Origin of the sequence: Paenibacillus sp. cl123, assembly GCF_900101595.1 — a bacterium.
In the GTDB taxonomy this organism is placed as follows: Bacteria; Bacillota; Bacilli; order Paenibacillales; family NBRC-103111; genus Paenibacillus_G.
On sequence record NZ_FMYY01000001.1, the window covers coordinates 728893 to 955452 of the forward strand.

Here is a 226560-nt window from a genome sequence, read left to right on the forward strand (position 1 = left end):
CGCTCGTCATGTTGGCTATGACTATCGCGCTGCTGGCCGGACAATACATGCTTTTCTCCTCGGCGCTGCTTTATGTCGAGGTCATGAATGCCATAGCGTGCGGACTATTGGCTTACCTGGGCAACATTTCCATGAAGACGTATTTCGAGACCAAGCAGAAAAATTATATCACCAAGCAGTTCGGACGCTATATCTCTCCCGACCTGGTCAAGGAGATTGCGACCAGCGAACAGGAGATTCAACTGGGAGGCATCAGCAAGGAGCTGACTATTCTCTTCCTGGATGTCCGGGGATTTACGCCGTTATCGGAGAAGCTGAAGCCGGAGGAGGTTGTCGATTTCCTCAATCTGATGTTCAACCTGATCACGGAGCGGGCTTTGGAGAACCATGGCACGATCGACAAATTTATCGGAGACGCCGCGATGATTTTGTACAATGCTCCGCTCGACGTGGAGGATCATCCGTATTATGCGGTCAAGACCGCCTACGAAATTCAGAAGGGGATGGAGAAGGTCCGCGCAGATGTGCTTGAGAAATACGGCGTTACGATCGCCGTAGGGATCGGGATTAACACCGGGGATGTCGTTGTCGGGAACATAGGTTCTTATTTGCGTGTCGATTATACGGCGATCGGTGACAATGTCAATACGGCTGCGCGCATCGAGTCCAACACGCAGCCAAACCAGGTGCTTGTATCCGAGGTGACTTACGAGCTGACCAAAGCGTATTTTGACTACAACTATGCCGGGGAGAAGCTGATGAAGGGGAAAAGCGTGCCGCTGAAATTATACGAGGTCGTCGGCCTAACAGGAGCTCCGGCATCGGCGAGGCTGAAAAAAGCGGACATTTCCTAGGAAATAGTGGATACCGTCATGCCGTAACGAGTTTTTTCGCGGGAATCCGTTGATTAATGGAGAATCCGCTCGTAAAATGAAGTTATCTAAATGAAGTTATCTGGTAGAAGTAGATTGTTTATTTCCAGATGGAGGAGAGGAATTTATTTCGTGAGAACTGTAACTCAAATACATAGGCGGCGGGGCAGGACAGCCTTGTCTCTTGTGCTGGTTATGGCGCTTGTTATGGGCCTGTTGTCATCCGTCTTGGCTGCGCCTGCCGCCGCCAAGTCCGTTCGTTCCGCTGTCGTAACCTCCGTGACCGGGGACGTGACGTATACGAAGGCCGGAGGTTCCCGGGCGATCAGCGTTTACACCGACCTGTCGCTGAATCAGGGGGACTTGATAACGACCGGCTCCGGCGCTTCCGTCGTGTTGAGTATTGTCGACCGCAATGACGAAATCACGATTGGCGAAAATGCGGAGATCTACATCTCCGAGCTGACGGAAGAGGGCGGCAAAAAGTCCAAGGTCAAGTCCTGGGCCGGCTCGGTCTGGAGCAAAGTCAAGTCTCTGGTCAGCTCGGAAGACGAATTCGAGGTAGAGACTCCCACCGCAGTCATGGGCGTACGGGGCACTCATTTCTTCGTAGGCATCGATCCGAAGACCGGGAGATCTTATCTTACGGTAGGCTCTGGCGTCGTCCGTGCCACGACGACGGTAGCAGCGGGAAGCAGGGATGGAGCAGGTGACGGGCAGAATTCCGCTGCCGGCTCCGGGACCGCGTCCGAACGAAACGATGTTGTCACGGTCTACCCTTCCCAGCAAATCTTTCTTGACACCAGGGATCAGACTGGAGACTTGAAAACGAAGGTCGAATATGTGGACATCGAGCAGCTCGTGAGTCAGGCATCCCCGAGCGTTATTGAGGCAATCATCCGTAATTTATCCGATATTAGAGAAGAAACCGAGAAAATGAAGGAACGGCTGACAGAAGAGCAAGGCAAAGGAGCGCAGAAGCCGGATGCGGATTCGTCGCTGCTTTATTTGAATGGCGTAGAGCTGAACAAGGTGATTGAAAACTTTGATGAATTTATTCCGAACCTGGCTAAAGCGGCCATTGACGCGAAAAAAATCGATCAGAAGCTGATCGACCAGGTGAACGAGAACATCAAGGATCCGGAGAAAAAGCTCGATCCGTCAAAAGTAAAGCCGCTGGACAAAACGGCTGGCCTTGATCCGGCTCTGGAGAAGCAAAAGCAGCAGATCATGGATAAGCTGGAGGCGGAAAGAAGGCAGAAGCTGGAGGCGGAGCAAAAGCAGCTGCTGGAAAATCAGCAGAGGCTGGCGGCGCTGCTGGCCAAGGTCGAAGCAGACAAGAAGCGCCAGGAGGAAGCCAACAAGCAGGCGGCTCAGGAAGCTGCCAAGAAGGCGGAGGAGGCTTTGAAGGCCCAGCTTAATGAAGCGGCCAGAAAAGCATTCGAGGAAAACAATAAGAAGAATCAGGAGTCCGCTGTGAAAACGCCGAGCAGCGGTCCAAGCAATCCTGGATCTAGCTCGGGTTCGGGCAGCACGGAGGACGTTCCTGCGGTGCCGGTGCTGGTCAATCCGACAACGGAGACCACTGCCGTAGTCAATGAGAACGTTCAGATCCGCTTGACGGCTCAATCCGGCAGCGATGTTCGCTTAAGGGCAAAAGGCAGCCAGCAGACGCTTGCTGCAGCCAAGGGCGCCGGCAGCTCTACACCTGTGACACTGACGTTCAAGCCGTCTCAGGTCGGCAAGCTTGAGCTGGAGGCAACGGCATCAAGCAGCGCGGGTACGAGTTCGGCACTTGCGATCCCTGTCATCACGGTGGTCCCTGCCGCACCTGCGATCGTCAGTCCCGTGAACAACGTTACGGCGAGCAAAGGGGAGCCTATCGTCATTAAGCTGAAGGCTGCCGCCGATACGACGATTCAATTGTCCGATCAGCAAACCGTTCTCGCCTCAGCACCTGGAAAAGGGGCCGATGAGGTGACGTTTTCATTAAGCAATCTGCCTGTCGGCGTCAATTCGCTCACGGCATATGCGGTCAAAAATGGCATCAGAAGCGCCGGCGCACAGCTGCCGTCCATTACAATCCAGGGAACGCAGCCGGTCGTGCTGCCCAAAGTTACCTTGAGGCAGGACGAAGCCGCTGCGAACGGGCAGGTCAAGCTGAGACTGGATATGGAAAATTTCGATGCCGACCATGCCTTCTATGGCGTACAAGCCCATCTGCTGTACGATTCTCACGTTCTCACATATGCCGGACCGACCAATCTGCCGGATAATGGAGTTACGATTTTCAAGGGAGCGAATGCGGCCGAAACGCTGACGCAAAAGCCTGCTGTCGGCAATAAGTCGGAATTGATCTACGCCGGGGTGCAGTTCCAGACCGCTGCTTCCGGCCCGGTACCGGAAATTGTCATTGGGCAAAACTCCGCGCCTCTGGTAACGATCCCGCTGATTATCCAATCCGGAGCGCCCAACACAACCCCGGTCCAGCTCTTATATGTCAAGGTCGTCGACAAGCAGGGCAATCCGGTTTATGAGCTGCCGCTGGGCAGTCAGGGTGCGGTAAGCGTTCAACTGTCCCACTAACGCCGCGGATCGGCATGGAAGGAGAAACCAATGAAACAAGCAGTCAAAATCATCGCCTTGTCCCTGATCGCCTCCGCTCTGGCGGGGGGGAGCGGGGCTTCGGCTGCCGCGCTCTCCACGGACGGGCTGCGCGGCTCCGATAACCGGCTTCTGCTGCAGGTGACAACCGAGGCAGGAAGCGGAGATATGGGCAATCTGAACGGAGCGCGCCTGCAAGCGAACTTCCGGCTGCCTAACGGCCTGACGGCCGGCCCGGACGGCTCGGTGTATGTCGCGGATACGCGCAATCATGAGATCCGCAAGCTCAGCGATGGCCGCGTCTCCACAGCAGCCGGTATCTATTATCAGAAGGATGGGAAGGGAATGCCGATCGGCGGACTGCTGGACGGCAAAAGCGATATGTCGCTGCTCTCCCAACCGACCGGCCTTGCTGCGGATGCGGCCGGCAACGTATATGTGGCGGATACGGGCAATCATGCGATTCGCAGGATCGATCCGTCCGGTCAGGTAACGACGATAGCCGGCGACGGCATTATGGGCAGCAAGGACGGCCAGGGGGCGCAGGCCCGCTTCCAAGGTCCGCGGGATGTCGCCGTGGCGGCTGACGGTACGATCTATGTTGCGGATACGCTGAATCACCTGATCCGCAGCATTTCGCCCGCCGGAGCGGTCAAGACACTGAATGCGGCCTCCGACCGCTACGTTGAAGTGAGCAAGGGGCAGGCGGCGCCTGCAGGCGATTATGCGGACGGAGCGCTTGCTTCCGCCAAGTTCAATGAGCCCAGCGGTCTCGCTCTGGACGCGCAAGGAAATCTGTATGTGAGCGACACGGGCAACCAGCGTATCCGTTACATTGATCTGGTTCAAGGCACGGTAAGCACGGTAGCGGGCATCGGCCAAGCCGAGAGGCTGACGGAGCTGTATGTGCCGGGCGGTTATGCGGATGGAGCCGCAGCTACGGTGGCCTTCAATTTCCCGCTTGGGCTTGCGGTGACGGAGGAAGGCGGCCTGGTTGTCGCCGACAGCCAGAACCACTCGATTCGTTATGTGCTGGACGGTCAGGTCACTACGCTGGCCGGCACGCCTGGACAATGGACGGGGGAGCTGGACGGTATCGAAGCGTACGCGGAGTTCCAGCGTCCGAGCGATGTGGCGGTTCTGCCGGACGGCGGTATTCTGGTAGCAGACTCTTATAACAATAAAATCCGTCTGCTTCAGCCTTATCGTCTGCCTGCTTCCATTACGGCTGACGGCTCGGTCAAGGTTGTTCTCGATCAGAGACAGATCGCGTTCGACGCCATGCCTGAGATCGATAACGGCCGCACGATGGTGCCGGTGCGCGCGATTACGGAAGCGCTCGGCTACGAGGTGAAGTTTGACGACGACACCAGGGCTGTCCGGCTTGCCAAAGCAGGCGTAACGATCGAATTGTACGTAGACCGCACGGGCGTGAAGCGTATCCAGGACGGGGTAGAAGGACAACTGAAGGAAACCGATACCGCGCCTTATATCAAGCAGGATCGCACTTATGTTCCGATCCGCTTCTTCGCTGAAGAAATCGGATTGGATGTGCAGTGGGATAACGTTACGCGGACCGCCATTTTGCGCAGCCCGACAACAATCGCCGCACCGTAAGGATGGCCTGAATCTTGCCGTTCTTCCCCATGGGAAGGACGGTTTTTGCGTATTTCAAAAAAAGATGCTAAAAAAGCAGAAAAATAGGCTATAGGCTTATAGAGCCCCATCGCCTAAGATGGAAGCAGGAGTATGCAAAAGCCAGGTGGAAAGGGAGTAGACGACGGATGACAAAGACGTTTCGTTTGGCCATTATGACCGATGAGGTTTCACAAAGTCCGGAGGACGCCATCAAGCTGGCGCAGGAATTCGGTCTTACAGGCGTGGAGCTTCGCTCCGTGGACGGCAAGCAGCTGCATCAGCTGGACGATGCCCGCATCGAGGAGATCAAAGCGATGCTGCAGGAAGCTAAGCTGGAGGTTTGCGGTCTGTCGACCCCCGTATTCAAATGCGAGCTGGATCGGCCTGAAGAGGTCGAGCAGAGCCTTGCTATATTGCGCCGGGATCTGGAGCTGGCCAACCGTTTCGGCTGCCGGATTATTCGCGGATTCAGCTTCTGGGCACGCAAGCCGTTTGAGGAGGCTTTCGATGAGATTGTCAGCCGCATCCGCGGCATCGTTCCGCTGCTCGAGGAAGCGGATGTGGTGTTTGCACTGGAATTCGACCCGGCGGTCTACGCGACCAATGCGGAGAAAACGGCGCGAATCGTCCGTGCGGTGGACTCGCCTTATGTGCGGGTGCTGTTCGATCCCGGCAATGACCTGTGGGACCCCGATGGAGAGGTTCCTTATCCGCAAGGATATGATCATGCGCGGGAGCTGATGTGCCACATCCATCTGAAGGATGCCGTCCGCCGGGACGGCGAGGTTGAAGGCGTCGCCATCGGAGCGGGAGAGGTGGATTACAAGGGGCTGTTCTCCGCGCTCGCAGCTGACGGGTATGAGGGGTACCTGGTCGTGGAGACGCATTACAGACTGCGCTCCAAGCTGTCGGAGGAGCAGTTGAAGCGTCCTGCCGGGTATGCGTTCTCCGAGGGCGGAGAAGAGGCGTCCAGGCAATGTCTGGAGAGCCTGTCCCGATTGCTGCTGGAGCTGCCCGCTTATTCAGGACAAGGAGGTACAGGACGATGAGACATGCAGATAAGGTAGAGCCGCGGGAAAGCCTGCGCGTCGATCAATTGGAAGTCCGCGTATACAACACGCGCCGTGAGCTGGGAGAAGCAGCAGGGCTGGAGGCAGCCGAGGCTTTGCGCGCCAAGCTGAGCGAACAGGAGCGCGTCCGGATTATTTTTGCGGCCGCTCCCTCGCAGAACGAATTCCTGGAACGGCTGTGCCGGGAAGAAGGCATCGACTGGAGCCGGGTGACGGCGTTTCATATGGACGAATATATCGGCTTGCCCCAAGGGGCGCCGCAGCGCTTCTCGCAGTTTCTGAAGCGCTCTGTCTTCGACCTTGTGAAGCCGGGAGCCGTGCACCTGATCGACGGAAGCGAGAATGCGGAGGAGGAGTGCCGCCGGTATGCGGCGCTGCTTGAGGAGGCGCCCATCGATTTCGTCTTCCTCGGGATCGGAGAGAACGGCCATCTGGCCTTTAACGATCCGCCAGTCGCCGATTTCTCCGATCCCGCGCTGGTCAAGCCGGTGGAGCTGGAGACGGCCTGCCGGGTTCAGCAGGTCAATGACGGCTGCTTCCCGGCTCTATCCGAGGTGCCGACGCATGCTGTGACGCTGACGATTCCGGCGCTGCTCGGAGCCGGCCGCATGTTCTGTATGGTGCCTGGACCAACGAAACGGGAGGCTGTGAAGCGGACGCTGAACGGACCGGTATCTACCGAATGTCCGGCTACGATTTTAAGGTCGCATCCCGCTTGCACCTTATACGTCGATTCCGAATCGTACGGAGGCTAAATCGGAATGAGAGAGCGGCAGAGCAAGGACGATACGGTGCGCATAAAAGGGATACATTATCGTACAGGCGAGAGGATCGCAGTCGAGGTTAGCGGCGGCCGCATAACCGGGATAAGAGAGATATCGGCAGCGGAGGGAGCGGCACCTTCGGGAGCTGCTCAAAGCGATACCTCTGCGGGAAGCAAGCTGCCGCTGGTCGGCCCGGGACTTGTGGACCTGCAGCTGAACGGCTACGGAGGATTTGATCTCAATACGCTGCCTTTGTCCGAGGCGACGGTGCTGGAGCTGACGCGCTGCTTAGGGCAATACGGAATTACTTCGTATTATCCGACGATCATCACCAACAGCGATGAAGCGATAACCGAGGCGCTGACCGTGATCGCCCGGACATGCGATTTGTATCCCGAACAGACGGCCATCATTGCGGGCATTCATCTGGAGGGGCCGTTTATTTCGCCGGAGGATGGAGCGCGCGGGGCGCATGGCAAGGCCTATGTGAAGGCGCCGGACTGGGAGCTGTTCTGCGCCTGGCAGAAGGCCGCAGGAGGCCGCATACGCATCCTGACGCTGTCTCCCGAATGGGAGGAAGCCGATGCTTTCATCCGGCTCTGCGCGCAGAGCGGGGTCACGGTGTCCATCGGTCATACGGCGGCGACTCCGGAGCAAATCCGCAGCGCTGTCCGGGCGGGGGCGACCATGTCGACCCATCTGGGCAATGGCGCTCACGGGACGCTGCCCCGGCATCCCAATTATATATGGGAGCAGCTGGCCGCTGACGAGCTGTGGGGCTGTGTCATTGCCGACGGTTTCCACTTGCCGGAGGCGGTGCTCAAGGCAGCGCTGCGAACCAAAGGAGACAAGCTCGTGCTGGTCAGCGATGCGGTGTATTTGGCCGGCATGGAGCCGGGCGATTACCAGACGCATATCGGAGGAAAGGTAACGCTGCAGCCGAGCGGCAGGCTGTGCCTGACCGAGCAGCCGAATCTGCTGGCAGGCTCGGCGCTGCCCTTGACGCGGGGGATCGAGCATATGGTGCGGACGGGGCTGTGCCAGTGGCCGCAAGCATGGGAGCTGGCCTCGATCCGGCCTGCCCGCAGCATGAACTTGCCCGGGCAAGCCGGTCTGGAGCCGGGTGCGCCTGCGGATCTGGCGCTGTTCACGATAGAGGATGCCGGCCAGCTGCGGATTCACAAGACGTACAAGCAGGGCCGGATCATTTATGAGTCGGACATATAGAGAGCCTGGGGACAAGTAGGAGAGCGAGGACCTGACGGAGAAGACGTCGGGTCCTTTTTCCGCCTTGGGATGCGGCTACCGCCAGAGTCCGGCGCTCGACCGGACTATCACGACAAATCCAGCGCTCCGCCGGATAAGGATTGGAAGTATTGCTCGACGACTTCCCGGAATTCCCGGGCTGCCCGCGACATGTACCGGCTTCGATGCCATAACAAAGCGATCTCCCGGACCAATTCGTAATCCTCTACCTGGAGATAGTGGATTTGTTCCCGTGAATTCCTTGCCGTGCTTGGTATGAAGGCAATGCCGATGCCCGCTTCCACAAGAGCGCTGAGCCTGGTAGGCTCATTTCCCTCGTACACATACTTAGGTGCAAATCCGGCCGACGCACATACGGAGTCTACGATATCGCGAGTACGGTAGCCTCTTTTTACGCCGACAAACCATTCCTCCTCGAGTTCTGTCAATAAAACCGTGCTTTGTTTTGCCAGCCGATGCCCCGGGGGGACCGCTACAAGAATGGGGTCCATGAACACAATCCGGCATTCGATATCATCCCCTTGAACGGGAGGCGAGGACAAGCAGAAATCGACCTCTCCCCGGTGAAGAAGCGTAACCATCTCCTGCGTGGTCAGCATTTGCACATGAAATTGGGTGTGCGGATGCTTTTTCCGAAACTCCCGAAGAATATCCGGCAGCGTGCTGGCGTTGGTAACGGCCAATTCGATCGTGCCATGCTCCGGGTTGGATAAATCGCTAAGCTCCTGCTTGCCTTGTTCCAATTCAAACAAAGCCCTTTCCGCACGGCGAAGAAAGCTGCTTCCGAACGCATTGAGCCGCAGCTTCCTCCCTGTCCGGTCGAATAGAGGGACCCCGAGATCCTCCTCCAGGCGTTGAATCGTTTTGCTTAGCGACGATTGCGTCACATGCAGACTTCGCGCAGCCTCAGTCATATGTTCCAAGCGGGCCACGGCGAGAAAATATTGCAATTGAAGAAGTTCCATAGCTGCTCTCCATTCATTCCTTTGAGTCAATGATATCATAGCATGAAATGCGTTGGAGTAAATGAATGATTTCAAGTACGATATCCTCAAAAGCTATGGGGGGACTCCAAATGAATGCTCGCAGCTGGTGGTTGATGATTTCCGTTGGGCTGGGAATGCTGCTCAATCCTTTAAATTCTTCGATGGTCGCTGTCGCTATTCCGAGGCTGCAGCATGTATTTCAGCTTGACTTTACCGTTGTTTCCTGGATTATTTTCACCTTCTATATCGCAAGTGCCATCTCGAATCCCGTTGTGGGAAAAGCCAGCGATCTATTCGGCCGCAAGAACATATTTTTGACCGGACTTATAGTCGCCCTCGTCGCCTCCTTATTAGCTCCGCTTTCATCCAGCTTTGGCTGGCTCATTGTGTTCCGGGTCGTGCAATCGATCGGAACCAGCATGTTGATTTCGGTTGGAATGGCCGTAACGCGCATTCATATCAAGGAGAATCAAGCGACTGCGTTGTCTGTATTGACCATCTTCCAATCCGGAGCTGCGGCTATGGGGCCCTTTGTTGGCGGGTTGCTGGTTTACTGGTGGGACTGGCCCGCTATTTTTTACGTCAATATCCCATTCGTCGTCCTGAGCTTTCTGCTCTGTTGGAAGACGATTCCCAAGGACGAGACGCCCTCAGCGGCTGCACGCAGCATGTCCGTTCGTCAATGGCTCGTGTTGATGGATGCGCCAGGGATTTTGCTCTTCACGGCAGGTCTGATTCCCCTGCTAGTCGGATTGCTGTCGGTAAAGTCATCCGGGCATGTCTCGTTCCTCTACATCATAGCCGGGCTGGTCGGCCTTGTTTTATTGGGCGTTTTCGTCAGGCATGAGTTAAAAGCGGCATCCCCTTTTATTCCTTTGCGCACACTTGCCAAATATCCCGCGATAACTTGGGTCAATATCGAATTTATGGCTGTTAACGTGCTTTTTTACGCTCTCTTTTTCGGGGTTCCTTCCTACTTGCAAACGGTGCATCATGTCAGCGAGCTCCATACCGGGATTCTCATGTTGGCGCTAGGCTTGAGCTCGCTCGTGGCTTCTCCGCTGGCGGGACGCTGGATCGACAAATCCGGACCGAAGCCGGCTCTGCTCATGTCCGCCATCCTGATGACATTAGGTTCCGTGTGGATCGTGACATGGAATCAAGCTTCACCGGTGATCAGCGTATGCTTGGCGTTAGTGGCCTTCGGGATTTGCAACGGGCTGAACAGCGTCGGTATGCAAGCAGCGTTGTTCAGAAGCTCTCCAAAAGAAATAATCGGCGTCGCATCCGGCTTATTTAGCACATCAAGAAACATGGGAGCGATACTCTCCTCCTTGTTGATTGGCATCGTCATGGGGGATAAATTCAGCTTCGAGGGATTTCGATGGCTTGGGATTATTCTCTCGGTCATCGCTTTGTCCTTGGTGCTTATGATTCGGAGACGTAAGGAGGCGGGGGAGCTGCGTGAGTCGTAGTGTTTTGGAATGGGTTAGTTCGGATCGAAGGCTAGGGGGGATTTTGAGGAATGGTCGGATGTGGATGTATTGGTTCTTGTCGATGATGAAAAAAATTGGAATAATCGCGAGAAGCTCTCGGATATTACATTTGACATAAACTTGGAATATGACACTCAGTTAACATGTTTATTAGGAAATTCCAAAAAAAGGGAATCTGAGGACGGCAATATTTGGCTTCCGCTGAAGGATAATATCATTCAGGAGGGGATAGCTAGTGAAGATATAATAAAGCATCTGAGCTTATGCTCAAGAAAGGGAGGCAGAAGTTTACTTTAGCTCAACTTTCATTTGAGAATGGGCTATATGACGGCTGTGTGAGCGAACCGCTTAATGGATCATCGGCTGATGCCGATTACAGCGCGGAAGTTTCTTTTGGCAAAGAGGACGTGTCCGGATTGATGGAGCAAATTAGAGCATTTAATGAGGCAGTATCTCAAATCATCAAGCGAGAAAGCAGTAACTAGGAAAATTGGACGACCATGCGGTCGTCCAATTTTCGTTTCGAACCATGCCCTCGGCGGAGACAGAACAGCCTTTTGTCTGCAACGGAGCTTGTCTACTCCACCTTAAATTTTTCCTTTAACACACCGGAACCAATTCCCCCGCCAATCATGAGAACGAGAGGCCCAAAATTCCAAATAAATTTCCCTCCCCATAAGCTAAGGTCCAATGCGGTAAATTTGTCCAACAAAAGAACGCCAATTTTCAGCAGCAGCAAAATTAAGCCGATCACAATTAAAACATCGAACATAAATTTTAACTTAGGAAAAGCCAGTTGTTTGCTGTCTCTTATCACTTTCTTGGTCAACTCCTCATCACTCCTTAATAATTCATCAATCGTTACTTCGAAGAGATCACTAATTTTAATAATAATTTCAATGCTGGGGTAGTTTTGACCATTCTCCCATTTCGAAACAGATTGGCGACTCACAAACAATTTTTCCGCCATCACTTCCTGAGACCAGTTTCTCTTCATTCGTTCGGCCTTTAGCTTTTCTCCAAAAATCATGCTGCAGCTCCTTTCCGCTCCATATACGCATTATTTGAATAACTCCATGAAAAAGTAAAGATCGCATTAGTTGCATGGGCCCGCAACTCGTGGTTGCCATCCCGATAAATCCAGCTTTCTCGGCCACCCGCCGACACAAACCGATTGTACGCTACATCTGCAATTGTTCAGATTCGAAACAAAAGCTTACCTCGTGAACAACTTGAAGATATTCAGCTCATGTAAACGCTTGCTAGGATGAAAAGGCGGGCAATCGGCTGCATTCATCAAATTCATCAGCGAGATTGTCAACAAACCGTTTGTCAACAAGACCGACAACAAGACCGGCAACTAGATCAAAACTAAAAAGAAAAGGGTGATTTTATGCTGCAAAGGCTGTTCAAGGTACACCTGATCGTTGTACTGACGCTCGTACTCGCCATTCCCGGCGGACTGTCTTGGGCGTCCAAAGTGTATGCAGCCTCGGGAATTACGATCGACGCTCCTGCTGACGGAGCGACGGTCGAAGCGGGAATGGTTCGTATATCCGGGACATATACGCAGGTGTACGAGCTCAAGCTGTTTATTGGCGGAAGCCGGCAGGTCGATGTACAGACCTATGACCCGGATGGGGACAATACCGGAACATGGCATTATGACTTTAACACTTCCGGCTACAGCGGTTCCGTGCAGCTCAATGCCCGGGGGCTCGATGTGGAGAGCCGGTATGGAGTATGGAGTCCTGTCATTACGCTGAATGTCAACAATGCCTCGGGTGCGGCGCCGCAGGTTACCATTGTAAGTCCTTCCGAAGGAGTTTCGCTCTCCGGTATCGTTCCGGTGCGGGTACGCGCGGCGGCAAGCAACCCGATTTCGAAGGTAGAAGTTCGAATCAACGGAGGAGCTTGGCAGGAGGCTGTTCTGGACGGTGCCGAATATAAGCTCGACTGGGACACGAAGGGCATCGGCGACAAAACGAGCAGCATCGAAGCCCGAGCATTCACGAAGTCCGGCAAAAAAGGCTCTTCGCTGACCACCTATGCGAAGGTCGGAGCGGGCACGAACGAAACGCTCAAGGTGGAGAATCAGGATCGCTCCATGTGGATGTGGGAAGCGGCTACCTACAACATTTTGATGAATCCGGGCTCGAGAGATGTGCTGGATGCGATGCTCAAGGATACGGAGACGTTCGGCTCCGATCCGGTCAAAGTGCTGTATTTTGCGGTTGGCCCCTATGGAGGCATGGATATTCTGGAGGACGGCCGCGACCGTCTGCGGGATTTCATCGCTTGGGCGCATGAACGCGGATACCAGGTGCAGGCTTGTATCGCTGGCGGGACCTCTCCTCCGTTCCTCGGCGCTTACCAAGAGTATCATGATGTGGCGATCGCGCATATGGAGCAAGTGCTGAACTACAACATCAGCTCTGCGCCGAATGAAAGGTTTGACGGTCTCAATGTGGATATCGAGCCGTACATATCGCCGGATTTCAAGCTGCAATATCCGTCGCTGCAGATCCAATATCTGGACCTGATGGAACGAATGATGGAGCGCCGCAATGCCACGGGGCTGAACGTGCCGATCGGGCCTGCGATTCCCAAGTGGTATGATACGTCCGATCAATCCAAGGAAATCACCTGGAAGGGTGAGACGAAATGGTTGTCGGAGCATGTTCAGGACATCACCGACTACATCTCCATCATGGACTACCGCGATACGGCCGACGGTTCGGCTGGCATTATTGCCGGAGCGGCCGGAGAGATCGCTTACGCAAACAAGATCGGCAAGCCGAACTCCGTCGTGATCGGCGTGGAGACGCTTGATATCGCGAACAGCGGCGATCCGGAGACGATCACCTTCCGCGAAGAAGGCCGCAGGGTTATGGAGCAGGAGCTGGATAAGGTGTATACAGCCTTTGCCAATGATGCTTCGTTCGGCGGCATCGCGATGCACCATTACGATTCGATCCGCTGGCTGCCGTCTCACTGGGGGCCGGACGGCGTGTTCTGGGAACCGCCGGCTGACAGCGAGCCGCCAACTGCCGTAACGGTCAATCCGACCGCAGCGGCACAGGACTATCAGACGGTGACGTTGTCTTACGGAAGAGCTTATGACAACGGCGAGATTGAAAAGTATCTCGTCTACCGCAGCACCACGCCCGAATTCACGCCAAGTCCGGAGCTGATCGCAGGCACATCCAGAAGCTTGTCCTTCAAGGATGTTGGTCTGCTGCCGAACACGACGTATTACTACAAGGTGGCGGCTATCGACCTGAAAGGCAATATCGGCCCGGCTTCGGCTCAAGCGAAAGCGACGACCGGCCATACCGATTTGAAGCCGATGATTATCTCCTCGATGCAGATCGTCAGAGGCGCTACGAATGCTGCGGCTCATCTGACGGTAGTGGACAAGGATACGCGGCAGCCGCTGGTTGCCGAGGTGAACGGAAGGTTTACTTTCGCCGGAGGCAAGTATGTGGGGGCGTTCAGCGCTGCAAACGGCAAGGTATCGGTCACCTCGGAGCAAATTCCGAGCGGGTACCAGATCGGCTTCGAGCCGCGCCGTGTTGCCGCTTCCGGCTATTATTGGGCCCAGGCATACGATATTCCCCATACGGCTGCAGCGACGCCGCGTACCCGGTTGAGCCAGCTGACGCTGAGCACAGGCGCTTTGAACGAGACTTTTTCCGCGGACAAGGCTCATTACACGGCTTCCGTCCCGGCGAATGAAACGGCCCTGCGCCTGACGCCAACCGCCGAGAAAAGCGGCACAACTATTGCCGTTAACGGTCGGCCGGTCGCAAGCGGCAGCGCATCCGCTTTGATTCCTCTGCAGGAGGGCGAGAACCGGATTGTTATTCAGACATTTGGGCCGGATTCGACGACGGACAGCTATACCGTGACCATCAACCGCTCCAAGCCGGTCGATAACGTGTTTGCGGCAGCTGAAGATGCTTATGTATTCCAAAACTCGGTATCCGCGAACTACGGCTCTGAGCCGATGCTGGATATCGTCGACATCCCGAACGCCTCCGGCGGCGGGGACCGCATGGCTTATCTCAAGTTCGACCTGCGCGCCTACACGGAGCCGCTGCGGCAAGTGACCTTGAATGTGTACGCGCCCGCAGCGATTGCGACTAATGTCGATGTAACGGTAGCAGGGTACGATGCCGACAACTGGAGCGAAGGAACGATCAACTGGACGAACAAGCCAACTGCCCCTTCCGCTGCCAAGATCGGAACGATGAAGGTGAAGCAGGCGGGCTGGTACAGCCTGGATGTCACGTCTTTCGTACAGATGCAAACGGATGGCATCGTAACTTTCCGTCTTGCGGACGAAACGACCAAAAATACAAAGGTTCAGTTCTATTCAAAGGAAACGCCCGGCTTCGAGCCGCGTCTGGTGGTGAATCCATCGTCCGATGCGACGCTCGCCGATCTGAAGCTGGCGGGAGGAACGCTGACGCCTGCCTTCGATCCTGCGGTGAGCAGCTATACAGTCCGCGTACCGAACGCTACGGCGAGCGTGAAGGTGCTGCCAACAGCTACAGCCAAGCATTCGGTTATCCAGGTCAACGGCATAGCTGTGAGCAGCGGCGCATTATCCGCTGACATCCCGCTCGCGGTAGGCGAGAACGATATTACGGTGTCGGTTAAAGCCCAGGATGGGACGCTGCGCACGTACACGGTGACGGTGATCCGCGACCTGCCGAACAATACGAAGCTGGCATCGCTGCAGCTGATGGAAACTGCCATAGCGCCTGCGTTCTCGCCGGACATCGCCAGCTATTCGGCGACCGTCTCGGCCGATGTGTACCACGTGAGCGTGGCGGCCTTGTCCGAAGACCCGCTCGCCAAGGTTACGGTGAACGGCACGCCTCTTGACCGCGGCAGCGAGCCTTATGAATTCGCGCTGAACTGGGGCGATCAGGATATCGTAATCGGAGTAGAGGCTCAAAACGGCGATTCGGACACTTATCTAGTGCGCGTAACGCGGAAGCTGTCGGACCGATCCGATCTGGCGTCGCTGCAGCTGAGCGGCATAGAGCTGGCTCCGTCCTTTACGCCGGATGTGTCTATTTATGGAGCAACCGTAAGCAACAGCGTCTATGAGACGCTTGTGAAAGCGGCGGCCGGCGATCCGCTGGCACAAGTAACGGTCAACGGCGTACCCGCTGGGGACGGCCGGGAAATACCGGTAGCGCTGCAGACGGGCAGCAATCAAATTGAGATCAAGGTTACTCCGCATGACGGCAGCGCAGGACGCACCTACACGGTTGTTGTCAACCGGGAGGAATCGGGCGATGCTGCGCTTGGCAAGCTTACGCTGTGGGCTGGCGGCGACGAACTGGCGCTGACGCCGGCATTCGATCCGCAGACGAGCGTGTACACGGTTAGTGTGCCGTACCGTACAGCCGAGATCTACGCAGCGGCCGAAACCGCGCATCCGCGGGCCGAGCTGAAGCTCAACGGCGCCGCCGCGGAGAGCGGAGTCAAGAAAGGTCCGTTCCCGATAAGCGTCGGCTCTAATAGCTGGACGGCCGACGTAACGGCCCCCGACGGACATACCGTAAAAACATACGAGGTACGGATTACGCGTGAGTCCGAGGTTAAACAGGATGATGATTCATCATCCGGTTCCACGGGTTCCTCTTCGGGCGGCGGCATAGAGCCGTCCATAGAGCCGAAAATAGAGAACAACGGCGTTATCGTTCGCTCGGAGCCTGTCCGCAGCATGTTGGCGGACGGCCGGACGCTGGACACAGTCGCATTGTCTTATGGAAAGCTGAGCAAGGCTCTGGAGCAGGCGCGCAGCGGCGGGCTGGAGCGTCTGACGCTGACAGTCGCAGCCGGAAGCGGAAGTCAGGCCGATGTCTATGAGCTGAAGCTTGATGAGAAAGCGGTCGAAGAGATAGCGGCAGCGGGCTCTACACTTGTGCTGGCTTTCCCGGGAACGGGACTGGAGCTTCCAGCCTCTTCCCTTGAAGGCTTGAAGGGGAAAAAGGAAGGCATCCAAGTGCGGGTGGACCAGCTGACGGAAAAGCAAGACGGAGACCAGACGCTGACCAGGCTGTTGGCCAATCCGGAGGTGCGTCGCATGACCGCCGGCAGCCGTCCGGAATGGATCGGTACGCCGGTTCGGATCGAGACGAACTTCACAGGCGTCCAGAGCCGGCTGCAATTCCCGCTTGAAGGGGATGCGGCCGGACAAGGACTCAAGGGCGATGAAGCGCAATATGCAGTTTATGTAGAGCATAGCGACGGGGAAAAGGTCGTAAAGCATGGCAAGGTTGCGGCGGGAACAAATGGGCAGCCAGCTTCCGTGCAGATCCAGGTCAGCAAATTCAGCACGTTTACGGTGCTGCGTCTGCCACAGGCTTCGGCGCTTCAGCCAGCGTATATAGCCGGCTATGAAGACGGAACCTTCCGTCCGGGCCAAGCGGTGACCAGAGCCGAGCTGGCCTCCATGCTGGTCCGCTTGAGCGAGACTCAGCTCGCCGATGCGGCAGTCGATGCAAAAGCGATCGCTCCTGCGGACCTGGACGGCCACTGGAGCGAGAAGGAGATGAGCAAGCTTATTGCCGCAGGAATCATGGAAGGCTATGAGGACGGCACGTTCCGCCCTGATCGCATCGTGAGCAGAGGGGAGCTGGCGGCGCTGCTCGGAAGGTGGTCCGCATGGAAGGATCAGGCGGCAGCGGGCGGCAGGTCTGAGGGCAGCGGCGCGGCAAACGCAGCCGGCTTCCGCGATATCGCCGGACATTGGGCGGAAGCGTCGATCTTGGCCGGCAGCCGTTCCGGCTGGCTGCAGGGGTATCCCGACGGCACCTTCCGGGCCGGCGAACCGGTTACCCGCGCAGAAGCCGTGACTGCGATGAACCGGCTTCTGGGACGGACGGCCCAGCAGGCGCAAGGCGAAGCGGTATGGCCCGACGTGCCTGCCGATCATTGGGCAGCCGGAGAGATTTGGGCGGCAAGCCGCAGTTATCCGGCGAATCCATAAACGTGAAATTTTGTGAATGAAGCAAGGAAGCTGATGTGCGCGGGGACGGATTTTGTCCCCGCCCTTCAGGTTAAGGACAGGAGGAGCGACAACAAAACCAGATCATTCTATATCTCATATACCGGGAGGTCTGTTCATGAAAAAAAGCAGGTTCCGCTTATTCCGTTCCATAGGCATATGTGTCGCCGCAGCGCTGCTGTTGGCCGTCTCGGCGTTGTCGGCAGGCATTCAGCAGGCGCAGGCCGAAGCCGTATGGTGGCCGGAGGGCAGCGACTCGGCTGCGGACTCGCGCGCGGTGTGGGTGTATTATTCCAAGGAATTCGACGTGAACTATAATACGGACCAGAAAGCGCTGGATGCGGTAACCGATATGCGCAATAAAAATATCGATGTCATCATCGCTTCTGTCACGTATGCGGATATGCTGGGCCTCTCCAATGCCTCGGCCGCCAGAACGGCGCGTCTGCAGCTGATGATCGATCAGGCGAAGTCCTACGGCATGGCGGTATATATCGGCTATTGGGAGGATGCCTGGATTGCGGATAATACCCAGGTGAATCGTTATACGATGGTTGATCATGTCATCGCTTTCAATAATCAAAACGGCAGTCATGCGGATGTCGTTGGAGTTGTCACCGATTACGAGATGAACTGTAAAACTGTTGAAGTAGACGGAGTCAAGCAGACGGACTGCTCGAGCAGGGCGAAGGACAAATACGAGGCTTGGCGGTTGTTTCATCATAATTTGAAAAACCGTATCGGTTCCAATCTGCTGAAGCTGCTGGTGACCGTTCCCGACCCGGACACATTCATCCGGAGCTGTGTGGATTGCGATGCAAGCTGGCTGGCGAATAACGGGATCACAACCGCCAATGGCGGCACGACCTATACCGGGGATGTGGCCTACTTCTCTTCCTATGCCGGAGCCAGATTTGCCGATGCGCTGGTCGGCATGTATTACCGGGCCAACGCTGCGTTAATCAAATCGGCTGCCCATGACGATGTCGTGGAATCCAACGCGATGACCAAGCCTGTGCCGATTGTCGTGGGTTTCAGCGCCGGCCATAATACGACGACGGACCCGACGCTGACCACCGTGCAAGCAGTGCTGGATACCGTTCAAGCGATCGAGGACGAACGCGCCGCTTATCCGAAGGTCGTGCTGGGTACGATGGCTTGGCGCTGGGATAAGCCGGAAACGCCTGAAGGGGAATACCGCGATCTGATGCCGTCAACGCCTCCCGGCGCGAACATTCCGATTCACTACTATGCAGCCGAAGATACTTATGTGCGAAGCGGCGCCTATGCGAACACGAACTACGGCTCGGAGGCTCAGCTTGAGATCAAGGATGCGCCAAATACGACGGGAGGAGCTGACGTGGACCGGATCGCTTATGTCAAGGTGAATGCGGGAGCTTATCCCGGCACGTCGGTGACATCGGCCAAGCTGCACTTCTTCGTGGGTACCGCCGTATCGGATTCGGCCGTCCCTTATGTTCCCGTCACTGTACAGGGCTTGACTGCCGACAGCTGGAGCGAGCAGACGGTCACCTGGTCGACGCGGCCGAGCAGCTCGGGGGCAACCACGCTGGGCACCGTCCAGGTAGCGGGAGCAGGCTGGTATACGGTAGATGTGACGGCCTACGTAAACGCCCAAATGACCGACAAAACGTTGACGTTCCGCTTGTCCGACGACGCGACGAAGGATCGTCTTGTACGCGTATGGAGCCGGGAATACGGGATGAATGAGCCGTATGTGTCTTTCAACGAATAGAGCTTTACAGGGATTACGAGTGCATGGAATCCTGTTTTCCAGGCCCCGCATCAACCATGATGCGGGGTCTTTCTCTTCATAAATCAAGCCGGTGAGCCGATATTAGGAATGATCAGGGAGAAGATGGAAGGCGAGGGTTGCATCGTGAATAAGAAGGACACGGACGAGCAGCTGCAGCTTTTTTTCAAGCAGGACCCGCAATATCTCAAAAAATATGTCCGGGAGCATCCCGAAAATAAAATGGCCTGGTATTTGCTGGGCAGGGAGTATGAAGCGCAGGGCAAGCAGGGGAAGGCGCTGTACTGCTACGGCCAGGCCGGAGCGGTGTATGAGGCTTACGAGGAGCAGAAGATTACACTGCCGCCATCCCCGGAATCCGCACCGCCCGCGGAAAGTCAGAGACGGCGAAAGCCGGTTTGGCGATGGCTGCTTGCCGCCGGCAGAACGGCCGTCTTGCTGCTGCTTGGAGCGGGACTGATGCTGGCTCCCGGGCTATCGACATCCGGCCGTTCCGATCAGGAGCGGCAGGAGGCGCCGGCGGCGGTGCCGCCGGATATTACGGCGGCCCAGCTGCAAGCCGGCCATGTGTACTACTGGACGGGGGACAAATCCAAGGAGGCGCTCGCTCCGGCGCTGCAGCATATGCTGCTGCAGGAGCGGCTTGCGAGCTTCGGCGTTCTGGTGCGCGGCGTTCCGCTGGCGGACTCGGCCTGGATTGACTGGCTGAGAAGGCCGGAGCCTTTATTTTCAGTCGAAGCGACGGATGATGCGGCGCGGCAGCAGATCAGCTATCATGACGCCGACAGCTGCAGCTGTCAGCCGACTGACGCACAGCGCGCGGACGGACTTGTGGCGGGCTGGATGGCACAGCGCGAACAGCAGGCGGTGCTGCGCTCCGCAGTTGCCGCCTTTATGCGGAAGAACGGCAGTCCACCGTCAGCCGCAGAGCAGCTGACAGCCGATTATCCGAACAATTGGCTTCCGGGTCTGACGCCGTATATGCGTCAGCTGCTCCAGCAGGACATGGCGACGATGTCCGCGGAGCTGGACGCCTGGAACAAGGCTGCCGCAGGCGCGGAGCCGGGCTCGGACGCCGGGCAAGCAGCCCAGGCGAGCCAGCAGGCGGGGCCGGAAGGACTGATGCGGCCGCTCGAGCAGCCGCTTGAGATCATCGTGGATAAGACCTCCCACCGGCTCGCCCTGGTCAGCGGCCGGGTCGTGCTGCGGATCTATCCCGTTGGACTCGGAGGCTCCAGAACGCCGGAGGGCGTGTTTGAAATCTCGGAGAAGGTGCGCAATCCCAACGGGAAATCCGACGGGGATTTCGGCAGCAGAGGCATGACTTTATCCGATACGCTGTATGCGATCCACGGCACCAACAAGCCGGCCAGCATCGGCAAAGACCAGTCGCTCGGCTGCATACGGATGCGGCAAGCGGATGTGGAGGAGCTGTTCGATATGGCGCCGATCGGCACCAAGGTTACGATAGGCAAGGGGCTGCTCCCCTCCGAGCTCTCCGTCAGCCATTCGCCGTTCAAGCTCCCGGCTCAGGGGAAGGATACGAATCCGAACAAGGTGTACAAGTGGCTGGACTGACTTTGGCGGAGTTTGAGGGCTTAGGTGGAGGATAGAAGGCAGTGAAGAGGTTTGTTTGCAGGGCAAACGGGATCAGCCATGCGAATAAGCGCAAGACAGTTAGAAGCGGCTGACGGAGCGGGGCAGGGCAAGCGAGGAGCGGCCGAGATTACTTGGGGGCAGGGAAGCGAGAAACGGATGTTGGCATGTGCGGAAGTTATGAAGCGAGGGGCAGCTGAGGACCAGGTCAGTGGCAAGCGGAGAGCGGCCGTGGGAGAAGACAATACTGCCAAGGCCGCCGAAGCTGTCTATCGAAGAGCAAGCCGCCCGCCGCCCGGTCAGTTGCCTACGATAAGCAGCACGGACATGCCGACAACGATGACGCCAAGAATGGAGCTGACCCAGATGATCAGCTTCTTGTTTGGACCTTCTTGCCTGGTCTTGCGGGACGCGTAGGGAGAAATTTTTTTCTTCGACATCGACATCAGCCCTGCCTTTTGGATGAGATTAAGCATATTTTAACATAATGTAACCGTTTTAGCGGCAGGAACTTCATGGTTTGTCCCCTTTATTTTTCCCTCGTAAAACGATAAACTGTCAACGAGAGAGTTATCGTCAGCAAGACATGGACGGGAGAGGGCGACAGAGCATGTTGTACAAACGTTTAGCGAAACCGGTGCTGTTCCGGATGGACCCGGAGAAGGCCCACCATCTTACGATTGACGGGCTGCACACAATGGGCCAGATCCCGGGAGGCCGGAGACTGCTGCGGGCGATCTGGGGCGTAGGCGCTCATCCGGAGCTGGAGTCGGAGCTGTGGGGAATACGCTTTGCCAATCCGGTCGGCCTGGCAGCCGGCCTGGATAAGAACGGGAAGTCCGTGCCGGGTTTCTCCAATATCGGCTTCGGCTTCATGGAGGTCGGAACGGTGACGCCGCAGCCCCAGGAGGGCAATCCGCTGCCGCGTCTGTTTCGTCTGCCGGAGGATAGGGCGCTTATTAACCGGATGGGCTTCAACAATGTCGGCATCGACGGCATGAAGCGGAATTTGCGCAATCAGGGCAAGCGCACGATTCCGCTGGCAATCAATATAGGTAAAAATAAAACCACCCCCAACGAGCAGGCGGAGGACGACTACCGGGCTTGCATCCGCGCCTTGTACGGATATGGGGATTTCTTCGTCGTGAACATCAGCTCGCCCAATACGCCGGATTTGCGCAATCTTCAGCATGGGGACGACTTGTCCAGGCTGCTGAAGGCGGTCAAGGATGAGATCCGCGCCCAGCATGCGAAGTTCGGCGGCCGGGAGAAGCCGGTGCTCGTCAAGATCGCTCCGGATCTGACGCCGGAGGAAGTGGAATATTCGGTAGCCACCATCCTGCGAAGCGCTGTGTCGGGCATTATCGTGTCGAATACGACGATTTCCCGCGACGGGCTTGTGCATGCGAATCGCGGCGAAACGGGAGGTCTCAGCGGCAGGCCGCTGACGGGCAAGTCGACGGAGCTGATCCGCACGGTGTACCGTTTGACCGGGGGCCAACTGCCGATCATAGGCTCGGGGGGGATATTTACCGCCGAAGATGCATATGACAAAATACGAGCCGGAGCAAGTCTTGTTGAGATTTATACGGCTCTGATCTACGAAGGCCCGGGCCTGATCAAGCAAATCAATGAGGGACTCAGGCAACTGCTGAAGAAGGACGGCTTCCGTCATATCTCGGAGGCTGTCGGCTCGGCGCATCAAGGTTAGTCTAGGAGGATCACGTATGGATGGTCGCGATTGGAAAAAGTTCCTGCTTCCTTATGAGCAAACGGTTGAGGAATTGAAGGTTAAATTCAAAACCCTCCGCGGAGAGCTGAAAAGCCGCGAAGAATATTCGCCTATCGAGTTTGTAACCGGGAGAGTCAAGCGGATATCCAGTATCTTCGAGAAAGCAAAGCGGCTGAATGTGCCGATGGAGCAAATCGAAACCGGCATCGAGGATATAGCCGGTATCCGCATCATGTGCCAGTTCGTTGAGGATATCGGCCGTCTGGCCGAGCTGATCCGGGCTCGCGAGGATATGACACTGGTCTACGAGAAGGACTATATCACGAATAAAAAACCGAGCGGGTACCGGAGCTACCATATGATCGTGGAATATCCGGTGCAGACGGCGCTCGGGATGAAGCGTGTGCTCGCCGAAATTCAGCTGCGAACGCTGGCGATGAATTTCTGGGCGACGATCGAGCATTCGCTCAACTATAAATACCGGGAAGAGCTTCCGCCCGAGGTGGTCAGCCGGCTTAGCAAGGCGGCGGAAGCGGCCTATTTGCTCGATCAGGAGATGAGCAGCATCCGGGTGGAGATTATGGAAGCCCAGCAGCTGTTCGAGGACAATTCCAATATCGTCAACCGGGTGCTGAACGGCATTCAGGAGCTGTACTTTTTCCACCGGGTACGGGAGGCCGCTCAATTTCAGATGAGGTTCAACGAGCTATGGGATACCAACGATACTTGGCTGCTGAAGGAGCTGTCCGATCAAATCTCGGAGGCGATCAGCCGCGCCAAAAAAAATTCGTAAAGCTCGTCCGCAGAAACCCGGGGAGGTTACGGCTTGCAGAAAAACTATGATCGGCTGTACGTGCTGTTCGTTTATTACTTCAACGTGGAGAGAGATTACTTCGAATGCCATGAAGTGATGGAAGAGCTATGGCTGGAAGAAGGACGCAACATATTGTATCAGGGCCTGCTGCAGGTAGCGGTGGGCCTTTACCATTACCGCAACGGCAATACCGGAGGGGCTGTAAAGCTGCTGAGCGCCGCGCTGGAGAAGCTGGACCCGCAGCCGGACGAAGCGCTTGGCATCGACCTTCGCGGCCTTCGGGAGGAGAGCCGGACTTATTTGAACAAGCTGGCGGGGCTTCCGGAGAAGCCGTTTGCCTTTTACGACCTGACGATTCGTGTGCTCGATCCACTGCTCGCCGAGCAGGTAGAGGCGTTCAGGCTCGATCCTCCTGCCGGCCATGAGGACTAAACTGCCGGTCACGGTAAGCCCAGCCCGGCTAGGGGCTGGGCGGAGGAGCCGGTCACGCTCAAAGCTTGCTGCCGAGCCGAGGATCGCGGGAATGAAAAAAACCTGCCCGGTTAGGGCAGGGATCAGGCTTTTCCGTATGCTCTAAGCTTTATGCTTGGAGAGGAAGGCTTTAATAGCTGCGTCAGTTTGCTCGCCGACGAGGCGTTCGACTTCTTTGCCTTCCTTGTAATAAATCAAGGTAGGCGTTGCTTCGATTTTATAGCGGTCCCAGCCGTTGCGGAACTCTTCAAGATTGAACTGCTTGATGTCGACGCCAAGGCTCTTGGCTGCGGGCATCAGGATAGGGGTTGTCGCTTTGCAGTGAACGCAGGTGGAAGCGAAGTAGTATAGAAAAAACGATTCCTTTTTCTCGATTTTCTGATCCAGCGCTTCCGGTAAAATGATGTTTTGATAGTTCGGATCGTCCAGCTGCTTCAGCGTCTCCGGATTCAGCTTCTCGGGAGCGATGCCGTACACGTTGTTCTCATACTTGCTGTACTTGGCCTTGTTGGACTGCTGGTTAATCACGAACAAAGCTCCGAACAACACAAGGATGACAGACAAATAAATGGCCAGTTTTTTCATAACGTCTCTTTCTCTTCCTTCCTACATAGAGAATTGCACACTATGGAAATATTCGTTGCTTCCCGAAAGTTTCCTGCTTGTATGGAGCGTGAAAGTGAACGAATTTTGAACTCCTCCGGCTTGCCCCGGTCTGAGTATTAGGAGTACAATGGAAATCATGCCGCGAGCTGCGGCTTCAAGCGTGACGGACAGCAGGGCGCCAGACTTACACGGAAACGGGATGAGAGCACATGACGGGGCGTACGCTGCCTGAACATTTTTTACAAAGCATGGAACGGCTGCTGGGGGAGGATTATCCGGCTTTTCTGGCGTCTTATGAGCAGCAGCGGCAGTATGGGCTGCGGGTGAACACGCTGAAAATATCGGCTGAAGCTTTCCGGGAGCTGGCGGACTGGCCGCTTACGCCAGTTCCTTGGTCGCCTGTCGGCTACTACTTGCCGGAAACGGCCAGACCGGGCAAGCATCCCTATTATCATGCGGGCCTTTATTATATCCAGGAGCCGAGCGCGATGGCGCCGGTGGAGCTGCTGCAGCCCGAGCCGGGCGACCGGGTGCTCGACCTGTGCGCGGCTCCCGGTGGGAAGACGACGCAGATTGCCGCGAAGCTCCAGGGCCGGGGACTTGTCGCTGCCAACGACATACATTCCGACCGGGTTAAAGCGCTCGTCAAAAACCTGGAGCTGGGCGGCGTCCGCAATGCGGTAGTGCTTAATGAAGACCCGGCGAAGCTGGTTCAAGCCTTTGACAGCTATTTCGATAAAATTCTGGTGGACGCCCCCTGCTCGGGAGAAGGGATGTTCCGCAAGGAAGAGGATATGGCGAAAGCCTGGGAGCCGTCCTGGACGGCCAAATACGCGGCCATGCAGCATACGCTGCTGGCGCAGGCGGCCCGGATGCTCAGGCCCGGAGGCCGGCTGGTGTATTCGACCTGCACGTTCTCGCCGGAGGAGAACGAGGCGATTATCGCGGCGTTTCTCGCGCAGCACGGCGACTTCGAGGTTGAGCCGGTGCCGCTCGTCGGCGGCCGCGGCGGGTGGGCGCCAGGCCGGCCGGATTGGCTCGGCCCGGCAGCGCCGTCCCGGGCAGACGAAGTCGCCGGGACCGCCAGGCTCTGGCCGCATCGCTTATGCGGCGAAGGGCATTACGCCGCCGCGCTGCGCAGGCGCGGAGAGAGCGCGCAGCCGCAGCTGCCGGCAGCGCCGGAGCCTGCGCCGCGGGCGGGGCGGGCGCCGCGCCGCGCGGGCACAGGCGCACCGCCTGGCGGCATGGCTCGCGGCGGCGTGGCCCGCGGCGGCGCGCCTGACGGCGCGCGCGAAGCGCTCGCCCGCTTCGCGGCGGAGCAGCTGACGGCGCCCCCGTGGGACGGCGCCGAGCTGGTCTGGCGCAGCGAGCACGCGTACGCTGCGCCGCCGGGGCTGCCGCCGCTGGAAGGCATCCGGGTCATCCGGCCCGGATGGTATCTCGGCGGCGCAGCCAAGCAGCGCTTCGCGCCGTCGCAGGCGCTGGCGCTGGCGCTGCGCCCGCAGGATGCGCAGCGCAGCGTCAGCTTCCGCGCGGATGATCCGCGCGCGGTGCGGTACCTGAAGGGGGAGACCGTGGAGCTCCCCCTAAGCGAGCTGGTCTCGGCCGATGCCGCCGTAACCCCCAAAGGCTACTGCCTGATCGCGGTCGACGGCTATACCGTCGGCTGGGCGAAATGGCAGGACGGCATGCTGAAAAACGAATACCCTGCCGGCTGGAGGTGGACCTAGGATGAAAACTACTTTGCGTCTGGACAAGCTGCTGGCGCATGCGGGGCATGGAACGCGCAGCGGCATCAAGCTGCTGGTGAAGCGCGGAGCAGTGACGGTGAACGGCAAACCGGTCAAGGACAGCGGCATGCAGATCCGCCCGGATGCCGACATCGTTCAGGTGGACGGAGAAACGGTTCGTTACCGGGAATTTGTGTACGTGATGCTGAACAAGCCTCCGGGCGTTGTCTCAGCTACGGAGGACCGCCGGGACCGGACTGTCCTCGATCTGCTGGATGAGGAATACGCTCATCTTGAGCTGTTTCCGGTCGGACGGCTGGATAAAGATACGGAGGGGCTGCTGCTGCTGACCAATGACGGCAAGCTGGCTCATAATCTGCTGTCGCCGCGCAAGCATGTGCCCAAAACCTACTTTGCCCGTGTCGACGGTGCGGTGGGGGAGGAGGACATTCAAGCCTTCCGTACGGGGGTCACTCTGGATGACGGATACGAAACGATGCCTGCGGAGCTGCGAATCCTCGTTCCGGGAGAACCGGCGCAGGACAAGCCCTCCGAGATTGAGCTCACCATCATGGAAGGGAAATTCCATCAGGTCAAACGGATGTTTCAAGCGGTCGGCAAGCGCGTTGTGTTCCTGAAGCGGCTGTCCATGGGCCCGCTGACGCTGGACGGCGGTCTGCCGACTGGAAGCAGCCGCGAGCTGACGGGGGAGGAACTGGCCTCTCTGCAGGCGCATGCGAATTTGCCGACTTGACCGGAGCGGGGTGAGTGAGTACTTCGTCCTCCGGCAGCTTGCTGCCAGAGCCGCCGCAAGCGGGAACAGAGATAAAACCATACTTTTCTTTTATAGATACAAACAGGAGTGGATCCATGATGAATTACCGGCTGGTAGCCCTAGATGTAGACGGTACGCTGCTCGACGATAACCATCAGCTTAGCATGGCAACAATCCGTACGCTGCGCGACGTGCAGCAGGCCGGACTGCGCATCGTTCTCTGCACGGGCCGCAGTCCCGCCAGCGCTATTCCTCTATTGGAGCAGCTCGGGATTGAAGGCGTGCTGATTACCCATAACGGAGCTTCAACCGTACAAACGCCGGGTCCGCAGGTTTTGAATGCCGCCGGATTTCCGATGAAGGAGCTGGAGCGGCTGGTTGCTTATTGCCGGGCTAACGGCATTCACTTTGACGCCAACACGCCTCTCGATTTGTTTATCGAGAAAGCGGAGAAGGATACGCTGTCCATGTATGAGCTCTTCCTGATCGAGCCGAAGCTCGCCGCGGATGTGCTGGTTATGGACGGCATCGTCAAATTTACGATGTCCGGCCAAGGCGAGCAGATGGACCGGCTGGAGCAGGCGCTCCTTACGGAGCTGGCGCTGCCGGCGACGTTCCATCATACGCGCAGCGGAATCGAATTTATCGATGTGATGCTGGCGGGTTCCTCCAAGGGTGCCGCGCTGAAGCAATTGGCCGATTCTTGGGGGATCAAGGCTGAGGAAATTATCGCCATTGGCAATTATTATAACGATCTGGATATGATTCGCTATGCGGGGCTGGGCATTGCGATGGATAACTCGCCGGACGAAGTGAAGCAAGCGGCTGATGAGGTCACCTTGTCGAACAATAATGAAGGCGTGCACGCGGCGCTGGTCAAGCATGTGCTGGCTCCTCTGGCTTCCGTCGGAAGTCGGCAGTAGCGGGCAGCGAAGCAAAAGAGACGGTTCGGGATAACCCCGGACCGTTTCTTGCATTGTTTTAGAATTTACAGGTTATGGGTGCCCGCCAAGAATCGGTATCGGCTTGCGAATAACGGGGAAGCTGGCGCATAGCAGGCATAGGAGGAAGGACATGCTAAGCGGGAAGTGTAAATCCAACCATCGAATAGAACATCAAGGAGGGAACCCGAATGAGCAGCGTAATGATTAGGCCGGACTTGAAAACGGCGGGCGGAGAAGTTTGTGATGTGCTCTATAACAATCGGTTCGCAGGCACATTAACGATCGTTTACCGGGAGGCCGCGCGCCTGGCAGGTTCTCTGCAGCTGGAGAGAGAAATGCTCTCAGACACGGAAAAAGAAGAGGTGTTCCGCGCGGTCCATGACTATGTGCAAGCATTCAGCGATTCGATCGATGCGCGCGAATGCGAGATTATGGCGACCTACAGCAGCTTCGATCATGTGATAACGGCGCAGCCTGCCGCTGAGTTCGAGGAGAGGGGCTGGACGTCGACTGATGAGGATTTCGATTATGATACGGACTGGATCGATCACGATGCGAACCTCGAGGATGAAGGGGCCGAGTATCGTGAAGATTATTCGATGGGCGGCCTGGAGCTTGTGCTTGTGAGCGAAGACGAGGATTTGCTCGAATATCATATCTATGACGAGGCTGAGAATTGGCTTGCGGAAGCTTTCCTCCATATAGAAGAAGCGGATGTAACGGGCTCCGTTCATTGGCTGCTTGAGCCGGAGGAAGAGGCGCTTGATACCGTCGCCGACCTTCTGGTGCTTGATTTTGATGAGGACGAGATCGATACGTTCGTGATTCATATGATGTATGACAATGAGGTGATCGAAACGATCGAGCTGACTCATGAGCAGCTGCTCCCGGACAGTGAGGAAGCGGCGCCAGTTTTGGCTGAGCTGGACGAAGAATTCGATCCCTCAAGCGATTATTCGGTGGTGCTGGCCCGTGATGACGGGGACGTGCTGACGTATGAGATCTATCAGCAGTCGCACGGCGGGCTGCCGATCGGCTGGGCAACCGTCGATATCAGCCAGCGGCAGCTGACCGGGTTCATCGACTTCCGTGAGCCGGGCAGCGAAGGCGACCGCGAGTTGATCGCTACACTGCTGATGGAAGAGCTGGACAAGGAGAAGGACTACGAGGCGATCAATCTGTCCATGATGCACCGCAACCGGCTGATTGAAGAGGTGCTGTTCGAGACGGAGCAGGTGCATTAGCAGTAAAAGAGGAAGGACCGACGGGAACTCAAACGTTCTATCGGTCCTTTCTTGTTGATCGGGGATCAGTAGGGCGTAATGAAAAGAGGGAGGGTTGAGCGCAGCTTGCACCCGATATTTTTTCCGGTGACCCGCTCGCACTCGCGGATGGAAGCCCTCCGGCAGTCTTGGAGCAGGCAAATGGAGGGCGAGTGGGCCGTATAAGCCCGCCGGCGTCTTAAAAGCGAAGTCGGGAGCTCCGCGAGGCGATGCAAATGGCTCCACGCTCACCGGCATTCCTTGTTCTTGTCTCTCCGCTTGCTAATTTATCAGGCGCGGCGAAGCCCCTTCGGGTAATGGTTCTTCAGCTGCCCTCCGCTTGCCTTGCCCCATCCCAGAGGCAGCCCTTCATAGACCGCAAGCGTCCACCCGGCGGCAGCATCAGCGGCTTCGAGCGCTTCGCCTCTCAGGTAGCGCTCGGCCTGCGAGGCAGTCAGCTGCAGCTGTCGGGCCCGACTGAAAATAGGGCCGGTCAGCGCCAGAGCCAGCGCGTGGGCAGGCTCTGCCCGGTCTTTCTTCAGCTCAGCCAGATGCAGGCCGGGACGCAGTACCTTCAGCCCCTGAAGCAGCTCAGGGGAGAAGCCGCTGCCGGGTCCGGCCGGCAGCCAATACAGCTGATCGCCGAAAAGAAGCGGAGAACCTTTGCCGAGCTCCTCCTGCAGCTCGGCCGCATAGCCCGGGCCTCCGATATTATCGGCGAGCTGAGCGAATAGAAGCATGCCTTCTTCTTCGGGCTTGGCTCCCCTCTTGCTTCTGGCGGGCGCTGCACTGCTGCGAGGCTCGGCTTGTTTGCCGGCCTCGCGGTCGTCAAGCTCGTTCTGCAGCTCCAGCAGCGCGACAAAATGCCCTTCGCCCTGCTCCAGATGAGGCCAGATCCGCTCCGTGCGCAGCAGCCGCAGGGCAGGGAAGCCGGCAAGCAGGGCGGCTACGGTTTGTTCGTTTTCCTGTTCATTGAATGTACAGGTGGAATAAGCAAGCCTTCCGCCCGGCTTCAGCATGGCAACGGCCGATTGCAGAATATCGAGCTGCCGGGCTGCGCACATCTCCACATGGGCGGGCGACCATTCGCTTATGGCATCGGGGTCTTTGCGGAACATGCCTTCCCCGGAGCAGGGCGCATCGACCATCAGCTTGTCGAAGAAACGGGGAAAGCGCTCCGCGAGCTGCTGCGGTGCAGCGCTGACGACGACGGCATTCGCGATGCCCATGCGTTCGATGTTTTCGGATAATATTTTAGCCCGGGCCGGATGGATTTCGTTGGTGATCAGCAGGCCCTGCCCCTGCAGCTTGTCCGCGATCTGGGTGGATTTGCCCCCGGGCGCCGCAGCCAGATCGAGAACGACGTCCCCGGGCTGGGGGTCAAGCAGCTCTACCGCCGACATCGCGGACGGTTCTTGAATATAATAGGCCCCGGCCGCATGAAGCGGATGCTTGCCGGGTTTTGCCGTCTCCGGGTAATAATATCCCGTGCCGCACCAGGGAACGGGAGTCAGGTCAAATTCCTCGATCAGCCCCGACAACAGCCGGGGAGAGTTAGCGGCGAGTTTATGTGTATGCAGGCGAAGCCCGTAAGTACGGGGCTGGTCATAAGAGCGGATGAATGCTTCCGCCTCCTCCTGCAGTTGGCTTCGCATTTGGTTCAGAAACGATGGAGGTAAAGTAGGGGACATGCGAGCGAATGCTCCTTTCCATAACAAGGCATATGGCGTGCAGCCTTCATTATACTAGCTTGGACCGGTCTGTGAGAAGTCCGGCGGCATGGTATCGTTCAGACAGTTTTTGGTGCCAACGTTTGATATGGAAAGGAAGCCGGAAAACATGAGAGCCCTATTAGGCTTCATGAGCGATGCCCGGTCGGATAAGGCGAACCGGCCGGTTCGGGCCAGGGACCGCAGCTTCCAGGCGCGGCCCTCGGACGCGTGCTGAGCCCGGTGCGGAAGAAGAATGCGAGGGAGTTTTTTTGCATAGGAACAGGCAGCGGGCGACTAGCTGGCTGCTCCTGTTTGTCTGGCAAGCCTTGCGATGAGGGATAAGCCCTGACGGTATCTTTGCCTGTCAGAAGGGGAAGCGGTCCTATCTTCACTTGGGGTCAGAGAACGTGGACGGCGCCTTCTTTTTGCTTTTGCGGGGCTTGGCAGCGCCAGGAGAACCGGCCTCTTTTCCCGCGGATTTCCCGGCGGGCTGCTGTGCCGGCTCACCGCTACTATCCGCCGAAGCCTCGTCGCTGCTCGCCGGTCTTTTCGCGTTCTCCACCGAAGTCTCGCCGCTGCTCGTCGGTCTGTTCGCGTCCTCCTCCGAAGCCCCGCCGTTGCCCGAAGCGGTTCCATTTTCCGTGCCGGACCCGGCTTGCTCTGCCGCATCGTTTAAACCGGCCGTCTCTTGTGGCAAACTTGCGGGCGTTCCCCCGGAGGCTGGCAATTGCTGCTTGTCCCTCCAGAACATCGCTGTCAGCACACGTTCGATCCATTCCTTATCCTGCTCCGTCAGCTCAATGCCGTCGAAGATCAACTCATTCTCTTGAAGGAAGCGGCGCAGATTGATATGCGGCTTCCGGGAGGCATCGCTTTTGGTATCAGCAGGGGGCTCCAGGTAGCCGGCGATTTTCATCAATTCTGTATACGGAGCGTTCAAGCCTTCGGATAGCTTCATCAGCACATCGGGTGAAGGGACGCCCCGGTTGCCGTTCTCAAGCTGGGAGATATAGGCGGCCGATACGCCTGAACGGTCGGCCAGCTCGCGGATCGTAAAGCCTTTCGTTCTGCGCATGCCTTTCAATTGTTCATAAAAATGCATCGTCGACACCTTCATTATCTATTGGAATAAATAGCCGGGTTCGCGCAAGAGGTAAATGTTGGTTAATATTTTTATATTAGCAGTAAACTCCGGGAAGCACAATGAAAGGTGGGGATGGAGCAATGGAGGAGGGAACCATCGTTCGAGGGGGCAGGAACGGCAAAAAGACCGAAGCTTGGGCAAAGCAAAACGGTCCGCGGCAGACTTTTCATTGGCTTGAGATGATTTTGTTGAGATGATTGGGCCTAGGATGACTCGGCCTAAGATGATTCAAGGCTGCTTGAGGAAAAATCGCATCACATGATGAGGCGAATGTTCGGATCTGAACTGCAGTCCTCTCGATTCCGCAATCAGGGACGCCTGAGCCAAGGTCAGCAAGTAGAAGGCCAGCTCCCGGGGATCGCCCTCTCGCAGCATGCCGTCGGCCTGGGCTTCGCTGAATAAAGCGGCGACCCGATCCAGACTTTCAAGCGATTTGACTTGGACGGACTGCTGCAGCTCCTCTGAGACGGAATCCGACATCATCAGCTGCTCCATAAACAAATGATGGAATTTGGCCTCCTCCCATCTCCAGGCGTACAGCCTGTCCAATACGCGGAGCAGCTTGTCGTAGGCGGACAACGGCTCGGCAAGCGCCTCGTCAAGCAGCCATTGGAAGCTGTTCAGATTCGTCTCGAGCAGCGAAAGATAGATTTCTTCCTTGGAGCGAAAATAATTATACACTAGCCCGTGACTGATTCCGGCTTTGGCGGCGATATCGGAGATTTTGGTCGCAGCCACTCCTTTTTTGACGAACAGCTCGACAGCTGCGGCCAATATCTGCTGACAGCGTTCTTTGCGCAGCTCCTGATCCTTTTCTACGTTGCGTGCCACATCTCCGTCTCCCCTCCGAGGCGCTGATTTCTTAGTACACATGATAGAAGTGCTCATCCGAACTGTCAAGGCGCGCTGGTTTGGCTTGAGATTACAGATTGACTTAAAGTCAATTTGTAATCTATACTTTTGAATGGATAGGACTATATAAGAGAAAGAAAAGGAGAAACCGTAATGTCTGCACCAGCTATACAACGAGGTCCGCTGACCGTGCTGATGATCAATATGTTCATCGCTATGCTCGGCATCGGTCTTATTATTCCTGTGCTTCCGGAATTTCTGAAGCATTTCAATGCCGGGGGAGCGACTGCCGGCTACTTGGTCTCGGCGTTTGGCCTGACTCAGTTTATTTTCTCTCCGATCGCCGGAGAGTGGTCCGATAAATTCGGACGCAAGAAGCTTATAGTCGCGGGCTTGCTTCTGTTCTCGCTGTCGAATCTGCTGTTTGCGATCGCGGAAAGCGTCTGGATGCTCTACTTATCGAGATTCATAGGCGGCATCGGGGCGGCGGCGATGATCCCTTCGATGATGGCCTATGTAGCCGATGTGACAAATGATGAGAACCGCGGCAAGGGAATGGGGCTGCTGGGCGCCGCGATGTCCCTTGGCTTCGTCATCGGACCCGGCATCGGAGGGTTTTTGGCCGAACTGGGGATTCGCGCGCCTTTCTACGTATCTTCGGGAGTCGGCGTCGCAGCGATGCTGATCTCATTGCTGATGCTGCCGGAGACGCTGTCTGAGGAGCTTAGGCACCAAGCCCGCTCCAGAGAGGCGAAGCGGGAAAATATTTTCCGGCAGTTCGCTCAGTCGTTCCGTGCCCCTTATCTGGTGCTGCTCGTGCTGATCTTTACTTTGACCTTTGGACTGGCGAATTTCGAAGCCATCTTCCCGTTGTTTGTGGATCAGAAATACGGGTTCGATGCGCTTGATATTTCCATTCTGATTACGGTCGGAGCCCTGATCGGCGCCGTGATTCAGGCGGTGCTGATCGGCAAGCTGCTGAACCGCTTCGGCGAAAAGCTGCTGATCAATCTGACGTTCCTGTTATCGGCGGCCTGTCTCGTGCTGATGCTGCTGTCGGGCAACTTTTGGTATGTGCTGGGGGTTACGATGCTGTTCTTTACGTTTACGTCCATTCTCCGGCCGGCGATCAACACGCTGCTGTCCAAGATGGCCGGCGAGGAGCAGGGCTTCGTGGCCGGGATGAACAACGCGTATATGAGCCTGGGCAATATATTCGGTCCGGCGGTCGCGGGAATTTTGTTCGATGTGCATATTCATATTCCTTACCTGCTCGGCGCAGCCGTACTGGTCGCCAGCTTCGCGATCTCTTTCAAATGGGGACGCAAGGACTTGCGCAGCACAGTTGGCGGCTAGTCCGCGCTGAAGCTCATATTCCGAAAAGCCGTCCCGGACGATAGGTTCCGGGGCGGTTTTTGTTTGCGAGTTTTACTTCATCATTAACCGCCATAGCGCGGTGAAAATCCTCGTCAGGCAGGTTTTGGCAGCAACTCCACCCTGGAAACCGTCAGAACTTTGGCCATGTCAAGTCGGGAAAAGGAGCTTGTGAGGAGCGTTTCCATGGCTGTTCTCGGAGCAGAGACAGTTTTGTGCGAAAAACCATCCAAACGGTTAGCTCTCCATGTGGAAAGGATGAAATTTATACGTAAAACCGTATAAGCAGCCTTAAATAGACGGATGTAGTGCATGTTTTATACGTTAAATCGTATAACAAGCTAAAACGATCTCGCGGAACGATCACGGTTGTACGAAAAATCGTACCTACTTTGCAGCACCCCGTGCTTCCGTAGAAGGCTTACCGCTGCCTGACAGAGAGACAGAGCGACAGCCCCGTGCCGCCGCTCTACCGTCCGCTCAATAATCTGCTAGCCGGACAAAAAAGTGCAAGGGAGCTTGCGCGCCGAAGCAATATTGTCAGGTTGCCGGAAAGCAGCGGCCGGGGTATAGTCTCCCTGACATAAGCATAACGAGGAGGTTAGGCGAATGGTGGGAGTAACTGAATCGGTGCGGCTGAAGTGGTTGCGGGAGCGGTCCGGCGAGACGCAAGGGACGGGCGTCACCTGGGGAGTGCCTTGGGCGGAAGGAAAGCTGCAGCGGGAGGAGACCCTTGCTTTGCGGGACGGGCAAGGGAGGGAGCTGGCTGTGCAAAGCTGGCCAACCGCCTATTGGCCGGATGGCAGCGTGAAGTGGACGGCGCATGCCGCCGCATGGGAAGCCGGGGCAGCAGGCAGCAGGTTTGAGCTTGCGCCCGGACGGCCGTTCCGGCCCGAGAAGCCCGTCACGCTGAAGGAATCTGAAGCCTGGATCGAGGTGGATAACGGCGCGATCAAGTGCCGGTTCGCCAAGACCGGAACTGATCTGATCAGCCGGATCACCCACTCGGCTTCCGGGGAGGTCGTTTGCTCCGGCGCCCGGTTGACGGCTATCCGGGAGGAGCGGAGCATGGAAGCCGGGACTGAGACAGCCGTTTGCCGCCGCGAGCCGCTTGAGAGCGTCATCACGCAAGCGGCGGTGGAGCAGATGGGCGAGGTGCGGACGGCGGTCAAAGTCGACGGGAAGCATCGGCCGGTCGCGGGCGGAGCGTCCTGGCTGCCTTTCACGCTGCGTTTCTATCTATATACCGGTCAACCGTCCATCAAGGCGGTGTATACGTTCCATTACGACGGCGACCCGGAGCGCGACTATGTCAAAGGGCTCGGTTTGCGCTTCGACGTGCCGCTGGACGGGGAGCTGTACAATCGGCATGTGCGTCTGGCCGGCGATACGGGCTTTTTTGCGGAGTCGCCGAAAGGTCTGGAAACCTTCCGGACGGCGGGCCGGTATGCCGAGCTGCATAAACGGCAGCTGGCGGGGGAGACGATCGGCTTTGACCCGGAGGAAGATGCGTCGTTTATGAGTCTGGTGGATGATCTGGCGGTATGGGACAGCTTCAAGCTGACTCAGCTGTCTCCCGATTCCTATGCGATCCGCAAGCGGACAAAAGCGGGCTGCAGCTGGATTCACGCCGCATATGGAGCTAGAGCGGGCGGGCTGCTTTATGCCGGCGGGGCGAAGGGCGGTCTCGCGGTCGGGATGCGCAGCTTCTGGCAGCAATGCCCGGCTTCGCTCGAAGTGACCGGCATGGCGGGCGACACGGCAGCGATGACGGCTTGGTTCTGGTCTCCCGACGCGGAGGCGATGGATCTGCGGCATTATGATACCGAGACACATGTGTTATCCGCCTACGAAGGCTTTGACGAGCTGCGCAGCAGTCCCTACGGCGTCGGACATACGAGCGAGCTGACGGTCTGGTGTCTGCGCGAGACTCCTTCGCATACGCTGCTTGCGGAGATGACGGAAGCGAAGCAAGAGCCGCCTCTGCTTGTCTGTGAGCCGGAATATTATCACAGCTCCGGCGCCGCCGGGTTATGGAGCTTGCCTGACCGTTCGACGGAGACGAAAGTCTGGCTGGAGGAAGGGCTGGAGCAGGTGTTTTGCTTTTACCGGGATGAGGTGGAGCAGCGGCGCTGGTACGGCTTCTGGGACTTCGGCGATGTGATGCACAGCTATGATCCGGTGCGCCACACCTGGCGTTATGACATCGGAGGCTGCGCCTGGCAAAACACGGAGCTTGCACCGAATCTGTGGCTCTGGTATACCTTCCTGCGCACCGGCAGCGCGGATGCGTTCCGGATGGCGGAGGCGATGACCCGTCATACGAGCGAGGTGGACGTGTATCGCTTCGGCGAATACGCGGGACTCGGCTCGCGGCATAATGTCGTGCATTGGGGCTGCGGCTGCAAGGAAGCGCGGATCGGCATGGCAGGGCTGCATACGATGTTTTATTATTTGACGGCGGATGAGCGTGTCGGCGAAATGATGGATGAGTTCAAGGATGCGGACTATGCGACGGCCCGGCTGGACCCGATGCGTTCCTATTATCCGAAGGATGAATTTCCTACGCATGCGCGAAGCGGACCGGACTGGACGGCATTCGCATCGAACTGGCTGACCCGCTGGGAACGTCATGAGGATACCTTCTACCGCGACAAGCTGCTGACGGGTATCGACAGCTTGAAGCGTCTGAAGCATGGCCTGCTGACCGGGCCGGTATTCGGCTACGATCCGCACACGGGCGAGCTTCAGTGGATGGGACATGAGAACTGGGGCCATCATCTGATGATTTGCATGGGCGGCACGCAGGTATGGCTGGAGCTGGCCCGCCTTTTGAAGGACCCGCAGTGGGAGGACATGGTGGCCGAATACGGAGAGTTTTACACGCTGCCGCCCGAGGAAAAGCAGCGCCGAACGGACGGCGACATCCCCGGAAAAGACTGGAATATACCGATGCTGGCTGCGCCGCTGATGGCGTATTCGTCCGTCAAGCGCGGCAATCCGGCCTTGGCCGGGGAGGCATGGAGACTTCTGCTGCAAGAGCGGACACATTGGCAGATTCGCATACCGCTGCAGACGGAGGCGGTTCCCGCGCTGGAAACGATCCGGCCGATCCGTGAAATTCCGTGGATGAGCACGAATACGGCATCGCAATGGTGCCTGAATGTCATCATGTGCCTGGAGCTGATCCCGGATGCACTGCCGACGACGGAAATACCCGAGTGACGCCTTCCGGAGGCGGCATGCATCCGGAGCGAACAAGGAAGGAGAGGAATACCGAGTGGTCAATGATATCGAATATCCGGAGCAGGAGGAGAACCTCAAGCTTCTGTACCATAACCCGCTCGCATCGGCGGAGGATACGGCCGGCTTTCGGCAGGAGGGGGAGGCGGCTGTTTCATTTCCGCTGGGCAGAATGCGGCTGGAGAGCAAGCTGAGCCCCGAGCAGGGGCAGCGTTCGAACTTCGTCTATTGGTGCCCCGAAACGTTTCCCGCAGATGTGCTCGTGGAATGGGAGTTTTGGCCGATCCGGGAGCCGGGCCTGGCAATTTTGTTTTTTGCCGCCCGCGGCCGGGAAGGACAGGATGTGCTCGACGGCGCGCTGGCGAAGCGGACGGGCGAATATGAGCTGTACCATCACGGCGATATCGATGCGTTCCATGTGTCTTACTTTCGTCGGATGTGGCCCAGCGAGCGGAGCTTTCATACGTGCAACCTGCGCAAAAGCTACGGCTTTCACCTGGTGGCGCAAGGCGCTGACCCGATCCCGGGAATTGCGGATGCAGCCGGACCGTACCGGTTAAGCCTGCGCAAGCAGGGCGGGAACGTACGCTTCTGCGTAAACCGGCTTCCGATCTTCGATTGGACGGATGACGGCCTCTCCTATGGACCGCTGCTCGGAGGAGGAGCGATCGGCTTTCGCCAGATGGCCCCGCTGATCGCCGAATATGCGAATTTGAAGGTATATGCGCTTCGATGAAGAATTTACAATAAAGTCAAGGCAAATAAAGTTTGGAAATGGAGGCAGGCCAGGCATGCGCAAAGTATTATTATGTTATCCGGGGGGCAAGCACAAGGCGCTGACGCTCAGCTACGACGACGGGAGGACGGCGGACCGGAGGCTTGTAAGCATTTTGAACCGCAGCGGTATCAAGGGCACCTTTCATCTCAATTCGGGTTTGTTCGGAGCGGGGGACAGGCTAACGGAAGAGGAAGCGCTTCAGCTGTACGCCGGGCATGAGGTATCCGCGCACACGCTGACGCATCCGACGATCGCCCGCTGCTCCAAGGAGCAGCTCGTGTACGAATTTACGGAGGATCGCAAAAATCTGGAGCGCATCTTCGGTTATACGGTGCGGGGCATGTCGTATCCGAACGGGTCGTTCAACCGGCAGATCAAGGAGATGCTGCCTTATCTGGGCATCGAATACGCCCGCGTCGTCGAAACGACAGGAACGTTCGCCATGCCGGACGATTGGCTGGAGTGGAAGCCGACCTGCCATCATAAGCGTGATTTGATGAAGCTGGCGGAGACGTTTATCGGCCTGCACAAGCAGCAATATTTGTACTTGATGTACGTATGGGGACATAGCTACGAGTTCGATAACGACGATAACTGGGAGCTAATCGAGCAGTTCTGCGAATATGCAGGGGGACGCGACGACATCTGGTATGCGACGAATATGGAGATTTACGATTATGTTCAGGCGTTCCGCCAGCTGAAATTTTCCGCCTCCCAAGAGTTCGTCTGGAATCCGGGGGCGAGCTCCGTTTGGCTGAGCGTGGATGGGCAGCCGGTCGAGGCCAAGGGCGGCGTGCAGACCAGCCTGCTGTAGGAGCCGAGTCGCCGTCTGCCGCCGCAAGCTGCCCATGACAAACGGCTCTGCGGGAAGGCTCCGTCTTCTCCTTGGGCGGAGCTTTATACGTCTGGGCGAGGAACGACCCAGCGGCAGCAGTTTTCTCCATGGCGGGTTGCGGCTGCCGGGCTAAAATTTCTCCGGCGGCTGGCAGTCCGCCTCTCTTATGCCTTATACCGAATCCCCGAGTCCTGCTCGGAGCGGTATAAGGCTATTTGTCATGCCGTCATGCAGGCGTGCAATAAAGTGGCAGCCGCCCAAAATAGTGCAAACTACGCCAGTCTTCCCGGGCAAAAAAGTATGATTGCCGGCTTTCCGCCCCATGTTCTATGATGCGGTTAGTTATCTGGAAGAGGAGGCAGAGAGAAATGACAAACAAGACAAGCGCCGTACTGCTCGGCCAAGTCGGGATCCGGGAGGCGGGTCCGAACTGCAAGCTGCTGATCGGCGATATCAATGGAGACGGCCGGATGGAGCTGGTGCTGGTCCAGCCCGACGACCGCCAGGATGTCCGGTACATTCCGCATCAGGTTCAGTGTGTGACGGCTTACGATCTGGAGGGGCGGCTGCTCTGGCAGACCGGCGAGCCAAGCGAACAGGCGGGGGGACCAGGCTCGGATTATCCGGCGCAGCTCTACGATTTGGACGGAGACGGCAAACTTGAGGTGCTATGCGTGATGGACGGCCGCTTCCGGCTGCTGGACGGGGAGAGCGGCCGGGTGAAGGCCGAGTATGCTCTGCCTGATCCGGAGGCCCATGACTGCATCATCATTGCGAATCTGAGCGGCGGCGAGCGGGCGAGCGATATTATTCTGAAAGACCGCTACCGCCGGATGTGGGCGCTCGACAGCCGGCTTCAGCCGCTGTGGACTCATGAAGGCAACCCCGGGCATTTTCCATGGGTGTATGACTTGGATGGAGACGGCCGGGATGAGGTGATGGCCGGCTATGATTTGCTGGATCACCGCGGCCGCAAGCTGTGGAGCTGCCACGATCTGGAGGATCATGCAGATTGCATCTGGATCGGGGATGTAAATGGAGACGGGGAGCCCGAGCTGGTCATCGGCGGCAGCGTGACGGTGATGTACGATAAGCGAGGAAGGGAGCTGTGGCGGTATGACGGCTCGATCGAATCCCAGCACGTGGCCTTGGGCAAGTTCCGGAGCGATCTTCCGGGGCTGCAGATCGCGGGTCTGGACCGGATCGTGCGGGGAGACACGGGCGAGACATTCAGCACAAACGGCAAGGACGCCTTGTTCCTTCTCGACGCGGAGGGAAGAGAGCTCTGGAAGGAAGATCGCAAGACCGGAGGCTGGCTGACGATTATCGAGACGCTGGGTGGATGGGATGATGGCCCTCTGGACTACATTTTAGCTTACAGACGGGGCGGCGGAGTATTTCCTGCGCTGTATGACGGTCATATGAACGTCGTAGCGGAATTTTCCGTAGACGGCTATGCGGCGCATGCCGATCTATTTGGCGACGGGCGCGAGCAGGTCATCCTCTACGACCGCGAAGCGGCCTATATTTACGCGAGCCGCCCGCGCGATCTGACAGCAGCCGTACCCGGGCAGCCGCTGCCGCAGCCAAAGAGGCTGTACAGCTCCACCCTGTATCCGGGCGGGGAAGCGTAAGATGAGGGAGGCGAGAACTAGCGCGGAGGGAGAACATTGCTATGCAGCAGCCTTATTTTGACAAGCACAATTCGATAGCGCGCACGAGCGGCGGAGAAACGGAGGCGGTGCTGACCGCCGTTGCCAACCGGTATATCGGCTCGCATCCGAAGCAGCCGCCCGTATACCGGACTTACCGGACGGACGGCTTCCGCCGGAGCGCCGATTACCGGTATGAAATGAATATGGAGGAGCGGTTGACCAATCTGGCGGACGGCCAATACGTCTATGTTTGGAGCAGGCTGTGGAGCGATCAGGCTGCTGAGCTTCCATTCAGCCTAAGCTGCTACGGGCCGGCGCGCGTCATATTTAATGGAGCGACTGTATTCCGTTCGAATCTGAACGACGATGTATTCCCGGATCGGGCCGCCTGGTTCCGTGCGCCGCTGCTGGAAGGCTGGAATCATGTGGTGCTGGAATTTGTCAAAACCGGCACCGGATGCGGCGGAAGATTCGGCACAGGCTCGATCAAGGGCGCTCCTCTGCATTATCTGGCTCCTACCCCCGAGCGAGACGGGCAGGAAGGATGGGTGTACAGCGAACCGCAGTCGGCCGCCTGGCCGGAGTTCCCGTCCCCTGGCGCAGAGGCTGAGGCTCTATCCCGCCGCTGGCTGCCGGAGGCGAGCTGGCCGCAGGCAGAGCTGGAGAAGGGCTGCTTCGCCCGGATATTTGGCGGGTCGCCAGGACAAATAGCCTTTGCCTGGACGAAGCTGATCGTGGACGGCATAGGTCCTCAGCAGATCGAGCTTAGCGGAACCAGCCATGGCCAAACGGCACTGTATCTGGATGGCCGGCAGGTATACGAGGGAGAAGGAGACTTCCATCTCGTGCTCCGGGCTGCCTTCGGGGAACATGATCTGCTGATCCGCTCGGCCCGCCCGGAGAAGGATGAACTGGGCTGGGGAATCGCATGGCAGCCGTTGGCAGAAGGCTCGATGGCCCGCTTTGAGAAGCCGTATCCGGTAGAGGGGCTTGCGGAGCCGTGGCTGTATCTGGGTCCCTTCGAAACCGGCGCGGTGCCGGAGCCGGGTGAAGTGACACGGCTGGACCGGGCGTTCTCCCGAAGCGCGAGCCGGCCGGAGCGTGAGGGGCTGACAGCTCCGTTCCCTTCTGCCGACAAAGGGGATGCTTATGTGTACTGGCGGGCAGACCGCCCTTTCACCTGGGTGCGGCCGTTTCTGGAAAACGGCATGTTCGGCAAATGGAATTACCCGCTAGGGGTGACCTTGTACGGCTTGCTCCGGACAGGGCAGCAGCTCGGCGTCCGGCATTATATCGATTATGCAGCCGAACATATCGAGCTGTGCACCCGGCTGGACAGCTACGCAAGATGGGATCAGGCGAAATACGGCTCGCCGGGAGTCAATCATCAGCTTGCGCTGATCGACAGCCTGGACGATTGCGGCTCCTTTGGCGCAGCCATGCTGCAGACGCATAAAGAACGCAAGCTGCAAGGAGCGGAGGAAGCGGCGGAGCGCATAGCCCGCTACATCGCGCTCGAGCAGGACAGGATGCCGGACGGGGCCTTGTACCGGGTTCGGGGCACGACCGATTTCATGCAGGGAACGATGTGGTGCGACGATTTGTACATGAGCGTGCCGTTCCTGTGCGGGTATTTCGAGCTGAGCGGAGAGCAGGCTTATCTGGACGATGCGGCCCGCCAATTCCTGCTGTACCGCAGCCGGCTGTTCATGCCCGATCTGCAAATTATGCACCATGTGTACGATGCCAAGTTCGGCAAGCCGAACGGGGTGGCATGGGGACGCGGCAACGGCTGGGTGCTGTTCTCGCTAAGCGAGCTGCTGGCCGTTATGCCTGAGAGCCACGAGCTGCGCGCAGAGCTGGTTGCTTTTTATCGGGAGCTGTGCGAGGGATATCTGCGCCTGCAAGGACGGCACGGGCTATGGCATCAGGTGCTGACCGATCCGGAATCCTATGAGGAGGCCTCCTGCACCTCGATGTTTCTGTATGCCTTCGCCCGGGGTGCGAGGTTCGGCTGGCTGGCTGATCCCGGGCCCTACGTACGCGCCGTGTTCCGCGGCTGGGAGGGACTTGCCGCCCGCTGCATCGACAAGCATGGCAATGTATATGGCGTATGCCGCGGCTCCGGCTATTCCTATTCCAAGTATTACTACAAAGACGAGCTGACGTGGCAGCTCAACGATACGCACGGCATAGGGATCGTGCTGCTTGCCGGGATCGAGACGCTTAAGCTGAAAGCCTTTATCCGGTCATAAGAAATGATAGGGAATCAACCGAGTCCCGCTGCGCCTATTTGTGGCCGGCGGGGCTTTTCCGCGCGTGCGGGCCAAGGGGAAGTTTAGCTTCGCCCAAGCGGCCGGCGCGCTGTGGCGCGCACGGCGCAGGGGGAAGCGAGCGGCGCGGTCTTCCGCCCGCAAGCTGCCGCCCCAAAACCGCTTTGAAGGGACTCGGAGCAAGGTTTTTCTTAAGAGTCAAGAAAGTTCAACTTCACTGAAGTGATAAAGCGAGACGGAACTTTCTGCTCGCAAGAAAAGCTACCGCTAAAACACGGATGTATCTTCCTCGAATCGGCTTCGATCAGGAGCTTTTCTTAAGAGTCAAGAAAGTTCAACTTCACTGAAGCGATAAAGCGAGGTGAACTTTCTGCTCGCAAGAAAAGCTACCGCTAAAACACGGATGTATCTTCCTCGAATCGGCTTCGATCAGGAGCTTTTCTTAAGAGTCAAGAAAGTTCACCTTCACTGAAGCGATAAAGCGAGGTGAACTTTCTGCTCGCAAGAAAAGCTACCGCTAAAACACGGATGTATCTTCCTCGAATCGGCTCCGATCAGGAGCTTTTCTTATCTTGCGCACTTTGCACTTTCTTACCGAAACCGCTTCAGGACGCGGATTAAAGCCTGTTCGGCGCAGCTCAAAAATGTCCGATTGTCAGAAAATCCGTCCGTAGGCATAATCGAGCTACACCGCTGATGAACTGTAGGAGATGGAACGTCAGCGAAACCGATATGCGGAACAAGCAAGCGAACGATCCGTGTCTCAAGCGAGAGCTCAAGCGAGATCCTGCTTATGAACAACCGCGAACTAACCATGGAGGTGAGGGAAGGTATGAAAGAAATAACAGCCGGTCAACAAAGCGTTAAACCGCGAGCAAGCCTCCAGCGGTCGAATGTGCTTGGACGGCTCAAACGAGACAGATGGATGTATGTCCTGCTGCTTCCGGGGCTGCTCTACTTCTTAGTATTCAAGTATGTCCCGATGTGGGGGGTACTGCTGGCGTTTAAAAACTATCAGCCGTTTACCGGCTTCTGGAAAAGCGAGTGGGTAGGCTTCGAGCATTTTCGGCTTTTTTTCGAAAATCCCGATTTCTTCATGCTCCTGCGCAATACGCTGCTGCTGTCCTTCTACAATCTGATCTTTTTCTTCCCGGCTCCGATCGTGCTCGCTCTGCTGCTCAATGAGATTCGGCTGGCGATCTTCAAGCGGACGGTGCAGACGATGATCTACGTCCCGCACTTCATCTCGATGGTGATCGTAGCCAGTATGACGTACGTGTTTCTGACAACCGAGGGCGGCGTGGTCAACGAATACATTTATCAGTACACCGGAACCAAGATCAACTTCCTGGCCAGCCCTGACTGGTTCCGGCCGCTTATTCTGATCCAGACGATTTGGAAGGAGTGCGGCTGGGGAACGATTATTTTTCTGGCGGCGCTCGCGGGCGTCGATGTGGAGCAATATGAGGCCGCCACGGTGGACGGGGCGAGCCGGTGGCGGAAAATGTGGCATATTACGCTTCCGTCCATCCGCAGCACGATCGTCATTTTGCTTATTCTGAGGATGGGACATGTGCTCGACAACGGCTTCGAGCAGATTTACCTGATGCTGAATCCGCTGAACCGCGAGGTGGCTGAAGTATTTGACACCTATGTCTATATGATGGGCATTACGCAAGGAGCGTTCAGCTACAGCACGGCCGTAGGGCTGTTTAAGGCCGTCATCGGAGTTACGCTGGTGCTCGGAACCAACTATTTGGCCAAAAAATTCGGACAATCCGGACTTTACTGAAGAAGGAGGAGATCGTGCATGGCAAAGCAGTACCGCACCTTGGGCGGAACGGTCTTCGACACCGCGAACTATATCGTGCTGAGCTTGTTCGCGCTGGCATCCATTCTCCCGTTTATATTTGTCATCAGCGGCTCGTTCGCCTCTGACGCCGAATTGACCAAGCGAGCCGTATTTCTCATCCCCGAGACGTTTACGCTCGATGCCTATAAGTTTGTCTTCTCGACCGATACGATTACGCGCAGTATTCTGGTCTCGGTCTTCGTGACGGTGGTCGGCACACTCGTCAATCTGTGCTTCACGGTAACGATGGCTTACGCCCTGGCCAGACGCAGCTTGATGGGACGCAATCTGGTGCTTAATCTGGTTATTTTCTCAATGCTGTTCGGGGGCGGCATGGTGCCGACTTACCTGGTTATCCGGGAGCTGGGACTGCTTGATACGTACGGGGCCTTGATGCTGCCCGGGGCGATTAACGCCTTCAATCTGATCATCGTTAAAAACTTCTTCCAGGAGCTCCCGCCGGAGCTGGAGGAGGCTGCTCGGATCGACGGCTGCTCGGAGCTCGGCCTGCTGTGGAAAATCGTGCTGCCGCTCTCTAAGCCGGTGCTGGCGACGTTCACCTTGTTTTATGCGGTCGGCCACTGGAATGACTTTTTCGGCGCGCTGCTGTATATCAACGATCCGTCCAAATGGCCGCTGCAGGTCATGCTGAGGCAAATTGTTTTGCTGTCGCATGCCGCCGCAGGCGATCTGACGGCGATGGACCCGAATTTCGTCCAGCCGCCGGAGCAGTCCGTGAAGATGGCCGTCATCGTAGTCGGCACCCTTCCGATTTTGCTGGTATATCCGTTTCTGCAAAAGCATTTCGCCAAAGGCGTGCTGATCGGCTCCGTCAAGGGCTGACCGCCGCCGCCATGCCGCTGACAAGCAGGTTATACGTTCGTCCCGCCCACCCTGTGAAGAGCATCCAGGCAAACGCCCGCAGACACAAAAAGATGCGGCGGACGGATTTTATAAGCTATAATCCACTAAGGGAGGTTCTATTCAATGAATGGACAACGCAAACGCAACAAAGGCAAACGCTGGGCATCGCTCGTATCGGCAGGCACGTTGGCTGCCGTTGCTTTGGCAGGCTGCTCGCAGGGAGGCGGAACTGGCGGAGCCACGGCTGGGGGAGCTGCGCCTGCCCCGGCTGCCGGAGGAACCGCGAATCAGCAGCAGGCTCCGCTCGAACTGACGGTGATGCTGCCGATCTTCAAAACCAACTATCCGAAGGATGGCAGTCCGGTCGCCGCCGAGATCGAGAAGAAAACCAATTCCAAGATTCATTTCGAATGGGTGCCCAATGCTTCCTATGTCGATAAATTCAACATCACGCTGGCTTCGGGCAAGCTGCCCCATATCATGTACGTGCCGGACGTGAAATCGCCGAGCTTCGTGAATGCGGCCAAGTCGGGAGCGTTCTGGGAAGTCGGCAAATATTTGAAGGATTACAAGACGCTGAGCGAAGCCAATCCGGTTATCTTGAACAACTCGTCGGTTGAAGGCAAAAACTACGGCATCTACCGCGGACGCCCGCTTGGCCGCAACGGCATCGTCTTCCGCAAGGACTGGCTGGAGACGGTCGGACTGCAGACGCCGCAAACGATTGACGACTTCTATAACATGTTGAAAGCGTTTAAAGAGAAGGACCCCGACAAAAACGGCAAAGCCGACACCTACGGCATGGTGCTGGTCAAATGGACCGGACAATGGGCCAGCGGCTTCGACACGATCAAGCTGTGGTTCGGCTCCCCGAACAAATGGGGCGTAGTCGACAACAAGCTGGTGCCCGAGCATCAAACCGAGGAATATCTCGAAGCGTTGAAGTTTATGAAGAAGCTGTATGACGAGAAGCTGATCAATCAGGACTTCGCTGTGATGGATTCGGCCAAATGGGTGGATCCCATAGTGAATAACCAAGCCGGCGTCATCGTAGACGTTATCGATACGGCCGCAAGGATTGACGATAAAATTCATGCGGCTCTGGCGAAAGAAGGCAAGGACCAGCCTGACGTTCACTTCATGGATGTGCTCGGCGGGGTCACCGGTCCGAAAGGGCTCCGCACGCTGCCGACCTCCGGCTTTGCCGGCATGCTGGCGATTCCGAAATCAACGGTCAAGACGGAGGATGAGCTGAAGCGCGTTATGGCTTTCCTGGATAAAATGAATGAGCCCGAGATGCACACGCTGGCAGGTTACGGTCTCGAGGGCAAGCATTACACCAAGGTCGGCGACCACCTGGAGCCGGTAAAAGACCCGGCTTTGCTGGAATCCGAGGTCGAAGGACTGAATCAGATGCTGCCGTTCATCCCGGAGGAGCGCGGATTGAAGGTCAAGCAGACGCCGCTTCGGATCAAGCAGAACGAAACGATCAAAGGAAATGAGAAATCCGTTGTCTCCAATCCGGCTGAGCCGTTCATTTCTACCGTATATTCGCAAAAAGGCGCTCAACTGGATAATATTATCAACGACGCCCGCATCAAGTTTATCGTCGGCCAGATCGACGAAGCAGCCCTTAAAGCGGCCTTCGAGCTGTGGAAAAAGAGCGGCGGGGATGAGCTGGTGAAAGAAATGAATGAGTTGTATGCGGCAAGCAAAAAGTAACAAACCGGAAATAAAAGTGAGGCCATATCCCACAGATATGGCCTTTTTATCGCCGCATAACAAGATAATTCAAATTGAAACAAAAAAATACAAAGCGGAAGACTGAAAAAAAGCTTGAATCCTGCTCCTTGCGTAGTTTATGGTGGAGATACCCTTTTTCTAGGCGGAAAGTTAAAAGATTCACTTGGATGAAGGCGTTTACAAGACGAGGCGGGTGATTGGATGGCGCCGAAGATGAAATCCAGATGGCTGCAGCTCATCAATCGTTTCTCCGGCAGCAAACGGCGGTTTTACCGAAAAAGTCTGATCATGCTGCTGATCGTATCGGCTATTCCGGGGCTTATTGCGGGAGCTGTCGTGTACGGGATAGCCGGAGGGCGGCTGAAGAGCGAGCTGCTGCAACTGCATAACGCGCAGATTGAGCAGCGAGCCCATAATATCGACGAGCAGTTGAACAACCTGGAGCTGATGCTCTCGCATTGGGCGTTCGACTCGAAGTTCGACTATATGCTGAATGAACCCGATTTTCTGCGCAATTATGAGAAGGCCTGGGATATTACGAAGACGCTGCTGGTGATGCAGGGCTCCAATACGATGACCCGCAAGGTAGAGCTTTACCTGCAGAGATCCCCTTCGCTGCTGTTCAGCCCGCAGTATGATGTCATATTGTCCGAAGCTCTGGACGAGGTGTATGGAGGGCTCCTGGAAAGCGGCAGGACCGCTTACTGGACGCAGAAAGCGTTCGAGCCTAATCAGCCGAACGAGAAGGATCTCACGCTGGTGCATCAAATACCCGGAGGGACCCTGCAGCCGTTCGGAGCGCTGCTCATCCGGCTCGACAGCGAGAAGGTGGCGGCGATGCTGAAGACCATGACCCCGTACAATGAGGGCGAAGCCTTTGTGATGCGCGACAGCGGGGAGGTGTACGCATCCTCGAGCGGCAATCCGGGGTCCTCAGGGCTGATCGGCGAGCTGAAGGAGAAGATTGCTGCCAGGAAGGATCAGCAGGGCTCGTTTTTCTTTACGTGGCAGCGTGCGACGTATACGGTCACCTATGGCGGCTTCTCCCGGATTGCGGACAACTGGGTGTATGTCTCAGCTTCGCCGATTACGAGCATTACGTCCCCGGTCGTGCTGATCTCGAAAGTAATTATCGCGGTCAGCTTGGGAACGCTGCTGCTCGCTGCAATGCTGGCCTGGCTGGCGTCCCGCAGCATCTACTCGCCGATCGACCGGCTCGTGAGAGTGCTCCTGAACGGCAAGACGGCCGCCGACGGGCAGATCGACGAGTTTACCCTGATCGAGCGGCAATGGCAATACCTGCACAGAGAGAGCAGCGAGCTTCAGACCCGCTTGTCGGAACAGCTGCCTCATGTGAAGGAAAGCTTCCTGCATCAGCTGCTGCAAGGCTATCTGTACGCCTATTCGGAGGAAGATCTGCTGCGTAGGATGGAACGGTACAGATGGCTGGTCAGGGAGCAGCAATTTATTATTGTATATGTTCAGCTGAACGGGATTACGAGCCTGGACGGCAAGTTCAAGGACGGGGACGAAGGGCTTGTCACCTTCGCGGCGGTCAATATGATCGGAGAAATCGCCGAAGAGCATTTCGGACAGAGCGATACGATCAATTTCCATGATTTGACTGCCGCTGTGCTGCTGACGGTGCCCAAGCAGGAAGGCCAGCTTCCGGATCTGCGTTCATTCGGGGACGAGCTTACGAACACGGTCAATCGTATACTGAAGATGAGGGTTACGCTGGCGGTCAGCCGGTCCGTCGAACGGATTGTGGATGTACCGCTTGCCTTCGAAGAAGTCAGGCAGGCGGTAGGCCAGCGCAGCGCGGATAATGAAAATCAGTTTATCGATATGGAAGAGTGGCTGCAGCGGGAGAGCGACGAGCTGTCGGAGCCGCAGTATCCGTTTACGTTGGAACGGGAGTTTATCCATGCTTTGCGTACCGGACGGGAGGCGGACGGCGATCAGCTGCTGGAGGCGATTCTGGAGACGCTGACGGCGAAGGGCGCCAAGGAAATCGATGTGCAGCAAGGGATGCTCCATCTGCTCGGAAGCGTGCAGCACGCCGTGATGAGCTCGGGCATCCAGCCCAACCGGCTCTATAAATGCGTTAACCTGTATGAGCAGCTCTCGCAGATCCGGGAGCCCAAGCTGATGCTGGCCTGGTTCAGAGAGCGGGTGATCGCGCCGTTTCTTAAAGAGCTTGGCTCGCGCTCCGACTCGCATGTGAAGCAGCTTATCGAGCAGGCGATGCATTATTTGCAGGAGCGTTATATGAAAGATATTTCGCTGGACAGCTGCTCGGATCATATCGGCACCAATCCGTTCTATCTGAGCAAGTCGTTCAAGCAGGTAACCGGCAAAAATTTCATCGATTACCTCACCGAGTTGAGGATGGACAAGGCGAAGGAACTGCTGCGCGAGTCGGAGCTTAAGATCAATGACGTAGCCGAACAGGTCGGCTATCAGCACAGCTACTTCAACCGGATATTCAAAAAGCAGGAAGGCGTCACTCCGAGCAAATACCGGGAGATGAGCCGCGCGCAATAGGTAAACGAGAAGCGGAATAGATAAGCGATAAGCGGAATAGATAAGCGATAAGCGGAATATCCCGGGCCAAAGGTGCAAGCCCGTTAAGACCGCGCCCCGGCAGGCGACAAAAAGGAAGCGCCGGAGCGGCGCTTCCTTATTCTGCGGCATAGGCGGGCGATAGGCAAGCCGGGTTGGACGGGAGGAGAGCGGCTACAGCTTGAACCGGCGGGCCAGCGCCTGCATCTCTTCCGACATCGTCTTAAGCGATTCGGCTGAAGCGCTCACTTCCTCCAGGGCCGCGGTCTGTTCCTCGGTTGAAGCGGAGATGGAGTGGGCCATGTCGTTGGACCTGGCGGCTATCCGCTCCAGCTCCTGCAGGGAAGCGGACACCTGCTGCGCGCTCGCCGACATCTGCTCTGCCGCCCCGGACGACTCCTGCGCCTGCTCGACGATGCGATGAGCGGAGGAGAGGATGCTTGTGAAGGCTTCGCCGGTATCACGGATCGCTTGCACGCCTTCCTCAACCTCTCGTTCGCTCCGCGTCACGGTGTTGACTGCGGCTGCGATTTCGCTGCGGATGGCTTCGATGAGACTGCTGATCTGGGCAGCTGAAGCGTCGGAGCGTTCGGCCAGCTTCTTGACTTCCCCGGCGACGACGGCGAAACCGCGTCCATGCTCTCCTGCGCGCGCCGCCTCGATGGAGGCGTTCAAGGCAAGCAGGTTCGTCTGCGAGGAAATTTCGCTCATTAGCCGGATGATCTCACCGATCTCATTAGACCGGTCCTCCAGCTGCTGAATGACGGCGCCAAGCTCGACTACCGCCGCGCTGACGTCGTGGATCTGTTCGATGGAGCGGTCGAGCAGCCGGTGACCTTCGTCAGCCTGCTGCCGAGTATGGACCGACGCTTCGTAGACCGTCAGGGACGTATCCGCAATCCGCTGGATCCCGGCAGCCATCTCTTCCATAGCTCTCGAGCTTTCCCGGATACTGAGCGCCTGGCTTTCATTGGCAGCCGCTGCCGATTGCACGGCCTCCGCGATCTGGGCGCTGGCGCCGGCCGCTTCCGCGGCGGCTAGGGATAAGGGCTGCGAAGCGGCGGACAGGGAGTCGGAGCTTGTCAGCATTCCCCGGGCGAGCGACTGCAGGTTCGCGTGCATGATCTGAAACGAAGCGTGCAGGTCGCCAATCTCGTCTTTGTTTTTCACGGCTAGCTCGTAACTGCTCAAGTCTCCGGCTGCAAGCTGCTTCGCCTGACGGGCGAGACCGGTAATCGGACGTGAGATATGCAGGGAGAATAAGGTCAGAATAACGGCCCCTCCCACGTAACAACCGGCAAGCGTAAACAGAATGGTTTTCAGAATATGACGCTGTCCGCTATTATAGTCCTCGTAATAAGAGCCTGCCGCAATAATCCAGCCCCAGGCCGAGCTGAGCTTGGCATATGTAATTTTGGGAGCCTCCTCCAGGGAATCAGGGAGCGGCCACGAATAGTTGGTAAAGTCCCCGCCGTCCTTGGCTTTAGCTATCATGTCCTTGATGTAGTAAAAACCGTCCTTCGTATGATGGTCGGCGATGTTCTGGCCTTCCATCAACGGATGGGCAAGCAGATCCCCGCGGTCATTCAGAATGAAGAAATAACCGCGTTGGCCCAAATCCACGTTAGTTTCGATGGATCGCTTGCCGTCCTTCAGCGGTCCGATCAGCAGCTCCTTGACCTGCTCTTGCGCCTGCTGTTCTGTCAAGGCGCCGGACTTGGCGGCTTCCTCGTAGAATGCAGTAAGCTCCAGCGCCATCTGGACCGAATTGCGCAAGTTTTTCTCGATCAGCAGATTGTTTTCCTCCGCCGCCGTTTTGTAAACGATGGTTCCCAGTAGGGCGATAGGCAGCAGCAGCAAAGCCAGGCAAGTGGCGAGCAGTTTCTTGCGAATGGTCAATTTCCATCTTGAGGATGTTTTTGTATGGCTCAAATTATCCCTCCGTTCTTCTGTGTATAGTTCGTAATAACTACGTTAAATAGGTATTTTAGATTATTATACGTGTTGATCGCCAACAGGCGTCGGAAATTTGTGAATGATCTGTGAATGAATGGCGAATCCGTTTTTGCAAAAAAATGATGTTCAAACAAATGCCGGCAAGGTATAATAAAATCATTAACTTATCTGATAACCTGACAACATTAATAACACGAGAGGTGTATGATGAAAGTTTCCTTATTTATCACCTGCTTAAGCGATGCTATATTTCCCCGCGTAGGCGAAGCGATGGTTCGCCTGCTGGCGCGCTACGGCGTCGAGCTTGAGTTTCCGACGGTGCAAACCTGCTGCGGCCAACCGGCCTATAACAGCGGTTACTGGGACGAAGCCCGGACGAGCGCCCGGACCATCATCGCGGCGTTCGAGGACAGCGATTTCGTCATCGCGCCCTCCGGCTCCTGTACGTACATGATCCATCACTACGCGGAGCTGTTCAAGGGAGATCGGGCGATGCTGGAGAAGGCGGAGCAGCTGCAGAACAAAACTTATGAGTTTACCCAGTTTCTTGTTCAGGTGCTCGGGGTAACCGACCTCGGGGCCGAGTTCCGCCACACGGTCACTTATCATCCTTCCTGTCACGGCAGCCGGCTGCTTGGCGTCAAAGACGAGCCGATGGAGCTGTTGAAGCAGGTGCGCGGCTTGCAATTCGTGCCTCTGCCGTTCGCAGAGGATTGCTGCGGCTTCGGGGGGACGTTCGCCGTCAAGATGGCGGACATTTCCGGGGCGATGGTCACGGAGAAGGTCGATCATATCAAGGAAACGGCAGCCGAGGTGCTGGTCGGTCTGGATATGGCGTGCTTGATGAATATCGCGGGCAATCTGCGCTACCGGGGCGAGCCGGTACGGGTGATGCATCTTGCCGAGCTGTTATATGAAGGAGTGAAGCAGTCATGAGCACGGCCCATACGCATCATACGCATCCGGCAGGAGCAACGGTCAAGAAGCGGGCGGAGCTGGCCCTGAACGACGAGTTTCTGCGCAAGGCTGTCAAGTTTACGACGGAGCGGCTGCGCAGCGGCAAGCTGAAGGCTTCGGCGGAGCATGGCAATTGGGAGGAATGGAGAGAGCGCGGGCGGCAGATTCGTCTGCACACGATCGCTCATCTCGATTATTATTTGAATCTGTTCGTAGACAACGCGCGGGCCAATGGGGTCCACGTGCATTTCGCCGACACGGCGGCCGATGCGGTCAAAATCTCGCTCGCGATCGCGGAACACAAGTCGGCCAAGTCGGTTGTGAAGTCGAAATCGATGGTATCCGAGGAGCTTCACTTGAACCATGCGCTTGAGGGCATAGGAGTAGAAGCCATCGAGACGGATCTCGGGGAATATATCATTCAACTGGCCGGAGAAACTCCGTCGCATATTATTATCCCGGCGATCCACAAGAACAGGTACCAGATCGCGGACCTGCTGTCCAAGGAAGCCGGCGAAACCTTGCAGCCGGAGACGACCGTACTGGCCGGCTTCGTTCGCAAGAAGCTTCGCGAGAAGTTTCTGGAGGCGGATATCGGGATGACGGGCTGCAACTTCGCGATTGCGGAGACGGGTTCCATGGTGCTCTTCGAAAATGAAGGCAATGCGCGGATGGTGACGACGGTGCCGAAAACGCAGATTACCTTGATGGGCATGGAGCGGATCATTCCGTCCTGGACGGATCTGGAGGTCATGGCGACGCTTCTGCCCCGCTCGGCCACCGGGCAGAAGCTGACCGTTTATATGTCGGGCATCTCGGGTCCGCGGCGCGAGGCTGACGGGGACGGACCAGAGGAGATGCATATTATCATCGTGGATAACGGGCGTTCTCTTCAGCTCGGCGATCCCGAGTTCCAGGAGCTGCTGAACTGCATCCGCTGCGGAGCTTGCCTGAACGCCTGTCCGGTGTACCGCCATATCGGAGGCCACTCCTACGGGGGCACCTATAGCGGTCCGATCGGCGCGGTGCTTACACCGGCTTTGCAGAAAAACGTTGCGGAATGGGATGATATCGCCAATGCCTCGAGCTTGTGCGGTGCCTGCTATGAAGCTTGTCCTGTCAAAATTCCGCTGCATGACATGCTGGTGTCGCTGCGCCGGCGCAAGGTGGAGGCCGGCTATGACAACAAGATGGAGACGATCGGCATGAAGGGCTTCGCGATGCTGACCGGCCAGTCCGGACGGATGGGCGCTGCGCTGAAGCTGGGCAAGCTTGGCCAGAAGCTCGTTGCCCGCGACGGCGGCATCCGCATCAAGCTGGGACCGCTCAAGGGCTGGAACAGCTATCGGGTTACTCCGATGCTGCCCAAGCAGACTTTCCGGGAGCAATGGGGTACGCTGGAGCAGGAAATCCGCAGCGGTCTGGGGCAGATGGACCCGGCTATCAAGCAGCGAATGGAAGCGATCGTGAAGGAACGCGGCAATAAGAAGGGAGGCCATGGGCATGGCTGAGGCACAGGATCATAAGGAATGGCTGGCGCAAATGGAGCGGGAATCGCGCGCCAAGCAGAAGATCTTCATGGACGGCATTGCGGCCAAGCTGAACAGGCCGCGCGTGACGCAGAAGCCGGCGCGGCCTCTGCGCGGGGCGCCTGATTTCTGGCAGGCGTTCGAATGGCCGCTGGAGGAGCGGATCCGGCGGTTTACGGAAAATTTCCGCGGTGTAGGCGGTCATGTGGAGCGGTTGGCAGGCATGGCTGACGTGCGCGAGTTTATCGCGGACAAAGCCGCTCAGATGAGCGCGCAGTATGTGATCCGGCAAAACGAGCCTGAGCTGGAGGCGCTTGGGCTGGAGCAAAGGCTGGAGGCAGCCAGCGTGCGCGTATGGAATACGGATGAGAAGGAGCACTGGAAGGCGCGCGCGGCGGAAGCGGACTTCGGCGTTGTGCTCGCTGACTATGCGGCCGCATATACAGGCTCGATCACTGTGCTTTCGTCGAAGGATAAAGGCCGCTCGGTCAGTCTTCTGCCGACCGTCCTGTTTGCGATTATCCCGGTCGAGCGATTGAAGACGCGGCTCGGTGAAATTTTGGTGAACTTCGATGAAGCCGGGCAAGGAGGACTGCCTGCGGGCATCCACTTTATTTCCGGACCGAGCCGCTCCGCGGACATCGAAAACGATCTGACGATCGGCGTTCACGGCCCCGGCGTAGTGTACGCGCTGATCGTCGGTTAACATTGTAGATAGAAAGACTGCTGGCGTATAATGAAGGTAACCGATGCTACGGCTGGAGGCTTGAGCATGGGACTTCGTTAAACTGCAGGAGGTGTACGATGATTCGCATTATTCCATCGGAGGAGCGGCCGTCCGTCGATCTAGGCTGGCTGCGCAGCAGGCCAAGCTTCTCGTTCGGAGAGTATTATGATCCGGACAATACGGCGTTTGGCGTCATGCGGGTATGTAATGATGACCGGCTGGTCGGCGGCCGGGGATTTGGTCCCCATCCGCACAGCGATATGGAGATCGTGACCGTTGTCTTGAGCGGAGCGGTCCGGCATGAGGACAATCTGGGCAATACCGAGGTCGTTGCGGCCGGGCAGGTGCAGCGGATGTCGGCAGGCAGCGGGCTTATCCATGCGGAGTACAACGCTTCCGAGGAAGAGGAGCTGCGGCTGCTGCAGCTATGGTTTATGCCGGCCGAGCGCGGGCGCGAGCCTTCCTTCGAAACATGCAGCTACCCGCAGTCCGGATTGAGGAACGCTTTGCTGCCCGTCGTTTCGCCTGAACGGAGCGAGGGAGTCGCCGGCATTTACCAGGACTTGACGATTTACTTGAGCCGCATCGAGGCCGGCCGGTCGGTGTCGTTCCGCCAGCAGCAGGGACGCCGCATCTATGTATATGCCATCGAAGGCCAAGTTGCGGTGAACGGCTCCACGCTATCGGCCGGCGATGCGGCACGGATTACCGAACTGCATGAATTATCGATCGAAGCCTCGGAAGACAGCTTCCTCATGCTGATCGATCTGCCTTAAGGAGGCTTGCGCGATGAAGGAAACGCTGCTGGTCAAACATGCCGTTGGGGGACGGACGTTTATTCATACGGACAAACACCCCCTTGAGTACAAAGTGAAGCCCGAGGCCGGAGGCTGGACGTTCGTGATCCGGACGCCGCGGAACGAGGCCGTAGAGGAAATTCTGAAATGGAAAAACGAGCTGAACGTATTTCTGTTCGAGGAGTATCCGGACAAACCCACGATTAAAAAGTGGTATTATGTCAAGGACGGCGAAGTCGAATTCGACGAGGCGAGCGAAAGTTTGATCATCCGCGCGAACTCGCGGATTGAGTATGTGCCGGACGAATTTTCGATCCAATAAATAAAGCATTAGCAAGAGGCTGTCCCCAAAACGGGCTTTACACTTGATGGGACAGTTAGAATGATGTGAAAAATTCGGGAGATGTAAGAGCATGTCGGGGCTAGGTCGGTCTGCCAGGTACAGGAGGAACGGAAAACCGTCTAAACGCACCTGAGAGGCGATCGAAGCAGGGGAGTTGAGCGGAAAACCGTCTAAAACGCACCCGAGAGGCGATCGAAGCAGGGGAGTTGTGCGGAAAACCGTCTAAAACGCACCTGAGAGGCGATCGAAGCAGGGAAGTTGTGCGGAAAACCATCTAAAACGCACCTGAGTGGCGGTAGAAGCAGGGGAGTTGTACGGAAAACCGTTCAAAACGGACCGGAGTGGCGGTCGAAACAGGGATATGTGCGGAAAACCGTTCAAAAGGCACCCGAGTGGCGGTAGAAGCAGGGATATGTGCGGAAAACCGTCCAAAACACATCCTAGGGGCGTCCGAAGTAGGGGAGTGTGCGGAAAACCGTTCAAAAGGCACCCGAGTGGCGGTAGAAGCAGGGATGTGTGCGGAAAACCGTTCAAAACGCATCCGCGTGGCGGTCAAAGTATGGGGTGTTCGGGGAAAATCCGCTGCTACTCAAGTCTTCAAGTGAACGAAAAACCTAAGCAATAACAAATTACGTGTCTTTCGTTAAACGAGGCAGATTCTAAGGCGCTCACATGGATGAAAATGTCCAAATTTCTGGGAAAAGAAGCTCCGTTTCCACTAGCACCGTGGTGACGGGGTTTCTTTTTGCATATGACATGTAACTCTAAGTGGGGTGTCAAAATCCAAAATTGACTTATGAGGCCGGCCTATTTGTAGCGTATGGCGCCGGCCGCTCCCGCAGGGGCAGAGCGTAAACAGTCCGACAGGGAAATTCCCGGCCTTTCCCGCGTTTTCCCGCCTGTTTCCCGAATGCCCGGGAACCTGCGGATTATGTTAGCTGCGCCACAAAATCAGAAGTCTTGATATGCTATGATCGCTTACGTAATCAAACCAGATACAGAAGGGATTGCGATCTATGCAAGCTTTACAAATGTCTGCTCAAGCAGGAAAGCGGTTCGTCAGACTGATGGCGTCGCTGCTTCTGCTCTGCATGTTTACCGCCGGTATGGCTCCGGCTCAAGGCTTGGCTTCGATGCGGGTTCACGCTTCGGCGCAGACGGATAAAACGTCTGTCAAGGCAGGGGATGCCGTTACCGTGAACGTGCAGATTACGTCTCCGGAGACGACGTCCGTGCTTGTCGACCTGGAAATATTCGACGCTTCGCTGAAACGGGTCAAGCAACTCGTCGTGGATCAGGTTGCGCTGAGCGCGGGCGAGACGCGGACGGTGCCGATCCGTTGGGACGTAGCCTCCGATCTGCCTGAGGGCCGGTATATCGTCAGCTTCGGCATCTTCGGCGCAGGCTGGAGCAGCTCGATCAATCAATGGTTTGCGGCTGCCGCTTCGCTTCAAGTCGCGGCGGGTGAGCCCGCGCTCAGCTTCACGAGCAGCGCGGCGGTTCAGCCGTCTGTCGTGACGGTAGGCGGCTCTGTGTACGTGCGCACATCGGTCGCCGCATCTTTGCCGGCGAATGCTGTCGTCGAGGTTGGCCTGCACGGGCCTGATGGCGCCCGGGTGTTGACGAAGACTTTTCCCGAGTACTCGTTTCCGGCGAATGTCCCCCAGACCTTCGACTTCAGCTGGACGCCGGGTACGGATGCGCTGTCAGGCGCTTACCGGATTGAAGTGGGCGTTTATTCGCCTGACCGGTCGGCCCAGCATCATCTGAACCGGAACGCAGGCTCGTTCTCGGTGAAAGGCTCCGAGACGCGTCCGCCATTGCCGGCGCCGTCCCAATTGCAGGCTGTCCCGGTATCCAAGCAAGCGATCGCTCTTGCCTGGAGCGGGGTAACCGGCTCAGACCGCTATGAGGTGGAGGCGGATGGCGCAGTTGCTGCCAGCATCCGGGAGACGGCGTTTACACATGACGGTCTTGCGCCGGACAGTTCTCATACGTATCGCGTCAGAGCTGTCGACGATGAAGGGACCGCAGGAGCCTGGAGCGCGCCTGTGCAAGCCAGGACCGCCCCTGCAGACCCGCCTGCCGGGGGGATCCAGGTAAAGGTGAAGACGGGCACAGACACATCAAGCGCCATGATGGGCCCTAACTTTCAGCTGATCAATACGAGCGGCAAGCCTGTAAAGCTAAGCGACGTCAAGCTGCGTTATTATTACACGATCGACGGAGAGGAGCTGCCGCTCTCCATCGGCTTCTGGAGCACAGCTTCAGGCGCGCCGGCCAGTGTGCTTACCCGGTTCGTCAAAATGCCGACCCCCGCTGCCGATGCGGACCATTATCTGGAGATAGGATTTTCGGATGCCGCCGGTTCGCTGGCTTCCGGCGCGGATGTGGGAATCAATACCTGGATCAACAAATCGGACTGGAGCGCATTCACTCTGAACAACGATTACTCGTTCTCCGGCAGCTCCTCGCTTGCCGATAACCGCAAGACGACGGGATATTTGTCCGGAACGAAGGTTTGGGGAGAAGAGCCATCCTTGCTGGCCATGCCTCCGTTCCCAAGCGGCATAGAGGCAGTCCCTGCGGACGAGGAGATTACCTTAAGCTGGCAGGAAGTGCCCGGAGCAACCGGGTATGACGTGAAGGCGGACGGGGTAGTGGAGGAAAATATCCAAGGTACGGCGTTCAAGCATTCCTGGCTGATGACAGGAACCCGTCATACGTACCAGATCCGTACCCGTCAAGGAGAAAGCGTGAGCGTATGGAGTCCGCTGCTGTCCGTGAAAACGACCGGGTTGCAGCATATCCCGGCCCCTACGGGCATGAAAGCAGTGAAGAGCGATACGAGCATCGCGTTGACCTGGAGCGCTCCCGATGCGCTCATAACCGGATACGACATCGAAGTGGACGGAACGGTCGTAGACACAGGCATGACGGCCGCTTACAAGCACGAGGGTCTGGAGCCCGGCACCGCTCATACTTATCGGGTAAGAGCCAAGGAAGATACCACGCTTGGGCTGTGGAGCGACCTTCAAACCGTCAACACCACGTATACGCCAAACGGTCCGTTTAATGTTCAGATTGAGGTGGACGCCTCTGCCGGCCGGCAGCCGATCAGCCCGTTCATTTACGGGACGAATGACGATCTGACCGGGGAAGAGCAGTGGACGGCCAGGCGCATGGGCGGCAACCGGCTGTCTACGTACAACTGGGAAAATAACGCATCCAACTCGGGGGATGACGCGGCTCACCATAATGACGCGTACGTGGCTCACTATTACGGCGGCATCCCGTGGAGCGAGAAGGGAGATCAGCCGGCGGCAGGAGTTACCGGCTTCCACGACCGGTCGTTGGCGGAGGGAGCGTATACGCTGGCGACATTGCCGGTAGCCGGCTATGCGGCGCGGGACACGAACGGCTATGTGCTGCCGCATGAAAAGGCGCCTTCCTCGCGCTGGGTCGAGGTGAAGGCTGCCAAAAACGGTCCGTTCAGCCTTATCCCGGACTTGACGGATAACTACGCATACTCCGACGAGCTGGTCAACCTGCTTAAGCATAAATACGGCGGCGCCGGCAGTCCGACCGGTATTCGCGGTTATTCGATCGACAACGAGCCGGGGATTTGGCCCAAAACGCATCCGTATATGCATCCGGCCAAGGCCGGAGCGGCCGAAGTGCTCAGCAAAGGCATCGAGCTGAGCAAGGCTGTCAAAAACGTCGATCCGGACGCCGAAATGTTCGGCCCCGCTTCCTATGGCTTTGACGATATGTATGCGATGCAGCTGGCCGCGGACTGGCCGTCCTTGAAAGCCGGATACAGCTGGTATATGGATTATTATCTGGATAAGTTCCGCGCGGCCTCTCAGCAGGAGAATCGCAGACTGCTGGACGCGCTCGATTTCCACTGGTATCCGGAGACGAGCGGGGGAGGCTACCGGATTCAGGACCCGAAAGGCAGCGAAAACCCGGAGACGAATAAAGCAAGGCTTCAAGCGCCGAGGCAGTTCTGGGATACCAGCTACACTGAGGATACCTACTTCTACAGGGAAGCGCAGTTTGCGAAGTTTTTCCCGCTTATCCCGCGTGTGCAGGAGTCGATCAATCAGTACAATCCGGGCACGAAGATCGCCGTTACCGAATATAATTTCGGAGCGGAGCACAATATATACGGCGGATTGGCGCAAGCGGACGCGCTGGGCATTTTCGGCAAGACGAATGTGTACATGGCCAATTTCTGGCGAATGACGGACGGGCAGAAGGGCTCGGCGTATATCACAACGGCGATGAAGCTGTATACGAATTACGACGGGAACAATTCGAAGTTCGGCGATACGAAGATCAAGGCCGAAACCTCGGATATCGAGAACAGCTCGGTGTACGGTTCCGTCTACCGGGACAGCGACAACAAGCTGCATCTAATCGTGATCAATAAAAATACGGAGCATGAGATGCAGGCCAATTTGAAGCTGGCCGGAGGCACTGCTTATACATCAGCGCGCGTTTGGGCGTTTGACGAGAGCGGTCCGGTCATCACGGAAAGAGAGCCTGTCGCCTCTATCCAGGATAACCAGTTCGTCTATACGATTCCTAAACTGACGGCTTGCCATATCGTGCTGTCAGCGGAGTAATTATCCATATCTATTCGAAAGCGGAGCGAGGGGATCGCTCCGCTTTTTGCCGTGTCAAGAAATAAAAGCAGGAGGCGAAAAGGGTAAAGGCTGCCCGGATGTTTGTTAACAAAAGTAAAAATTTATGGTTGCACTAGTAAATAATGTGATATAATTATCCCGGGTATCACTGTACAAAATGGTCATACATGGGGGAGATGAAAGTGCGGATTATTGCCAAATCGAATGCGGTGACAAGAGCGCGGATCGTGAAAGGAATGACGCAGCGGGAGCTGGCGGACCTCACGGGAATCAGTTACGCGTATATCAGCCTGCTGGAGAGGTCGATGAAGACGATCGGGCCGGGAACGGCCAAGAAGCTGGCCGAAGTGCTGGAGAGGCCTTTCGAGGAGCTGTTCGAGCTGCGCTAGCCGCTCCGGCTGCCGATATTCGATACAATAAATTCCTTCTGTACCTTCAGCCTTTCGTATATGATAGGATGGAGGATGTGGATATAGAGACAGAAGGAGAAACCGACATAAGATGACTAACTTACTCACAGAAGAAACGCCGGCCTGGAAGAAGCTGAGCTTGCTCGCCGTAACCTGGCCGATCTTTATCGATTCCCTGCTGCGCATGATGCTTGGCACGGCCGATGTGTTCATGCTCAGCCGCATTTCCGATCAGGTGGCGGGCGCGATCGGGCTTGCCAACGAAATGATCGTGTTCTGCATTCTGATGTTCGGCTTCGTCGGCATTGGAACGAGCGTGGCGGTCACCCAATATTTGGGCGCAGGAAGACGCGAGACGGCTACCCGGATTGCGGCGATCGCCATCACGATGAATCTGATATTCGGCATTCTCGTGTCACTGGCGCTTGTGCTGTTCAGCCGGCTGCTGCTGGAGCTGATGCATCTGGATGCGTCCCTGATCGAGCAGGCCGACCGCTATCTGAAAATTATCGGAGGCTTTATCTGGATTGAGGCGCTGTCCTACGCCATCTCATCCGTTATTCGGGCGAACGGCCAAACCCGGGATGTGATGTTTGTGACGCTCGGGGTGAACGTGCTGCATATTATCGGCAATTATTTGCTTATATTCGGACACCTGGGCTTTCCGGAATGGGGCGTCACCGGAGCGGCCGTATCGGCGGTCGCAAGCCGGCTTATCGGTCTGATTGTGCTTGTAGGCCTGCTCTATCGCCGCATGCCTGTCCGTATCCGCCCGCGCGACTATATCAATTTCGACAAAGTGCATGTCCGGCAAATTCTCGGCATCGGGCTGCCATCCGCGGGCGAGCATCTGTCCTGGCAGTCGCAGCATATGATGGTAATGGTATTTATTACGATGATCGGTCCGGCGGCGCTCAGCGCCCACGTGTATGTTTACAATATCAGCGCCTACTTCATGGCGCTTGCGGCGGCGATCGGGATGGGCACGGAGATTGTGATCGGCCATATGATCGGAGCGGGCGAGCTGAAGGCGGCTTACCGCAGGCTGCTCCGAAGCTTGCGGATCTCGCTCGGGCTGACTTTCGCCATCGTATGCGTCGCCGCGTTGTTCCGGGAAAAGCTGATGGGGCTGTTTACGGTCAATCCAGAGATAATAGCGATGGGCACCGGCATCCTGCTGCTCTCGATTATTTTAGAGCCGGGGCGGACCTTCAATCTGGTCGTCATTAACTCGCTCAGAGCCGCCGGCGACGCCCGCTTCCCGGTACTTATGGGCATCTTGTCCATGTGGGGCATCTGTGTGCCTTTGGCTTATTGGCTGGGCATTCATCTTGACATGGGCCTGCTGGGCGTCTGGATCGCCTTCACGGTCGATGAATGGCTGCGCGGGCTGATCATGCTCCTGCGCTGGCGCAGCCGGGTCTGGGAGCGCAAGGCGCTCGTGAAGCCGGCGGGCCATGCCGGGCATGCCGGCCAGGAAACGGTCATCGCCGGATAAGCCTGTCACCGGGAGTATCGTCAAACTGCGCTGCAGCTTTACACCGAACGAAGAACCATACCTGAAGCCTCGGCGGCCAAGGTATGGTTCTTGTGCGTTAGCAGGGCGAAAGTCCGCTTAAACGTCAACGCCTTGCTGACGGGCGATCATAATCGCGTTCAGCCACGCGACTTCGGATACCGTCAGCTCGCGGGCATAAGCACGCTCGACCCAGCGGTGATCGGTCAGCAGCCCTTTTTGGTACATCCCCTCGAGCGCATCCCCGAGTTGCTTCCACTGCCATTCATGCTGCAGCCGCATAGGGATCAACCCTCCTTCCTCGGCAGCCTGCCTGTCATAGTCGTACAGCCTGTACTGCTCGATAAGGCGGATCAGCTTGGCGGCGTACTGCGGGTCGGTCGCATAGCCAGCCCTTTGCAGCGCATGCGCCGCTCCGGCATAATCGAGCCTGCCGGCAGCCTCGAAAAATCCGGCCCGGGTATACACCGGATTGTCCAGCAGGAAGCGGCTGTGGTCATAGATGCTCTCCGACCAGCTGTCATAGACGCGAAAGCCGCTAACGACCCGAACCCATCTGCCGTTGATATATTCGGAAGTGGGATGCTGCGCATCCCCTGCATCCCCGCGTCCCTTGATGCCGAATAAATTGTTGCCCTTCGCATATTGGCCGTAGCCGCTCTCCAGCGCCGCCTGGGCGATCGTGATCGAAGCGAGTACACCGGTTGCCAGCTGATCCTGGACAGCCTCTTCCGAGATAGCAGCGATAAATGCTTGCGGAGCTGCCATGAAGCTCACCTCCTTGCGCGGAAGGCCGGTTTGTCCCGTTCCTGACCTCGCGCTTGTAATAGGATATGCAGAAGAGCCGAAGCGCGTGAACCCGAACGCAAGAGGCAGGTTGCTATCAGCATGAAGAAAAGTCCATCCGGAAAAACAGGAAAGTCCATTCAACTCATAACCTGAAGGAAAAGGCGTTTTGCTATGTGATCAGCCGAAGCCGACGACTTTGTTTTTGCCGCTTGACTTGGCCTTGTACATCGCTTCATCCGCCTGCTTGACCAGCTCGTCGGGACCGATCCCCTTCTTCAGCTTGCTGTGGCCCATGCTGACAGTAACGATCGTCTCGGCCTCCACGCGCGCCCTTATCCGCTCGGCCAGCTCATCGGCGGGGACGGAAGCGTCGGTTACCATCACCACCATCTCTTCGCCGCCGTACCGTCCGCAGATGCCGGCTTCTTCGGCTTCTTCCTTAACGATCTGGGCGACCTGCTTCAGCACCTGGTCCCCCATATGGTGGCCCTTCGTATCGTTCAGCTTTTTGAAGTTGTCGATATCGCTGAAAATAACGGCGACAGGCAAGCGCTGCTGAACGGCAGCCGTCAGGCGGTTATGGAAGTACTTGCGGTTGTACAGCTTGGTTAATCCGTCGGTGATGGATGATGTGTAGATGGCTTGCATGATCTCGATGATCCGCTCGAAAATAAACAAAAATAAAATGATATAAAACCCGAATGGCAGCGCTTGCTCCAGCAGCTTGAGCAAAGGTTGTTTGTCGTCAAACATATAGAGATTGGCCATATGCAGCGTGTGCGAGGCGAAATAAAAAGTGAGCATCGCCTGGAACTTGCCATTTTGCCCGATCCGGGGATTAACCAAAAGGAAGCTGAGAAACAGCAGCAGGAACATATACAGATCCAGCCCGAGCGGCCGCAGCAATTTCGCATGCTCCTCGCTGCTCTCCAGCCAGGAAGGGGTTAGCCAGTACGTATAGCAGGCGGCGGCGGTGAGCAGGAAGAAAAAGATCATGACCGCCCGGTCCCGCCGTCGCGTCGGATTGTACAGCTGAAAGATGCCGATATTGATCATCATGAAGGCCAGCACTTTCAGGCTCATCGCGATAAAGGTCTGCGACTCGCTGAGCTCGGAGGCCCATGCGCCCGCCATCAGCTGACCGTACTGGATAAGCGAGATGGCCAGCGCGACAAGCATGGAGAAGTAGCCGACCTTGCGGCGCGACAGCAGCAGCCGGATCGAGAGCAGCATCGTCATGATGATAATGACCGTCAGCATGGAGTACGTCCACAGCAGGCCGAGCGGTCCGAGTAAGCTTTCAGTCAATGAAAAACGTTCCATAAATCGGTGTCGGGCCTCCGTCCTAAGCCTTAAGCTGGTTCTCATTATACCAAACATATATTCGAGTAGGAAGTCTTGTTCTCCGTTTTCATACCTGTTAGGATGATAGAGAGAAAGTTATCAAGCGCTTCTAGCCGCGCCTCTCAGGCGTTACACAACTTTGGAAAGACCGGGGGTTTATGCGATCATGCGAGTGCTTCAAGCTTTATTTTTTCCGCCGGAGCAGCCGGGCGGAGTGTCATCCATGGTTCCGTTTATGCTGGATCGCTTCAACAAAAGAGGGTGGGAGATGGAGCTGTTCTCGCTGCCCAAGCGCATCCGGAATAAAGGAAGTGAGGAGATTCGCTTCGAAACCTTCGACTGGACCGTATACGCGGGACATCCGGTCGTGGATAAATACATCCAAACGCTCAAGGACTATACCTGGTGGACGAAGCTGAGAATTCAGCGGTCCTTCGACCTGATCCATGCGCATCATCCGATTGCGGCGCTGGTGATGAAGCGGGTATTTCCGGACACGCCGCTCATTATGACGATTCACTCCAGTTATGAGCGGGAATTGATTCTGAACGGGAAAATTAAGGAGAACGGCCCGGAGCATCAATTTTTGACTTCGGTGTACCGCGAGCTTGAGGACCGCGTCGATCAGATCATTACCGTATCCAACTCGTTCAAGCACTATTTGTCCGAATACGTGCAGGAGCCGGAGCGGATCGGAGTCATTCCGAACGGCTTCGACGAAAAACGGTTTCGGCCTGTCCACCGGGAAAATAAGGTGCCCCAGCTGATCTCCGTTTGCCGGCTCGTGCCGGCCAAAGGATTGGATACGCTGCTGCAGGCTTGCGCAGAGCTGAAGCGGAGGGGGCACAAGTTCGTGCTGCATCTGATCGGCGACGGTCCGATCCGCACCGAGCTGGAGGAGCTTGCCGTTCGGCTGGACATTTATGAAGAAACGATATTTTACGGTTATATGCTGCGTCCGGAGGACTTCATGCCGTTTTTTGACGTATTCGTATTGCCGTCCCGCGCAGAATCGTTCGGTTCCGTGTACGCAGAGGCCGCGTTGTGCGGGCTGGCCGTCGTCGGCACGCAGGTCGGCGGGATCGCAGAGCAGATCGAGCATGGGGCGAACGGCCTGCTGGTGCCTGTCGACGATGTGCCGGCTCTCGCGGCTGCGCTGGAGAAGGTGATCGGAGATCCGATGTACCGGTACCAGCTGTCCCGCGTAGCGCTGGATAAGGCGCTCAAGTCCTATTCGATGACGCGCGTCGTCCAGCAGCTGCGGCAAGTGTATCGTTCTTACCGCAAGGAGAGCTGAAGCGGGGCGCTGCCGGACTTGAGACTGGAAGCGGCTCTCAGCCGGCTGCCAAACCATGGCGCTTGGCGAGCATGCTGAATAAAGTGCTGCAAACCTGGCCGGACGGTCAGGTTTTTTGTCCGAATTTCCGTAAATGGGGGGAGAAAAGATTGCGGGCTTTTAGCTTTATACATGCGGCCGACTTGCATCTGGACAGCCCGTTCAAAGGACTGAGCGGACTGCCGGACGCGGTCAAAGCCGGGCTGCGGGATTCCACGTTTGCGGCGCTGGACAGGCTGGTCGAGCTGGCGCTGGAGAGGCGAGTCGATTTTGTGCTGTTCGCCGGAGATATATATGATGCGAAGGACCGCTCACTGCGCGCCCAGCTGCGGTTTCAGCAGGCGCTGCAGACGCTGGCGGGCCGCGGCATTCGTTCGTATATCATACACGGCAACCATGATCCGATGCAGGAGGGATATGCGGCCAAGCTGAGCTATCCGTCCGAAGCGCATATATTTGGCTGCCTCGAGGTGGAGAGCGTAGTGGCGGCCGGCGCGGACGGGACGGCGCTGGCACGCATATCCGGGATATCGTTTGACCGGGCGGCCGTAACGGATAACTTGACCCCCGGTTATGTCAGTCATTTTGACGGGCTGTTCCATATCGGTCTGCTGCATACGAATGTGGACGGAGACGGGGAGCACGGCAACTATGCGCCATGCCGTCTCGGGGATTTGCTCGGACGCGGGATCGATTATTGGGCGCTCGGGCATGTGCATACCCGCCGGGTGCTGCATGAGCGGCCATGGGTCGTGTATCCGGGCAATGCTCAGGGCAGGCATATTCGCGAGCAAGGGGCGAGAGGCTGCTACCTGGTGGAGGTTTCCGCGCAGGGAGAGGCGCAGCTGCGCTTTCAGCCGCTGGACAGCTGGCGGTGGGAGGCGGCGGAGGTGCCGATCGACGGGCTGGAGACGGAGCAGCAGCTGAAGGAGGCATTGGAGGAAGCGCTGGATGCGGCAGCGGCTGCGGGAGAGGGGCGGTCTGTTCTGCTGCGGTTGTCGTTGACGGGCAGAGGGGTCCTGCACGGGGTGCTGCGCCGGGCAGGGGCGGCCCAGGAGCTGGCCTCCGCGCTTGGCGAAGCGTGCGACGGGGTGTGGCTGGAGAGCTTGACGGATCGGACCGGCGCTCAAGTGGATACCGAAGCGCTGTCGGCCCAGTCGGGATTTCTTGGGGAGCTGCTGCGGCTTGCCGGCAGCACGGGCGCGTCGTCCTCGCTGCTCACAGAACTATGTACGGATTCCTTGGCTCCCCTGTCCGTCAATCCGCTGCTTGCTTCCCTGCTGGACGGGATTACCGAAGCGGAGAAGCGCGAGTGGCTGCGGCAGGCGGAGGAGCTGGCGATCGATCTGTTGATGCCGGGGCTGGAAGCGGGGCGGCACGGATGAGAATCGAACGCATTGAGATCGGAGCCTTCGGTCCGCTCCGCGGAGTGTCGCTAAGCCTGGACAAAGGGCCGGTGACGCTGATGTACGGGCCTAACGAGGCGGGGAAAAGCACGGTGCTCGAGTTTATCCGCGCGCTGCTGTTCGGATTTCAGAGCAAAGGCGGGGCCGGACGTTATGCCCCCGACCCGGCGGTGATCCAGGGCGGCAGGCTGATCCTGAAGACCGGAGATGGCGAACGTTTCGCCGTCGAGCGCTGGGATCGCGCGGCCGAAGGCAAGGGCCGGCCGCCGGCCGCGGGTCATGTCCGGGTGCTCTATCCGGACGGGTCTGAAGGAGGAGAGCGCGAGCTGAGCGGATTGCTCGGGGGGATGACGCCGGATGTGTTCCGGCATGTGTTCGCCTTCGGCCTGACGGAGCTGCAGGAGCTGGGGACGCTTCAGCATGAAGAGGTGAGCGGCTTTTTGTACAGCGCAGGTCTCGGTGTCAGCGGGTCGGCGATCCGCATGGCGCAGCGCAAGCTGACGCAGGAGCTGGAGCAGCTGTATCGGCCGCGCGGGCGCACGCCGCTGATCAACCAGGCGCTGCTGCGTCTGGCCGAGGCGGAGGAGCGGCTGCGGGCCAGCAAACGCCAGTCGGAGAAATACGAGACGCTGCTGCTGGACGAGCGGACATTGACGGAGCGATGCGAAGCGTTGGAAGCCGCCTTGGCCGAGCTTCAGCGCAAAAACGACGAGCTGGAGCGGCTGCGCCAGGCGAGACCTCACGCGGTGCGTTACGGCTTGGCGCGCAGCGAGCTGGAGGAGCTGCCCGAAGCGCTGGAGCTGGTAGCCGAGGATGTGCTCGCCCGCGAGGAGGCGCTGGAGGCCGAACGGGAGCGGCTGGCCTCGGAGCGGGATCTGTTAACGCTCCAAAGCGAAGAAACGGAGGCGGCGCTGGCTGCCTTAAGCCTGGACGCCGCAGGAAGGCTCTGCCTGCTGGAGCAGAGGCAGGAGCTGGAGGCGCTGCACAGCCGGCTTGCGGCTTATGAGGAGACGGTTCGCCAGCAAAGTGAAGCGGCGGCGGAAACGGCGCATCAGCGGTCGGAGCTGGAGGGGCTTCTCCGGCGGATTGGGCCGGGCTGGACGGCGGCCGCGCTGGAGGAGCTGCCCCCGATCGTGCTGCTGAAGGAGGAGGTTTCCTTGTTCCGCGAGGAAGGGAGAGCCTGGAAGCAGGAGCAGGCGGCGCTGGACGGGGAGCATCGGCGCATCCGGCAGGAGCTGGAGGCGGCCGAACCGGCGGAAGAGCTGGCAGCGGGCCGCGAATCCGGACAGTGGAACGCTGCGGAGCGGATTGGCGTCGCCCAAAGGCTACTGGCCGACTGGAAGGAAGCGCAGCGCGAGCTGCGGCATGCCGGCCAGCGGCTCCACGATCTGGAGCGGCTCGGAGCGGCAGCGCCGGAGCGTGAAGCGCGCGAGGAGGCGGGCAAAGGCCGCCTTGCTCCGCTTCTCCTGGCGGCCGCTGCGGTCGTGCTCCCGGCTGCGCTGCTGGCGGCGGGAGAGCCGGTCGCCGCTGCGGTCGCCTTGGCGCTGACGGCGGCGGGCCTGGCGCTGGAGCTCGGCTCCCGCCGCCTTGGCCGCAAGGCCGGAGCCGGCCGGGCGGAACGCGGCCGGCGTCTGCAGCGCGAAGCGGGCGCAGCAGGCGGGGCGGACGCGGGCCTGGGCATCGGCCCGCTGGAGGCGCATGCCGCCGGGCTGGAGGCCAGGCTGGGCGCCGAGCTTGCCGCGCTGGCCCGCGCCGGCTTCGGCCGGCCGGCGGCTTGGGCCGCAGCCGGGGCAGGCGCGCTGCCGCTGCCGCCGGAGGACATCGAGCCGTGGCTCGATGCCCTCGAGCGGCAGCTGCGCGCGGGCGAAGCCCGGCTGGCCGCCCGCCGGGAGGCCGAGCAGCGGCTGGCGGCGCTGGAGGATCAGGCCGCGAGGCACGCCCGCGCCGGAGAGCCGCGCGCCGCGCGCTGGCGCGACTGGCTGCGCGCTCACGCGCTGCCCGAGGCGGCCAGCCCGGACGCGGCGCTGGAGCTGCTGGCGCTCGCGGAGGCGGCGCTCGCCGAGCAGCAGCGGCTGCGCCGTCTCGAGGCGCGGCTGAGCGCGCTGGCGGGCGAGGCCGCAGCCTTCGCCGCGGCGGCGCAGCAGCTGCTCGGCCCGGAGGCTGCCGCAGCCGGCGCGGGAGCCGCACTGCGCGCCAGGCAGCTCGAGCTGCGCCGGGCGCTCGAGCGCGAAGCGGAGGCGGCGCAGCTGCGCGCGCGCCAGGATGAGCTGCGCCGCAAGTCGGCGCTGCTCGCGCAGCAGGCCGGGCGTGTGGCTGAGCGCGCAGCCGAGCTGTACGCCGCCGCCGGAGCCGCGGACGGCCCGTCGCTGCGCCGGCGCTGCCAGCAGGCGCAGCGGCGGCGCGAGCTGGCGGCGGCGGCCCGCCAGGAGGCCGCCGCGCTGCGCGCCTTGCTCGGCGAAGCCTGGGAGCGGGCCTTGCCGGAGCTCGGCGGAGAAGGCGGCTTCGAGCTGGATCAGGCGCAGGCCGCCGTCGATGCCGCACGGGATGAGCAGCGGCGCAGCCTGGAGGAAGCCCGGGAAGCGCGAGGCCGGATGCGCTTCGAGCTGGAGCGGCTGGCGGAGGGCAGCCAGCATGCGGAGGCGCTGCAGCTGGTGGAGGAATGCCGCGCCGAGGTGCTGCGGCTGACCGGCCAGTGGGCGGTTCACGCTTTATGCCAGCAGCTGCTTACCCGCACGAAAAGCATGTTCGAGCAGGACAAGCAGCCGTCCGTCATGCGGCGGGCCTCCGCCAGCTTCTCCCGGCTTACGGCTGGGAAATATACCCGCATCCTGTCGCCGATCGGGGAACAGCGCGTGCTGGCCGAGCTGGCGGACGGGCAGCTCGTTGAAACCGCGAAGCTCAGCAGAGGCACGGCCGAGCAAATGTACATCAGCATCCGCTTTGCGCTGATCGATGAATACGCAGCTGCCGGCGTGCGCCTGCCGATGATTATCGATGATCTGTTCGTCAATTTCGACGATGAGCGGCTGATGCGGGGGCTGGAGCTGCTTGGCGACGTGTCGGAACGGGGCCAGCTGCTGCTGTTTACCTGCCATCAGCATGTGCTGCAGGCTTATGCGGGACGGTTCCCGTCCGGCTCCGTCGTCCGGCTACCGGCTCCGGGCAAGCCTGCTCTTGCTACATAGGCCTCGCATCGTGCTGTACGGGCTTACATAGCCTGGGAAGGGAAGAAGCCTCCTTGAGCGCATCGCATGCGGTCAAGGAGGCTTCTCCTGCTTTAAGATCCCATAACGTATAAAGCTTTGACAGAACTCAAGCATAAGGGGTATTTTCCGGCTCGTTTGCTTTAGTAAGGACAGGCTGCAGAAGCAGCTGTACGCGGCGGGGCGAAGTGTTAACGGAAGTCAGCGACCCTAAGCGAACGAAATCGACCGAATTCCATCTGTAATGGAAATCAGGTTCACTTAGGGAGCCAAACAGTCCATTCTTCACACAATTTGCCCGTGTAACGGCCGCTGATTTCCGTAAGAATGGCAAGGCATGAGAAAAGCGGCTTTAAGGGACGCTTAGTTCGGCGGTTATAGTTCCGGGCACGCTATCGAACCTTGCGTTCGTCTGTACGCAGGACGCCGTCAGGCGTTAATCCTATTCTAAGACAACAGCTTCAGCAGCACGATGCCGGCGAAGCCGATCATCATGCCTGCGGCTTCCAGCCGCTTGAAGCTTTCCTTCAGCACGAGCCGCGCGTATAACATGACGAGTACGACATTGGCCGCCATGACGGCTGATACCAATCCGGTAACGCCCAGCTTGAAAGCGGGCATGGCGAACATCATTCCGCACGCATTTGTGATGCCGACCGTCATTCCCCAGAGAAGGGTGCGGCGGCTGCTCCAGACTATCCGGGTTTGCCTGGCAGCGTTAACGGGGGGCACGGACTCCGCGTCAGGGGATTCTTGCGTCCTTTCCAGAGAAGAACCTGCTTCGCTCATCCCCTCTGAGCTTCCCGGGTACGGGCCCGTATGTTTGCCGATCTCCTCTAACCTCCGCTTCACGGACGGCTCCGGCTCACTCTTACTCTTGACGCCAGAGCGCTCCAGCCCTGCGCCTGCCTCGATAGCAGGCCTGCCATGCACGTCCTCCTGGGAGGCGGCTGCGCTTTCCTGTCTGGCGAGACGCAAGCTGTCTCGGGCGGCGCTGGCCCGGCGCAGATCGAGCAGCCAGACCGCGCCGAACAGAAGTCCGCCGGTCGCATACATCGTCACCAGCGTCGGGAAGGTATCGGCGTGGAGCAGGGTAGCCTGCTTTGTGAAGAAGTCGGTAAGCCCGAAGAACAGCATCGTGAGTACGCCCCACTGGGCTCCTTGCAGATTGCGCAGCGACAAATCGCCTGAGTAGCGGACCATCATCAGGCCGGTCATGATGATGACGAAGCTCAGCAGCTGGCCGTAGCTGAGCCGTTCGCCCCAGACGGAGAAAGCGAGCAGGGCGACGACGACCGGAGGCAGGCCGGTGAACATAGCGATCAGGGATGCTTTGCCGACGGCATATCCTTTATACATGGCGGCGTTGGAGATGAAGGAAAACAATCCCATCAGCACCCCGACCCATACGCCGGGAGACCAGTGCTGGCCCAGCGCCAGCGACCCTGCTGCCGTAATGACCGTCCCGGATATATAGACCCCGAACAGCATCAGATTGCGGTTAAGCGATTGTTTGGATGACCATTGATACAAAATGCCCCGCAAGCCGAAGCTTATCGCGGAGGCACAGGCAAGTAGAAACCACATGTTGTGTCAAACTCCTTATGAAGAGCTCTCGTATTAGTCCTCGTATATCATCTTGACGGTCATGCCGCCGTCGATGACCAGATTATGCCCGGTAATGAAGCCGGCATCCTGGCCCGAGAGGTACAGGCAGGCGGCGGCGATATCCTGCGGTGTTCCAACACGCTGGGCCGGATGCTGAAGCCGGTCTCGCTCGGAATGAACAGGCTGGCGGCTGGCGGAAGACTTCTGCCAATCCGCCGTTTCGATCCAGCCGGGGCTGATCGCATTGACCCGGATGCCAAATGGGCCGAGGCTGACGGCCATGGCATGAGTCAGAGCCAGCAGCCCGCCTTTCGATGCGGAGTAGGCTTCCGTGTGGGCTTCCGACATCAGCGCGCGCGTCGACGCGATATGGATGATGGAGCCGGCACCTCTTGTCTTCATCCGCCGGGCGGCCTGCTGCGAACAGATGAACGCGCCTCGCAGGTTAACCCCGATCACCTGATCGAAGGAGGCCAGCGGCAGCTCCAGCATCGGAGCGTTCCGGGATATTCCCGCGTTATTGATCAGCGCATCCAGCCGTCCGAGGTCGGCATCGATCAGCTTGAACCAGCGCCCGACCTGCTGTTCGTCCGATATATCGACGGGCATGAAGAAGCCTTTGGCCCCGCGCCGGCCGAGCTCCCGCATCAATTCATTCCCTGCTTCGCGGTCAACGTCGGCCACAGCCAGCTCATAGCCGGCATCCGCGAAGGCCCAGGCTATGGCTTTGCCGATACCCTGGGCGCCTCCGGTGACCGCAGCGACTTTACTCATGAGCGTTCCTCCTCTCAAGATGGCTTGTGCCGTTGCTTTTTCAGAAGTATATCACTACTATTAAAGAATAGCACGAAACTACCCCGAATAGTCCGGTTATTCCTTGGAAACCGAATGAGGGAGGTTGCCTTATTATACAGGAGCAGGAGGTGCCAAGGCTTGGAACCCGAGCAGCGAAAGAATCGTGAAATTACATATCAGGTTGGCTGGAAACGGGGAAAAATTAAGCCCTCCGAGGGGCGGCAGCCCTCAGCCGATGACAGGCGGCAGGCCGCCGGTTCCGACCGGCCCGAGGGAAGGATATACCGGTGGAACCGGACCTTCATGTGGCGCAGCGCGCCGATGACGGACAACCCCCGCGTGCTGCTGGCTTGTCTGTACGTATTGCCGGCCGTATTGTTCGCCATGTTTTTATGGGCGGTGTTTGAGTTGTCACGGCTTGCCTAAGCTTGAAGATTTAAAACAGAAGGAGTGAAGGATAATGATGACGCTGCTTGCTGTAATCGGCGCCCTGGTGGGGCTGCTTGTTACGGGTTCGGCGATTTTTATGGCGGTGACGGCGGCCTCGCGCCCTCGGACGGATGATGCTCCGGCCGAGGCTGTGGCAGAGGACATGGCGGAAGAGGCGAAGCCGCGTACCGCCGACCGTTGGAGAAATGCGGCTCCGCAGCTTATGCAATGGACGTTTTTCGATTATGCGCTGCTTGTTTTGTTCCTGATAGGGAGCTTGTTCCTGTTTACGGACCTGATCGCCGCCTTGCGGGACGAGGCGTCCTTTCCCCCTTACCATGTGCCCTACCTGCTGTGCGGGTTTATATTCACCTGTGCGGCGGCGCTGATGATGCTGGCCAGGCTGTCCGTCGTACTAGCGGTCGCCCGGAGCGAGCGGGTCCGTTCGCCGGAATACCAGGAGCACAAGCCAGGCCATGCTCAGCATGCCGAATAGCGGATAAAGCGAGCTGACCAACGCCTTGAAGCCGATCTGACTGCCGGCGTAGCTCGTCAGCAGCACCAAGGGCATCGCGATCAGGTAGCGAATACCGAGACGCTGCTCCAGCTGCAGACATAGCCCGTACACATTGGCGAGCAGCGTCGTAAAGATTTCCCCGAATATGACGAGAAAAAACAACCCCTGCAGCCATCCTCCCGCTCGTCCAATCAGATGTCCCATCGGAATATCGAATTGCTGGATGCCGGGCATCTGGGAGGACAAGGCGATATGGGCGGCCAGCAGCATCCCTCCGATCGTCGCCCCTCCAATCAGCCCGCCGAGCAGCAGCACCTTCCTATCCTTGATGGCTGCTCCGAGCGGAACCAATACGGCTTGGGCCATAGCCAGGTTGAACGCCGCGTACAGAAAGGGAGACAGCCACACCCTCAGCGGAGAAAAATCTGTCGTCAGGTGCAGCCAGTTTCCCGCGCTCGGCAGCGCGGAAGCGTGCCACACGTTAAGCAGACTAAACAGCGCCATCATCGGAACGACGATCGAATTCACTGCCATAATCGCGTTCATCCCCCGGATCAGCAGCAGACAGGCTGCCGACAGCGTGACCAGCAGGCCGGCCTGATAAGGAATATGAAGCTGTTCCGTAAGAACGGAGCCGCCCCCGGCCAGCATAACCGTACTGACGCCAAGCAGCGAGATGAGCGTCACCAGGCTGACGTAGCTCCCGATTCGGGGGCCGAACAGCAGATTGTTCACATCCTCATAGGACCTTGAATTCATCCGGCTGGCGAGCAGCATCAGCTTGATGCCGAGCCAAGTGAACAAGAGGGTTGTTATGCCTATGGTGACGGTAGCCGCCCAGCCAAAGCGGGTGAAAAATTGCAAAATTTCCTGGCCGGTGGCGAAGCCCGCTCCGACCACTGTTCCGATGTAGGTGAAGCTGACCTGCATGACGCTTCCCCATTTTTTCATACGGGAGATGATCCCTCCTTGCACAGCTTGTATATCTAAGCGTATGAGAGGCGGGCAAGCCTGATGACAGTTCGTACAAAGACGGTTAGAACATATTGGGAAACATAAAGATTTCTGTTACAATAGGTGCAGGCATGTCTCGTCACCCGCTAGAGATGCCTGGGAAATTCAGGCGGTTGGAGCGTGTCATCTTGGAGCATTTGCTGGAATTGATTGATCAATACGGATATATCGCTTTGTACGGATTGCTGGCGCTTGGCATTGTCGGTATTCCGGTGCCTGATGAGATTTTGATGACAACGGTAGGGACGCTTACGATCGGGGAAGATCCGCTGCTCCATTACGGACTTTCGCTTACGGTCAGCTTTAGCGGCGCGATGACGGGAATGATTGTCAGCTATTGCCTGGGACGCGCGGTGGGCAAGCCATTTTTATACAAATACGGCCGCTGGGTCAAGCTCACGCCTGATCGGCTTGCGGTCGCGGAGCGCTGGTTCTGCAAATACGGATTATGGGCGGTCGCGTTCGGCTATTACGTGCCGGGGCTACGTCATTTCACTTGTTACTTATCGGGTGTAAGTAATGTGAACTTTTTCCGCTATCTCTTGTTCGCCGGCTCAGGAGCGCTGGTGTGGTGCACGACTTTTTTGACGCTGGGTCATCTGATAGGGCGCAACGCTCCTGTGCTGCTGCATGCCATCGAGCCGTATCTCGGGATCTGCGCGATAGCTGCTGTGGCGCTGGCAGCGGCAGGATATATGGTATACCGGCACCGCCGGAACAAGCGGGCTTCATCAGCCGATTCGGAGTGAGCCCGCTTTAGCCGCACACAGCAAAAAAAGCCTTGGCCGCGGAATGCCGCGTTCAAGGCTTTTTTGCGTGATTTTCATGAATTACCGGAGTTATTCGGCGAACAGCTTGATCGAGTTGATCTTCTGCGTCTTCGGGTCGATATCCAGCTTCAGAATAGCGCCGGTCGCTTTGTAGGTGATGACATAATTGGAGTTTGCCGTTGGCGTGCCAAGAACTTTGGTAATGCCTGCAGCCGGATCTCCAAGCTTCAGTCCCCCCAGACCCGGATCGATATCTGCGCTGCGGACGTCGATGAAATGAACTTCCTTCTTACCGTTGAAGCCGATTAGAAAGTCGCCGTAATCATACACCGTCAGGGGATCGGCATCTTCGTCCATCACGAATTCTTCCTTCGGTTTGCCGAATTTATTCAGCACGCCGGCAGCATTCGTCTTGAGCGTTATGCCGAGCAGGGTAGGCTTAGCCTGTGTGTAAGGATTTTCAATTTCGAATTTGGGTTTGGGGCTTGTGTTTGTTGCTTTCCCCTTCGTTTCGTCGGACTTGGTCTCTGGGGCGGCTTCTTTGTCTGCGCTGGCCAGCGATACCTTCTCATTGCTCGTTTGCGGTGTGGCTGGAGACGGAACGGAGCTGTCTACCGAATGAGTATCGGTCTCCGGATGAGTGACCGGCGTATCGATGACGGCAGGCTGCTCATCGGTGACCGTCGGCATGGCAACAGGCGGGCTGGCGGGCTGCTTCGATTGGCAGCCTGCCGAGAAGGCAGCGAGGCATATGGCAACGGACAAGAAACCGATGAAGGATTTCTTTCGTTTCATCATGTACTTCCTTTCCGTGTGACTTATAAAATTACCGGGTAATGAGCCTTACTTATCATACTCTGTAGAAGCCCGGTTCACAAAGACTGAATTCCAGCAAAATCGGCTAAAAAATATGAAAATAAGCGGTTTTCATTTTCAAAGAAGCTGTAGCGTCGCGAGAGACATTCTTTTTTAGTTTCTTACCCATTTTAGACGATAAATGAACCAGAAAGTTGCAGCTTTTTTTGAAGTTTTGGAATTTGACAACCTTTTTTATCCGCGAACTACTTGAAACAGGGTTTGCCGTTGTGATAAGTTTACGAAAAAGATTGTTCTATCTTGAAAGGCGTGGGTCTTGATGGAAATATTGAAGCAAAGAATCCGGGAAGTAGGCATCGTATTGTCAGAAGAGGTGCTTAAGCTGGATGCGATTCTGAATCATGCCGTTGATCCGGCGCTTACAACGGCTATGGGCCGGGAATTTGCCCGTCTGTTCCGCGAGGAGCGGGTGACGAAGATTTTGACGATCGAATCGTCGGGAATTCCGATCGCATTTGCCGCCGCCCAGGAGCTGGGGGTTCCTCTTGTGTTCGCCAGACGCAAGAAGCCGCTGAATACGGATGCCGAAACGTATTCCGAGCGCGTCCCTTCCTTCACGAAGGGATTTGTCACGGATATTATGGTTTCCAAGGAATTTTTAAGCGAGACGGACCGGGTGCTGCTCATTGACGATCTGATCGCCAACGGCGCGGCTGCCCGCGGACTAATCCGCATCATCCGGCGCTCAGGAGCTGCTCTTGTCGGAGTTGGCATCGCGGTGGAGAAATCGTTCCAGCCAGGCGGGCGAACGATCCGTGAGACGGGCGTGCGCGTCGAATCGCTGGTGCGGATATCCTCTCTGGCCGGCGGGGAAGTTCAGTTCGAATAACAACATTTGCACATGAGCCAATTCGGGCGCAAGCCTTCCAAATCAAAGCGTTTTCCTTTATAATAGTGGCATGGACTAATTCTGCTTTATTAAGAGACAGCGGGTGTTTGGCTGTCTACCTGGGGAGGTGCTACTTGCATGGGGAAGGAAATTCCGGCGGATTTTTTCGTAACCAAACTGAATGAGGCGAAGGTTCATTTCGAACGTGCCCTTGATTGTAAACATACGGATTTTGATGATCTGTATCCCTATATGATTGAGCATCCTCAATTTTTTTGGTACAAACGGTATGTCGCTTGGTCTGAACTGTTGACTGTCGTAAAGCTCTGCAAGGAACTTGATATAGCTTGGGAATCTCAATTCACCGAGCAGCAGGTCGACTATATCCACAAAAGAGTAATGTCCAGTAAAGTACTCGATTATTGGTTTGAAACGAATGACTCCAGAGAGCATGTCGGCTAACTAACAGCCGCGCTGGTCTGACCATGGAACCTGAATGCATCCGCGCATTCAGGTTCTTTCATTTCAGCAGGCTAACAGCGGGCGGCGGGCATTAAGCGCCGATCTTACGTCGGAAGGACGCGCATCGCTTCGATCTGTCTGCGTGTCTCCGGCGTGCCGAGGCGATGCAGCAGCATGTAGATCTCGGTAAGCGTCCAATCGTAAGCGTCATTCTCCTCGTCGTCGGACAGCTGCCGGTAAGGAGTCAGGCCGGCAATCGCTGTGTCCTGCTCCTCATCCTCCTTGTCCTCGAATAGCTCCTGCAGCTTGTCGATATCCTCTTGGCTGGCCTCGATCTCAAATTCAAAATTGCCGGTAACGGCCGCAGGCTCCAAAATCTCGCCGCTGCCGACGGTAATGTAATACGTTTTTTTATCTGGCATCGCGTAAATCTCCGCCTTTCTGGTGATGGTTGTCTCATCTTTATTGTATCCCCTGATTGGTGTATATTTATAAGACAAGACAGGGAGGCAGCCGAATTCGGATTCGGACTGCGCCCATCGAAAGGGGATTTGGACGAATGATATCCGACGAAGAGCTGGATCGTTACCGTGTGGAAGGCACAAAGATTCGCGTCGTGCGCGACGCGGACAGCGCGAACGATGTTCGCGGAATCGTCGTCGCCTGGGATGATGAAACTGTGATGATCCGCAGGCCCAACAAAAGGGTCGTCAAGCTGGACCGTTCCCACCATTACCAGCCGAGCAGCGAGCCCCGGACCCAATTATTCGGTGAAAATGAGGCGGCTCAGCCTTGACCGCGGCACGCAGCGCAGAGACGTGCAGCCCAGACGGGCAATCTGGCCCTTACCGGCCGGATGACGCTTTGGTTAGGCCGGACAGCAGTCGGGCTGTCTGCGATGAGGCAGGGAGGCTCTACGCCAGTCTGCGGGAAGCTGCAGGCGAGGGAGGCATGCTGTCCGAGCAAGCTGTAGAACGCGGAGAAGAGAGCTACTTTCTGCTGACAAGCCGGGAGCCGCTCAGAGCGCTTAACTCCTCGCTTTGGGGCGAAGGATTTTCCAGCGCTTGCCGCTTGATGAACCGGCAGGTGTCCAAGCATTATATGGCCGATGACCCGGTCGAAGAAATGAACGCTTTCCTGCGGCAGGAAGGAATCGCCGTCGAAGGTACTGCCGCACTGCTGACAGCCGCAGACCTGCGCGACCGAAGCTACCGGGGACTGCGCATGTCAGATGAGCTGGCGGTGCATGCCTGGGTGACGGCCGGGCTCCGCAACAAATGCCGTGCAGGCACCCCCTGCGACATAAGTCAGCTGTACCCTGGAACGATCAATATCATCGTTGCGATAGAGGGGTGGTTGACCGATTCCGCTTTCGTGAACGCCGTTATTACGGTTACCGAAGCCAAGGCTGCCGCTCTGCAGGACATGCAGATTAAACTGGACAGCGGGGCAACCGCAACGGGCACAACGACGGATGCGGTGCTTCTAGCAGCTACCCAGCGGGGAGAAAAGAGCCGGTATGCCGGGCTCTCGACCAGACTTGGGTATGCGATCGGACTAACCGTATACGAGGCAGCCAAGGAATCGATAGGGCTTTACGGCAAGCGGATACAATCCTTCGTATGAGCTGCGCCAGCTAAGGGCATAGTAGGCGTGAGAATGATCGGAAGGCGGTGATTTGGAGTGACGGCAGAACCTTCTAAGCTGCTTGCCCTGCAAGGCGGCTGTGTGCTTCGCGTATATCGGCAGGAACACGGAGTGACCGGGGAAGTCATCATGCCCGACGCCGGAGGAGGACCCGGCGGAACGAGCTTGTTCCAAGCCCCGCTGCACCCGGGTACGGACGAGCTGGAGGCTTGGGCGAACCGCGCCGTTCAAGCCTATATGGAAGGCTAAGTGGGAGTGCCATATTAGCTTCTCTGCCCGAAAGCCAAATGTAAAGGTGACTTGCTAAGACAAACATCAACCGGGAAAGGCTCGCATATAGTAGTACCTACGATTCATACTCGTCAGGGAAGGTGGGCTTGGGATGAAGCAAGGCTCAGCGATTCGCGGCACCATCTATGGGATTTTGTTTACGATCCCGATCTGGGCGCTCATAATATGGGGAGTTCGCAGCTGGTTTATTGATTGATGAATAAATTTTAAAAAAGTGTTTGACATCCCCGAATAAGGATGATATTATACTACTTGTCCCCGAGAGAGGGGCGAAAGAAATAAGCAATATGCGTTCGTGGCGGAATTGGCAGACGCGCTAGATTCAGGTTCTAGTGGGGTAACAGCCGTGGAGGTTCGAGTCCTCTCGAGCGCATCAGAAAAACCCTTGTGTAGCAAGGGTTTTTTGCTGTTTTCTGATGGTTGTACATAGGATCGATTCCTCCAAATATCAGCTTTGGGGACAGGTTGGGAATGAATGATTAGTTCAACACTAGTTCAATAACGAACCTCTGAATCTTTTACATTTTGACCTTCATTACATGGACAACCCTATTCCTTGGCGGAGTAGGGTTATATTTAGTTTTATCTTATATTGAAATGGAAATGATAACCTAATTATTTCATAGTTAATATCCTAATAGATTATATAAATTGGAATATTATAGATAAATGTAATAATATATCCCTGTAATATATATATTGCATATAAAAAGGAGGAAGAAAAACTATGAAAAACAAGTTGGCTAAAGTGCTCATGACTGGTATCGTTGCTTCATCGCTTATATTCTCGGCCCAATCAGTGTTTGCATATGGCACTCCCGCAGAACCGGATAGTAGTTCCTCGCCTAATTATTTTAGCGGTATTGGCGATTGGTTTGAGGGAACAATTGTGAATGTCGAGGGAGACGACTATTTCATAAGAGATACAGATTATTTCAGGTATGTTAATAATACCGGCCAAACTATGGCTTTTTATGTAAAATTAAGTACCTTCGAGAATCCAAGCTTGGACTATGTTATTCGATCCATCGGAACCAGCGGACCTAGTTATCCCATCGCCACGTATAGTCAAGTTCACAAGGAAACAGGAAAAGAAGTTTGGTATGTCTCGCTGCCTGCGGGACATACGCTTGACATTCAAGTTCAATCAAACACTTTCTTCGACTTTGATCCAGATGTGAAGTATTCCATTCAATTAAGTGACACACCTTGGATTTAATAGAGAGCTTAGTGAATTCAAGTTCCAGCAGCCGTGGAGGTTCGAGTCCTCTCGAGCGCATTAAATGAATTGAAAATAGACATCGTTCTGTTGTTGCAGAACGATGTCTATTTTTTTCGCTTATCTCAGTGCTATTATCAGAGACAGAGCTTTGAATATCTTAGTCTATCACTTGTCAGACCGAACGGCAGTCCGGTGATATCCTGGAGGAGCGCGCTTCCGCCGCCGCTCCCTCTCCAGGGTATCGCAAGTGTACCGCCTCCAATCTGTCTGCTACAATGGAGTAGCAAACGGGGAACTGTGCTGGAATTTAAAGAGCCGGGCGCGAGTCCACTGTCCGTACTGCGAGGAGAGCTTTATGAACGATTATGTTTCAAGCAAGTCGGATATAGCGTTTGAACTGTTTGGCTTTGCGCATGCGGGGTCATGGTTAATATTGGTTGTCGTGCTGCTGGTGCTGGCCTTATTTAGGGATGCGATCCGACAGGAACCGTGGAATAACCTCGTTCGCTATGGGCTTGCAGCCGTGTTGATGGCGTGCGAAGCTGCCCTGCAAGTATGGAGCGTGGCGGAAGGCGTATGGGACTGGAGGCATTCGCTGCCGATGCAATTATGTTCGATTACGCTGATCTTATCGGCCCTTATGCTGTGGCGGCGAAGCTATCGTTTATTCGAGTTTGTTTATTTTGCCGGCATCGCGGGGGCGCTGCAGGCGCTGGCTACTCCCGATCTGGACTATGGGTTCCCGCATGTCCGCTTCCTTTTATTCATGACCGCGCATACCGGGATTATAGCTGCGAGCGTTTATATGGCAATCGTGGAAGGATATCGCCCAAAATTTCGCACCATCGGCATAGCCATGCTCTGGCTGAATGGCTTTGCGCTGCTTGCCTTCGGAGTGAATATCCTCACGGGAGGCAACTATATGTTTCTGATGCGGAAGCCCATCGGAGGCTCCTTGCTTGATGTACTCGGGCCGTGGCCCTGGTATTTGCTGGCGATGGAAATGGCTGCTGCGTTGATTTTCGTACTGCTGTATATGCCTTTTGCGCTGCTGTCTCGGCGTAGTGAGGTTATACGTTCAAGGTAACCGCGGCGGAATTGGCAGACGGGCTAGATTCAGGTCCGTGTGATATCGATATCGTGGAGACTCGAGGCTAATTTCATGAAATGAACTAAAGCTCGTCTCTATACTCGATGTATCATGTTGAAGCAGCCAATCAAACGATTTAGCTTGAGAAGGGAAGCCAATAATTTTTAAGGCGTCCGATGGAAATAGCCGAAGCCTCTGATTTTCGCTTGATATTTGCCGAAGCAAGGAGAAAAGACCGATGATTCGTGTAATACTTGTTGACGATGAAGAAGATGCTCTGAATCTGCTGCAAATTTTGCTCGGTGAGATCGGAGATGTGGAAGTCGCGGGAAGGTTTATCAATCCGGTTCAAGCGATTGAGTATTTGACCCGGTGCCCGGTCGATGCGGTGTTCCTGGACAACCAGATGCCCGGCATGAAGGGGACGGAGGCGGCTAGAGCTATAAGGGAAATGTACCCGCAACTCCCTATTGTATTCACGACGGCTTATGCCGAGTATGCGGTCGAAGCGTTTGAGATTCAGTCAACGGATTATTTGCTGAAGCCGTTTACAGTGGAAAGATTGCAGAATGCTGTCGGACGAATCCGGCAATCTTTGTCCTTGTACGCTTCAGCACCCTCTGAAGCCTCCCGGAATGCCAATCCCTTTGCGATTCAATGCTTGGGAGGATTCCATATGCAGCTTTCGGGCGAAGGGAATAAGATGCTTTCCTGGAGAACGAAGAAGGTCAAGGAGCTCTGCGCGTTTCTGATCCATCACGGAGGAAAGCCCGTGGATACCGCAACGATTATCGAAGAGGTATGGCCGGAGTACGAACCGGACAAAGCCAAAACAAATATGTACACGTGCATGTTCTATTTGAGAAGAAGCTTGGCCGAAAATAATGTTCCGGTCCGTATCCAAAAAGCGGATCAAGGCTTTGTCGCCTCCTTGGAGGGGGTGACGGTCGATGTGACGGAATTTGAGCGCCTGCTGCGTCGCGTGTTGTCTGAAGAAGAGCTGAATGAGCGGTTGTATGATCAAATCAATCTGATGTATAAAGGCGATTATATGGAAGCTTGCGATTTCGGCTGGGCCGCCGTCAGGCAGATGGAACTCAAGAAGCTGTACATTCGCGCGCTGCGTAAATGGTACGTCCGTTTCCTCGATCGGAACCAGACTGCGCTTGCGGCGGACAGCATGCAGCGGGTATTGACGCTTGCTCCGGATTCGGAAGCTGACGGAAGGGCGTTGATCAAGCTGCATTTGGAAGCAGGCAATCGAAATGAGGCGCTGCAAGTGTATTTGCAGCTGGAGCATATGGTTCGCATTCATCTGGGAGCCGAGCTGGAGGAGGGAACCGTGCGTCTGTTTCGACATGCGCTGGACCAGACTGAGGGGCGGGCGCGAGGTTGATCATGAAAAAACAACTGGCTGCGGCTGCCATTACGCTTGTGCTCTTGCTGGCCACCTATGGTGTTTTGTTTGCGTATCTTTCCCCGGATAAGAAGCAGCCGCCGATTGCGGCGAACGGTTCGCTGGATTTGACTTCCTGGCATTTTGCGGATGACGGGGTGGTAGCGTTGGACGGTGAATGGGAATTTTATCCGGGTCGTCTTGCGGTCCATGACGATCTGGCTGCTCCGACCAAGGCGGGCATCGGGGATGTGGCTGCGATGATCCAGGTGCCAGGCACGTGGTCCGCCCGGATGGAAACGTTAGGCGTGGCCACCTACCGCTTGCAGCTTCGGGTGGGCGATAACGGGGGCGTATATGGATTGAAAACAGCATCCATTCAGCTGGCCAACCGGCTTTTTGTCAACGGCGAGCTTGTCGGTTCAAGCGGAAATCCGGCCGACGATAAAACGTATAGCGGGCTGAACAAGCCCTACGTCAGCTACTTTGCGCTGCGCCCCGGCTGGAATGAGCTCCTTCTTCAAGCGGCGAACTATGACTTGCCGATTAGCAGCGGCATCAATGAATCGATTTACTTGGGGACAACCGGGCAAATCGCGGGGATGCGCGATAAAGCGCTCATGCATGATTGGGTTACCGTCACTGCCTTCCTGATCATGGGGCTGTACTTCGTCGGGTTATATTCCCAGCGCAAGCATGATCTTTCCTTGCTCGTATTCGGCCTGGTATGCGTGAGCATTGCGCTTTTCACGAGCACAAGAGGCGAGAGAGTGCTGTTTGATGCGATCGGTGAGCTTCCGTTCTGGCTCTACTACCGGATTCAGATGATTTCCGCGAGCGGCTGCGGCTTCGGTTTTTTTCTCTATATCTACACGGCGTTCCGTCCTTTTTGCTCCGAGCGTTTTGTCAGAGGCTGCCTCATGACGGGGGTATTGCTGGCCCTGCTGTATCTCGGCTTCGCAAGCGAGCTCACGACCTTGCAGGCCAATCTGCTGCGCCAGCTGACAACGTTTTATATTTTCTTCTCGTTGCTTTATGCCACCTATGTGTTCGTTTTGGCGGCTCTTCACAAAGTCGAAGGAAGCCGCTATTTGATTTTTGCGGCCATCGCTTTGCATGCCCTCTCGCTGAATCAGAACCGGAGCGTCTATTTCGGCATGCCGGTCTATTCAACGGTGCCGTTCGAGCCTTTCCTTGTTCTGCTGATGCTGGCGCTGCTGATGTCGCTTCGTTTCTCGAACGCTTTTCATAAAATCGAAGAATTGACCAGGCGGCTGCTGCAAGCAGATAAAATGAAGGATGATTTTCTGGCGAGGACATCGCATGAATTCAAGTCGCCGCTGCACGGCGTCATCCATATTTCCCGCTCCATGCTCGAGGATACCGTACATCCGCCAACGCCGGCCCAGCGAGAGAAGCTTGAGTTAATTACCGGCATCATGAACAGACTGACGCAGCTTGTTTACGATATTTTGGACTTAGCCAAGTTGAAGCAGGGCGAGCTCAGAGTTGTAACGGCTCCCACAGATGTTCGCTCGGTTGTGGACGTGCAGGTGCAAATCTACACTTATGTTTGCAGGGAACGCAATATTCGGCTGACGAACCTTGTCCCTGCCGATTTGTCCGCTGTGCTTGCCGATGAAAGCCGCCTGAGTCAGATTATCGGCAATTTGCTGGACAATGCGGCCCAGCATACGGAGAACGGAACGATTGTCGTAAGCGGGAAGAAACGCGACAATATGATCGAGATAGCGGTTCAGGATACGGGGAAAGGCATCGCCTCCCGCGACATTCCGCTCATATTCGTGCCGTTTCAAACGATCGACGGAGCCGAGCGCCGGGGTGCCGGACTTGGGCTGTCTATCGCGAAGCAATTGGTCGAGCTGCAGCAGGGCAGCCTTACGGTGGACTCAACGCCGGGAGTCGGGTCAACGTTCAGGTTCACGCTGCCGATCGCCACCCAGAAGAAAGAAGCGAGGGCTTCTCGTTCGGAGACGGACATATCGCCTAAACCATCTGATTATACGTTCGTTACGCCGTATGACTCGAATAAGCCGGGAAAGCACACGGTGCTGATCGTCGACGATCAATTTGTGAACCTGAAGGTGTTGATGGAAGCCCTTCAGAACCTCGACTATCGCGTGATCGCGGTCAAAAACGGCTACGAGGCGCTGGAGCAGATCAACGGTCCGGTCCGTATCGATCTTGTCATTCTCGATTTGATGATGCCGGGCATGTCGGGGTACGAAGTATGTCAGGAAATCCGCAAACGCTACTCGCTTCTGGAATTGCCCGTATTGATGGTGACGGCGGCGATTCAGCCGCAGGACAAGGTGGCGGCATTCCAGGCGGGGGCAAACGATTATTTGCCGAAGCCGTTCGATGTCGAGGAGATGAAGGCGAGAATCGGCAGCCTGCTGGCGATGAAGGAACAGCTCGGCAAGGCTATTCATCTTGAAGTGGCGTTTTTGCAATCGCAGATTAAGCCTCACTTTCTGTTCAATGTGCTTAACAGCATTGTGGCATCGAGCTATACGGATGTGGATGGCGCTCGAAAAATGATTATCGATTTCGCCGATTATTTGCGCGGTAGCTTCCGGTTCAGCAATGCGGAGGGGCGAATATCTTTCGAAGAGGAGTATCAACTAATTCGCACATATGTCAGCATTGAGCAGGCCCGGTTCAAGAACAGGATTCAATTCGAGTCCGACATTGAGGAAGCGGCGTATGAACTTCAAATTCCGCCGCTGCTGCTGCAGCCGCTGGTGGAGAATGCGATCCGTCACGGGATCGGCAACCGTCTTGAAGGCGGGACGGTGAGCTTGACGGTACATCAAACAAATGGGCAGTGGAGATTTGTCGTTGCCGATAACGGCGTTGGAATAGAGCCGGAGCGGCTGGAAACGCTGCTTGAGGAGCGCGGCGCGCAGGGGGTGGGCCTGCTGAATATTAATAAACGGTTGAAGCATGAGTATGGCGTGCAGCTGGAGGTGGAAAGCGAGGCGGGGCGGGGAACAAAAATAACCGTACGCATGCCTGCTTCATCCATCTGATACGCTCCGCTGGAAGGACAGCGACCCGGTACCGGTTGATTCCTGGCGTCAGTCGGCTGAAGGGGATTCGCCCGCCCCCGGGACGTTTCCGCGGTGCTTCGGCTTGAATGCCGTCGGGGATTGTCCGGTCCAGCGCCGGAATTGACGCGAGAAATGGCTGGCGGATTGAAAGCCGAGCCGTTCGGCGATTTCGGACACCGGCAAATACGAGGAGACAAGCAGCTCCTTGGCCATCGCCAGTTTTTTCCGGCTGACGTATTGTTTCGGCGACAGGCCGTACACCTTGGTAAACAGCTTCGTGCATTGGCTGCGGCTCATGTTCAGCTCTTTGGCCACGCTTGCGATGGAGATGTCTTCGGACAGTCCGAGCGACAGCTTTTCTTCGATCAAGTGCGCCGCGTCGGCAGCGAACAGCGTCACGCTGACGGCGTCCGTGCTCTCCGCCTGCTGCCCGCGAATAAGCAAAAGCATCTCCCTGACAATAAGCATAATGTTCGCTTGCAGCAAAAGCTTATTCTCCAATCCAGCCCCGGTGTCGCTTTCGTCGCCGGGGCTTTGCTTCATGACAGCCTGCAGCTCTTCCACATAGCGGTTTAGCACGCCTGACCGCGCGGCATCGCCGGCAGAAATGAGCCGGTACGGCGTCAGGCCCAGCAGACGCCGGATGTCCAGATCGTCCAGGTCAAAGTGTACATTAAAAAACTCATAATCCATGAGGGATTTGTTCGCCGTCTTATGCCTGACCCCGGCGTTGATCAGCAGCCAGTCGCCGGGACGAAGGGTGACGGACTTCCGGTTGATCTCCTGCACGACTTCGCCTTCCAGACAGCAAAGCAATTCAAACAGGTGGTGATGATGTCGCGGATATTCCCAGCCTGGCGGGTAACGGCCGATATGGCAGCCTGTCACCTGCAGCGTATGCGTCAAATTGGGCAAGCCGATCAGATTTTGCATGGAACATCACTCTTTCGAAGGAATCTTGTATGTATTTTATCACACCTGGGCGCGATGCAGACAAACGAGCGGCACAAAAGGTATAGAAAATGCTCCATTTGGAGATTGAGGTACAGGCTAGCATCTCGGATAATATAGCTAAAACCAACTGCATGGGAGGGCTTCTCGTGTCAAATCTTCAAATGAAAGGTCCGCAATTTCTTTTAAATGGGGAGCCTATCCGGATTTTGGCCGGCGCTATCCATTATTTCCGCGTCGTCCCCGAATATTGGGAGGACCGTCTGCTGAAGCTCAAGGCTTGCGGCTTTAATACGGTTGAGACTTACATTCCGTGGAATTTGCATGAACCGGAGGAAGGCTCGTTTTGCTTTGAGGGATTGGCGGATGTCGAACGGTTCGTAGCGCTCGCGGGCGAACTCGGCCTCCACGTTATTGTCCGGCCAAGCCCGTATATTTGCGCGGAATGGGAATTCGGCGGGCTGCCGGCATGGCTTCTGCGGGATCGGGATATGGCTCTGCGCTGCATGGACGATGCTTATTTGCGGAAGGTAGACGCGTATTACGATGCGCTTATCCCTAAGCTGGTGCCACTGCTGAGCACGAACGGCGGCCCGATTTTGGCGGTACAGATCGAAAACGAGTATGGCAGCTACGGCAATGACACAGACTATCTGGCATACTTGAAAAACGGCCTGGTTGCACGGGGCATTGATGTCATGCTCTTCACCTCGGACGGTCCGACGGATCAAATGCTGCAGGGAGGGACGCTGCCTGGCGTGTTAGCCACTGTAAATTTCGGCAGCAGACCCGAGGAAGGGTTCGAGAAGTTCCGAGAGTACCGGCCGGACGAGCCTCTGTTCTGCATGGAATACTGGAACGGCTGGTTCGACCATTGGCTCAAGCCGCACCACACCCGTGAGGCAAGTGATGTCGCGGACGTTCTCGACCGTATGCTTCAGGCCGGCGCTTCGGTCAATTTCTACATGTTCCACGGTGGCACGAACTTCGGGTTTTACAACGGAGCGAACTTTCACGACCGATACGAGCCTACCGTAACAAGCTACGATTACGATGCGCCGCTGTCCGAATGCGGAGATATCACGGAGAAGTATAGGGCGGTACGCGAGGTGCTCTATAAGTACGGCGCCCAGGTAAGCGATCCGTTGCCGGGGCCGTCGCCCAAGAAGCGTTACGGCATGGTGTCCCTGACAGAAACGGCGGACGTGTTCACAAGCCTGGAGTCGCTGTCGACGCCTATCCGCCGCCGCTGTCCGGAGCCGATGGAGAAGCTGGGTCAAAACTACGGCTTTATCTTGTACCGTACACAGGTCACCGGACCTCGCATAGAACAGGAATTACATCTGCAGGACGTGCATGACAGGGCGCAGGTGTTTCTCGACGGAAGCCTGATCGGGATCGTCGAGCGCTGGGACCAGAAGCCGCTGATCGTGAACATTCCCGCGCAGGGAGCCACGCTCGACATTCTCGTAGAGAATATGGGGCGGATCAACTACGGGCCGCGACTTAAGGACGCCAAAGGCATTACGGAGGGTGTACGCCTCGACAATCAATTTCTGTTCGACTGGACGATCTACCCGCTGCCGCTGTCCGATCTGTCGAGCGTGCCGTTTGCGCCGCTGCCGGTTCAATCGGCTGATTCTGCTTCGGGACCGGCCTTTTTCAAGGGAGAGTTCACCGCCGACGAGATCGCCGATACGTTCGTCCGCCTCGAAGGCTGGACGAAAGGGGTGGTCTGGATCAACGGATTTAATCTGGGCCGCTACTGGGAGAAGGGGCCGCAGCGTACGCTGTATCTCCCGGGACCGCTGCTTCGGCCAGGCCGCAACGAGCTGATCGTACTGGAGCTGCACGGCATGGCCAAGCCGGAGCTTGAGCTGACGGATTCGCCCGATTTGGGGTAAGGCCGGATAGGAAGTTGGAAGTTGGAAGTCGAAAGTCGAAGGAAGCGCGAAGTAGTAGAATGGGAATGGACAAGGTTGGGTGTACAAAACAGGGTGTTACGCAGCAGCGGAACGGGGTGGAGGAGTCACAACGGAACTCAGAAGCCCTAAACGCATGAAATCGACCGAATTTCATTTGTAACGGAACTGGGAGCCCCTTAGCGAGCCAAACGGAGCAGCTTTCGCTCCAGTTGCCCGTCTAAGGGGCGCTGAGTTCCGTAAGAATGTGGAGGTTGTGAGAAAACGGCTTTAAGGGCCTGTGAGTTCCGTTAGCGTTCCGCGTGCCATCCACCTCTCGTAATTATATTAGAAAGGGAGGGATGAGTCGTCCGTCAATATCGGTGAATCCGTATTCCTTGGCGAGATCGCCAACTTGAAGCACCAATCCGTTCTTAAGCCGCACTTCGCCATCCCCTGCCAAGGCAGACACAGCTCGCCCTACATAATACGGCGACTCCGTGTGTTTAAGCGCTTCAACCTCGCGCCAATGAGCTTCATCCGTATCGAAATTCCTTACTACCAGTTCTGTTCTCATCCATCCCGGGGAGACCGCTACTGCCGTTATCTTTGTGTTTTTGAGATCCTGAGCTAATCCGAATACGGTGCGGTTAATCGTATTTTTGGCAAGGTCGTAATAGAAAGTTCCTAAATACTTATCCTGATCCCGAAATGTGGTATGTACGATCAAGCCGGAATCAGCTTCCAGCATAAGCGGTATCGCATAATGGTTTGTTGCCAGTTGCGCGCGGACTCCGCTCTGAAACGTAGCATCCCACATGCTCAGCGGATATTCCCAGAAAGGTTTGGGTTGTAAATTAACTTCCAAGTCATGCAGGCCCCAGACGTTATTCACAAGGATATGGAGACGGCCTTGTTCCTGACGGATTCTCTCGATCAAGGCTTGTGTATCCTCATCTCGGGTGTGGTCGCAACGGCAGGCGTAGGCTTTTCCTCCATTGTTTAGAATCTCCTCGACAGTTTCATCAATACTGCCCGGAAAACCGTGTGTGGCAGCACCACGCAAGCTTCTTCCCGATACATAAACTTCCGCCCCGGCTTTTCCAAGCTCAATGGCTATCCCTCTCGCAGCCCCGCGACTACCTCCGGTTACGAGCGCGATTTTCCCGGCAAGTTTCTTCAAGTTCATCTACTCCTTTGAAGTTGTTTATTTCAAAAAGCCGAAAATACTCCTTCCTCTCTAGGGAGGAGATGAATCGGCGGTTACCCCAATACCGAACAACAAAAGCTCATTCAGCAGATGTTTGGCTGTTGCCGTTAAAGTTGGACGTGGTGAGCACGCTTAAAAATCACATCCTGGCGAAATCGATTACAGACGCATCCTGGAGCGAATTCAGACGGCAGCTGACGTATAAAGCAGCGTGGTATGGACGCACCGTAAAGTTTGCAGACACGTTCGAGCCAACGAGCCAAAGGTGTCATGTATGCGGATTTGTGTGCAAAGAAGTGAAGAACCTAGCTGTGCGGCAATGGGAGTGTCCGACGTGCTATACGGTTCATGACCGCGACGAAAATGCCGCAATCAACTAAAAAGAGTTGCGGTTTAGTAGCGCCTCTCTTCGAACTACGGGAACCGCAGGGATGGCTTGGTAGAGGTATCTCCGAAGGAAATACCTTGTAACTCTGCTTCGTTGGAAGCAGTTATCCAAAAATCCGCCACTTCAAGCTTTTTGCTAAGTGGGGGAGTGTTGAATTCATAATACATAGAGTAATATGTCATCTAGTGTCATGTTAAAAATGATTTTTGATCTGGCATAAAAGCTCATGGATAAAAAATAGATAAGCTCTCGCTTGCCGCTATGGTTTAAGGCCCGGTGAATAACGCGCGGCCTGCGGCCTCTTGTTCACCGGGCTTCTAAAAAAGAACTGGATTTGTATGGCTCATTCTTATAGAATTGAGGCGCGGGATGAAACTGAGTTTCACATTGTGAAATATAAGGAGGGGGAATATGGCTTACAGATTTTATGGTCTTGATCATGTTCAACTTGCTGCCCCGGTAGGTTGCGAAGGAGAGGCTCGGCATTTTTTCAATAACTTGTTGGGTTGGACAGAGATTCCAAAACCTGAAAATTTAAAAAAGCGTGGCGGCGTTTGGTTCCAATGCGGTACTCATCAAGTACATATCGGAGTACAACAAGATTTTGTTCCCGCTACAAAAGCCCACCCGGCCTTTCACGTACAGCACTTAGAGGAGTTGCGCGGCTATCTGCATGACCATCATATTCAAGTCATTGACGACGAAGCAAGGGCTGACGAAGGAGTAAAACGCTTCTATGTAAACGATCCGTTTGGAAATCGGCTTGAGTTTTTAGAATGGCTCGACTCCTGAGCTGCGAATAAACGCAAGAAGACCAGCTCCTTGAGTACTTCAAGGAAACTGGTCTTTTTAAGGGTTTTTCTTATGCGGCAAAGACGCCGATTAGTTCGCGATAAATTCCTGTACCCATTCGCCATTGTAGTAGGCAACGCCGATCTGGGTGAAGTTCGGGCTTAAAATGTTTTGTCGGTGTCCCTGGCTGTTCATCCAGGCGTTCATGACCTCTTCAGGGGTGCGTTGACCCTTGGCTATATTCTCTCCCGCATACGTATAGCTTATTCCGTAAGCTTTCATCATGTCGAACGGAGAGCCGTATGTCGGCGACGTATGGTCGAAATATTGATTGGTGTACATGTCCTTGGCTTTATCCAGCGCCATCACAGTCAATGGAGCGTTGCTGGCAAGCGGCGAAAGTCCCGCCTTGGCACGTTCAGTATTAACCAGGGCTACAACCTGTTCGGCGTAAGCGGAGGAGGAAGCGGTATCCGTGCCGGTATCCGGCTTCGCTGCCGGGGAAGAACCGGCGCCTGTCGCTGGTGCTGACGTTCCCGCATCAGGGGCAGCCGTCTCGGTGTCCGGAGCTTGGGCTGCCGGAGGAGCTGGCGTGCTTGTCCCCGGAGCAGCACCCGTGTCTGGAACCTCAGCTGCAGGAGTTTGTGCGGAGCCCGGAACAGAATACTTAAAGCCGGACCAGTCTATATAAGGGTTCACGCTCTGGAGTCTTTGCAGCAGATCATCCAGAGAATAGTCGTACCCTTGGATCGTAAAAGATGGAACAGCTGCGCAGTTGATATTTCCTCCCGTCTGGGCAGCTGGCGCCGCTGCGAAGGCCGAACCTGCTCCGGCTCCAACAACGCTAAGTGCTACTACACCGGTCATGACTGTTTTCTTGAAACGCATAAAACTCATCCTCTCCTTATTGGCCTGCGAGGTTAGCTGACGGGTTCGGGTCAAAGAGCAATCACCCTGCCGCACGGCGGCGGCTTCACCCCGAAAAATTGGGTTCCCCGCGCTTCTTGGGAAGCTTTGGCCATTGTCTATTTTTCCGCTTGAAAAAGAAGACATTAAGATCTGGAAATTCTCGGAATCTCGCTGGCTTCCTGCGGTTGGTCCATAGTAACATGATCCCCGCAAGGAAGCATTGCATAAAAGTTACCAGGTCACCCGGCGAAGTCCTCATCATTCTGCCTAGGAGCGTTAGTTATTGCCTGATTTTTAAGCCCTGTGCTATAGTTCTTAACAGAAGCCGGGCCGGTCGAAGGAACACGGCGGCAGCAAGCTATATGGGCAGCGGCTCCCGTTGCGTCATCGTACAAGGTCACGACCGGTACGGTTAGCGGCAAACCTGGAGATCGTGCGAGTTAAGGCAGAGGAGGAAATAATGTGAGTTCAGTTATCGAGGTTAGCGACGTCTCCTGGAAGCGGGATGAAAAGGTCATATTGGAACATGTGGATTGGAAGGTAGAGCAAGGCGAGCATTGGGCGGTGCTTGGGTTGAACGGTTCGGGGAAAACGACGCTGCTTAATATGATCAATGGCTATATTTGGCCGACGGAAGGCCATATATCCGTGCTGGGCCACCGGTTCGGCGAGGTAGATCTTCGCGATCTGCGCAAGTCGATCGGTTGGGTCAGCTCTTCGCTGCAAGAGAAGATGTATCCGAACGAACGTACGCAGCATGTCGTAATTAGCGGCAAGCATGCCTCCATCGGCCTGTATGACAAGCCGACGAACGAAGATTACGAGCGGGCGGCCCAGCTTATGCAACAACTGGGCTGTGCCCATCTGATCGACCGTATTTATCAGGGCTGCTCTCAGGGGGAAAAGCAGAAAATATTGATCGCCCGCGCTCTGATGGCGTCTCCCAAGCTGCTTATTCTGGATGAGGCATGCAACGGGCTTGATTTTTTCTCCAGGGAAGCGCTGCTGAACAGCATCAGCGAACTGGCCAAGTCGCCGGAAGCGCCCCATATGCTATTCGTCACGCATCATACGGAAGAGATTATTCCGATTTTTACCCATACGGTGCTGCTGCGCCGAGGTACGGTTTTCGCCAAGGGATTTACGCGGGATGTGCTGCGCAGCGAGGTGTTGACCGATTTCTTTGAATCGCCCGTACAGGCCAACTGGAGCCAGGACAGAGCGTGGCTGTCTATTCCGGTGTCCGGTGAGTAGTCTTCGCGGTAGTGGCAGTAATGCAAGGCGGCGATAGGCTTATAGGGTGTTGCTGCTCGGAGTTCTCGCGGAGGCAGACATTAAAGGAGTGGACGGGGGTTCCCGACGAACCTTGTAGGTTTTAGCGCCAGCGGGGCGGACATGTACGGACTTTCGTATAAACCTGTGCGTGTGAAGGTTAGTCTGGCGGACATGTGCGGATTTTCGTATAAAACCTGTGCGTATGAAGGTTAGTCTGGCGGACATGTGCGGATTTTCGTATAAAACCTGTGCGTGTGAAGGTTAGTCTGGCGGACATGTGCGGATTTTCGTATAAACCTGTGCGTGTGAACGTCAGTCTGGCGGACAAGTGCGGATTTTCGTATAAACCTGTGCGTGTGATCGTCAGTCTGGCGGACAAGTGCGGATTTTCGTATAAAACCTGTGCGTGTGAAGGTTAGTCTGGCGGACATGTGCGGATTTTCGTATAAAACCTGTGCGTGTGAAGGTTAGTCTGACGGACATATGCGGATTTTCGTATAAAACCTATGCGTTATGAATGTCATTCTGGCGGACTTGCGCGGATTTTCGTATAAAACCTGTGCGTGTGAAGGTTAGTCTGGCGGACATGTGCGGATTTTCGTATAAACCTGTGCGTGTGAACGTCAATCTGATGCATTTATGAGTTTTTTCAAGCTGTTTAGGTGTCCCTCTCAAGGGAGGCATCATGGTGTAACTATATTATAAGAGAGAAGGACCCTGTTTCATGGAAAAGCATAAAGAAAAATTTCCGATCTCGCTCCTGTCCTTGACGGCAGGAGCGTTCGCTATCGGAATGACCGAATTCGTCATCATGGGGCTGCTGCCCAATGTGGCGGCAGATCTTCAGGTAAGCATCCCGAAGGCGGGCCAGCTTATTACAGGCTACGCGCTTGGCGTCGCGATCGGAGCGCCGGTGCTTGCGCTGGCAACCTCGAGGCTGCCGCAGAAGGTACTGCTCTGCATCCTGATGATTCTCTTCATCATCGGGAACGGGGTGGCGGCTCTCGCGCCGAATTATGGGGTGCTGATGGCAGCCAGACTTTTCACCTCGCTGGCGCATGGCACCTTCTTCGGCGTCGGCTCGGTGATAGCGGCCGGATTGGTCGCTCCCGGCCGTCAAGCCGCCGCCGTGTCCGTCATGATGGCGGGCCTGACGGTAGCTAATATTATTGGCGTTCCCTTCGGCACCTTCATCGGCCAGCACATGGGCTGGCGGGCTTCCTTCGTCGCTGTCGTCGTGATGGGAGTCATTACCTTGATCGGGATCATCGCCTGGATTCCCAAGATTCCGCATGATCCGAGTTCAAGCTTCGTCCGGCAGCTGCGCGCGCTGGCCCAGCCGAAGCTGCTGCTGGTGCTGCTGGCCGGCGCTCTGGGCTGCAGCAGTTTGTTCGCCGTGTTTACGTACATCGCTCCCTTGCTGCAGGAGATCACAGGTATTGGAGAACGCGGGGTGACCTGGGTGTTGGTGCTCTTCGGCATCGGAGTAACCTTGGGCAATATCGTGGGCGGCAAGCTGGCGGACTGGAAGCTGATGCCTACGTTGCTGGTCGGTTTTCTTCTGCTGGCGGGCATACTGGCCGTGCTTGGCGTAACCGCGCATGTCCCCGTGCTGGCGATCTTGACGATTTTCTTGTGGGGGGTGGCGGCCTTCGGCGTACTGCCAGGCCTGCAGGTGAGGATCATGTCGCTGGCCAAGGATGCTCCGGCGCTGGCTTCTACGTCCAATCACTCGGCGTTGAATCTCGGAAATGCGGGCGGAGCTTACCTGGGCGGAGCGGTCATTACGCATGCCGGGCTGGAATTCCTGCCATGGACGGGGGCGCTGCTGTCGCTGTGCGGACTCCTGATTACGCTTTTCATTATGGGATGGGACAGACGGACGGAGAGGTAAGGACCCGCCGGAAGAACGAGGATCGCCGGAGCAACGCGGCGGTCCTTCTTTTCGTTAATCGTTCGGGAGATGTCCGCCTGCATCCCAAGCCGGCAAGCTCTCAAGCCGCGGCCGCTGGCAGAGTCGGCTAAGGATATGCTATCTTAATTGTATTCTTATAAAGCGGGTGTGGAGGTGGCGCATATGGCTGGCCAGAGGCAGAACGAAGCTGAGTTTCATCCGGTATTGTGGAGCTGGTTCGCCTCACGATTCGGTGAGCCGACGGATGTACAGAGACAGGCTTGGGCGCGAATCCGCTCCGGGCAGCATACGCTGATCTCATCGCCGACCGGCTCGGGCAAGACGCTGGCCGCGCTGCTGCCATGTCTGGATTGGATTATCCGCAGCAAGGAGTCGGCTGCCGCGGGTTATGCGCCAGGTGTTCGCACCCTGGTCGTAACCCCGCTTAAGGCGCTTAACAATGATATTCACCATCATCTGCTTCAGTTTCTGGAGGAAATTCAGGCGGAGGCGGCGACGCATTCGCCCGGCGGGGCTGAAGGCTGGAGGGCGATCACGGCCGGCGTTCGCACCGGAGATACGACGCAGAGCACGCGGGCGTCCATGCTGCGGACGCCGCCGGATGTGCTGGTGACAACGCCGGAGTCGCTTTATTTGCTGCTCACCTCTCCGCGGGCGAGGGAGATTCTGCGGACGGTTGAGCAGGTGATCGTCGATGAGATTCACGATCTGGCCGCGGACAAGCGCGGCGAGCATCTGTCTTTGACCCTCGAGCGACTGCATGTCTGGTGCTCAGGCTCCGTTCAGCGCATCGGCGTGTCCGCTACGCAGAAGCCCATCGAGCGCGTGGCGCGGTATTTGGGAGGCTGGGAAAGCGGACAGCCGAGGCCGGTGGCGATCGTCGAGAGCCGGGCGGACAAGCAGTATTCCCTGCTCGTCACGGTCCCCGAGCCGATCCGTCCCGGCGCGGACCGGGAGGCGATCTGGACGCCGCTAGTCCAGCGGCTTTTGCAGCTGATGGAAGGAAGCCGCACGGTGCTCGTCTTCGCCAACAGCCGGAGACTCTGCGAGCGGCTGACGCTGCGGCTGAACGACCATGTCGGCTACGAGATGGTCCGCAGCCATCATGGCAGCGTTGCCCGCGAGAAGCGGCTGGAGGTGGAGCAGCTGCTGAAGGAGGGCAAGCTCCGCTGCCTAGTCGCCACGTCGTCGCTGGAGCTTGGCATCGACGTTGGCCATGTCGATCTGGTTATCCAGATCGACTCGCCGTTCAGCGCGGCCGCCGGCATCCAGCGCATCGGCCGGGCCGGGCACAGCGTCGGCGGCGTCAGCCGTGGCGCGCTCGTGGCGCGCAGCCGCAGCTTCCTGCCGGAGCTGGCCGTGCTCGCTCGGCGCATCGCCGCGCGCGACATCGAGGCCATCCGCATCCCGCGGGGCGGCCTCGATGTGCTGGCGCAGCAGGTGGTCGCCATCGTCAGTCTCGGCGACGAATGGGATGTCGCCGGCCTGGAGCGCCTGCTCGCCGCCAGCGACAGCTTCCGCTGGGTGCCCCGGGATAGACTGCTGGCGCTGCTGGAGATGCTGGCCGGCTTCTATCCGTTCGTGCGTCCGCTGATCGAATGGGACCGCGCGACGGACCGGCTCACCCGTCTCGCGGCGACCCCGATGGCCGCGCTGGTCGGCGCGGGTACGATCCCGCAAAGCACAGCTTATCCGGTCCATCACAACGAAACCGGGCTGCATTTGGGCGAGCTGGACGAAGAGTTTGTCCAGGAGTCGTCGGTCGGGGATGTGTTCCAGCTCGGCACCGCATCCTGGCGAATCATGCGCATCCGTCCCGAGCGAATCTATGTCCGGGAGGCGGAGAACCGTTACAGCGAAATTCCCTTCTGGCGCGGGGAATCGGGAGGCAAGTCGTATGAGCTGGGCATGCAGACCGGAGCCTTGTGGCGGGAGCTGAGAAGCCGCCTGCAGACAGGACATGGGAAGGCAGAGCAGGTGCAGCCAGAGAGGATGCAGACAGAGCGGGTGCAGGCAGAGCAGGTGCAGCCAGACCAACCGCAAGCAGACCAACTGCAGACAGAACAACTGCAGGCAGAACAACTGCAATCAGGGCAATTCGGGCCGATGGAGGCAGGAGCGGCTGAGCCTCTAGGAAAAAATCGGCAAACAGATGCAGACGGCAGATTGCCGGAGCGGTCTGCAGTGGACGCGCAGGTCCAGGAATGGCTGATGGCGGAATATTATTTGGACGCTGAGGCCGCGGCCAGCCTGATCGGATTTGTCCGCAACCAGATGGCCGTGGCTCCCGTGCCCACGGACCGGCAAATCGTCATCGAGACATTCACCGATGAGCAGGGACATAGCCATTGCATCGTGCATAGTTTGCTCGGCCGCAGGCTCAACCGGACCTGGCTGATGAGCGTGAGCCGCAAGCTGACGGAAGCCGGGCATCAGGCTCTGTATACGAATGCGCGGGACAACGGGTTCGAGCTGGTGTTCTCCGGCCATGACGCGTCCATCGTATCAGCAATCCGGACGCTCAGCTGGGAGCAGGCGGAGCCGCTGATCGCGCAGGCCGTTTCGCAGTCTCCGATGTTCGGCTCGACTTTCCAGCAGCTGGCGGAAACGTCGCTGCTGCTGGCCAGGAGCTTCACCCGGATGCCCGCATGGAAGAAACGGCTGCGCAGTCAAGAGCTGCTGAAGGAAGCGCTGCCCTTCCGGGAGCGATTCCCGCTGTTCCAAGAAGCGATGAGGGTATGCCTGGAGGAGCAGACGGATACGGATAACCTCCGGCTCGTATTGGAAGCGGTGCGCCAGGGAGACATCCGGTTCGCCGAGCACCGGGGGCATGCCCCCTCCCCGCTGGCGGCGCAGTTTCAAGCCGACTATGCACAGACTCGGCTCTACGAATCCGATGCGCTGCCTCAGGATGTGCAGGCGGAACTGCTGGGCTTCAGCCGCAGTCTGGCAGCTGAAATCTTCGGAGATGAGGCTGTCCGTCAAGCCGTCCATCCCGAGGTTTTGGCCGCGGAGGAGCGCCGACTGGAGCATGGAGACGGCAGCTGGAGCGGACCCGGAGACGTGCTGCGCCATCTGAAGGAGCATGGGGAAGCTACCGCCGAAGAGCTGCAGAAGGCAGCCGGGGAGGAGGCCGCACAGCTCCCGGGCTGGCTGGAGCAGTTGCTTGTCCGGGGGAACGTCAGCAGGCTTGCGCTGCAGCAGCAGACTTTTTACATAAGCAGCGATGAACGGAGCTTGTACGCAAGTTTAAATGCGTCTGCAGAAGCGAGAGCGCTTATTCTGCAGCGGTACAGCGACCATGCGATCTCAGTTACGCTGGAGGAGCTGATGACCCGGTACGCGCTGGAGCGGCCGGCGGCCGAGGAGTGGCTGCAGACGGCGCTGGCTGAGGGCCGGATGGAGGCCTCTCCTTTCTCGGATCCGGGAGAAACCGGGATGTGGACGAGCAGCAAGGTGGCCTCCCGGCTGATCCGAACATCGGTGCAGCTGTTCCGGCGTAGCAGCGAAGCCGTGCCGGCTTTGACTTATTTGCGCCATATGCCGCTCTTCGCCGGCTTGGCTACAGCTTCCCCGCTCGTCGGAAGCGACCGTCTGCGGGAGCTAATCATCGACCTGGAGGGCTTCTTCCTGCCGGTCTCGCTGTGGGAAAGCGTGCTTTTCCCTGCCAGACTGCCCGGCTACAAGAAGCAGGACCTGGATTGGCTATGCGCATCCGGGGAGGTGTTCTGGGCAGGCCGCAAGCAGCCGGATGAGAAGGAGGGGCGGATCGCCTTTTTCCTCGCGGAAAACAGCGGGCTGTACCAGCCTTATCTGGAAAAATCGGCCGCTGAGAACAGGCCGTCCGCCCATCCTGAGCTGCTGCGCCTGCTGATGGGCAAGGGAGCGGCTTTCCTTACGAAGCTGTCGATCGAGACCGGCAAGCAGCCTTCCGTCCTGCTGGCCGAGCTGCTGGAGCTGGTCTGGGACGGTCAGGCGGCCAATGACCAATTTGCCCCGATGCGGCTCCATGCGTTGGGCAAAGCGAAGAAGCCGGACAAGTTCCAGTCGGGTCTCGGGCGCTGGTATCCACTGGAGTCGCTGTATAACCCGGGCTATGACAAGGAAGCGGCTGCGCTGGCCTGGATCAGGCATTTGCTCGATAAATACGGGATTTTGACCAAGGAGCTGGTTGCCTCCGTTTCTCCGTACGCCTGGGAAACGGTGCTGCCGCTGCTGAAGCAGCTGGAGCATTGGGGAACGGTCGTGCGCGGCTTGTTCATCCGGGATTTGCCGTATCTGCAGTTTGCCTCCAAGGACTTTCTGACGCGGCTGTACCAGTCGGCAGCTGCTCCGGCAGACGCCGCTTCGGCCGGAGAGAGGGAAGAACCGCTTATTCTGCTGAGCGCGGTCGATCCGGCCAATCCGTTTGGGCTGCTGATTCCTTGGCCCCAGGCGGAGGGACTTTCCTTCTCGCGGAAGCCGGGCAATTACATGGTATTCCAGGGGGCAAGCTGGCTGTACTGGATTGAAAATAACGGCAAGCGCATCTACCAGATCGAACGCGGGCAGGACGGTACGCAGGCGGATATCGGCCGACAGCTGAAGGAGATATTCCGGCTGTTCCTGAAGCAGCAGCAGCTGCGCAAAATTGTCGTTGAAAGCTGGAACGGCGTGCGCATCTCGGAAGCTCCGGAGCGGGAATACCTGCAGCTGCTCGGAGCCGAGAAGGACCGCAGCCACTATGTGCTTTGGCCGAGCCAGCTCGGGTAGCCGCTACTACTAGGGCCCTGCTAGGATCATGTGGAGCACATTTTCCATAAACGGGCGAGCGTTCTATAAGCGTTAGGGGCAGTAAACGGAATGAATTGAAAGCGACACACTCGACATACGGACAGAAAGAGGTTGGAGCAGTGAATATCCGGCAAGCGGTTTTGGAAGATGTGCCGTCCATTCTGGACATTTATAATGAAGCGATCGTTAACACAGTAGCGACGTTCGATACGGTTCCCCGCAGCCTTGCGCAGCAGGAGGAATGGTTTACCCAGCACGGGGATGCCTACCCGGTGGTGGTGGCGGAGACCGAAGGCGTGATCGCAGGCTGGAGCGCCTTGAACCGCTATTCGGACCGTCTCGCTTATGCCCGCACGAGCGAGCTGTCGATGTACATCCGGGAGGATTACCGCGGTCAGGGGATTGGCAGGAGGCTGCTGGAGGTAATGCTGCGGGATGGCAAGCAGGCGGGACTTCATACCGTATTGTCCCGGATTGAGGAAAGCAACGAGGCCAGTCTGCATCTGCATCGGGCTTACGGATTCGAGACTGTCGGCACGATGCGGGAAGTTGGCGTCAAATTCGGCAGGCTGCTGAATGTGGTGCTGATGCAGAAGATGCTGTAGGCGCTGCGGCCTATTTAAGGAAATGGTGCGGCCTATTTAAGAAAATTGCCGAAGGAAGCAGGCATGACGGTCCATCCCAGAAGGGGCCGAATCAAGCTGAATGCCTCGCTGGCCGAAGCGGTGAGCGGTTCATGCGGCAGGCCGAGGCCCGCAGCAGAGCCCGGGAGGGGCTGACGCGCCGCTCGTGGCGCGGTCTTACGGCTTGACTCGATTTTCCCTGCTCGATATAATGGGAGATATGTGAAATTTCGATCGGGTCACTTTGCCCCATAGGGAGGCAGCAGGAGGCACCCCGTGCAGGGGTGCTTTCTCGATCATCCGGCATTTAATAAATTTCCGGGGACCCCGCAAGGTGCCTAAGCCGGCTCCGGAGAAAACAGCCCCACTCTGTGGGGTTATCTTGTATTCAGGGAGCCTTGTGAGGCTGTATAGACGGAAAGGGGAACATTTCAGAGATGAATTATAAGCAATGGCTGGCTGCACAGACAGTATCGAGGCTGGAAGGCGTAAACGGGGAGGAGCTGGCGGAATGGATCGAATATCCGCCTAATCCGCAGATGGGCGATTTATCCCTGCCCTGCTTCAAGCTGAGCAAGCAGCTGCGCAAGGCGCCGCAGCAGATTGCGGAAGGACTGGCCCAAGGCTGGGAGGAGAACCCGCTGGTAGAGCGCGTGGAGGCCGTCTCCGGCTATTTCAACGTGTTCCTGAACAAATCGGCTTATGCGACGGATGTCGTAGGCGAGGCGCTTACCCAAGGGGAGCGCTTCGGGGCTCAAGATATCGGACAGGGACGCAGCGTCGTCATTGATTATTCGTCGCCTAATATCGCCAAAACCTTCCATATCGGCCATTTGCGTTCGACGGTGATCGGCGGGGCTTTGTATCGCATTTTCAACTTTCTCGGTTACAAAAGCGTCGGAGTCAATCATCTGGGCGATTGGGGGACGCAGTTCGGCAAGCTGATCGTCGCCTACAAGCTGTGGGGAGACGACGCGGCGGTGGAAGCGGACGGCATCGACGAGCTGCAGCGCATCTATGTGAAGTTTCACGACGAGGCGGATGTGCGGCCCGAGCTGGAGGATGAAGCCCGCGCATGGTTCGTCAAGCTGGAGCAGGGCGATGAAGAGGCGACCAAGCTGTGGCGCTGGTTCGTGGAGATCAGTCTGAAGGAATTCCACAAGATGTATGACCTGCTCGGCGTGAAGTTTGATTCGTATGCCGGGGAGAGCTTCTACAACGACAAGATGGAGGCCGTGCTGGACGAGCTGAAGGCGAAAGCGCTGCTTGAGGAAGACGCAGGGGCGCTGCTGGTCAAGCTGGAGGATTACAACATGCCGCCTGCGCTGATGGTCAAGAAGGACGGCGGCACGCTGTACCATACGCGCGATGTGACGGCGGCGATCTACCGCAAGGATACGTATGACTTCGAGAAAGCGGTATACGTAACGGATGCGGGGCAAAGTCTTCATTTCCAGCAGTGGTTCAAGGTCATTGAGCTAATGGGCTACGAGTGGGCCAAGCAGCTTGTCCATGTTCCTTTCGGCAAGGTCAGCCTGGAAGGGGCTAAGCTGTCGACGCGCAAGGGCAATGTGATCAACCTGGAAGAGCTGCTCACCAAGGCGATCGAGAAAACGCGCGAGATTATCGAAGAAAAAAATCCCGAGCTGGACAACAAAGACGAAGTGGCCCGCCAGGTAGGGGTCGGCGCGATTATTTTCAACGATCTGAGCAACAACCGGGTGAAGGACATCGTCTTCTCGTGGGATGAGGCGCTGAACTTCGAAGGGGAAACCGGGCCTTATGTGCAGTATGCACATGCCCGGGCTTGCAGCATCCTGCGGCGTGCGGAAGCCGGGGACGGAGCCTCGCAAGGCGATTCCGGCGCTGCGCCGGAGCTGGGGCTGCTGACCGATCCGACGGAGCAGGGGCTGGTGCGTGAGCTGTACATCTACCGCGAGCGGGTCGTGCAGGCGTTGGACAAGCTGGAGCCGTCGATCATCAGCCGGTATTTGATCGACCTGGCGCAGGCGTTCAACCGGTTCTACCGGGAATGTCCGATTCTGAGGTCGGATGTGCCGGCCGATGTGCGAAGCGCCCGTCTGGCGCTTGTGAAAGCGGCGACGATTGTGCTGAAGAGCGGTCTCGCCCTGATCGGGCTGGAAGCGCCGGAGAAAATGTAGCCGGGCAAATGCCAAAGCGGAAAAGAAAAGCCTTCATCCTGGCTGAGCGATCAGCGGGGAAGAAGGCTTTTTTACTGTCCTTTGGGGCTGTAGTTGGCCGAGGCGGGCACTTTATTTAATCTGAAACACGTCAAGTATGGTTTCACCATCAACGTCATACAGCGGAATTTCGCGACCGCCCGGCGGCCTGCTGTTCTGCATCGAAATGGCTTCCTCGGGCGATGTCGGCAGCTTGCCGTCCAAGTCTGTTTTCAGCACATATCCTTTTGTGCCGCCGACACCTATAGCACGGATTAATTCCGGACTCGTTTCTGAAGAAGCAGCGTCCGCGGAAGAGCCGTAGGTTTGTCCGTTTTTATTTTTAGGATAGGTCACATTTTTGGCGCTGATACGATAGGAACCAATGATGGCTTTCCCGGAAACCTCATACAAGGGGACATCGCGGCTTAGTTCGCTGAGATAATCTTGTTTCAGTACATAGGCGGCAATGCCGTTCACACTTCCCGAATAGATTAAGTCGGGCAGCATTCCAATGGGGGTGGCTTCTGCAGCAGAACCGTAGGTTTGCCCATATTCATTTTGAGGATAGCTGAGAGGATTTGTATGGCTTGGATCAGTCTCTTTATTTCCTTGAACTATTCTTATACCTCCCGCTACGCAAATGATAAAAACAATGCAGAGCGTTACGTATGAAGCTTTTAGAGGCAACCTCATCTTTGTTCACTCCCTTAAAGATTCTGACCTTTTACTCTTAAACGCTACCGATCCGTATAAAGTTTCGAATCCGAGCAGACAGAAGCAGCTCTCCGCTTCAATGAACCGTACCCAGGAACGACACAAACCGCTGGCCCCTCTGGTGAAATTCAGGGGAGTCTGCCGGCAGCAAGCCGCAGGCATATTCGATGCTGACCATCCGACCGAACGGCGCTTTTTTCGAGCCTTTCACGCCGCAGTCTTTACAGTTGAAGCCGCATCCATCCTGAACTTTTCTTCCTTGATCCTCGAAGGCGCCGATCACCCGCCGCTTCGCAAAGCCTTCCGTGACCCAAGGCGAATACATCATGCCCGCGGATAGGACAATGAGCGCTATTAAGCTGATCACTGCTTTCCCCATGACTCGTCATCCTCCCTGATGCTTTAAGGCATACTTTATAGGTTAGACGATTCACGCGCTTAACTTGACGCCAGACTTTCGATGAATGTGAAAAGCCGCCTTTTCTCGGACTCTTTATAGTTCTTCGTTCTATTGTATGCGTTTGTCTCCGGCAGGCATTGCCCATACTGGAAAGGAAGGGAGGCGCCATAGCCATGGGAAAAAGCGATGAATTGGTCAAATATGTGACGGAGAGGGTCGTCCGTTATATCGATACGCCCAGGGAGGTCCGGAGGCAGGTGAGGGCGGGACGCAAGGAGGCGAAGGAGCCTTGGGAGGTTCGCTGGTTCGGCATGCTGCCGTTGTCGATTCGGATGTGGAGAAAACGCTGGCTGGGAGGAAAGGATTCGCCCGATGCTTGAGAATGGCGGACGCTATAACAGGCCCTGCATAAAAAAAAGGAAAAGCTTCTTGCACCCGAGTCTCGCCCGCCGTCCGGTTAAGGATGGGGCAAGCCTCCAGGGAACGTAGGAAGCTTTTCTATATAGGGAAGTGAGGAGAAAAACCGTTGGGTTAGGGGTAAAAATGGCCCAGACGCGTCAAAACGTCCAGTGGAAGATAACGGTCGTCGTCTTGAACGACTTGGACAAAACGGTCGCCGCCGGACCAAACCTGATAGCCGGATACGGCGAGCGGAATCGTCACTTGACCGTCGTATAGCTCGGCCGCATACACGGGGGGAGTTCCCGCCTTGATCTGCGCCTGCAGCGATTCGAAGAGTCCGCCGCCTGCCGCCGGAATTCCCTGCACCCAGGAGAGCGTGCCGTAAGGATCGACCGGGGAAGTATGGCTTGCTTGTATAATGGTATGCAGAGAGCCGGCTGTGGTGAACGGTTTCATGGAAAAAGACGGTTCGGGGAAGCTGTCCGCCGACATAAACGGAAGCTCTTCGCCCGTCTTGGCATCAATGTACCAGACACGGTCCGCATTCTCCACGGTCACCTGCCAGACTGCCTGCAGGGGGTTGTAATAATAAGGCTCGGCGCGATAAGCGTATTCGATAAGTTCGAGCCGTACCAGGCTTTGGTACAGCGTTTGCTGACTGAACAGCGGGTAATTGCCGCGGCCGTATTCGGTCAGCCGGTAGCCGCCGTTTTCATCGGCGTAGACGATCAGGTAGCCGATCTCTTGACCCCCGGCCTTGAGCAAAATCACCCAGCCGTGCGTGCCGGGACCAAGCGGCTGGCTCGTCCATTCGGCTTGCGACCAATTCTCGAAGCCCGGCTGCTTGGCAAGCTCGCTTACGAAGCCGGATACGGCTTCTCGCAGCACTGAGCTTGGGGCAGCTGGCGCGTTGGCGTTGGCGGAGACCGATGCTTCCGGAGGTTGCTCCGAGAGCGGCGCGGCAGCGGCTGCTGGCGACGGCTTTCCTTCCCGCCATGTCTGATCTGCGGATGTATAGGCCGCCGGTCCGAGGACAAGCAGGCTGGCGCCGAGTGCGGCGGAGGACAGGAGCAGCGCTAACTTTTTCATGAACATTCACCTGCTTCACCTTGGAGTCGGTGCATATCGCCTCGACCTGCGCCGCAAGAGCGAATATGCCTTTATTGTACAAGCTATGCCGGGAAAAGTTTGTTAGAACCTGTAGATGAAATAAAAAAACTTTTCCCGTTAAAATGCTAGCGTTCGCACGAATTCGTCACGAGAGCCGTCCGTTCGATGCCGGGATATGAAACAATCCGCAGTTGATGGCGGATATTTGAATGCGCGGCCGGTACTGCCACTCGACTTCCTGCGTCCGGCGTTCATACTGGCTGTCGATTTCGGCTCTAACGTCAGGCTCGGCGGAGCGGAGCAGCGCTTCATAGTAGTCGCGGACCCGGCTCTGCTCTTCGCCAAGCCGGATGTTGGCATGCATGGCCCACTGATGATCATAGCCCGCAAGCTTTTGCTCCATATGCTGTTCGAGAAAAAGAACAGCCCGGGGCAAAGTCAGCTTGTCCGGTATGACGTACACACGGGCGGGAAGCCGCGGCGTCAGCTTGCGCGGCGCCATCCACTCCTGGAACTGCTCGCGGATCTCACCGGTCTGCAGCTGAATGCCGATCGAGTGAAATTCGCTCCGCTTCATGTCGCAGGTCAGCTCCACCTTGTAATTTACAGCCAGCCATGTTTCGTAAGGCACGGTCTGCGCGTGCTGAGCCGCTTGCGACGAAGGAGGCGTATAGGCTTCGAATAAGCGGACGAACCGCCCTTTGGCGCGTACGGCGGCAAAGATTTGCTCCAGCCGGCGGCTGCCGTACGTCATCTCATCGCGGGGCACCCGCGCTGTATACGTCGTAGGCACGAAGCCGAAGTAGCGGCCGAGGATGCTGTCTCCCTGCGGCGGCTGTCCGGCGGCTGGCGGCATGCCTGGCGTGACACTGCTTCCCGCGGTTCCCGGGGCGGTCGATGAATCCGGCGCCGGGCTGCTTGAGGCGGGTAAGGTTCCGGGCGCCGTTCCCTGGGACGGCCCCGGCTGCCCGGCTGCCGTCATGCCCGGAGGAGCGGCGGTGCTGACGCCGGCCTGCGGCCCAGCCTGTCGGGGCTCCGGATGCAGCTCCCGGTAGACGTCCGGATCGAAGATGAACGTACAGGTCATCGTCTCGGGCGTTACGCCGGTGCGCTCGACAAAGCTCCAATAATACGGCCGATGCGTCAGATCGCGGTCGGCCGACGGAGACAGCTTTACCGTGACATAGGCCGGATGCTTCTCGATAATATCGCACTCTTCGGCCTCCAGATAGCGAAGGACGAAGGAGCGAATCTGAACGCTGTCCATGCTCATAGCTGCACCTCCCCGGCTGCCGGCATCTGCTGCGTGACCGTCTGCCCGACGGCATTCAGCAGGGCGGAGAAGGGAGCCGATTGGGCGCCCGGATGCTCTTCTGGTGAAGGAGCGGCCGCTGCGCTGCCTCGCAGCGTCGTAAACGATTCGCCGAGATCGTCGATCTGGCGGCGAATGTCGTTGGAATCGCGGGCCGTCAGAATCAGCTTGGCCAGATGAGACTCCAGCGGCGTATCCTGCTCCAGCCGCTCCAATATCGTATCCAGCTCGCCGATGACCAGCTCGAACATATTGATTTTCTCATGGAGCAGGGAGAGAATATGTTCCTCGATCGTGCCGGTCGTGGACAGGTTGTAAATCTTCACGTCCTGCTGCTGCCCGAGCCGGTGCACCCGTCCGATCCGTTGTTCGACCCGCATCGGATTCCAAGGCAGATCGAAGTTGATCATATGGTGGCAGAACTGCAGGTTGATCCCTTCGCCTCCGGCCTCGGTGGCGATCAGCACCTGCGCGCGGTTGCGGAACAGATCCATCATCCAGTCCTTCTTGCCCCGGTTCATGCCTCCCCGGTAAGGGACGGCGGTAATTTTGCGGTCGCGGAGATACTGCAGCAAATATTCCTGGGATGCGCGGTATTCCGTGAAAATGATAACCTTATCCTGAATGGACTGAATCAGCTCCAGCACTTTCTCCGCTTTCGTATTGGCCTTGATGCCGCGGATCGTTTCGACGAGCTCCCAGATCCTGGGGCGGATCGGGGAGTCCTCTTCTGTCTTCTTAAACATATTCACAAGCGTGATAAACACGGCGTCCCGGCTGGAGCATACTTCGCGCTGCAGCGTCACGAGCGACAGCACGCTGCTCAGGTCGCCTCCGGATTCTTCATAACGCGAGCGGACGAAGCTCGTCACGCCGTCATAAAGCGCCTGCTCCTCGGGGGACAGCTGCAGCGGAATATTGCGGACGATCCGCTTCGTAAACGATACATTGCCGTCGCTGCGGCGGTTGCGAATCATGACCTTGCCGAGCTCCTGCTGAAGCTGCGCTTCGTTCTTCGGAATACGCTTGTCGACAACAAAGTTGGCCTGGAAGCTCGTCTGTCCTCCGAGCTGGCCCGGCTTCAGCAGCGTGATCAGATTATACAGCTCCTTCAGATCGTTTTGCACCGGGGTGGCGGTCAGCAGCAGGCAGTATTTTTTGCGCAGCTCCAGCACGAACTGGTAGTTGGTCGTCTTTTTATTTTTGAGCTTATGCGCCTCGTCGATAATCAGCATATCGTACTCCTGCTCCAGGACGATGCCGCGATGCGGATCGCGCTTGGCCGTGTCCATGGACGCCACGATAATATCGTGCTGAGCCCACATATATTCCTTTTTCTGCGCCACGGCCGGGATGCCGAACTTCTGGTTCAGCTCTCTTACCCACTGGAGCACCAGGGAAGCGGGGACGAGAATCAGCACCTTGCGGACGAGTCCGCGGATCATATATTCCTTGAGGATCAGCCCGGCCTCGATCGTCTTGCCGAGACCGACCTCGTCGGCCAGAATAGCCCTTCCCCGCATCTCGGTGAGCACTTTCTTGGCGGTGCCGATCTGGTGGTCCATAGGGACGAGATTCGGCAGATGGGACAAGCACAGCAGATCGTCGAACGAGCCGATCATGCCGGCGCGTTCGGCCTCGCAGGCGAGGCGAAACATCGACCAGTCGTCCCACGGCCCGTTTTTTTGCGCGCGGGCGTGCAGCTCCTCGAACCATTCCCGTTCAAAATGCAGCTCGACATGCTCGTTCAGCGGGCGCACGTGTTCTTTGCGTTCGGTCTTTTGCATGGTGGACACTCGCTCCTTTTCATCGGGGCATGCGTTTTCATAGCTTGGGCTATCTCTTGCCGGGCTCGTCGGTCAGACGTGGCAGCACGCAGCGGGCCAATGCCCATAGTTTATTTTTAGTATGCACGAAGAAGTGCTCTTTCAAACGGAAACGGAATCCATTATGATGAGGGTTAGCGTCCGAACGCACCGGATGCATGACAATAAGATGAGCTGGTGATAGGAATGGGAAACAAAGAATGGAGATGGGTCCGGTCGGGAGACGGCGATCCGGCTTACAATATGGCTGTGGACGAAGCGATTTTGACCGCTCACAGCGAGGGGCTCGCCCCGCCGACGGTCCGGTTCTACGGCTGGTCGCCTGCGACGCTGTCGATCGGATACTTCCAGAAAGCGAAGGATGAAATCGACTTCGGAAGACTGGAGCAGGCGGGCTACGGGTTCGTGCGGAGGGCGACCGGAGGGCGCGCGGTATTGCATGACCGCGAGCTTACATACAGCATTATCGTCGCGGAGAGCTATCCCGGCATCCCGAGCAGCGTGACCGAAGCTTACCGGGTGCTGAGCCAAGGGCTGCTGCTGGGCTTCCGCCGGCTCGGTCTGGCGGCCGACATGGTGCAGCTGGCAAATCCCGAGGAGCAGGAAAAGTATGCGTCGATGGGATCAGCGGCCTGCTTTGACTCGCCTTCCTGGTACGAGCTGGTGGTGGAAGGGCGCAAAATCGCGGGCAGCGCGCAGACCCGGGCGAAGGGCGTTGTGCTGCAGCACGGCTCGATTTTGCTGGAGCTGGATGCGGATGCGCTGTTCGATCTGCTGCTGTTTAACAGCGACCGGATCAAGGACAGGATGAAGCAGCAATTTCTGCGCAAGGCGATCGCCATCAATGATCTGTTGCGCGCAGGAGGACGGAAGCCGGTGGAGCTGGCTGAAGTGGAGGGCGCGTTCGAAGCCGGCATCGCCGAAGGACTGGGCGTCCGTCTCGTCCCCGGGGAGCTGACCGAGTATGAGCGCGAACTGACAATTAAGCTAATGGCTGAGAAATATGGCAGCGAGGAATGGAACTTGCGCAGGTAGCGCGTTGATAGCGTTGGTTGGCTGGTTGGCTGGGGACCGGTTCGAGGGATGCGGGAGCGGCATCCTCTCCGGCTAGGCTGCAGGCCCGGTCCTAGATGGCCGGGGACATGGAAAAAGCCTTACGCTGCAGCGTAAGGCTTTTTCCATACTCCTCCCTCTACCGGACATCCGGGCTGCCGCGACGTTGGCAGGCGGAGCCCGGAGAGGGAGACCGCTGCGGCAGCGCGAGGTTTACCCGTGGTCGGAAGAAGCTGCATGACCCGGAATGACCGCTTCAAATGCCGACTGCAGCTGCTGAGTGACCGGGCCGGGCGCCCCATTGCGAACGAGGCGTTCGTCAATGCGGACAATCGGCATAATCTCGGCCGTCGTGCTGGTGAGGAACACTTCATCCGCCTGGGCAAGAGCCTCCAGCGTGAACGGCTCCTCCACGACCTGAATACCCAGCTGGCGCGCCAGCCGGAGAACGACCAGGCGCGTAACGCCGTGCAGGATCAGATGGTTAGCCGGATGCGTGCGCAGGACTCCGTTTTTGACGATCATCACGTTGGAGGCGCTGCACTCGGTGACTGTGCCTGAACGGTGAAAGATGACCTCGTCGGCGCCACGGTCCAGCGCTTCCTGCTTGGCGAGCACGTTCGGGAGCAGGTTCAGCGTCTTCAGGTCGCAGCGCAGCCAGCGTATATCCTCGGCAGTGATGGCCTGGATTCCCTTGCGCATATCCTCCTGCGGCCTGTCGGCTTCGGTCGTGTAAGCCATCAGCACCGGCTCGGCCAGCGGAGGGAAAGGATGGGAGCGGGCGGCGATGCCCCGGGTTATTTGCATATAAATATTGCCCGTCTGCAGATCATTCTTGCGGATCAGCTCTTCCAGCCGGGCTGCTATCTGAGAGCGGGAGTGGGGAAGCGTTATGCGCAGCGCCTTGGCCGTTCTCTCCAGACGGTCAAAATGAGCGGATGGCTCGAACATGGAGCCGCTGTAAACACGGAACACCTCATACAAACCGTCTCCGAAATAATAGCCGCGATCATCCGGCGAAATATGTACAGACTGCCGGGGAATCAGCTCGTTCTGATACCAGATCCAGCTGCCTTGAGACATCGATGGCTCCTCCTTATATGGAACAAATTAGAAATTTTTGGCGAACGTTTGTTTGTACGTTTGCGTGATTATATGATAATATAACTATAGACTATCAAGGGCGGCGGCAGAAGTCAAAGCAGCCGAAGGTTCCGCCCGCTGGCTGGAGAAAGCAGGCTGCAGTGTCGAAATCTCAAGAATGGAGGCGTGAAATAAAGAGCAAGCGGCCGAAAATGAGAGAGAACAGGAAGATGACGAGCAGTAACTCGGGCAGAGCGGATTCCGTCTATTCGTACTACTACATATAGTGTTGTATAATGATTTAACATCCAGATGTTGAGAATTTTTAGCTACTAAATGCCGGGAGGTTGTTGTCTTGAAGACCGTACAGCAAGCCAAATTGGAAGGACTTAGCGAAAAAATCTTTCTTGACCGCTATGCGATGAAAAATGCCGACACGAGCCATACGAAGGTAGGAGACACCGTGCTGGTGTTGACTAAGGACGATCCCAAATTTCCGGCCAAGGAGGTCGGAGAGGTTATCGCACGGGAAGGCAAGCAGGTGAAGGTCAAGGTGCGCAGCGGCGACATTGTCGAATCCTCCGTCGAAAAGCTGACTCTGACGCTTGAGAAGACGCCTGAGCAGATGTGGGACAGGCTGGCCGGGGCGATGGCATCCGTAGAAGCGACTCCGGAGAAGCGCAAGGAATGGACGGAGAATTTCCGCTATATTCTGGACGATTGGAAGCTGGTGCCCGGAGGGCGGATTGCGGCAGGCGCCGATGCGAGCGACGAGCTGACGCTGTTCAACTGCTATGTCATCCCTTCTCCCCATGACAGCCGGGGCGGGATTATGGCGACTTTATCGGAAATGACCGAGATTATGGCGCGCGGAGGCGGCGTAGGCATCAATCTGTCTTCTTTGCGTCCGCGCCGTGCCGTCGTAAAAGGCGTGAATGGCTCGTCGAGCGGTGCCGTATCCTGGGGCGGTCTGTTCAGCTACACGACTGGGCTGATCGAGCAGGGAGGCAGCCGCCGCGGCGCGCTGATGCTGATGATGAACGATTGGCATCCCGATGTGGTGGACTTTATCACGGTCAAACAGTCGATGGGGCAGATTACGAATGCCAACTTGTCGGTTTGTGTAAGCAACGCTTTTATGAAGGCTGTCAAGGAAGACCTCGACTGGGAGCTGGTGTACCCCGATACGACCGACCCGGACTATGACAAGCTGTGGGACGGCGATCTGGACAAATGGCGGAACGCAGGCAAGCCGGTCAACACGTACCGCACGGTCAAAGCCCGCGAAGTATGGCATACGATCATCGAGTCCGCGTGGAAATCGGCAGAGCCGGGCGTCGTGTTCATGGAATATTACAACCAGATGTCCAACAGCTGGTATTTCAATCCGATTATATGTACGAATCCGTGTGGGGAACAAGGACTTCCGGCTTGGGGCGTGTGCAACCTGTCGGCTATCAACCTGTCCAAGTTCTACGACGAGGAGAACCATGATGTGGACTGGGCGGAGCTGGCCAAGGTCGTACGGTTCTCGACGCGCTTCCTGGACAATGTCATCGATAAGACGCCGTATCATTTCGAGGAAAACCGGGTGAATCAGCAGGGCGAACGCCGTATTGGGCTTGGTTCGATGGGGCTGGCCGAGCTGATGATCAAGCTGAATATCCGATACGGAAGTCCGGAATCGCTAGAGTTTCTGGATCGCATCTACGGTTTTATGGCCCGTGAGGCGTACCTGGCATCGGCGGATATTGCCGAGGAGAAGGGTTCGTTCACGCAGTTTGATGCGGAGAAATTTTTGCAGAGCGGGTTCATGAAGACGATGACCGGCACTTATCCGGAGGTCGGCGCGGCCGTGAAGCAGAAGGGCATGCGCAACGTTACGGTCATTACCCAAGCGCCTACCGGCAGCACCGGGACGATGGTCGGAACCTCGACCGGGATCGAGCCTTACTTCGCCTTCGAATATTACCGGCAAAGCCGGCTGGGCTTCGACAAGCAATATGTGCCGATCGCCCAGCAGTGGAAGGATCAGCATCCGGATCAAGACCTGCCGGACTACTTCGTCACTGCGATGGATCTGTCGGCCGAGGACCATATCCGGGCGCAGGCAGCCATCCAGAAGTGGGTGGACAGCTCCATCTCGAAGACGGCCAACTGCCCGTCCGACTTTACGGTCGAGGAGACGAAGCGGCTGTACGAGCTGGCCTTCGATCTCGGCTGCAAAGGAGTAACGATCTACCGCGACGGCAGCCGGGACGTTCAGGTGCTTAGTACGGAAAAGAAGGAAGAGAAGAAGGATGAAGCTGTCGCTTCGGCGACCGTCACTGCTCCGCTCCAAGGAACGGCAGAGATCGCGTCGGCGGCGGCAACGGCAGCCGGAGAGCCGGCTTCACTAACCCGTCTGACCGAATCGCTTGCCGTGAATATCGACGCCAAGACGGAGCAGGTATTCGACAAGCAGTACAAGCGGCGGCCACAGGCGTTGCGGGGAGCGACCTACAAGTTCAATACACCGTTCGGGATGGCGTATATTACGATCAACGATATGAACGGCTCGCCGAGCGAAATCTTCCTGAACGTCGGTAAGGCCGGCTCCGATGTATTCGCGATGTCGGAGGCGCTCGGCCGCGTCTGCTCCCTGTTCCTGCGGTATGGGGATCATGGCAATAAGGTGCAGCTGCTGGTGAAGCATCTGAAAGGCATCGGCGGCTCGGGCGCGATAGGCTTTGGCGCGAACCGCGTCGAGTCCATCGCCGACGCCGTGGCCAAGGCGCTGGAGATGCATGGCGAGCAGGAGGAGCCGGTGGACAACTATGTCACCGCTACCCAGGAGGTCGTGATGGAAGCACCGGCCCAATATGCGGTAACCCGAAATGCGGCGACATCGCTGGACCTGTGTCCGTCCTGCGGCTCGGCTTCGCTGATTAACAGCGAGGGCTGCAAGAACTGTTCGAACTGCGGGTATAGCAGGTGCTCGTAGTGGGAGAGTGAAAGTGATTTTGCGTAAAATTTGTGATTTTAATGAAAATAAGCTAACAGTTTAAAACAACAAATGGGATTAGTTACGCTCATTTACGTATTATGACGGTAATGGTATTGCTTCTAGCCAAGCGGCGCAAGAAGAGAAGGGTGTACAACGGGTACATCCCTCTTTTTGTGCCGCTTTTTTGTATAAACATACACTCAATAAAAAGACAGCGTGCAGACAGAGTAGTTGCGATATGTGGTATATTTTATTTAATTACGTTGTTTACCAGAGGTGCTTATGAATTCTCATTTTGATCGAGATGTCGCCGCTGGACGTGTGTATGGTCGAGCTATCCAGCTCTCGGCTGATGGATATGACGCGCGCTCCCCATGTGGCGCTGATTCACAACCACTCGCCAAATCACCTACCTGGATGGGCACAGCGACATGAATGAAAATACCGCCGCCACGCTTCACGCACACTGTTTGCTGTGGATTGCAGGCGAGGGGAGATAAAAAGGTTTCGTTTGACGATATGGTCAGGTTATTGGCTGCATGAAAAGGTGCTGCTGAGCCCTGCCTGTACTGCATTTGAGCAATACCGCAACTTTGAAGAGCACGGGCGACACTTTCTAGAGCTGTTCGAGACGTTGTGTCGGTCGGAGGGAAAGGATTAGTTTTTCGGGAAACCTTATTTGCCCGGATATATGTGGCTAGCGGGAAACGTTAGCTTTTTAATAAACAGCTAAGACCCGGCTGTCGGCATCGTTCGGTAGCCGCGTTGCGCTAACGGGCAGTCTACTGGGATAAAAGGAGTTAACCTTGGGGAATAGAATTATTACATAATAATTCATTTGATTGGAGAGTTATCATGGGCTATGTGGAGGATTTAAGAAAAATAGTGGGGCATATTCCACTTATCCTTGTTGGTGCAGTGGTCATTATAATAAATGAGGAAAATAAAATATTACTTCAAAAACGTATGCATCATCCAGTAGGTCGTTATGGTTTACCAGGTGGCTTGATGGAATTGGGGGAGTCTACAGTGGAGACCGCTCAAAGAGAAGTTTATGAAGAAACAGGACTCCAGGTAAGTAATCTTACATTGATTGATGTTTTCTCGGGAAAAGAAAATTTTATTAAAACTCCTAATGGGGATGAATTTTATGTTGTTGTTACAGCTTATTGGACAAGACAATTTAGCGGTAATTTGAAAATAAATGATGCAGAATCCATGAGTTTGGAGTTTATAGATATGGATAAGCTTCCTGAGAACATGCCGAGAAGTCACAGAGAAATAATTAAAAGGTGCATAGCTTCGTTGAGCTAGCGGGAACGCTAGTGGAATAACCAAGGAGTAGACCGCCGCGCAGCTACTCCCTGGTGTCGTAAACAGAGGATGACGTAGTAAAAAAGTAAGTAAGTGGATGCAACTATTAACTTCAGTAATAAAGGAGAAATAAAATGACAAATAATTTGGTTTGGTTACAGCAATGGTTCTATGAACAATGTGATGGTGATTGGGAACATATGCAACAAATATATATTAATACGCTGGATAATCCTGGTTGGTCCATTAGAATTGATTTGCTTGAAACGAGTCTTGAAAACGAAAATTTTAATAACATTCGTATAGAACGTACAGATACTGACTGGTTGATATGTAGAGTTGAGAACCACACATTTATGGGAAGTGGAGGAGTGTTTAATCTAAATGAAGTAATCGAGATTTTTAAGAATTGGGCAGTCTCAGTAAATTGATATTACGAACCGTCGAAAAACTCAGTGATGACTTAACTATAGGGAGACTATAGTTCAATCGGAGATTACAGTGAAATCCATTGTTGTCACTTAATCAAAACTGATAACGCTTTCAAAATTCATATACGATTCTCGTTAACATGTTCACCTTCTTGCCACTTCCTGGATGGATAAATTTCGGCGCTTTATGAACCCATACTATCATTACACTTTACTTATTATCAACAATAACAATAACAGTTTATGGATGTACGTCGGCTCAGCGAGGAATATTTAACCCAAGCATATGGCGTGCAATGTTGGCAATTTGGCCGGATTCTCCGACGAAATAATACAGTTGGGAATGATCCGATCGGACACCCAAATTGTTACCGTTCATTGAAGGGGCATGATATTCCAATTCCCCGAAGCCTCCCATTTTTTCTCCATCATAGAAAAACTGCATGCAGGACCCGGTGTAATCCGGCTTGCCTTCCGGATAATCGGGGTAGAGGGCAGAGGGGTTTACCTGGAACTGGCGAACGATCAAACTGGAAGTTTCCTTGCTTAATTTTCGGTAATAACCGAATCTTCCGGCGCTTTGCAGAGTATTGTACGAAAGCTTGAAGCTGTTGCCGCCGTCAAACGGGAAGCTTGCATAGTGATTCTGGCGATTTATCCGGATCTCTTCATGTTCCCGGTACATCACAAGCGGCTCGGAATCGCCCAGCACAGGAACCAAAACCGTGCCGCCAGGAGGGACCTGCAGGATCGACCAAAGGTTGAAGTAGAGTAACGGAGCATTCGAAACATGCTCCGCCTCGCGAAGGTGTTCAATGCGCGTTTCGCATTGGTAGCCGATGTAAGGAACCTGTGCCAGCTCACGGTGCTCGTTGGAATCGATCATCAGAAAAGGATTGGCAATCAGGCTATATTCCTTTGTCAGGTTAAGAGGAACAATGCTTTGCTCCGGCCAATGGGTCAAAACGCAGGTTTGCCTGGTACGTACTATCCCCGCATTCCCCGAAGGGACAAAACGATAGGAGCCGGGATCGAGCTGTGATGGAATATCATAATTACCCGATGCATCGCGAAAAAAATCCATCTCGGGACTGATCCAGGTGCGGTCTCCTCCGACATTCCATGAGCCTTTTTCCAAGGCATGAATATCGGTCCATACAGCTGATTCCGTATGGTTAGCCGGTACGAGGCGAATCAGCCGGGAACCTCTTTCCAATATGACGGCGTACCCGCCCTTAGCATCTTTCAACAAACGATGGTTCTGATTTAAAGCCGTTAATTGTCGAAGCAAAGAATCGCTCATTCGAATCTCTCCCCAGTTTCGTTTGATCGTGTACCGTTTCGGATCGCACAATCACAATCATTGTGAAATATTCGCACGAAGTTGTCAACAATGATGTTGACAATATAACGAAAATCAATTTATACTGTCTTTCAAGAGGGCGCCGAGGTCAAGTGATCGCGATATCCTCTATGGTTGGTTCGACCGTTCGTTTCAAGTATAGTTTGTAAGCGATACCAAGAAGTTGAAAGGGGTGACCGTTTTTGCGTCTGACAGAATCATGGTGTATCGAAACAATTTTGGATGAATCGCTAATTTTGGGTTGCAATTTAAGGGGAGGTTTAGCGTGATGAAGATCCATTCCAAAAAGTTGGCGGCATTGTCCGGTTTGGTGCTCACTTCGTTTCTTGCCGCTTGTTCAAACGGTGAAGAAACGGCTCGCACCGACAGCGTCAATAAATCAAAGACCTTGAAATTTATGGTTACTTCAGAAAATTACAGCGGCAGACTCAAGGATTTTATTTCGCATTATGAAGCAAAGAGCGGCAACCGCGTAGACGTTCAATTGTTTCCGGCAACGGAATTCGAGAATATGTTGAAAGTCAAAATGATGTCCAACGAAGGCCCTGATTTGTTCGTTACCGACGATATCGCCATGGCGCAATTCCAAGTCTCGAAAGCATGGTTCGAGGATCTTTCCGGAGAGCCCTGGACAAGCCGGTTGTCGGAAGGCGGCAAAAAAATCATTCAATGGAACGATGGCCGAATAACCGGATTGCCCATTACGAATCCGGGAGGTATGGGGATCTTGTATAACAAAGCGATTTTCAAAAAGCTTGGGCTTGAGGTTCCTGCGACTTGGGACGAATTTTTGAAAGTTTGCGATAAGATCAAGCAAGCGGGCATCGTTCCTGTCAATATCCAACTGGCCAACGGAAGCGAGTTCGGTACGACGCATATGATGCATCAGCTATTTGCGAACGCCGAGCTGAATCGCGGCAAAGAAGCGGATCGATTCTGGCAAGATTTGAACACGCACAAGATCAATATAACGGAAGTGAAGGAGTATGAGCAGTCGCTTAATCAAATGGTGGAATTAAAAGAAAAGGGTTACATCAATGAAGATTTTATTTCAAACACATTTGAAATGACCCAGGAAAAATTGGGAACCGGCAAAGTGGCCATGCATCCGGCCGGCGATTTTATCCTTGAACCGCTGCTTAAGAAATATCCGGATATGGAACTGGGGTTCTTCTCCATGCCGTTCGGCAATACACCGGGTGCCATTTCACTCTACGCGGGGGTGGGGATCTCGGTTAATGCGAAAGCTTCGCACAAGGAAGAAGCGCTGGAGCTGATCCGATTATTTGCTTCCAAGGAGCAGCAAGAAATTTACTTGCAAAAGTCGCCGGGCATATCCGTCTTCTCCGACGTGAATGCCAAACAAAATATGATCAGCGGAGATTTACAGCGTTACATGGATAATGGGAAAGCTTTTATGGGGATGTTCGGAAAGTATGAAGCCTGGAATGATATGGATGCCCGGAAAATCATGCAGGAAATGATGCTGGGCGGGAAAAAGCCGGCACAAGTGCTCAAGGAGCTGAACGCCAAGATGGAAATCGTAGCCAAAGGAAAAAAACTTCCGGGGTGGAGCCAGTGAACGTTGAGCGCTTAGGATTGGAGGGGGATTGCATGTCCGGCGCTGTTGAAGAGAGAACGGGACGCTCTTTGCGCAAACGAAGACCGCCTATTTACTATCCCGTCATGTTTATCGTTCCCGCGCTCGCCATCTATGTTGTATTTTTCATATATCCGACCATCCAGGGCTTCTATTACTCTTTCACTGATTGGAATGCGACAGGGGGCGACATCCGGTTTGTCGGCTTGACCCAATTCATGGAGGTCCTGCGAAATCCGGATTTCGCTATCGCACTGAAAAATACGTTCCTGTTTGCCGCGGTAACGACGGCGGGCAAAAATGTCATCCCGCTCGTACTGGCCGTGCTGCTGACCATGGGAATGCGGTCGCGCAATGCATTGCGAGCCGTCTATTTTTCTCCTGCCATTCTGAATATCGTAGCGGTGGGCCTTATATTCCAAGGGTTATTGAATCCTCACACTGGATTTGTAAATAATTTGCTGCGCTCCATGAATCTTGACTTTCTGGCGCTTGGTTGGATCGGAGACCCGTCCTTATCCATATATGCAGCCTGTCTAATGGAAATATGGCGTGCGTCCGGGATCACGATGGCCATCTATATTGCCGGTATACAAAATATCCCGTCCGATTATTACGAAGCGGCGGAGATAGACGGCGCATCCGTTTGGTCGAAATTCGTGCATGTAACGCTTCCGCTGCTGATGCCCGCCATAACGATCAATGTGCTCCTATCGGTCATTTACGGCGCCCGTATGTTCGAAGGGGTATACTTCCTGACTCAGGGCGGCCCCGGTAATTCATCCGAAGTTTTGATGACGCTTGTCTACAAATATATGGGACAAGGCCTTTACGGATACAGCACCGCATTGAACCTGATCCTGGTGCTTCTCATAGTCTTGATTTCGATGCCGCTGCTCTCTTATATGAAGAAAAGGGAGGTAGAGGGATGATGGAAAGGCGGCGAAAATTTTGGATCCGATTTGCGGAGTTGTGTTTGTGGGGAATGAGCGCCGTCGTTCTCATTCCCTACTTGATGGTGGTGCTGACATCGGTCAAAAGCAGCAAGGAGGCCGGTCTGTTTCGGCTCGCTCTTCCTTCGGACCTTCATGTTTTCGATAACTACCGTGTCGTATTTGAGCGAGGGTATGTCTTGCAAGGCTTTATAAACAGTATGTTCGTAACGGCAGGTTCGGTCGTCATCGTACTCTTTTGCTCTGCGCTTCTAAGCTTTTATATTGCCAGGGTGCGGAGCCGTATATCCGGAACGCTTTACCAGTTCTTCTTGCTTGGCATGGTTGCGCCGATCAGCCTTGTCACCACTTTCAATGTGCTCAAAACGTTAAGCATTTTGAATACGCGAACGGGGATTATTATGGTATTTGCGGGCATTCTGATTCCGTTCGCGATGTTCATTTACGTCGGGTTTATCAGAACGATTCCGAGAGAAATGGACGAGGCGGCAACGATCGACGGATGCGGACCGTACCGCATGTTTGCCGTCATCATTTTTCCGCTTATGAAACCGATAACCTTTACGGCGGCCATCCTGGTGTTCATGAACGTTTGGAACGATTCACAAATCCCGTTGTTTTTTTTGAACGACAATCAATATTGGACCATGCCTTTGAATATTTACCGATTTTACGGCTATTTCAGCACGGATTGGAACTATATTTTCGGCAATATTTTTTTGACGGCTCTGCCGGTGTTCCTTATTTATTTGCTTGGACAGCGGTTTATGATCGAAGGAATGACGAGCGGAGCGGTAAAAGGATAATCCGTACATGCTAAGGAGGATAATTGGATGCGTATACTTGCGATTGGTGCCCATCCGGACGATGTGGAGATTTTGTGCGGAGGGACGCTTGCCAAATATGCGGCAAGAGGCGATCATGTGACCATCATGATCGCAACGAACGGCAATGTGGGATCTCCCATATTGTCAAAGGAAGAAATCGCCGCCGTTCGCCGTAAGGAAGCGGAAGCTTCAGCGGCATATATTGGTGCGGATTTGATTTGGATGGGATATGACGATGAATTTCTGTTTCATGACAGGGAGACGAGAATGGCGTTCATCAACGCCATTCGCAAGGCGTCGCCCGACGTTATGTTCGTGCACGGGAGCAATGATTATCATCCCGATCACCGCATTTGCGGCGAGATTGCCATGGATTGCAGAATTCCGGTAACCGTACCGCTTATCGAAACGGATCATCCGCCCATGCCGCGAATTCCGCATGTGTTTGTGATGGATAACTTGGGCGGGATAGGCTTCGAACCCGAATTTTATGTGGATGTGACGGACGTATACGAAATGAAAAGCCGCATGATTCGTGCGCACGCGAGTCAGGATGAGTGGCTGAAGTATCAATACGGCATGGATTACGTCGAATTCGTGTCCAAGACGAGTGCGGTTAGAGGAATGGCAATCGGAGTCCGTCATGCGGAAGCGTTCCGAGGCCTTCCCATGTACCCGGTCATGGGAGGCGCGTCTTTACTGCCTTAATACCGGGACCGAAGACAAATCGAAAGCGCCCGCTGAACATTCAGTGGGCGCTTTTGGCTAGTAAATATGCTTTCTTAAGACGGGTTCAATGACTCCCCAATCCTTGGTCTTAATGGCGTTCAACAATTCGCGATGCTCTTCTATAAGCTGAGAGAAATCATTCTGCTGATGCATATGGGAATTGTTCATGAAATGAAAAACGATTCGGGAGGCTACACCCGACCAAAGTGAAATCATGTAGGGTTCTTCCGTCAAGGAAACCAGATATTCGTGGAATTGCAAGTCTTTCTTGACGATTGCGCTCATGTCCATTTTTTGGCATGCTTCGATCAATTCGTTCAGTATGTTTTCCAAGTCCGCAAAATGGCTTTCGTTAAGACGGGGTAGAATAGTTTGAATGCAGTACGATTCCAACAAGACGCGAAGCGGGTTCAGCAGCTCCTCTACTTCTCTCTTCTCAACGTTTGCGACAGTGGTTTCGCGGTGCGTCTGGGTGACAAGCAATCCTTCGCGCTCGAGAAGCAAAATCGCTTCACGTATGGGGCCGCGGCTTACGCCCATATCCTTGGACAAGTCTTGTTCGCGTAATCGCTGGCCGGGCTTCAGTTGACCGCCGATCACGGCATCTTTGATGTCCTGATAGATTTGATTGCGGAGCGTATCCGTTTTTTTTATTGAAAACCGGAATTCCGAACTCATTGATGAATCCTCCACTCTAATTTAACTCCAACTAAAGATAACAATAGCGGACAAATGAACCTGAGTCAACAATTACAGAATAAAATAAACAGAAAAATGTTATTGTTGACAATTACCGAGTTCTGAAATAATCTAAAGGTGAGCAAACGCATACAGTTCATTTTCCAAAGGAGCGCGATTATGAAAATTACCGATGTTATCACAGCACCCGTATTAATTCCCTTCAAGAAGCCTGCAAAGTGGTCGGGAGGCACGCGCCGTAATGCACCTGCACTCATTATTCAGCTAAAAACCGATGAGGGCTTGATTGGACTCGGCGAATGCGTCGGTCCGACGATTCCGACGATTCAAACCGTAATCGAGAAAGAATTCAAGCCTTTTCTGATAGGGAAAGATCCCATGCAAACCGAGCTGATTTTGCATCAGTTGGAGGAGTACATTCTGAATTGGTCCCAAATCGGTTATTATGCAATGGCAGGGATCGATATCGCGCTGCTGGATCTGAAGGCAAAAATTTTGAACACGCCGTTATATAATCTTCTTGGCGGTCTGTATCGCAAAGATGTCCGTTTCTCGGGATACTTGTTCATCGACGATCCGCTCGTGAATGCGAAGGAAGCGGAGGAGCTGGTGGCCAAAGGGTATGACGAGATTAAGATTAAAGTCGGGCGGGAAGTCGACTACGATACGCAGCGCATCAAGGAAATTCGCCGGGCTGTCGGTCCGAAAGTGAAGCTGAGAATCGATGCGAACCAAATTTGGAGCGTGCCTACGGCCATTCGGGCCATCAATCAGATGGCGGTTTACGACCTGCAATTAGTCGAGCAGCCCGTGCCTTATTACGATATTGACGGGATGGCTGCGGTCAGCCGGGCGGTACCGGTTCCCATTACCGCGGACGAATCGTGCACGACCTTCGATTCGGCGGTCAAGTTGATCGAGAAAGGCGCCGTTAGCGCGTTCACCGTGTATCCGTCGGAGGCGGGAGGTCTTCTGAAAGCGAAGCAAATCGTCGAGCTTGCCAACAGCTATGGAATATGGTGCGTGACGGGGTCGTGGGCGGAAACGGGTATCGCGACAATGGCGAATGCCCATCTGATTGCTTCCTCCCGCAACTTTGTATTTGCCAGCGATACGCATTATGAATGGTATGCCTCGGATGTTCTGCAGAACAAGCTCAATATCTCGAACGGCAAATTGTCGATGACCGATAAGCCCGGGCTTGGCGTCGAGCTTGCCTCGAATTTTAACGGACTGGCCAAAGAAGAGATCAGGGAAATGGTGTTTTATGATGACGAGTCGGCAGTTGAGTTCCAGCCGCGTATCGGCATGATCCTTTAATTACCGGTAAAGCTGGCTGTGGTTTATGGCGGAGCCGCTGCCGCATTGCAAGGAGGCTGCAAGATGACAAAAACGATGCAAGCGCTTGTATGGCACGGTGTCGGGGATTTGCGGAGCGAGGAAGTCCCGGTCCCCCGCATCGGAGCGAAGGAAGTATTGGTGAAAGTACGGTACGCGGGTATTTGCGCAACCGATCAGGAAATTTTCGGCGGTCATTATCCTTATCCGGCACCGTACATTCCCGGCCACGAAATTACAGGTACGATCGAAGAGATCGGGGAAGGCGTCGAACAGCTGCAAGTCGGAGATCGGGTCGTCATCGACCCGGCCATCCCTTGCGAGACCTGCAGATACTGCCGGAATGGACGCCCGGAATTTTGTCAGCATTATCGCGAGCTCGGTATAAATGAAAACGGCGGCTGGGCACAGTTTGTGAAAGCGCCTGCGCGTTGCGTATACCGAATACCGGATACGCTCGTCGATCAATCCGCGGCTGTCATCGAACCCCTGGTTTGTCCGTTCGGTGCGGTCCATGCGGCCGGCGTCGAAACGGGGGATCATGTACTCGTGATCGGCGACGGACCGGCCGCGATGTATTTCGTGCAAATTGCCCGGATGATGGGAGCGGCGTCCGTATCGGTTTCCTACAAACTGGATTCCCGCGTCCCGGAATTGCGGAAATGCGGGGCCGTTCACTTTGCCGAAAGCAAGCGCATTCATGAGCTGACCGATACGAAAGCTTATCAGGCTCATGGAGGCTTTGATCTGGTCATCGACGCCGTGGGGTATTCGGAAACGATAAGACAAGCCATCGAAATGGTTCGAATCGGCGGAAGGATCATCTTCTACGGACTGAAGGAAGCTGAAACAAACGGGTTCCCTCACAAGGAAGTGATTTTAAAAAATCTGACGCTGTACGGCCGGACAAATGCACCGGCGCTTTGGGGCAAAGTGATAGAATGTATTGAAAACGGTTTTTTGCAGATCGATTTCATTCCCGATCAAGTGGTCCGGCCGCATGAGGTAGCGGAACTATTGGCCAAACCGCAATGGCCATGGGTGAAATGCATCGTGAAGTGGAGTGGATAGGAGGAGGGGCTCTGAAGAAAAGAAACGTACGTCTGGTCATAATGCTTGCATCGCACTGATTCTGCTCCTGCCTACCTGTTGAATGCGGCGGCGGATCTCGGTGCGAACGCACGGCAAACGTTCTTGACCGTACTGCTTCCGCTCAGCCTTCCCGGTATCGTAACCGGTTTTATGTTTGCCTTCATTTCGGCTTTTTGTATTTTCCCATAGCGGCGATCGTCCTGTTTTCCTTTAACTCGGGTTATCGTTACGTTGTTTGTCGTGTTCTTCACAAACCGGAAGAACGCCAAGAGCAAGATTGGCGACGTGTAAATCTACGCTTCGAAGGTTAACGTCACTTTGAGGGGATATTTTACAGGGGAGGAATTTGAGGATGACAGGAAAGACCGTATATTTTGGTGAAAAAGCGACCAAGGTCAAATGCGTTGCATTCGATAAAGACGGGACGCTGTTCGATGCGTTCGGGTTCTGGCGTTATATCGATAATCTGCGAAAAGAAGAGTTCGTTTCCCGGGTCGGGCGCGAACATCAGCAGGAATGGAGCAGACTGATGGGAATGACCGAAGAGTCGATCGATCATCAGGGCGTGTTGGCAGTAGCCTCCACGCAGGAAGAAATCACGATGACAGCCGGCCTTATTTACCAGTTGAAGGGTTGGCCGTGGATTCGGTGCAAGCAGTTGGCGGCGGATATTTTCAGAGAGGCCGATGCGAAGCTGGAGATCGATAAAGCCTTTAACCGGGTGGAAGGGGCTCCGGATATTTTCCATACATTAAGAGAGGCGGGCATCCATACCGGCATTCTGACTTCCGATGCTTTAGCCCGTACGGAAGCTTGCATGTGCCTCCTGGATATTGTAGAGCACCTGGAATTTGTCATTACGCCTGAAAAAGTCAAGAACGGGAAGCCTTCCCCCGATATGGTTCATAAAGCGTGCGAAATTCTGGGAATCGAGCCGTCCGAAATGGCCGTCGTCGGCGATTCTCTGGTCGACTTGAGCATGGCAAAAGCCGCAGGAAGCTTGGCGGTCGGCATCATCACCTATGAAGGTTCCTCAGAAGTGCTTGCCCCCGAAGCGGATATTCTCATCCGCTCGCTTACGGATATACGGGTTGGCCTTTAATAAGATATTTTCGAAATGTTCAATCACGACATGACGGCGGCGGGCACAGGATCGGCTGCCGTTGTCCGTTGAACCTTCCTGTAGGACCTAAGAAATGGTCTTTGTCAAAAAAGGAGCGCCTCGGTATGATGGGATGGTCCGTTTGTCCACGGGTTTTAAACCCAACACCATCAAGAATGCGCTCTTTATGAAGTTTAAGCAAACAGACGAACAAAATCAACGGATAGAGCGAATAACTCCAACTCACTTAGTAATTGGTATTGACATGGCGAAGGATGCCCATGTTGGACAGGCAACGAACTTTCGCGGAATTGTTCAATCTAAACGCCATCTTTCCTTTACCAACAACAAGATGGGTTTGAAAGATTTGGACGTTTGGTCATTGAGTTGCAGCAGAAACACCGATTGAACAACATAATAATTGGAATGGAACCGACGGGGCACTATTGGTTTAGCCTAGCGAATTGGCTAGTAGAACAGAGGTTAAGCGTTGTTCTGGTTAACCCTGTTACTTCGCAGCCTCAATCGCAGAAGTCGGAGCTGCCTTCAAGCTTGCGAGCATGGAGCTAAAGAAGGCTCCGGTCGACGTTCCGGCAATCGCCTCACATCGCGGGTTGCTAGTGCGCCAAGCGCGGCTTTATCGGAAATGCTCACCTCAGCAGAGCTCGGGGCGAGCAGGGTGAGAACACCGTTTTCCGAGGAAAACGAAACGTTCGAACTAATGAAGCTCGATGTACCCGAGGGCGCACCCGTCTTGACTTGAAACTTTAAGGTCAGGAAAGGAGCATCCGTTGGCAGCGTTCCGGTTCCGATCCGACCTGTTAATATGCGCAGCTTGCCAACGGCCGCATCATTCGTCACAATAACCGCTTGTTGTGCGTAATCTTGGATATATTCGGTATATGAGAACTTGGCAGGATCATAGGTCATGGTAAGATCTACGCCGGCTGCGTTGTTTGCCTGGTCCAATGTTAACCATACGTCGAGAGACTGGCCGTTGCTGACGGAGGCTGTTCTTGGCATTAGCTTGGCGGACGGTTTGGATGGCGCATCCGTTTTCTTTAAACCTACCCAGTCGATATTCGACACCCCGGCGATGTTCCACATCTTAAGTTGAAAAGGTCCCGCCGGCAAATAAGTTGCGGTGTGGACCGTCACCACTCTCCACAGTTCCTGCGAGTCTCCCCATCTCGGCGTTCTTGGGAATTCCGCCAAGTGAACATCGGCGCCAATCTGAATCAGGCGCTTCGTATCGGCGCCATTTGAATTCCAGCCGCTTACGTATTTCATTGCGACATCGTAGTACCCGGCTTGCGGGACATTCAGATTCCAGCTTATCGCCTGCCCGAGATTGTTCCACCCCGTGACGCCGCTCCCGCCTGAAAGAAATTCTTTCGGGTACGGTTTTATCCCCTTATCCGCAGCGCTGAAGCTTTCCGCTTCCGCAAAACGTCTAGCCCTGCCTAAATGACATCAACATCCGCTGATTGATCTGACGGAGTAGCCGCACCCGATCCTGCCCTTCGCAGCTTTAGTGTCCCCGTCGCATTAGGCACAATAATTTTGGCATTTGCCCCCAGGAACAGGTACATGGCCTCCTTCACGCCGCCGAATCCATCGAAGACGAATCCGGGCGGTGCTTCCAGCACTTCGTACAAACCCGGTGAATTGGATAATGTTCCCCAGGCGCTTATGCCGATCATGTTGTTCTGATCCGCATGACTGTGATTGAGGCTGCCGAATGGACTGGATTTGAAAAATAGCGAAATCCGCTTCGGATCCATCAAGCTGGAATGCATCGCGACCGTTCCGATCTGCTCGAAATATTTGGCTGACGGCATTTCCACCGGAGGTCGTGCCGGCAGAGTCGTATCTTCATACAAATACGTAACGAAGTCGTCATAAGTGTAATCCGCCTGCTTCGCGTACCATTGCATCGCCCTGATTTTGCTGCATTTGAGCGTTTCGAATGATGGAAGATGAGACATAATTCGAATAGATCAGGTTACTCCCGTTTCCGAACACGCCGCTTTTACGAATCCTGAAACAGCTTGCCGCGCTCGCCTACGCGAACTCATAGAGCACTCAGATCAAAAGTTGTTTGAATATCAGGAAGGTGGTTCCAGGCACATCGTCGAACTATTAAATATCATGTAATGGGACGGTGTGAAAGCCAGGACTGTTTGCCTTGTACATGCTTACCTTATTTGGAGTCATTTTATTTAAGGACGGCTCGATTGATATTAGAATAATCTATATGCAAGAGTTGATTGTTAAAGGTTTTGTACCTATGAGGAATACAGCTATGGTGCTAAGATATTTTTATACCTTAGTTAAGGAGCTGTTGTAGTGGTAGAGAAAGGCGATTTTGTCTTACAAGTGTCATTAATTGCAGAGAAAACTGGTTTAACTGAAATTACGCCTATAGAGCTTAGTAAGGGTGGAAACCTGATCATTCATTTGGCTCCCCATCCGATTGTTGCCCGAATAGCGACTGTCAGTTCAAAAGAAGATTCAGAGTATGCATACAAGGTACTTGATCGAGAATTACGGGTAGCACGTCACCTACAATCCAAGAGCATCCCCGCGTTATCGCCTTCTGAACTTATTGATGCAGGACCGTACGATGCTGGTGGTGCATGGATGACACTTTGGAGATATGTTCCTCCTACACAATTACAACCTCCTTCACCGAGTGAAGCCGTTGAATTGGTAAACAGACTTTCAATAGCAATGAAAGACTTCTCTGGCGACCTTCCTGTGCTTGGAGTTTGGAAGCGAGCATGTCAATCGGCTAATAAATTGAGGAGTAGTTCCGATCAGCGTATACAAACATTATTAAGTGTATTTCAAAGGGTAAATGAACGGATGTGTAACGAATCCAATGTATTAATACCTTGTCATGGCGATGCCCATGCAAGAAACTTATTACCAAGCCCAGAGGGATGGATCTGGTCGGACTTTGAGGATGTTTCATTGATGCCGGCATACTGGGACTTGGCTTCATTTGTTGGGAATCATGCCTTATTGGGCGGAATACAGCAACCAACTTTTAAATACATATTGGACCATTTCGATAATGGCACCGATCTAAAAGCTTTTGGATTTGCTATTATTGCACGTACACTAATGTCCACGCTAGGAAACTTGGATTTCTCCCTTGCAGGACACGGAGATTTGGAATTTGCCACTAGACAGTTAGAACTTGCGGAAGATTTTGTTCGTCAAGTAGAAATAATAATGGCAGGATGCGATTAAATTAATGAGGAACGTTTGTTCCAAAAAAGAAACCTAGAAGAGCTACCGGCATTAATCGGCAGCCTCACTAGGCTATCGGGCTGTTATTTTGATACTGTTTTTGGTGCAGTCAAACATTAACTTGAAACTGACTGTACCACTTAGGAACAGTTAACTCAAAATTGTCGTGATCGTCCATTACCCTCTGGATCTTCATCAACATGGAATCTAACTCATCCGGCTTTACCTTCAGAACCCAAACGATGGATGAGACCAGAGTCATGGCTAGATAGAGTGAATAAAGCTGCCAGAATTCATCGCCAGGTTCACTGTAATTATGGTATCCCTGGATTTGACCGACTGAAAAAGGCACACTAACTTCTGAACTAAAAACACCGATTTTGACAAATTCGTGAATTGGATCTCCCCAGTCGTATCTGTTGAAATCTATGATACCTGAAAGATTCCCATCCTTAACGATAAGATTTCCAATATGGTAATCATCATGTTGGAAAAGGTTGGGTCTATCCTTCATTAAATATAGTCTGTCATCAATAAAGGATAACAACTTCTCTTCGTTTTTTATCGCAACTCCACATTTGGTATACTCCATTCGGTAGCGATTATGCTTCGCGACCATTCTTTCGTCCCAAGACTTCATGATATCAGGGCAGATAACCTGATGGATCTTCTTTAATTCCAAGCCCGATTGAAAACCAATGTTGAATTGCTCTTCTTTCGTTAAAAGTGGCAGCTCTTCTGATGCTTCATTTCCCTCAATGAATGAGACGAGCATGTAACCAAGTTCTTGTTCAGGAAGGACCCCAATTGCAATAGGTCTAGAGCATTTCACATCATGCTTTTCCATCATCTTAAGTCTGCTAAATTCCAATCTCTTGTTTTTATCCTGATCAATGCTGTAGGTTCTTAATATGTATTGGGGGGAGCCATTGTTATCATGTACGATGTATTTACCGTCACTTGAGTATCCCTTGTGAATTTGTTCAAGCCTGGTACAGTTTCCTAGTAGAGGAATGGAGCTGCGAAGTCGTTCGTTTCGATTCATGGAATCACTCATGCTCAACCCTTCTTTCTCTGATTTATCTAACCGAAACATAGCAAACGACTGCGCTAACGTGTCCCGCCATTCGAAGGAGGTGTATTTCAAATCTCTATATGGTGCTGTTCATTTTTCGAAACTCTTTGGGAGTCAAATTCGTCAGCTTCTTAAAAACTATTCTGAAATATCTTTCGTCCTGGTAGCCAATCATTTCGGCGATCTGAGCGATCTTCAGATTCGGATTGAGCAGAAGCAACTTTGCCTTCTCGTTGCGAATTCGACCGATATACTCCGAAATGTTCTCTCCTGTCTCTTGCTTGAATCGGCGGGAGATATATTCCCGTCCAACATACAGTTGGTTGGAAATGTCTTGCAGTGTAATGTCACGATTGTAGTTATTCTGTATGAATTTTTTTATCTCGTGAACCAAATTGTTCTCCTTGTGCTGCTGACTAGAGAACTGTCCCGCGAGAGACAGCATCTCGCGTGTTAGCTCATTCTGCCAGAAGTCGAAGCAGATCATGCCAGCTTCATCAATCGGGATATAAAACGGATGGACTGACTTGAACAAACTCGGATCCGCTTGCGATTGTTTCATCAGCTCCTGTTCCCATTGCGAGTGGAGCAGCATATATTCGTTCCACCATTTCTCGAGTTGCTCGAGTGTCACTTCCGTAAGTGCCCGAAGCGGAGCGACCGCGTGCTCTGCAGTGTTTTTGATCTGCTCCGCATTGCTGCTCTGAATCGCCAGTTTAATCTGGTCCGAATGGTCGCTCAGGCTGACATGCGAGCCGTTTGTGTGTGGACGTATACCATGATGGATACGCTGGCGGGTGTCCAACAGGTTGCGCTGCTTAACGGCTAGCTTCGCTTCTCGATAAGATAAACCTAGTCCCTGTGAAAACGGTTGTGGCGAACCGACGCCGAAATGGCATTGTACCCCCAGCGTCCGATGGAATCCCTCGTTGATGTTGTTCAACAGCAGCTCGATTGTTTCGAATTTGTCCCATAGCACGATAATAATTTCTTTATCCGAACTCCAGTTGTGGAAGGTATAGCCGGCATTGCTTTGGCGTACGAACTCATTGCATATGTTCTTAAGCCCGAAGAAGAGCAGCTCCTGATTTGATGCAAACTTGTGTGTCAGTATGTTTTGATCCATACTATCAAAGCTTAGGATGATCGCGCAACAGTAGAAGCCCGACTCTTCCAATTCAAATTCGTGCTTCAGCGTCTCCCTGAAGACCGAGATGGAAGAGGGATCGATGATCAAATTAGAGAAAATTTTGTCCAAGTAGGTTGGTTTCAACTGGTTGGCTTCGATATTTTGAAGTGTTGACTTCCGGCGTTTCTGCTCCTCCGCATACCAGCTATCGAGGGCGTGCTGTACTGCCTCGTCCAACTGTTCGTCATCTATCGGTTTAAGTAAATAATCGGTACCGCCGTGCTTCAGCGTGTGCCTCACGAGTTGGAAGTCGTCATGCCCGCTAATCACGATTGTTTTGGTATACGGCATATGAATGGTTGTCCATTCGAGTAGCTCTAAACCTGATTTCACCGGCATCATCATATCCATAAAGATAAGAACGGGTTGTTCCTGCTTAATAAGAGTAATGGCTTGCTCACCGTCAGCCGCTTCGAAAGTTTGAGTAATTCCATATTTTTCCCAGTCTACGAGCGTGCGAATCGTATCTCGTACATGCTTTTCGTCATCGACGATAAGGGCTTTCATAGTTCTTGCTCCTCTCTGGCTTCCGAACCTGGACGATCTAAGGGTTCTGGCAAAAATTTTAACTTCACGCGAAGTCCGTACGGCTGATTGTGCGAGATCTCCATTTCGGTGGAGTTCCCGTAGTGCAGTCTAAGTCTCGCAAGCACATTCCCAAGCCCGATATGCTCCGTAGCTGTATAGCTTGTATCGAGTCCTTGCATGGCTTGGGCAAGCCGATCTTGTAGTGCATCCAACTGGGTGTCCGTCATGCCGAAACCATTGTCGGCAACCTCGATCTCGAATAGACCGGTTTCATTATCGAAGCTTGTCTGAATAACGATCCGAGCCATCTCTGGTCTTGGCGTATATCCGTGCTTAAAATAGTTTTCCACTATAGGCTGAATGATCATCTTCGGAATCCTAACTAGACCAGATATCCCCAGTATCTTCAACTCGTAATCGAATGTTTCTTCGAAACGCGCCTTTTGCAACTTCAAGTAAGCTAAGACGTAGTCAATTTCCTGATGCAGTTCCACCAAACTGTCTGCGGTGTTCATGCTATACCGCATCATTTTACCTAGCGAAAGGATCAATTTATACGTTTTGCGATCCTGGCTTTCGATTGCCTGCGAGGCGATTGATTGTAGCGCATTATACAAAAAGTGCGGATTCGTCTGTGCTTGCAGCGCCTTGAGCTGGTTCGTCGTGTTGGCGATCTCAAGCTTGTACTCACGTAGAATGAGGTCGTTAATGGTGCCCATCATTTTTTGGAATTGTTTGGCCAAGATGCCGATCTCGTTTTTATCGGGAATATCAATCTCTTGCTGAAGGTTGCCTCGCTCGATCTCTCTGACGTAGCCTAACATTTTCTTAATCGATCTTGTCAATCTTACCGTGATTAGAGACGTTAGCATGACGGCAATGGCGAGGAAGACGCCGAATAAAAGACTGTTTATTCTTGTAATGAGTTTGGCGGTCTGGCTTAATTCTTCGTATGGTGTCAGCTTAACGATTGTCCAATTCATGTAGCCGGTGTCCATTTTCTCGTAGAATATAAGACCTGAGAATTGAGTACCCTTCCATTCGAGTTGGCCGCTGGTCTGTTCCTGGCTGCGGATCGAGGCTACCCATGGTTCGATAACCTTCTGCCCCCATAATGTCTCGTTCGGCGAATAGATAATGCTGTCATTCTGATCGATAATGTACAAATCGTTCCCTTGGCCTGACAACTGCTCGCCGATGTTCTTGATGAGGTCCATACGGATGTCGATCGACATGTACCCTAGCAATTCGCTGGATGGCTCCTTAATGATTGGGCGATGAAACGTTATGACTTGAATATTCTCACGCTGCCAAATGACATTTTCCATACCGTAGTTATGGCTCAAATGCGGTGGTTCAATATACGCCTTCCTTGCAGTGGGCATTTTGTAATTCAAGTTTTTAATATGACGACTGGAGTAGCTGTATTGCAGTGTCGACATCTTATTTTGTACAGTGTACAGATGAATTTTGTAGAACCCCTTCACAGCGCGGAGCAAGTTGATTAGATAGTTGCGCAGCGAATCCGGCGGCTTCGGAGACAATCCCGAAACGTCGTTGGCGTCAGAGTATACCGGTTCCAAATTTTCAATGTACGAATTTACGGAGTTAATCTGACCAATGCCCGCGTAGATCGATAGACTGGATTGGTTGACCGCAGTCATGTAGTTGGTCAGGTTCATTTGTCCGAGGAGCAGTTTCGATTTTGTGTTCTTTATCGCATACTCGGTAACCGAACTCTCCGTGTAATAGTAGGAGATGAGCATTGACGTGCAAATCGGCACCACTGTCGCGATCAGCAGTAGAATAATGAACTTCGTTCGGATACTATGGTACATGCGAGCCCCTCCGACCGGAATATAAACATAATAGAATAATAGCGGATGCAGGTCGGTAGCGGCAAGAGTGAATATTTTTGTCGGTTTGATCAATATTTTGCATAAATTTCTTCGTTTTTACCGGTGGTTTGCAGTAAAGCGAAGCTTTATACTGACTTGGATACTGTTGTTGTCTAACTTAGGAGGGATTGATTTGAAAATTAAAAAGAAGAGAGAGTGGTTGCAACAGGCCCTATTCGTATTCCCAGGATTGCTGATATTCTTAACCATCGTGATTGTGCCATTCCTCATGGGCTTCTATTATTCTTTCACTAAATGGGACGGAATTCGTTACTCGCCGAGTTGGACGGGATTGTCAAACTTCTGGATGCTGATGGAAGATACTCGTTTTTGGCATGCATTTGGGTATACGATCAAGTTCACGGTTATCGCGGTCGTTATCACTAATTTAATGGCTTTCTCGTTTGCCGTCCTGCTTATCCAACGTTTGAAGATGAGAAACATACTACGCACGATATTTTTCTTGCCAAATGTCATCGGTGGATTATTGTTAGGCTACATATGGCAGTTCATCTTCGTTAAAGGCTTTACGACGATCGGAAGCAAGACGCATATCGCGTTCTTTCAAGAGCCGTGGCTAGGGACGCCGACGACTGGCTTTTGGGGGACGATCATCGTATTCATCTGGCAAACGACAGGCTATATGATGATTGTTTATATCGCAGCTCTTGTCAGCGTGCCGAAGGATCTCCAAGAAGCGGCGCGCATAGACGGCGCGGGAGCATGGCAAATGCTACGCAGCGTTACGCTTCCGCTCGTGATGCCGGCCGTTACGATTTGCTTGTTCTTAACGACGTCGGGCGCATTCAAGATGTTCGATCTCAACCTATCGCTCACCAATGGGGGTCCGGGTACATCAACCGAATCGCTCGCGCTTAACATTTATCGCGAAGCGTTCACTAACAGCAACTTCGGTCTTGGAACGATGAAAGCGATGATGTTCTTCGTAGCTGTGGCAATCGTTACCGTAACGCAGGTGCTGATTACCAAAAAGAGGGAGGTGCAGGCTTAATGCACAGCGGAAAACAGCGTTATACGTCAAAGCTTTTCGGACTTGAAGTCGTTACTACGCTCTTCGCGATACTGTTCGTAGTGCCGTTCTACTTCCTGGTTTCCAACTCGTTCAAGTCGTTCAGGGAAATTCTCCTGGATGCCGCTTCGTGGCCAAAAGCATTCACCGTGGACAACTTTAAAAATTCCTGGGAGATCATCGATTTCCCTAAAGTCGCATTCAACTCGTTCTTGATTACGATATTAAGCGTGTTATTCATTGTACTACTCAGCTCCATGCTGGCTTATCGCCTTGTACGACGTCCGACCCAATTTAATCAGTTCATCTTCGTCGTTTTGGTCGCCGCCATGATCATTCCTTTCCAGTCCATCATGCTGCAGATGGTTAAGGTCACGGCTCTCTTGGAATTGCATGGCACGCTGTACGGGATGGTGTTCTGTTATATCGGCTTTGGCTTGCCGATGGCGGTATTCTTGTTCCATGGCTTTATTAAATCGGTGCCGATAGAGATCGAAGAGGCGGCGATCATGGACGGCTGCTCTCCGTATGGGGTGTTCTTCCGAATCGTGCTGCCGCTAGTCAAGCCGATCGCTGGAACGGTTATCATTTTAAATGTCCTGTGGATATGGAACGACTACTTACTACCGGCGCTAATTATCGGAAGCAACAGCGATTTGAAGACCATTCCACTGGCGGTTCAATCGTTCTTTGGGCAATATACGAAGAAGTGGGATCTAGCTATGGCCACGCTAACGATGAGTGTTATACCTATCATTGTCTTCTTCTTGGCGCTGCAGCGTCATATAGTAGAAGGAGTTGCACAAGGTGCAATTAAGGGATGATAACTGATGTAGTTCAATAAATTGCATAAATTAATTCAAAATATTGCATATTATCCCATGAGAATTTAGGGGTATAATGGCACGGAAAGATAAAAAAATCCTTTTGGGAGGTCATTATTCATGAAAAAGGCTGGATTACTAGCTCTTCTATCCGCACTGACGATTACTAGTCTTGCGGCATGCGGAAGCAACGGGAATAACAACCCAGTGGCAACGAAACCTTCTGCAAGTGAGTCCGCAACTCCTTCAACTGAAGCGCCAAAGAAAGCGGTCACAATTAAGTTTTTCAATTTCAAAGTCGAGATCGACGAGCAACTGCATGCACTTGCTAAAGAATATGAGAAAGAAACGGGCGTAAAGGTGGATGTAGAAACGCACGGTGGAGGGGAAGACTACAGCTCCTTACTGAAAGCGACGTTAGCTGCAGGCGTAGAACCGGAAATCTTCAACAATGGCGGTTACGCTTCTTTGGTTCCTTACATGGATCGTGCTACGGACCTATCCGGCGAATCTTGGGTTAATGATGTGATCGACGTAGCCAAGCTACCTACGACGGTCGATGGCAAACTGTATGGAATGCCAATGAATGTTGAGAGTTATGGCCTCATCTATAACAAAGATCTATTCGCTAAAGCAGGCATCAAGAAACTGCCTACGACACTGACGGAGTTGGAGCAAACGGCAAAGAAGTTACAAGACGCAGGCATTACTCCTTTCATGCTAACCAATGAATGGTGGTCGCTGAGTGTTCATCTTCTGAACGTAGCGATTGCCAATCAAGCTGACCCTGCGAAGTTTATCGACGACCTCATAGCTGGAACTGCTAAATTCCAAAATGATCCTGTCATGGCGCAATGGGTCAAGCTGTTGGACATCATGTTAAAGAATGGTGAGAAAAATGCGCTGACGACGGACTACAATTCGCAAGTTTCGGGCTTTTCAACCGGTCAAGCCGCGATGATGCAGCAAGGCAACTGGGTACAAAACATGATTGATGGCGTAACACCGAATATGAACATCGGTACATTGCCGCTTCCGATGAACGATACGAACAGCGGTTATGTTTACACAGGTGTTCCTAACAACTGGATCGTCAACAGCAAATCCCCTCATCCAGATGAAGCGAAGAAGTTCCTGAAGTGGCTTGTAACGTCCAAGACGGGCAAACATTACATCGCGACAGAATTTAAATTCATTCCTGCGTTTAAGAGCATCCCTACAGACTCCACGGCAATTGGTCCGATCGCTACTGATCTAAATAAGATTCAAGCTGAGAACCCAGACCGTGTTAAAGGCTGGTATTGGGATCGCTTCCCGGAAGGCGCGACACAAGAATTTGCTACAGCGATACAAGAATACATGGGTAAACGTATCTCCGCAGAGGAAATGCTCGCTAAGTTTGATAAGTCGCTCGCTGACATTGTGAAGAAGAAGAAATAATTACCATATCGAATAATGGAAGACCAGGAAGCTCTCATGGGCTTCTGGTCTTCATCATCGCCGACTCGGAGAGGGCTTACACGGAAACTTCGGGTGCACACCCTCCAAGAAAAGACGTTATGGCCGACAAGAACGTGATCCTGCATATCACGGACGGACCATCAAAGTGGTGCTGCATCCGACGGTTGACCGGGTTGACAACCATTCCTAAATGAAATAAATGAAAGCGCTATTATTGAGGGGGTCAACTGATGGAGCAAGGTGTAAAGTGTTCAATCCAGTCAATGTGATGACGAAAGGCGGATCTGTAGATGCAACATAGATATTGTCGACGCTCTCCACCAAGCTATCATTCTCTGCTTATAGCTTCAGTAAAGGTGCCGCCGTTGTACTGGATGATTAACAGATTTAGAGATTTTCCGCGCGCCGCTCTCTTTTTTCGAGAGTCTTAATTTCAACGCTTAGGAATAGTCTGATTATCTCGGGAATCTCCAAGGCACGCAGGGAAATAATGGGTTGGCCTTACGCCAATATGTAAAAATCATTTTCTGAATGAAAGGTGGATTTTTTTATGAAGCGCAAAGGAAGAGTAGTTACAGCTCTTACATTGATCATCATTTTTCTTATTTCAACAGTAAGCCAAGTTTCTGCTTTTGGACCGATCACATTTTGGAGCAGCACCTCCACGAAAAGCGCTAGTTATGCACGGGCTATGATTCTGCAAAACAGCGGCGTCAACAACGGGAAGATGTACGCCACTCATGAAATATGGACGGATAATCAATTGCCGCATCCAGCTGGACCCAGTTTTCCGGTTTATGAAAGTACGGATGGCGGACAGTCATGGACCAAGGTTGGTGAAGTTACAGATATCCACTCCGGGGAAGGTCTAAGGGAACAAGGTATCTTATATGAGCTTCCTCAGGGAGTCGGCGACATGCCCAAGGGAACGATGTTGATGGCGGTAAATGCATTTCCTGAGGGTGAGCTGGTCCACAACATCGAATTATACAAGAGCAATAATCTGGGGAGATCTTGGACGTACGTCTCCACTATTGCTTCAGGTGGAGCCTACGGTGGCGGCATGAACTGGGAGAGCCAGGGGATTTGGGAGCCTTTCCTAATGGTGGCGGATGGGAAATTATACTGTTTCTATGCCGACGAACAAGATCCGAATAACAATCAAATGATTGTTCACCGGTCTTCATTGGATGGCGTGAATTGGAGCCAGACTAAAGTGGATGTGGCGCTTGGTGAATTGAGACCCGGCATGCCAACGGTGACGAAGATGGGTAACGGAAAGTATATGTTGGTATATGAAATCGTGAATATGCAGGATGACTGGATCCATTACAAGATTTCATCAGATCCGGACAATTGGGGTAACGCAGCGGAATCCGGCAAGCGTGTCAACTATTATCAAGGGCAAACCCCAGGTTCGCAGCCTTATGTTGTATGGGTTCCCGGCGGGAGTCCTAACGGAACCGTGGTCATCTCCGGCGGCCGATCGGATAAGCTTTTCCTGAATTACAATTACGGAGAAGGTCACTGGACAACACAGGATAGCGTTATTACATTAGGCTATAGCAGAAGTCTGGTTCCTGTAAGTGACAATAAGCTGTTCGTCATTTCTACCGTCAAGAATTCATCGACCGGCAAAAGCGATGTTAAGGTTGGAACGACGGATATCGTTCCTTCCAACAATGTATATAACAACAATTTGTTTATGCTCGTGAACAAGAATGGAAAAGCGATGGATCTTATCGGTGGCGGTCAGAATAACGGATCCGTAATCAACCAGTGGTCGTACGATTATAACGGACCGAATCAAAGATGGTCGATCGTCCCAACTGGAAACGGATATTTCCGTATGGTGAGCGTGGTGAATGGTAAGTATGCGGCTGTTCAAGGAAATTCAGCTAGTAATGGCGCGCAGCTTGTGAGCATGCCTTATGAAGATGGAAATGCATATCAGCAATGGCATTTTGTCGATATCGGGAACGGATGGTTCAAGATCGTCAATGTCGGCAGCGGAAAGGTTTTGGATGTCGACGGAAACTCTCTTGCAGACAATGCAAAGATGCAACAATGGGAATGGACTGGTGCGGAAGGACAATATTGGAGAATTCAGCCTCATGGCGATTATTATGTTCAAGCCGAGCATAGCGGTAAATACCTTAATGCCGGCGGCGCCGGAACTACGAATGGAACGCCGATCATCCAATGGGGCTTTGAAACAAACAATTGGTTCAAGTGGAAATTCGAGAGCGTCGGCGATGGCTATTACAAAGTCGTGAACTTAAATGCTTCTACCAAAGTCGCAGATGTTGCCGAGGTTTCACTGCAGGCAGGTGCAGAGGTTCATCTCTGGGATTATGTCAATGCGGCCAATCAACAAGTGAGATTGGTCCCGCAACAAGATGGAAGCTTTAAATTCTACTTTAAGCATTCCAATATGGCTTGGGACATTTCAGGTGTATCCAGAGATAATGGAGCCAAGTTGACCCAGTACACTGAAGCAACCGGAGACAACCAGAAGTTTTATTTGGAAAAAAGCAATTAAATTCTACGCTAATATAGATGTCAAGTAGACTATGTGTATGTCTAGCTATCGCACCCAGGGAGTTGAATATTCAGGAAGCAAGTCGCCGCGGCCTGGAAAGAATCGACTGATCCGGAGTCAAAAGTAAACATTCTCGTAAAACCAGCCTGTAGCGCAGCAATTGAGCTGCCACAGGCTGGTTTTTTAATCAGGACTACTGTCAAAGGTTCACGAACAATCCGCTGTACAACCAAGGCATTTCCAGAAAGCAGAGAAGCTTCCGAAACAACATGGAGATATTGTAACGTGTCTTAGATTTCTAATCGTATGATTAGATAGCTGGAAGGAGTTGGAGGGACCAGGGAGAATAAGTAATATAATGGACTCGACTACGTGGTTAAGGAGTTTGATCAATGAAGGAGAAGATTATTGAGGCTTACGGCAGACTGGCCAAAGACTACGAAAAACATGTTGATACTCAGAGCGGGCATAACGCATATTACGAACGACCGGCAATGATGGAGCTTTTGCCGACAGATATGAATCAGCTTTCAGTTCTCGATGCGGGTTGCGCTGCCGGTTGGTATACAGAACAATGTATAAAAAAGGGGGCGGTTGTTACAGCTATAGATATTAGTCCTGAAATGGTTGAAGCCTGTAAAAGGAGAGTCGGCGATAGAGCAACAGTACTTGCATGCGACTTAACTGATCATTTACCGTTTAAAGACAAGGAATTTGATCTTATAGTAAGCTCTTTAACCCTGCACTACCTAGACGATTGGGTTCCTACCTTTCGTGAATTTCATCGTGTGCTCAGACCAGGGGGGAGCTTGATTTTCTCAGTCCATCATCCCTTCATGGATTTTATCCATTTTGACCGTCCTGACTATTTCGCTCATGAGTTACTGATGGAGATATGGAACAAAAAAGAATCTGGGCCTGTGGAGGTCACTTTCTACAGGAGACCGCTTCAAGAGATACTTAATGTAACATCAGCACAGTTTATCATTAACCAAATCATAGAGCCAAAGCCAAGCTTAGACTTTAAGGATATACCCGAGGCGAGTGACTGGTATACGAAATGGTTTGATCGTCTTGCAACTAATCCTCATTTTCTTATTGTGAAAGCTAATAAACCGCAGCGGGCATAGTTGATCCATGCCATATTTTAAGTACAAAGAAACCGTACCTTCGTAAATGGCGGGTGATGCTTCCATTTTACCGAGGGACGGTTTCTTTTGGTTCTACAGAATGGAAAGGGGATGCCCCGCAGCCAACCGCATGGCTTTAGGGCGCTCTCTTATTTGTTTACCGATCAGACATATTGAACTCGGGTACCCCGATGGAAGTAAACCACTCTCTTACCTGTTCAGGATCTTTAGAGAAGGTAAGCCCCATTTGCAGTAAAATACGTGCTTTCTGTGGCATTAAATCTGCTGCGCCGATGATGCCCGGCGTACCGGAATCGTAAACCGCCCCAGAACCGGTGCGAGTCGCACTTACAAATACGACTCCTTTTTCTACTGCTTCCTTGCGGGCATTGATCTGGTCGGTGGAAATACCGCCGGCTCCGTGTCCTGCAGTGACAATTCCCTTTACGCCAGCATCCGCTAACGCCCTGATAGGAAGTCCGCTTGCTTCTGTATAGCTGTAAATAACCTCAACCTGAGCGAGATCCTCTTTATTCACTTTTTTCAGATCGAAAGGCGTTTTCCATGCATCGGTTCCACAAGCCTTAACCCGAGCTGGAGCTCTAACGGATCTAATTCGATTCTCATCCACCGTACCAAGGGCTCCGTAGCGCCCTCCGTCAAAGGTGTCCAAACGTAAAGCGTCAGACTTTCTAACGTCTCGTGCGGCAAAAAATTCGTCGTTCATCATAAGTACGGTACCATAGCATTTTGTTTCGCCGCTTGCTGCCAGACGAATAGCATTGAACAAATTAGCTTCTCCGTCAAATGAAAAGGTGTTGGATTGGCGCATCGATCCTGTAAAAACTACAGGCTTCTCACTCTGAACCGTTAAATCCGAAAAATAAGCAAGCTCTTCCATGATATTGGTGCCAGCATTCACGACTACGGCATCTACAGCATCGTCTGCCAAGGCTTCATCGATGGCCAGGCTGAGGTCGTACAAGTTAGAGGATTTGGTTTCGGCTGAATTTATATTATATAATTCATGAACTTTTACATCCGCGATTTTAGAGATTTCAGGCTGTAATCTGTTAAGAATATCCGAGATGGACACCTTTTCGGGAGCGTAGGATTGAAACAGATCGCGTCCGTATGCGGTGCTGGTAATAGTCCCTCCCATTCCGACGATGGTTACATGCGGTAAATCCGTGGTGCTGGCAGCATCCGTTTTCTGTTGAAAAGACGGCACTGTGAGGGTAGTGGTAAGAGCGATAGCAGCGGCGACAATTTTGTTGAAAACACGTCTTTTGTTCATGTAAGCCTCCTAGGTGAGTTTATGTAACATTACAATCACATTATATTTAACGTTTAAAATAAAGTCAATAATAAATGTTATATAACATTACGTAACATGTGGGTACAAAGTGGAATGAAATAAACTAGACCTCGGATTTACTTTGTAAAACGTAATTTATATGTCATATATAATTACAATTGGTCTAGCATTGGGTTGACGACGGAACTAATACTTAATCGAGATCATGAGGCAGTAAGGCTGCCCTACCAGTTTCTGAATAGGAAGTCATCACGTCAGCCGAGTGAAAATCAGGTGTCTGCTCCTGATGTCGTCGGTTCATTTAAATGATTCCAGCACCTCTAAGGCTTTAGTTGCTTTTTGCGAAGAAGAACAAGGTATTTAGATCGAGTCTTCGACAAGATAATACCAGGAATTCCACGGGAAAACGCTCTCTTTTCTCCCAGCATCGCAGCTTCCTGGCAGTTGGCCACAGCTAAAGTCCTGGCGATGAAAATCTGATGACTATGCGTCTCTGGTTGAGAATTCAGCATTTTAATATAGTAAGAGGCATAGCATGAGGGAGGAGTAATCGGGTGTGAAATGGCAGAGAGAAATGGTAAAACAAAGGAAAAAAACGGTATGGCGGCGGCGGATTGCCGCTTTGCTGGCGCTCTCGGTTCTGGCTGCAAGCCTCCAGTTATCCGTATTTGCGGAGTCCGCTACGGATGAGGGGAGTTTGAGTCCGGCGCTTCGAGCGTTGATGGAGCAGCTCCTTGAGGATGGCACGCTGTCGCAGACGGACGGTGAACCGCTGGAGGAGGGAACGGTTGGCGGAGCAGTATACGGTGAGGGCAAAAGAGATTTGGCCGCAGCGCTTACAGCCAAGGGCGGGACGGAGAAAATTAGCATCAGCGTAAACGGCGCCGCAGCTACCGGTGACAGCCGCGCATCCTCGATAAGCGGCGACGGCCGTTATGTCGCGTTTGTGTCGACTTCGGCCACCATAGTAGAAGGCAAAACGAACGGCTTTCAGGACGTATTCGTCAGGGATCGCACAACCGGCATGACGCAGCTGATCAGCCTCGGTTCCGACGGCGATCAGGCGAATGGCGATAGCTACGCGCCTATGATCAGCATGGATGGGACATATGTGCTGTTCAGCTCGAAGGCGACAAATCTAGTGCCCGGCGATACGAATTCGCAGGAGGATTTATTCCTGTATGACGCCTCGACTGGAAAGGTGCAGCGAATCGCAGAACGTGTGCCCGGCTCCGAATACGCCGGCCACGGCAGCCCCTACCAGGTAAGTACGGACGGCCGGTTCGCAGCTTATGTCGGTAATAACGGTCCAGAGTCGGCTAACAACAATATTTTGCTGAAGGATCTCCGCACCGGGGCGGTCAAGCTGGTCGCGGCACGGACTTTTCTGTACGACCAGACGCGGGCGCGCGTCTCGATGAGCGCGGACGCGAGGTTTCTCGTGTTCGAGTCGTTTCAGCGCGAGCTGACGCTGGACGATTATGGTCTTAATTATGGAAAATACCGTGATATATTCCTGTACGATACTGTGCTTGACGAGCTGAAGCGAATCAGCCGTTCGCCGGCGGAGGGAAGCGCGAACGAAAACAGCCAGTATCCGGTGATCAGTGCAAATGGGCAGTTTGTGGCCTATCAATCGTTGGCGGATAATCTGGGTCCGGCGGATACGAATGGTAAGCTGGACATCTATGTCTATGACCGCGTCTCCGGTACGACGGAACTCGGCAGCGTCCGCAGCGACGGCTCGCAGGCGCAGAGTGATGCGTTCCATGCTTCGCTAAGCGGCGACGGCCGGTATTTGTCGTTTCATACGAGCGGCGCTTTTGGGGAGGACGATACTGGCGACGTGCCGGACGTATATGTGCGTGACCGCTGGACCGGCACGACCAAGCGGGTCAGTAACGCGCATCTGGGCGGCAACGCGAACGGGGAGAGCGTGCGAGCGACGTTCGCGGCTGACGGGCTGTCCATCGCCTTCGAGTCGAACGCCACTGACCTGCTGGCGACGGCGGATGTTGATGCGTTCTCTGACATCTATGTCGTTCCGCTGGAAGGGGCGGGCGGTTCGGCGCCGGAATGGCCGGTTGAGACCGTTCCTTCCGCGGCGCCCGGCGGGGCCTATGTGGCGCTGAGCTGGCCGGAGGTTCCCGGCGCGGCCTACTACAAGATCCTGCAGGACGGCAAGCTAGCCGGCATCACCAAGGAACCGCGGTATGCCGCTTCGGGCTTGCTGCCGGGAACCGCGTATACGTACCGCGTCGCCGCGGGGAGCGCGGACTTCCGCTGGTCCGGCTGGTCGGGCGAGGCGGCCGTACGGACGCTGACTGCGCCGGAGACGACGCCGCCGGGCAGCGGCATCGTGACGGCGACCGTGCAACCCGGCTTGATCGAAGCGGAGTGGCAGCTGCCGAACGATCCGGATGTGGTCGGCGCCAGACTGATCTGGCGTATGCCGGGCCAGTCCGAGCGTCAATCCGCTATGTATCCGAAGCATGTCAACAGGGCAAAGATCCCCAATGTGATGAACGGCGAAGATTACGAGGTGCAAATCGCGGTATATGATGGGGACGGGAACCGTTCTCTCAGCGGCTGGCAGCCAATCTCCATTCCGCCGGGGCCCGCTATCGTTCGGATCGATACCCGGGCGGAAGACGGACGCGCCGCTCCGGGTGAAGCCGTCATCGAAGATATGAGCGAAGACGGAAGATATACGGTGTTCATATCGAGCGCGCCCGATCTTGCCTTATCGGATACGAACGGCAAGCGCGACTTGTTCTTATACGATCGGTTCAGCGGCAAGGTGCAGCTCATCAGCCGTACGGCGTCTGGGGCGGCGGGTGATGGCGAGAGCCGGGACGCCTCGATGAGCGGCGACGGACGCTACATTGTCTTCACTTCAGATGCGAGCAATCTGACGGCCGACGTTGATTCGAATGGCCAATATGACGTGTTTCTGTATGACCGGGATATGAACGGCAACGGGATATTCGATGAAGAGGGCGATGTATCGCTTACCCGGATCAGTACGTCTTGGGACGGCAAACAGGCAGACAGCTACAGCTACGGTCCCGATATCAGCGGCGACGGAACCAAGGTCGTGTTCTTCACCAGAGCCCGAAATCTGGTCCAGGAGCCTCCGGAAAGCACGACCTACAACGTCAGCTACGATATGGAAACGGGGGCGCTGGCGCCGATCCTGCTGCCTGACGGCAAGCCGCTTTCCGCACAGAATCTGGTGCTGAATCGCGACGGTTCGGTAGCGGTCTTCACCACGCCTGAGGATCTGCTGCCTGAAGACAGTAATGGCGACGATGATATCTACTTGTATGATGCGGGGGGAATGACGCTTGAACTGGTGACGGCTCGGGGCGCGCTCGGCCGCGCCTGGCCACAGCGCCCCGCCGTAGACGACAGCGGACGTTACGTGGCTTTCACCGTGAGCCGCAATACCCCGCCGTATTCACAGGTTTACGTCTATGACCGAGAGAAGACGGGCGATGCCAAGTACGAGCTGATCAGCGTCGTTCCGCAGGACCGAGAGGCCTCTATGCACAGCTCGGACCCGGATATCAGCAGAGACGGCCGTTATGTTTCCTTCCACTCGAACGAACCGGGTCTCATGGAGGGCGACGGCCAGGGGCAAAGCATTTTCATCCGGGATAGGACCGAGCAAGTAACGAAACTGGCGAGTCGGACTTACAATCCCGCTGTTGTTCCGAACGATTATGCAAGCAAGGCCCGGATTAGCGGGGACGGCAGCTGGATCGCCTATAACAGCAACGCCGACAACCTGGTGCGCGGGATGGAGCGTTACCGTCCCGGTCTTTATTTGGGGAAGGTGCTTGAGAAGGAGACGCAAGCCGTTTGGCCGGCAGGCAGTTCGTTAACCGTGAAGGCTTCGGGCGCTGATTTCGTTACGCTGACGTGGACGCCTGCCACAGGCGCCAAGGCGTACCGGATTCTCGGAGCGGGTGCGCCTGTCGACGGAGAAGAGGGCGTTATAGAGAAGACGATAACCGGGCTCATGCCAGGTACGGACTATCTCTTTAAAGTAGAGGCGCTGGATGAGGCCGGCGTGTGGACGACGAACGGACCGTCCGTCGCGTTCTCGACGCCGGCGGCAACCGATCTGGCGGAGCTTGCGGTGACGCAGCAAGGAAGCAAGGCGATTCTTGTGTGGGGAGAACGGCCGGGCAGCCCCGGCGGAATTCACGGATTCCGCGTCGTTCGAAGAACGGCGAACGAGCCGGCTGAGGTGCTGGCTACGATTGAAGACCCGGCCGTCAGGACGTACACGGACGAAGCGGCGGAATCGGGCAAAGCGTACATTTATGCCGTCCTTGCCCTCGACGCTGGCGGGTTAGCGACGCCGTACTCGGTCGAGCGAAGCATCACGCTGTCAGCGTTCGTCATCGATTCATTTTCTCATACGCTCCCGCTCTATTTCCGCAAATATGCGGGGGTTGGCGATCTGGTGCGTCTCGTCATGAAAGTCAAGGAAGCCGATGCGGCGCGGGCGGAGCTGACGTTCGAGCTGCCGGATGGCGGCAGGACAACGGTGAAGGCCGTGCTTACCGCCCAGACCGCCTCCGATACCTTCATCGGTCAAGCTGCGATTCCGGCGCATGCCGTACGGTTGCTGCAGATCCGCGGATTTGCGGAGCGGGGCGGCGAGTCGGCTGAGGCAAGCAGCCTGCAGGGGCCGATACAGATCGGCGGCTCCGTTCGGGTCGCACTGAAAGGCGCTGCCGCGCTGCCCCATGACGCGACGCTCACGATCGGCAGCGCCGGGCAGCGTGCCTACCAGACGGCGACGATCGGAGAAGCGCGGCAGTTCTCGTTCGTCGGCCTCCCGGCTGGCGGCGATTATTCGCTCAGACTGCTGTCGACAGGCGGCGTGGACATGCTGGAGGAGGGTGGCATGGCGCCCATAACCTTATCTTGGGGAGACGCAATCGAGGTCGAAGCGGAGCCGATGCTGCCCGCCAGCCTAAGCATCGTCGCTATAGACTCGCAGGACGTTGGGCTCAAAGACATTCATGTGCTTGTATCGGATGAAAACGGGCGTCCGCTTGCGTCCGGCATCACGCAAGAGAGCGGCCAGCTGGACCTAGGTATTTTAAAAGGCATGGTCGGTAAAACAGCGGTTATTCGAGCCGAACCCCAAGACGGATACGACGAGCCGGCGGAAATCCCGGTTCTCTTGGATCCCGGGATGAATCGGCAGGAGATTATGCTGTCGCGGACTATGGATGCCGTACTGGAAGGAAAAGTCTATCAACCGAACGGAACTCCTCTTGAAGGCGCCGTCGTTACGGTCGTTCAGGGCGGGGCCAAGTATACCGCCTCTACCGACGCGGAGGGCACGTACTCCTTGAACGTTCCAAGTCTGGGTTCAAGCGTGCAGGCGGTGGCGGACGGCGTATTTCCGTCCGTGCCGCAGTGGATAAGGGCCGTACCCGGCCGGCAAACGGTCGACATTCAAATCGATACAGCGCTGCCGGCGGTCGTTAAGGTCAACCTGTATACGCAATCCGGAGAGGGGGCATGGGTCGGTCCATACGCTCTGGATTGGACGGAACGAATTCACTTCCGCGTCCGGGCCGACAAGCCGATCTGGGCGGAGCCCAATAACGACACGATGCTCCTGGTGGCGGATCCCGGCGAGAAGGTAAGCATCTGCGCGGATGGCACTGAGGGAGGGTATTCGTTGTCATGCGCGGATACGGTCATCGACGACAACCGGAGAGGGACGGTCGAGCTGAGACTCCGGGATACGGCAGCTACCGTCGTCGGCAGGCTGTCCAACCTGCTTGAAGGAGTCAGTCAGTATGACTATTCCCTCTTCGAGGTGACAGATGAAGGGCGCCGAAGAGCCGAACGGTCCGGCTCCTTCTACAGCGCCGAGTTTTCGCTGAAGCTGAAGGGGGGCCTCCATTATGAGCTTGAGGTCAGAAGCCCCGACGGGAACCAAAGCGTCGTGCAGTTCTTCGAGACGCAGGCGGGAAGCCGCACCGACCTCGGGGAGCTCCCGCTCGGCACGGCAGGCATACTGGCCGGCAAGCCTGGCAACGTCGTCTGGATCGGGAGCGGGAAACCGACGGCCGGCGGCATGGCTCAGGTCCGCTCGACCTATTCGAATTCGAGCGCTCACCCGCTGATGGAAGTGGCAGCGGTGCTGGATGTGCCTGCGGATACGGAGTTGATCTCAGGAACGGTCATTCTGAACGGGACGGCGGTCGAGCCTGATCTTCAGAATGGACGCTATACCGTGCCGCTCGGCACGATCGGGGCCGGGAAAGGCGGCTCGCTGCAGTATAAGCTGCGCATCGCAGCAAATCCCGCTGCAGGGAGGATTATGTTCGAGCCGGCGATCCGCTATAAGCTGGATGGCATCGCGAGGGAGGAGAAGATCGGGCGGGCGGAGGCCGATCTGACGCCGGTGACGCTGAAGGCGCCAAGCCGGACGGGCCAGCGCGACTTGACCGTAACGGGCTCGGCGCCGCCGGGCAGCCGTGTCACCTTGTATGAGGGTGACATCGTTCTAGGCGTGACGGAAGCGTCCCCGGCCGGACTGTGGGATGTTACGACTCATATTCCGGGAGAAGGCGCAACCGCTCTCTGGCGGCTCCGCGCAAATGCGGAGAGCGAGACGGGAAGGTGGAGCAGCAGTGTTGTCAGCGTCCGCTACGATAAGGGACTGCCGGAGCCGGTCTCCTTCACGATGCGCCAGGCAGACGGGCGCCTCATAACGTTGGATCCGAGAGCCGGCGAATCCAAATTTCCCTATGTGTTCGTTCCCGGCAAGCCGTTTACATTGACGGTCGCATTCACCGATCCGCAGCTGGTGAAGGATACCACGTTTCTGTTCGGCGACCAGCGTATTCCGGCGAGCCTGCAGAACGGCGTCTACCAAGCGGTGATACCTGCCCAAACGAAGGGTGCTCCGATCGGTTTCGATTACACGGAGAAGGAGCCGATGGCCAGCATCGATGCGCCGCCTCCGCCGCCGGAGGAGCTCAAGCGGCGGCTGCCGCCAAGCTTTAGGGACGCGACGACCGACTACCTATACATCTCGCCGCGCCAAAACAACGGGACGAAGCAGTCGGCTTCGTACAAGGGCACGCTGCCGAATCCGAATGGCGACGCGCAGATGGATATCAATGCGACGCTGGAGGAGATGAAGTACACGCCGAGCCAGGACGAGCTTGATCAGGCCGAGCGTACGGGCATTCCTTTATACGGCTTCCGGCACAGCTTGTCCTTCAGAGACGGCGTGTTGCGAGCCGAGCTCACGGGTTACCTGCCAGCCGACCGATTCAGCCATGGGCTGGATGTGGAGAAGGCGATCACAGAACTGGTTGCAGCGGCGGAGTTGAACGTCGTACGTATCCCTTCATCCGGCAAGACGCCGAAAGGCAGCGTAAGCGTGCAGTCCGTTCCGAACGCCATACAGGCGGTCAAAGTGACGGTTGACCTAGCAATGCGTTCTAAAGCTGGCGAGAACACGTGGAAAACGATCGACGCGGCCTTCAGCCTGCACGGCGGGCTTGGCGTCAACGACACGCTGGTCGATCTCGAGAAGCTGATGGACAAGATTGCATTGAGCTGCCGTCCTGAGCTCGTCCCAATCTATCTGGAGGGTATCATGCTAATCCGAAACAAGATCATCATGGCGGAGCTTATGAAGGCTGGCATGATGGTGGCGGGAACCGTATTCGGGCCAGCCACGTTCGGGATGGGCACAGTCGGTATGTTCCTCGCGACTAATATGATGGGCAAGGTGCTGGACGCTACGGTGGCGAGCTCCATGGCCAAGCTGGATGCGAGTGTAGACGAGACATGCGAGACGAAGAATAAGCCTAAGAAGCCTAAGAAGCGGCTTGCCGATCCGGAGTGGATCTATGACCCGAGCGGATATGCGTACGAGGTGACGGAGGTCAACCGGATTGAAGGCGTCAAAACGACGGTCTTGCGCTGGGACGAAGGGGCGCAGCGTTGGAACATCTGGAATGCCGGGCCTTACGGGCAGATGAACCCGATCTATACCGATCCGCAGGGCCGCTATGCTTGGGATGTGCCGGAAGGTAAATGGAAGGTGCTCTACGAGAAGGAGGGCTATCTGCCGGCCGAGAGCGAGGAGCTCGTCGTGCTGCCGCCGCATTTCGATGTCAACATTCCGATGATATCCACGCTTCCGGCTAGGCCGATCAAAACCTCGGTTGCGCCGGGCGGGGCGAGCATCGAACTGCTGTTTGACCGCCATGTGCGAAGCGAAGCGGCGGACGACGGTCTGCTGGTTGTCGTATCGGAGGAATCCGGCGAAGAAGTGGCAGGCGAATGGCAGGCGCTGGAGCCGATCGCCATTAACGGGGCACAGGCGTCCGCAAGGCTTCGGTTCACACCGGACGATCCGCTGACGGTAGGCGCGGTCTATCGCGTGACAGCGGAAGCGGCGCTGCAATCGTACGCCGGCGTTCCAACGGGCGAACGTTACGAAGCCGAAGTCACCGTGACCGCTGCTGATACGACACCGCCGCTTCCGGTTGAAGGGCTGCAGGTTGAGGTTGACGCGAAGCGGGCATTGCTGAACTGGCGGTTGCCAAGGGATCCCGAGCTCGTGAAGGTGGAGCTGCGCTACAAGGAGCAAGCCGCGTCAGGCGAGGCCGGCGAAGTCGAGATTCCGGCCGATCAGCCATTCGCGCTGGTCGAGGGGCTGAGCGAATCAACGAATTATGTGTTCCAAATTCTCGCTTACGATGCGGCGGGAAATTATAGTACGGCTGAAGTTAAGGCCAGCACGGGCAGTCCGGGGAGCATCGGGCCGGATGTGACGCCTCCTGCGGCCATTCGGGAGCCTTCCGCCAAGGCCGCCGCTACCGAAATCGAATTGACCTGGAGCGACCCGGCGGATCCGGACCTTGCCATCGTGAATCTGCAATGGACGAAGACGGGTCAACCGTTCGAAGGCGAACCCGTGGACGTAAGGAAGGGCGTAGGAAGGTTCGCAATTACAGGGCTGACCCCGGCTACCGAATACGAAATCCGGCATTGGACGGTCGACGAGAGCGGAAATGCTTCCACAGCGGAGTCGCTGTTCGTCACGACAACCGCCGGCGGAGGCGGCCCGACAGGGCCAACCGATCCGACTGATCCCCCAGATCCTCCCGGCCCAACCGATCCGCCCAGTCCGACAAGCCCAACGGGACCGGTCGGCGAACCGGACACCGGCAGTGCGGAGCTCGGCGAAGAGGCGGTTTCCTTCAGCCTGTTCGACGGCAAGCTGCGATTCTCGCTGCTCGCAGGGAGTAGGGGAACTGCAAGGAAGCTGACGGCCTTGCGCATAGCCGACCCTGTGAAGCCGAGCGATAAGCGGCTGCGCCTGCTGTCGAGTGCGTACGAGTGGAAGCTTGACAACGGAAAAACGCTGGCAAAGCCGGGACGGTTGACACTTGCATACGACAAGGTCGCGTTTGGCTTGGGCGATCCCCGTAAGCTGGGCGTCTACCGGCTGGATGCGGCGAGCGGTGTCTGGCGTTATGCTGGCGGCGTCGTGGACGCAAGAGGAGGTGCCGTAGAGCTTGAGACGGCTCTGCCGGGCGTCTACGCGGTACTGGTCGCGGCATACGGCTTTAGCGATCTGGACGACCACTGGGGACGCGCCGATATCGAGGCGCTCGCCGCTCGCGGCATCGTGACCGGCGATCCAGGCGGAACGTTCCGTCCGAACGGCAGCGTCACGCGCGCCGAGTTCGTGAAGCTGATGGCTTCGCTTATCGATGCGGAGCCGATCGAGGGAGCCAAGCCGTTCGACGACGTGCCTGCGGATGCCTGGTACGCCGAAGCGATAGCCGAGGCGAGTGCGGCGGGCGTCGTCGTCGGAGACGGCGGAAAGTTCAGGCCCAACGATCCGGTCTCGCGCGAGGAGATGGCCGTCATGCTTTACCGGGCGAGCGTTCCTGATGCCGCTGGCGATCCGAGCACGTCTTCGCTTGACGGCTATCTGGACGGCGGCGAGGTGTCCGCGTGGGCCCGCGAGGCGGTTGCTTACGAGGTGCGGAGCGGCACACTCCAGGGAAGCGGCGGACTGCTGAAGCCGACCGCGACCGCCACACGGGCGGAGGCTGCGGCGGTGATTGCCCGGAAGCTGGACGCTCTTGGCCTACTGGTCAAACATTAAGCAATAGGAAGCCTGCAGACCGAGCTCGGTGCTGCAGGCTTCTTTTTGCGTTAAATGCAAGCTTGCTCTTCTAAGCGCGTGACCGGGCACGGATAGGGTCCCGCTAACATTACGGCGACTGGCGGCGGAAGCAAACGGCAATCAAAGAGGACTCCTCGCGGGTACAACGAAATAGTAAGCTGAGGACATATGTCCTTCCCACTAGGCCCGGTTTTATTTTTTAATGAAAGAAAAGAATTTACTGGGGAGTGGAAGCATGATCGGGATATTATTTGCATTCCTAGGCGGGGCTCTGATTACGTTGCAGGGAGTGGCGAATGCCCGGATTGGTCAAGATATCGGCACCTGGCAGGCGGCGACGATTACCCAGTTCAGCGGGTTCGCTGCGGCTTTGTTGATTTTGCTGTTTGTCCGAGACCGCAGATGGCAAACATTTAAACGAGTGAAGCCGATCTATTTGACGGGCGGCGCCTTCGCGGCTATCGTGATTTCCAGCAACGTTACGTCGATTCAGCATATCGGGGTTACGTTGACGATTGCTTTCGTGCTGATTGCCCAACTGGGCTTGACCTTCCTCATCGACCGGAACGGATGGTTTGGAGTGGCTAAGACGAGAATGGGGCTGCCGCAATACATCGGCATCGTGATCATGATCGCCGGCGTGGCGATCCTGCGGTTCTAAAAAATAGGAGTGAAGCCGTGTCGTGAAAGAGATAAAAGATCGCGAACAACTGCATCATTATTTGCGCGTGCATCAACTGGAGTCCGTTTTTCATAAGTCGCTGCTGCCGTATTTGACGCTTTACAGCTTTGATCCAGGGGAACTCATCTGTTCCCAAGGGGATCCGGCTCAGTACCTGTATGTGCTTGTCAAAGGGAAAATTAAAATCTTTACCACCTCGACGGAGGGGAGAGCGCTTATTCTTTCTTTTATAACGCCACTTGAGATGATCGGGGATATCGAATATATCCGCGGGTATGACATCATTAATACGGTCGAGGCCGTCACGCCTGTTCATATGATCGGTGTCCACTATCGTTGGCTAAAAAAGTACGGAAGCGATCACGCGCCGATGCTGCAATTCATGCTGAATATCATCACGCAAAAATTTTATGTGAAATCCAACTCGCTCAGCTTCAATCTGCTGCATCCGGTGGAAGTGCGATTGGCCGGGTATTTGCTGGCCGTCTCCTTCGATGAGTCCGACTCACAATTCAAGGGTCAGATTCGCACAACAAGCTTGAAGGACGTGGCCAACTTAATCGGAACGAGCTACAGGCATTTGAATCGCGTCATTGCCCAGCTCTGCGCGGAGGGTTTGCTGGAGCGTACGTCAAGTCTTATCCTAATTAAAAACAAGGAAGCGCTGCTCCGGTTGGCAGGACATAATATCTGCGAATAATCGGCCAAAGGAAGAGGAGAGATATCATGGTTACAGGACTTTTACTGGCCCTGCTGGCAGGGTCACTGGTCGGCTTGCAAAATATTTTCAATAGCAAGGTGAATGAACGAGCAGGAACTTGGGCTACGACTACATTGGTATTAGGATTAGGATTTCTGGCTTCCTTGACGATCGGGTTTCTTTTCGAAGGGAAGGGGTTGTTTGCATGGCAGCCTATGCAGACTTGGTACTGGTTCAGCGGATTAATAGGCGTAGGGGTGGTTGTGTGCATGGTGCAGGGAACCAGGCGGCTTGGCCCCACGTATGCCGTCTCGATCGTGCTTACCTCACAGCTGGCGTTTGCGCTGTTATGGGATTCACTCGGTTGGTTAGGACTGACGCAGGTACCTTTTACATTCAAGCAGTTGATAGGCGTGCTAGTCATTGTCGCCGGCATCCTTCTATTTAAACTAGGCGGCGGTCGGGTGGCCCAGCATGCGGCGGCTAAGTCGACTTAGAACATTGGAGCGATCATTTTGAAAACATACCGGACGATTATTTTTTGACGTTGACGATACGCTGCTGGATTTTGGCTCGGCTGAAAAAGCGGCACTTCGCTTGCTGTTTGAGCAGCAAAACATTCCCTATACAGATGAAATTGAGGCGCATTACAAAAGGTAAATGGGGGACTCGGATGAGCGATTGCCGGAATATCTCAAAATGATACTTAAAGTCCGTCGACTGCGACGTGCAAATCCGATTAACATGGAGGTATTGCGTGGAAGTTTGCACTGAAGGATGTTCGCTTGCGCCTGAAGGAGCTTATCTTATTAAGGAGGTATTCTCATGAGCACTTATCATCTGCTCGACATCAATTTTGAAACTAACGGACAAAAACAGGTCATTACCCCGATTCTTCTTCAAAATGAGCTCGATACGATTCTCATCGATTGCGGTTATCCCAATTTTTTGCCTCTTATTGAAGAAGCTGCTAACCGGTATAACGTTACTCTCGATTCCCTCACTAAAGTAATCGTGACTCATCACGATATGGATCATATGGGATCGCTCGCTGCCTTGAAGAGGACGTACCCGCACATTGACATCATCGCCCACGAGCTAGAAGCGCCTTATATTGAAGGCACGAAAAAATCGTTGCGGCTGGAACAGGCCGAATCAACGTTTAACGCACTGACGGATGAAGCGAAGCCGTATGCAGAGCAATTTATTCGCTTCCTACAGTCAATCGAGCCGGCTGCAGTCGATCGGACTGTGACCCATGAGGAATGGCTTCCTTGGTGCGGCGGGATTAAGATCATCCACACTCCAGGACATATGCCCGGGCATATCTCCTTGTATTTGCCTGCCAGCAAAACGCTGATCGCTGCAGATGCCGTCGTCATCGAGGAAGGCGAGCTCGCCATCGCTAATCCCCAGTATACAATGGATTTGGATGAGGCGATCCGGTCCGTAGAGCGATTGCTGGATTACGACATTGAGCAGATTATTTGCTATCATGGGGGGTTATTTCATGGCGATGTTCAACAAGCACTCCAACAACTCATTCATAAATATAAGTCTTAAATAATCTGAACTGAAGGTAGGGAGAAGTGCTGAACCGGCATCTTCTAGCTTCACATCTGTGAAAGGAGCATTATTATGAACGCGTCAAAAGCATTAAACGAACCTCGAGGGCCCAAGGGTTCTTGGATCGGCGGCAATCTGATGGAATACCGGAAAGATCCGCTCGGATTTTTAACGGAACTTCAAACGAAATACGGAGGCGTCGTCAAAATACGGTTCGGTCCGCAAAAAATGTATGTTATTTATGACCCCATGCTGCTTAAGGAACTATTGATTACCAAACAGGATCAATTTGTTAAGCTCAAGGCTTTTCAAGAAGCGAGGCTGTTCGTCGGGGACGGCGTGGCGACCAGTACGGGCGAAAAGCATAAGCGGGTCAGACAATTGATTCAGCCTCATTTCACCAGAGCGCATGTGCAGCTATATGCCGAGCAAATGGCAGATATCGTGGACAGGGAGCTGCGTACCTGGAAAGCGGGAGAACATCGCATGCTCACCGACGATATCTCGAACATTACCTTCGCGATTATAGCTAAAACGCTGTTTAGCTTGGACGGAAATGAGCATTCACGCGCCATACGAGAGCCGTACGAGCTGATCAACCGGATGTGCGCCGAGCGAATGCGCTCGATCGTCTCGGTACCTCTGTTCGTAGCGACCGCTAAAAACAAGGCTTACAAAGCCGCGCTTGAAGCGCTGGATCGTGCTGTTTACGAGATCATCAGACAACGTAGACTGGACCCCGAATTCGGCGAAGGCGATCTGCTCTCCGTGCTGCTCACAGCCAAGGACGAACAGGGCAACGGCATGAGCGACCAGGAGCTTCGCGACGAGCTGATGATTATGTTCATCGCCGGACATGAGACCTCCGCAAATGCGTTATCCTGGGCGTTTTCGTACATTTTGAAGCAGCCGGAGGTAGAACGGAAGCTGTACGAGGAATGGGACAGGGTCCTGCAGGATAAGGCGCCCACATATGCGGATTATATGCAGCTCACCTATACGCAAAACGTATTATGGGAGGCCATGCGGCTTCGCTCCCCGAGCTTCTTCACCGGACGCTCCGCGCTATGCGACGTAGAGTTCGGTTCAATCAAGATTAAAAAAGGACAATCCGTTTTGTTCAGCCCTTATGCAATTCACCATAACCCGGCTTATTTTCCGAATCCGGAGTCGTTTATCCCGGAGCGGTTCGAAAACGACTATGTGAAACGCATCCCGCAGTTTTCCTATATCCCGTTCGGCGGCGGACCGAGGGGATGCATAGGCAACCACTTCGCTATGCTGGAGATGGTCATCGCCTTGTGCATGATCGGTCAACGCTATCGACTGCAATTGAAAGCAGGGCATCCGCCAATCGAAATGGAGCCGCTCATGACCTTGCGGCCTAAAAACGGTATTGAAGTACTGGTAGGAAGCCGCTGACACCAAACCGAATTATTAGCAGCAAGAGAGGAATGAGCTTTCATGCATTCGATTAAGCAAATCGGCGAGCGTTTTTGGTACATGACGCCCGAATTTGAGAACGACCGTCCCGTACTGGGGATGGTCGTTGGCCGAAATAAGACTTTAATGATCGATGCGGGCAACTCGGAAAGTCATGCCCAATATTTCTTGAACGAACTACGCAAAAGAGAGATTGCCGGCCCCGATTTTGTGGCGCTTACCCATTGGCATTGGGATCACATTTTCGGTCTGTCAGCTTTGACAGATGCCGTGTCTATTGCTTCCAAAGCAACGAAAAAGGAAATGGAAAAGCTCCTGCCTTATTCTTGGTCGGATGAGGCGTTAGCTGCTCGTGTAAAGGAAGGAACGGAAATTCAGTTTTGCGCGGATGCCATTAAAAAAGAATACGCAAGTCAAAGAGATATCAAGATTATATTGCCGAAAATGATATTTGACTACCGGTTGGAAATCGACCTTGGAGGCGTCACTTGCCTTGTGCAGCAGGTGGGGGGGAGTCACGCTTCGGACTCTGTTGTCGTATATGTGAAAGAAGAGAAAATTCTGTTTTTGGGCGACTGTATCTGTGCAGATATTTATGCGAAAAACAGGAATTATAAAATCGATGAAACCCTTCGGCTGCTCGATCGATTAGCGGCCTTTGATGCAGACACGTATGTGCTCTCCCATGGGCTTCCTATTTCGAAGAACGAGTTTGAACAGGAAATCACCATGCTCAGAGCAATCGCGACCTTGACGGACCGGTTAAAGGGAAATATCCAACATGTGATGGAGACGTATGAGAAATTGGTAGAGCGGGAGCTTACGGAAGATGAGCTGGAAGTCATCCATGAATTCGCGATGGGGTATTTCTTTCGATCGGTGGCCCATTCGATCTAAACTTTCTAAGATCCTTAGAGTTGATTTTCTTATATCTATCAAAAATTTTTATTTATATTATAATGTAGATTTTTATTTATAAACGATAGCAAAATGGTTCGATGTATATTTGAATTGTAGGTGTATGTTTTACGGATATATAATGTAACAAAAAGATGGATAAGGTACAGTTAATAAGAATGGGAGGGTATTCATGAAGTTAAAAGTGCACGTATATAATGAAAAAAAAGAAATGACTTATTGTAAAATTAATTTATGTAATATCGAAGACAGCAAAATGGTAACAGTCTATTGTTCGGGAGAATATGAATTTGAACTAGCCTCAGGCGAGTATAAGATTGAATTTTATAAGGGTAATTTGTATATGCCGGTAACGGAGAAAGTGGAAATCCATGATAAGGACATTGCTCTAGAGATAGGTTTAAATGAAATGGTCGATACTAAAAGCCTCGGCCTTTATTCCTTTGACGCGCATTCTCACGTTTCCAGAAATAAGAAATCAACTCTAGGGAATCTTGAATATGCCTCATCCGTTATGAAAGGCGAAGATTTCAATTTCTTTTTTGCAGGGTCGCCCTATGATCGGGAAACCCATTTGCAGGATGCAAGAGATAATGATGTTGAAAAGATTCCCTACAGAGAAAAGTATTCGGAGACTATCCAAAGGGTCGAAAACAAAAGTTTTATACTGGATATTGGTAACGAAATTGTAAAATGCCGATTTGGGCATATGTTTTTAATGAATTATGATCAGATGCCTCCTTATAACAAATATTATGATCAAGAATGGGACCCCTGGCTTTTTACCAAAGTAGGAGATGAACCGGCATACCGCATCGCATACCCTTATGAAGCGTTAGGGAAAGAAAGAGGCCGGAACTCTGTTGCTGTTGCTGCCCATCCTACAAGCTGGTGGTATCATAACGGGGAGTTTATATCTAATATTGCGGCAACATTAGGTTTTGAAATTTTGGCAGGATCGATTGATGCGATGGTCATCATGGGATATGACAGCGATCATATCTATTACCAGCAGCTTTGGTATGAGGCATTAAACAATGGTTATTTTGTGCCGGGGGTAGCAGAAACAGATCATACTTTCGACACGGCGGCAATGAAGCACCTTAAGTTTAAAACCTACACTTATGTAGACGAATTTAGTATCGATTCCTTATGTACATCCGTAAAAGCAGGAAGAAATATGGTTTCATCAGGTCCCTTGATTCTATTAAATGTTAACGGTCAGAAGCCGGGGTCCGTATTGAACTATGAAGAAGATGAGGAATTTAACATTGAGCTGGAAGCATTTCAATGTTACCAGGCTTATCTGAGCAAAATCCAGCTTATCGTAAACGGTGAAGTTTGGAAAGAGTATGGAATAAACCATAAGAGCTATGAACGGAAGGAAAAGCTGAAATTCAATAAGGACAGTTATGTACTTGCAAAGTGCTATGATTTTGCCGGAAATGTTGCCATCACTAATCCTGTTTATATAAGAAACGCTCCCTTTGAAAACAGGGACTTCCAATCGGATTTGACTGTGCGGGTCACGAAGGACGGAAATCCTGTCGACGGGCTTTTCTGGATCGATGATAGCTTGAATAAAATGGAGTTTTCAAATGAAATCACTTGTAAGATTAAAGTTGCTTCCGTAGTGAATATCGAGGTAGCCGGAATTGTAAAGACAATTAAACTGTTTGAAATGGAACCATTACAAAAAATATTTAAAAATCTATATTTTGGCCGTTTTAATCGGGACAATCGTTATGCAGCCGGAGAAGTACCTGCCAAATATTTTGAACTGGCAGGGATTAAAAGCCTATTAAGCAAGGTTGAGCTTGAGATCAGCTTTTAGGACGGCTGCTTCCCATATAAATACTGGTATGATAAAATATTTCATATCCATATTATGTTACTTTACTTTAGTGGTATATGATCCTGAAATCAAAAAGGAAAAGGTATATATCCATGACCAAACTGCTTATTGTTGAAGATAACGATTTTGAAAGAAATGCCTTGCAAAATTATATGGACTGGGACATATTGGGCATTCGTCAAGTGGAAACTGCCTTTAACGGTTTGGATGGATTGGAAAAAGCGAAAACACTTATGCCCGATATTATCATCAGCGATGTGAAAATGCCGGGTATGAGCGGGATTGAGATGGCCAAAAATATACTTAGTTTTTGTCCTGATGTAAAATTCATTTTTTCCAGTGGACACGAAGAGGTTAGCCTGCTTCAGGAAGCGATGGAAGTAAGGGCGCTAAGCTATCTGTTCAAGCCTTTAAAACAAGAAGAACTGATAGCCGTCATAAAAAAAACGACTTCCATTCTAGTAGATGAAAAACTCACAAATATTGAGAATAATAAGATTATCGAGCAATTTAAAAATAATCTTCACTATTTGCAATCCAAGTTCCTTGAGGAATTAATCGGATCGGGAAAAAGCTCCAATGATACCAAGTCATTGTTTGTTCAGGCAAATGATCTCAAGCTGAGAATGATTGGGATGTATAGGCTGGCTTTGATCGAGTTTGGATTTGGCGTTGATACGGATATTTTTCAAAACTCCGACCTGCTCAATGTTATCCTATACAAACTCGAAAGCATCTGCAGCAATCAAAATGTGATATTGATAAAGTACTCAGGAAATGGAATCATTGTCCTGCTTCATACCTTGGTTCGAGGGAATGAGGAAGGTGCAAGGATCATAGACGCCATTAAAACAGAAATTGAAACCTTATCCAAGGAAAATAACTATAATTATATCATCGGGGTTAGTGATGTATTTGCGAATATTGAGGAGCTAAATATCGCGTATAAACAATCCAGATTTGCAACAAGCAGAAAAATAGAGTTAGGCTATGGACATATTGTGTTTTATTCGGAGTGTAAAGAGGCTGATTCTGTTTTATTGGAAACGGAACAGAGAGATATAAAAGCTACCATTTTGCAAATGGTTGATATGGCATGTGAAGGAGAAATGGGCGAGGGGGAAATTAACAAACTGCTTTATTTAATACGTATGGACCCGAATAAAAAGATGGACAGCATCCAAAGCTTGTTTATATTTTTGTTTTCTAACTTATCCATGCAAATGGCAGGCAGGGGTGAAAACTTTGGGAAAATTGCAGAAGAGGAAATAGATATTTTTAGGAATATCATTAATTCCAAGACGATTCCGGATATTATGCTTTATACAAGTAAAATCTTAAAATCCGTTTCTTCGTATATGGGAAGGAAAAAACTGAATAAGGATGACTACATCGTCAATGAAATATTACATATTTTAAATCATGAATATCAGAAGCCTATAACCCTTACTTATCTTTCAGATAGGGTATATTTGAGTCCCAACTACCTAAGGATTGTATTCAAGCAAAAAATGAAGATAAGCATACAAGAATATTTAACGAATCTGCGAATGTGCAAGGCCAAGGAGCTGCTAACTCAAACCAGATATAAAGTGCATGAAATCGGCGAGATGGTAGGGTATGAGAACAGCACTTATTTCAATATTGTATTTAAAAACTACATTAAGATGACGCCAGGGGATTATAGAAACAGGTTTACGAAATAAATAAAAAGAGGGATGTTAGTGGGCGGTGAGATAACATATGATACGTATCAAGAGAAATCACTTTAAATTTTTTCACATCATACTTGCCTTCAACATCCTCACGGTGCTCATTTGTTCTGTTACCATCAGTTTTATCATTTACGGCAGATTAAACCAGACTCTAAATATGCAAAATGAAGAGTTTATGCACTATGCCACTTCCCAAGCTCTCAATGGCTTAGAAAGCATTATAAAAAACAGTGAGTTGACGGCCAGAAGCATTTATTCCGATAGTACAGTGACTAACCTTTTTCTTGGGAAGAGGTCCGGCGGTGTTGATTATGTTCTATTTAACCAATTTATGAACATTAATAATATATTTGAAAACTATATCACGACAAACCAGGATATCAAAAGTATTTCCATTTATAAAATGGACCCCGAGCTTATTACGGACGGTAAAAATATCAAAAGTATAGAGAGCTTTCAAAGACAAGATCTGATGAAAAGGGCAATAGATGCCCGCGGGAAGGATGTTTGGGTTACCTATGAGGAGGAGGGCGAGGGGATCAAAATCCTTTTGCTTAAATACCTCAATATTAACCTCCCGGGTGGTGTGCTAGCCATAGAAATGAATCAAGAACGATTAACTGATTTGTATAAAGTCGAGGAGGATGCCAAATACCTGTTTTATGTATTAAGTGAAGGGAATATTGTTTTCAGATCCAATCAGAAGGCTCTGATAGGGAAGGAAACACTCGACAACGTGGAAAAAAATGTTGAAAGGGATAAGGTTTATTCTAAAATCAAGCAGGGTAGCAACTTCTATTATTCCTATTATGGAAAAGTCAATCATGCATTAAATGTTGTCATCCTCTACGACGCCTACGAGTTAGAGAAGGAAAAGCGATCCATTGCCAAGTATGTCATGATGTGTACATGCTTTTTTGTGCTGATTGGCGTTTTGCTGGCCATACTGTTTTCTACGAGATTTGCTCATAACATAGAAAAACTAGTGAATAAAATGAAATCAATTGAAAAAGGCAATTTGAAAATATCTCCAGATAAAAGCAGCATTCTTGAAATTTCTGCTCTTGATAAAACATTATGCAAAATGGCGCGAACGATAGAAGAACTTACGGAAGATATCGCCAGGACAGAACGACAGAAGGTGGAAAGTGAATTCAAGTATTTGCAGAAGCAGATGAATCCCCACTTCCTATATAATCTCCTTTCGGCAGTGAGATGGATTGCATTCCATAAAAATGAAAATAAAATTGTCACGATCATCGATCTATTAAGTGATTTTTATAGAATCGTTCTCAGCCAAGGGAGAGACATCATACCGATTAAATCTGAAATCAAACTGATTGAAAAATATGTCGCACTCCAAAATTTATGTCACAGTGATCAGATCAAACTGAACGTATATGTAGGTAAAGAATATGAAGACCTGCTAATTAGTAAAATGACCATACAGCCCTTTGTCGAGAATAGTATTATTCATGGAAGAGTGCACGGGAAAATTATCAATATCGATGTGGTTATTCACAAAAAAGGAAATTGCGTTATTATTCTGATCAAGGATAACGGTATGGGGGTAAAGGATAGCTTTATCGAGTACATTAAGAGTCTGAATAGGGGAGAAATTTCAGACTACAAGGTGGGTTATGGCGTTACGAACACGTTCATGCGCCTCAAATTATTCTACAGCAATGCCAGTATACATGTGTACCATGGAAACCCGGGAACGATTGTAGAAATATCATTTTCAGTTGAAAACAAACTGGAGTTAAATGCTTAACCCACATTTATCACCAGCAGGGTATTCTTGCGGGCTTCGACAATCCCCAGGAATACCCTATTTCTTTGCTGCGTGCGCGGGCTTCGGCTTGAATTTTGTTATTCATTTAAAATGTTTGTATTTATTTATTGCTTACATAAAAAATGATGCGGTTAGCTGTATCATTCAATGAATACTTAAATTGAAAATAAAGGTATGCGCCTTCATAATTAAAGCTGTCAGTGAATGACGACAAGTTACATAGATCTGAATTCAATTGGATAGGGGAGGAATTCGTTGAGATTGTCAAGTATTTCTGGTTTTAAGCAGAGTATGAAGGTCGCATCTAAAAAAAATAGCCTAATAAAAAAAATAAGAAGACAGAAAGTACATCTTCTCTTATTGATCCCCTTTATCGCTTTTATCATTATTTTTAAATATGTTCCGATGTATGGAGCGCTGCTTGCCTTCAGGGAATTTTCCTTCAGAACCCCATTTGGAGGGAAATGGGTTGGGTTCAAGTATTTTGAGTCCTTTTTTACTAGTCCTGATTTTTTTGTTGTCATGCGCAACACAATCGTAATCAGTTCGATGAATCTCGTTTTTTCAACCATTGCGGCCATTACGTTCGCCATATTGATTTGCGAAGTTAGAAATGCCGTATATAAAAAATGGATACAAACAGTTTCTTATCTGCCACACTTTATTTCATGGGTGGTGGTAGCGGGAATGGCTATGACGATATTCTCCATTGATGAACTTGCACCAGTCAATTCCTTTTTAATTCATATGAAATTATTTGACGAACCGATTAACTTTCTCGGAGAAGAAAAACATTTCTGGCCGCTGATTACAGGACTCAATGTATGGAAAAATGTTGGATGGAATTCGATTATATATATAGCTGCTATAACATCAATTGATAAGCAGATATATGAATCTGCCATGATGGATGGAGCAAGTAAATTTAGACAAATATTCAGTATTACGCTTCCTACTATTATGCCTACCATCATCCTTCTTTTTACCTTTGGTGTTGGTTATATATTGAACGCAGGATTAGACCAGCAGCTTTTTCTTCAAAACCCTATGAATATAAGGCATTCAGAAGTTTTGGACACCTACGTATTGAAATATGGCTTGCAGCAGGCCGCTTACTCCTATGGAGCCGCCGTGGGTTTGTTTAAAAGTGTTGCCGGACTAGCGCTGTTAGTACTGTGTAATTACTTATGCCGGAAGTTCCTGAAAATGGGTATATTTTAGTGAAATAATCTCAATATCGATAATGGGGGAGTCAGATGAGAGTAACACCGGGAGAACGGTTGTTTTATCTTCTCAATCATGTTTTTCTGCTGTTCATTGGTTTTCTGGCAGCCTTTCCTTTCTGGAATATTTTTGTTGTGTCCTTTAATGAGGGAAGAGATGCCATGCAAGGCAGCATATATTTTTGGCCTAGAAAATTTTCATTGGAAGCTTATATCGCCATATTCAATGAAAGCAGCTTAATGCATGCGACCTATATCAGCATAGCGAGAACTGTATCAGGAACACTCCTTGGACTTATAGGTTCGGCGATTCTTGCTTATCTATTATCCAACCGGGAGCTGGTATTTAGAAGAGGTATACTTTTTTTCTTCATCTTTACCATGTATTTTTCAGGGGGATTGATCCCCGAATTCATGCTCATAAAAAATCTGCACTTATATAATAATTTTCTTGTTTATATTATACCTGGTGCAATCAGTGTTTGGAACGTAATGGTCATGAGACAGTTTTTTGAAGAGCTCCCTCCTTCCTTAGCTGAATCCGCTAGAATCGATGGGGCGTCTGAGTTAAGTACGTTGAAGAATATCATACTTCCCATGTCGACCCCCGTGTTGGCAACAATTGCCTTAATGATTGGAGTTGCGCAGTGGACCACTTGGTTCGATACGTATATGTTTACTTCAGGCTCGAAGGACCTGGCAACTCTTCAAGGGGTTCTTGTAAATATACTGATGGAGACACAGATTCAGTCAACGGACCCCATGCAAGCGGCCAGGCTGGAACAAGCAGGTTCGATCCTCACTCCTGAAATCATTAAGATGGCCACCATCACGATCACTACGGTTCCTATTATCATGATTTATCCATTTCTACAAAAATATTTTGTTGGCGGGCTTACCGTAGGCGCAGTGAAGGAATGATAAAGTTTCGGGTTAGCGGATAAGTCTAACGGAAACTATTCATAACTAATAACAAGGAAGTGACAGAGGAATGAAAAAAAATGTAAGCTCTATCATGGTTGCAGCTATGTGTTTAACTGTTTTTAGCGCATGTAGTTCAAACACGGCAAGCAACGTCCCTGAACCTGCTATTAGCAACCAGACGAGTGAAGTTAAAGAACCTCCGATCGTATTGTCAATTGTTAATTCTGCCGGCGGCACACCTAATTTTCCTACAGGAGATCCGTTCTGGGAGGGGAACCCTGTTGCCAAGGAGCTGGAGCAAAAACTTAATATTAAACTTAAATGGGATGTATATTCAGGGAATGGAAGAGATAAATTGAATGTCGTTCTGGCCAGCGGTGAGTATCCCGATTTAATTATGCTGTCCGATCCGACTAAAGTAATAGCGGATAAAATAGCTATTCCCCTTAATGATTTGATCGATAAGTATGGTCCTGATCTGAAAAAGAAATACGGCTCGGCGCTTAATATGCTCAAACAAAGTGACGGTAAGATTTATCACTTAACCAACACCTATTTACCAGATGGGGCTACTCCTCCCGGATACGGCTATAGCCTACAGGTGAGAACCGATATATACGAAGCGCTTGGTTCTCCGAAGCTGGAAACGGCCGATGACGTTTACAATTACTTAAAGAGCGTAAAGGAAAAATATCCAAAAACTCCTGAAGGACAAACGATGTATCCTCTGAGCGGCTTCAACCGTAACTGGGGATCACCGTACTATGGCATGCTCGCTATGGCGGGATCGCCGGCAGATTCCAAACTCTATATTGGGGCGGATGATGCCGTGAAATTCTGGCCAAAGGCACCTTGGGCGCTGGATGTCCTTAAATTTTACAATAAACTATTTCGCGAAGGATTAATTGATCCCGAAGCATTTACACAAGATTATGCTACATGGCAGAAATCCAAGCTTTATACGGCAAGGGTTGCAGCACACATAGGCGGCTGGAACCAAACCTTTGATGTGTTGAAATCCTACACGGATGCCAAGCTGCCAAACGCAGAGAACATGTACTTCCAAAACGTAGTATTCAAGTTCCCCACCGGCGATAAACCAGCCGTATTATCGGTAAGCAAAAAAGGTACAGGGGCGCTTGTCATTACCGACAAAGCTAAAAATCCGGAAGCTGCAATGAAACTGCTTAATTACTTGACTACGGAAGAGGGCAACTTCCTGGCCATGAATGGACCCAAAGGGATTCAATGGGACATGGTTGACGGTAAGCCGACTCTTAAAAAGTCTTATCTTGACAGATGGCTTGCCGGAGAAAAACAGGCAAATATTGAAAAAGAAACCGGTATGAGTCATTATTCCAGACTCGTCGGATCAGATCTAGGTAAAACCAGCTGGGGGACTTATTGGATTTTGAAGGATGATCCTGTTGCAACCAACAATATCCGGGCGCAGCAAAGGGATAAGGCACTAAGTCCATACTGGTACGACTCCACCACCATCGGCGATTTGATGGCTGGAGCCGATACGGAAATACTGGCTAAACAGCAGGCCGTTGATAAGAGGCTGTACGACAATGCATTCCCAGTCATTTTGGCAAAATCAGAGGCGGAGGTAGAAGCAGAGTTTGCGAAATTTGTAAAGGATCTTGATGCTGCTGGCGCTGCACAGGTTGAAGCGTACATGACAAAGATGCATAAACAATACATGCAACAGTTAGCGGGGAAATAAAAAATCGGAAATGGCCCGCTGGCAAACAAATGGCAATGGGTGGAGAAGTAGACTTCATTCATTGCCTTTATTACGAATGAAGGAGCGAAAATGTGAGACTGACTTTTATAAGGCATGGACAATTAGCGGGGGATCCCTTCATTTGTCCCGAGCGTCCAGTCAAAGGGTGCTTGTCAGAAATGGGAATCCGGCAGGCTGAGGCAACAGGAGAAGCTTTAAAAGATGAAAAATATGACTTTGCGTTTTCATCTCCCTACGGTAGGGCGTTACAAACCGCGGAAGTCGTTCTGGCTGGAAGGAACATGGATATAAAAATATTACCGTTTATCTATGAGTGGATGCCAAATCGAGATTTAGAAAATCTGCCTCAGACTGCGTTTGAGGAGATACAACGGCAATCTCAGGATGCATACGCCGAGGAAACCTGGAAAACGGAACTGGGCGAGGGGTATTACGACATGTGCGCAAGGATTATTCCTCCCTTTTTAAAAGAATTGATGAAGCTAGGAATACATAGCCGTATGGGCGGGTTTGTTCCTGAAAATCATGCAAAAGATCTTTCTATTGTGGTTTTTGCTCATGGAGGTTCTCTTGGTGTATTGCTGAACTTTTTACTCGGAGTCAGGCCATTTCCTGTAGGCAGCTTTTCTTTTGAGCATACGGGGGTAGCTGTCATTGATTTCGTGGAACGTAAAAGTATTTTTTACCCTATATTGAAGATCCCAGCCCTGTGCTATGGATGAAATGAGGTAGAAGAATATGGACCCTATTAAAACTTCCGAATGTAGAGGGAAGCTGACAAGGCTTAGATGCGAGTATCTGAAAACACCACTTGGAATTGATAAACCTCAGCCCAAATTGAGCTGGGAAATGAAGAGTACCGGCGCTGATTTTGTACAAAACGCATATAGAATCATCGTATCTTCCCATAAATCCAATATTGACAATCATATAGGCGATATGTGGGATAGTCACAAGGTTGTCTCTAATCTTCAAAATGCCGTTATCTACAACGGCTGTGATCTTGCCTCAAAAAGCCGATATTGGTGGAAAGTAAAAATATGGGACCATGATGGAAATGAGTCTCCATGGAGTGAGGAAACTTACTTTGAAACCGGAATGTTCAAACACGAAGACTGGCAATGCCGATGGTTTAATTGTGAGTATCCGAATAGTCCTACCGCCATCTATTATGAGCGCAGGGAATTTATAACGAAAGGCGATACTGGTATATCGTCGGCAAGAGCCTACATCGGTGCTACCGGCAGCAAAGCGAATTCTTATGAATTACGCATGAACGGTGTCAGAGTGGGGGAAGATCTGATCAGCCCAGGACAGACGCATTTCAAACGGGGAATGTATCGAACGTTTGATGTTACGGATGTAATAAAATCGGGACCCAATGCTATTGGCATTATGCATGCAAGAAAGGTGATCTTTCACCTCGATATTCGGTATGCCGACGGTACATCCGAAATTATTACCAGCGACCCATCATGGAAGAGGCTTAAAAAGGGTCCTTATTTAGCTCTGCGTTATGCAGGAGGCAGTATCTCCGAGGGCAAGGGCGAAACGTATGATGCAAGACTCGAACCTGATGGCTGGGATATGCCCGGTTATGATGACTCTTTATGGGGAAGACCGATTTCTGAAAACGGCCCTTTGTTGCTGACTGCTCAGATACAGCCAATAAAGTGTATGGAGGAAATAAAACCTGTCTCCATCTCCAAATTTCCAGGGGATACTTATGTTGTTGATTTTGGCCAAAACATGTTTGGGACCTTATCTTTGGCCGTTGAAGGTACAGCGGGGACTAAAGTCACTTTGCGGTATGCAGAATGCATGAACTCAGATGGAACAATAAATTCAGACAGTATTGAAGCCGGATGGCTTGCCGAATCGCAGCCTCAATTTGATGAGTACATTCTTAAAGGTATAGGGGAAGAAACCTATCAGCCCAAATTTTCGTGCCACGGCTTCAGGTATGTAGAAGTTTCCGGCTATCCGGGCAAACTTACAGCCGATCAGATTACCGCGAAGGTTGTGCACAACGATATATTGAACGGTTCGGAATTTAGCTGTTCCAATGATTTGTTTACCAAACTGCAGCACAGCGCGATGTGGTCGTTTCGATCCAATCTAGTGTCTGTCCCCATGGATTGCCCTTCCAGAGAAAGGCAAGGATGGCTTGGAGATGCACATTGCCATTCAGAAGCAGATTGCATTAATTTCGATATGGCCGCTTTCTTTGATAAATGGTTTGACGATATTTCCGATTGCCAATTGGAGAACGGCATGGTGCCTCTTATATGCCCGAGTGAAGGCCACGAGTATTCTTTTGACATGCCCTGGGTTTCCGCGGTTATTTTTATTCCTTGGGACTACTACATGGCGTATGGAGACAGGTCCTTTATAGGAAAGCATTACCCGTTGATGGAAAAATGCCTGAATTCCTTCAGGCATCATCTGGACAGCAGCTATTTGCTGCAAAACAGCCTCATGTTCGGAGATTGGTTTGGAAGCGCGAAAGACATCTCCAAACCATTTCTTGCTACGGCCTACTACTACAGATGTCTGGTGTTATTAGCTAGAATGTCCGAACAATTGGGATATATAGACAAAACGGCTACATATTCAGAACTGGCGAGCAAAGTAAAAGATGGTATTAATGCAGCTTTTCTGAACGAAGGCGAGTATTACGATACAAATTCGCAAACAGCCAATGCACTTGCTCTTTATCTCGAATTTGTCCCAGAGGCCTCTAAAGCTGCTGTGTTAGGCAGATTAGTGGAGGATATCCTTTCTAAAAAGACCATGACGGTAGGCTGTCTTGGCGCAGAGGCAATCTTGTCAGCGCTTGCAGAAAACGGCAGGAATGATATCGCCTATTACCTCGCAAACAATACGAATAAAGGATGCTGGGGGTATTGGATCAAGGAATATGCCTCAACAACGGCGCTTGAGAGCTTTTCCGATAATAGGTCTTCCAATAACCATGCCTTCCTTATAGGAGGACTCAGCTCCTGGTTTTATAAGCACGTTGCCGGTATTTCCCCCTTAAAACCAGGGTACGAGGAAATAAAGATAAAACCATTTATACCGGATGATATGAGTAGTGCAAGTGCACAAATACAAACTGTAAGAGGGATGGTGAAATCGAGCTGGCAAAAAAACGGCACAGAGCTCGTATTACATGTCGTCATTCCCCCAAATGCAACTGCGAAAGTCTATGTTCCATCTGTTGACTTGGGGAATTATGATATCTATTCTGTAGGTTCCGGAAATCACAGTTTTACAGGGAAAAGCCAAATACGAAGCTGAAAAGGGATGGGATACAGCAGATGTGAAGTTAATTTAGAAAGGAGGTGAGTTCCTGAGGTAAGAATAGATTCCGTGACCGACTAACCGAGCGCGCCATAGTTTTCGGAACAGTCAAATATTCTTACGTTATGTCAACAATTCGTACACACTCTTAAAAATTAGGAGGAGGAAACTCAGGATGTTGACCCATAATGCACGGAAGATCTTTGCTTTCCTTGTCGCCGTTATCGGATTTTGTTTGATTTTTTCCGTCACTCCGGTTAGCACCGCTTTCGCCTTGAAGGAACGTGCGCCGATTGCGCCGGAAGCGAAGGAGTCCTATGCCGGGGTAATTAATGCAGAATGGATGGAGTTCTGCTTAGTGGATACGCCGTATTCCGATGAGAACGTAACGGACACTGACAATTATACGATTACGAGCACGGACGATCCGGATTTCTCCGGGGGCGTCACGCCGATCTTGGTTCATTACCGCTATTTCCCCGAGCAGGCCCCGTACAATCCGTCCCATAAGGAGAATAAGGGTAAGATTCAAGTCTTCTATCGGGCGTTTCTCAAATTGCCTTCCTCCGTAAAGTTCAAGGAGGGCAAAACCTATTCCATTGCTATTAAACCCGCGGTTGCTCAGGCAGGACCATTTTCCTTCAAGTTTGACCTGACCAAACCGAATCTGGTCATCCACTCGAACCAGGTCGGCTATCTGTCGGAAGGGAAGAAGATCGCCTATCTGTCTCTTTGGACCGGTCAAGGAAGCGTCGAGTTCGGCGCTTATAAGACGTTTTATGTACGGGATCAAACCGGAAAAAGAGTTTACACCGGACCGGTCACTGCCCCGGATCCTTTCGTCATTGAACGGTGGAGCAAAAGCTACATCTATACGCTGGACTTCAGCGCTCTGCAGGCGGAAGGAACCTATGAGCTGTATATCCCGGGCGTCGGCGTTTCGTATCCCTTCAGGATCAGCAGCCGGATTTACAAGGACGACATCGCCTATACCATTACGCGTGCCTTATTCCATCAGCGCGACGGCGAGCATGGACTGGATAACCCTGAATATACCCACTGGAACCGTCCGCCTGCGCATTTGGACGATGCGATCGACCAGGCGCTTTATCTCGCGAACAACAAGGATGCAACGAAGGCTAAAGTGGACCTGACCGGCGGGCACATGGATGCGGGAGACCGGGGTAAGTACCCGTACAACTCTGCATACGTCGGCATCGATATGCTGATGGGCGCCCAATATTATCCGCAGCAGGTCGAAGCGCTGGGCGAGTCGCTGGAAATTCCGGAATCGAAAAACGGCGCGCCCGATTTTCTGGATGAGCTCGTTTACGAGCTCGACTGGCTGTATAAAGCGATCACGAAAACCTCGACGAACGGCATGCTGGCGAATTACCTTCGGCCGCAGGGCGGCAATCCTAACGAGGGGACGTACGAAGCCGGCCAGCCGCTGACAGGCGCTACAAACCGGATGTTCTATAACGCCACGCAGGGACCGAACAGGGCCGAGACGTTATTTGCAGCGGGCGTCATGGCGCAAGCTTACAATACGCCGCTTATGCAAAAGTATTATCCGGATAAGGTCAAGGACTATCTGGAGGCTGGCAAAAAAGCCTTCAACGGATTCATCCAGTATGGAGACAATAAGGAGCATGGAACCTATTACGACCAGACCCCGAATGGAACGATAAAAACCTGGTCGAATGAAGTGGTCCTGGCTGCCAGCGCGCTGATGGTCGCGACTGGTGACGTCGAGAAATACATGCCCTATCTCAACAACCACATGCCAAGCATGGATGATCCAACCTATAAGAGCATCAAGCTTTGGACGTGGGTGCTGGACCGGTCTTGGCTCGGCGCCTTCGTATCGATGTACGAGAACCCGTATCTCACTCAGGAACAGAGAAATTGGGCTTATGCCGGCATTATTAATTTCGCGGAGTCGGAATTGAAAAACGAGTCGCCGTTCGGCGCTTCCACGCAGGATGACGGCTTCAAAACGGATCAGATCGGCTGGCGATTCACCAGCTCGAACCTAATGCCCGTCTTGGTCGGATATGCCGTCACCGGTGAAGCCAAATACCTGGAGCGGATACAGCGGACATGGGACTATACGCTGGGCGGCAATGCGGTCAGCCGGTCGTTCATTACGGGGCTCGGCGATCCGCAGCGGGAGCCGCGCTGGTTCGTTCACGAGATTAACCAGTACCAATGGGTTCAGCATAAGCAGGCGGAGGCGCAAAACATGAAGGGCGGCTGGGTGGAACCGCCACCAGGCTATCCGAACTCGGATCTGCAGAGTACGCCATATCCGTACTGGTTCGACGATGCGCATAATACGGTGGCGAAGACGAAGAGCTTTCCGATTTACAAGGATCATGCCATTATGTACCGGTATACGGATTCGTGGAATGTGGTCAACGAGTTTTCCGTCAACATTTTGTCGGCGAACGCGACATCTATGCTTCCGTTGATTCCGCTGAATACCCACATCCTTACCGTGAACGCCGGCGGCGGAGAGGTGCTTCCCGCAGGCGGCAGCTACGCAGAGGGTATGGAGCTGACGCTTACGGCGAAGGCGAAAGCCGGGCTCAAGTTCTCTCATTGGAGCGGAAGCGTAACGGGCACGAATAGTACGGTTACGCTCACGATGGACGGGGCAAAAAACGTTGAAGCTCATTACGACGAGGTTCCCGTTAAAACGCTCAAGGTGAGTGTGGTTAACGGAACCGTCACGCAGGAGAATGCAGACGGAAACTACAGCCAGGACGATATCGTCACGCTAACCGCGGAGCCGGCATATGGCTATAAATTCCTGGAATGGTCCGGGGCGGCGACGGGAACGAATCCGACCGTAGACATCGTGATGGACGACAACAAATTCATCACCGCCCACTTCGTGCGGCTGCCCGAGTATACGCTTTCGGCCGGCGTCTCAGATACGCTGAAGGGGACGATCAAGATCAACCCGATCAAAGCGACTTACCTGGAAGGGGAAGAAGTCATCCTTACGGCCGTCAAGAAATTCGGGTACCGGTTTAGCGGCTGGACCGGCTTTGACGGCACCGACAATCCCGCTATCGTCCAGATGAACGGCAACAAAAAGATTACGGCCAACTTCGCGGCTGTGCCGACCTATACAATTGCCTTCACGTCATCGGAAGGCGGCAAAGTCACGTCCGTCATTAATAAACCGGAGAATATGCAGGACGGAAAATACGAAGAAGGGACTATTGTGACACTTACGGCAGCAGCCAAACCAGGCTATCTGTTCACCGGCTGGAGCGGCGATATCGTCGGCAGTGCGAACCCGCTCAAAATCACGGTCGACGGCAGCAAATCGGTCACGGCCAACTTCAAGCCGGCATACGGGCTGATGAGCGTGGATGTCACGCCTGTCGCCGGACAGCCGGGCAGCACGACGGTAACGGGTGACGTCTATACGCTGACCAGCCACGGCACAAAATTCGGCGTTGCGCCCGACAGCTTCCGGTATCTGCTGCGTGCGGGGCAGAAAGGCGACACGGTCTTCACCGCCAGACTGGACTCCTTCACCACCGATAATCCGACTGGAGCCGTAGCCGGCATCCAGATGCGCTCGAGTTTGGCGGACGATGCCTATTACGCCGCGATTCTGGTGAAGAACGGCAAACTCATCGTCCAGATGAGAAAAGGCGGTCCGTGGTTCGATGTGCTGCCGAAACCGCCGTTTGTTCACATCGATGCGGAGCTGCCGATCTGGCTGCAAATCAAGCGAACCCTAAACCGGGACGTAGAGCTGAGCTGGTCGAATGATGGCGTAAACTGGAACAGCTATTACAAGGACACTATCTGGGGGTGGGACGGGGCCAATACCGAGCTGACGATGGGCCTGTTTGTTTCCGCCGGCGAGAACAATACGGAAACCATAAAGACGGCGGCCGCCCAGTTCAGCGAGGTCAACTGGCCGGGCATGCATTACCTTACGGTGAATGCCGGCCAGGGGGGATCGGTGGAAGGCGAATCCGGTCTATATAACGCAGATTCGGAGATCAGGCTGAGAGCGGTGCCGAATGACGGGTATGCCTTTACCGGCTGGGAACAGGATCTGACGGGAAAGGCGAACCCTAATGTTGTGAAGATGGATGGAAATAAGACTGTTAAGGCCACCTTCAGCAAGATGCCTGATATCTGTGAGCTGACCGTGGAGAACGTCACAGGAGGCACCATCGTGCTCGACCCCCCCGGCGGCAAATACGCGCCAAATACGGTGGTCAAGGTGAGGGCGATACCCGACAAAGGGTACAGCTTTGTCTCCTGGGGAGGGGATCTGATCGGTACGGCAGATTCCATCGATCTACTGATGGACGGACATAAAACGATCTCGGCGAAGTTCGTACCGTACAAGAACGCCGATATTCTGACCACCCATCCGGGCAGCACGGCCGAAGACGACAGCGGGATCACGGTCCGTGCATCCGGAAGCGCCCTGTGGGGAGAAAACGACAGCTTCCGTTACACCTACAAAGACAACCTGAGCGGCGATGCCGTTATGGTCGCCAAGGTGACCGAGTTTAACGGAACGGCTAGCAATGCGCGGGCAGGTATTATGATCCGGCAGATAACCGACTTGCCGAACGACTACCAAGGCATCTTCATCACCAATGAGAAGAAAATACGCAGTCAGTTCCGCATCAACAACAAGTGGACGGTCGTCGAGTACCCGGCTAACGGGCAGGTTGCCGACGCCTTGGATCTTCCGGTATGGCTGAAGGTGGAGAAGATCGGCACGCGGCTGACCACGTACTCCTCGGCGGATGGCGAGAACTGGGTCCAGAGGGGCTCCCAGACGATCGCATCCATCCAGGGTTCGTATACGGCGGGGCTGGCCGTGACCGCAGGTCAAGACGGGAAGTTCGTCACGGCCAAGTTCGGTCATGTGGAGTGGCCGGCTGTGCCTACGTTTGCCTTACAGACCGAAGCCGTTAACGGAATGATCTCGGTCAGCCCGTCGGGTGCTGTACATCCGGCAGGCACCGAGGCGACGGTGACCGCAAGCGCGTATACCGACTACGTCTTCACCGGCTGGAGCGGCGACCTGAGCGGCTTGACCAATCCGGCCACGATTACGATGAATGCCGACAAGCTCATCAAGGCTAATTTCAGGAAGCAAACGGACAAATACACGCTCACCGCCACAGCAGAGCATGGCGTTATTACACGGAGCCCTGAGCAGGAATCCTACAGCCCGGGGTCGCAAGTCATCCTGACCGTTACGCCAAATGAACGCTACGTCTTCTTGGGCTGGAGCGGCGATGTCGTCAGCACCTCGAACCCTCTTACCGTCATCATGGATGGGAACAAAACGCTTACCGCAAACTTTGCTTTTGTGCTAAAGCCCGGGGACTATGAAAATGCGGATGTCGGAGGAGCAGCCAACGGCGCTACGGTTCATGAAGGAGCCTCCATGAAGGTAACGGGCTCCGGAACGAACGTCTGGGGCATGACCGACAAGTTCAGGTATGTTTACCAGCATGTAAAAACCGGCGATGCTGCGATCGTCGCCAGAGTCGACGGGATGACCTACTCGGGCAGCGCGCCGCATTCGGACATCAAGGTCGGCCTCATGCTCCGTCAAAGCGAGGCGGCAGATAGCGCCCATCAAGGCATATTCGTGAGCGGCAGAGGCGAGCTCGTAAGCATCAAGCGCGATTTTGCCGGAGCGTGGTCGCAGATCATTCCATCCGATGCACCTCTCGTGAAGGTTTCAGGGCCTATCTGGCTGAAGATCGAGAAGACGGGGGATGTCGTGAAGACTTACTCATCCATCGACGGCGCGGAATGGATCGAGCGAAGCGCGCACACCCTAGCCCTCGCTAGTCCTTATACGATGGGGTTGGTCGTTTCCGCGGGTATGGATGGCCAGTTCGTCGAGGGAACCTTCAGCAACATCATGTGGCCGGTGCTCCCAGCGGCTGACGATCAGCCGGAATGACCCGCTGGGAGGGGGCGGAAAATCGTACAAAACGCCCCCTACTGGCGATCAAAGTGTGAAATCTATGCGAAAAATCGTACAAAACGCTCAAGCCTTGCGGTAAAAATTAGGGGACTAGTCCGGTACGTCCGTTACTACTGAGGTCCCCTAGTGAACGGAAGACCCCAGTTGTAGCAAATATCCTGTCATTCTTTAAATGAGGCTGACCGCTGCATAGGGACAGCCTCTTCTTTTTATTGCGTCCGGCCCTAGAAGCAAGGAGGCAGAACATTTATGAGCTTTCCAGTGAAGGATGAACTTTCACTATTTATCGGAAATGTTTGTTTCTATCTTTGCGGACATAATAAAGAATGAACTTCTATCGAAGCGAGCCTGCGCTTAACCGGTGTTCATCCATTTATTTCTATCGATTATGTTTATATCTATGTATTTTGCGTTCAAAAAACGAATACGAATGGCGATAGAATTCGATAAATTCTTAGATTGAACTTCAGTCGGCGCGCCACCATAATTGAGATATGAATACCGGAATGAGCCGCCGGAACTGCCGAATTCGGATACTCAGAGCGGCCGGCCAACGCGGCGAGCAGGCTGCCGCTCATTCGGGCGGAGACGCATACGCATCATTTGTCCATATGCGCTTAGTGATACCTTTCCGATAAGCTGGCTCCGGCCCCGTGCCGGCGTCAGCTTGTTCATTCATTTGCCGGGATACAAAAGAATGAGACTTATAGTTCGTCAACTCCGTTGCAGGGGACCGATTAACATGGAGGGAAAGCATGGGAATTCGTACTGAAGAATGTTGTCCAATGAATATATTAGAGGATTTCGGCTTGCGCCTAAAGGAGCTGCGGCTGCGTTCGAACATGTCGCAAGACATGCTCGCCGCCCGTTCGGGATTGGATCGCACCTACATTGGCAGCGTAGAGCGCGGCGTTCGCAATATTTCGCTGAAGAATATCGAGCTGCTCTGTAATACGCTTGATGTTGACATCAGCTATTTTTTCCTGCACGAGCGTTTCTCCCTACATACGGCGTCCTTGAAAAAGGAGCTGGAACGACCGCTCCGTGAGCGCTTCAACTATCGCGTTGATCCGGTGTACAATGTCATCACCTGGCAAGTCACCGGCGGGATCAGCAGGGATGAGATTAGACAAATCGTGGCCGACCTCAAGAGCGCCTGCCTGCAGCTTGTTTCCGGCAAGGTCAAACTGCTGATCGATAACCGGAAAATGATGGTGCAAGGACAACCTATCGTGTTTCAACAAGAAGTCAACGAGAAATGGGAGGAGTTGCAGAGATGGTTTCTGCCTTATTGCGAACAAGTCGTCGTCTTGTGTAACTCCAAGCTTATGCAAAACCAAATGAATCGGCTTGCCAAACGGAGCGGAATCATTAAAGTTCAGAAAAGCCTTTTCGCCGAAGGGGAGGCTTGGCTTAGCGAAGACCCGGACCCTTGCTCGTTTTTCGAAACGCGTTAGGTGCATCTTTAAGTTATACATCTGAAAAGAAGCGTTAGAGGAGCGAAACCGTTTATCATAACACCAAAATTGACGTTCCCAGAATTCTGCTGGTCAAACACCCGGAACACTTTCCCTAATTTTTTTAGCCACTCAAAGTCGTCTTCCTCTTATAATTGAAACAATATATCTTCCATTGAAATTGTAACTCTGCTTTTCGTCATTTGCCACCTCCGCTATAGTTTGCTGAACGCTCCCACCTGGATTCCGAATCATTAGAGTTGGGCCCAACGCAATGCGGCCATCGGCTTGTATAAAGAGCCGATGGCCTTATTCGTATCCTATTGGGAGATGCAACGGATTACTTCTTCATTATTGCTCTTTAGCATCCGTGATGAAAATCTCGCCTTCGTCGAAGAACACCTTCATACCGAGCGACTCGCTTACGAAACGAACGGGCACTAATGTAATGTCGTTTTTCACAATCGCCGGTGAATCCAACAGCACTGCCTTCCCGTTCACAGCAGCTTGTTTGGCATCGATCACAAGCTCGATCTTCTCCGAACCTTTCGTAATGGTAACCCGGCGATCTGTATTATCCCAGTCTACCTTTGCGCCAAATGCCTCGCTGACGAACCGGACTGGCACCATAGTACGACCTTCCTGCGAAAAAGGTGCGACTTCCAGCTTGAAATATTTATCATCAACCGTCGCATCCTCCGAATTTAACTTCAGCGAGATGGTCTTGAACGGAAAGACCGAGTCGTCCTTGTAGATGGAGCCTTCCTTGCCGAACTCGATCGGCTTGGACTTCACAGTGCCGAACTGCGTCTCGACCTCAATCACGTAATGCTGGCCGTTTTTAATCGAGCCGTTATTGGTTGCAAACAAATCCAAAGCGACAACTCCCTGGAACGCGCCAACCGGAATCGTCTCATCTTTGTTGAACTCGGGGTTGATGATCTCATCTCCCTTGACGAGCCCCAGGAGCCAACCCACACCGGCCCGGTTGGTGCGCCAAATGCCGGCAGATACTGCTTTACCGTCCTTGTCTGTCGGACGAAGAATGACTGAAAGCACTTGAATCTTTTGCGCGAACGCTAGCTTCAACTTGAAATGGCCGTCTTTGCTCCCGTCCTCTCCGAACGCAGCGCTTCCGATCTTGTCCTGATTCAGATCGACCCAGCCGAATTCGCGGATAATTACTGGTGCGTAGGAGGTATCGGCGTCAACAAAAGGCGTAACTTCCGATTTGACAAGTCCGTCACTTGTCATGATCTCCAAGTAGTAATATTCGCCATCCTTCATGCTATTATTGTCAGAGGCATACAATTCGAATTGATTAACTCCCTTGAATGAACCTAGCGATGATTGAAATGTGCTGTTAACCGCCTTCCCGTCATGCTCTACGGCAAGCAGATATTTACCTACGTCGCCCGGTTCCTTCCATGTCGTCCATACGCCGTGTCCCGTATCGCTTCCTTTTTTGTCAGCAGCCTTCATCGTAATGGACTTGATTTCCGTTCCTTCGCCGGCATCGAACAGCAGACTGAGGTGACCGTCACGCGTACCGTCCGGCGTGCCTATTTTCTCCAGCGAAATCCGGTCCATTTCCTTATCCAGATATTGGAATTTCTTGATTTGTACATTTGTTTTCGAGTTTTCTGCCCCTAAGGCAACCCCGCCTATTATCATTCCATTGAATAGTACAGCACCGATTATTGTTGTTTGCAGGGTTCGTATAAACTTTTTCACTGTTGCTCCTCCTCGTAATTTGCTTTCCTTACCTTTGTCTTTTAGCTTTTGGGGTCAAACCGGATCTTGAAGGCCCCACCAAAGTTCTTCTGCTGGTGAGCGTGTCACGGTTGCAGTGCTTATTCCTATTCTCCTTTCATTCAGTGAGTCTCGAATAAAAAGCTCGGGTCCATGTTTTTTGTCAGCCAATCTTCTTCTTGCTGGAAAAGACTCTTTTGCACGGCAATGATTCCGCTTCGATTCGCCAATCGTTTCATCTGGTTCTGCATGAGCTTGGAATTGCACAAGACGATAACTTTCTCACTGTGAGGCAAGAACCAGCGCTGCAGTTCTTCCCAACGCTCCGTGATTTCAGGCTGAAACACAAGAGGCTGCCCCCCTAACATCATCTTCCGGTTATCGATCAGAAGCTTTACTTGTCCGAGTACAAGCTGGCGGCAGGCGGATTTTAAATCTGCAGTTATGCTTGTGACTTCATCCAAACTTAAAGCTCCAGCTACCTGCCAGCTGATTAGGTTTCGCTCCACATCGACGCGATAGCAGAACCGTTCTTGAATCGGCCGTTTCAGTTCGCTCTTTAGATGAGCTGAATGTAAGGAAAAGCGTTCGTGATCGAAAAAATAACTGATGTCAACATCAAGCGTATTACAGAGCAGCTCGATATTCTTCAGCGAAATATTGCGTTCGCCACGTTCCACGCTCCCAACATACGTGCGGTCCAGTCCGGAGCGGGCTGCCAGCATATCCTGCGACAGATTCGAGCGCAGGCGCAGCTCCTTCAACCGTAGTCCGAAATCAGATAAAATATTCATGGCGACCATCCTTCTCGCATTCCTCTGCCGCATTTATTTATATATTAATATGGAAAGCGCGGGTAAGTCGACGGACTATGAGTATCATTTATGGGTTTTGGTAATCTGCCCCATGGAGAATGCAGGCAGTAAGTGGGGGAAATGGCCTTTCGCTCTATAGCCTAGTTCTGGTCTAAAACAGGCTATTCTAGCAAGGGAGGGGGAGGTTAGCATTGAAAGCCAGAGAGGTCATGGTGATGAAATCTAACTGAGGCAGCTCTTCGGCTGCCATCGGATGATGAGATTCTTCCGTGACAACGCAATATTTTTCTAGGACCAGACAGTTGAGTTAATGTATTTACTCCCCTAATTACACGAAATCTCAGAATATATGAGCCATAACAAAATCGTATCACTCCCAGATGCAGGAATTTTATTAAGATTACCGAATAGTAACCAACATATGGTATGTTATTGAATATTTTGGAGTAAGGGGTTAAGCCATGAACTTTCCAAAGTTTAAATACAATGCAGACCCAATTAAACTAAAAGTTATTGTACAAAGAAAAACATGTTGTCCGGTTTGTAATAAAGAAAGAGATTATGCGTATCAAGGTCCATTCTATACAACAGCAGCTGTAGAAGGGATTTGTCCATGGTGTATTGCTGACGGGAGCGCCGCTAGAAAATATGATGGAGACTTTCAAGATATTGCATCATGTGAGAGAGTGGACAGTCCCGGCTTCCTGGATGAGCTGATTCATAGAACACCAGGCTTCTGCGGCTGGCAGCAAGAACACTGGTTGTCATGCTGCGGAGACTTTTGCGCAATTACTGATTATATGGGCTGGAAACAAATTCAGCAACTTGTTGAAGAATTTCCAGAGCAAACGAGAGCAGACTTTGAGCAACTTTTAAAGGATTATAGGATATCTGAACACGAATTTAAGACTGCTTCTTATGATCACATTCAAGGTTATTTATTCAAATGCATGCATTGTAATAATCTAAGGTTTTACACAGATTGCGACTAGAAGGAGATAAATATGAATTTCATAAACAACGTCCATGTCGAGATACAAGACGCAATACTCTCCGGATGTTTAAATGAAGGAATCATCGAATGGTACATAGACATTAAGTGCGGAAGCTTCTTCACCGTAGATGGTATCGAAGCAAAACCAAGAATATATATGGAGAACCAATTGTGGGATATTAGTTCAATCAACGAAATAACTAAGAAGTCTTTAGTTATCGAAGTGGGTTGTGAACCTACAGCAAAGACTATTATGCCAGGTCATAGGCTGAGTTGCATTTATGTTTTTCAACATAATGTGCTTTACGATAATATTATCGAGTTTTATGAAAGCGCTAATGCTTTAAAGGTTAGATGGAAAGCTGCAACCAAAGATTCGTATGATCCATATGAGATTAATATCGACACGATAATTCAATTTCTGGGGATTAGTCTAGGGCAATTAACGAAGGAAGAGGCTGAGGATATTTTGGATTTTGATACAACGGGATTATCTTACTGCGAAGAAGACGGGGAGCTTTATCTGCTGCCTTCCGACTAAAGTTTTGCAATACTTAGGTGGATTCGATTGTGTTCCCGTAATGCGGCCGCTAGTACATCACAGAGTAAAAACCGATGCACAAGTCGAGAATCCAAATCCTCGCAAACCGACAGCGGCGGCCATCTTCCGATTTTTTTAGTCGCGAGGTCGTCGTGCTTCTCCCGCCGGACGGGATACGAGACTGACCGAAAAATCGAAGCAAGACTATACAATCGTATAATATCGCAACGAAATTCGCGATGCTAAACTGGCGTAGACCTAACAGCCTTGGCTTGACGGTCGAAAATTTATAAGGAGAGGAATGTTTAGCTTGTTCAGAACCATGAATATTGGATATCGCCTATCGGCAAAGGCGGCTATTTGGATAACCGTCTTATCGCTTTTGATCGCGATCATGTGTCAAACGGGTGCATCGGCGGCCCCGAAGGAGATCAGCGTATATTACAATGGGGAATTAGTGACGTTTAAGGAAGCGCCGCCGATCATCCGGGACGGCAGGACGCTTGTGCCGTTCCGGTCCTTGCTGGAGACACTGGGTTTTGAAGTAGACTGGGAGAGCGCCAATGGGGAATCGAAAGCAACCGGCACGAAGGAAGGACTTGTTATCGAGCTGACGATCGACAATAAAATCGCACTTGTCAACGGTCGTAAAGTAGAGCTTGATGTGCCTGCGCAAATTGTGGACGAACGGACGATGGTTCCGCTACGATTTGTTTCGGAAGAGAGCGGATATGCTGTCTCATATAACGATTCTAACGATAAAATCGTGATTCGCATTACCGATAAGAATGGTGTGGCGACAGGAGACGGAACAGCGGCCAACGACGGGAACGATACTGTTGAGCCTTATATCCTGAAGGGCGTTGTCGTCGATTTGGGCGGTCGCCCGGTTCCAGGAGCTACCATCTACGCTGACAATCAGCTGCTTTACAACAGCAACGAGATTGCCGTTACAGACGCGAATGGCCGCTACCGGATTGAGCTGAGCCGGATGGCGACAACCTGGAGCGCTAGCGGAGAGGCCGCGATCGAATTGAACGGCGTATCGTCCAAGGTTGATCTAACGCCGGACAATGACGATCCGTTCGCTGGGAATACGGGCGCTATTCGCAACTTTGTGATGAAAACGGCCACAGGCTCTATCATATTTCATATGGCTGACTTATGGAACCCCGTGGATAGTTCGCTCCCGCCTCCAGACCGGGAAGATGTCGAGTTGACAGTGGAGCCGGTTGGCGAATCTTCCGGTGGGGCGGGCAAAACGTATGTCGGACACGGTGGGGTAACGAACAACGGTTTTGGAATAGAGGGGGTACCGATCGGCCGGTACAAGATCACGGCCCGCCTTTTGCCCAAAGGGGAACCAGCGCAAAAATTGCTGGTCCGAACTCTTGACAAGGGAGAATTTGCAGAGTCGCTAGTGACCGATTTTGAGAATATTATAGGGGCATACTACCGCATCGAGATTGAACTGAAGCTGCCATAAGCAACCCGGAGCCTTGGCCATTTTCAGGCTTCGTCCACGCACGTCCTTACTCGGCAACCTTATACCCTTAAGCCAAAACTCTTCCTAAGGAAGAGTTTTGCTTTTGGGACAGAGCGCTATTCCCACATTTGAAGAACAAGTTAAGAGAAATCCGCACGCTGGGCTCTAAATGAAAAATCGCCTGCTCGGTTATGCTTTTAATGCCGAGCGGGGAAATTCAAGCTGCGCCCGCAGCAAAATTTGTCCCGTTAAATCGCAACAAATGTCCATGGCATTTACACAAGAGGAGGGATTACAATGTAAACGTCATTGAGAATTGTTATCAAATGGAGGTCTTTATGTTGCAGCGGCTCTTTACTAAATGTTCCTTTTCTCCCTCATCGCTACTTTTTATGCTCATCATGCTGGTTATCCTCTCAGGCTGCGGAGCAGGCGGGGCGGGGACGAAACCTGCCGTAGAAACTGTACCGGCTGCGCCAACCACAGCATCTGCAGCGCCTGCGCCTGCGAATGAAGCAGCCAAGAGTGCTGTCAGGATTTATCAAGATGCGAAATCCAGAGAGGTTGAGATCCCCGCCCATCCCACGCGGATCGCAGCGCATTATTTTGCCTCGGAGATGGTTGCGCTTCAAGCTCCTGTCGTTGCTACAAACCACTTGAACGCGAAGCTTTCTCTAACGCCGGAGCAGCTGTCCAAGATCGAAGATATTGGGGGAGATGGAGTCAATCCCAATGTGGAGAAGCTGCTTTCCGTGAATCCCGACCTTATCATCCTGCCGGATTTTCTGGAGCAGAAAACCATCGATGCGGTTGCCAAAATCGCTCCTACAGTTGTCATGAACTATAGCGAGGATGCTTTCACCCGTTTGAAGAAGCTGGGGGATGTCGCGGGGGTTCCCGCGGCGGCTGACCAATGGCTTAGCGCCTATGACGCGAAGATCAAAAAGAAGAAAGAAGAGCTGGAACCGTTGTTGAAAAACGGCGCTACGGCGACGGCCTTCGTGCTTCACTCCGACAAGAAGCTGTATGTATATGGCGCTCAGCGGTTGGGTCCTACGATGTACAATGCGCTGGGATTCAAGCAACCGGATAAGGTGAAGGAGCTATTCGCCAATGATCCGCAAGCGCTTTGGAAGGAAATTTCGCTAGAAGTGCTGCCTCAGTATGCGGGTGATTATATTTTCATCGTAACTGCGGCCAAGGATGGGAAAGCGGTCACGGAAATGGACGAGCTGCTCAGCAGCCCGATCTGGAAGAGCCTCCCCGCGGTTAAAAACGGGAAAGCCCATGTGGTGGGTACGCGATGGGGGCTGAACGACCCGCTTACCTTGGAATGGCTGTTGGATGAGATGTCTAAAGCGCTAAAGCAGTAAGAATGAAAAAGAAGCTGATTTTGTCGTCATCGACGCAAAGCCGGCTTCTTTTTTTGGAGCAAATTTTATATACTAGAGCTTAGATGATATTCATTCTCAATTGCGGGGGCGATAAAGCTGCTTATCGAACAAGTCGAAATCTTAACTCCTCCGCCTATGTATATATTAAAGGAAATTCGCAAATGGAGCGTGGAAGAGCAGTCCATGCCCGATCATACCGCAAGCTTTTCATGGAAGATCGAGAACCGCGCGCTTTTGCTGGTGATACAAGGCAAAGCAAGCCTTGAAATCTGTGGCCGAATCTGCGACGGCTACGAGGGCACCGGGTTTATGCTGCCCCCAGGCTCCAGCGTGCAAGTGGACATCCCAAGGTTGGATAAGCTTCAAATGGTTCTCCTGCAGTATCAGTCATTGAATGATACATGGGACTATCTCGAAGAAACGATGGAGTTTAGCTTCTCCAAGCCGGGTTCGTTGCAAAGAAAGATAAAACACTTGATGGAGCAAAGCGCTGCCGGGGGCATGCAGGCGCTGCAAAGTCATATTATATTCCAACAACTGATGCTGCAAATATGGAAGGAACGCCCCTCATTGGAAACGGAATCGCTCTGGGAAATCGAGGATATCCACAAGCAATGGAGCCATGAGGAGCAGCACGAGAATGAGGCCGCCGTGGAGCGTACCATCTCCTATATCCACGAACATTATGCCAAACGGATTCAGATCGGCGCTTTGGCCCGCGACGCCCATATGACCCGGTGGCACTTCGGCCACTTATTTAAATCGCTTACGGGACAAACCCCGATGGATTATTTGACTGCGCTGCGCATTGTGCTTTCCAAGCAGCTTATGTCGGTCAATCCGGATTCCCGACTTCGCGATATCGCCGTCAGAGTCGGATTTCAAGATGAATTTTATTACAGCCGGCGGTTTAAAAAGCTGACGGGCATATCGCCCAATCAATTCAAGGCGCAGGGGGCGAAGCCGCCTCGAATGGTTTGTATACAGTATTTAGGGGAATTGCTGTCATTGGGAATCAGACCCGTTGCTGCCAATAGAAGCATACATCAATTGCTTGAACAGCATGCCGAAGGCATTCATGCATTGAGCGAGCCTCTTGTGGTCGAGGAAATCATGGCTCTCCAGCCCGATTTAATATTGTATCCTTCTTATATGCCTCCCGCGCTTGTAAGTGAATTTCGACGTATAGCGACTTCGGTGGAAATTAGCTGGAAAGATGATGTCGCCGCTCGGCTGCATAAAATGGGAACCCTATTTGGCAAGGAGCAGGCGGCAAATGAATGGATAGCCAGCTATGCGAACCGAGCCGAATACTGGCAGCGAGTCCTGCATGGCCGGATTGGGCCCAAGGAGACCGCGGTTGCTTTTGTCTACCACCTCGGCTTATTTGTGTATACGGGGCATCATTTTGGCCATACGCTCTACAGCGGTTTAGGGTTTGAACCGCCAGACCGTGTCCGAGAGCTGATTGAGCAAGAACCGCATATGAAATGGAAGCGCATATCGCTGGCATCCATTCATGCGTATGCCGCCGACCGTATCTTTATGGCTGTGCCTGTCTTCGGCCCTGATGCCGCGGAGGTTCGCCGGCTGCTGGAGGACGAAGTTTGGCTAACGCTCCCTGCGGTGAAAGCCGGACGCGTCAGCTATGTGGATTTGTCGTTGGCCAACTATAACCCGATTACGCTGGAGGCTCAGCTTGAAACGATTGGCACCTCCTTGCTGGAGGGAAGTGAAGGCGAGAGAGCTGCTTCATTGCTTTAGCAGAGCGTTCGTTTAGCCGAGGCGAACGGAATTCGCCTTCAAACAAGGAATCTCACTCCCTGCTGTTGAATGTAATGAGGTAAACACCATTATGTCTAGCATGCAGGGGGCGAGCACTTGAATCCGAAGTTCAATCATCAAAAATACGTGGTTAGAAAACAGATCCTGTCTCTAGTTGGGGCTAAAATCGATATTTTCGACATGAATGAAAATCCAATTTTGTTCTCGAAGATGAAAGCCTTCAAGCTGAAGGAAGACATCCGAATATACGGGGATGACACCATGCAGGAATGCTTGATCAGCATTCAAGCCCGAAGCGTCATTGATTTTTCCTCAACCTTTGACGTAGTGGATGTCGAAACCGGGAACAAGATAGGTGCTTTGCGACGCAAAGGGATGAAATCGATTTTCAAGGATGAATGGACGATTTTGAATCCAAATGATTCGGAGATCGGATTGATCAAGGAAGATAACGCGCTGCTGGCCCTTTTGCGAAGATTTATGACGAATTTGATCCCTCAGCATTACAACGCGGAGCTGAACGGGAGCCAGGTCGCAGAGTACAAGCAGAATTTCAATCCTTTCGTCCAAAAGTTGAACGTCGATTTTGCCGCCGATTACAACGGCAAATTTGATCGCCGCTTGGGCCTTGCCGCCGCTGTGCTGCTGATCGCCGTCGAGGGCAATCAGGGATAAGGCGAAGTCATAAATGCGTGATAATAAGGCGTGGAAGAGAAGGCGGTTCCGATTGCGGCGGGCGGCCGTTTTCTCCGAGCTCCAATACCGCTACGATCCGCTCCCCCGGCTGGATGCCGAACGGCTTACATTGGTCCTCGTCATAAATCCAATCCGGTATGGATCGGCGCGCATGCCACTCTCCGGATTTGAGCAGCAGTTGAACGTTTTGAATCAAGCAGCACACCGCCGCATAATCCTCCTCCCGCTTGTGGGGATCAGCTTCTTGCTTGGCCACAACCAAAAGGAGGGCTGGCTTCGCGTTTCTATCCGATTCCGAGAGTTTTGCCGCCGCTTGGCTGCCCGTCACATAGATAAAGCGCCATGGTTCCCTTAACCCGTCATTCGGCGCCCAGACGGCGTCATTCAGTACCTTCAGAATGCTTTGCGCTGGAATCCGGACGTAATCCGGTTGAAGCGAGTCCGCTGCCGCATCTTCTCCGATTGCGGTCCATTTCTGCTCTGCCGGCGTCCTTCTTCGAGCTCTCGGCGCCTTATCGAAATAGCCTATATGTAAAATGCCGGCAAATCGTTCCCCCTTCTGCAGCCCGATTTCTGCATGAAATGACTCGCTTTGAAGCATGGGGTCCGTGTCCCACAGCGCGCCCAACCCGCGTTCCCAGCCAAGCAGTTGAAAATTTTGCATCACACTGCATACGGCCGCGTAATTTTCATCGCTCCGCCGCCGATCGGAGGCGGATTCCGCGATGAAGATCAGGTGAGCGGGCATATCCGTTATTTGTTTGATGAAAAAATCGATCATTTTGGCAGGCATCAGCTTTACGAATCTGCTTTCCTTCATTTTAGCCGTCATGCTTTTGACCAGCCTATGACGCGACTCCGGCGTGCCGGCGAACAGGCAGCGCCAACGCGGCGTGCCTTCGTCTTCATACAGGTTGGCCGCATCGGTTAACAAGGATACGACCAGTTCCGGCGTTACCGGTGTTGAGTTGAATCTCCGGATGGTTCTGCGTTCTCTTATCGTATGGGGAATATTCAATTTAATACCTCCTCTATTTTTGTTCACCAGTAAACAAAAAGACTAAAAAAATTTAGTTATTCTCGCCTATGTAACGGGCCATCCCGTGAAAAAACTTCAAAATCGTTTGCAGTTCGACATCGGAGTAATCATCCAAAAAACGCTCAAAGCGCTGCTTCTCCGTTTCGTGCAAAACCTGATGCAAATCGAACAGCCGCTTTCCCTGGGGAGTCAGACGAAAATAAACCTCTTTGCGGTTGTCACTGAGCTGGGTCCGGTGAATAAGATCAAGCGCAAGCAGCTTCTTGCTAATCTTGGTGATGCTCGCCTTGGACAATTTTAATTTCTCAACAATCGCAGAATGATTAATCGGTTCATGCTGGCCGATGCAATCCAGAACATGGATGGTAGATAAACTTCCGGGTATGCCTTTCAGCTGATGAAGCTCCCCCAGCTCTTTGATTTCTCTAAGCTCCAGATCCATTCGCTGTTCATGCAAATGAGAGGAGTGAAGCAGCTGTTCATAAATTAACGTCTTGATGCTGTCAGGGGAACTCATGAATCCAACTCACACTCCATATTGTCTACTTGGAAATAAAATAACACAGTTTATCGGTTTCAGCAAGCTTGAGTAATTAATCCGAATGGCGCTCCAGATAGGATCAGCTCAGAAGCTTGTATCACGCTCAGTGTGAGGGGAACCCGGCTGGCAGCTTCAGGTTGACGAAAAAGGAAAATTATTGTACCTTTATATTGACATTACAGTAGGTCAAAAAAAGGAGGGCTTTTCGATTATGTCTCCCCGAACGAAGGAGCAAAACGAAGAGATTCGTGTGACCCGGATCCGGCAAATGCAGCGGGCAGCTGCGCAGGTGTACATAGATAAAGGCATAACTATGGAAATGCGGGATGTCGCCGCCCAAGCCGGACTCGGTTACGGAACCGTTTATCATTATTACAAAAATAAATACGAATTGTTTGACGAGATGCTGTTGGGCGCTTTCGAGCAGGCGAGATCGGTTACTGAAACCGCCTTGGGCGAAGGACCGTGGTTTGAGCGACTGCGCAATTATATGGTGCTTATGCTGCGCCAATGGTCGGAGGATCTAGCTGTATTCATCTTGTACAAAATGTCATCGGAAAATTTCCACCAGCTGCCTGGCGGCCGCTACAGAGAGCTCTCCCGACGGTTCCATGAAGAGCTGTACTTGCCGCTGGTGGAGGTTTTGCGGGAATGCGACGGCGGGAGAAGCCCGGAAAAAGCGGCCAACATGCTGATTGGCTCGCTGGTCGGCTATGCGGGGCTGCATATTCATCATCGGCATGAAGAAGTGGACGCGGATGAAGCTGCGAAAATCTTGCTTACGGGACTTTTGCCTGAGGGGGGCCGATAATATGGTTACTTTGAAATCGGCGGCGGAAATCGAAAAGATGAAAATAGCCGGGCAATTCGTGGCGGCATGCCATAAAAGAGTGGCCGAAATGATTCGTCCGGGTATAACGACGCAGGAGATTAACGATGAAGTTGAGCGGCTCATCGCGAAAGCCGGGGGGAGAGCGCCCACTTTGGGCTACAATGGCTACCGGTATGCAACGTGTGCTTCCGTGAACGATGTGATCGCGCACGGGTTTCCGAGCAGCAAGCCGCTCAGGCAGGGAGACATCGTCACGATCGATATCGTGGCGGAGCTGAACGGCTGGGTCGGAGATTCCGCATGGAGCTATGCGATTGGCGATATATCGGAAGAGGCCGAGAAGCTGATGCGGGTCACGAAAGAGTGCATGTATATCGGAATTGAACGGGCAACGGTCGGCAGCCGGATCGGCGATGTCGTTTATGCCATTCAACAGCATGCGGAGCAAAATGGGTTCGGCGTCGTACGCGACTTGCTTGCCCATGGCGTGGGGAGAAGCATGCATGAGGAGCCTAATTTTCCGCATGTCGGGTCGCCGGGGAAAGGGTTCCGTCTTAAGGAAGGCATGGTTTTTACCATTGAGCCGATGTTGAACGCAGGAACTTACCGGATGACGGTCGATGACGACGGCTGGACTGCGAGAACCGCTGACGGGAAGCTATCCGCTCAGTATGAACATACCATTGCCATTACGCAAGAAGGACCCGTTATTTTGACATCGCAGGAATAGGTCTGTGCATCCAATAAGCTTCCGGGATCAGCTGCGCGTGCAGCGGGTTCCGGTTTTTTGCGTTTGAAAAAGTCAAAATACTGCACAGATGGGTCAGAATCTTCACCTGTGCTTCGATTCCAAGGCTTGTATAGTAAATGTACAAGTTGAAGCATATAGAGGTGAATGGAGATGGAGATGACTAAAACGGAGGCTGCACGGGCGCCTGTCGGCAGACGGCGGCATTTTTGGAACAACGAGCGTAAGGAAACCTTGGCAGGCTGGCTGTTTCTGGCTCCGGAGTTTATCGGAATTGTGTTTTTGTATGTGTTTCCGGTGTTTTTCTCCCTGTATTTAAGCTTAAGCGATTGGAATCTGGTCGGGGGGCTCTCTTCGATCAAGTTCGTCGGATTGGATAACTTTGTGAAGCTGTTCCAGGATGAGAAAGTGATGCTGGCGCTGAAAAACAACTTCATCTATACGCTGCTTACGGTTCCGATCGGCATGATCCTGGCGCTTATTTTGGCGGTGATCATTCATTCGAAGGTTTACTTGCAGAGCTATTTCAAGGTAGCTTTCTTTATTCCGTATATTTCGTCCATCATCGCCTTGGGCGCGGTATGGAGTGCGCTGTATCATCCTTCGCAGGGGCCTATTAACCAATTTTTGATCAGCATCGGGATCACCGAGCCTCCGAACTGGCTGGCTGACACGAAGTTTTCGTTGATTTCGATCATTATTATTGCCGTATGGGCCGGAATCGGGTACCAGATTGTTATCTATTTGGCCGGGTTAACGAACATTCCGGAGGAGCTGTACGAAGCGGCCGGCATCGACGGAGCGTCCCCGCTGCAGCAGTTCAAGAGCATCACGATGCCGCTGCTGGGGCCGACAACCTCCTTTCTGTTCATTACCTTGCTTATGTCTTCGTTTAAAGTATTCGATCTGGTGGCGTTCCTCACCAACGGGGGACCGAACGATTCATCGACCGTTATCGTATACCGCATCTATGAAGAAGGCTTCCGCAACTTCAAGATGGGCTATGCTTCTGCGATCTCCTGGCTGTTGTTTGCGATCGTAGGTATTGTGACCTTCATCTCGTGGCAGCTCCAAAAACGAAAAATACATTATTAAAGCTTCAAGTCAGGAGGGACAGTATGCTTGCTCGTAAATTGGAAATGCCGAAGGTAGTCGTTACCGCGATTATGGGAGCTTTCTCCTTGTTTTTCTTGCTGCCGCTCGTATGGATGGCTTCCGCCGCCTCTAAGCTGGAGAAGGACGTCATGGATTTTCCGATCCGCTGGATTCCGGAGACGTGGAATTTTGCCGCCAACTTCAAGCAGGTTTGGATGGGCAATGTGCCGTTTTATTTATTTTACTTCAACTCGCTGAAGCTTGCGATTATTATGACGGCGTGTACGATCGTTTTCTCCTCGATGGCCGCATTCGCGTTCACCAAGCTGCGCTTTCGGGGACGTGATTTCGCCTTCGGGATGCTGCTTTCTTTCATGATCATTCCGGAGCAGGCGACGCTTGTTCCACGTTACCTGCTAATGAAATGGTTCGGTTTATACAACACGCACGGCGCGCTTATCATCATGGGCATGTTCTCGATCTACTTTACATTCCTGCTGCGGCAATTTATGATGGGAATCCATAACGATTTTATCGAAGCGGCCAAAATTGACGGCGCCGGTTATTTCACCACGTACTGGAAGGTTATGCTGCCGCTGTGCAAACCGATATTGGCTACGGTCGGTATCATAAAATTCATCTGGACATGGAATGATTATCAAAATCCGCTTATTTTCCTGATCAACAAAAAGCTTTATCCGATTACGCTCGGGATGCAGATGTTCAAGGACGATTATGCCGACAATTACGCGGTCATTATGATGGCCTCCTTGTCTGCGATCATCCCGCTGCTTATTATTTTTATCGTGCTGCAGAAGCAGGTCATCAACGGCATTGCCCTCGGCGGCGTCAAAGGATAAGTCAAAATCTTGCACATTTAAAGCAAAATCGTACACATCGTTTTAAGCTGGCAATCGGTATAATGCATCATGTAAACATTCACAACTGATCCTAAGGGGGATTTCAACATGAAAAAGACAAGCGCTATTCTCATGAGCAGCGTATTGGTGCTCTTGGCCGGCTGCGGCGCAGGGAACGAGGCGGCAAGTCCTGCAGGAACCGGCGGCTCCGCGGCTCCGCAAAATGTAACGCTCAAATATTACAACTGGGACAACGATGTGATGGCATCGACTACCAAGTCGCTGATCGACAAGTTTCAAGCCGAAAATCCGAATATTAAAGTGGAGTCGATCTCGCTGGTGCCGGGCAACTCGGTGGAGACGCTCAAAAAATTGGACGTGACGATGTCTTCCGGCGAGCAGATCGACGTTGTGCTGTTCCCTAGCATCGACGAAACATTGGCCCGGGCGGCACAAGGCGTACTTGCTCCGATGGATGAATGGTACACGAAAAATAATATAAACGCAGAAGAGGAATACTATGTAAATCCCAAGTATAAAGGGAAATACTATGCGACGATGTACCAACGCAGCAACTGGCTTGTGCTGTTGAACCAGAATGCCCTCGACGAAGCAGGCTTGAAAGTGCCTGAGCTCGGCTGGACATGGGATGATTTCCGCGAATATGCGAAAAAGCTGACCAAAGGAGAAGGCAACAACAAGCGTTACGGAGCCTACTTCCACAACTGGGGAGACTATGCCAACCCGATCCTCTTCAACGAACGGCAAAATCCGTTCCTGAAAGAGGATGGCACGACTCAATTCAGCGATCCGTCGATGATCTCGTTCTTTAACCTGCGCCGCGCGATGGAGAAGGAAGACAAGTCCGCCAAAACGCATGCCGACATCGTGGGAGCCAAGCTGGCTTACCGCACCGAATTTTTCAACGAAAAAGCGGCTATGCTGGTAACGGGCAGCTGGATGGTGGCGGATTCGGCCGATACGACGAAATACCCGCATAACTTCAAGGTTGCATTCGCTCCGGTACCGCGTTCTTCCGCGGACGCCGAGCTCGGCTTGACCAGCATCGGCGGTCAATACGCTTCTATCGCCAACAGCTCCAAGCATAAGGAAGAAGCATATAAATTTATTCGCTTTATCACGACAGACACGGCGGCCAAGAAAGAGCTGTCCGGCTGGAAGAAGGCCGACGACAAGAAAACGATCGAGACGACGATTGCGGCCAACAAACAATTGTTTAACACGGACTCGTTGGACAAGGCGCTGTTCGATAAGCGGATTCACGCTCCTGCGCCATCCGAGGTTGTCGCTCCTTACGCTCCGCAGCTGAAGAAAGTGCTGGAGGACGGGTTCGGCAAATTTATTCTGGACAACATCTCGGCTGAAGAAGCGCAAAAAACGATGGTGGACCAGGCCAACAAAATTATTAAGGAAAACAAATAAGAGCGCTTGACGCTTATAGGAGGAAGGACGCAAACCGGCGTCCTTTTTCCTGTCTCGCTGCGCGGACTTCGTATAGTATAGAAGGAGACTCGACATCACACGAACAGAGGGATCGACATGAACCATATTTTCCGGTTTACCTATTACCGCCGCATTCAGCTCTCCTTTTTCGTGCTGATCCTGCTCCCGATTATCGCGGTCTCCGTTATATTGCTCATGATGACAAGAAATGCCGTCATGGATAAAATCCGCGTAGCGAACAAAGCGGTGCTCGAAGTGATGGCCAAGGATGTCACAAAAACGATCGATGATTTAACGTATGCCTCGAACTTTTTCGTTCAGGATCAAAATGCGCTCAATCAGCTGCGCGGCTTTAGAAATACGAGGGCTATCGAAAGCTTTGAGGATTACAGGAAGCAGCAGGAGATTAAAGATTTTTTCGGTCTGGTGACGGCGAAAACGCTCAACACGGACATCAAGATGTTTCTCGTCAATCCGACCGGCTTTACGATTCCGTCAAGCGTGACGGAGCATGATAGTTTGGTTGCCTTTCAGCAGCATTGGCAGACGATTCACCCCTTGGTCGATCCGGACAGGCCGAGGGAGCTGCAATGGCTTGCTTTGGTCGAAGGCGAGAAGGACAGCGAGCCGTCAAACTACTACGCGGCTCGCGTCATACGCGATCCGGCCGATCAGGCGCTTCTGGGCGTTCTCTACATCGGGATACCTCGCACCTACTTCGATAAGCTGTTCAACCAGATGGATACCGGAAAGTTTGCCTTGTTTGATAGCGCAGGGGCCGTCATTGCCGGCGATTCGTCGCTTGGTTACCAGAAGGACCGCAGGCATGCGGACGATGTCCGATCCGAATCGAAGCTGACCAAAAACGGCTGGACCATCATATATGAGACGCCCGAACGGGAAGTAACCGGAGAAATATCGCGGATGTTTTATGCGGCGCTGCTTTTTGTGGTGCCATTCTTCGTTCTGTTTTTTGTCGTCTCGCTAGTGTTCGCCCGCAGGCTGCATCGGCCTATTCAGAAGCTGCAGTCGATAGCCCAGCAGTTCGGGCAGGGGAACCGGATACTTCGCTTTCATGTCAAGGGGAAGGACGAAATAGCGGAGCTCGGACAAACGCTGAATCAGATGCTGGACCGAATCGACCAACTGATCGTGGATATCGAGCAGGAGCAGGAGCAGAAGAGAGTGATGGAGCTGCAGGCGCTGTTTGCGCAAATCCGGCCGCATTTTCTCATCAATACGCTTAACTCGATTAAGGTGAGTCTATACTTGAACAAGGACCGCTATCACGGCGGCCAAATCGATTCGCTGACGAGCCTGCTGCGCGCGTATCTGAAGATGGGAGAGCCGGCGACGCTGCGCAGCGAATGTACGCTGCTCGGGCATTACATCGACATTATGAATATGCGCAACGCCATGCGGCTGGAGCTTAAGGTCAGGCTGGAGCCGGAGCTGGAGACGTTCGAGGTGCCGAAGCTGCTTCTGCAGCCGTTAGTGGAAAATGCGATTGTGCATGGCTTCGTGGAAAAAACGTCGGACAGCCGGATCGAAGTGAGCGCGGCCAAGCGAAACGGCGTGATCGAGATTCGCGTGGACGACAACGGATGCGGCATGCCGATGGAACAGCTTCAGGAAATGAATGAGCTGCTGAGCGTGAGGGAAGCGGACAGGCAGCCTTCCTATAAACGCGTGGGTCTTCTGAATGTAGTCCAGCGACTTACCTTAACATATGGACCGTCGGCAGCGATGTATATGGAAGCTAACGAAGAGGGCGGAGTAACGGTTGTGCTGCGCCTGGCAGAAAGCGAGGAATAGAACATGCACAAAGTGATGCTGATCGACGATGACGTGCCGATGCTCAACTATTTGCATCAGTTGGTCGAATGGGACCGGCTCGGCTTGCAGGTGGCAGGCGATACGTATTCCAGCGTGAAGGCGCTCAGGCTATTCCAGGAGCTTATGCCGGATATCGTGGTTACGGATATCGGCCTGCCGCAGATGAACGGGCTGGAGCTGGCCGCCGAGTTCATCCGGATCAAGCCGGGCGTACGTTTGATTTTTCTGACCTGCCATGAGGATTTTCAATATGCCAAGCAGGCGCTCAAGCTCGATGCCGACGACTATCTGATCAAGGACGAGCTGACCGCGGAGCAGCTGGAGCAGAGCTTGACCAAGTCGATCAAGCTCCTGCAGACGTCGTCCGTGAATTTGGAGCAGTTGTCCTACCGGGAAGATTTAAACCGGAATATCGATTTGCATAAGCAAGCCTTGTTCAAGCAGCTGATCAAAGGCGACGATGGAGAGGCGCTGCTCGGTTATGCGGGCAGATTGGGCATCCATTGGGATCACCCATCCTTTCGAATAGGCATCGGCTATATGACCTGCTCCTCCTTTGTGTCCAGCTACTCGTACAAAGACATCTCGCTGATCCGGTTCGGAGTCTATAATATTGCAAGCGAGCTGGCTCAGGATTTCGAAGGCTTTACGTTGTTTAACGAACCGGATTTCCTGGTTATGGTGCTGAATTACCGGCATACGCTGAAGCTGAACGCGCAGCAGGCGATGCAGTCGTTTATGTCCGAGCTGCGGGAGAAAAGCAGGCAGTATCTGAAGGTCGAGCTAGGCTTCCTGTACGATCCGGACAAGCTGGAGTTATCCGGTGTAGGGACGGCATACCGGCAGCTCATCCGGGCCCAATACAGCGATTATTACACCCAGCCTTCGACGGCCTTGTCGCGTCCTGCGCTGGTCCGCAGCTACTTGCCGCTTGCCGGCTTGCCGGGCAGCTTGACCCGCGAGCTGCACGATGCGGTCAAGCAGGGAGATCCGGCGCTGGTGGAAGCGGGCTTGGCAAGCTTGCACGAGTTTGCGCAAGCTGCTCAAGCCGAGCCTGGAGAGCTGATTCAGAGCTGCGGGGACATCCTTCGATTCATCGAGCTGAGCGATAAGAAGCCGGGCGCTTCCGAGGATTTTTATGGGCTATTGCAATCCACGCTTCATCTGGACGATACGCTGGGGCTGATGCGCTGGAAGCTGCTGCAAATATTGAAAAACCGGCCCGCCTCGGAGGAGGCTCACACGAAGGAGACGAAGCTGCAGCAGATTGAGCAATATATTTCGCAGCATTTAGCGGAAAATCTCACGTATCTGGACATGGCCAACTATTTGTTTTTGAACCCGAGTTATTTCTCCCGATACTTCAAACGGTTAACCGGGGAAAATTTTACCGATTACGTACACAGATACAAAATCAAAATCGCTTCCAAAATGCTGGAAAGCTCGAATGATTCCATTGAAATGGTGGCTTTGAAGCTTGGCTATTCGGACCGTACTTATTTCTCCAAAGTGTTTAAAAAATATATCGGGATGACGCCTGGCGAGTACAAGTCCAAGAATGGCTAAAGCAGATTCAATGCTAGGCGAGTATATCCTTTTGCTGTTTATTTGAGCTGCAGCACAACTTCTATTCTATTTCTTAGTCATATATACTAAATGACTGAAATAAAGAATAGAGGAGCCGTCCTTATGTGGAAAAAAATTTCAATCCTCATCTTGTTCGCAGCGGGCATACAGCTTGGGTTGTTCAGCGCGGCGGGGCATGCCTCCGAATACGCCGATACGCCAACGGAGCAGGCGGACGGCATGTTTATCCCGAAGCAGCTTACTTTTGTTGAGAATATGCCTTATTATGTCATCCCGAATACGCTGCTCAATCAGCCGGAAGGCAGCTTCGCGCCGCAAACGGTTGAAGTCGTGGAAGCCGAGGTTCATTGGGCGACATCGGGCAACTGGTGGAAAATAAAGACGGACATCGGCGACCGCTGGGTTAAAACAGCTCCCTGGCAAATAGAAGTCCCGCCGCCCCCGACCTTGCGCCTCATGTCCGAAACGCCGTTATACGCACGGCCTTCGGAAGCTGGAGGCAAAACGGCGGCGCTATCTCCGCAGGAGGTCGCTGTCGTCGATGCGGAGAAGAGCTGGTTTCGTCAAGCCGAAGGGGAGTATAACCCGAAACGGTGGATCAAGATCCGCACGACGTGGCTAGGAGATCAATGGGTTCATTTGCACCTGGACGAGATCGGGAACCTGCTCCCGCTGGACCGGCAGGTTTTCTACCCGAGCATTTATTACAACAGCACGCCCCATGTGGACTACGTCTCGTATCAATATGAGGGGTATTTAACTTCCATTTTCGTTCATCAAACCGCGAAGTTCCGTTCCTTGCTTGGAAGCTCCTATCAATTTGAAACGGCGCAAGGGCCAAAATGGGCGTTTGGACCCGGCATGCCGATTGTGCCAGACAAGCAACTTCTCAAACGGAAGCAGCCAAGTCCTTTATTCGTCTATCCGGATGAGTACTCCGAGATTGCAGCAACAGTTCCAGCAGGCGAGCTGACCGTCACGGAAACGGCGACGGACCCGGAGGCATGGTGGGGGTCCGAGCGGTGGTATCACGTCAAAACGGATCAAGCCGAAGGCTGGTTTAGCCCGACCTATGCCGAACCCGAGGATGCCGTGGACGATACTGCGTCCCTTGTGCTCAAGGCGTCGGTGACCAGTATCTACCGGTTCCCGAATACAAGAATATCGCTGAATAATGGACAAATTGGCCCCCAAACCGTCCAACCGCTTGCTGCCTGGACCGCACCTGACGGCACAAGGTGGTACAAAATCAGTTCCTTTGTAGGCCAAGGCTGGATTCAATTAAACCCTTATCTGGACGGTGTCGTATTGAAAGACCGCGATCAAGATATCCAAGTTCGGTCTAAAAGGTCCTACCAAGGGGTGTTTTATCAGAACGAAGCCGGCGAATTTACTCATGGCTCCGATACGATCGGCAGGATCATGGATGGAGAACCCGCCTTCCGTTCAGATTTCGTGGCCAGCCTTTATCATTATGAACGAATCGGGCCTGACGCCGAAGGTTGGTGGACCTTCAAGCACGCGAACGGCTATGCGGTTCAAGTGAAGGACGGCGAGTTGGCCGTCAAGACGTTCTGGGACAGCCAGCCGGCCGGGGTCGTCACGCTCACTGAAGCGCCGGTTAAGGATCGGGATTCGAAACAAGAGGCCCTCCTTCTAAGCTTAACTCATCTCAGGACTTTATTCGGCATAACCGCGGCCTACAACGATAAGGTTGCCTATGGGGATAAACATGTGACACTCAGCACGTTGGAGCATGAGATTTCAGGCTTTGATCTGCCGAAGACGGCTGATGCCGGGAAGCTCCATCTCTCCGGGCTGCTCTATGAAGATCTGTACATGGACGAGAAGGAGATTGGCCCGAAGCTTCAAATCATGGTCAAGCATCGTGAAGCGGCGGACGCAGCGTCCTCTGTCCAGCTTGCACAAATAAACCACCTGTACAAGCTGGGTTATCAATCCGGCTTAGCCGATATCGGACTGGATGTGCCATTGAAGCCGGGGATCAATCCTCTGACCATCCAGTTCAAGGTCGGGGAACGCATCGTGCTGCAGCGGGATTGGGAAGTGACCGCGGCGGGCGGGTAAGCCATCCGCATAACCGTAACAAAAGGCCGGGAAATGATGTCGCCATCGGTTCCCGGCCTTTGTATGCCCCGTTACTTGGCCGGAAGCCACTCCGGCACCCGGCTGCGGCCCCAGTCGCATATTTCCCACAGATCGGCGACCGGCTGGCGCGTATACGGCTGCACATGCATATACCCTGGCGGGCCATATTCCGGCGTATACGTGAATTGCTCCGCTCCGGCGCTCTGCCTGGCTTCATAAATACGCCGCCACCAGCCCTCGTGCAGGCTTACCTCGGGCGCGACCTCCGGCGCGCGCGGATCGGCGACCTGCGGGCCGTGAATATAGCCGACACGGCCATGGATATGGAGCGCGCGCCGGATGGCGAGTTCTACGTCGTCGGCGCTTGCCTGAAGGAAGGACTCGGTCACGCATACCCAATGGCTGAAATCCGCGCAGATGTTCAGTTCCGGATAAGCCTTAAGCAGTTTGGCCGTCGTCCATGGCGTGTACATGCAGCGGCTGCGGTGCGTTTCATGGGCGACGGCTATGCCTACTTCAGACTCGTGCTGCAGCACGCTGCCGAATAAGCGAAGCTGCTCATCGGCTTCCATGCGGTCGCGTCCGGTATGGCAGTTCACGAACAGCGGCCCGTATTCCGCCGCCTGCCGGAGCCGCTCGCCGAAGACGGCGGCATGCTCATCAGCTTCATCGCCTCCTATAGTCGACATCTGGGCGATATAGCTAAGGTTGTGTTCATCCAGCAGAGCGCGGAACGCACCCGGCTTCATGTTGTCCGGCACGGGAGCCTCAACGGCATCGTAGCCGCCTTCGGCGATCCGCCGCACTTTTTCCTCCACGGAGCCGTCCATTCCCCAAAATGCTTTTGCTATGATCGTTTTCAAATCGCAGCCTCCTTAGGAATCCGGCCGCAGAGGGCTCCATGTAAAGCGCCAAGCTGCCTTTATCGTTGCTATCATCTCCCATGGACGCTCAGCACTCTGCGTCGGTCATCTCATTCGTATAGATTCGCTTGTATTCATCCGGCCGCACCTTGCGTGAGGACTGGCCGGCGTAATGGAACTGCAGCGCCCGGCGGCGTTTGTCGCTGCCGTTGGGCGGGGTCCCGTGATGCAGCATGCCGTGGAAAAACAACGCCCCGCCCGGCGGCAATGGGACAGCTACGTCATGCTCGACGCGTACGTTCGTGTCGCAGATCTGCCAGTCGCGCACGGCATAATGCGGCACCCCGCCATCCATATGCGATCTCGGGATCACATGCATGCAGCCGTTATCGAGCGCCGCCTCATCCAGCGCGATCCAGACGCCCACTACCGGCTTGTCATAAGCGAGCGGCCCGTAGGCCATGTCCTGATGCCACGGCTTTTCGCCTCCGCCATGCGGCGGCTTCAGCAGCGCCATGTTCTGCGCGAGCACAGGCTCGTCGCCCAGAATCAGGCGCAGCTTGGCGATCAGCTCCGGATCGTAAGCGATCCTGGTCAACGTTTCGTCGCTCGGAACGTAATCATGCACCTTGCGCACCGCAAGCTCCTGCTCTTCTTTGTTGTGCAGCTCGCTTTTCGGCTTCGTGTACTGGATGCGAGCTTCCTTCGCGTCCTCGAAAATAAGGTTCATCAGCGCTTCCGTGGCCGACCGGACTGTTTCGCCGGAAAGCAAGCGCTCGACAGCGACATACCCCTGCCTCTTGTAAAGCTTCAACTGCTCGTCGTGGAAGTCGGCGAGCGAGGGCAGCAGCGGGGCGGTGTGCTCGTACCGGTACAGCTGCGAAGCGATTTCCTCGTCCGTCAGCACGGCTCCGCGCATCGCGACCGTTTTTCCCTCGTATAAGCCTTCCGCTATGTCGGAGGAACCATGTTTTTTTGTACTCATCGTCTATTACCTCCCTAACAATCATGATCTCGTGCTATACTTTATATTAATAAGATCACGAGAATTTAAGAATGTACGGGAATCCTGACTTTTTGTATTAAAATGCTAAAATCAAGGAGGGGATAACATGAACGCAACGCCCCGGGACTCGCTTCACGGCAGCCGGCAATCCGGCAAAGCCCGCTGCGAGAAGGGCTGGAACTGGAAGCCGCAGCCGCTGACCGATTACGATCTCTGGTATGTCGTATCCGGTGAAGGCGAGGTGATCCTGAACGGCAGCAAGTATCCGGCTTATGCCGGCTGCTGCTTTCTGTTTCGTCCAGGCGACCGGATCGCCGCAGCCCAGGACGACAGCCGGAGGCTGACCGTCATCTTCCTGCATTTCAACGGCATCGCGGATGAGCTTCAAGGCTTGCCGCCTTGTGTCCAGCTGACCGACACGGCCTGGGCGGAAACGCTGCTCAGCCGGCTGCTGACGCTGGATGATCCGCAGCCCGGCATATCCGCCGCTGCGCAGGCTCTGGACGATGCCGAGTTCGCCGCTTTGCTGCGGGCGATGCTGTGCATGCTGGCCCGGGCGGCGTCTGCCGAACAAGACCGCCCGGACAGGCATCTGCCCGTCATCCGCCGCACCATGCGGCTCATCAAGGAATATGCCGCCGCGCCTCCGCGCCACGAGGAGCTAGCCGCGCAGGCGGGGCTGTCGCCGCGGTATTTGAACGAGCTGTTCAAGCGGCACACCGGGCTGTCTCTCAAAACGTTCATCGCGCGAGCGCGGGTGGAGAGGGCGTGTCATCTGCTGGCGGAAAGCACCTTGAACGTGTCGCAGATCGCAGACACGCTCGGGTATTCGGATATTTACTTTTTCAGCAAGCAGTTCAAGCAGTTTACCGGCGAATCGCCGCTCCGCTACCGTTCCCGCGCGCTTGAGCCGCGAAGCCATCACGGGGCCCTTGCCCCAGAAGGAGAGGACAGCTCCGATACAAATTCCAGCGGACTTTTGCCGGTAGCGCCGCGGAAAACCCGGCTGAAGTAGGCCGCATCGATAAAACCTACCTTCTCCGCCACCTCCGAGATCAAATACCGCTTCGTGCGCATCAGCTCCTTGGCGCGCTCGATGCGGTATTGGGTCAAGTATTGAATAAAGCTGACGCCGGTTTCCCGTTTGAACACATAACCCAGATAGTTGCGGGACAGATGCAGCTCGGCGGCTATTTGCGCAAAAGAAAGCGGCTGGCTGTAGCCGGCTTCCACCTTGTTTTTCACCATAGCCGTGTAATCGCTCGCCTGCTCGCGCCCGCCCGCGCGCTGCTCAATCAGCTTCGTGCGCACAAAGTCGCCGATAATCCGCCGGACGTCTTCGCGCGACCTGGCGGTTTGAATATCCTGGAAGACGCGAAACGACTGCAGCGCATCTCCTTCCGGCAGCTGCGCGCCCCGCTCGGATAATCCGAGGAGCAGGTGGCTGATCATGGAGATGGACGCCGTCTGCATCAGCCTCAGACCCGGACGGTCCGCCTCCAGCCGCCGCTCGATATCCGTCCACAGCCGCAGCGATTCCGTCTCATCGCCGCGCGCAAGCGCCTCCGTCAGCAGCCGCAGCAGCTCATTGGAATGCGTCTGCTCGCCTCCTGACATCTGCTCTTCTCCGGCGCATAGCGTCAGCTGATACCCCTCATGCTCGCCAAGCCGCAGCATATGGGCCGACTCCTTGAAGGATAGCCCGTATTTATCCGATTCCCCATACCATCTGCCGATTCCGGCATTGGCCTCGACGCCGATAAAGCGGGCGATCCGGTCGAGCAGCAGAGTGGCGAGGCGAAGGGCCTGTTCCTTGGTTTCGGACGCAGCGCATCCGCACACCAGAATCGGCAGCCGATCTTCCATATACTGCAGCGGATAAGCGGAGAGGGAGGGCTCGCTCGTCAGCGTTTCCTGCACGATATTCATCGCGGAAAATTTGAACAGCTGCCAGTCCCGCTCCGACTCATAATGCCGCTCCGTCGTGCGGTACAGTCCGATGGTCAGCAGCAGCGCTCCCGCTACAATCTCTTCCGGCAGCTCGTAGAACTTCAGCTGCTCTCTGGAAATATCCCGGGGGCGCAGTCCCGTCGCCACCATCTTGTACAGGAACTGCTCGCGCAGAGCGGGCAGCTGGCTTTGCACCATACGGTTAAATTCCTCCGTATATTGCTTCCGCTTCGCTTCCTGGCACTGCTTCTGGATCACCTCGGACAAAATCTGCTCGATTTCGGGCAGAACGATAGGCTTCATCACATAGTGCAGCACGCGCAGGTGGAGCGCTTTTTTGGCGTATTCGAATTCATCGTACCCGCTCAAAATAATCGCGGGCGTGTCCGGGTCCGTCTGCCGCACCCGCTCCAGGAACGCCAGCCCGTTCATGACGGGCATCGTAATATCCGTCACGATCAGATCGGGCTTGCTCGCCTCGTAGCGGCTTAGCGCCTGAGCGCCGTTGGCGGCCGTGTCTACAGCGGTAACGCCGAGCCGCCCCCAGTCGACCAACTGCGCGAGTCCGTCCGTAATGTGGTTTTCGTCATCGACGATCAATACTCTCATAGCCGCTCCTCCTGTTTCGGTTCCGGCGGATGCGAAGCTGCCGGGAGCCGGATCTCCGCACGCGCTCCTCCTTCGGGGCGGTTGCTGAGCGCTACGCCGTATGCCTCCCCGTAGTAAAGCCGGATTCGCTTGCGCACGTTATCCATCCCATGGCCGCCCTCCGTCTGCCGCATGTGTGCCGCGCCATCCGTGCCGCCCGGCCGGCTCTCCGTCTCCGACTCCGCTACGCCATCGCCGTTATCCTCGACCACGATCCGCAGCTCGCTATGGTCCGGACCGGCCAAATAAGCGCTCACGGTAATGCAAAAGATTCGTTCGCCCGTCGGATTGCGGAAGCCGTGCACGATCGCATTCTCGACGAGCGGCTGAATGATCAGTTTGGGCACATAAAGCTGGGCCGCCTCAGGCGTCATGCGCTCCTCGTACAGAAATGATTCCTTAAACCGCGCCTGCTGAATTTGCGCATAGATCGCGGCATGCTCCATTTCCTCGGCCATGGTGATCAGCGATTTGCCGCGGCTGAGGCTCAGCCGGAACAGCCTGCCCAGCTTGGCCGACATCAGGCTTGCTTCCTTGGCTCCTTTGGCGGCGGCCATCCAGTTGATCATGTCCAGCGTATTGTACAGAAAATGCGGATTGATCTGATTTTCCAGCGCGCGGTATTCGGCCTGCTGGGCCGCCCGCTGCTCCCGCTCGCGACTGTCGATCACCGTATTCAGCTCATCGATCATCCGGTTAAACGCCAGGGCAATCTGGCGGTATTCGAATATGGCATGCGACTCGGAAATTTTCGTGTCCAGCTTGCCGACCTGCACGCGGCGAAAAGCGCCGAGAAGCTCGGGAATTTGCCGGGTCATCCGGCCGGATAAATAGTAGGCGATGACGAAGGTCAGCAGCAGCCCCGCAATCCCGATGGCCAGCACCGCGTTGCGGATCTGCTTGACCGGACCGTAGATGCGCTCCGTCGGGATCAGCTCGATCAGCCGCCACTGCGATTTATCCGGGTAGGAGAAGAGCACCAGATAGTTCTGGCCGCCAATCCGTATCGAACGGTAGCCGTCCTGCTGCACGCCACCGACATCCCCGAGCCATCCCGAGCCGCTTAAGGCCTCGGCGCTTTTACCTTCCGCATAAGGCGTCAGCTGGGACATGATACGCCCCCCGCCGTCGGCGATGAGCAGGATGCCGTCATACATCTTGCGCTCGCCCCGGAGAAGCTGGGAGAGGGACTGTTCCTCGACATTCATCTCGACGAGACCGACGACGCGTCCCTGGCTGTTGAATATTTTGCGCACATAGGAGATGACCTGCTTGGTCTGATAAGCGGCGACCGGATCGGGATGCGAGCCGATCCAGACCGAGTCGGAGCGGGAGAGCGGCTCCTGGTCCCATTCGATAGCCGAGAGCGGATAGACGCGGTCTTGAGCGGATTGCGGCAGGTCCTTGAACCGGTCGTTAAACAGCCGGACGCTGGATAAATAAGGCTTGGAGTAGAGGAAGGGGTTGACCAGATTGTTGACAACCTCGCGGCGGGTCTGGATCAGGCTGTACAGATCGCCGCTGCTGTCGCCGAAGGCGTCGATCAGCTTCGGATTGGAGGAGATGACCAGCGCAATTTCTTCCACATCGCGGAAGCGCGAGCTAATTTGGCCGTGCGTCTGGTCGATCAGCTCAAGCCGGTTATCCACGATCTGGCCGATGACCGTTTTGGAAACGTTCCAATAGAAGATGAGGCAGGTGAACAGCAGGAGCAGCCAAGTCAGCGAGATAAAGCTTAGCAGCAATATCGGCCGGATTCGCCATTGTCCTCTCATGCGTCCACCTCCTGTTGTTAGTCGGCATGCATCAAGCTCTCGACCAGCAAGAGCAGCGTCATGGATTGGCCGTACGGCATAGGGCATTGCGGAATATCTTTGTAAAATTGCTGCGTTCTTCCCATCCGCGTGCCGTAGGAAACCCCATGCACCGCGCCGCCGTCGTCAATTTGGCCGATCACCGCTTCAAGCGCCCTCAGGCCGATATCCCGCCGGGAGGGATCGGTGTAGCCCATGCGCACGGCTTTCAGAATCCCGTAGGCAAAGCCGGCGGAAGCCGAAGTCTCCTCGTAGGAGGACGGGTCGTCCAGCAGCGTGTGCCAAAGGCCGCTTTCCGCCTGAAGCTCGGCCAAAGCGTCTATTTGCCGGCCAAGGGAAGTCAGCAGAAATTGACGGACGCCCTCCGGCAGCTGCACCATGTCGAGGTAATCGACAAGACCTGCCGTGTACCAGGCATTGCCGCGCCCCCATAACGCATGGGCAAAATGATGCCGTTCCTTGAAGCTCCACCCGTGAAAAAAAAGTCCGGTACGGACGTCAGTCAAATATTTCAAATGAACGAGAAACTGCCGGATGCTCTCCTGCACATAATCGTCGCGCTTCAGCAGCATCCCCATGCGTCCGATCAGCAGTACTGTCATATACAGCGTATCGTCCCACAGCTCGCCTTCGTTGGGGCTATCGGCAGCCGTGTGGGCGATTCCGCCCTCGGGCGTGCGCGGCAGCTTCCGCACGGCGTAGTCCACCCACTCCGAGCACAGGCGCAGCGCCTCTTCGTCGCCGGTCCGCTCATACAGAAAGCTGAGCGTCAGCAGCGGGCACATCGTATTGATATTGCGTTCCGGCAGCCCTTCTTGGACGCGTGTCCTGAACCAGTCGTTCAAATAAAACAGCATGTTCGAATCGCCTGTCTCTTCATAATATCGGTAAAGCGAGAACAAGCCAACCCCCTGCGACCAATCCCATACGTCCATGGAAATAATGCTGGCCGGCGTATCCTCGTTCACTGAAATTTCCAGTCTGTGCATTCCGCGGATCACCCTGGTCATGGCTTCCTTCAGAACAGACTTGCTTAGTGGCGGCACGCAGCGTTTCCTCCTTGTCCGTGAGTCAATTTTTCATGCCGGTTGTGGCAATCCCCTGTACAAAATGCTTTTGCGCGAGCAGAAAAACGATAAAGCTCGGAACGAGCGACAGCACCGACATGGCAAACATGGCGCCCCACTGGCTGGTGCCCCCTCCGTCCAAAAACAGCCTCAAGCCAAGCGGCACGGTAAATTTAATCGGGTCGTTGATATAGACCAGCTGTGTGAAGAAATCGTCCCAAGTCCAGATGAAGCTGAAAATGGCTGTCGTAATCAGGGCAGGGACGCACAGCGGCATGATGATCCGCCAGAACGTCTGAAAGACGCCGCAGCCGTCGATACGGGCCGACTCATCCAATTCCTTGGGCAGACCGCGGATAAATTGCACCATCAGAAAAATAAAGAAGGGAGCGGCGCCGAAAAAATGCGGCACGATGAGCGGCAAATACGTATTCACCCAGCCCATCTCATTGAACAGCAAATATTGCGGAATAAGAATAATCTGGGCGGGCAGCATCATGGTCACCAGCATGATCGAGAACCAGAGGTTTTTCAGCTTAAACTCCAAGCGGCCGATGGCGAAGCCGGTGAGCGAGGCCGATAGGACATTTCCAACGACGACCGCGCCAGCCACTATAAACGAGTTTATAAAAAATGTGCCGAATCCGATCTTCGGAACGCCATGCCAGCCGGAGGCATAATTGGCAAGCGACCATACCTCGGGCAGCAGCGACGACGAGGAGAAAATATGGGAATCGTCCTTAAATGAGCTGAGCAGCATCCAAAGCACCGGGTAGACCATGGCGACTCCAAATGCCAGCAGCAGCAGGTGAAGCAAAGCTTGGCGAAACCGGGAGGCCTGCTTGCGGATCATGCGCGATCACCGCCTGTCTCGTAATAAACCCAATACCGCGAAGTGGCGAAAAACAGCAGCGTGCATAAGCCGATGGCTGCCAGCAGCACCCAGGACAGGGCCGAGGCGTAGCCCATCTTCAGGAACGAGAAGCCCTGTTCGTAGAGGAACAACGCGTATACCAGCGTCGAATCCATCGGTCCGCCCTTGGTCACGATAAACGCCTGAGTAAACATCAGAAAGGCGCCGATCGTCTGCATCACCAGGTTGAAAAACAGCACGGGAGACAGCATGGGCAGCGTGATGGAAATAAATTGCCGGAGCTTTCCCGCGCCGTCAATGGCCGACGATTCATACAAGTACTCCGGAATTTGCTTGAGCCCGGCCAGGAAAATGACCATCGACGAGCCGAACTGCCAGACGGCCAGCAGACAGATCGTATAAATGGCATACGTGGGGCTGGCGATCCAGATGGTCATACCATCCGCGCCGAACAGTGACAAGAACCGGTTGAACAAGCCGTCTCCGCCAAAAATCTGGCGCCACATCACGGCGACGGCGACACTGCCGCCGATGAGCGACGGGACGTAATATACGGTGCGGTACAGCCCGATAAACCGCAGGTTGCGGTTGAGCAGCAGAGCAACGCCCAGCGCCGCCGACAGCTTCAGCGGTACGGCTACGCCGACGAATAGCGCCGTTGCCCGCACGGCCTGATAGAAACGTTCGTCCGCGAACATCCCGCTGAAGTTTTGCAGCCCGATCCAGCGCGGAGCCGTCACCAGATCATACTGGGTAAACGATAAATACAACGAAGCCAGCATCGGCCCGATCATAAATAAAAACAGCCCGATCAGCCATGGCGCCAAAAACAGGTAGGCGCTGAGATTGGCCCGGAATGCCCTGCTTCCCATAAGTCTCACCCTCTCCGAAACAAAAGCGATCCGCGGGGGGCGGATGGTAAGACCGCCGCCCGGGATCGCGTCATGCACCGATATTTATTTGGATTGCAGAATCTGATTGGCTTTCGTGATAAATTCGGCTGCGGCTTCGGCAATGCCCTTCTTCTCGAACTGGACCTGCTGGGTAATGTTGACGAGCAGGCTCTGCACCTCGCCTGCGCCCGGCGGCTGGTTCGGATCGAACGGCGTGGCCACCTTGGCCATCTCGTCGATAAACGCGAACTGCTTTTTGTCCGTGGCGCTGAGGGAGCTTCCGACCGCTTCCCGCACTTTGGCGGAAATCGGCACGCCGCGGTTGGCGCCGAGAATTTTGGCCGCTTCCAGATCGTTCGTCAGGAAGTCCAGCAGCATGCCCGCTTCTTTCGCATGGGCGCTCTTCTGGTAGATGGACCAGGAGACGCCTGCCGAAATATAATGCCCTTCCTTGCCGCCTTCCATGGAAGGCCACAGCATCATCTGCAGCTCGCGGTTAGCCAGCGACTGCATGCTGCCGATCTGGTTCGAGCCGAGCAGCACGACCGGGCTTTTGCCGCTGACGATCAGCTGCTTCTCCAGCTCGCCGCTCGTAACCGAGGCCGAAATTTCCGCGGGAGCCGCCGCACCCGATTTGCGCAGGCCGTCCCAGTAGGTGAAGAACTCGGCAAGATCGGCCTGCTCGAAGCCGAGCTTTTTGCCGTTGAAGAACGACTTGCCCTTCTGCCTCATGAAATAATTCAGCATATCCGGGTTGTTCATATAATCGGGCGTTCCGTAGGAGCCTTTGCCCAGCTTCTCGGCCACCTGCTTGCTCGCTGCCGCGAACTCGTTCCAGGTGAAGCGGTTTTTGAGCGTAATGCCGGCTTTCTGGAAGAGCGCCGGGTCGATGGCGAAAGCGGATGTATTGACGCCGGCCGGCAGCATCATCAGCTTGTCTTGATAGAGGCCGATTTTGCGGGTGCCTTCATCCACGTCGGCCAGGTTAAGCTTCAGCGTATTGAGATCGAGCAGCGCGCCGCGCGAGGCATAGTCATTCATCACCTGGTAGGTGATCTGAAATAAATCCGGCGCGTTGCCTCCGCTGACCTGCACGTTTAATTTGTCGAAGTAGCCGTCGAATCCGGAAAATTCCGGCTTTACTTTGATGTGCGGGTATTTTTTCTCGAACAGTTCAAGCGCCTTGACCGTCATGTCATGTCTGTCCTGCGTTCCCCACCATAAGACGCGAAGCTCCACGTTTTTCTGCGACGCTGCTGCTCCGCCCGCCGTGCTTGGCGCAGGCGCCGCCGTTGTCCCGCCAGTTCCGGCGTTTCCGCTGCTGCACCCCGCCGCCAGCGCCAGCGACAGCATCATGGCTGCGCCCGTCCCCCATACTCGTTTCTTGCCCATACTCTATTCGCCTCCCTGTATGTGTGCGCTTTCATCTCTAACTATACAAGGAGGTGCGCCTGGCGTGAATGAAAAAACGAACGGTTGGCTTGCAAAAAACAACGCATTTCCGTCGGTAAATCGTGTTGGCCGTATAACCTTTCAGGGAAGCTGAGGGTCGTAGAGCGTAGTCCCTAGAGTCCGTCAATGGATATGGATGTGTGCTTGAGTGGCTCAGCGGGGGCGGAGCTGTAGCTTAGATGGAAGACCGTTATGGAAGACCGGAGTGGTCCTAGAGAAGTCGGAGGAAGCACGGGGGAGAATATGGAGCCCCATATCCATTCCTCCCCACGCGCCCAAAGCAGGGAACCGTACGAGGGGATATTCAAGCGCTGGCCGATGGTCAGCTTTTCTTAATAAACGTCGTACTTCAAATCCATCGTAGCGAAGCCGCAAAACTCGGGAAAGCTTCGCAAAACGCTATCGATTTCCGACTGGGAATAGCCCATTTTCTGCAGATGCAGCTGCTTCGCTTTGTCGGCAACCGATTGGGCTGTCACAAAGTCCTCGATTTGCTCAAACAGCTTGGCTCCCCATTTTTTGCCGAACTGGACATGCAGCCGCTCGTCGGCAATGTCGTATTCGGATTGCAGCGAGGACAAGTCGTCGCCGTGATGCTTGAAGGCGTCGATCGACTTGCGTTTTTTGATAAATGAGCAGGGCTCCATCACCATCGTCAGCGTCGAATAAAATTCGGGGAACGTGCGCTCCAGATTGTCCGGCGTCAAGGCGGTGGACGGATGCCAGGAGAAATCCTCGGTCCGGTAGCCAAGCTGCTTCAGGCGTCGCACGCCCATCCGGCTGTGGCGCGATTCGTCCCAGGTATGGCGGGCGACGTCATGGTAGAAGTCCATGGGCATTTTCTGCACCCCATAATACAGATAAGTTAGGCTTTCGGTCGCGGACATTTCGCTGGCATTGATAAAGATCATATGCTTGACGCTGTCATAGGTCGGCGACGCGGGATCGAACATGGCGCTTCTGTATTTTGTGAGATCGACATGCGGATATTTCGGATCGTTAGCCGGGGAAGCGGGAACCGGCCCGGCCGGAGGATGCTGCAGCCGCTCGGCCCATTCTATCGCCGCATGCTCTTGATCGGACGCCAATTCGTCCCACATGCGGTCGGCGTATTTGCGCCAGCTGTCGAAGCGCTTCCTCCCCTCGGGATCATCCACATAAGCGAAGCGGACATGCGGGTCGGCCCAGCCGATCATCAGCTGTCGATCCAGCTCGATCACCCGCAGCGCGTCCAGCGTCGGCTCCTCGAGTATCGGATCAAGGACGTCGGAGAGCCAGGCGTAACGGGCGTACAGCTTCGTGACGAAGCTGCGGTAAGCGTACGCGAATTCGGCGAAGGCCGGGGCCGTCGAGACGGCCAGGAACACGTCCGAAACCCGCTGCGGCGTCCAGGAGCGTTCGTTCAGCGCCGCGCCCGGCAGCTCGCCGATCCGCTCGCGCAGCTTTTTCATATGCTCGGTGTGCAAATATCCCATTCGCACCAGCTCGCCCTTCCATTCCCAGTCGGGCGCAGCCGTTACCCAGCCCATCGCCATCCGCGACAGCTCAAACTCGATCCAGTAGCAGTCCCTCAGCATAAGCGCGGTATCTACAGGACGGACGAACGTGCCGGTCCGGGTTTCCGTATTGTCCAGGAAGCCTAAGTCATTCACGTCGACCATAATGGTTGGTTTCGTATCCATTGTCATCCACCTCGGTTATTTGGAATTGACTCTACTTTAGCAGAGCGACAATGAACGCGCTTGCACATAATTCCCTGATAGTTGGATAATCCTCTACAACTTTACGGATGGGGCGGGGAGGGGGAGCGGCGCATGCTGCTGCGGTAAAAACTCGGCGTCACGCCGGTCGCTTCCTTGAAGCAGCGGCTGAAGTACGCCATCTCGCCAAAGCCCAGCTCAAGTGAAATATCGGTGATCGGCTCGTCGCCTTCGCTCAGCCGCAGCTTCGCATGATTGATCCGCTGGAGCATCTGGTATTGATGAGGCGTCTGGCCGGTATGCTGCTTGAACAGCTTGTGCAAGTACGACTTGGACAGATGAAAGGTCTCAGCCAGCTCATCTATGGATAACGGCTCGGCATGGCGGGCCGAGATATGGTCAGCCACCTCGGTCATCAGCCGCCGATACGACGCGGTCATCGTCGTCCGTTTGGCCAGACGGGTGCCGGTCTGGCGGCCGAGCCTGGCGAACAGCTCCAGCAGTCTTGCCTTGATGACAAGCTGAAAATGCGGGCGGCGCTGCTCCAGCTCGAGCTCGATCGTGCGCAGCAGATGCTGAACGGCTTCCATCTCGTCCTTAGACGCCAAGTGAAGCTGGGCGGCACTGATCTGTTCGCTCGGGAACCAGCTCTCCAGCAGCCCGGACATGACAGGCTCATGCGACATCAATGCGGCGAGATACGGCTCGTCGACGGACAGAATCATCCGCCAATATTCCGCCGTCTGGGTCGAGCGGATGAAATGATAAGCGCCCGGGCGAATAATCGTCAGCATGCCCGGCACAAATTCAAGCTGCTGCCCGTCCACAACGCATATGCCGACCGACGAGCACGGAAAGTGAAACTCATAGCCGTCATGCGCATGAATAAACGCCATGATGGCGGAATCGCGTTTGGTTTGGCAAAAAACCGGATAGTCGCTGAGCGAGCGGTTAAACGCCTGATCGATGACACGGGTCAGCTGCTCGTCCATACGTACGCACCTCCCTCGCTGCCTGTTTAACCGGCAGCTTTATTCTTCTGCAGCCCGGAAAGTATCTGTATTCTAGCATATTTTCCCGTATTCGTCCGGCCTTTCTCGTTTCGGCGGGGAGATGTCCGGAGGAGTTGGAGGGAGCAGGTGCAAGGGCGCTGTAAGCGGGAGCAGGAGTGAGGAGCAGGAGTGAGGAGTAGGAGTAGGAGTAGGAGTAGGAGTAGGAGTAGGAGTAGGAGTAGGAGTAGCAGCCGCAACCGCGCCTGTAGGCGAAAAGCCTGCCGTATGTAACATCAATGTCACGTATTCCTCGAACCTTCTAGTCTTTTGGTCATCGCCGAACAATGAATCGCTTTCATTTCAGCAAATACATTTCCCCCGATAAATTGTGTTATTTATATTGACATCTTTTCCTTCTATCCTTTATTATTAATATCACTGGAGAATATAAATCGAAAAACTACATAAATCCTTAATAATCATGTGGTTTTTCAAAGAAATACCATGGAAAATCCCTGCAATTAATTCATTAGTGAAAATAATGGAGAGATGGATAGTGAAAAAGCACGATCAGGATTTTATGAAACGGCAAAACCGGCTTACGGTTTTTGAGATTATCAAAAACCAGCAGCCGATCTCCCGTGCTTCCATCGCCAAGCAGACCGGCATGAGTCCGACGACGATAAGCCGGATTGTGGGGGAGCTGACGGAAGAGGGCTTCCTGCTGGAATCCGAGCAGGTGTCCGTGGGCTTAGGCAGGAAGTCGACGCTCATCGCGATGGTAGATGCTGCTGTGCTCTCGGTCGGGGTCGAGCTGGATCGCCATCAGTTCCATATCGGCATTGTGGATATACAGGGAAATGTCGTAGCAGGCGGAAGGTATCCGCGGACTGCGGATGAAAGCGCCGATGTTACGCTGGAGCGTATCGGAGCGGAGCTCGACCGGTTGACTAAGGCTCATGACATCGACTGCGAACGGATTATCGGCATCGGCATCGGTCTCCCCGGGATCGTCGATAATGATAGCGGAGTCGTCGTGTTTTCCGTCCAATTGGGCTGGAAGCAGGTCCATCTGGCGGAGCGGCTGAAAGAGATCACCGGCTACGATGTAGCCATAGACAACGAACTCAAGGTGAAAGCGCTCGCCGAGCATTTGAAGGGCGCTGCCATCGGATCGAGCCGGACCGCGCTTTTGGGCTTCGGCAACGGGGTAGGCTCCGCGATCATTGTCGACGGGGAGATTTACCGGGGCAAGACGAACAGCGCCGGCGAGATCGGGCATACGACGATTGATCCGAACGGCATGATGTGCGATTGCGGGAAGGCGGGCTGCCTTCAAACCTACATTAATATTAACTCGCTGTTGTCGGAGGCCAACAAAATCCGGCCGACGCGCTCGATCGAGGAGCTGTTCGAGGCGAGACGCGCAGGGGAACGCTGGGCGGTCTATTTGATCGAGCGAGCGCTCATGTACATGGCCATTACGATTAATAATGTCGTCTGCATGTACAACCCCGACAGCGTCATCCTGAGCGGCGAGCTTGGCGACAAGTTTCCGGAAATTTACGATGAGGTTGTAGAGCTCTGCATCTCGAAGTTTGTGTGGGAGCCTCTGCGGGGCAGCTTTACGATCCTGCGTTCGGAGCTGCATGAACAGGGAGTTGTGATCGGTTCCGGGCTTATGTCGCAAAATTGTTTTTTTGCCTTGAAGTAGCGTCCGCACAGGCATGGATTGACATGGAGGAGGGAGCAGCATGAGATTTATACCATTAGTGGAAGAATACCGCGGCGGCGTGCTGGAGAATGTGCATTACGGAGCGATCAGCATTGTTGACGAGCATGGCAAGATTTTATATGCGGCCGGTGACCCGGAGCATATGACCTTCCTGCGGTCGGCGGCCAAGCCGTTCCAGGCTATTCCGGTTATGAAGCGGCGGATAGACGAGGTATACGGACTCGCCGGCCATGAAGCGGCGCTGTTTGCCGCATCGCACCGGGGAGAGGCGTTTCACATCGACGCGCTGGAATCGATGCTGCGCAAGACCGGCATCGAGGAGCAGGCGCTCCACTGCTGCGCCACGTACCCGCTGAATGAAGACGCCAAAGCGGAGCGGCACCGGGCGCATGAGGAGAAACGGAAAATTTTCCATAACTGCTCGGGCAAGCATACCGGTCTTATCGCGCTTTGCAAGCACATGGGCTGGGATGAGCATACGTACTTCGATCCAGAGCATCCGGTTCAGAAGGAAATCGTGCAGACGCTTGCTTACATCGCAGAGGTGCCGGAAGCTTCGATTCCGCAAGGCGTTGACGGCTGCGGTCTTCCGATCTTCGCGCTTCCTTTGCACAAAATTGCTTATTCGTTCCTGAAGCTGGCTTGTCCCGATCTGATCGGGGATGCGGATACGCGGGATGCCGCGGCCCGGATGGCCCGGCTCATGAACGAGTATCCCGATGCGATCGCGGATACGAGGTTCGTATGCTCGGAGCTGCTGAAGGATGGGAACCTGGCGGCCAAAGGCGGCGCGAAAGGCGTATACGGCATCGGTCTGAGAAAAGAGCGCCTCGGCATTTCGCTGAAGGTGTCCGACGGCTCCGAGCAGGTATGGCCATGCATCATCGCCTCGATCTTGGAGCGCCTCGGATATGACAATCAGGCGACGATCGACAGGCTGTATAAGCTTGTTCCGAATACCATCGTCAACGACGGGGGCACGGAAGTGGGAGAACGCCGCCCGGTATTTGAATTGAAGGCTTGATTCATCCAAGAATAACTTTCTAACTTCCGCTCAACACATTCGGGGGCTCGGAGAGATTCTAATACACATTTATATCGGGGAGTGAACCAAATGAAGGTTACAAAAAGAACATGGTCGACGTTCATGCTTATGCTGATCATCGCCATCGTAGCCGCAGGCTGTGGAGGCAAGGACAACGCAAGCGCCGGTAAAGACAACGCAGGCAGAGGCGAAGAGACCAAAGCGGTTTCCAAAAACAACAAGGATATCGTGGTGGCGATCAATGCCAACTTTATTACGCTGGACCCTCATAACACGGGCGATACCCATTCGATTAGCGGTGCAAGAACGATGTACGAAGGGCTGATGGGCTTCGACGAAAATATGAATGTCGTGCCGATGCTGGCCGCTTCCCATACCATCAGCGAAGACGGTCTGGTCTACACCTTTACATTGAAAGAAAACATCAAGTTCCATGACGGCACAGATTTTAACGCCGAAGCGGTCAAGGCGAACCTGGATCGCATCCGCGACGAGAAAAGCAACCTGAGACTGAGAAAAAGCTTTGCCAAGGTTTCAAATGTAGCTGCTCCTGACGCCAAAACGGTCGTTATAACGCTCAGCGAGCCGTATAACGCGTTCCTGAACAAAATGGCTATGGCGCTGATGGTCAGCCCGAAAGCATTGAAGGAGCAAGGCGACAATATCGGTAAAAATCCGGTCGGTACAGGTCCTTTCAAATTCAAGGAGTGGGTGCAGGGCGACCGTCTCGTTGTTGTGAAAAACGCCGATTACTGGCAAAAGGATCTGCCGAAGGTCGACAGCGTAACTTTCAAGCCGGTACCGGAGAACGGCTCCCGGATCGCCATGCTGAAAACGGGCGAAGCGGACTTCATCTATCCGATGCCGACCGAGCAAGTGTCTGAAGTGCAAAACCAGAAGGATATTGTCATTGACAGAATCGATTCCACGATCGTTCGTTACGTCACCTTGAACACGATGAAAAAGCCGTTCGACGATGTGAAGGTTCGTCAAGCGATCAACTATGCGATCAATAAAGAAGCTTATATCAAAGTAGTCAAATCCGGTCTGGGCACGAAGCTTGACTCTTCGATGTCCTCCAAAACGCAGCATTACTCCAAGCAAACAGGTTATGACTATGATGTGGAAAAAGCGAAGAAGCTGCTTGCTGAGGCAGGCTACAAGGATGGATTCTCCGCTGAAATCTGGGGCGAGAACGACTCCGAAACGATGAAAGGCATGCAGTTCATTCAGCAGCAGCTGGCTCTTGTAGGCATCAAGCTGGAAGTGAAGTCGATGGAGGGCGGCACGCTGTCGCAGCAAATCAACTCGGCCAAAACGCCTGAAGAAGCTAAAATTCAAATGTGGTACGTGAGCTGGTCCCCGTCCTCCGGTGATGCGGACGGCGCAACAAGAGGCTTGTTCAGCAGCGAAATGTTCCCTCCTGCAGGCTCGAACACCGCCTACTACAAAAACGCGAATGTCGACAAATGGATTGCGGACGCCAACAAGGCGATTGATCCTAAGCAGGCCAAAGCGATCTATGCCGATATTCAAAAAACGATCTGGGAAGATGCGCCATGGGCATTTATGGGCGTCGATCAAGTTATCTCGGGCAAAAGAGCTTATATTGACGGCGTAAAAGTGTTCCCGGACGGTTCCATTAACGTTCGCAATGCGGAAGTGAAGTAACAGAACCAATCAGGAAATGAAGGTACGGGGCCGCTTATGCAGGTTGCTAAGAGCGGCCCTTGTTCTTTTCTTATTTAAGTGAAGGGAGGCTCCGGCGATGGGAAGATATGCGTTGCAAAGACTTCTTGGCGTGATTCCGCTGCTGTTTATCGTATCGGTGGTGGTGTTCATGTTCATCCACTTGATTCCCGGCGATCCGGCGCGGCTGGTAGCCGGTAAGGATGCCACACTGGAAGAGATTAACGGCATTCGCGAACAGCTCGGACTGAATCTGCCGCTTTGGCAGCAATATATCAATTACATGGGGAAGCTGCTGCAGGGTGATTTGGGCAGCTCGCTGCGCTCCGGCATGCCGGTAACCGATATGCTGCAGAGCCGGTTTATGCCGACTATCATTCTTACGTTCCTAAGCCTCGGCTGGGCGCTGATCATCGGCTTGCTGATCGGGACGATCTCCGCGGTAAACCGCAATCGCTGGCCCGATTATGCCGGGATGCTGACGGCGATTTCCGGTATTTCCGTTCCCGGCTTCTGGCTCGGTCTGGTGCTCATCCAAATTTTCTCGGTGCAGCTGGGATGGTTTCCGACAGGCGGAGTCGATTCGTGGAGCTCTTATGTGCTGCCGTCCATCACGCTTGGAGCGGGCATCATGTCCATGCTGGCCCGGTTCTCCAGGTCATCGATGCTGGAGACGATGAGAGAGGATTACATCCGTACAGGGCGGGCGAAGGGCCTTAGAGAGTTTGTCGTCGTCGGACGCCATGCGCTGCGCAATTCCTTGATTCAGGTCGTAACCGTTGCCGGACTGCAGTTCGGATTTCTGCTGGGCGGCTCCGTTATGGTAGAGACGGTGTTCAGTATCCCGGGACTTGGCCGGCTGCTGGTGGACTCCATCGCCTTCCGCGATTATACGGTTATTCAGGCGCTGCTGCTGCTGTTTGCCACCCAATTCATACTTATTAATCTGATTGTCGATATGCTGTACGGTGTACTGAATCCGAAAATCCGGTATGCGTCGAACTAGGAGGGGATACTGATGAACAATAATTCGGCGACTGTAGAGGCCGGTTCCTCCGGGTCCGGAGAGACGCTGGCGGTCAAGCGGAACAAAGGCCGCGCTGCGGTGTTTTTCAGCAAGTTTTGCAAACAAAGAATGTCGCTTGCGGCCGGGATTTTCATCCTGCTGCTGGTGGTTTTGGCTATATTCGGCCCTTTCCTGACGCCATTTGACCCGAACGAGCCGGATTACGACGCGTTGATGTCTTCTCCGTCTGCGGCTCATTGGGCAGGAACGGATGAATACGGCAGGGATATATTAAGCCGCCTGATTGACGGAACAAGATTGACGTTGTCCGTCAGCTTGAGCGCCGTGCTGATCGCGGCCGTGCTGGGAACGATTCTCGGATTGCTCAGCGGCTATTACGGCGGCTGGCTGGACCGTCTTATTATGCGCAGCAGCGACGTGTTGTTCTCGTTCCCTGACTTGCTGCTGGCCATCGGGATCGTCGCCATTCTGGGGCCGGGCTTGTCCAATGTCGTCATTGCGGTAGCCGTATTCGGCACCCCGTCTTTTGCAAGGATCATTCGAAGCGTGACGTTATCGGCCAAAGAAACCTTGTTCGTGGAAGCGGCCCGTTCGATGGGCGCCAAAAACGGGCGTATTATATGGAAGCATATTTTTCCTGAAACGTTATCCAGCATTATCGTCAATGTGACGATGAAAATCGGCGGCGCGATTTTGGCCGCATCCTCCTTGAGCTTTCTCGGTATGGGCGCCAAGCCGACCGAGCCGGATTGGGGAGCCATGCTCAGCATGGGACGCGACTATTTGAGCATCGCTCCGCACATCGTTTATTTTCCGGGCGCGGCGATCTTTTTGACCGTGCTTGCATTTAACCTGGTTGGGGACGGACTGCGTGATGCTCTTGATCCCAAGACGAAAAATTAAAGGGGGGCCACACCGTGACGTCTAAATTGCTTGAAGTGCAGGGATTGAAAACGGAGTTCAGACGCGATGGCGGCAGCGTAATGGCGGTGTCCGGCGTTGACTTTCATATAAATAAAGGCGAAGTGCTGGGTCTTGTCGGTGAATCCGGCTGCGGCAAAAGCGTGACCTCCCTGTCGATTATGCGTCTGCTCAAGGATACGCCGGGACGGATCGCAGGCGGCGCCGTCCGCTTCGAGGGCACGGACCTGACCCAATTGCAGGAAAAGGATATGCGGCGGTATCGCGGCAATGAACTGGCGATGATTTTCCAGGAGCCGATGACTTCGCTGAATCCGGTGCTGCGCATCGGGCGGCAGCTGGAAGAGCCGATCATGCTTCATATGGGCTACAGCCGGAAGAAAGCGCGGGAGCATGCGATTCATACGCTGAGGCTGGTCGGTATCCCGCGGGCGGAGGAAGTGGTGGACGATTATCCGCATCAGCTGTCCGGCGGGATGAGACAGCGCGTCATGATCGCGATGGCGATGTCCTGCAGTCCGAAGCTGCTGATCGCCGATGAACCGACGACCGCGCTCGATGTGACGATTCAGGCGCAAATTCTGGACCTGATGAAGCGGCTGAAGGAAGAGCAGGAAATGGGCATGCTGCTTATTACGCATGATCTGGGCGTCGTAGCGGAGATGTGCGACCGGGTCGTCGTCATGTATGCGGGACGCGTCGTAGAGGAAGCGCCGGTAAAGGAATTGTTCGAGAATCCGCAGCATCCGTACACCAAGGGGTTGATTCAATCCGTACCGAAGCTGCGCCAGAAGGTTCGCCGTCTGGAATCCATCCCGGGCAATGTGCCGGACCTCAGCGCGATGCCGCAGGGCTGCAAGTTTGCTCCACGCTGTCCGTATGTCATGGAGCGGTGCCTTGCCCAGGAGCCGGCGCTTCTGCCGCTCGAGGGGCAGGCGGATCGGAAGAGCCGCTGCTGGCTGACGGAACCGGATAGACCGGAAGGAGGAGAAAGCGCATGAACGAAACTCCGCTCATCGAAGTCAAAGGATTGCAGAAATCGTTTACGGTAAAAAAAGGCTGGTTCGGCACGGCCAAGCATTTGCGCGCCGTTGACGGCATTTCCTTCGCCATCCGCAAGGGCGAAACGTTCAGCCTTGTCGGCGAAAGCGGCTGCGGCAAGTCGACGACGGGGCGCCTGGTCACCCGGCTGCTGAAGCCAAACGGCGGAGAAGTATGGTTTAACGGGCAAAACATCAGCAGCCTCAGCGATAATCAGATGCGTCCGATCCGCAAAGATATGCAGATGGTGTTCCAGGACCCGTACGCTTCGCTGAATCCGCGGATGAAGGTAAAGGACCTCGTGGCCGAGCCGCTGCTTATTCATACGAAGCTTACTCCGAAGGAGCGGGATAAGCTGGCGCATGAGCTGCTGGCGACGGTCGGCCTGAGCAGCTTTCACGCCGAGCGTTACGCGCACGAGTTCAGCGGCGGGCAGCGGCAGCGGATCGGCATCGCGCGGGCGTTGTCCGTTCGTCCGAGCTTGATTGTGGCGGATGAGCCGGTGTCGGCTCTGGACGTGTCCATTCAGTCCCAGGTATTGAATCTGCTGCAGGACCTGCAGGAGGAATACGGCCTGACGTACTTGTTTATATCCCACGATCTGAGCGTGGTGGAGCATATTAGCGACCGCATCGGCGTCATGTACTTGGGGACGCTGGTGGAGACGGCAGATAAAGACACGTTATATGAGCGTCCGCTTCACCCCTATACGCAGGCGCTGCTGTCGTCGGTGCCGGTGCCCGATCCGAGCCAGAAGAGAGAGCGCATCATTCTGAAGGGCGATTTGCCGAGTCCGGTAGACCCGCCGTCCGGCTGCCGGTTCCATACCCGTTGTCCGGCGTGTATGGAGGTATGCAAGCAGAAGGAGCCGGTGTTCCGGGAAGTGGAGCCCGGCCATCAGGTTGCATGTCATTTGTACGACGAAGAAATTATGGGAAACAAAGCGTAGTTTGCAGAGCTGAACGGGAGGCCGGACACACCGAGATGCGAAAAGCGTTTGGTCGCGGCGTCTCCAAAATAAGATCGGGAAGGGATCGCTATGCACATTACTATCGATAAAGCCGGAGCCGGGGATGTGCTCATCCATCCGGCGTACGCCGGCGAAGCACTCTCTTATCCGCTTGGCGAAGGGCGCAAGCGGCCGGGCATGATGACCTGGCTGTACGGCCGCTCGGAGGGCGAAGCGGATGTGCTTGCCGCAGCCGTAGGCGAGCGGCGTCAGGAGACGCCGGAGCGGGTACGCCGCGCCGCGGGCGCAGCAGGACGGGCTTTGCTGGCTGAGGGCCGCAGCAGCGGAACGCTGGTGAGAGACCCGCTGGCGGCGGGGGCAGAAAACGCTGGAGAGAACGCCGGGGCCGCTGCCCAGTGGCTGCAAGCCTGGATCGAGGGCTGGCTGCTCGGCTTGTACCGGTTCGACAAGTATAAGAGCGCAACGAAAATAACCGGCGATGTTCGTTTGAACCTTCGTTCCGAAGATTGGGCGGAGCTGTCGCTTGCTCAGCTGGAACAGATTATCGGGACGGCGCTTCATCGGGCGGCAGGCACCAATCTGACGCGGGATTGGGTGAATGAAACGCCGGATACGTTGAATCCGGATACGTTTGTCGCGTGGACGCAGGAGCTGTTCCAGGACAGACCGGTCCATGTTCGCATATATCGCGGTCAGGAGCTCATCGACCGCGGCATGAACGGCTTGCTGACCGTAGGAGCGGGAAGCAAGCATCAACCTGCGCTTATCGAGCTGCGGTACGAAGGCGGCGGCTCTGACGCGGACGCTAACGCTAACATGCCTATGCTGGCGTTAGTCGGCAAAGCCATTACCTTCGACATGGGCGGCATGAACGCGAAGACAGGCCGGGACATCAGCGATGCCCGGATGGATATGGGCGGGGCGGCAGCCGTCGTCGGAGCGATGGACATTCTCGTCCGTCAGCGCGCGGAAGTACGCGTGACGGCGCTGATTGCCGTCGCGGATAATTTGCCGGATGCCCGCGCCACGTTGCCTTCGTCCGTTATCAAGTACCCGAACGGCCTGACCGTTCAGGTAGCGAACACGGACGGGGAAGGGCGGCTCGTGCTGGCGGACGCTCTGCTCCACGCCGCCAAGCTCGGCGCTGCGCAGGCCATCGACATCGCTACGCTGACGGGCAATGTCGGGGATGCGCTGGGTCTTGCCATCGCCGGCATATGGGGCGATGCGGATATGACGCGCAGCCTGGTCGAGATCGGCGAGCGCAATGGCGAGCGGCTGTGGCCGATGCCTCTCATAGACGAATACGAGTCGGAGCTGAAGAGCCCTTACGCCGATCTGCGCAACGTCGGCACATCCACGCTCGCGGGCGCAAGTGTCGCTGCGCTGTTCATTCGTCGTTTCGTGGCCGACACGATGGATTGGGTTCACATCGATATGGCCGGCACTGTGCAGTACAAGCAGGACGCCGGTTATGCGGAAGTTGGCGCTACGGGTTACGGCGCAAGACTGCTTGCGGACTATGCGGCGGATTACGCCCGGAAGCACCGGGCGTAAAGAACGGGAGGAATCATGATGATATTGGAAGTCATCGCCACGTGCATGGACGATGCGCTGAAGGCCGAGGAGCATGGCGCGAATCGGCTGGAGCTGATCACCGCCATTACCGAAGGCGGACTGACGCCGGGCATCGGCCTGGTTCAGCAAGTCGTCCGGTCGGTGCGCATACCGGTTCATGTGATGGTCAGACCGCACAGCCGTTCCTTTGTGTACGATAGGCACGACGTGGAGACGATGAAGGCGGAGATTCAGGCGATCGCCGCGACGGGAGCGGCCGGAATCGTCATCGGAGCTCTGACGCTTGAGGGCCGGATCGACGAAGCGGCGCTGGAGGCGCTGCTTCCATGGGCAAAAGGGCTGCAGGTCACGTTTCATCGGGCGTTCGACGAGCTGGAGGATCAGCTGGACGGACTGAACACGCTGCTTCGCTATCCGCAAATTACCCGTGTGCTGACATCCGGCGGACTGAAGCCGGCGCCCGAAGCGGCGCCGGAGATCCGCAAGCTGGTCGAGGCTGCACGAGGCAGCTCGCTGCGAATTCTGGCCGGCAGCGGCCTGACGCCGGAAGGCATCGAAGACTTTATTGAACAAACCGGCGTGACCGAGGTGCATTTCGGCTCGGCTGTGCGGCAGGGACGTTCGGGACTTGCGCCCATCGATCCCGCGCAGCTGCGGGCTTTATCCGCGCGTCTTCTCCCAATCGGCTGACAGAGGCTGAATGGGAGAAGTCCGAACTCATCCTAGATCTGAAAAAGGTGAATCAGTTGCATAATAACGAACAATATGTGGTAGGCGTAGATCTGGGCGGAACGAAGATCGCGGCGGCGCTCTTTAATGCGAAGGGCGAGATTCTGAACCGCGAACGGATGGAAACCGCACATGCCCGCACGGCGGAGGAAGTCGTGCAGCGCATGATCGATATGATCCGGTCCGTATCCCTTGATCATCCGCTGTCCGGCGTCGGACTTGCTTCGCCCGGTGCGGTCAACAGCAAGGACGGCATCGTGCTCCATGGCACCAATCTTCCCGAGTGGACGAATGTTCCGCTCAAAAAATGGATGGGGGAAGCGCTTGGCGTCCCGGTGCAGGTCGTGAACGATGCGAATGCGGCGGCTTGGGGCGAATATGTCCGGGGTGCGGGAAAAGGCTCCGAGCATATGGTCTACGTGACGTTCAGCACAGGCATCGGAGCCGGCATCGTGCTGGACGGAAAGCTGTTGCTGGGGACGACCTCCTTCGCCGGGGAGCTCGGCCATAATATTATCGAGCCGGGCGGACCGGCTTGCAGCTGCGGCAATAACGGCTGCCTCGAAGTGTTCGCTTCCGGCACCGCCATCAAGGATGCGGCGGTAGAGCTTATGCAGGGCAGAACTTCCGCCATTGCGGAGCTTGCGGCTGCTCAGAACGAAGCAGTCTCGGCGAAGCATGTGTTCGAGGCGTACAGACAAAAGGATGCGGTCGCTGCGGAAGTGGTGAACCGGGCGATTCATTATATGGCGCTGGGGCTGGCGAACGCCGTCCATACCTTTAATCCCGACCGCATCGTCGTCGGCGGCGGTGTGAGCAAGGCGGGCGATTCGCTGTTCCCGGCTTTGCGGGCTCAGACGGAGCAGCTCGTCATGAAGCCGTATCGCGGCACTTATGAAATCGTGCCTGCAGGCTTGAAGGACGACGTAGGGCTGATCGGCGCGGCCGCTTTGTTTCAAACCGTGTAGCGGAAGCGGAGCCGTGCTTGTTCAGCGATAACTCATACGGAGACGGAGGAGAGGCCGCATGACTACGAGAGAGCAGCGAGAGCAGCGTACCCGCTGGTTTCAGCAGGAACGCTTCGGGATGTTCATCCACTGGGGATTGTATGCCGTTCCCGCAAGAGGAGAGTGGATCCGGGGCAACGAACGGATGAGCTGGGAGCAGTATAAGGTCTACTTTGACGAGTTCGACGCCTCCCGCTATAACCCGAAGGAATGGGCCAAAGCGGCGAAGGCCGCAGGGCAGAAATACGCTGTGCTAACGACGAAGCATCATGACGGCTTCTGCCTGTTCGACAGCAAGCTGACGGACTTCAAGGCGACCAATACGCCGGCCGGACGCGACCTGGTCCGCGAATATGTCGATGCCTTCCGGGCGGAGGGCATCGCCGTCGGATTTTATTATTCCATCATCGACTGGCATCATGACGATTATCCGGGCTACGGAGACAAGGCTCATCCGGATCGGGACAATAAAGCGGCGAAGGATAAGCCCATCGACTTTGACCGGTACTTGACGTATATGCACGGCCAGGTGAAGGAGCTGCTTACGAACTACGGCAAGATCGACATCATGTGGTTCGATTTCTCTTACGATAACATGACGGGTGAGAAATGGAAGGCTACCGAGCTCGTGAAGATGATACGCTCCATCCAGCCGGATATTATTATCGACAACCGTCTGGGCGGCAATATTCGCGCGGCCGAGCCTGAAGTATACGCCGGAGACTTTTTCTCCCCGGAGCAGATCATTCCGCCAGGCGGCATCGTGGATGTGAACGGCAAGCCTGTTCCTTGGGAGGCCTGCATCACCTTGAACGATCACTGGGGTTATCATTCCACCGACAAAAACTACAAGTCGGCCCAGCAGGTAATCCGCACGCTGGTCGAATGCGTCAGTAAAAACGGCAATTTGCTGCTGAACGTCGCCCCTGACGCCAAAGGGGAGATCAACCGGGAAACGCTCGACGTGCTGCACGAGGTTGGCGAATGGCTGCGGTTAAACGGCGACAGCATCTACGGCTGCGGCGCCGCGTCCATGCCGAAGCCCGAGTGGGGCCGTTACACGCAAAACGGCGGCAAGCTGTACGCGCACGTGTACGACCGGGGCATCGGACCGATTTATTTCGAGGGCTTAAAGGGCAAAATCGCCAAGGCGAGACTGCTGCGGGACGGCACTGAATTGAAGGTGGAGACGCCTTGGATGGCCGAAGAATACTCCGATATTGAAGGCGGAGCGTTCATCACGCTGGCGGGCGCCAAGCTGCCCGATGAGCGGGATACGGTTATCGAGCTTTATCTGAAGTAGTTTTTCAAGGCACGGACGAGGGTCCGTGTCTTTTTTTACATATAAGAATTTATAAGTTTTGGGGTGAGCGAAGCTTACCCCTTATTTAAATTTCTGTTAAGGTAAAGGTATGGACTCGAACATCTTAAAGCAAATATTTTTCGATGAGCATCGGCACTGGGATGCTTTTGTAGATAAACATAAAAAACATATTCGGCCTAATGTCATAAAAGAGGTACAAAAATTTCGCGGCTGTGGAGATCCTCGAAATGGATTTAAGCTTCTTGTATGTGAGGGTTGTCACGACATTCGTAGAGTGCCTTACCGATGCAAAGGACGCTTTTGCACTACATGCTCCTGT

At 54.1% G+C, this 226560-nt stretch carries 169 protein-coding genes, 1 tRNA gene, 4 pseudogenes and 1 riboswitch (1 of these 175 only partly in view); of the genes and pseudogenes, 127 read left to right on the forward strand and 47 right to left on the reverse strand.

The annotated features are described in order from the left end of the window. The 6 genes from BLR08_RS03235 to BLR08_RS03260 all read left to right on the forward strand — a co-directional run. Positions 1–854 carry the 3' end of a CHASE2 domain-containing protein gene (locus BLR08_RS03235; protein WP_072328197.1) on the forward strand. 985 nt of this gene lie to the left of the window's left edge, so only the last 854 of its 1839 coding nucleotides appear in the window; its start codon lies beyond the left edge, outside the window; its stop codon occupies positions 852–854. A 150-nt stretch (positions 855–1004) separates the two neighbouring features. Continuing rightward, entirely contained in the window at positions 1005–3458 is a 2454-nt protein-coding gene (locus BLR08_RS03240) for a FecR family protein (protein WP_176835400.1), read from the forward strand. A gap of 30 nt (positions 3459–3488) precedes the next feature. Next, on the forward strand, positions 3489–5093 hold the full coding sequence (locus BLR08_RS03245; RefSeq protein ID WP_072328199.1) for a stalk domain-containing protein: 1605 nt from the start codon (positions 3489–3491) through the stop codon (positions 5091–5093). Positions 5094–5260: 167 nt separating this feature from the next. Beyond that, a complete protein-coding gene (locus BLR08_RS03250) occupies positions 5261–6163 on the forward strand; it encodes a sugar phosphate isomerase/epimerase family protein (protein ID WP_072328200.1) in 903 nt (300 codons plus the stop codon). Further along, a complete protein-coding gene (locus tag BLR08_RS03255; RefSeq protein WP_072328201.1) occupies positions 6160–6939 on the forward strand; it encodes a glucosamine-6-phosphate deaminase in 780 nt (259 codons plus the stop codon). Before BLR08_RS03250 ends, BLR08_RS03255 begins: the two co-directional genes overlap by 4 nt. Positions 6940–6945: 6 nt before the next feature. Next, a complete protein-coding gene (locus tag BLR08_RS03260; RefSeq protein ID WP_072328202.1) occupies positions 6946–8175 on the forward strand; it encodes an N-acetylglucosamine-6-phosphate deacetylase in 1230 nt (409 codons plus the stop codon). A 107-nt stretch (positions 8176–8282) separates the two neighbouring features. Here BLR08_RS03260 and BLR08_RS03265 read toward each other — a convergent pair whose 3' ends face one another. Further along, positions 8283–9179 (reverse strand): LysR family transcriptional regulator, encoded by an 897-nt coding sequence (locus BLR08_RS03265; protein ID WP_072328203.1) that lies wholly within the window; start codon positions 9177–9179, stop codon positions 8283–8285. 110 nt (positions 9180–9289) lie between these two features. Here BLR08_RS03265 and BLR08_RS03270 point away from each other — a divergent pair, with 110 nt between their 5' ends. Both BLR08_RS03270 and BLR08_RS32070 read left to right on the forward strand, forming a co-directional pair. Beyond that, complete coding sequence (locus tag BLR08_RS03270; protein ID WP_072328204.1) at positions 9290–10675, forward strand: MFS transporter; 1386 nt, start codon at positions 9290–9292, stop codon at positions 10673–10675. 30 nt (positions 10676–10705) lie between these two features. Further along, a pseudogene (locus tag BLR08_RS32070) lies at positions 10706–10993 on the forward strand (nucleotidyltransferase domain-containing protein); the annotation flags it as partial. Between the two features lie 280 nt (positions 10994–11273). Here BLR08_RS32070 and BLR08_RS03280 read toward each other — a convergent pair. Further along, on the reverse strand, positions 11274–11726 hold the full coding sequence (locus BLR08_RS03280) for a helix-turn-helix domain-containing protein (RefSeq protein WP_072328206.1): 453 nt from the start codon (positions 11724–11726) through the stop codon (positions 11274–11276). A gap of 363 nt (positions 11727–12089) precedes the next feature. Here BLR08_RS03280 and BLR08_RS03285 point away from each other — a divergent pair, with 363 nt between their 5' ends. The 3 genes from BLR08_RS03285 (at position 12090) to BLR08_RS03295 (ending at position 21078) form a co-directional block, all read left to right on the forward strand. Then, positions 12090–17708, forward strand: a complete 5619-nt coding sequence (locus tag BLR08_RS03285) for a cadherin-like beta sandwich domain-containing protein (protein WP_072328207.1) — start codon at positions 12090–12092, stop codon at positions 17706–17708. A gap of 136 nt (positions 17709–17844) precedes the next feature. Further along, complete coding sequence (locus BLR08_RS03290) at positions 17845–19482, forward strand: CBM96 family carbohydrate-binding protein (RefSeq protein ID WP_072328208.1); 1638 nt, start codon at positions 17845–17847, stop codon at positions 19480–19482. A gap of 144 nt (positions 19483–19626) precedes the next feature. Then, on the forward strand, positions 19627–21078 hold the full coding sequence (locus tag BLR08_RS03295; RefSeq protein ID WP_256257397.1) for a L,D-transpeptidase family protein: 1452 nt from the start codon (positions 19627–19629) through the stop codon (positions 21076–21078). Between the two features lie 317 nt (positions 21079–21395). On the opposite strand, the gene BLR08_RS30975 is transcribed toward BLR08_RS03295, so the two are convergent. After that, positions 21396–21536, reverse strand: a complete 141-nt coding sequence (locus BLR08_RS30975; protein WP_176835401.1) for a hypothetical protein — start codon at positions 21534–21536, stop codon at positions 21396–21398. A gap of 170 nt (positions 21537–21706) precedes the next feature. On the opposite strand from BLR08_RS30975, the gene BLR08_RS03300 reads away from it, so the two are divergent. From BLR08_RS03300 to BLR08_RS03310, 3 genes are read left to right on the forward strand one after another with little or no spacing between them, the layout of a single operon-like run. Further along, positions 21707–22807: a quinone-dependent dihydroorotate dehydrogenase gene (locus BLR08_RS03300; protein WP_072328209.1), complete on the forward strand. Its 1101-nt coding sequence runs from the start codon at positions 21707–21709 to the stop codon at positions 22805–22807. Positions 22808–22823: 16 nt separating this feature from the next. After that, positions 22824–23621, forward strand: a complete 798-nt coding sequence (locus BLR08_RS03305; RefSeq protein ID WP_072328210.1) for a GTP diphosphokinase — start codon at positions 22824–22826, stop codon at positions 23619–23621. Between the two features lie 33 nt (positions 23622–23654). Next, the gene (locus tag BLR08_RS03310) at positions 23655–24074 is read left to right on the forward strand and encodes a DUF309 domain-containing protein (RefSeq protein ID WP_072328211.1); all 420 of its coding nucleotides are present in this window, start codon (positions 23655–23657) and stop codon (positions 24072–24074) included. Between the two features lie 141 nt (positions 24075–24215). Here the strand turns inward: BLR08_RS03310 and BLR08_RS03315 are convergent, their stop codons facing one another. Then, a complete protein-coding gene (locus BLR08_RS03315; protein WP_072328212.1) occupies positions 24216–24698 on the reverse strand; it encodes a thioredoxin family protein in 483 nt (160 codons plus the stop codon). Positions 24699–24928: 230 nt separating this feature from the next. Between BLR08_RS03315 and BLR08_RS03320 the strand changes: the two genes are divergently transcribed. From BLR08_RS03320 to BLR08_RS03335, 4 genes are all read left to right on the forward strand, one after another. After that, positions 24929–26449, forward strand: coding sequence for an RsmB/NOP family class I SAM-dependent RNA methyltransferase (locus tag BLR08_RS03320; RefSeq protein WP_072328213.1), 1521 nt, complete (start codon positions 24929–24931; stop codon positions 26447–26449). A 1-nt stretch (position 26450) separates the two neighbouring features. Beyond that, positions 26451–27203 (forward strand): pseudouridine synthase, encoded by a 753-nt coding sequence (locus tag BLR08_RS03325; protein WP_072328214.1) that lies wholly within the window; start codon positions 26451–26453, stop codon positions 27201–27203. Between the two features lie 116 nt (positions 27204–27319). Further along, entirely contained in the window at positions 27320–28147 is an 828-nt protein-coding gene (locus BLR08_RS03330; protein ID WP_371117073.1) for a Cof-type HAD-IIB family hydrolase, read from the forward strand. A 209-nt stretch (positions 28148–28356) separates the two neighbouring features. Further along, positions 28357–29412: a hypothetical protein gene (locus BLR08_RS03335; protein WP_072328215.1), complete on the forward strand. Its 1056-nt coding sequence runs from the start codon at positions 28357–28359 to the stop codon at positions 29410–29412. Between the two features lie 308 nt (positions 29413–29720). Here the strand turns inward: BLR08_RS03335 and BLR08_RS03340 are convergent, their stop codons facing one another. The 3 genes from BLR08_RS03340 to BLR08_RS03350 form a co-directional block, all read right to left on the reverse strand. Next, positions 29721–31121 carry an RsmF rRNA methyltransferase first C-terminal domain-containing protein gene (locus tag BLR08_RS03340; RefSeq protein ID WP_072328216.1) on the reverse strand — a complete coding sequence of 467 codons (1401 nt, stop codon included), beginning with the start codon at positions 31119–31121 and terminating at the stop codon, positions 29721–29723. Positions 31122–31530: 409 nt separating this feature from the next. After that, positions 31531–32244 (reverse strand): helix-turn-helix transcriptional regulator, encoded by a 714-nt coding sequence (locus BLR08_RS31565; RefSeq protein WP_256257399.1) that lies wholly within the window; start codon positions 32242–32244, stop codon positions 31531–31533. A 270-nt stretch (positions 32245–32514) separates the two neighbouring features. After that, positions 32515–33117 carry a TetR/AcrR family transcriptional regulator gene (locus tag BLR08_RS03350; protein WP_072328217.1) on the reverse strand — a complete coding sequence of 201 codons (603 nt, stop codon included), beginning with the start codon at positions 33115–33117 and terminating at the stop codon, positions 32515–32517. Positions 33118–33291: 174 nt separating this feature from the next. On the opposite strand from BLR08_RS03350, the gene BLR08_RS03355 reads away from it, so the two are divergent. The 10 genes from BLR08_RS03355 to BLR08_RS03400 all read left to right on the forward strand — a co-directional run bounded on the left by BLR08_RS03355 (position 33292) and on the right by BLR08_RS03400 (position 50302). Then, a complete protein-coding gene (locus tag BLR08_RS03355; protein WP_072328218.1) occupies positions 33292–34494 on the forward strand; it encodes an MFS transporter in 1203 nt (400 codons plus the stop codon). 627 nt (positions 34495–35121) lie between these two features. Beyond that, positions 35122–37737, forward strand: coding sequence for an exo-rhamnogalacturonan lyase family protein (locus BLR08_RS03360; RefSeq protein WP_072328219.1), 2616 nt, complete (start codon positions 35122–35124; stop codon positions 37735–37737). A gap of 55 nt (positions 37738–37792) precedes the next feature. Further along, positions 37793–38491, forward strand: a complete 699-nt coding sequence (locus tag BLR08_RS03365) for a DUF1961 family protein (RefSeq protein ID WP_256257400.1) — start codon at positions 37793–37795, stop codon at positions 38489–38491. Positions 38492–38546: 55 nt separating this feature from the next. Next, the gene (locus BLR08_RS03370; protein ID WP_072328220.1) at positions 38547–39347 is read left to right on the forward strand and encodes a polysaccharide deacetylase family protein; all 801 of its coding nucleotides are present in this window, start codon (positions 38547–38549) and stop codon (positions 39345–39347) included. 389 nt (positions 39348–39736) lie between these two features. Next, a complete protein-coding gene (locus BLR08_RS03375) occupies positions 39737–41002 on the forward strand; it encodes a hypothetical protein (RefSeq protein ID WP_072328221.1) in 1266 nt (421 codons plus the stop codon). A gap of 41 nt (positions 41003–41043) precedes the next feature. Beyond that, positions 41044–43278, forward strand: coding sequence for a glycoside hydrolase family 88/105 protein (locus BLR08_RS03380; protein ID WP_072328222.1), 2235 nt, complete (start codon positions 41044–41046; stop codon positions 43276–43278). A gap of 850 nt (positions 43279–44128) precedes the next feature. Continuing rightward, positions 44129–45088 carry an ABC transporter permease gene (locus BLR08_RS03385; protein WP_072328223.1) on the forward strand — a complete coding sequence of 320 codons (960 nt, stop codon included), beginning with the start codon at positions 44129–44131 and terminating at the stop codon, positions 45086–45088. A gap of 18 nt (positions 45089–45106) precedes the next feature. Beyond that, positions 45107–45991, forward strand: a complete 885-nt coding sequence (locus BLR08_RS03390) for a carbohydrate ABC transporter permease (RefSeq protein ID WP_072328224.1) — start codon at positions 45107–45109, stop codon at positions 45989–45991. 144 nt (positions 45992–46135) lie between these two features. Continuing rightward, positions 46136–47734 carry an extracellular solute-binding protein gene (locus BLR08_RS03395; protein ID WP_072328225.1) on the forward strand — a complete coding sequence of 533 codons (1599 nt, stop codon included), beginning with the start codon at positions 46136–46138 and terminating at the stop codon, positions 47732–47734. A 222-nt stretch (positions 47735–47956) separates the two neighbouring features. After that, a complete protein-coding gene (locus tag BLR08_RS03400) occupies positions 47957–50302 on the forward strand; it encodes an AraC family transcriptional regulator (protein ID WP_256257401.1) in 2346 nt (781 codons plus the stop codon). 192 nt (positions 50303–50494) lie between these two features. Here BLR08_RS03400 and BLR08_RS03405 read toward each other — a convergent pair whose 3' ends face one another. After that, a complete protein-coding gene (locus BLR08_RS03405; RefSeq protein WP_072328226.1) occupies positions 50495–52252 on the reverse strand; it encodes a methyl-accepting chemotaxis protein in 1758 nt (585 codons plus the stop codon). A 231-nt stretch (positions 52253–52483) separates the two neighbouring features. On the opposite strand from BLR08_RS03405, the gene BLR08_RS03410 reads away from it, so the two are divergent. From BLR08_RS03410 to BLR08_RS03445, 8 genes are all read left to right on the forward strand, one after another. After that, positions 52484–53212, forward strand: coding sequence for a (Fe-S)-binding protein (locus BLR08_RS03410; protein ID WP_072328227.1), 729 nt, complete (start codon positions 52484–52486; stop codon positions 53210–53212). Further along, positions 53209–54744: a LutB/LldF family L-lactate oxidation iron-sulfur protein gene (locus tag BLR08_RS03415; protein ID WP_072328228.1), complete on the forward strand. Its 1536-nt coding sequence runs from the start codon at positions 53209–53211 to the stop codon at positions 54742–54744. The genes BLR08_RS03410 and BLR08_RS03415 overlap by 4 nt, the downstream gene beginning before the upstream one ends. Beyond that, complete coding sequence (locus BLR08_RS03420; RefSeq protein WP_072328229.1) at positions 54737–55468, forward strand: LutC/YkgG family protein; 732 nt, start codon at positions 54737–54739, stop codon at positions 55466–55468. The genes BLR08_RS03415 and BLR08_RS03420 overlap by 8 nt, the downstream gene beginning before the upstream one ends. Before the next feature lie 98 nt (positions 55469–55566). Further along, complete coding sequence (locus BLR08_RS03425) at positions 55567–56265, forward strand: pirin family protein (RefSeq protein ID WP_072328230.1); 699 nt, start codon at positions 55567–55569, stop codon at positions 56263–56265. Positions 56266–56278: 13 nt separating this feature from the next. Further along, a complete protein-coding gene (locus BLR08_RS03430; protein ID WP_072328231.1) occupies positions 56279–56608 on the forward strand; it encodes a hypothetical protein in 330 nt (109 codons plus the stop codon). A 1037-nt stretch (positions 56609–57645) separates the two neighbouring features. Then, a complete protein-coding gene (locus tag BLR08_RS03435; RefSeq protein ID WP_072328232.1) occupies positions 57646–61260 on the forward strand; it encodes a glycoside hydrolase family 44 protein in 3615 nt (1204 codons plus the stop codon). A gap of 188 nt (positions 61261–61448) precedes the next feature. After that, on the forward strand, positions 61449–61670 hold the full coding sequence (locus BLR08_RS03440) for a helix-turn-helix domain-containing protein (protein WP_256257402.1): 222 nt from the start codon (positions 61449–61451) through the stop codon (positions 61668–61670). A gap of 112 nt (positions 61671–61782) precedes the next feature. Further along, a complete protein-coding gene (locus BLR08_RS03445) occupies positions 61783–63189 on the forward strand; it encodes an MATE family efflux transporter (protein ID WP_072328234.1) in 1407 nt (468 codons plus the stop codon). A 117-nt stretch (positions 63190–63306) separates the two neighbouring features. Here BLR08_RS03445 and BLR08_RS03450 read toward each other — a convergent pair whose 3' ends face one another. Together BLR08_RS03450 and BLR08_RS03455 are read right to left on the reverse strand one after the other, a co-directional pair. Further along, positions 63307–63975 (reverse strand): glycoside hydrolase family 73 protein, encoded by a 669-nt coding sequence (locus BLR08_RS03450; RefSeq protein WP_072328235.1) that lies wholly within the window; start codon positions 63973–63975, stop codon positions 63307–63309. A gap of 198 nt (positions 63976–64173) precedes the next feature. Further along, the gene (locus BLR08_RS03455) at positions 64174–65319 is read right to left on the reverse strand and encodes a GGDEF domain-containing protein (protein WP_072328236.1); all 1146 of its coding nucleotides are present in this window, start codon (positions 65317–65319) and stop codon (positions 64174–64176) included. A 187-nt stretch (positions 65320–65506) separates the two neighbouring features. Here BLR08_RS03455 and BLR08_RS03460 point away from each other — a divergent pair, with 187 nt between their 5' ends. The 3 genes from BLR08_RS03460 (at position 65507) to BLR08_RS03470 (ending at position 71267) form a co-directional block, all read left to right on the forward strand. Beyond that, positions 65507–66637, forward strand: coding sequence for a glycosyltransferase family 4 protein (locus BLR08_RS03460; protein ID WP_072328237.1), 1131 nt, complete (start codon positions 65507–65509; stop codon positions 66635–66637). Between the two features lie 149 nt (positions 66638–66786). Beyond that, positions 66787–68061: a metallophosphoesterase family protein gene (locus BLR08_RS03465; protein ID WP_072328386.1), complete on the forward strand. Its 1275-nt coding sequence runs from the start codon at positions 66787–66789 to the stop codon at positions 68059–68061. Beyond that, entirely contained in the window at positions 68058–71267 is a 3210-nt protein-coding gene (locus tag BLR08_RS03470) for an AAA family ATPase (RefSeq protein ID WP_072328238.1), read from the forward strand. The genes BLR08_RS03465 and BLR08_RS03470 overlap by 4 nt, the downstream gene beginning before the upstream one ends. A gap of 465 nt (positions 71268–71732) precedes the next feature. Here BLR08_RS03470 and BLR08_RS03475 read toward each other — a convergent pair whose 3' ends face one another. Both BLR08_RS03475 and BLR08_RS03480 read right to left on the reverse strand, forming a co-directional pair. Beyond that, positions 71733–72872 carry a DMT family transporter gene (locus tag BLR08_RS03475; RefSeq protein ID WP_072328239.1) on the reverse strand — a complete coding sequence of 380 codons (1140 nt, stop codon included), beginning with the start codon at positions 72870–72872 and terminating at the stop codon, positions 71733–71735. A 33-nt stretch (positions 72873–72905) separates the two neighbouring features. Beyond that, the gene (locus BLR08_RS03480) at positions 72906–73667 is read right to left on the reverse strand and encodes a glucose 1-dehydrogenase (RefSeq protein WP_072328240.1); all 762 of its coding nucleotides are present in this window, start codon (positions 73665–73667) and stop codon (positions 72906–72908) included. Positions 73668–73826: 159 nt separating this feature from the next. Between BLR08_RS03480 and BLR08_RS03485 the strand changes: the two genes are divergently transcribed. Further along, a complete protein-coding gene (locus BLR08_RS03485) occupies positions 73827–74114 on the forward strand; it encodes a hypothetical protein (RefSeq protein WP_072328241.1) in 288 nt (95 codons plus the stop codon). Positions 74115–74148: 34 nt separating this feature from the next. Further along, complete coding sequence (locus BLR08_RS03490) at positions 74149–74613, forward strand: hypothetical protein (protein ID WP_072328242.1); 465 nt, start codon at positions 74149–74151, stop codon at positions 74611–74613. Here BLR08_RS03490 and BLR08_RS03495 read toward each other — a convergent pair. Beyond that, positions 74533–75585 carry a YkvI family membrane protein gene (locus BLR08_RS03495; protein WP_072328243.1) on the reverse strand — a complete coding sequence of 351 codons (1053 nt, stop codon included), beginning with the start codon at positions 75583–75585 and terminating at the stop codon, positions 74533–74535. The genes BLR08_RS03490 and BLR08_RS03495 overlap by 81 nt on opposite strands. A 191-nt stretch (positions 75586–75776) precedes the next feature. On the opposite strand from BLR08_RS03495, the gene BLR08_RS03500 reads away from it, so the two are divergent. After that, a complete protein-coding gene (locus BLR08_RS03500) occupies positions 75777–76397 on the forward strand; it encodes a DedA family protein (protein ID WP_072328387.1) in 621 nt (206 codons plus the stop codon). A 90-nt stretch (positions 76398–76487) separates the two neighbouring features. On the opposite strand, the gene BLR08_RS03505 is transcribed toward BLR08_RS03500, so the two are convergent. Beyond that, positions 76488–77213 carry a DUF4309 domain-containing protein gene (locus tag BLR08_RS03505; protein ID WP_072328244.1) on the reverse strand — a complete coding sequence of 242 codons (726 nt, stop codon included), beginning with the start codon at positions 77211–77213 and terminating at the stop codon, positions 76488–76490. Positions 77214–77553: 340 nt separating this feature from the next. Between BLR08_RS03505 and BLR08_RS03510 the strand changes: the two genes are divergently transcribed. Both BLR08_RS03510 and BLR08_RS03515 read left to right on the forward strand, forming a co-directional pair. Next, positions 77554–78123 (forward strand): xanthine phosphoribosyltransferase, encoded by a 570-nt coding sequence (locus tag BLR08_RS03510; protein WP_072328245.1) that lies wholly within the window; start codon positions 77554–77556, stop codon positions 78121–78123. Between the two features lie 138 nt (positions 78124–78261). After that, positions 78262–78585 (forward strand): hypothetical protein, encoded by a 324-nt coding sequence (locus BLR08_RS03515; RefSeq protein ID WP_072328246.1) that lies wholly within the window; start codon positions 78262–78264, stop codon positions 78583–78585. A gap of 104 nt (positions 78586–78689) precedes the next feature. On the opposite strand, the gene BLR08_RS03520 is transcribed toward BLR08_RS03515, so the two are convergent. Beyond that, positions 78690–79007, reverse strand: a complete 318-nt coding sequence (locus BLR08_RS03520; RefSeq protein ID WP_072328247.1) for a hypothetical protein — start codon at positions 79005–79007, stop codon at positions 78690–78692. Between the two features lie 137 nt (positions 79008–79144). Here BLR08_RS03520 and BLR08_RS03525 point away from each other — a divergent pair, with 137 nt between their 5' ends. The 8 genes from BLR08_RS03525 to BLR08_RS03560 all read left to right on the forward strand — a co-directional run bounded on the left by BLR08_RS03525 (position 79145) and on the right by BLR08_RS03560 (position 87284). Then, on the forward strand, positions 79145–79381 hold the full coding sequence (locus BLR08_RS03525; RefSeq protein WP_072328248.1) for a hypothetical protein: 237 nt from the start codon (positions 79145–79147) through the stop codon (positions 79379–79381). Beyond that, complete coding sequence (locus BLR08_RS03530; protein WP_256257403.1) at positions 79378–80211, forward strand: adenosylcobinamide amidohydrolase; 834 nt, start codon at positions 79378–79380, stop codon at positions 80209–80211. The genes BLR08_RS03525 and BLR08_RS03530 overlap by 4 nt, the downstream gene beginning before the upstream one ends. A 57-nt stretch (positions 80212–80268) precedes the next feature. Further along, positions 80269–80481: a hypothetical protein gene (locus BLR08_RS03535; protein ID WP_072328250.1), complete on the forward strand. Its 213-nt coding sequence runs from the start codon at positions 80269–80271 to the stop codon at positions 80479–80481. Positions 80482–80812: 331 nt separating this feature from the next. Next, a tRNA-Leu gene (locus tag BLR08_RS03540) sits at positions 80813–80896 on the forward strand. Between the two features lie 354 nt (positions 80897–81250). Continuing rightward, a complete protein-coding gene (locus tag BLR08_RS03545; protein ID WP_072328251.1) occupies positions 81251–81742 on the forward strand; it encodes a hypothetical protein in 492 nt (163 codons plus the stop codon). Between the two features lie 358 nt (positions 81743–82100). Beyond that, complete coding sequence (locus BLR08_RS03550) at positions 82101–82832, forward strand: YwaF family protein (RefSeq protein ID WP_072328252.1); 732 nt, start codon at positions 82101–82103, stop codon at positions 82830–82832. Between the two features lie 241 nt (positions 82833–83073). Beyond that, positions 83074–84231 (forward strand): response regulator, encoded by a 1158-nt coding sequence (locus tag BLR08_RS03555; protein WP_072328253.1) that lies wholly within the window; start codon positions 83074–83076, stop codon positions 84229–84231. Positions 84232–84233: 2 nt separating this feature from the next. Continuing rightward, a complete protein-coding gene (locus tag BLR08_RS03560) occupies positions 84234–87284 on the forward strand; it encodes an ATP-binding protein (RefSeq protein WP_072328388.1) in 3051 nt (1016 codons plus the stop codon). A gap of 48 nt (positions 87285–87332) precedes the next feature. On the opposite strand, the gene BLR08_RS03565 is transcribed toward BLR08_RS03560, so the two are convergent. Next, entirely contained in the window at positions 87333–88238 is a 906-nt protein-coding gene (locus tag BLR08_RS03565; protein ID WP_072328254.1) for an AraC family transcriptional regulator, read from the reverse strand. A gap of 152 nt (positions 88239–88390) precedes the next feature. Here BLR08_RS03565 and BLR08_RS03570 point away from each other — a divergent pair, with 152 nt between their 5' ends. Then, a complete protein-coding gene (locus BLR08_RS03570) occupies positions 88391–90160 on the forward strand; it encodes a glycoside hydrolase family 35 protein (protein WP_090585873.1) in 1770 nt (589 codons plus the stop codon). 340 nt (positions 90161–90500) lie between these two features. Here BLR08_RS03570 and BLR08_RS03575 read toward each other — a convergent pair whose 3' ends face one another. After that, positions 90501–91346 (reverse strand): SDR family NAD(P)-dependent oxidoreductase, encoded by an 846-nt coding sequence (locus tag BLR08_RS03575; RefSeq protein ID WP_256257404.1) that lies wholly within the window; start codon positions 91344–91346, stop codon positions 90501–90503. A 66-nt stretch (positions 91347–91412) separates the two neighbouring features. On the opposite strand from BLR08_RS03575, the gene BLR08_RS32075 reads away from it, so the two are divergent. The 3 genes and pseudogenes from BLR08_RS32075 (at position 91413) to BLR08_RS03590 (ending at position 92547) form a co-directional block, all read left to right on the forward strand. After that, positions 91413–91478: a helix-turn-helix domain-containing protein gene (locus tag BLR08_RS32075; RefSeq protein ID WP_072328389.1), complete on the forward strand. Its 66-nt coding sequence runs from the start codon at positions 91413–91415 to the stop codon at positions 91476–91478. A 2-nt stretch (positions 91479–91480) separates the two neighbouring features. After that, positions 91481–91764, forward strand: a pseudogene (locus BLR08_RS03585) (zinc ribbon domain-containing protein); the annotation flags it as partial. Between the two features lie 402 nt (positions 91765–92166). Beyond that, the gene (locus tag BLR08_RS03590; RefSeq protein ID WP_072328257.1) at positions 92167–92547 is read left to right on the forward strand and encodes a VOC family protein; all 381 of its coding nucleotides are present in this window, start codon (positions 92167–92169) and stop codon (positions 92545–92547) included. 90 nt (positions 92548–92637) lie between these two features. Here BLR08_RS03590 and BLR08_RS03595 read toward each other — a convergent pair whose 3' ends face one another. After that, positions 92638–93435 (reverse strand): CAP domain-containing protein, encoded by a 798-nt coding sequence (locus BLR08_RS03595; RefSeq protein WP_072328258.1) that lies wholly within the window; start codon positions 93433–93435, stop codon positions 92638–92640. A 5-nt stretch (positions 93436–93440) separates the two neighbouring features. After that, positions 93441–93577: riboswitch (cyclic di-AMP (ydaO/yuaA leader) on the reverse strand. Positions 93578–93918: 341 nt separating this feature from the next. On the opposite strand from BLR08_RS03595, the gene BLR08_RS03600 reads away from it, so the two are divergent. From BLR08_RS03600 to argS, 5 genes are all read left to right on the forward strand, one after another. Further along, a complete protein-coding gene (locus BLR08_RS03600; protein WP_072328259.1) occupies positions 93919–94710 on the forward strand; it encodes an ABC transporter ATP-binding protein in 792 nt (263 codons plus the stop codon). Positions 94711–95455: 745 nt separating this feature from the next. Continuing rightward, positions 95456–96625 (forward strand): MFS transporter, encoded by a 1170-nt coding sequence (locus BLR08_RS03605; protein ID WP_072328260.1) that lies wholly within the window; start codon positions 95456–95458, stop codon positions 96623–96625. Between the two features lie 183 nt (positions 96626–96808). Next, positions 96809–101398 (forward strand): DEAD/DEAH box helicase, encoded by a 4590-nt coding sequence (locus tag BLR08_RS03610; RefSeq protein WP_072328261.1) that lies wholly within the window; start codon positions 96809–96811, stop codon positions 101396–101398. A gap of 140 nt (positions 101399–101538) precedes the next feature. Continuing rightward, on the forward strand, positions 101539–102024 hold the full coding sequence (locus tag BLR08_RS03615; protein WP_072328262.1) for a GNAT family N-acetyltransferase: 486 nt from the start codon (positions 101539–101541) through the stop codon (positions 102022–102024). Between the two features lie 455 nt (positions 102025–102479). After that, positions 102480–104204: an arginine--tRNA ligase gene (gene argS / locus BLR08_RS03620; RefSeq protein WP_072328263.1), complete on the forward strand. Its 1725-nt coding sequence runs from the start codon at positions 102480–102482 to the stop codon at positions 104202–104204. 111 nt (positions 104205–104315) lie between these two features. Here the strand turns inward: argS and BLR08_RS03625 are convergent, their stop codons facing one another. Both BLR08_RS03625 and BLR08_RS03630 read right to left on the reverse strand, forming a co-directional pair. After that, a complete protein-coding gene (locus BLR08_RS03625) occupies positions 104316–104918 on the reverse strand; it encodes a hypothetical protein (RefSeq protein WP_143014325.1) in 603 nt (200 codons plus the stop codon). Between the two features lie 97 nt (positions 104919–105015). Continuing rightward, complete coding sequence (locus tag BLR08_RS03630; protein ID WP_072328265.1) at positions 105016–105318, reverse strand: hypothetical protein; 303 nt, start codon at positions 105316–105318, stop codon at positions 105016–105018. Between the two features lie 194 nt (positions 105319–105512). On the opposite strand from BLR08_RS03630, the gene BLR08_RS03635 reads away from it, so the two are divergent. Beyond that, the gene (locus tag BLR08_RS03635) at positions 105513–105719 is read left to right on the forward strand and encodes a YqzE family protein (RefSeq protein ID WP_072328266.1); all 207 of its coding nucleotides are present in this window, start codon (positions 105513–105515) and stop codon (positions 105717–105719) included. A gap of 151 nt (positions 105720–105870) precedes the next feature. Here the strand turns inward: BLR08_RS03635 and BLR08_RS03640 are convergent, their stop codons facing one another. The 3 genes from BLR08_RS03640 to BLR08_RS03650 all read right to left on the reverse strand — a co-directional run bounded on the left by BLR08_RS03640 (position 105871) and on the right by BLR08_RS03650 (position 109950). After that, positions 105871–106830 carry a hypothetical protein gene (locus BLR08_RS03640; protein WP_143014326.1) on the reverse strand — a complete coding sequence of 320 codons (960 nt, stop codon included), beginning with the start codon at positions 106828–106830 and terminating at the stop codon, positions 105871–105873. A 166-nt stretch (positions 106831–106996) separates the two neighbouring features. Beyond that, positions 106997–108124, reverse strand: coding sequence for a YqhG family protein (locus tag BLR08_RS03645; RefSeq protein ID WP_371117074.1), 1128 nt, complete (start codon positions 108122–108124; stop codon positions 106997–106999). Beyond that, complete coding sequence (locus BLR08_RS03650) at positions 108121–109950, reverse strand: DEAD/DEAH box helicase (RefSeq protein WP_072328268.1); 1830 nt, start codon at positions 109948–109950, stop codon at positions 108121–108123. The genes BLR08_RS03645 and BLR08_RS03650 overlap by 4 nt, the downstream gene beginning before the upstream one ends. Positions 109951–110175: 225 nt before the next feature. Here BLR08_RS03650 and BLR08_RS03655 point away from each other — a divergent pair, with 225 nt between their 5' ends. Next, positions 110176–111024 (forward strand): lipoate--protein ligase family protein, encoded by an 849-nt coding sequence (locus BLR08_RS03655; protein ID WP_072328269.1) that lies wholly within the window; start codon positions 110176–110178, stop codon positions 111022–111024. Between the two features lie 231 nt (positions 111025–111255). On the opposite strand, the gene dat is transcribed toward BLR08_RS03655, so the two are convergent. Continuing rightward, entirely contained in the window at positions 111256–112125 is an 870-nt protein-coding gene (gene dat, locus BLR08_RS03660) for a D-amino-acid transaminase (RefSeq protein ID WP_072328270.1), read from the reverse strand. 355 nt (positions 112126–112480) lie between these two features. Here dat and BLR08_RS03665 point away from each other — a divergent pair, with 355 nt between their 5' ends. The 3 genes from BLR08_RS03665 to BLR08_RS03680 all read left to right on the forward strand — a co-directional run bounded on the left by BLR08_RS03665 (position 112481) and on the right by BLR08_RS03680 (position 116856). Beyond that, complete coding sequence (locus BLR08_RS03665; protein WP_072328271.1) at positions 112481–115108, forward strand: adenosylcobalamin-dependent ribonucleoside-diphosphate reductase; 2628 nt, start codon at positions 112481–112483, stop codon at positions 115106–115108. A gap of 858 nt (positions 115109–115966) precedes the next feature. Beyond that, positions 115967–116425, forward strand: a complete 459-nt coding sequence (locus BLR08_RS03675) for an NUDIX hydrolase (protein WP_072328272.1) — start codon at positions 115967–115969, stop codon at positions 116423–116425. Between the two features lie 134 nt (positions 116426–116559). Beyond that, positions 116560–116856: an immunity 53 family protein gene (locus BLR08_RS03680; protein WP_072328273.1), complete on the forward strand. Its 297-nt coding sequence runs from the start codon at positions 116560–116562 to the stop codon at positions 116854–116856. A gap of 259 nt (positions 116857–117115) precedes the next feature. Here BLR08_RS03680 and BLR08_RS03685 read toward each other — a convergent pair whose 3' ends face one another. After that, the gene (locus tag BLR08_RS03685) at positions 117116–118159 is read right to left on the reverse strand and encodes a DUF6786 family protein (protein ID WP_072328274.1); all 1044 of its coding nucleotides are present in this window, start codon (positions 118157–118159) and stop codon (positions 117116–117118) included. A gap of 328 nt (positions 118160–118487) precedes the next feature. Here BLR08_RS03685 and BLR08_RS03690 point away from each other — a divergent pair, with 328 nt between their 5' ends. The 4 genes from BLR08_RS03690 to BLR08_RS03705 are packed head-to-tail and all read left to right on the forward strand — an operon-like array spanning position 118488 to position 122307. Then, positions 118488–119801 carry an ABC transporter substrate-binding protein gene (locus tag BLR08_RS03690; RefSeq protein ID WP_072328275.1) on the forward strand — a complete coding sequence of 438 codons (1314 nt, stop codon included), beginning with the start codon at positions 118488–118490 and terminating at the stop codon, positions 119799–119801. A gap of 32 nt (positions 119802–119833) precedes the next feature. Beyond that, positions 119834–120751 carry a carbohydrate ABC transporter permease gene (locus BLR08_RS03695; protein ID WP_256257405.1) on the forward strand — a complete coding sequence of 306 codons (918 nt, stop codon included), beginning with the start codon at positions 119834–119836 and terminating at the stop codon, positions 120749–120751. Between the two features lie 53 nt (positions 120752–120804). Continuing rightward, a complete protein-coding gene (locus BLR08_RS03700) occupies positions 120805–121578 on the forward strand; it encodes a carbohydrate ABC transporter permease (RefSeq protein ID WP_256257406.1) in 774 nt (257 codons plus the stop codon). A 27-nt stretch (positions 121579–121605) separates the two neighbouring features. Next, entirely contained in the window at positions 121606–122307 is a 702-nt protein-coding gene (locus BLR08_RS03705; protein ID WP_072328276.1) for a PIG-L deacetylase family protein, read from the forward strand. A gap of 57 nt (positions 122308–122364) precedes the next feature. Here the strand turns inward: BLR08_RS03705 and BLR08_RS03710 are convergent, their stop codons facing one another. Then, on the reverse strand, positions 122365–123021 hold the full coding sequence (locus BLR08_RS03710; RefSeq protein ID WP_256328293.1) for a GntR family transcriptional regulator: 657 nt from the start codon (positions 123019–123021) through the stop codon (positions 122365–122367). Between the two features lie 165 nt (positions 123022–123186). On the opposite strand from BLR08_RS03710, the gene BLR08_RS03715 reads away from it, so the two are divergent. The 6 genes from BLR08_RS03715 (at position 123187) to BLR08_RS03735 (ending at position 127129) form a co-directional block, all read left to right on the forward strand. Continuing rightward, on the forward strand, positions 123187–124347 hold the full coding sequence (locus BLR08_RS03715; protein ID WP_072328278.1) for a mandelate racemase/muconate lactonizing enzyme family protein: 1161 nt from the start codon (positions 123187–123189) through the stop codon (positions 124345–124347). A gap of 63 nt (positions 124348–124410) precedes the next feature. Beyond that, positions 124411–125436, forward strand: a complete 1026-nt coding sequence (locus BLR08_RS03720) for a zinc-dependent alcohol dehydrogenase (protein WP_072328279.1) — start codon at positions 124411–124413, stop codon at positions 125434–125436. A 45-nt stretch (positions 125437–125481) separates the two neighbouring features. Next, on the forward strand, positions 125482–125646 hold the full coding sequence (locus BLR08_RS32080; RefSeq protein WP_083536709.1) for an ABC transporter permease subunit: 165 nt from the start codon (positions 125482–125484) through the stop codon (positions 125644–125646). A gap of 163 nt (positions 125647–125809) precedes the next feature. Next, a complete protein-coding gene (locus tag BLR08_RS03730) occupies positions 125810–126559 on the forward strand; it encodes an HAD family hydrolase (RefSeq protein ID WP_072328280.1) in 750 nt (249 codons plus the stop codon). Between the two features lie 187 nt (positions 126560–126746). After that, a complete protein-coding gene (locus BLR08_RS31405; protein WP_177313988.1) occupies positions 126747–126968 on the forward strand; it encodes a hypothetical protein in 222 nt (73 codons plus the stop codon). 17 nt (positions 126969–126985) lie between these two features. Beyond that, positions 126986–127129, forward strand: a complete 144-nt coding sequence (locus BLR08_RS03735) for a hypothetical protein (RefSeq protein WP_371117080.1) — start codon at positions 126986–126988, stop codon at positions 127127–127129. Here BLR08_RS03735 and BLR08_RS03740 read toward each other — a convergent pair. Together BLR08_RS03740 and BLR08_RS03745 are read right to left on the reverse strand one after the other, a co-directional pair. Further along, entirely contained in the window at positions 127106–127849 is a 744-nt protein-coding gene (locus BLR08_RS03740) for a cohesin domain-containing protein (protein WP_072328282.1), read from the reverse strand. The two genes, BLR08_RS03735 and BLR08_RS03740, sit on opposite strands and share 24 nt — an antisense overlap. A 173-nt stretch (positions 127850–128022) precedes the next feature. Next, positions 128023–128496 carry a hypothetical protein gene (locus BLR08_RS03745; RefSeq protein ID WP_143151530.1) on the reverse strand — a complete coding sequence of 158 codons (474 nt, stop codon included), beginning with the start codon at positions 128494–128496 and terminating at the stop codon, positions 128023–128025. Between the two features lie 412 nt (positions 128497–128908). On the opposite strand from BLR08_RS03745, the gene BLR08_RS03750 reads away from it, so the two are divergent. Beyond that, a complete protein-coding gene (locus BLR08_RS03750) occupies positions 128909–129817 on the forward strand; it encodes a phosphotransferase (protein ID WP_072328284.1) in 909 nt (302 codons plus the stop codon). Between the two features lie 109 nt (positions 129818–129926). Here the strand turns inward: BLR08_RS03750 and BLR08_RS03755 are convergent, their stop codons facing one another. The 3 genes from BLR08_RS03755 to BLR08_RS03765 form a co-directional block, all read right to left on the reverse strand. Continuing rightward, positions 129927–130874: an aminoglycoside phosphotransferase family protein gene (locus BLR08_RS03755; protein ID WP_072328285.1), complete on the reverse strand. Its 948-nt coding sequence runs from the start codon at positions 130872–130874 to the stop codon at positions 129927–129929. A 94-nt stretch (positions 130875–130968) separates the two neighbouring features. Then, positions 130969–132588, reverse strand: coding sequence for a response regulator (locus BLR08_RS03760; protein ID WP_072328286.1), 1620 nt, complete (start codon positions 132586–132588; stop codon positions 130969–130971). Continuing rightward, positions 132585–134447, reverse strand: a complete 1863-nt coding sequence (locus BLR08_RS03765) for a sensor histidine kinase (RefSeq protein WP_072328287.1) — start codon at positions 134445–134447, stop codon at positions 132585–132587. The genes BLR08_RS03760 and BLR08_RS03765 overlap by 4 nt, the downstream gene beginning before the upstream one ends. 193 nt (positions 134448–134640) lie before the next feature. Here BLR08_RS03765 and BLR08_RS03770 point away from each other — a divergent pair, with 193 nt between their 5' ends. The 5 genes from BLR08_RS03770 (at position 134641) to BLR08_RS03790 (ending at position 141494) form a co-directional block, all read left to right on the forward strand. Next, positions 134641–135519, forward strand: a complete 879-nt coding sequence (locus tag BLR08_RS03770; protein WP_072328288.1) for a carbohydrate ABC transporter permease — start codon at positions 134641–134643, stop codon at positions 135517–135519. After that, complete coding sequence (locus tag BLR08_RS03775) at positions 135519–136361, forward strand: carbohydrate ABC transporter permease (RefSeq protein WP_072328289.1); 843 nt, start codon at positions 135519–135521, stop codon at positions 136359–136361. The genes BLR08_RS03770 and BLR08_RS03775 overlap by 1 nt, the downstream gene beginning before the upstream one ends. A gap of 120 nt (positions 136362–136481) precedes the next feature. Continuing rightward, entirely contained in the window at positions 136482–137801 is a 1320-nt protein-coding gene (locus tag BLR08_RS03780) for an ABC transporter substrate-binding protein (RefSeq protein WP_072328290.1), read from the forward strand. Between the two features lie 571 nt (positions 137802–138372). After that, complete coding sequence (locus BLR08_RS03785; RefSeq protein ID WP_072328291.1) at positions 138373–140364, forward strand: RICIN domain-containing protein; 1992 nt, start codon at positions 138373–138375, stop codon at positions 140362–140364. A 392-nt stretch (positions 140365–140756) separates the two neighbouring features. Further along, the gene (locus BLR08_RS03790) at positions 140757–141494 is read left to right on the forward strand and encodes a class I SAM-dependent methyltransferase (RefSeq protein WP_072328292.1); all 738 of its coding nucleotides are present in this window, start codon (positions 140757–140759) and stop codon (positions 141492–141494) included. A 157-nt stretch (positions 141495–141651) separates the two neighbouring features. Here the strand turns inward: BLR08_RS03790 and BLR08_RS03795 are convergent, their stop codons facing one another. Further along, positions 141652–142791, reverse strand: a complete 1140-nt coding sequence (locus tag BLR08_RS03795; RefSeq protein WP_072328293.1) for an asparaginase — start codon at positions 142789–142791, stop codon at positions 141652–141654. Between the two features lie 577 nt (positions 142792–143368). On the opposite strand from BLR08_RS03795, the gene BLR08_RS03800 reads away from it, so the two are divergent. From BLR08_RS03800 to BLR08_RS03880, 18 genes and pseudogenes are all read left to right on the forward strand, one after another. Then, the gene (locus BLR08_RS03800) at positions 143369–152992 is read left to right on the forward strand and encodes an S-layer homology domain-containing protein (protein WP_072328294.1); all 9624 of its coding nucleotides are present in this window, start codon (positions 143369–143371) and stop codon (positions 152990–152992) included. Between the two features lie 256 nt (positions 152993–153248). Beyond that, positions 153249–153674 carry a DMT family transporter gene (locus tag BLR08_RS03805; protein ID WP_072328295.1) on the forward strand — a complete coding sequence of 142 codons (426 nt, stop codon included), beginning with the start codon at positions 153249–153251 and terminating at the stop codon, positions 153672–153674. Positions 153675–153696: 22 nt separating this feature from the next. Continuing rightward, positions 153697–154395 (forward strand): Crp/Fnr family transcriptional regulator, encoded by a 699-nt coding sequence (locus tag BLR08_RS03810; protein ID WP_072328296.1) that lies wholly within the window; start codon positions 153697–153699, stop codon positions 154393–154395. 26 nt (positions 154396–154421) lie between these two features. Further along, positions 154422–154892: a DMT family transporter gene (locus tag BLR08_RS03815; RefSeq protein ID WP_072328297.1), complete on the forward strand. Its 471-nt coding sequence runs from the start codon at positions 154422–154424 to the stop codon at positions 154890–154892. Positions 154893–154953: 61 nt separating this feature from the next. Continuing rightward, positions 154954–155052: pseudogene (locus tag BLR08_RS30550) on the forward strand (HAD family hydrolase); the annotation flags it as partial. 168 nt (positions 155053–155220) lie between these two features. After that, the gene (locus tag BLR08_RS03820; RefSeq protein ID WP_072328298.1) at positions 155221–155958 is read left to right on the forward strand and encodes an MBL fold metallo-hydrolase; all 738 of its coding nucleotides are present in this window, start codon (positions 155221–155223) and stop codon (positions 155956–155958) included. Positions 155959–156033: 75 nt separating this feature from the next. Next, complete coding sequence (locus BLR08_RS03825) at positions 156034–157383, forward strand: cytochrome P450 (RefSeq protein WP_072328299.1); 1350 nt, start codon at positions 156034–156036, stop codon at positions 157381–157383. 42 nt (positions 157384–157425) lie between these two features. Next, positions 157426–158301 (forward strand): MBL fold metallo-hydrolase, encoded by an 876-nt coding sequence (locus tag BLR08_RS03830; RefSeq protein ID WP_072328300.1) that lies wholly within the window; start codon positions 157426–157428, stop codon positions 158299–158301. Positions 158302–158494: 193 nt separating this feature from the next. Further along, entirely contained in the window at positions 158495–160156 is a 1662-nt protein-coding gene (locus BLR08_RS03835; protein ID WP_072328301.1) for a CehA/McbA family metallohydrolase, read from the forward strand. Positions 160157–160269: 113 nt separating this feature from the next. Beyond that, positions 160270–161883 carry a response regulator gene (locus BLR08_RS03840; RefSeq protein ID WP_072328302.1) on the forward strand — a complete coding sequence of 538 codons (1614 nt, stop codon included), beginning with the start codon at positions 160270–160272 and terminating at the stop codon, positions 161881–161883. 37 nt (positions 161884–161920) lie between these two features. After that, positions 161921–163666 (forward strand): sensor histidine kinase, encoded by a 1746-nt coding sequence (locus tag BLR08_RS03845; protein ID WP_072328303.1) that lies wholly within the window; start codon positions 161921–161923, stop codon positions 163664–163666. A 276-nt stretch (positions 163667–163942) separates the two neighbouring features. Continuing rightward, positions 163943–164908, forward strand: coding sequence for an ABC transporter permease (locus tag BLR08_RS03850; RefSeq protein WP_083536711.1), 966 nt, complete (start codon positions 163943–163945; stop codon positions 164906–164908). Positions 164909–164943: 35 nt separating this feature from the next. Beyond that, complete coding sequence (locus BLR08_RS03855; protein ID WP_072328304.1) at positions 164944–165831, forward strand: carbohydrate ABC transporter permease; 888 nt, start codon at positions 164944–164946, stop codon at positions 165829–165831. 70 nt (positions 165832–165901) lie between these two features. Continuing rightward, positions 165902–167563 (forward strand): extracellular solute-binding protein, encoded by a 1662-nt coding sequence (locus BLR08_RS03860; protein WP_072328305.1) that lies wholly within the window; start codon positions 165902–165904, stop codon positions 167561–167563. A 92-nt stretch (positions 167564–167655) separates the two neighbouring features. Further along, entirely contained in the window at positions 167656–168306 is a 651-nt protein-coding gene (locus tag BLR08_RS03865) for a histidine phosphatase family protein (protein ID WP_072328306.1), read from the forward strand. 16 nt (positions 168307–168322) lie between these two features. Continuing rightward, a complete protein-coding gene (locus tag BLR08_RS03870) occupies positions 168323–170884 on the forward strand; it encodes an alpha-L-rhamnosidase (protein WP_072328307.1) in 2562 nt (853 codons plus the stop codon). A gap of 178 nt (positions 170885–171062) precedes the next feature. Next, entirely contained in the window at positions 171063–176861 is a 5799-nt protein-coding gene (locus BLR08_RS03875) for an InlB B-repeat-containing protein (protein ID WP_072328308.1), read from the forward strand. An 809-nt stretch (positions 176862–177670) separates the two neighbouring features. Beyond that, positions 177671–178342: a helix-turn-helix domain-containing protein gene (locus BLR08_RS03880; RefSeq protein ID WP_072328309.1), complete on the forward strand. Its 672-nt coding sequence runs from the start codon at positions 177671–177673 to the stop codon at positions 178340–178342. Positions 178343–178389: 47 nt separating this feature from the next. On the opposite strand, the pseudogene BLR08_RS31985 reads toward BLR08_RS03880, so the two are convergent. The 3 genes and pseudogenes from BLR08_RS31985 to BLR08_RS03895 all read right to left on the reverse strand — a co-directional run. After that, positions 178390–178545, reverse strand: a pseudogene (locus tag BLR08_RS31985) (serine/threonine protein kinase); the annotation flags it as partial. A 148-nt stretch (positions 178546–178693) separates the two neighbouring features. Beyond that, positions 178694–180076: a copper amine oxidase N-terminal domain-containing protein gene (locus BLR08_RS03890; RefSeq protein WP_072328310.1), complete on the reverse strand. Its 1383-nt coding sequence runs from the start codon at positions 180074–180076 to the stop codon at positions 178694–178696. 140 nt (positions 180077–180216) lie between these two features. Beyond that, complete coding sequence (locus tag BLR08_RS03895) at positions 180217–180888, reverse strand: helix-turn-helix domain-containing protein (RefSeq protein WP_083536730.1); 672 nt, start codon at positions 180886–180888, stop codon at positions 180217–180219. 482 nt (positions 180889–181370) lie between these two features. On the opposite strand from BLR08_RS03895, the gene BLR08_RS03900 reads away from it, so the two are divergent. The 6 genes from BLR08_RS03900 (at position 181371) to BLR08_RS03925 (ending at position 187784) form a co-directional block, all read left to right on the forward strand. Continuing rightward, positions 181371–181901, forward strand: a complete 531-nt coding sequence (locus tag BLR08_RS03900; RefSeq protein ID WP_072328312.1) for a CbrC family protein — start codon at positions 181371–181373, stop codon at positions 181899–181901. A gap of 12 nt (positions 181902–181913) precedes the next feature. Then, on the forward strand, positions 181914–182444 hold the full coding sequence (locus BLR08_RS03905; protein ID WP_072328313.1) for a hypothetical protein: 531 nt from the start codon (positions 181914–181916) through the stop codon (positions 182442–182444). A 310-nt stretch (positions 182445–182754) separates the two neighbouring features. Further along, positions 182755–183930: a stalk domain-containing protein gene (locus BLR08_RS03910; RefSeq protein ID WP_176835402.1), complete on the forward strand. Its 1176-nt coding sequence runs from the start codon at positions 182755–182757 to the stop codon at positions 183928–183930. 338 nt (positions 183931–184268) lie between these two features. Next, positions 184269–185303, forward strand: a complete 1035-nt coding sequence (locus BLR08_RS03915) for an ABC transporter substrate-binding protein (RefSeq protein WP_072328314.1) — start codon at positions 184269–184271, stop codon at positions 185301–185303. Positions 185304–185507: 204 nt separating this feature from the next. Then, on the forward strand, positions 185508–187088 hold the full coding sequence (locus tag BLR08_RS03920; RefSeq protein ID WP_072328315.1) for an AraC family transcriptional regulator: 1581 nt from the start codon (positions 185508–185510) through the stop codon (positions 187086–187088). Between the two features lie 117 nt (positions 187089–187205). Continuing rightward, positions 187206–187784: an LURP-one-related family protein gene (locus tag BLR08_RS03925; RefSeq protein WP_072328316.1), complete on the forward strand. Its 579-nt coding sequence runs from the start codon at positions 187206–187208 to the stop codon at positions 187782–187784. A 7-nt stretch (positions 187785–187791) separates the two neighbouring features. Here BLR08_RS03925 and BLR08_RS03930 read toward each other — a convergent pair whose 3' ends face one another. Both BLR08_RS03930 and BLR08_RS03935 read right to left on the reverse strand, forming a co-directional pair. Next, complete coding sequence (locus BLR08_RS03930) at positions 187792–188823, reverse strand: nitroreductase family protein (protein WP_072328317.1); 1032 nt, start codon at positions 188821–188823, stop codon at positions 187792–187794. 52 nt (positions 188824–188875) lie between these two features. Then, positions 188876–189361: a MarR family transcriptional regulator gene (locus BLR08_RS03935; protein ID WP_072328318.1), complete on the reverse strand. Its 486-nt coding sequence runs from the start codon at positions 189359–189361 to the stop codon at positions 188876–188878. 235 nt (positions 189362–189596) lie between these two features. On the opposite strand from BLR08_RS03935, the gene BLR08_RS03940 reads away from it, so the two are divergent. From BLR08_RS03940 to BLR08_RS03975, 8 genes are all read left to right on the forward strand, one after another. Beyond that, complete coding sequence (locus BLR08_RS03940) at positions 189597–190196, forward strand: TetR/AcrR family transcriptional regulator (RefSeq protein ID WP_072328319.1); 600 nt, start codon at positions 189597–189599, stop codon at positions 190194–190196. A 1-nt stretch (position 190197) separates the two neighbouring features. After that, entirely contained in the window at positions 190198–190947 is a 750-nt protein-coding gene (map, locus tag BLR08_RS03945) for a type I methionyl aminopeptidase (protein ID WP_072328320.1), read from the forward strand. Positions 190948–191118: 171 nt separating this feature from the next. Next, positions 191119–192060, forward strand: a complete 942-nt coding sequence (locus BLR08_RS03950) for a carbohydrate ABC transporter permease (protein ID WP_072328321.1) — start codon at positions 191119–191121, stop codon at positions 192058–192060. Between the two features lie 23 nt (positions 192061–192083). Next, positions 192084–192920: a carbohydrate ABC transporter permease gene (locus BLR08_RS03955; RefSeq protein ID WP_072328322.1), complete on the forward strand. Its 837-nt coding sequence runs from the start codon at positions 192084–192086 to the stop codon at positions 192918–192920. A gap of 108 nt (positions 192921–193028) precedes the next feature. Next, on the forward strand, positions 193029–194363 hold the full coding sequence (locus tag BLR08_RS03960; RefSeq protein ID WP_072328323.1) for an ABC transporter substrate-binding protein: 1335 nt from the start codon (positions 193029–193031) through the stop codon (positions 194361–194363). A gap of 117 nt (positions 194364–194480) precedes the next feature. Next, positions 194481–196199, forward strand: coding sequence for a cache domain-containing sensor histidine kinase (locus BLR08_RS03965; protein WP_083536715.1), 1719 nt, complete (start codon positions 194481–194483; stop codon positions 196197–196199). A gap of 3 nt (positions 196200–196202) precedes the next feature. Next, a complete protein-coding gene (locus tag BLR08_RS03970) occupies positions 196203–197786 on the forward strand; it encodes a response regulator transcription factor (RefSeq protein WP_072328324.1) in 1584 nt (527 codons plus the stop codon). Positions 197787–197909: 123 nt separating this feature from the next. Further along, positions 197910–199895 (forward strand): SH3 domain-containing protein, encoded by a 1986-nt coding sequence (locus BLR08_RS03975; RefSeq protein WP_072328325.1) that lies wholly within the window; start codon positions 197910–197912, stop codon positions 199893–199895. A gap of 71 nt (positions 199896–199966) precedes the next feature. On the opposite strand, the gene BLR08_RS03980 is transcribed toward BLR08_RS03975, so the two are convergent. Then, positions 199967–200779 (reverse strand): sugar phosphate isomerase/epimerase family protein, encoded by an 813-nt coding sequence (locus BLR08_RS03980; RefSeq protein ID WP_090585846.1) that lies wholly within the window; start codon positions 200777–200779, stop codon positions 199967–199969. 88 nt (positions 200780–200867) lie between these two features. Continuing rightward, on the reverse strand, positions 200868–201764 hold the full coding sequence (locus BLR08_RS03985; protein ID WP_072328326.1) for a phytanoyl-CoA dioxygenase family protein: 897 nt from the start codon (positions 201762–201764) through the stop codon (positions 200868–200870). A 127-nt stretch (positions 201765–201891) separates the two neighbouring features. Between BLR08_RS03985 and BLR08_RS03990 the strand changes: the two genes are divergently transcribed. Further along, positions 201892–202800 (forward strand): AraC family transcriptional regulator, encoded by a 909-nt coding sequence (locus tag BLR08_RS03990; RefSeq protein WP_072328327.1) that lies wholly within the window; start codon positions 201892–201894, stop codon positions 202798–202800. On the opposite strand, the gene BLR08_RS03995 is transcribed toward BLR08_RS03990, so the two are convergent. The 8 genes from BLR08_RS03995 to BLR08_RS04030 form a co-directional block, all read right to left on the reverse strand. Next, complete coding sequence (locus BLR08_RS03995; protein ID WP_072328328.1) at positions 202707–204344, reverse strand: response regulator transcription factor; 1638 nt, start codon at positions 204342–204344, stop codon at positions 202707–202709. The two genes, BLR08_RS03990 and BLR08_RS03995, sit on opposite strands and share 94 nt — an antisense overlap. Further along, positions 204341–206158: a cache domain-containing sensor histidine kinase gene (locus tag BLR08_RS04000; protein ID WP_072328329.1), complete on the reverse strand. Its 1818-nt coding sequence runs from the start codon at positions 206156–206158 to the stop codon at positions 204341–204343. Before BLR08_RS04000 ends, BLR08_RS03995 begins: the two co-directional genes overlap by 4 nt. Before the next feature lie 17 nt (positions 206159–206175). Continuing rightward, positions 206176–207243, reverse strand: coding sequence for a beta-galactosidase BglB (locus BLR08_RS04005; RefSeq protein WP_256257410.1), 1068 nt, complete (start codon positions 207241–207243; stop codon positions 206176–206178). Positions 207244–207268: 25 nt separating this feature from the next. Next, positions 207269–208117 carry a carbohydrate ABC transporter permease gene (locus BLR08_RS04010; protein ID WP_072328330.1) on the reverse strand — a complete coding sequence of 283 codons (849 nt, stop codon included), beginning with the start codon at positions 208115–208117 and terminating at the stop codon, positions 207269–207271. After that, complete coding sequence (locus BLR08_RS04015; RefSeq protein ID WP_072328331.1) at positions 208114–209010, reverse strand: carbohydrate ABC transporter permease; 897 nt, start codon at positions 209008–209010, stop codon at positions 208114–208116. The genes BLR08_RS04010 and BLR08_RS04015 overlap by 4 nt, the downstream gene beginning before the upstream one ends. Positions 209011–209094: 84 nt before the next feature. Then, entirely contained in the window at positions 209095–210423 is a 1329-nt protein-coding gene (locus BLR08_RS04020) for an ABC transporter substrate-binding protein (protein WP_072328332.1), read from the reverse strand. Between the two features lie 392 nt (positions 210424–210815). Further along, entirely contained in the window at positions 210816–212165 is a 1350-nt protein-coding gene (locus BLR08_RS04025; RefSeq protein WP_072328333.1) for a DUF455 family protein, read from the reverse strand. 101 nt (positions 212166–212266) lie between these two features. Continuing rightward, complete coding sequence (locus BLR08_RS04030) at positions 212267–213175, reverse strand: AraC family transcriptional regulator (protein ID WP_072328334.1); 909 nt, start codon at positions 213173–213175, stop codon at positions 212267–212269. Between the two features lie 556 nt (positions 213176–213731). On the opposite strand from BLR08_RS04030, the gene BLR08_RS04035 reads away from it, so the two are divergent. From BLR08_RS04035 to BLR08_RS04090, 12 genes are all read left to right on the forward strand, one after another. Continuing rightward, entirely contained in the window at positions 213732–214889 is a 1158-nt protein-coding gene (locus tag BLR08_RS04035) for an ROK family transcriptional regulator (RefSeq protein ID WP_072328336.1), read from the forward strand. A 40-nt stretch (positions 214890–214929) separates the two neighbouring features. Next, on the forward strand, positions 214930–215934 hold the full coding sequence (locus BLR08_RS04040; protein ID WP_072328337.1) for an asparaginase: 1005 nt from the start codon (positions 214930–214932) through the stop codon (positions 215932–215934). Positions 215935–216024: 90 nt separating this feature from the next. Beyond that, positions 216025–217626 carry a glutathione ABC transporter substrate-binding protein gene (locus tag BLR08_RS04045; RefSeq protein WP_072328338.1) on the forward strand — a complete coding sequence of 534 codons (1602 nt, stop codon included), beginning with the start codon at positions 216025–216027 and terminating at the stop codon, positions 217624–217626. Between the two features lie 97 nt (positions 217627–217723). Next, positions 217724–218650 (forward strand): ABC transporter permease subunit, encoded by a 927-nt coding sequence (locus tag BLR08_RS04050; RefSeq protein ID WP_072328339.1) that lies wholly within the window; start codon positions 217724–217726, stop codon positions 218648–218650. Between the two features lie 12 nt (positions 218651–218662). After that, positions 218663–219574: an ABC transporter permease gene (locus tag BLR08_RS04055; RefSeq protein WP_072328340.1), complete on the forward strand. Its 912-nt coding sequence runs from the start codon at positions 218663–218665 to the stop codon at positions 219572–219574. Positions 219575–219588: 14 nt separating this feature from the next. Further along, the gene (locus BLR08_RS04060; protein WP_072328341.1) at positions 219589–220593 is read left to right on the forward strand and encodes an ABC transporter ATP-binding protein; all 1005 of its coding nucleotides are present in this window, start codon (positions 219589–219591) and stop codon (positions 220591–220593) included. Beyond that, positions 220590–221582 (forward strand): ABC transporter ATP-binding protein, encoded by a 993-nt coding sequence (locus BLR08_RS04065; protein WP_072328342.1) that lies wholly within the window; start codon positions 220590–220592, stop codon positions 221580–221582. Before BLR08_RS04060 ends, BLR08_RS04065 begins: the two co-directional genes overlap by 4 nt. Positions 221583–221672: 90 nt before the next feature. Continuing rightward, a complete protein-coding gene (locus tag BLR08_RS04070; protein WP_072328343.1) occupies positions 221673–223160 on the forward strand; it encodes a M17 family metallopeptidase in 1488 nt (495 codons plus the stop codon). Positions 223161–223178: 18 nt separating this feature from the next. Further along, positions 223179–223871, forward strand: coding sequence for a copper homeostasis protein CutC (locus tag BLR08_RS04075; protein WP_072328344.1), 693 nt, complete (start codon positions 223179–223181; stop codon positions 223869–223871). A gap of 56 nt (positions 223872–223927) precedes the next feature. Further along, positions 223928–224878: an ROK family protein gene (locus BLR08_RS04080; RefSeq protein WP_072328345.1), complete on the forward strand. Its 951-nt coding sequence runs from the start codon at positions 223928–223930 to the stop codon at positions 224876–224878. Between the two features lie 58 nt (positions 224879–224936). Then, positions 224937–226220 carry an alpha-L-fucosidase gene (locus BLR08_RS04085; protein WP_072328346.1) on the forward strand — a complete coding sequence of 428 codons (1284 nt, stop codon included), beginning with the start codon at positions 224937–224939 and terminating at the stop codon, positions 226218–226220. Between the two features lie 109 nt (positions 226221–226329). Next, positions 226330–226560: transposase zinc-binding domain-containing protein (locus BLR08_RS04090; RefSeq protein WP_176835403.1), on the forward strand; the 231-nt coding region annotated here is incomplete at its 3' end.

Coding starts and splice junctions, on each gene's coding strand:
- BLR08_RS03245 (WP_072328199.1), top strand. CDS start 3,489: ATGAAACAAGCAGTCAAAATCATCGCCTTGTCCCTGATCGCCTCCGCT.
- BLR08_RS03250 (WP_072328200.1), top strand. CDS start 5,261: ATGACAAAGACGTTTCGTTTGGCCATTATGACCGATGAGGTTTCACAA.
- BLR08_RS03255 (WP_072328201.1), top strand. CDS start 6,160: ATGAGACATGCAGATAAGGTAGAGCCGCGGGAAAGCCTGCGCGTCGAT.
- BLR08_RS03260 (WP_072328202.1), top strand. CDS start 6,946: ATGAGAGAGCGGCAGAGCAAGGACGATACGGTGCGCATAAAAGGGATA.
- BLR08_RS03265 (WP_072328203.1), bottom strand. CDS start 9,179: ATGGAACTTCTTCAATTGCAATATTTTCTCGCCGTGGCCCGCTTGGAA.
- BLR08_RS03270 (WP_072328204.1), top strand. CDS start 9,290: ATGAATGCTCGCAGCTGGTGGTTGATGATTTCCGTTGGGCTGGGAATG.
- BLR08_RS03280 (WP_072328206.1), bottom strand. CDS start 11,726: ATGATTTTTGGAGAAAAGCTAAAGGCCGAACGAATGAAGAGAAACTGG.
- BLR08_RS03285 (WP_072328207.1), top strand. CDS start 12,090: ATGCTGCAAAGGCTGTTCAAGGTACACCTGATCGTTGTACTGACGCTC.
- BLR08_RS03290 (WP_072328208.1), top strand. CDS start 17,845: ATGAAAAAAAGCAGGTTCCGCTTATTCCGTTCCATAGGCATATGTGTC.
- BLR08_RS30975 (WP_176835401.1), bottom strand. CDS start 21,536: ATGTCGAAGAAAAAAATTTCTCCCTACGCGTCCCGCAAGACCAGGCAA.
- BLR08_RS03300 (WP_072328209.1), top strand. CDS start 21,707: ATGTTGTACAAACGTTTAGCGAAACCGGTGCTGTTCCGGATGGACCCG.
- BLR08_RS03305 (WP_072328210.1), top strand. CDS start 22,824: ATGGATGGTCGCGATTGGAAAAAGTTCCTGCTTCCTTATGAGCAAACG.
- BLR08_RS03315 (WP_072328212.1), bottom strand. CDS start 24,698: ATGAAAAAACTGGCCATTTATTTGTCTGTCATCCTTGTGTTGTTCGGA.
- BLR08_RS03320 (WP_072328213.1), top strand. CDS start 24,929: ATGACGGGGCGTACGCTGCCTGAACATTTTTTACAAAGCATGGAACGG.
- BLR08_RS03325 (WP_072328214.1), top strand. CDS start 26,451: ATGAAAACTACTTTGCGTCTGGACAAGCTGCTGGCGCATGCGGGGCAT.
- BLR08_RS03330 (WP_371117073.1), top strand. CDS start 27,320: ATGATGAATTACCGGCTGGTAGCCCTAGATGTAGACGGTACGCTGCTC.
- BLR08_RS03335 (WP_072328215.1), top strand. CDS start 28,357: ATGAGCAGCGTAATGATTAGGCCGGACTTGAAAACGGCGGGCGGAGAA.
- BLR08_RS03340 (WP_072328216.1), bottom strand. CDS start 31,121: ATGTCCCCTACTTTACCTCCATCGTTTCTGAACCAAATGCGAAGCCAA.
- BLR08_RS31565 (WP_256257399.1), bottom strand. CDS start 32,244: ATGCATTTTTATGAACAATTGAAAGGCATGCGCAGAACGAAAGGCTTT.
- BLR08_RS03355 (WP_072328218.1), top strand. CDS start 33,292: ATGTCTGCACCAGCTATACAACGAGGTCCGCTGACCGTGCTGATGATC.
- BLR08_RS03360 (WP_072328219.1), top strand. CDS start 35,122: ATGGTGGGAGTAACTGAATCGGTGCGGCTGAAGTGGTTGCGGGAGCGG.
- BLR08_RS03370 (WP_072328220.1), top strand. CDS start 38,547: ATGCGCAAAGTATTATTATGTTATCCGGGGGGCAAGCACAAGGCGCTG.
- BLR08_RS03375 (WP_072328221.1), top strand. CDS start 39,737: ATGACAAACAAGACAAGCGCCGTACTGCTCGGCCAAGTCGGGATCCGG.
- BLR08_RS03380 (WP_072328222.1), top strand. CDS start 41,044: ATGCAGCAGCCTTATTTTGACAAGCACAATTCGATAGCGCGCACGAGC.
- BLR08_RS03385 (WP_072328223.1), top strand. CDS start 44,129: ATGAAAGAAATAACAGCCGGTCAACAAAGCGTTAAACCGCGAGCAAGC.
- BLR08_RS03390 (WP_072328224.1), top strand. CDS start 45,107: ATGGCAAAGCAGTACCGCACCTTGGGCGGAACGGTCTTCGACACCGCG.
- BLR08_RS03395 (WP_072328225.1), top strand. CDS start 46,136: ATGAATGGACAACGCAAACGCAACAAAGGCAAACGCTGGGCATCGCTC.
- BLR08_RS03400 (WP_256257401.1), top strand. CDS start 47,957: ATGGCGCCGAAGATGAAATCCAGATGGCTGCAGCTCATCAATCGTTTC.
- BLR08_RS03410 (WP_072328227.1), top strand. CDS start 52,484: ATGAAAGTTTCCTTATTTATCACCTGCTTAAGCGATGCTATATTTCCC.
- BLR08_RS03415 (WP_072328228.1), top strand. CDS start 53,209: ATGAGCACGGCCCATACGCATCATACGCATCCGGCAGGAGCAACGGTC.
- BLR08_RS03420 (WP_072328229.1), top strand. CDS start 54,737: ATGGCTGAGGCACAGGATCATAAGGAATGGCTGGCGCAAATGGAGCGG.
- BLR08_RS03425 (WP_072328230.1), top strand. CDS start 55,567: ATGATTCGCATTATTCCATCGGAGGAGCGGCCGTCCGTCGATCTAGGC.
- BLR08_RS03430 (WP_072328231.1), top strand. CDS start 56,279: ATGAAGGAAACGCTGCTGGTCAAACATGCCGTTGGGGGACGGACGTTT.
- BLR08_RS03435 (WP_072328232.1), top strand. CDS start 57,646: ATGCAAGCTTTACAAATGTCTGCTCAAGCAGGAAAGCGGTTCGTCAGA.
- BLR08_RS03440 (WP_256257402.1), top strand. CDS start 61,449: ATGGGGGAGATGAAAGTGCGGATTATTGCCAAATCGAATGCGGTGACA.
- BLR08_RS03445 (WP_072328234.1), top strand. CDS start 61,783: ATGACTAACTTACTCACAGAAGAAACGCCGGCCTGGAAGAAGCTGAGC.
- BLR08_RS03450 (WP_072328235.1), bottom strand. CDS start 63,975: ATGGCAGCTCCGCAAGCATTTATCGCTGCTATCTCGGAAGAGGCTGTC.
- BLR08_RS03455 (WP_072328236.1), bottom strand. CDS start 65,319: ATGGAACGTTTTTCATTGACTGAAAGCTTACTCGGACCGCTCGGCCTG.
- BLR08_RS03460 (WP_072328237.1), top strand. CDS start 65,507: ATGCGAGTGCTTCAAGCTTTATTTTTTCCGCCGGAGCAGCCGGGCGGA.
- BLR08_RS03470 (WP_072328238.1), top strand. CDS start 68,058: ATGAGAATCGAACGCATTGAGATCGGAGCCTTCGGTCCGCTCCGCGGA.
- BLR08_RS03475 (WP_072328239.1), bottom strand. CDS start 72,872: ATGTGGTTTCTACTTGCCTGTGCCTCCGCGATAAGCTTCGGCTTGCGG.
- BLR08_RS03480 (WP_072328240.1), bottom strand. CDS start 73,667: ATGAGTAAAGTCGCTGCGGTCACCGGAGGCGCCCAGGGTATCGGCAAA.
- BLR08_RS03490 (WP_072328242.1), top strand. CDS start 74,149: ATGATGACGCTGCTTGCTGTAATCGGCGCCCTGGTGGGGCTGCTTGTT.
- BLR08_RS03495 (WP_072328243.1), bottom strand. CDS start 75,585: ATGAAAAAATGGGGAAGCGTCATGCAGGTCAGCTTCACCTACATCGGA.
- BLR08_RS03505 (WP_072328244.1), bottom strand. CDS start 77,213: ATGAAACGAAAGAAATCCTTCATCGGTTTCTTGTCCGTTGCCATATGC.
- BLR08_RS03510 (WP_072328245.1), top strand. CDS start 77,554: ATGGAAATATTGAAGCAAAGAATCCGGGAAGTAGGCATCGTATTGTCA.
- BLR08_RS03515 (WP_072328246.1), top strand. CDS start 78,262: ATGGGGAAGGAAATTCCGGCGGATTTTTTCGTAACCAAACTGAATGAG.
- BLR08_RS03520 (WP_072328247.1), bottom strand. CDS start 79,007: ATGCCAGATAAAAAAACGTATTACATTACCGTCGGCAGCGGCGAGATT.
- BLR08_RS03525 (WP_072328248.1), top strand. CDS start 79,145: ATGATATCCGACGAAGAGCTGGATCGTTACCGTGTGGAAGGCACAAAG.
- BLR08_RS03545 (WP_072328251.1), top strand. CDS start 81,251: ATGAAAAACAAGTTGGCTAAAGTGCTCATGACTGGTATCGTTGCTTCA.
- BLR08_RS03550 (WP_072328252.1), top strand. CDS start 82,101: ATGAACGATTATGTTTCAAGCAAGTCGGATATAGCGTTTGAACTGTTT.
- BLR08_RS03555 (WP_072328253.1), top strand. CDS start 83,074: ATGATTCGTGTAATACTTGTTGACGATGAAGAAGATGCTCTGAATCTG.
- BLR08_RS03560 (WP_072328388.1), top strand. CDS start 84,234: ATGAAAAAACAACTGGCTGCGGCTGCCATTACGCTTGTGCTCTTGCTG.
- BLR08_RS03565 (WP_072328254.1), bottom strand. CDS start 88,238: ATGCAAAATCTGATCGGCTTGCCCAATTTGACGCATACGCTGCAGGTG.
- BLR08_RS03570 (WP_090585873.1), top strand. CDS start 88,391: ATGGGAGGGCTTCTCGTGTCAAATCTTCAAATGAAAGGTCCGCAATTT.
- BLR08_RS03575 (WP_256257404.1), bottom strand. CDS start 91,346: ATGAACTTGAAGAAACTTGCCGGGAAAATCGCGCTCGTAACCGGAGGT.
- BLR08_RS03590 (WP_072328257.1), top strand. CDS start 92,167: ATGGCTTACAGATTTTATGGTCTTGATCATGTTCAACTTGCTGCCCCG.
- BLR08_RS03595 (WP_072328258.1), bottom strand. CDS start 93,435: ATGCGTTTCAAGAAAACAGTCATGACCGGTGTAGTAGCACTTAGCGTT.
- BLR08_RS03605 (WP_072328260.1), top strand. CDS start 95,456: ATGGAAAAGCATAAAGAAAAATTTCCGATCTCGCTCCTGTCCTTGACG.
- BLR08_RS03610 (WP_072328261.1), top strand. CDS start 96,809: ATGGCTGGCCAGAGGCAGAACGAAGCTGAGTTTCATCCGGTATTGTGG.
- argS (WP_072328263.1), top strand. CDS start 102,480: ATGAATTATAAGCAATGGCTGGCTGCACAGACAGTATCGAGGCTGGAA.
- BLR08_RS03625 (WP_143014325.1), bottom strand. CDS start 104,918: ATGAGGTTGCCTCTAAAAGCTTCATACGTAACGCTCTGCATTGTTTTT.
- BLR08_RS03630 (WP_072328265.1), bottom strand. CDS start 105,318: ATGGGGAAAGCAGTGATCAGCTTAATAGCGCTCATTGTCCTATCCGCG.
- BLR08_RS03635 (WP_072328266.1), top strand. CDS start 105,513: ATGGGAAAAAGCGATGAATTGGTCAAATATGTGACGGAGAGGGTCGTC.
- BLR08_RS03640 (WP_143014326.1), bottom strand. CDS start 106,830: ATGAAAAAGTTAGCGCTGCTCCTGTCCTCCGCCGCACTCGGCGCCAGC.
- BLR08_RS03645 (WP_371117074.1), bottom strand. CDS start 108,124: ATGAGCATGGACAGCGTTCAGATTCGCTCCTTCGTCCTTCGCTATCTG.
- BLR08_RS03650 (WP_072328268.1), bottom strand. CDS start 109,950: ATGCAAAAGACCGAACGCAAAGAACACGTGCGCCCGCTGAACGAGCAT.
- BLR08_RS03655 (WP_072328269.1), top strand. CDS start 110,176: ATGGGAAACAAAGAATGGAGATGGGTCCGGTCGGGAGACGGCGATCCG.
- dat (WP_072328270.1), bottom strand. CDS start 112,125: ATGTCTCAAGGCAGCTGGATCTGGTATCAGAACGAGCTGATTCCCCGG.
- BLR08_RS03675 (WP_072328272.1), top strand. CDS start 115,967: ATGGGCTATGTGGAGGATTTAAGAAAAATAGTGGGGCATATTCCACTT.
- BLR08_RS03680 (WP_072328273.1), top strand. CDS start 116,560: ATGACAAATAATTTGGTTTGGTTACAGCAATGGTTCTATGAACAATGT.
- BLR08_RS03685 (WP_072328274.1), bottom strand. CDS start 118,159: ATGAGCGATTCTTTGCTTCGACAATTAACGGCTTTAAATCAGAACCAT.
- BLR08_RS03690 (WP_072328275.1), top strand. CDS start 118,488: ATGAAGATCCATTCCAAAAAGTTGGCGGCATTGTCCGGTTTGGTGCTC.
- BLR08_RS03695 (WP_256257405.1), top strand. CDS start 119,834: ATGTCCGGCGCTGTTGAAGAGAGAACGGGACGCTCTTTGCGCAAACGA.
- BLR08_RS03700 (WP_256257406.1), top strand. CDS start 120,805: ATGAGCGCCGTCGTTCTCATTCCCTACTTGATGGTGGTGCTGACATCG.
- BLR08_RS03705 (WP_072328276.1), top strand. CDS start 121,606: ATGCGTATACTTGCGATTGGTGCCCATCCGGACGATGTGGAGATTTTG.
- BLR08_RS03715 (WP_072328278.1), top strand. CDS start 123,187: ATGAAAATTACCGATGTTATCACAGCACCCGTATTAATTCCCTTCAAG.
- BLR08_RS03720 (WP_072328279.1), top strand. CDS start 124,411: ATGACAAAAACGATGCAAGCGCTTGTATGGCACGGTGTCGGGGATTTG.
- BLR08_RS03730 (WP_072328280.1), top strand. CDS start 125,810: ATGACAGGAAAGACCGTATATTTTGGTGAAAAAGCGACCAAGGTCAAA.
- BLR08_RS31405 (WP_177313988.1), top strand. CDS start 126,747: ATGAAGTTTAAGCAAACAGACGAACAAAATCAACGGATAGAGCGAATA.
- BLR08_RS03735 (WP_371117080.1), top strand. CDS start 126,986: ATGGAACCGACGGGGCACTATTGGTTTAGCCTAGCGAATTGGCTAGTA.
- BLR08_RS03740 (WP_072328282.1), bottom strand. CDS start 127,849: ATGAAATACGTAAGCGGCTGGAATTCAAATGGCGCCGATACGAAGCGC.
- BLR08_RS03745 (WP_143151530.1), bottom strand. CDS start 128,496: ATGCAATGGTACGCGAAGCAGGCGGATTACACTTATGACGACTTCGTT.
- BLR08_RS03755 (WP_072328285.1), bottom strand. CDS start 130,874: ATGAGTGATTCCATGAATCGAAACGAACGACTTCGCAGCTCCATTCCT.
- BLR08_RS03760 (WP_072328286.1), bottom strand. CDS start 132,588: ATGAAAGCCCTTATCGTCGATGACGAAAAGCATGTACGAGATACGATT.
- BLR08_RS03765 (WP_072328287.1), bottom strand. CDS start 134,447: ATGTACCATAGTATCCGAACGAAGTTCATTATTCTACTGCTGATCGCG.
- BLR08_RS03775 (WP_072328289.1), top strand. CDS start 135,519: ATGCACAGCGGAAAACAGCGTTATACGTCAAAGCTTTTCGGACTTGAA.
- BLR08_RS03780 (WP_072328290.1), top strand. CDS start 136,482: ATGAAAAAGGCTGGATTACTAGCTCTTCTATCCGCACTGACGATTACT.
- BLR08_RS03785 (WP_072328291.1), top strand. CDS start 138,373: ATGAAGCGCAAAGGAAGAGTAGTTACAGCTCTTACATTGATCATCATT.
- BLR08_RS03790 (WP_072328292.1), top strand. CDS start 140,757: ATGAAGGAGAAGATTATTGAGGCTTACGGCAGACTGGCCAAAGACTAC.
- BLR08_RS03795 (WP_072328293.1), bottom strand. CDS start 142,791: ATGAACAAAAGACGTGTTTTCAACAAAATTGTCGCCGCTGCTATCGCT.
- BLR08_RS03805 (WP_072328295.1), top strand. CDS start 153,249: ATGATCGGGATATTATTTGCATTCCTAGGCGGGGCTCTGATTACGTTG.
- BLR08_RS03815 (WP_072328297.1), top strand. CDS start 154,422: ATGGTTACAGGACTTTTACTGGCCCTGCTGGCAGGGTCACTGGTCGGC.
- BLR08_RS03820 (WP_072328298.1), top strand. CDS start 155,221: ATGAGCACTTATCATCTGCTCGACATCAATTTTGAAACTAACGGACAA.
- BLR08_RS03825 (WP_072328299.1), top strand. CDS start 156,034: ATGAACGCGTCAAAAGCATTAAACGAACCTCGAGGGCCCAAGGGTTCT.
- BLR08_RS03830 (WP_072328300.1), top strand. CDS start 157,426: ATGCATTCGATTAAGCAAATCGGCGAGCGTTTTTGGTACATGACGCCC.
- BLR08_RS03835 (WP_072328301.1), top strand. CDS start 158,495: ATGAAGTTAAAAGTGCACGTATATAATGAAAAAAAAGAAATGACTTAT.
- BLR08_RS03840 (WP_072328302.1), top strand. CDS start 160,270: ATGACCAAACTGCTTATTGTTGAAGATAACGATTTTGAAAGAAATGCC.
- BLR08_RS03845 (WP_072328303.1), top strand. CDS start 161,921: ATGATACGTATCAAGAGAAATCACTTTAAATTTTTTCACATCATACTT.
- BLR08_RS03855 (WP_072328304.1), top strand. CDS start 164,944: ATGAGAGTAACACCGGGAGAACGGTTGTTTTATCTTCTCAATCATGTT.
- BLR08_RS03860 (WP_072328305.1), top strand. CDS start 165,902: ATGAAAAAAAATGTAAGCTCTATCATGGTTGCAGCTATGTGTTTAACT.
- BLR08_RS03870 (WP_072328307.1), top strand. CDS start 168,323: ATGGACCCTATTAAAACTTCCGAATGTAGAGGGAAGCTGACAAGGCTT.
- BLR08_RS03875 (WP_072328308.1), top strand. CDS start 171,063: ATGTTGACCCATAATGCACGGAAGATCTTTGCTTTCCTTGTCGCCGTT.
- BLR08_RS03880 (WP_072328309.1), top strand. CDS start 177,671: ATGAATATATTAGAGGATTTCGGCTTGCGCCTAAAGGAGCTGCGGCTG.
- BLR08_RS03895 (WP_083536730.1), bottom strand. CDS start 180,888: ATGAATATTTTATCTGATTTCGGACTACGGTTGAAGGAGCTGCGCCTG.
- BLR08_RS03900 (WP_072328312.1), top strand. CDS start 181,371: ATGAACTTTCCAAAGTTTAAATACAATGCAGACCCAATTAAACTAAAA.
- BLR08_RS03905 (WP_072328313.1), top strand. CDS start 181,914: ATGAATTTCATAAACAACGTCCATGTCGAGATACAAGACGCAATACTC.
- BLR08_RS03915 (WP_072328314.1), top strand. CDS start 184,269: ATGTTGCAGCGGCTCTTTACTAAATGTTCCTTTTCTCCCTCATCGCTA.
- BLR08_RS03920 (WP_072328315.1), top strand. CDS start 185,508: ATGCCCGATCATACCGCAAGCTTTTCATGGAAGATCGAGAACCGCGCG.
- BLR08_RS03935 (WP_072328318.1), bottom strand. CDS start 189,361: ATGAGTTCCCCTGACAGCATCAAGACGTTAATTTATGAACAGCTGCTT.
- BLR08_RS03940 (WP_072328319.1), top strand. CDS start 189,597: ATGTCTCCCCGAACGAAGGAGCAAAACGAAGAGATTCGTGTGACCCGG.
- map (WP_072328320.1), top strand. CDS start 190,198: ATGGTTACTTTGAAATCGGCGGCGGAAATCGAAAAGATGAAAATAGCC.
- BLR08_RS03950 (WP_072328321.1), top strand. CDS start 191,119: ATGGAGATGACTAAAACGGAGGCTGCACGGGCGCCTGTCGGCAGACGG.
- BLR08_RS03955 (WP_072328322.1), top strand. CDS start 192,084: ATGCTTGCTCGTAAATTGGAAATGCCGAAGGTAGTCGTTACCGCGATT.
- BLR08_RS03960 (WP_072328323.1), top strand. CDS start 193,029: ATGAAAAAGACAAGCGCTATTCTCATGAGCAGCGTATTGGTGCTCTTG.
- BLR08_RS03965 (WP_083536715.1), top strand. CDS start 194,481: ATGAACCATATTTTCCGGTTTACCTATTACCGCCGCATTCAGCTCTCC.
- BLR08_RS03970 (WP_072328324.1), top strand. CDS start 196,203: ATGCACAAAGTGATGCTGATCGACGATGACGTGCCGATGCTCAACTAT.
- BLR08_RS03975 (WP_072328325.1), top strand. CDS start 197,910: ATGTGGAAAAAAATTTCAATCCTCATCTTGTTCGCAGCGGGCATACAG.
- BLR08_RS03985 (WP_072328326.1), bottom strand. CDS start 201,764: ATGAGTACAAAAAAACATGGTTCCTCCGACATAGCGGAAGGCTTATAC.
- BLR08_RS03990 (WP_072328327.1), top strand. CDS start 201,892: ATGAACGCAACGCCCCGGGACTCGCTTCACGGCAGCCGGCAATCCGGC.
- BLR08_RS03995 (WP_072328328.1), bottom strand. CDS start 204,344: ATGAGAGTATTGATCGTCGATGACGAAAACCACATTACGGACGGACTC.
- BLR08_RS04000 (WP_072328329.1), bottom strand. CDS start 206,158: ATGAGAGGACAATGGCGAATCCGGCCGATATTGCTGCTAAGCTTTATC.
- BLR08_RS04010 (WP_072328330.1), bottom strand. CDS start 208,117: ATGATCCGCAAGCAGGCCTCCCGGTTTCGCCAAGCTTTGCTTCACCTG.
- BLR08_RS04015 (WP_072328331.1), bottom strand. CDS start 209,010: ATGGGAAGCAGGGCATTCCGGGCCAATCTCAGCGCCTACCTGTTTTTG.
- BLR08_RS04020 (WP_072328332.1), bottom strand. CDS start 210,423: ATGGGCAAGAAACGAGTATGGGGGACGGGCGCAGCCATGATGCTGTCG.
- BLR08_RS04025 (WP_072328333.1), bottom strand. CDS start 212,165: ATGGATACGAAACCAACCATTATGGTCGACGTGAATGACTTAGGCTTC.
- BLR08_RS04030 (WP_072328334.1), bottom strand. CDS start 213,175: ATGGACGAGCAGCTGACCCGTGTCATCGATCAGGCGTTTAACCGCTCG.
- BLR08_RS04040 (WP_072328337.1), top strand. CDS start 214,930: ATGAGATTTATACCATTAGTGGAAGAATACCGCGGCGGCGTGCTGGAG.
- BLR08_RS04045 (WP_072328338.1), top strand. CDS start 216,025: ATGAAGGTTACAAAAAGAACATGGTCGACGTTCATGCTTATGCTGATC.
- BLR08_RS04050 (WP_072328339.1), top strand. CDS start 217,724: ATGGGAAGATATGCGTTGCAAAGACTTCTTGGCGTGATTCCGCTGCTG.
- BLR08_RS04055 (WP_072328340.1), top strand. CDS start 218,663: ATGAACAATAATTCGGCGACTGTAGAGGCCGGTTCCTCCGGGTCCGGA.
- BLR08_RS04065 (WP_072328342.1), top strand. CDS start 220,590: ATGAACGAAACTCCGCTCATCGAAGTCAAAGGATTGCAGAAATCGTTT.
- BLR08_RS04070 (WP_072328343.1), top strand. CDS start 221,673: ATGCACATTACTATCGATAAAGCCGGAGCCGGGGATGTGCTCATCCAT.
- BLR08_RS04075 (WP_072328344.1), top strand. CDS start 223,179: ATGATATTGGAAGTCATCGCCACGTGCATGGACGATGCGCTGAAGGCC.
- BLR08_RS04085 (WP_072328346.1), top strand. CDS start 224,937: ATGACTACGAGAGAGCAGCGAGAGCAGCGTACCCGCTGGTTTCAGCAG.